Raw genomic sequence first — 223,340 nt, 5'->3', positions numbered from 1 at the left:
GGGAACCGAAACCGTAGGATCCGTTTCGATGTCCGCCATGCTTACACCCAGGAAACACGCCGTCAATATCCCGGTAGCCGAATTTTCGCCATCACGGATTTCCCGGCATTCCATTCCGGACATGCCCAATTCATGGGCCGGGCCAATTCCCGGTCCATGAATTAGGCGTACGAGCCTCAGCCGCCGGTCGCGATGGTCACTCCACCATCCGCCGGCCGAGCAGGCCGAGACCTTCGGGGGCGGCCCACGCTCCGATGTCCGCCCGGGTACCCGTGGAAGTGTCGACACCGTCTCGGCAATGTGAACTCCGGGCGGAAAACCCCTTGCCGAAGGCGCTGAACTTCGCCTGACCGCCATTCTTCGAGCTCCTGCGGTGTGCGTTGGGCCGCTTCATGCGCTGACCACTCCCTTGAGGGTTCATATATACGAACTACACTCATGCAAGTGAATCGATCACTCCCTTCCCGCATGAACGTGCACCCGGATGACAAAAGGCGGCCGTGGATGCGTGAAGCATTGACGGGGACTTGACGCCGGGGCTACTTTGCCCCAGCTCAACAGTCCCCGTATCTGGTCAACGTTCATATACGTAACCTGCGGGGCGCATACGATGCCGATTCCGACGTGAGGACAAGCGATGTCGCTTGATCGCCGAGACGTATTGCGATGCGGGGCAACCGCCGCCGTGGCAGCCGCTGTTCCGCTCCAGATGGCCGCGCCCGTGGCGGCAGCGCCAGGGGCCGGGGCAGGCGCAGCGGACCACGCGAAGATCGTGACCGCCTACCGGGAGCTCCAGATCGGCAGCAACCGGAGCTCCCCCAGGAGAAACCGGGCAGTGGCGGCCCTGGACCAGGTCGCGGTCGGCCACGACGCGGCCATGAACGTCACCGCCGACCAGCTCTGGCCGGACCTGCCGGTCGGCCCCGGCAGCACCTACTTCCCCTCGATGTACTACCGTCTGCGGACCATCGCCGTGGACTGGGCCACCCTCGGGTCCGCGCTCTCGGCCCGGCCGGAGATGCCCGAGCGCATCGTCACCGCGCTCAACACCCTCTACCGCACCCAGTACAACGAGAACACCGCCGAGATCGGCAACTGGTACTCCTACGAGATAGGCGTGCCGTACTGGCTGCTCCAGACCGTCGCCGCGCTCGGCGACCGGCTGCCCGCGGCCGACCGGGAACGCGTCCTGCGCCCCGTCCTGCGCTTCGTCGCCGATCCCAACCGCCGCACCAACAACCCCGCCACCGTGGAAACGGGGGCCAACCGCGCGGACAAGGCACTCATCACCGTAGTGTCCGGCGCGCTCGCCGGCGACGCCGCCCGGGTCGCCACCGGGATCGCGGCCGTCACCGACACCGTCGGCGGCGGCGCGGCGGACCTGACCAAGCGCACCACCCGGGGCGACGGCTACCACACCGACGGCTCGTTCATCCAGCACGACGTGGTGCCCTACCCCGGCCACTACGGGCTGGTCCTGCTCAGCGCGATCGCCGCACTGACGTATGTCACCCATGACACCGCGACCCGGCTCGCGCCCGCCGTACGGGAGAAGTTCGAGCAGGTCGTCACCGATGTGCACGCGCCGTTCCTGGTCGCCGGGTCGATGATGGAGACCGTGCGCGGCCGTATGCTCTCCCGCCAGGGCGAGACGGGGCACGACGCGGGCCACCAGTTCACCGCCGCGGTGGTGCTGCTGGCGAGGACCGCGACGGGCGGGACCCGGACGCGGCTGTCCCAGCTCGCGGCCCGCTGGATCGCCGAGGGCACCTGGGCGCCGTACCTCGACGTCTCGAACGTGGGCCGGTTCGCGGGCGGTCTCCAGCCCGTCGGGGTGTCCGAGGTCGAGCTCGCCGAGCAACTGCCGTATGCACAGGTCGACTTGGACGACGTGAATCTGCACCGGACGTTCCCGCAGATGGACCGGATGGTGCACGTCACGGACCGCTGGTCGGCGTCGCTCGGCACCGGCTCGGCGCGCATCTGCCGCTACGAGTCCATCAACGGCATGAACCTGCACGGCTGGTACACCGGCGACGGCGTGCTCTACACCTTCCTGCCCGAGCAGCAGGGCCACTACAGCGACGCCTACTGGCCCACGGTCGACGCCACGCTACTGCCCGGTGCCACCGTGAAGGACGCGGCCCCGCCGCCGCTGCTGACCGATCCACCGCGTACCACCCGCTCGTTCGCGGGCGGCGCGCGCTTCGACGACCGACACGGCGTCCAAGCCCTGGACTTCGTGTCGCAGGACGGCACCCTATCCGCCAAGAAGTCGTGGTTCTTCGCCCCCGACGCGGTCATCTGCCTGGGCGCGGCCATCACCGACTCCTCCGGCGCCCCCGTGCGTACGGCGATCGAGAACCGCAACCTCGGCGAGAACGGCACCGCCGCCCTGCTCATCGACGGCCGCCGCGGCACCTCACCGCTCGGCCGCGCCACGGTCGCGCCGCACGCGCGCTGGCTGCACCTGGAGGGGACGGCCGGCTATGTGCTCCTCGACGGCTCCGACAAGAAGCCGCTCACACTGCTGCGCGAGGACCGCAGCGGTACCTGGCTGGGCATCGACACCGGCGCCAACACCCACGGCACCTCCGATCCGTACACCCGCCGCTACCAGAAGATCGTGCTCGACCACGGGGTCCGCCCCACCGGGGCGAGCTACGCCTACGCCGTGCTGCCGGGCGCCTCGGCCGCCCGGACGCGCCGGGCCACCGGGCGCTGGGAGGTGCTGGCCAACTCGGCCCAGGCGCAGGCGGTCCGCCTCGACGGACACCTGACCGCCGCTTCGTTCTTCACCGCGGGCGCCGTCGAACGGGTGCAGGTGTCCGGGCCCGCAACCGCGGTGTGGGGCCGCACCCGCAAGGGCTGGACCTGCGCCCTCGCGGACCCGACCCAGACGGGTGACACCGTGCGCGTCACGGTCGATTCCGCCGGCCACCGTGTCGTCCGCGCGGATCCCACCGTCACCGTGGTGGCCACCCACCCGAAGCTCGTGGTGGACATCAAGGTCGCCGGGTCGTTCGGCGCGACCCACTCCTTCACCGTCGACTGACAACCCGTCAGGCATCCCCCCCGTCCCGGCGGGGCTGCGAGCCCCGCCGGACGATCCGCCTTCGCACCCACCCCCCAAGGAGCACCATGTCCCCGACATCCCATGCGCGCGCCACCTGGAGCCGTCGCCGCATCACCTTCGCCGTCGCGCTCGGCACGGCCGCCACCGCCGTCACCGCGTCCCTGGCGACGGCTTCCCCGGCCGCCGCCCCGCACTCCTCGGCCGCCGCCTGGACCGGACAGTTCAGCGACTACGGCTCGACCGCCTGGAAGAAGTCCTGGGGGGGTGGCGTCGAAGGGCGCCTGGGGCCAGGCGAACCTCAAGAAGGTGAGCGACTCCACCGCCCCGGGCGACGGCTCCGCACTGCGCGTGACGTACGGCAAGGGCTCGTCCTCCAACTCGTGCGGCGACTGCCCCACCAAGGGCGGCGGGCAGTTCTACACGTCCCTCACCCAGCTCGGCAGGCCCGAGCTGGCCAAGTCGGCGACCCTCGACCTCAAGTACAGCCTGAAGTTCCCCACCGGTTTCGACTTCGGCAAGGGCGGCAAACTGCCCGGGCTGTACGGAGGCGTCATCGGCCAGGAGTCCGGCGGCACCCACGGCAACGGCTGGTACACGCGGTACATGTTCCGCGCCAAGTCCCACCCCAACGACGGCGAGCTCTACCTCTACACACCGGGCAACTCCGGCCCGTCCGGCTACGGGGTCGACCTGGGGGTGGGCAACTGGCAGTGGACCGCGAACGGCAAGTGGCACACCGTCGAGCAGTTGGTGAACCGGAGCACCGGCGACCTCACCGTGTGGTTCGACGGCAAGCAGGTGCTCGCCGCCAAGAAGGCCGCCCGCGGCATATCCAAGATCAACTTCGGCGGTGTCTTCTTCTCCACCTTCTTCGGCGGCCACGAGAGCTCGTGGGGACCGAAGAAGACCGAGAGCGCGGACTTCGCGGACTTCTCCCTGTCCACGGCGGTCCAGCACTGACCGTCCACGGCGGTCCAGCACCGACCCGATCGCGTCCCGGTACCGGGCCCGCCGCGGCCCGGCACCGACGACCACACCCAGACCGCAGCGCGCCCAGGACCCCCCGTGCCCCTCCCTGGACGCGCTGCTTCCCCTGCGCCTCACGCCTCCGGCGCACCCCGCTGCCGTCCGGCCCCCAGCCGCAGGCGGCCCGACCGCAAGTCGGCGGCCTGGCGCAGCGCCCGCAGGGCGAGTTCCAGCTCGAAACGGCCCTGCGGGTCCGCCAGCTGGGGGCCGAAGAGCCGGTCGATCTGCCGCAGCCGGTACCGGACCGTCTGTGGATGGACACCCAGCGTCCGGGCCGCCTGCGTCCCGCTGCCGGTCTCCAGCCAGGCCAGCAGCGTCTCGGCGGTGCGCCGGCTCTGACGCTGGGTCAACTGGGCGAGCGGGGCGAGGACCCGGTCCCGGAACAGCCGGGCGAGCGCCTCGTCCTGCAGCAGGAGCACCGGTGCCAGATAGTCCTCGACGCGGATGATCCGCGTCTGCCTCGCCCGGTGCTCGGGGATCGCGGCGAGCAACGTCCGCGCCCAGCGCAGCGAAGCGGCGGCGTCGGCGCGCGGCACCACCGGCGCGACGACGGCCGTGCAGCCGGGCAGCGCGCCGCGCACCAACGCGAGCGTGTCGTTGCCGGGGGCCGGGATCAGCAGGAACGGCGCCTGCCCCTGCCAGTCGACGAGTACGTCGTCGCGATGGAGCACGGGCCGGGGGCGGCCGGGTTCGGCGGCGACCGCGACGATCCGCACGGTGTCGGGCAGGGGCCAGTCCGCCGACCGGGCGAGGTCGGCCAGATGGTTCTCGGGTACGGCCGGGACCCGGGTGAGCGCCCGGACCAGCCGCTGCCGCGCCGTGGCCCCGTCCGCGTGCACGCCTGGCACACCGCCACCCGTGCGGTACGGCAGGACCTCGGCCGGGTCAATCAGCAGGTGGGGCAGCGCATCGGGGCGCAGGCCCAAGCCGGTGCCGACCGGCTCATCCGGCGCAACGCCGGTGCCACGGCCATCGGCGCGATCGCCGTCCTCCTCTCCGTCACCGTCTCGGCCGTCATCGGCCGGCACCTCGCCACCCGGCTCGTCCGGCTGCGCGACTCCGCACGCGACCTCGCGCACGACCGCCTGCCCGACGTGCTGCAGCGGCTGCGCGGCGGCGAGGAGGTGGACGTCGCCGAGGCGGCGCCCCTGCTCAGAGCCGGGCGCGACGAGATCAGCGAAGTCGGGCGAGCCTTACATCCGGCGGCGCCGAGGTGTCTCCCGGCGGCGGATGTGGCACCGGGGGGCCGTGGCCGAATCTGAGTACACGCCGCCATCCCGGCCGACCAGGCCGGAACCCCCGCAGGGCGGACCCCTCATCCCGCACCACAGGAGCCCTTCGATGCCTGCTGCCACAGGTCCTTTCGAGCACGACGACATCCCTGTCCCCTTCGAGCACGGACCTCCCGCGCCGGTTCCCGCTCAGCGATACCCCCAGGAGGGCGACGCGTACGAGGCCACCCCCACCTCCCCGTACGTCATGGCCCGGTCCTTCACCTCGATCGCGGGCGACACCCTTCAGGAACCGGACTACGTGTGGACGGTGACCCTGGCCACCGAGACGAGCGACGGCCGCACCGGCGTCCACACCTTCGTGATCCGCACCCGCCGGGCCAAGGACGCCATCGCCATCGCCACCCAGGAAGCACTGACCCCGCAGGCCCGCGCCCACCGCAGGGGCGCGACCCTCCGTCCCGGGTCCGTCGTCGTCACGCTCTGGGAGAACGAGGGCCTCGGCGACGTATAAGGCACGTCCAGGAAATTCGCCACGGTGACAGTGCTCGCCGCGACCGTGGCGACTGCTCCGTGTTCCGGTCCCGCTTCGCCGCAACTCACCGTCACAAGGCGGGACTTCGGCCGTTGAGCTGCCGCCGTGAGGCAAAGACCCGGCAAAGCGCCGGGATTCCGCCGCCGGGGCGCCCTCTCCACCAGTGCGTCGATGGCCCCCACCACCGGTTCCTCTGGAGGAAGGCACCCCCATGTCGCTCGCCGTTCTCACTCCCCGGCCCCCGTCCGACTCGGTTCTCGTCCGCGACCTGCGCCGGGGAGACACCAACGCACTGCGCTCCCTCTACCGCCGCCACTACGCGGCCGTGCACGCCTACGCCGTGAGCTGCACCCCGGCACCCTTGGACGCGGCCGAACTGACCGGCCTCGCCTTCACCCTGCTCGTACAACGCCTGCAGGCGGGCGAGCCGTTCACGCAGAGCCGTCATCCCGGCTGCCTGCGCGGGCAGTTGCAGGACAGCGTACGGACGGCCGCCGTCGCCCGGACGCAGCGCGACCCGGCATCCCTGTCACCCGCGTTCCGCGCGTGGGTACGGGAGGGAGCCGTCTGGCCGCTGAAGGAGGACGGCCAGCTGACGGCGGCCTTCGCGTTACTGCACACCCTGTCCCAGTGCCTGCTGTGGCACACCGTGGTGGAACGCGACGACGCCGCGACGATCGCCCGGATCACCGGCCTCGACCAGCGGCGCCTGGACGAGTACGCGGCACGCGTACGAGACACCCTGCGGCAGGTCCGCACGGACCTGTATCTGCAACGCCTGGAGCTGCCCGACTGCCAGGAGGCCATACGGGCACTCGCCGCCTCCCCGCGCACCTCACCGGCGGGCCCGGGAATTCCCGGCCCGGCCGAGAACGAGTCCCCCAGGGCGACGTACTCCGAGCCGCGCCGCAGGGGCGTATCGGCGACGGCATGCGGACCGGGCATCGTCATCACGCCGAATACGGCGATCTGGACTCCCACGACGACGCATTCCACGGTACGCCGCCCTCGGGACACACTCTTCCCCATGCCTTCTCCTCCACTGTTTTCGGACTTCCGTGCTCGGTTCGGATCAGCGTGGAGGACCGGCAAGGCTCATGCCATAACAGGCCTGAATGTTGTGGCAGATTGAGGAACCGGGGGACAGACTTCATTGCGGGGCTGCGGATTCACCTCGTCCGGCTCCCAGCGACACTTCAACCCGGCCGGCCTCCCGCGCAGCGTGATGTTCCGCAGGCAACGGCGATTCAGCGATTCAGGTGATCTTCCCGGTCGGGCATTGCGTCACGGGTGCGCGGGGCGTTCACCACTACGTCCGTCATCTGTCCATGGAGGTAACCGTGAAGGCCGTGAAGTACGCAACGGGGCTGGCGTTGGGGCTGGCCGTGACCGCGACGATGGTCACCGGGACCGTTTCCGCCGCACCGCACCCCGCGTCCGCCCGTGCGACCATTCCGCTCACCAACGCCGACAACGGCCGTACGGTGACCGTGCGGGCCGGGGACGAGGTCAGGGTCCAACTGACCGGCTCCCGCGAGCAGGGCGTCATGTGGGTGTGGAGCGAGCCGCAGGCCAGTGCGTCCGCCGCCTTGCGGCGGACCGGCGGCAGCACGTCACCCGGCGGGGACGCGACCGCGGTCTTCCAAGCCACGGGGAGCGGCACGAGCGACATCACCTCCCTCCGCAGGTGCGTCGCCCAACCAGGACATGTGTGCTCGCACGCCGTTCTGGTGTGGAAGGCCACCGTCAAGGTCCAGTGACGAGCGCCCCCGCCCTGATCCCGCTCACCGGCGCGCAGCCGCGTCCACCGACTCCTCCGCAACGACCCCCGGCGCGGGTATCGCGTGTTCGGCGGCCCGGCTGACGTCCTCCCACGCGGCCCAGGTGTCCATGCGCTTGCGGGATACGTCGAAGGCCAGGTCGTAGACCATGCTCCCCAGCAGCAGGCGCAACGGCGGCTCGTCGCTGTCGACGAGCTTGAGCAGTGCCTCGGCGGCGAGTTTCGGGTCACTGTCGATCGAACCCTCGGAGAACTGCTTCTCCAACTCCGCCCGCAGCGGGGCGTACTCCTCACGGGCGGTGGTGGTGTGCATCGCGCTGTAGAGGTCGGTCCAGTAGCCGCCGGGCTGGACGATGCTCACCTTCACCCCGAAACCGGCCGCCTCCATGGCCAGTGCTTCGCTCATGCCTTCCAGCGCGAACTTGCTGGCACCGTAGAGCCCGCTGCTGGGGAAACCGGCCAACGCGCCGATGCTGGAGATCTGGACGATGTGCCCGGATCCCTGTTCGCGCAGCGTGGGCATCACCGCCTGGCTCACCCACAGCGCGCCGAAGAAGTTGACGTCCATCTGGGCACGGGCCTCGGCCTCGGTGAACTCCTCGACCATGCCCATCGACAGCATCCCGGCGTTGTTGACGACGATGTCGAGCCGCCCGAAGTGCGCGACCGCCTCGGCGACGGCGGCGAACGCGGCGTCCCGATCGGTCACGTCCACGGTGAGGGGCAGGACCCGGCCGGGGTGGGCGGCCGCCAGCTCCTCCAGCGGACCGGCGCCGCGTGCCGCGGCCGCGACGCGGTCGCCCGCGGCCAGCGCCGCCTCGGCGAAGGCGCGACCGAGGCCGCGGCTGGCGCCCGTGATGAACCAGACGCGGTCTGTCTTACTGGCTGACGTGCGCATATGCGTTGCTCCCCACAAAAGGCGAGACGATGCGTCTCGCTTGATGCAGCAACTATGCTCCTACCCGGCACCTCAGTCAAGACGGACCGTCTCGTCTATCTCATGCGCCTCACACCGTCTTGATGCCGCCGCCCTCGACGACGTAGTCCGCGCCCGTGATGCCGGCCGCACGGTCGGAGGCGAGGAACGCGACGACGGCCGCGACCTCGTCGGGCTCGACCATGCGGCCGATGGTCATGCCCATCGCCGCGGGCACGGTGGACACGAACTCGTGGTGCCCGACGCCGTTCGCCTCGGCGAGGAGGGCGCCGAAGCTGTCGTCGGCCTCCCATATGGCCGTACGCGTCGGGCCGGGAGAGACGGTGTTCACGCGCACCCCCTGGGGCCCGAACTCCTCGGACAGCGCCTTGCCGAACGCGTTGAGGCCCGCCTTCGCGGCGCCGTACTCGATCGGGCCCGTGCCCGGCAGACGCGCGGTCATGGACGAGATGTTCACCACCGAACCACGGCGCTCCAGGATGCTCGGCAGCAGCCGCCGGGTGACCCGGACCGTACCGAAGAGGTTGACCTCGAAGCTGTGCGCCCACAGGGCGTCGTCGGTGGCGAGGAACCCGTCCAGGTTGAACGTGTCTCCGCCGCCGATGTTGTTGACCAGGATGTCCACGCCACCGAGTGCCGCGAGCGCCCGGGCCGCCAACTCCTCGGCGCCTTCCGGCGTACTCAGGTCGACCGCGACCGGGTGGGCACCGGCCTCCTTCAGTTCGGCGGTGATCGTGCGGGCCGCGCCGACCACGCTGACGCCCTCGGCGATGAGCTGCCGCGTGATCGCGAGGCCGACACCTCGGCTGGCCCCCGTGACGACCGCGGTCTTCCCGGCGAGGTTGAGCTCCATGTCCGACTCCTTGGAAGGTTCTTGGAAGGTTCTTGGAAGGTTTTTTGAACTAGAGGTACAGAATTAGCGCATAAAAAGCGGGCCACGGTCGGCGCCGCCGGACTACAGCGACCCCATCACCGCGTCCACGACCCGCCGCAACTGCGTGGCATCCTCGGCGGTCTTCGCCATGACGCGCATGCCGATCACCGTCGCGAGCAGCCAGGCGGCCAGCGTCGCCGCGTCACGGCCGCCGTCGATCTCACCGGCTCGCTGGCCTTCCTCGACGGTCGCGCGGAAGGCCCCCTCCGTACGCGCGAACATCTTGCGTACGGTGTCGGCCGTCTCGGCGTCCGAAGGGGCCGACTCGGCAGCGGCATTGACCGCCATGCAGCCGCGCCGGTCCGGGTCGCCCAGGTCGAGCTCGACCAGCGCCTCCAGCGCACCCCGCAGCCGGTCCTTCGCCGTGCCGGGGTGGTCGAGCAGCTCCGCCAGCCACGCGGCCTGCGATTCGCGGTAGCGGGCGAGCGCGCGTTCGAACAACGCGTGCTTGCTGCCGAAGGCGTTGTACAGGCTGCCCTTGCCGATGCCGAGCTCGTCCACGAGGTCCTGCGGCGTCGTCGCCGCGTACCCCTTGCGCCAGAACACGTCCATCGCGCGCTCCACCGCCACGTCCGGATCGAACTGCTTCGGCCTGCCCATGGACTTACCGTAGCACCATTTTTGACCTTGAGGTCAAGTAGAGGGAAGGTCGCACCAGGCCACGGCACCCCAGCCATTCCGGCGGGGGCGCGCGCGGCCCGGCGAGCGCGACCCGGAATCCGCCGCCTGGACTGCGGGAGATGCTGTCGGGGAAGCCCGGCAGGTCGTCGGCCAGGGTGTCGTGGCGGCCCGCGGCGGGGCCGGTCAGCCACAGCCGGGCCAGCAGGCCCGTGGGCTGGTGCTCCATGATGTCGGACAGCCCCTTCCGCCTTGTCGGTAGACAGGTCGAGCGCCGAGGTTCAGACCGAGCGGTCCGCCGTGACGAGCCATGACGTGCTGAGCAGCCGGACCGTGCCGTCGGGCGTCTCGTGGGCGCGCAGCCGGTCCTCCAGCGTCCGGCGAGCGCGGGCCCGGGTCGCCTCGTCCACCTGCTGCATCAGGTGGCTGCCGGGCCCCGTGCCCAGCAGGAATTCCGCCGCGTCCCCCGCTCCGCTCCCCCAAGTCCCGTACGCCTTGGCCTCGGTGACGGTGACGGCGGTGAACCCGGCCGCCGTGAGGACTTCGCGGATACGGGCCGGGTCGGCCAGCGAGAACATGCCGGGCAGGCCCGGCCGTGCCAGATCACCGAGCGGCAGCAGGCCGCTCAGCGCCGAGAGCGCCTCGACCCAGCCGTTGCGTTCGGCGGCCGCCGGGCACACGAACGCCAGGCGCCCGCCCGGCCGCAGGGCCCGCCCGATGTTGCCGAAGGCGGCGACGGGGTCGGCGAAGAACATCAAGCTGTAGCGGCTCAGCGCCGAGTCGTGGGCGGCCGGCTCGAAGGGGTGGACCTGGGCGTCGCCCTGCTCGAAAGCGATGTTGGACAACCCGTCGCGCTCCGCCCGGGCGCGGGCCTCGGCCAGCATCGGGCCGGACAGGTCGAGGCCGAGCGCGTACCCACGGGGCGCCCGGAGCGCGGCGAGCCGTGTGGTCTGGCCGGAACCGCAGCCGATGTCGAGGACCCGGCACTCCTCGGTGAGGGCGGCGGCGTCGAGCAGCGGCTCGTTGAAGCCTTCGTTCACGGCGTTCCAGCGGTCCTGGTTGCGGGCCCAGTGGGTGCCTTCGGGCCCGTTCCAGGCCTGCGCCTGCTCGGTGTTGACGATGTCGAGCACGAGTACCTCCTGCGGAGCGACAAGAATGGGCGTACGCCCAAACAGTATGGGCGCGTGCCCATACTGACAACCCCGGCTAGGATCCAGGGCACGGGGAACACACCCGCCGACCCACGTCAGCGATACGGGAGAAGGTCCATGTCACCGCGCGGAGTGGCGACGCCAGATGTACGGGAGCGGCTGTTCGCGGCCGCCGAGCGGGTCCTCGAACGGGGTGGACCCGGCGCTCTGACCAGCCGCGCCGTCACCACCGAGGCGGGGTGCGCCAAGGGGCTGCTGCACGCGCACTTCGCGGGCCTGGACGAGTTCGTCTCGGAGCTCTGCCTCGACCGGTTCGCCCGCACGGCAACGAAGGCCGAGGCGCTCGCGGGGCTCGTCGGGCACGGCTCGGTGGCGGGGAACGTGGAGGCCGTGGCCCTGGCACTGCTCGACTCGGGCGGCCCGGCCGTCGCGGGGCTGGCCATGACACGCCCCGCGGCCGCGCTGCGCATCCGGGAGGCGCTGGAGGCGGGGGCGCCCGGTTTCACCGCGATCCAGGAGGCCATCGCGGAGTATCTGCTGGCCGAACGCCTGCTGGCCCGGGTGCCGCAGACCTTCGACCCGGTGGCCACGGCCCTGGCCCTGGTCGGCACCGCCCACCACCTCCTGCTCACCGGTTGGCCGGGCGCACCCGACCCACGGGCGCAGATGACGCGCCTGGTGGGGGCGCTGGTGGGCTAGTAGGGCGCCCCTCCTCGCGGGCAGCGCGCGGGGGCGGGTCCGCGCCCGTTCCTCCTCCGTCGACGGAAAGCGGAACATCTACTACCGCTATGCGGCGCAAGGCGGCCCAACGGCCGCCCGGATTCCGGTACGGTGCCTCGTCCGGACCCGTCAGCGTCCGCCAGCGCCGTCAGGAGAGACCAGTGCACGCCCCCGTGGAGACGTCCCGAGTGCTGGTAGCCGTCCATGAGGCCGTCGCCGCGGCCGAGGAGGGACAAGTAGGCGCGTTGTGGCGGTTGGCGGAGCGGGGCAGACAGCTCGACGCCAACCTGGTGCGGCTGTCCGCGGGCGCGGCCGTGGCCGAGCACGTCGAGTCCGAGCTGGACGTCCTGTTGGTCGTGGTCGAAGGCGGCGGCCACCTCGACAACGGGGTGGAGCGGCAGGCAATGGAGCCGGGGTCCGTGGCATGGCTGCCGAGAACGGCGCGGCGGGCACTGCTCGCGGGGCCGAACGGCCTCGCGTACCTCTCCGTCCACCAGCGACGCCCCGGGCTGCGGATCGGCTTCCGTACCGCAGACACCGAGGCGGACGGGGACGAAGGCGGCGAGGCGCCCTGCTCGCTGGACCGCGTCTGCCCGGCATGCGGGCGCCTGGCAGGCGAGACCGACGCCCGCTACTGCGCCCGCTGCGGCGAGGAACTGCCGATCCGAGGGGCGCTCTGAGTCGTACGTGCGACCCGTGGTGTCTACGGTTTCTCGCCACCGGCGGGCGCGAGGTCCTGCGCCACCCGGCCGAGGCCGAGGCCCACCGCGCGGACTACGAGCCCGCTCCTCAGTGACCGCCGCTGGGACGGTCGCAGCCGGAGTGGTCGGGGTAGCCGCCGAAGGCGTCCGCCTTGGTGGAGTCCCGGTTCATCGTGCCCTCCACGCACAGCGGGAACGCGTCGATGAGGAAGCCGACCCCGGTGGAGCCGTTCTGGTACGACCGCACCTGCCCGGCCGAGTAGCCGAGGCCGGTGAGCGCGGTGCGGGTGTTCTCGGGGGCGAAGTCACCGCGCTTGCGCAGTGGTTCGAGCGCCTTCTCGACGCGTCCGACGGCCTGGAGCCCCTCGCAGCGCTGCTTGCCGTGCAGCGGGAAGGGAACCATGAACCCGTGGTTCTCGGCGTAGTGGTCGGTGGGCGGCACGGCCGGGCCGGTAGTGGCCGCCGTCGTCGGGGGCGCCGACGTGGGGCTCTCACCGGGGCACGTGAAATCCACCGGCGTACTCGGCGTCGCCACAGGAGTCCGTGAGGGCCCCGCCGCACCGGCGCTCTCCCCCGCCCGCTCCGTACCGCACCCCGCCGCCAGCACGGCCAGCACCGCCATCGGCAGCATCCCGGCCCGTATCCCCGCCGTCTTGATCATCGTCATGACGCGATTCTCCCCCGCGCGGTCGCAGCGGGGGTCACCACACCGCCCGAATGGGCTTGTTCGGCGTTCCGGCGCCGCACTACCTTGCTCGGGTGGATCTCTTCTCACACTCGTGGACGGCGTTGCGCACGGCGGTCGCCCAGCTCCCGGACAAGGACTTCGAGCAGCCGTCCGGCTGCACCGGCTGGCTCGTACGGGACCTCGTGTGCCACCTGGTCATCGACGCGCAGGACGTTCTGATCACCCTCGCCACCCCCACCGACACGGAACCGACCGTCGACGCGGTGACGTACTGGAACGTCGAGGACCAGCCGCCGACCGGCGAGGACCCGCTCGACGCGCTGACCGTACGGCTGGCCGCCGCGTACGAGGAACCGCGCCTGCTCACGTTCCACCTCGACGACGTCGGCTCCGCCGCCGGGCGCGCCGCCGCACTCGCGGACCCCACCGTCCGGGTGAGCACCCGCGACGAGGTGCTCACCGTGGACGACTACCTCTCCGCGTACGTCCTGGAATGGACGCTGCACCACCTCGACCTGATGGCGCACCTCCCGGACGTGCCCGGGCCGCCCGCGGAGGGCCTGGCCCGGTCCCGCGCGATGCTGGAGGAGATCGCGGGCGCCGTGTTCCCCGCGTCGTTCACCGACGAGGACGCGCTCCTGATCGGCACCGGCCGCCGGGCGCCGATGGAGGCGGAGGAGGTCGAACTCGGCGAGCTGGCGGCGAAGTTGCCGTTCGTCCTGGGCTGAGCAGGTGTCATCCGCCTCGCCCCGGGCCTGAGCCCATCACTGCTCGGCGATGAGGTACGGCAGTTTGCGCATGTCGTGGAAGACGACGGTGTCCGGGCCTTCGAGCCGCTCGGCCGGAGTCAGCCCTCCGGCATAGCCGAAGGCGCGCATCCCGGCGGCGCGGGCGGCCTCGACGCCGGGACGGCTGTCCTCGACCACCACGCACGCGGCCGGGTCGACACCCATCTGCCGGGCGGCGTGCAGGAACAGGTCCGGGGCCGGCTTGCCGCGGGCGACCTCGGTGGCACTGAAGATGCGGCCCTCGAAGCGTTCGTACAGGCCGGTGCGGCCGAGGGTGTGGCGCATCTTGTCGTGGGAGCCGCTGGAGGCGACGCACGTCGGCAGGGTGATCGCGTCGAGCGCCTCGGGCAGCCCGTCGACGGGCGACAGCCCCGCGTCCACCGCCTCACGGTGGAGCCGCTCGAACCGCTCCCACCAGACGACGGTCGTCTCCGCGCCCAGTCGGGCGGCGATCTGCTCTCCTATCGAGGCGCTGGAGCGCCCGATGAAACGGTCGATGACCTCATCCTCGGTGAGCGGCCACCCCAGCTCCGCGCCCAGGGCGACCTGCACGCGTACGGCGATGCGTTCGCTGTCGACCAGCACGCCGTCGCAGTCGAATATCACGAGTTCAATCGGCTTGATCATCGTCGCAGCATAGAGCCGATCACGCATCCGTACGCGTACGTTTCCGACCGCCCCGGCTCTCGGACAGCCGGCCCCCGTGCCCGCTATGTGCCGCCCAACCGGCGTAGTGTCGAAGGGAATCCGTAGATGCCTACACCGGCACGAACCCCGTTCTGATGCCGGCATGCGGCGGCCCCGTGGAGGGGAGGCGCCATGCCGCCCGCGGACACCCGCCCGGCCCTGTGCGGCCGGTCGTCAGCCTCACCGCGCGACGGACCCGGCTGCCGGACTGCCGCGGACAGCCGCGGCGGACACCAGGTGCGGCTTCCGCGAGGTCATCGCGGTGCGGGCAGGGAAGAGGCCGCTCGTGCACCCCCCTCTGTACACCGACGCGTTGCTGCGGATCTGGGGCACCGCCGATCCACCGGGCCTGCGGCTCGCCGGTGAGGTCGACCTGTCCAACCAGGCCGCGCTGGTGGGCCATCTGCTCGCCGTGGACCGGGCCCCCGCGGACGTCACGGTGGACCTCAATGAGGTCACGTTCTTGAACTTCGCCTCACTCCACGTACTGGTGGCCTTCGCCGAGCTGCTGGAACCCGGCCGCCGCCTGATCGTGCACACCCGGACCGGTGCCGTCGCCCAGATGCTGCGCGCCTGCGGCTGGGACCGGCCCGAGGTGCCGCTGACCCTCCTTGAGGAGATCCCCGATGACTGACCCGCGCGCGCCGTTCCGGCCGGAGCCGGCTCTCCACGCGCACCATCTCCTGCTCTACGGCGACGACGAGCAGCTCCTGGCCGCCGCACTCCCCTTCGCCCACGACGGCCTCGCCGCGGGGGAGCCCGTCTTCATCGCCACCACCCGGCACAACACCGCACTGCTGCGCCACCGGCTGGGACCACGTGCCGAGGACGTCGCCTTCGCCCCCGCCCACTGGTACCGCACCCCCGCCCAGGCCCTGCTCGCCTTCCACGACAGAGCCCGCGCCACGGCCGGCCCGTCCCGGGTCCTGAGCGAGACGCCCTGGATCGGGCTCACCCCCGACCAGGCCCGCGAGTGGAACCGCTACGAATCGCTGCTCACCCTCGCCCTGGCCTCGACCGGCGCCTGGCACCTGTGCCCGTACGACACCCGCACCCTGCCCGCCGCCGTCCTGCACACCGCCCAGCTCACCCACCCCACCCTGACCACCGGAGCCGCCCACCGGCCCAACCCCGCCCACGTCGCACCCGAGCGGTTCAGTGCGGCCTGCGACAGCGCGCCGCTGCCCGAACCGCCTGTCAGCTGCGTCGAGTTCCGCTTCGAGGGGCCCCAGCAGATCGCCGATCTAAGGGCGTTCACCGCGCGGCTCGCGCGCCGCGCGGCGCTGCCCGCCGACCGGATCGACAGCCTGCTGATCTGTGTCGACGAGGCCGCCGCGAACGCCGTACGGCACGGTGGCGGAACCGGCTGCTGCCGGATGTGGACCACGGTCGCCGAGCTGTTCTGCGAGATCAGCGATCCCAAGGGCACGCTGGACACCGCGCTGGCCGGATACCTCCCGCCCGACACCTCCCATCTGAACGGCCGAGGGCTGTGGATCATCCGGCAGCTCAGCGACGCCGCCGACATGCGCACCACCCACCACGGCACGACCATTCGTATCCGTATGAGCCGCCGACGGTGACAGGAGCCCGTGAGCGGGAAGGCCAGAGCGAACAGTAAAGGGGCCGGAGACCGCCGGATTGCGTCATCCGTACGTCAAGAAAGACCAGCCCGCACCCATCCAGCACTCCGGGGGCCAATGGGGAGCACGGAGCGTGTCCGGGCAATAGCGTGGTGGTGCGGGTGCCCCTGACCCCGGCCGTATCTCCGCGGACTGCACCATCCCACTCGTACGTTCCATGTGCTGAGGAGACGGCCCGGATGGCCACCATCGCTGACCTGTCCCGAGAGTGCCGCACGGTCCGGGTGACCGGCGAACTCGACCTGCTCACCGCCCCGGGCCTCGCGATCAAACTGGCGAGGGCCCGACGCGGTGCCCAACCCCCTTACGTGATAGTCGATTTGAGTGACCTCACCTTCATGGACTGCAGCGCGCTGGGCGCACTGTGCGAGGCGCGGACCGACTGTCTGGACCGTGGCGGCTGGCTGCGCCTGGTGTACACCCGGCGCGGTATCGGCCTGCTGCTCCGGGCCGTCGGCCTCACCGCCGCCTTCCCCCGGTACGCGACCGTGGAGGCGGCCCGACTGGGGTGGTATTCGGCCGTGCCCCGGTAGACACCGGCGGCGGGGCTCGGCGGAGACGGGTAGTGTTCACGGTGAGCCGGTGGGTGCATCGCCCAGGACCCCGGCAGGGCGGAACTCGGTGATCAGCGACGGCATGGCTGACGTGCTCCGGTCGCTGCGTCACGGTGACGGCAGCGCTGTGGCGGTCGCCTGCGCGCGGGCCCTGGAGGCCGAGGGCGTCGCAGTGTCCTTGCTGGTCGGGGAGGGTCAAGGGGTGGAGCCGCTGTGGCGTTCACCGGGGGTCGCCGCGCGATTCGAGGAGCTCCAGTTCACCCTTGGTGTGGGCCCGGGCCCGGACACCGCGCGGACCGGCACGGCCGTCATGGCACCGGATCTGGACACGGTCCGGCCCGACCGATGGCCCACCCTGCTCACCGAGGCCCGGAAACTGGGCGTCGCCGGCGTGTGCTGCTTCCCTCTGGGCCTCGGCGCGATCCGGCTGGGCGTCCTGACGGTGCTGACCTCCCGGCCCGGCGCCACCATGCCGGAACAGCAGCTCGCCGACGCGCTGACCCTGGCCGCCGCGCTGACCGGGCTGCTTCTGGAGGACAACGGGAGCCGCCCGGCGGCTTCCGCCACGGTCATGGTGCCGCCCATGGAGCTGCACCGGGCCGTGGTGCACCAGGCGACCGGCATGATCAGCGTCCAGCTGGACGTCTCGCTGTCGGAGGCCCTGCTGCGGCTGCGCGCGTTCGCGTACAGCCGGGAACTGCCGCTCGGCGACGTAGCCGGGGATGTAGTAGCCAGACGGCTGCGGTTCAACGACGATATAGACGGGCCCCACTCGCCCGGCGGTCGAAAGGGATGATCGGCATGGCCCGCGAACAACGCCTGGCGGAGATCTTCATGGAGGTCGCCGACTCGCTGACGGAGGATTTCGACGTACTGGACCTGCTCCAGCGGCTGTCCACCCGGTGCGTCGAACTGCTCGACGTCTCGGCGGCCGGGATCCTGCTCGCCGACGCGCTGGGTGAACTGCAGATCGTGGCCGCCTCGGACGAACACACCCGTCTCCTGGAGCTGTTCGCGCTCCAGCACGACCAGGGACCGTGCGTGGAGTGCTATCGAAGCGGCGCGGCCAGGACCAACATCAACCTCACCAGCCCCAAAGCGACGGCGAGCTGGCCCCGTTTCGCCACGCGGGCGCGCGAGACCGGTTACGTGGCCACGCACGCGATCCCGCTGCGGCTGCGGGACCGCAACATCGGCGCGCTCAACCTCTTCCAGAAGAGCCCCCACCGGCTCGGCGAGAGCGACATCGTACTCGCCAAGGCCCTCGCCGGCGTCGCCACGATCACGATCCTCCAGCAGCGCACCCTGGAGCAGTCCCACATCGAAAGGACCCAGCTCCAGACCGCGCTCAACAGCCGCATCCTGGTGGAACAGGTCAAGGGCATCCTCTCCGAGCGCTGGCGGACCTCGCCGGACGAGGCGTTCTTCGCGTTCCGCAGCTACGCACGCAGCAACCACCTGCGGCTGGCCGACTTCGCCACGTCGATCATCGCCGGTGACTTCGACACCGCCGCGATCCCCCTGCCCGGAAGCTGACCCGAGGCGGGCGCCACAGAGCAACCCCCGACACCACCACCACGTACGCACACAGCACGCCCATCCCCGCCCACCACGGAAGCGGAAAATATCCGGCGGACGGTGCGTAGTGGGCGATGACCTGGGGGTGTTCGGTGAGGGTCTGCTGGGTGGCGAAACCTGCCGCCGGGGTGGTGCGCAGGAGCCAGCGGGACAGGGCGTCGGGGAGGAGGGGGACGGCTGTCACCGCGTAGGGAACCACGAGCGTCGTGATCGCTACGAGGAGCGCGAGCCAGGTGCGGCGCAGCACGACGCCGAGGGCGAGGGCGAGCACCGCCGTGAGGGCCAGCACAGCGGCGAGGCCGACCGCGACCCGTATCTCGGTGAGTGCGGACGGCTCGATGACGGGGATCCCGTTCGACCTCAGGATCGCCAGTCCGGCCGGGAGCACGGTGCCCACGGAGAGGAGACCGGTCACGAATGCGGCGGCTCCGACCACTGTCGCCTTCGCCGCCAGCGTCCGGCGAGTGAGCGGCGCGCGGCGGTCCCCGGCGGCTGCGAACCGCACCGCTACGACGAGCAGGATCAGCAGGGCCGGTGTCAGGCCGGTCAGGGTGCGTTCGGCGGGGCGGGCGCCGTCCGTTCCCATCGGGCCGATGTCACCGGTGCCGGTGACCGTGACCGTGCCGTTCGCCTCGACCGCCCCGGACGCCTTGTGGTGCTTCTCCCAGTCCGTGTGGTTCAGCTCGCCCACCGGGTCGCTCCGCCAAGGCCCAGTGGTGGTTGCGCCCTCCACATCGACGTGGTCGAACGTGCCGCCCGCCTGCGTGAAGCGCGTCTCCTCCGTGGCTCCACCGAGGCCGACGCGCCGCAGCGTCAGGTCCCCGGGCGAGGTGGCGAACAGGCCGACCTGTACGGTCCGGGGCAGCCCGGACAGCCTCGCCACCCCGACCTTCGCCCACTGTCTGCCGTCGGCGGACTCGTCACCGGTGATGGTGTCGCCCGACCGCGTCAGCCGCAGCCACCGCGGCGACTGCGCCGAGACCCCGCCGACGCCGCCCGCGATGTCATGGGTGTAGTCGTACTGCATACGGACCCCGTGGCCGCCGGTGAGCATCAGCGCCGCGTACGAGGAGCCCTGGCGGACACCGTCCTTGACGATGATCCCGGCCTTTGCCCACGGCACCAGGCCGGGGACGATCGCATCGTGGTGCGGCGGCGGATAGGTGATCGTGCCGGTCATGGACGTCAGCCGGACGGTGATGCTGCCGTTCCGGCCCAAGTCCCGGTGCAGGAAGGCGAACTGGTCGCTGACGAGGGAGCCGTCCGGCCCCCTCGGGTCGGTCGGACACGGGCCGTCGCAGGACGCGTGGTTGCCGTTCGCGTAGAGCAGGCCGAGGACGAGGACGATCAGAGCCGCGGCCGCCATCGCGATCAGCCGGCCCGGTCGTCGAAACCTGGTCCACTCCTGCCGGAGCAGTTCGTTGATGGTGAGCATGGACCGGTTCTACGGACCGGGCCATAACGCGGTCCGAACCGGCGCTGTCATATCGCTGTTAGGTGCGGCGGGGCATCCTGGGTCCGGTCGTCGGACCTGGACGGGGAGAGGAACCATGGGCAAGCTGCGGAGCGGGACCGTCGGGCTGCGATTCACCCTGTTGTACGCGGCGGTGTTCCTGGCGTCCGGAATCGGGCTGCTCGCCCTCGCATACGTGGCATCCGGCGGTGAGGTCACCGGTGTCGCTCCGGTACAGCGCCCGGCCGGTGCCGAGCAGCACGTCCGCGAGCTGGAGAGACAACTCGCGGACGTGCACGCGCAGCAGTCCCGCCAGCTGCTGGTCGGTTCGCTGATCGCGCTGGTGGTGATGGCGGGCGTCTCGCTGCTGCTCGGCCGGGCCCTCGCGGGCCGCGTTCTGCGCCCGCTGCGGCTGATCACCGCGGCGACACGGCGGATCTCCGCGGAGAATCTGCACCAACGGCTCGCCGTGGCCGGGCCCGCCGACGAGGTCAAGGAGCTCGCCGACACGGTCGACGGTCTGCTGGCCCGTCTGGAGGGCTCGTTCGCCGCGCAGCGCCGGTTCGTCGGCAACGCCTCGCACGAGCTGCGTACGCCGCTGGCGACGATACGGGCGTCGCTGGACGTGGCCGTCGCCAAACCGCGGCCCGCGGCGCAGACCGTCGCGCTCGCCGACCGGCTGCGCACCGAACTCGACCGGGTGGACCACCTGTTGGACGGCTTCCTCGTCCTCGCCCGGGCCCAGCACGGCGCCTTCGTCGACCGGGAGCATGTCTCGCTCGACGAGCTGGCAGCAGACGCGCTGACCGCCCGGGCCATCGACATCGCCACCAAGAACCTGACCGTCGACGACGAGGTGGGGGCGACCGTCCGGACGCGCGGCAGCCGGGCGCTGCTCTCCCGGATGGTGGAGAACGTCGTCGACAACGCGATCGTGCACAACCAGGAGGGCGGCTGGATCCGGATCTCCACCGATCACGACGGCGCCGAGGCGCGCCTCGTGGTCGAGACGGGTGGGCGCGTCCTCGACCAGGGCCAAGTGGACCGGCTGGCCCAGCCGTTCGAGCGGCTCGGCGCGGACCGTACCGGATCGGAGAAGGGTTCCGGCCTGGGCCTCTCGATCGTCGCGGCCATCGTGGAGGCGCACGGAGGCTGCCTCGCACTCCGAGCCCGGCCGGAGGGCGGCCTCCAGGTGGAAGCGGCGCTGCCGTCGGAATGCGCGGAGGTGACGCCGTGAGGGTGCTCGTCGTGGAGGACGCGCGGTCGCTCGCCGACATCGTCGCCGAGGGGCTGCGGGACCAGGGCATGGCCGTCGACCTCGCGTACGACGGACTGGCCGCGGCCGCCAAGCTCGACCTGAACGCGTACGACGTGGTGGTCCTCGACCGCGACCTGCCCGGCATCCACGGCGACACGCTCTGCCAGATGATCACCGCGCGGGACGATCGCGCGATGGTACTGATGCTGACGGCGGCCGGGGCGCCCGGCGACCGGGTCAGCGGTCTCACCCTCGGCGCCGACGACTACCTGGCCAAACCGTTCCACTTCCCCGAACTGACCCTGCGCATCCGGTCCCTGGCCCGCCGCAGACCCACCGCGCGGGCTCGCACGCTGCACGCCGCCGGTGTCGAACTCGATCCGGTGCGCCGGACGGCCCTGCGCGAGGGCCGTCCGCTGGAGCTGTCCGTCAAGGAGTTCGCGGTCCTGGAGGCGCTGCTGCGCGCGAGTCCGGGCTTCCTGAGCACCGAGGATCTGCTGGAGCAGGTGTGGGACGAGAACGCCGACCCGTTCACCAATACGGCGACCGTCACCATCGGCCGGTTGCGCCGCAAGCTGGGCGGCCCGCCGGTCATCACGACGACGCCGGGGGTGGGTTACCGCATCGCCGATGCCCCGGCCGGCTGATCCGGCTCGGCACCGGCGGGAACCTCGTAGATCTTCCCGTTGACGCCCGACCGGTAGAGCCTGCCCGCCGAGAATCCGCGGTCGCCGTGGCCGTAGGTGATCTGGGTGGAGAGGTACATGCCCGACTCCACGGTGCAGAGGCTGTCGCCCTCGACCCGCCAGATCTGCCCTGCCGTGTGGGTGGCGATGAGCGGACGGCCCTGACTGTCGAGGGTGAGCCCGTCGGGGAGGGCGAGGGCGTCGGACGGGGCCGCGGAGATCCAGCGTCGGGGGTGCGCCGGGTCGTCGACCGGGATCCGGTACAGGCCCGGGGCGACGGTGGTCTGGATGACGTGGACCTGCGTTCCGTCGGGGGAGACGGCGATCCCGTTGGGCTGCTGCACCTGGGCCCAGGAGGGGTCGACGCGGCCGTCCGGCGTGACGCGGCCGATGCTGCGGCCTCCCACGGTCGTGGTGTACACGGTGCCGTCGGGCGCCAGGGCGACGCCGTCGATGCCGCCGAGCCCCGACGCGTACGTGCTGACCTGCCCGGATTCCGGATCCACCAGCAGGAGCTTCGACAGCGGAAGGGCGTCTCCGGTGAGCGAGTGCAAGGCGTCGTTGCCGGTGCCGACGAGGAGGCGGCCGTCCTCGCGGACCACGATCCCGCCGTTGGCGCCGATGTTCCCCGTGAGGGGTACGGGGGTGCTGCCCGGCGCGTCGATGCGGTAGACGCGGCCCGTGAAGTAGGCGGTGGCGAACATCCGGCCCCGCTTGTCGACGGCGATCGACTCGACCCAGTCGGGTATGTGCGCGACCTCGACCGGCGGCGCCGATCGTTTGGCGTCGCAGGCGGGTGCCGCGGAGGCGGAGGCGGGTGCCAACACCCCTGCGGCCGCCGCCAGTACGACCGCAGGCGCGATGGCGCGGCGCGGCCCGCGTAAGGCGGCGCGCAGCAGCCTGCTCAGCTTCGTGTTCCTCTTCATCGATACCCCTCCATGGTCAAGTTGCCCTGCCCGGCGAAGTATCGACCGAAGGATCTTCCTGCGCTACCCCTCAGTAGGTGGCTCGGCGGCATTCAGAGAGCGCCTGCTTCCGGATCGGCTCGCGTCATCACGGAGCTGGCGGGCGAACCGTCGGACGGCGTCGGTGAACGCGTGCGGGTCGTCGAAGTTGGCGAGGTGCCGTGCCCTCGGGATCAGTTCGATGCGCGCGTCCGGGTGGGCGCGGGCGAACTCCCGCTCGCCGGAGCGGAAGACCGTGTCCTTCTCCCCGTTCAGAATGAGTACGGGAGCCGCCACATGGCGCATCGCCCCCGCGTCGAAGCGGCCGAGCACCTCGTTCCAGGCAGCGGGCAGGGTGTGGAAGGCGTAGCCGGAGCGAATCGTCGCCTCCACCACCTCGGGTGGGTACAGGCGGCGCAGCAGGCGGTCGTTCCACCGAGCCAGCCGGTCCGCCGGTATGCGCGGCACGAGCCCGGCGGTCCACCGGTAGGGCCGGGCCCACTGGCCGCGCGTCGAGACGCTGGCTCCGGCCAGGACCAGCCCGCGCAGCCGCTCGGGACACCGTCGCGCGAACTCCAACGAGGCGTATCCGCCGAGGGAGTGCCCGACGACCACGGCGGGTCCGCGGTCGAGCGAGTCCACGGCGGCGGCGATGACCTCCGTCGCCGCGGTCAGGCTCCAGGGCTGGTCGGAGCGGGCCCCGTGGCCGGGCAGGTCGACCGCGGCGACCGGGAACTCGTCTTCAAGGGCGGCGAGTTGCGGACTCCACTGCCCCGCGCTGAAGCGCGTCCCGTGCACGAAGACGATGGGCGGTTCCTCTGCTGACGTCATGACTCCCCCGGATCACATGTTCTCCGCGAAAGGATCTCAGACGTCCGTCCGCGACGGCGGTCCGGACCATACGAGGCGCGCGCCCCGTCAGTGCGGTCGGTCCGGTCAGTGCGGTCGGTCCGGAAGCTCCACCGACACGTACGGGGCCAGCGCCCGCAGGAAGTCCGCCGCGTCGAACATCGCCCCGGCCGAGGCCACGCCCGTCGTACGGGTGCGCCCGGCCAGGACGCGCTCGACGGCCTCCACCGCCAGGGGTGCGGTGACCGCGTAGATGTCCTGGCCACGGGCCGTGGCGCGGCGCTCGGCGCCGCCCGCGCGGACCACCACGTCGACGACGAAGGTCTGGTCCGACCGCCCCAGGGCGTCGACCGCCTCCGGCTCCGGCGTGGCCTCCTCGGCCAGGTCCCTCGCCGCTTCCACGGCCATGTAGGTGCGCACTTCCCGCACGTCCACATGGCTGGGAACGGTGACGACATCGGCCATGGTGAACTCGGCGATCACCGCTCGCCGCCCCAGCGGCTCCGGAAAGTCCCAGTCCTGCTCCCACGCCGGATCGTCGTGGTACCGCAGCGCGCCGTCCGCGAACCGCACCCGACGGCCCGCACGACGCTCGTGGGACACCTGGCCCGCAGCCCGGGTACCCGCCGTGGGGTGCCAGCTGCTCAGCCCGTACGCGACGTGCACCTCGTCCGCGGCGGTCCACTCCCCCATCGCCGCGGTCACCAACAGGTCGCCCAGACCCCCGTAGAAGGCCATTGCCGGAACCACGGCGACCTCGGCTTTGCGGGCCGCCTCCGCGTGGTCGGCGAACATCGACACGTTCGCTTCGAGCTCCGCCGCGACGTCGACGTACGGGATCCCCGCGCGCAGGGCCACCTCGGCGACGGGGCCGCCGGTCAGTGCGAACGGTCCGGCGCAGTTGATGACCGCCACCGCGCCCGCGAGGGCCCGGTCCAGCGAGGCCGCGTCGTCCACGGTGGCCGGCCTCACCTCGACACCTGTCCACTCGGTGGCCAGCGCCTCCAACTGGGCGGCGTTGCGGCCGGAGGCGACCGTCGCAATGCCGCGCCTTCGCAGTTCGGCGACGACGAAACGACCCGTGTGACCGTTAGCCCCGTAGACGACGACCGCACCTGCTGTGCTCATGGTTCCCCCGCATCTCGATGTGCTGATGCGGCAAGTCTCGCTGCGAAGGGAACCCGACCGTGATGGTCCGAAACGACATCATGCGAACACTTTCGGACGCCAGGGGGCCTTCCTTTCTGCCTGGAGGGTGATGAGGGGGTTGTGCACAACTCTTGAACTAGTGGGAGCGCTCCCATAATGGAGTTGGACGGGCCTGCGGTCAAGATGCTTGAGGAGTCGAAGTCATTCGACGTTCTCGGAGGCCAACTCCTTCGCCGCCTAGGGCAGTTGTCGGCCTGTGGACCTCCGCGCGTGCCGAGCGCAAGGAGTCCGACTCCTTGCCATGCACACCCCGAGCCCCTACCGTGATGCCCCACCAGTGGGAGCGCTTCCATCCGTCGGACGCCGGGCATCTGCCGTCGTCCCGGCCGTGAAGGATCCGCTCATGCGACACCCCCCGCACTTGGCCGTCGCCGACCAGGCGTGGAGCTGCTGGCGGGACGGCGGAAGCTGCCCCGGCATCGGCTACGAGGTCGCCGGGATGCAGGACCTCCTGGACGCGGTACGGGGAGCGGGCGCCCGCAACCCCGTACTGGCCGGCGGCATCGCCTACGCCAACGACCTCGGCCAGTGGCTCGCCCGCGCTCCCGCCGATCCGACGGGCAACCTGGCCGCCGCCTACCACGGCTACAACTTCAACAGCTGTGCGAGCGAGTCGTGGTGGGACGCCACCCTCGTACCCGTCGCCGCCCGGGTCGCCCTCGTCGCGGGCGAGCTGGGCAAGAACACCTGCGCGCACTCCTTCGTCGACCGCGCCATGAAGTGGTTCGACGACCGGGGGATCTCCTACCTGGGCTGGACCTGGAACACCTGGGACTGCTCGTCCGGCCCCTCGCTGATCACGAACTACGACGGCACCCCCACCGCGTACGGCACCGGCCTGCGCGACCACCTGCGCTCCATCAACTGACCCCCACTCCATCGACCGACCGCGCTCCACCGACCGAAAGGACATGGCCCACACCATGAGCCGCATACCCGTCCGACCCTCCAGAAAGCGAACGGCGCTGCTCGCCGCCGGTGTTCTCGCCGGTGCCGCGACCGGCACCGCCGGTGTCGTCGGTGCCGCGGGCACCGCGTCGGCGGCGTCCGCCTGCACCGTCGTCTATCAGGTCCAGAACCAGTGGCCCACCGGCTTCACCGCCTCCGTCAAGGTCACCAACAACGGCCCCGCCGTGAGCAGTTGGGACGTGAAGTGGACCTTCGCCGGGAACCAGCAGGTCACCCAGGGCTGGAACGCGAAGGTGGCGCAGTCCGGCACGGCGGTCACCGCCGCCAACGAGAGCTACAACGGCACGCTGGCGACCGGCGGCTCGGCCGACTTCGGCTTCAACGCCTCCTACAGCGGCAGCAACGCCCTCCCCACCTCGTTCACCCTCAACGGCGTGGCCTGCAACGGCGGCGGCACCCCCACCGACCCGCCGACCACCCCGCCCACCACTCCCCCGGCGGGCAACCGCGTGGACAACCCGTACGCCGGGGCCAAGGTGTACGTGAACCCGGAGTGGTCCGCGAAGGCCGCCGCCGAGCCCGGCGGCACCCGTGTCTCCGACCAGCCCACCGGCGTCTGGCTCGACCGGATCGCCGTCGTCGCCGGGACGGGCGGGAGCATGGGGCTGCGCGCCCACCTGGACGAGGCCCTCAAGCAGAAGGGCAGCGGCGAGATGGTGGTCCAGCTGGTCGTCTACGACCTGCCGGGCCGCGACTGCTCCGCGCTCGCGTCCAACGGCGAACTCGGCCCCACCGAGATCGACAAGTACAAGACGCAGTTCATCGACCCGATCGCCGCGATCCTCTCCGACGCCAAGTACGCCGCTCTGCGGATCGTCACCACCGTCGAGATCGACTCGCTGCCCAACCTCGTCACCAACACCGGCGGCCGTGCCACGGCCACCCCGCAGTGCGACACCATGCTGGCCAACGGCAACTACGTCGAGGGAGTCGGATACGCGCTGCACAAGCTGGGCGCCGTCCCCAACGTGTACAACTACATCGACGCCGGGCACCACGGCTGGATCGGCTGGGACGACAACTTCGGCCCTGCCGCCGACATGTTCAAGAAGGCCGCCACCGCCGAGGGCGCCACACCCGCCGACGTACACGGCTTCATCACCAACACGGCGAACTACAGCGCCCTCAAGGAGAACAACTTCACCATCGACGACTCCGTCAACGGCGTCTCGGTCCGCCAGTCCAAATGGGTGGACTGGAACCGGTACGTCGACGAGCTCTCCTACGCCCAGGCGTTCCGCACCAAGCTGGTCTCGGTCGGCTTCGACCCCGGGATCGGCATGCTGATCGACACCTCGCGCAACGGCTGGGGCGGCACCGCCAGGCCCACCGGCCCCGGCGCCAAGACGAGTGTCGACACTTATGTGGACGGCGGCCGTTACGACCGCCGCATCCACATCGGCAACTGGTGCAACCAGTCGGGCGCCGGGCTCGGCGAGCGTCCGAAAGCCGCCCCGGCCGCCGGGATCGACGCGTACGTGTGGATGAAGCCGCCGGGCGAGTCCGACGGCTCCAGCGCCGCGATCCCCAACGACGAGGGCAAGGGCTTCGACCGGATGTGCGACCCGACGTACACGGGCAACCCGCGCAACGGCAACCACCTCTCGGGCGCACTGCCGAACGCCCCGCTCTCCGGCCACTGGTTCCCCGCCCAGTTCCAGGAGCTCATGAAGAACGCGTACCCGGCGCTGTAGGCCCCCGGGCGGGAGGGTGGTGGGCGGCGAGGAGACCGACTCCTCGCCGCCCACCAGCGATCAGTCGGCCGGCGTCGGCGCGGGACCGGGCCGCCGGCGCGCACTCCGGCTCAGCCGCCCCACGGTGATCGTCATCCCCGTACCCGCTCACGGCGAACCTCGGGCACATGGCCGGAAAGCGGCGAGCGACTTACGCTCGCCGCCACAGGCGCACCACACTGGAGCCACACGACCGAGGAACAGCACGGACGAGGAGTTGGTGAGATGTCCACGCAGCCCACCGAGGGCGCCGCGAAGGCCACCCGAGCCGCGATCGACGCCTATCTGGCCCGGCTCTCGGAGCGGGATCTGGACGGCGCTGTGCAGGTGTTCGCCGAGTCGGCGGAATTCGACGCTCCGGGGTCCTCGGCGGTGCCGTGGTCGGGGCTGCGGACCGGCCGGGAGGGGGTCATGAAGTTCTTCACCACGCTCCACGAGTACCTGAAGCCCGAGGAGTTCACGGTGACGCACATCGTGGTCGACGGTGAACAGGGGGTGATCATCGGCCATCTCCGGGACACCGTCAAAGCCACCGGCAAGCCCCTCGTGACCCCCTTCGCCGCCCACGTCACGGTCGTGGACGGGCAGATCGCCCGCTACCACCTCTTCGAGGACACGCACGCCCTCCACCGGGCCGTGACCGACAGCTGAGGCGTCCGGCCCGCCGTCCCCACCACTCAGAGAGGCACCAGAGATGACTCCCCCCGGCATGCCCTCCCACCCGGTCGTCCGCGCCTTCGTCGACGCGGTCAACGCCCAGGACCAGCAGGCCCTGTGGACCGTCCTCGCCAAGGACGCCACGGTGGTCGACGTCGGCACCGAACGCGATCTCGACGCCTGGGTGGAGCGCGAGCTCTTCTCCTCCCACGCCCGGATGGAGGTGGTACGGGAGTCGCACGACGGTCTGTCGGTTACGGCGCGTTTCCACAACGACATCTGGGGGGACATCGACACCGCGTGGGAGTTCTCCGTCTCCGGCCCGGTCATCCGGGGCTTCGTCACCGGCCCCGGCTGAGCGTCCCGACGTCGAAAAGAGACTGAGGTACGAAGAACGGGCAGCGGGAACAGGGAAAGCAGAGGCAATGGTGTGAGCCGCACCTCGGGGCCCGGGGCGGAACCGGCACCGAAGGAGTCGGTACGGATCCGCCTCCTGGGCCCGGTGAGTGTGGAGGTCCTGGGCCGGCACATCGGCCTCGGGCCGCAGCAGCGCGCACTCCTGGCGGCCCTCGCGCTCGCCCGCGGCCGTCCGGTCAGCACCTCCCGGCTCTCCGAACTCCTGTGGGAGGGCGACGCCCCGGACGGCGCGGTCAGCGCCCTGCGCACCCACGTCATGCATCTGCGGCGCATCCTGGAACCGGGCCGGCGCGCCACCTCCGGCTTCGAGATCCTGCTCAGCGCGGGCGCCCGCAGCAACACCAGCTACACCCTCCAGGTGGCCGACGAGCAGGTCGACGCCCTTCACTTCGTGCACCTGACCGACCAGGCCCGCAAGGCCGCGGCCGACGACGCCGGGGCCGCGATCACCCTGCTCGACCAGGCCCTCGCCCTGTGGACCGGGCCCGCGCTCGAAGGCGTCAGCGACCGCAGCTTCGCGCTGGCCGAGGCCGACCGCCTCGAAGAGCTGCGCCTTGTGGCCCGGGAGGACCGGCTGGACGCGCTCGTCGAGCTGGGCCGCTTCGAGGAGTCGGTGCCCGAACTGACCACGCTGGTGGCCGAGTTCCCGCTGCGCGAGCGGCTGCGCTGCCAGCTCATGCTGGCGCTGTACCGCTCGGGGCGCCAGGCCGACGCGCTCGCCTCCTACCGCGACTACTACCAGCTCCTCGACGACGAGGTGGGCATCGAGCCGGGCCGCCCGCTCAAGGAGCTCCACCAGCGCGTCCTCGTGGGCGACCCCGGCCTCGCCGCCGAGCCCGCCCCCGAGCCCCCGCCGCCGCCCGCCGCGCTCCCGGTCCCCCGCCAACTTCCCCCGGACGTGGGCAGCTTCACCGGCCGCACCGGCTATCTGCGCGAGCTCGACGCCCTGCTGTCCCAGTACGCCACGGGCCCGGGACAGACGCTGGTGATCTCCTCGCTGTCCGGTATGGCGGGCGTCGGCAAGACCGCCCTCGCCGTGCACTGGATGCACCGGGCCGCCGACCGCTTCCCCGACGGACAGCTGTACGCGAACCTGCGCGGCCACGCCGACGAGCCCCCGACCACCGCCGACGACGCCCTGGGCCAGCTCCTGCGGGCCCTCGGGGTCGGCGCCGGGCACCTGCCGGAGAACACCGACGAGAAGGCCGCCCTGTACCGCTCGCTCCTCGCGGGCAAGCGGATGCTGATCCTCCTTGACGACGCGGCCGGTCTCGAACAGGTGCGCCCGCTGCTGCCCGGCTCACCGACCTGCTTCGTCGTCGTCACCAGCCGCAACGACCTGCGCGGCCTGACCGCCTTCCACGACGCCCACCGGGTGGGCGTGGCCGTCTTCAACGACGAGGAGGCGCTCGCGCTGCTCGCCCGCGTCATCGGCGCGGACCGGGTGCGCGGCGAGCCCGAGGCCGCCGCAGAGGCCGTCCGGCTGTGCGGCGGCCTGCCCTTGGCCGTACGGATCGTCGCGGCCCACCTCATCGGCGACCAGCACCTGCCCCTCGCGGAGGTCGTGGAGACACTGCGCGGCGACGACCGCCTGGACGACCTCGCGCTCGACCAGGAGCAGCACACCGGCGTGCGCAGCGCCCTCGCCCTGTCCTACCGCTCCCTGCCCGCGCCCGAACAGCAGCTCCTGCGGCTGCTCGCCCTCACCCCCGGCGCCGAGGTCTCCACCCCGGCCGTCGCCGCGCTGGCCGGGGCGCCGCTGAACGCCACGGCCCGGCTCCTGGACCAGCTGGTCTCGCGGAGCCTGCTGGAGACGCACCGGCCCGGCCGCTTCCATCTGCACGCCCTGGTCCGCCTGTTCGCCCGCGAGCGGGCCCGGGCGCAGGACACCGCCGCCGTACGCGAGGAGGCCCTCGACCGGCTGCTCACCTGGTACCTGGGAACCGCCGAGCAGGCCGGGCATCTGCTCTACGGCACCTTCTACTCCTGGTACGCCGCCGCCCCGCCCGAGCCGGACGGCTCCCCCACCGCGCCCCTGACCTTCCGCAGCCCGCACGCCGCGTCCTCCTGGCTGGAGGACGAGCGGGCCGCCCTGCTGGCCTGCGCCCAGCACGCCCTGGGCCACGGGCCGCGCCCCTTCGCCTGGAAGTCCGCCCTGGCCACGCACGGCCATCTGATGGAGCACGGCCAGCGCACGGACTGGCTGCGCGCCGCGGAGACCGGCCTGCGCGCCGCCGAGGCCGAGCACGACGACCACGCGCGCGCGGTGATGCACTGGAGCCTGTGCTACGTCCTGTGGGAGCTGGCCCGGCACGACGAGGCGCTGCGGCACAGCGCCCGCGCCGACTCCCTGTTCGCGCGGGCCGGACTGCCCGTGGAGCGGGCCGGTGCCGTGCTCGGGCTCGCCGCCTCGCACCGCGAACTGGGCGCCCTCGACCAGGCCTCGCGCCACGCCGAGCACACCCTGGCCCTCTACCGCGAGGGCGGGGAGCCCGCCGGGGAGGCGTGGGCGCTGTTCCTGCTCGGCTCCGTCCGCCTGGACCGCGGTCAACTGGACGCGGCGCTGCCGTACTTCACCGAGGCCCGGGAGCGCGCCGAGGCGTCGGGCGACGAGCACACCGTGATGCTGGCCCTGTGGGGGCTCGGCGCCGTCCACCACGCGCTGGGCGCCCTGGAGGAGGCGCAGCGCCTGCTCACCCGGGCCCTGGCCGCACACGGCAGACTGCTGTCCACGTACGCGGCGGAGGGCGCGCTCAACGCGCTGGCGGCGGTGTGCCGCGACAGCGGCGATCCCCGGCTCGCGCTCAAGTACGCGATGGACGCGCTCAGCATCACCCACCGCACGCACCGCCGTCTGGTCGAGCCGGACGCGCTCAACACCATCGGCACCGTACTGCTGCACCTGGACGACGCGCCCGGCGCCCTGGACCACCACCGCCGTGCCCTGGAGGCGGCGCGGGCGACGGGCTGTCTGCGGGCGGACGCGGCGGCCTGCGTGGGCCTGGCCGCAGCCCACCGGCACCTGGGCGAGAACCGCGAGGCCCTCGCGTACACCCGGCGGGCGCTGAGCACGGCCGGGCAGGCCGGACTCCGGCTCGTCGAGGCCGAGGCCCGGACCGAACTCGCCCGGGTGCACCTGGCGCTCGGCCACCGCACCAAGGCGGCGCAGGCCGTCGAGCGGTCCCTGCGCCTGCACCGGGCCGCCGGACACGAACCCGGCCTCGCGCGGGCCCTGGAGGTCGCCGCCGCACTGCGGGGCGAGGGCGGCGACCTCAGCTGAGCGCGCGTACCACCGCGGTGATCACCGCGGCCACCAGGACGACGAGCGGCACGGGCGCCTTGAGCCGCCAGGCCACCAGGGCCCCCGCGAACCCGGCGAGGCGGGCGTCGAAGGTCATGCCGTGCGCGCCCGCCGAGCCCACGAGCTGGGTGACGACCAGGACGGCGAGCAGCGCGGGCGTCAGGTACTCCACGAACCGGGGGAACCAGCCGGGCAGTTCCCGGTCCCCCATCACCAGCGAACCGGCGCCCTTGATGAGGAACGTCGTCACCACCAGGGCGCCGACGACGATCCACGGGTCGTTGCTCAACGGGCCCCCTTCGCTTGCACCGCACGGGTCATCGGGACTTCGCCGTCCAGGCGACGGCGATCAGACAGGCCACGGCGATGGCCGCGTCGGGGAGCCCGGCCGCGGTGAGGGCCGCGGCGCACACGGCCGCGGTGGCGGCGGCCGTCCGCTTGCGGGCGGTGCCCAGGTGGGGCGCCAGCAGGAGGAAGAAGAGGACCGGCGAGACGGCGTCCAGGCCGTAGTTGAGGACGTCGACCGCCTTGAACGGGCCGATGGCCCCCAGCAGCGTGCCCAGGACCCAGCCGAGCCAGAGCACCACGCCCGAGGAGAGCAGGCGGATCCGGTCGAAGCGTCCGTCCGCGTCGCTCGCGATGGCCCAGGACTCCTCGATGACCAGCTGGGACTCGACCGCGCGGCGGGCCCGGCCGCCGCGCAGCGCGGGCAGGATGGCGAAGCCCATCACCAGATAGCGCAGGTTCAGCAGGGTGCCCGCCACGGCAGCGGCCGCCCAGCCGCCGCCGTTGACGATCACGGAGACGGCGGCGAACTGCGAGGAGCCGACGAAGACCAGGCCGGACATCGAGGTCGCGCCGATGGCGCCGAAGCCCGCGCCCTTGGCGAGGACGCCGAAGGAGATGCCGAACGCGAAGATCGCCACGGTGAACGGCACGGCCGCTCTGGCGCCCGCGGCCCAGGCCTCGCGCCGCCCGGTGCGCGTGGCGGGACGGGTGGGCTCGGATTCGGTGCCGGTCATCCGCTCTCGCTCGCCACGGTCGGGGTTGCCCCGCTCGTCGAGGTCGGGCGGGGCTCCCGCACGGTCCGCGCGTACGCCCGCACCAGCGCGGTCGTCACCTCGCCGATCGGGTACTCCAGTGCGTCGACGGCGGTGACCGGCTGGACCTCGTACGCCGTGCCGGTCAGGAACACCTCGTCGGCGCGGGCCAGTTCGGCCGGTTCCAGATGCCGCTCGACGGTCTTCAGGCCGAGCTCGTGGGCGAGCGCGATGACGGTACGGCGGGTGATGCCGTCCAGGACGCACTCCGGCGGCGGGGTGTGCAGGGCGCCGTCGACCACCAGGAACAGATTGGCGCCGGTGGCCTCGGCGAGCCGGCCCCGGTGGTCGAGGAGCAGCGCGTCGTCGCTGCCCGCCTCCTCCGCCTCCTGTCCGGCGAGGGAGCCGAGGGCGTACAGGGCCGCGGTCTTGGCGCGGACCGGTGCGGTGTCGGGCGCGGGGCGCCGCCAGCGCGAGGTGCGCAGCCGGATCCCGCGCGGCCCGGAGGCGAAGACCTGCGGCCAGGGCCACGCCGCGATGGCCACGTGGACCGAGTTGCCCGGCGCGACCAGGCGCAGGGTGTCGCTGCCGCGCCAGGCGACCGGGCGGACATAGCCCTCGGCCAGGCCCGCGACGGCCACGACCTCGCGGGTGGCGGCGTCCAGCTCCTCGGCGTTCCAGGGCAGTGCGAAGCCCATCTCGCGGGCCGAGGCGACCAGGCGGAGGCTGTGCTCGTGGAGCTTGAAGACCCGGCCGCCGTAGACGCGTTCGCCCTCGAAGACGCTGCCGCCGTAGTGCAGCCCGTGGCTGAGGACGTGCAGACGGGCCTCGCGCCAGGGCACGAGCTGTCCGTCGAGCCAGATGGCGCCGTCCCGGTCGTCGAGCGGGGGCCCGGCGGGCGCGTGGTTCGCGTCGCTCACGTGGCGAAGCCCCGTTCCGCGTAGGGGAAGCCCTCCAGCTCGTTGACCGGGACGGAGTCGTCGCGCCGGGACGCGTAGTAGATGCGGACCTCGTCGATCAGGCCCGAGGCGTCGAAGCGGTAGACCTCCGCGCCGCGCAGCACCTTGCCCAGACGCGGCTTGAAGGCGGTCCACTCGCAGACGGCGGTACGGCTGTGCGCGTCCGCGCAGACGGCGTCCACGGCCCAGTGGGAGTCGTTGGCGCGTACATCGGCGCCCCAGCGCTCCACGACCGGGTCGATGCCCTCGATGGGGCCGGACATCCCCGCGGCCAGGTAGTGCACGACGTGCTCGGAGAGGCACTGGGCGAACAGGTCGCGGTCGACCTTGTTGCACGCCTCGAAATACAGGCGCACCGCGGCCTCCATGGCGGCCCGGTCCAGCGCCCGGCCGTCGTCGCGGCCCTCGTCCCCCGTGGCGTGGGTGTCCATGTCGCTCGTCTCCTCAGCTCTCGATGGCTTGCTCACACCTCGGCAGGCGCGAAGTGCAGGGGGGGCAGGGACGCCAGTCGGTCCCGTGCGCGCACGAGCGTCAGCTGATCGTCCGTGAACGCGTAGCGGTCGCCTTCGGCGCCCTGGCGCAGCTGTGTTCGTACCAGTTCCCTGGCCGCCGCGCGGTACTCCTCGGGCGTGGTGACCGCGGTTTCCATCGCCTCGATCGTGTCCACCAGTTCGCGCAGTCCGTCGAGGACGCGGTCGTACGACAGCGACAGGCGCCCGCCGTGGTCGGCGAGGGCACGGCGTTCGCGCAGCCACGAGTAGAGGAACACCCCGGTGCCCGCGTCGAAGTTGCGGACCGCGCGGGCGTCGAGCGGATAGCGGAACATCCGCTCCAGCAGGATCATGGCGATCTGTTCGTCGGCGTACGGAACGGCGCCGTCGTGGCAGGCGAGCACGGTCTTGGCGTCGACCTTCAGCTCTTCGAGGAGGCCGATGAACCAATTCATCTTGAGTTTGATGTGCCGGTCGAGCGGCCACTGCCCCTGGTGGTGGAAGTAGTCGTGCAGATAACCCCAGAGGGAACGCGCCTGGTAACAGACCTCCGGGTCCATTCCGGTCGAGGCGCGCGGAACGGAATCCGGGGTGAGGACGGCCCGCGCGGACGGCACCGCGTACGTCTCGTGAATCCTGCGGAATTTACTGAAGAAGAAGATCGCGTAAGCCTGTTCGGCCACCTTGTCGTGGGCCGCGACGTTCTCCGGGAAGAAGACGATGCAGTTGCCTTTGGTCAGCCCTTCGCTGCCCGCGAGCAGCACGGTGGCCTGGCAGTTGTTCTTGGGGTGCGGATAGCGCAGGGCCAGGTCGGGCAGCGCGTCGGGCTCCTTGCGGCGGACGAGGAAGAACTCCAGCCGCCTGCCGACCGGCGGAACGCTGTTGGTGGACTGCACGGGGGCGAGGAACGCCGCCCAGTCGCCGTCGGCCGGGGCGGTCAGGGCGTCGCGGCTGCGGGCGAAGTGCGGCGGCGTGTCGAGTCCGGCGGCCAGCCAGCCGTCGATGTCGGCGGCCAGCGCGTCGGCCTGGCCCGCCCTGCCGTGCCCGGCGAACCAGCCGACGGCCTCGTCCTTGATCGCCAGGAGGCCGCGTCGGTCCTCCTCGCCCGGCTCGGGGATTGTGCCGTCGTCGCGCTGGCGGGCGCGGAAGGCGTCGATCCGGGGCAGGAGCCCTTGGCCGAGCCGTTCCGCCTCGCCGAGCATGTCGTCCTGTAGGCGGTGCGTGTGGGGCGTTCCGGTCACGGAGCGTCCTCCCGCACGTGGTGCACGGTGTAGACCATCGGCACCTCGCCGAAGCTGCGCAGCACCCGCAGGCCGTGGGCCTTCGCCGCGACGACGGTGGTGACGCACCCCTCGGTCTTGCCGTCGGCGCAGTCGATGGCCGCCTGGGCGTTGCTGGTCACCAACTGCCGTTCGCTCGCCGGTGGTACGAGACCGGCGGGCGCCGGGTGGGTGGCCACGGTGCGCGGCTCGCCGTGCCCGCCCGGCGCGACGGCGAGCACCATCTCGTGGGTGGGCCACACGAAGGAGTCCACCATGCGGCAAACCCGCAGGTTGCCGAAGACCAGCGTGTGCAGCTCCGGATAGACGGCACAGGCGACGAGGGCGTGCTCACCGTTTCTGGGCACGGTCTCCATCGCGTATTCGAGGGTCGCGTGCAGGGTCACCCGCCCCTCGCCATCGAGCCCTTGCCGCCGGAACCATTCGTGGGCCGCAGCTTCCAGATTGGTGCCGGTCGGGCCCAGGGTGTGCAGATGCCGTATCTCGCCGATGGGCGAAGGCGATAAAGAATTGACGCATACGCGCTCGCGCGTCACCATTCCCACTCCCCCACTTTTCCCCCGCGGTTCTCCCGTTGCCCTCGGGCAACACGCGGGCCGCGCGTCGGTGCACGGTCCGCGTCGGTGATCCTAAGCGGCCCCGCCCGACGGCGGCCACCGTGCCGTTCGCGCACCGACTGATTTCCCACACTGTGGCCACTTCCCACCCGTTCAACGTTCCGGAAATCCGGCGACAAATGCCGTCGGGGCGGGTGACAATCGCGCCCCTTTTATCCATCGACCCGGTCGGTTGCCGTACGCATCGCGTCATTCCGGGTGCCGCACGACGGCACACACCGGCGGAACACACGTGTCCCGGACGCCGTCAGCCCCATCCGAGGCGGCCTGAAGCCGACATGGCTCCCCGGCCCCGCCCTCACCGTGACGCGTTGTCCGGGGCATCGCCCGAAGGGGGGACCTCGCGGGCGTCCGGCGCCGGGGTGACGGTCAGGACGATCTTCCCGGTGGTACGGCCCCTCTCGCCCCAACTCGTGGGCATCGGCGGCCCGTTCGAGAGGGAACACCACGGCAGCCGCGTCGCCAACGAGGTCGCCCGCTCCTGCGTGGTGCCGCCCTGGCGCGACGGCGGCCAGGCGGAGTACATCCAGCACCCCGTCCCCGCCACCGGCGCCTCCCTGCGCCAGCGCCTGCACCGCGCCATCGGCGTCAGCCCCCAGGCGTACCGCCGCACCTTCCGGCCGCAGCCGGCGGCCTGACGGAGGCGCCCGTCGGTCAGACCGCCGTCACCTTGGCGGCGAACGCGGCGAGGTTCGCCACGGTCCGCTGGATCTTCTCCTCCAAAGTGATCGTCTCGTGGAGCCGCGCGCCGGCGCCCACGTCCCGCTTGCCCCGTACGTACAGCGAACAGGCGAGGTCGCTGCAGACGTAGATGCCCACCGAGTTCCCTTGCTGCCCCGCCTTGCCCGCCTTCGGCGCGACCATCAGGGAGACGCCGCCGTCGTGGGTCGTCAGGCATATCGAGCACATGCTGCGGCGGGCCTGCCCGGAGGTGTGGCCGGGGCTCCGCAGGACGAGGGCCCTGACGGTGCCCTCCAGCTCGGCGACCAAATAGGCCCGGCCAGGGGCCTGGGGATCTCGCCAGCCGAAGTAGTCCAGGTCGTCCCAGGGATGGTCGGCCAGGTCACGCGGGACGGACAGGCGCTTGGCCTCGCCCTTGCTGCAGTTCACGAACGCGGCACGGATCTCTTTTTCAGTCAGCTGCTTCATATGGGTGAGGCTAGTTTGCCTAAAGGTGTTAGGCAAACGCATAATCGGTTCAGGCGAGCGAGAGGGAGACGATGGGACGCGTAGGGCTGAGCACGGAACGCCTGACCCGGGCCGGGGCGGAACTGGCCGACGAGGTCGGCTTCGAACAGGTGACCGTCTCGGCGCTGGCCCGGCGGTTCGACGTCAAGGTCGCGAGCCTGTACTCGCACGTCAAGAACTCCCAGGACCTCAAGACGCGGATCGCGCTCCTCGCCCTGGAGGAGCTCGCCGACCGGGGCGCCGCCGCGCTGGCCGGGCGCGCGGGCAAGGACGCCCTGGCCGCTCTGGCGAACGTCTACCGCGACTACGCGCGCGAACACCCCGGCCGCTACGCCGCGACCCGGCTGAGGCTCACCCCGGAAGCGGCGGCCGCAGGCGCGGGCCGCAGGCACGCCCAGATGACCCGGGCCATCCTGCGCGGCTACGACCTGAGCGAACCCGACCAGACGCACGCGGTCCGGATGCTCGGCAGCGTCTTCCACGGCTACATCACCCTGGAGCTCGGCGGCGGCTTCAGCCACAGCGCCCCCGACACCCAGCAGACCTGGACGCGGATCCTGGACGCCCTGGACGCCCTGCTGCGGAACTGGCCCGCGCAGTAACCCCGCCCCGGACGCCTCCATGGCGCACTCCCGAACCGATCAACCCAGCCACTCCGAAGACCAAGTAGGGTCCATGCACACCCAGTACGACTGGATCACCACCCCCGTCACCGCCGACCTCCTGCGGGGCGCCCTCGACCTGGAACGCACCGAGCACGGCGTGCTGCCGCACCGGCTCCCCGCCCGGGCCCGTGCCCAGAACACGGACGGGCAGCTCGCGATGGCCGAGTCCCAGCCCTCCGGCGTACGACTGGTCTTCCGCACCGGTGCCACCGCGATCGAGCTGGACACCCTGCCCACCAAGCGGGTCTACGTGGGCGCCCCGCCCCGCCCGGACGGCGTGTACGACCTGGTCGTCGACGGCACCCTGGCCGGGCAGGCCAGTGCGGCGGGCGGCAACACCCTGACCATCGACATGACCGCCGGCTCCGTCGAGCACCGGCCCGGACAGCCCGGCACCCTCCGCTTCACCGGCCTGCCCGACGCCCCCAAGGACGTCGAGATCTGGCTGCCGCACAACGAGACCACCGAGCTCGTCGCCCTGCGCACCGACGCCCCGATAGCCCCCGCGCCGGACCGGGGCCGCAAGGTGTGGCTGCACCACGGCAGTTCGATCAGCCACGGCTCCGACGCCGCCAGCCCCTCGACCACCTGGCCCGCGCTCGCCGCCTCCCTCGGCGGTGTCGAGCTGATCAACCTGGGCCTGGGCGGCAGCGCGCTGCTCGACCCGTTCACCGCCCGCGCCCTGCGGGACACCCCGGCCGACTTGATCAGCGTCAAGATCGGGATCAATGTGGTCAACACCGACCTGATGCGCCTGCGCGCCTTCGGTCCCGCCGTGCACGGCTTCCTGGACACCATCCGCGAAGGCCACCCCGACACACCCATTCTGGTCGTCTCGCCCCTCCTGTGCCCCATCCACGAGGACACGCCCGGCCCCAGCGCCCTGGACGTCACGACCCTCGGTGCCGGACGCCTGCGGTTCAAGGCCATGGGCGACCCGGCGGAACGCGCGAGCGGGAAGCTGACCCTGGGCGTCATCCGGGACGAGCTGGCCCGGATCGTGGAGCAGCGGGCGGCCGAGGACCCGCACCTGCACCACCTCGACGGCCGTGCCCTCTACGGCGAGGCCGACGCCGTCCGACTCCCGCTGCCCGACGAGCTCCACCCGGACGCGGCCACCCACCGCCACATCGGCGAGCGCTTCGCCGGGCTGGCCTTCACCGCCGCCGGGGTGTTCGGGAGCGGCGTGCGCGGCTGAGACAGGGGCGGTCGCGCGACGAAGCCCCTGACGGCTCCTCAGGGGCGCCTTCGGGCCGAGTCAGGGTCGTCCCCGATGATCGGGGGCCGGGCGGCCGCCAGGATCGGCGGCATGAAGACGAACAAGACGAAGCCAGTGGCCCGTAACCGTCGAACGGGCCGTGCCGCAGCCGGAGTCGGGACGGTCGCCGCCGCCGTCGCCCTCCTCGCCACGGCCGCGCAGGCCCCGGCCCTCGCTCAAGGCGCGGCCGACCCCGCCCCGGACGTGTTCTCGCACGTCGACTACGGCGACTGCCCCACCGACCTCCCCGCCGGCGTCGACCGGAGCAAGTGGCGCTGCGAGGTGACCGTCGGCTACTCGCACGTCAAGCTCGGCGGGATCTCCGTCCCGGACATGAAGCCGATCACCCTGACACATGCCGAAGGGCCCCTGCCGGACGGCACGTCCGGGCAGGTCTTCGGGACGCTGCGGGCCGACGCGACCCCGGTGCCCGGCGGCCTGCTGGGCCGGACCGCGGACCCGGCCGGCCGCAACCCGCTCCTCGGCCTGGCCATCCGGCCCGAGTACGGCGGTTACGCGGACTTCCTGGGCACCGGCACCGACAAGGGCGCCCTGGACCTGAAGTTCCGGCTCGTCTCGCCGCTGCTCGGCGAGCGGTGCACCATCGGCACGGACGCCCGCCCGGTCGCGCTCCACCTCCAGAAGGACGGCCCCAGCACCTGGCTGTCGAAGAACCCGCCGCTGGTCCGCTTCAACGCGTACGACCAGACCCTGACCGTTCCGGCCGCCGCCGACTGCGGCCCGCTCACCCAGTTGGTGAACCACCGCTTCGGCCTGCCCGCCGAGACCGGAGAAAGCCGGATCACGTACACGGCGTACTACACCTTCAAGACGTACGACCAGCTCCCGGCAGCCTGACCACGCGTCCCCGGCACGTCGTGACAAGTACTTCGTACGGTAGTGAGCGCGGGCGCCCGCCACCGTCAGCGGGCGCCCTTCCACGCACGGGTCACCTCAGATGCGGGTGTCCTCCACGGTGGGAATCCAGCGGTTGTCGGCCCGGTCCGCGTTGCCGTTGCCGGTGATCGAGCTGCGCGGCGCGGGCGCGGTGGGTGCCTTGCCGCAGAACGCGGGCTCCAGCGTGTTCGTCAAACCGCTGGTGACCGCGCCGTTGTTGGAGGCGTTCGCGAAGAGGACGACCGTGCGCTTTCCGTCCTTGGTGGAGAACGTCTGCGTCTGGTAGCCCTGGACGATTCCGCCGTGGCCGAGCACCTTGCCGCAGGAGAGCGCGATCTCCCTGATCCCCAGGCCGTAGCTGATCTTCGCCGTGCTGGTGGGGAGCACGCTCGTCATCTGCCGCAGCGACTCGTCGGAGACCAGCCCGCCGGAGCTCCCGGCGAGCAGTGCGGTCATGAAGCGGTCGAGGTCGCGGGCGGAGGAGACCACGCCGCCCGCGCTCCAGACCCAGGACGCGGTCTGCTCGGTCGAGTCGAGCAGCGGCTTGCTGCGGTCGTCGTTGGTCAGATAGCCGGTGACGTGCGGACCCGCGATGGTCTTCTCGGGCACGGTGAAGGTCGTCTGACGCAGCTTCAGCGGCTTGAAGATCTGCTCGCGCAGCAGCTCGGCGTAGGGGCGCCCGGTCAGGTGCTCGGCGGCCAGGCCCATCAGCACGAAGTCGGTGTTCGAATACGCGTACGCCGTACCCGGGGTGTACTGGAGACCGTGCTTCACCGACATCGCCACGAGGTCCTTGGGCTCGTAGACGTTGTTCCGGATGCGCTTCTCGAACGCCGCGGTGGTCTCCTCCCCACTCTGTTCCAGGAGGTCGTTGGTGTGGTCGTACACACCGGCGCGGTGCTCCATGACCTGGCGTGCGGTGATCGACCAGCTCTCGGGCAGCGTCCCGGCGGGCAGGTAGTCGCGCAGCGGCTTGTCCAGGTCGATGCGCCCCTGTTCGGCGAGGCGCATCACCAGGACCGAGGTGAACATCTTGGAGTTGCTGCCCACGCGGAAACGCAGGCCCGCGTTCATGGGCGTACCGCCGAGGTCGGCCTTGCCCAGGGTCAGCGTCCGGCCGCGCTCGGAGTCGCCGTGGTCGCGGATCACCGCGAAGGCGCCCGGCGCCCCCGCGTCCACCACGCGCTGCAGAGCGGCGCGCACCCCCGACACGTCCGGCTCGGCCGGGCCCTGCGCGGCGGACGCGCCCACGGCGCTCCCGGCCAGCAGCGCCGCGGTGGCCGCGAGCGTGGTCACCGAACGCGCGATCGTGATTCCAGCCATATGAGAAGTACCCCTGTTCCCCGGCGACTTGGTCAGTGCCCCGGCCTTCCTGACACTCGTACACCGAAGATCGTATAGGCCGGGAGGACATCAGGAGACCGCTTCACCGCGTCGCCCGGGGCTTGCCGATGCACCGGCCGTACGCGACGATCAAGCGCCAGGCATTCACCGGGGGAGGGACAGCCGTGTCCGACGTCAAAGCCGAGCTCGACCAGTTGATACGCACCTTCCTCGGGGCGTTCACCAACACCGGAGGCACCCGGCCCGACGTCGACGTCATCCGCGAGGTGTTCATCCCGCAGGGGATGATCATCAGCAACGTCGGGGGCAAGCTCGTGGTCTACGACCTCGACGCGTTCATCGAGCCCCGGGAGAAGATCCTCACCGACGGGACGCTGACGGAGTTCTCCGAATGGGAGGTGGCCGAGCGGACCGAGATCTTCGGTTCGATCGCGCACCGGTTCAGCGAGTACCGCAAATCCGGTTTCCTGGGCGGCGAGTGGTTCGAGGGCTCCGGCCACAAGACCACCCAGTTCGTCCGCACGCCTGACGGCTGGAAGATGAGCTCGGTGGCCTGGGACGACGTGTAGCCGAACCCCTGACCAGCCAGCCAGGTGCGCCGATGGTCCTTTGCGGTGGTCTTCACCTGCGACACCCGCCGGGTCGCCCGGCCGTGGCAGGGGGTGTGTGAGCCTGGGCCGGAGGGGGGATCAACCCACTTTCGAGGAGCTGGTTGTTCCGGTGTTCCGTCTCTCCCTGGCCCGTCCCGGCGCGAGATCCCTCAGACCCCTGCTGACCGCGGCCGTACTGTCCGTGGCCGCGCTCCCCGCGACGGCGACGGCCCTGCCCGGCGGGCAGGCGTCGCCCCAGGCCGCCGCCCTGGCCGCCGCGCCTCTACCCGGCGGGCTCGGCCCGTGCGTGCCGGGAAACTGTCCCCCCGACGGCTACCCGCCCATCCACAACGGCCCCATCCTGTACCGCGACAACGGCATCAACGTATACGTGGGCGGTGACTTCCGCGTACGGGAGAAGGCCGCCGAAGCCGAGGGCCGGGTCGTCGTGCTCGGCACCTTCGACCAGCACAAGGCCGCGGGTGTCAGCGGCATCTACAACGTCGGCGAGGCCGGGGTCGGCTCGCGGGTCGCGCCGCCGGTCGGCGCGGACTGGCTGACCACCGGCGGCAATGTCACTGTCGCGGCCGGGCAGCGGCTGCTCGCCGAGCACGGCGTCGTACGCCACGCGGGCTCCGCCACCGGGACCATCCAGTCCCAGAGCACCGTCCAGGACCCGGACGCGGCCAAGCCGTACACCGCGCTGCGCGGGCAGCTCACCGACGCCAGCAAGTGCTACGCGTACCCCGGCGGCGTCACCCGTACGCCCACCGGGACGGCCGTGCACGCGGGCGGGGAGACCCTGTTCACCGGTGACGGCACCTCCATGCTCCAGGTGTTCACCGTCGACTTCGACATGCAGAGCGCGAGCGGCGGCCAGGAGGGCATCCGGTTCGCACGTATTCCCGCCGGGGCGACCGTGCTGGTCAATGTGCTCGGCACCAACCGGACCATCACCACCTACAGCGGCACGATCGACGACTCCAGCCCGTTCAACCAGCTGCGCAGCCGACTGCTGTGGAACTTCCCCGACGCGACCTCGGTCGGCTTCAAGGGCACCGGCCAGTTCCAGGGCAGCGTACTGATCGGCAACCAGGCCTCCGAGGCGACGGTGAGTGTGCCCGGCATCAACGGGCGCTTCTTCACGACCGGTTCGCTCACCCACACCAGCCCGCCGTCGGGCGGCGGTGGCCAGGAGTTCCACAACTACCCCTTCGACGGGAACCTGCCCGACTGCGGCACCGCGCCGACGGAGGGCGAGGTGACGGTCTTCAAGACGGACCACGCCACCGACAAGCCGCTCGCCGGGGCGGTCTTCGAGCTGTGGCGGGAGACCAACGGGATGCCCGGGCTGCAGACCTCGGGCACCGCCCCGGACACCGTCCAGGGCGCCCCTTGTACGACCGGCGACGACGGGGCCTGCAAGCGGACCGTCCCGCTGGGCACGTACTACTGGGTGGAGAGCAAGGCCCCGGACGGCTACGACCTGCCCTCCCCCGCGTATTTCGGCCCGCTCGTCCTCACCGCCGACAACGCCTGCCAGGGCGTCACGGTGACCGCGACCAACCGTCGGCACGTCGAGCCGAAGGGATCCATCACCGTCCAGAAGACGGACGCCGAGACCCGCAAGCCGCTCGCGGGGGCGGTGTTCCGGCTGTGGCACGAGACCAACGGGACCCCCGGGCTGCAGACCTCGGGCTCCAGCCCCGACACCCCGGTCGGCCCCGGCTGCGCGACCGGGAACGCGGGCCGGTGCGACTTCGCGGACCTGCCCCTCGGCTCGTACTACATCCAGGAGACGGCCGTGCCCGAGGGGTACGTCCTGCCACGGAACCGCGTCAGCGGCCCCCACGAGGTGACCGCCGCCAACGCGTCCACGGGCATCACCGTCAAGCTCACCAACAAGCGCGGGGAGCCCGACAAGGGCGGCAAGGGCAAGGGAGGGAAGGGCGGGCCTCGCTGACGCCCGAAACCAACTGACGGGGTGACCGGCCGGACCGGTCCCCACCTGGGCGGCCGCGCTGTCGTATGCCCTACGACAGCGCGGCCGCTCTGGTCGTTTCCCGGTGTGGCACATGCGTACGATCTCGGTCGGTGGGGCCGGATCGCGCCCCACAGAAGGGGAATCCATGGCCATTACCGACATAAACGGGATCAACTTGTCCGGAGTGACCGGCAAGCTCATCCAGACCGTGCCGTTGACGAAGAACCCCGCTCCGCAGGCGATCGCTTCCGACCCGGTGAACGGGCACGTCTTCGTGCTCCAGATGGAGAGCGCCGCCAAGACGCCGCTCGGGAACATGTATCTCAACCGCATCGACCGGAACACCGGGCGGCTGACGGGCAGCATGTACCTCACGGGCTTCGGGCACGGGATCTCGATGGGGGCCGAGCCGGTCGGGGCCGACACCTACCTGTGGACCGAGGTCGGACCGGTCTACCCCAATGACGGTGTCAGCAACGCCTTCGGTACGGCCGTCACCCGGTTCCCCTTCGTCGACGGGGCCACCCTCGACCAGGCCGACGTGCCCGCCGCGAAGAAGTTCTGCCCGCCGGGCGGACGGAGCACCGGCCCGTCGGTGGACCTCGCCGACAACACCCTGACGATCGTCTACTTCAAGGGCACTGTGCGGTGCTTCACCCGCTACGACCTGGCCAAGGCGGCGCAGGGCGAGTGGGTGGAGGTGGGCAGCACCTTCGAGATGCCGGCGGGCGCGGAATCGGGACTCACCTTCCAGGGGTACACCGCCCTCAACGGCGTCCTGTACGTCTACCAGTGGAAGAAGGACCCGGTCACGACCTACCCGGGGACCGCCTACATCACGTCGTACTCCCTGGACTCGAAGACGAAGCTCGACTCGCAGGTGGTCACCGGCGCCGACGGTCTGGAGCGGCGCGAGCCGGAGGGGCTGGCCGTCGAGGTGGACCCGAAGACCGGTGAGACCCGGCTGCTGTTCGGCTTCAGCGACACCGTCCCCGGCACCACCGGGCGGCGCAACGTCACCGTCGGCTGGTACCCGACGCAGCCCGCGGTCGACGGGGTGAAGGTGCTGTCCGACTGGGAGAACCTCACCCTCGCCACCGGGGTCAAGGCGGGCGCCGAGGCTCCGCGCGGCCGACTGGTCGCCCTCGCGGACACCACGTATCTCCAACTGCGCGGCACTCTCACGTGCAGCCTCACCGGTGACGCCCTGATCGCGACGCTGCCGCAGCGGCTCTGGCCCACGCGGCCCGTGCGGCAGAACGCGCCGCGCAACATGTACTACGGGGTGGGGGTGTGCCGGGTCGAGGCGAACAAGCTCGGCGAGCTGTGGGCGTTCGGCGCCACCGCGGACAACGCCATCTCCTGGATCGACCTCGACTGCGTCTCGGCCGCCTGGCGATGACGGCACACCCCCACCACCTCTCGCGATCCGGAGGATCGACCATGCCCTCGCGCACCACCAGCCGCCGCTCCCTGCTCGCCACGGCCCTCGCGGTGCCCACCGCGGCCGTCGGTGTGCCGCTGCTCACCGCCTCGCCCGCCGCCGCGGCCCCGACCGGGGTCCAGGTCGTCGTGGACTGGACGGCCATCGCGCTGGCCACGGGCGTCTCCGCGGGCGCGGACACACCCGCGCAGGCACGGGTGGTGAGCATCGCGGGCACCGAGTTCCTCCAGCTGCGCTCCGTGCTCACCTGCAACTTCACCGGCGACTCGCAGCTGGGCACCCTCCCCGCGGCCATCCGCCCGCCGAAGACGACCCGCGGTGTCTGCCCGCGCAACAACCACCTCGGCGTCAACGCCACCCGCGTGGAGGCCGACACGGCGGGCCGCGTCATGGTCTACGGCCCGCAGACCACGGACCCGGTCACCTGGATCCAGCTCGACAACTTCTCGTCGGTGCTGCGCTGACGGAAACGGGGTGGGGCAGGTTCGGTCGCCCCACCCCGCCCGGAGGAACACCGTGCCAGGAGGCGGTCAAACGCCCCGGTCGGCGAGCATGCGCAGCCCGTCGACGGCGGCCGGGGAAAGCATCGGGTCCCGTAGCTCCGACAGCGCGATCCATTGCACCGCGTCGGTGGAGCCGTCGGGCTCGACGACCTCCACCACACCGTCCTTCTTGAGCTCAACGGCATAGAACAACCCGGTCAACTGCCAGTCCACCCCGCCCCGGCTGACCGCATACGTCCGTGCGTCGACCAACCGCGCACCGGCGAGCTCGCGTCCCGTTTCTTCGCGGAGTTCGCGCGCGAGGGCCTCCACCGGCTGCTCGCCCGGGTCGATCCCACCACCCGGCAGGTGCCACAGCCCCGGCGCGAAGACCGGTGACGACTCCGAAAGCCGGGCCAGCAGCAACCGCCCCTCCTCCACCACGAGCGCGTACGCGGAGACACGAATCCGCACCTCGGCCATCAACCTTCTCCCCCTCAGCCGGACCGACCAACAACTCGGGGAACTCTAACCATCGGCCCGCGTGACGCACGCGGCGGCTCTACAACCCGTACCGCCGGGCCGACTCCTCCTCCTGGGCCAGGCGGTGGAGCGCCCGCAGTGCCGGTTCGAAGAGGATCGTGGCCGCCACGGCGCTCTCGGCCTTCTCCGCGTCGGTGGGCTGGGTCTCCACGAAGTCCAGGTCGCGGACGGCCACTTGGTGCATCAGTTCGGCGTACGGTTCCATCAGATCGGCGTCCCAGGTGAAGCCGAGCCGTCTGAGCGTGGCCACCGCGACCACCAGCGCACGGTGGTCGGGGGACAGGCTGCCCAGCTCCCGGGCGGTCGTCCACCCCAGGTTCCCGAGCAGCCGGTCGACCTCCTGACGGGCGGCGATCACGAACTCGTCCGAGTCGTCCGGATCGGGCCCGTGCGGCAGGGCCCACATCGCGGCGCCCAGGCGGATCGTCCGGCCCAGCGAGTCGTCGTCGACGTGCCCGAGCACTTCCTTGGCCGTCGCCACCGGAAGCCGTCCGACCTCGATCAACGCACGTACGAGACGCAGTCGGCGCAGATGGCTCTCGTCGTAGTCGGCCGTGGTCGCGCCGACCTTCCGGCCCGGCGCCAGCATGCCCTGCCGCAAGTAGTACTTGATCATCGACGTGGAGACGCCGCTCCGCTCGCTCAATTCGGCCAGTCGCATCCCTTGCACCTCTCCTCGGACAACGCCATTATCCAATGGACAACACATGGATAACTCCGTTATCCAACGGGGGTTTTGGAGGCAACATGTTCGCCAAGCCGATCCTGGGCCGCACCACGGCGGCCGTCGAGGGGGACGCGGTGGTCCTGCTGATCGGAATGCGGATCAACCACTTCTGGGCGGTGCACCAGTGGTTTCCGGTGGCCCTGTCCATGTTCCGGCAGCTCAACGAACTGGCCAGGGACGGGAGCCGCGGTCTGCTCGGCCGCGTGCTGCTGACGGCGTCGCCGCGTACGTACTACGTGGTCCAGTACTGGGAGTCGAAGGAGAAGCTGTACGCGTACGCCCACGCGCCCGAGCTGCTGCACCACCGCGCGTGGGCGATCCTCAACGGCAAGGAGCGCAAGGGGAAGATGCGCGGGCACGTAGGGTTGTGGCACGAGGCGTACATCGTGCCCGAGGGGTCGTACGAGTGCATATACGCCGACATGCCGCCCTTCGGGCTGGCCGCGGCGACCGGGGTGCTGCCGCTGGAGAGCCGGGGGCGGCGTGCGGCGGACCGTCTGGCGCACCGGAGCGGCAAGGCCGCCAACACGGCTTCTGCGCCTCGGAGTTGATGGAGTCCGCAGCTCAGCCCTCTCCGAGCACCGCCCGGATCACGTGCCGGGCGTTGTTCGCCATCGCCGGGTTGGTCTTCCGGTAGTAGGGCAGGGCGATCAGCGCCTGCGAGAGCGTCCGTCCCCGGCCGCGGACCCAGGTGGCGTCGTCGACGCCGAGCGCGTCACGGAAGACCTTCCGCGCGTCGGCGGGCAGCAGGTTCCAGGCGGGGAAGAGGTCGCAGGCGGGGTCGCCCACCCCCATGCACCCGAAGTCGATCACCGAGGTCAGCCTGCCGCCGTCCACGAGCAGATTGCCCGGCATCAGATCGGCGTGCAGCCACACCGGCTGCCCGTCCCAGACCGGGGCACGCAGCGCGTCCTCCCATACGGCGACCGCGGCATCGCAGTCGACGCCCTCCTGCGGAACGCCGCGCAGTTCCTCGATCGCCGCACGGGTCGACGTGTCGAGCGAGGCGACCGGCCCGCCTCGGTAGGCGGGCGGCGCCTCCGGCAGGGTGAGGCTCCGCATCGCCGCCACGAACCCGGCCAGATCCCTGGCCAGCAGCACGGGTTCGCTCAGCGCCCCCGCCTCGGGGTTCTCCCCCGCCAGCCACCGGTACACCGACCAGGCCCACGGATACCCCTCGGCCGGCTCCCCGGCGCCGAGCACCTCGGGGACGGGCGTGGGCAGCAGCGGCGCCAGGCGGGGCAGCCACTCCTGCTCCATCGCCACGTCCACGGCTCCGCCCCGCACCAGCGGCAGTCGTACGACCATGCTGTCGCCCAGCCGGTACATGGCGTTGACCGTCCCACCGGACGGAAAACGCACCACCGGCAGCCCCGCCCACTGGGGGAACTGCCCGGCGACCAACCGCCGTACCAGTGCGTCGTCGATGGGGTGCAGGCCGGGATGCATCTGCCCTGTGCTCATGGGCCACCATCCGACCGCCGGACGGTGGTGGGCGTCAAACCATTTCCGCAGCGCTTCCCCTCACGCCGGGACGAGCGAGCGCATGCCCGTCGCCTTCGGGCGCGCCGCACCAACCCTCTGTTCGAGCTGCTCCCGCACCCGTGGCCACTCCTCGTCGAGGATCGAGTAGAAGGCCGTACTGCGGACCATGCCGTCCAGACCACGGGAGTGTGCCCGGTGTACGCCGTCGAGGGCCGCGCCGAGGCGTTCGATCGCGGCGCGCGAGCGCAGGTTGCGGGCGTCGGCGCGCAGGGAGACGCGCCGGACGCCCCAGGTCTCGAAGGCGTGCCGCAGCATCAACAGCTTGGCCTCGGTGTTGATGCCGGTGCCCTGGGCGCACGCGGAGAGCCAGGTGCCGCCGATCTCCGCCGCGTCGGGGATGGCGGTGCGCACGGGACCCAGCGGGCCGCGCGGGACCGGCGGCCAGAGCACCGGCCCCTGCCAGTAGTCCAACTCGCAGAAGCGCGTCGAGCCCACGACCCGACCGTCCGCGACCCGCACCGTGGCGAACGGCAGCGCGCGCCCCGCCGCCCGGGCCGCCAGCGCGTCGGCGACGTACCGCTCCGCCGCCTCCACCCCACAGGGCACGGGCGTGAAGGCATAGCTGCTGCGGTCCTCGGCGGCGGCTCGCACCAGGGCCACGACATGACGTTCGGCGAGCGGCTCGAGCCGGATGGTGCGGCCGCGGAGGGTGACGGTTTCGGGCACGGGCCTTGCGTCCTTGAGCGAAGGGGCGGGGTGGGTGACGAGCCCCGGTCGACGGCACGGCGGACGGGTCGTCGTCACCGTTGCGCGCGGGATGTGGATCAGTGTGTGCCCCGGGTGGCGCCGCGCGGGGGGCCGGCACGTTAAGGAATACCGACGTGAGGGTGAAAGGGGGGTGGTGGGCGGGACCACGAGCCGAATGTCGCAACTGCATGAGACTCCGCCTCGGCCCTCAACAGGACTGTCACAGACCCTGAGGTTGCTTGACCCGGCCCAGGGGCGCCGGTCAACAGTGTGTGTGAAGGGCAGAGGCACGTGAGGGGACTGTGCCGTGTGCCCACACGACGAATGAGGGGGACCCTGATGGACTCGCGCTGCGTCATTCTCGACATCGGCGGCGTCCTGGAGATCACCCCGGATACAGGGTGGGTGCCACGCTGGGAAGAGCGGCTGGGGCTGCCTCCCGGCACGGTGGAGGAGCGCCTGGAAGACGTCTGGCAGGCGGGAAGCATCGGGGCCATCGCCGAGCGCGAGGTGCACGAGCAGGTCGCACGCCGCCTGCGCCTGGACGCACCGTCCACTGCGGCCTTCATGGGCGACCTGTGGGCCGAGTACCTGGGCACGCCGAACGAGGAGCTGATCGCGTACGTGCGCACGCTGCGCCGACGCTGCCGCCTGGGCATCCTGAGCAACAGCTTCGTCGGCGCGCGCGAACGGGAAACCGAGCTGTACCGCTTCGACGAGCTGGTGGAGCAGATCGTCTACTCGCACGAGATCGGCGTCTCCAAGCCCGACCCGCAGTCCTTCGCGGTGACGTGCGCCCGCTTGGGGGTGCGACCGCAGGACTGCCTCTTCATCGACGACTTCGCACCCAACATCGAGGCCGCCCAGGAAGCCGGGATGCACGGACACCTCTTCGAAGACAACGCGCGCGCCACCGCCCGTATCGAGACCCACCTGGCCGGTCAGCCTTCGGCCGCCGACCGCGCGGGGCGGAGCGGGAGCGCCGGAACCTACGGGCGTGGCGCCCGTTAGGGTGATGTTGATCAACCCTTCAAGAAAGGCCCCGCACCCCAAAGTGACCGCCTCACGCCCTCACGCCCTCTTCTCCTTCGGCACGCTGATGGACGAGCGGGTCCAGACCGCCCTCTTCGGCCGGGCCGTGCCCACTTCCGCGGCATCGCTCTCCGGCTACACGACCAGGCCCATCGCCATCACCGACGAGTCCGTGATCGCCACCAGCGGTCTGGACGTACACCTGACGCTGGAGCGCAAGTACGGCTCCGCGGTCGAAGGCGCCGTGCTGCGTCTCACCGACCAGGACCTCGCCGCGGCCGACGCGTACGAAGTCGACGACTACGTCCGCCGGCGGGTGCGCCTCTCCTCCGGGGAGAGCGCCTGGGCCTACCTCGACGCGAAGCCGCTGCGCCCGGCGGCGCGGATCGTGATCGTGGGCGACAGCATCGCGTACGGGCGCTGCGATCCGCGGGGAGGATGGGCGGCCCGGCTGGCGGCCGGCCACATCGCCGGGAACGAGGCCGAGCACCGGGTCTTCAACCTGGCCATCCCGGGCAGCACCCTGGCCGAGGTCAGCGAGCAGACACCGGCGCTGCTGGCCCCTCGCCTGCCCGACACCCTTCTCGTCGCCGCCGGGATCAACGACTCGGCCCAGCCCCTCTCGCCCTCAGAGCCTCCTCGCGACGGACTCGCGCGCATCGCGGACGGTCTCAGCTCACTCGCCGCCACCGCCCTCGCGCACAACGCGCGCCTCGTCGTCGTGGGCCCGAGCTGGCTCGACGAAGAGCGCACCCGGGACTACGGAGGCCTGCTCTTCACCGAGGCCCGGGCGCTGGCCCTGCGCGAGTCCATACGGACCTGGTGCCAGGAGAACCACATCGACTTCCTCGACATGTGGGAGCCGTTGCACGGGAAGACCGACCTGCTCGTCGACGGTCTGCACCCGGCGGCCGACGGGCACGAGGCGCTCCACCAGCACCTCACCGCTCTCGGCCGCTGAGCCCGGCGGCTGGGCGCACATACGGAATCACGCCTTCCTGCGGTGTGATCAGGACAGCATTCGCCCGGCCGGGGCCCAGGCGACAACTCGCCGCCGGTTCCTCCTGTTGGGTCTCTCGTCAGAGACAGTCCGCTGCCCGGGGCTCTCCCCCGGGCAGCGGACGTCGCCGCCGAGAGAGGAACACCAGGCACCGATGAACATCAGTCGTACCGTCTCACGGGCCGCGACCGCCGCCGCACTGGCCGCCGCGCTGAGCGTGGGCGCGATCCAGAGCGCGACCGCAGCTCCCCCGGTCGAGCGCGCGGGCACGGCCCGCACCGTCAACGCCCCCGTATTCAAGGAGTCGCTGGACGACGGCGGTTGGACGGGGGACGGGCTGTCGCTCAATGCCGCCGACAACGCCAAGGTCGACGCCTTCATCGACCGGGCCAAGAAGGCCGAGCGTTCCATCAGCCCCCAGGTGAGGACGGCCGCCTTCATCAGCGGCGCCGAACTCATCGGGTTCGACCACCGCCTCAAGTCGGCGGACTCGCTCAAGCGCAAGGTCGCCACCTCGCTGCTGGACCACCCGGGGCAGGAGGTGAACGACGCGCTGGCCGGCATCAGCGACTCGGTGCGCTACACGCTCCAGTGGCCCGACGGCCGCTACACCGAGGGCGTCGCGCTCGCCGCCTCCGTGCTGTCCACCTGGGGCAACGGCAACACCAAGTGGTCCAACACCTGGGGCCGCGCCAAGGGCTACAAGGCCATCAACTCGGCTTGGCGGGCACCTCGTTCGGAGCACCTCTTCGAGGTGCAGTTCCACACCCCGGCGAGCAAGTACGCCCAGGAGGCCACGCACAAGTTGTACGAGGAGCAGCGCCTCCCGAGCACGACCCCCGAGCGGGCCAAGGAGCTCCAGGCGCAGCAGGACGCGATCTTCGCCGCGGTCCCGGTTCCGCCGGGAGCCGACCGCCTGACCGCTCCGGCGCCCCGCGTGCCCCGGCCGTCCTTGCGGCCTCAGCCCGTCGGCTGATCCGGCCGACCTCGATTGTCAGTGCCTGCGGCAATACTCGATGCCATGGAGCCGCCCGGGTTCCGTGCGGGAAAGGACAAACATGGCCGAGGTATTGCTGTTCCACCACGCGCAGGGCCTGACCTCCGGCGTCCGTGCCTTCGCGGAGACGCTGAGAGCGGCGGGCCACACCGTCCACGTCCCGGATCTGTACGAGGGACGGGTCTTCGACGACCTGGAGGACGGTGTGGCCCACGTGCAGGAGACGGGGTTCGGCACGATCATCGAGCGGGGGCGGGCGGCCGCCGACGAGCTGCCCGCCGAACTGGTCTACGCGGGCTTCTCCCTCGGCGTGCTGCCCGCGCAGTCCCTCGCCCAGACGAGGCCCGGCGCGAAGGGCGCGCTGCTGTTCCACTCCTGCGTCCCGGTCACGGAGTTCGGCGACGCGTGGCCGCAGGGGGTTCCGGTCCAGATCCACGGGATGGACGGGGACGCGTTCTTCGTGGAGGAGGGTGACATCGAGGCGGCCCGGGCCCTGGTGGAGTCGGCTCCGGACGCCGAACTGTTCGTCTACCCCGGCAAGCAGCACCTGTTCGCCGACGACAGCTTGCCCTCGTACACCGAGGAGGCGGCCGCGCTGCTCACCCAGCGCGTGCTCGCCTTCCTCGACGGCGTCGGCTAGGGCCTGCCCGAAGGGCCCTGCCGCCACGGCTCCCCCGTGTCCACCCGCCATCCCCTCGTGAAGGACGTCGGGCGGCCGTGGGTAGGGCGTTCCGGTAGGGGGGCCGGGGTGCGGCCGGGGGGTGTGCGGGGGGAGCCGGTGGTGGCCGCGTGGGTGGTCAGGGCCGTGATGTGGTCGGTGAAGTCGGGGTCGGGCAGGGGCAGGTCGAGGTCGTCGTCGACGTACGAGAGCGCGGCGGGTATGTAGTCGAGGACGGCGTGGACCAGGTCGGGCACCGGCAGCGGTCCGGTTCGCAGGGCGCGCAGGATGCGCAGCGTGGTGGTCAGGTCCACGTTCGCGACGGTCGCGCCGTGGGCGCTGAGGGTGTCGGTCTGGGTGTGCCACCAGTCGGCCTCGGGGTGTTCGCCCAGGGCGCGGTGGTGCAGGCCGAGGCAGAACGTGGCGGGCGCGTCGCCCGCGCCGGCCGCGTACTGCCACCAGAACCGGGCGGATTCGGGGCGGCCGGTCAGATGCAGCATGCAGCCCAGGATGCGGGCGCCGGCCGGCTCGGGCAGCGCGCGGGCGAAGAAGAGCTTGAGGTCGTCGAGCGCGTCGGGGTGGATGACGAACATCTCGCAGACGACGGTGAGGTCCTGGGCCGCGCACACCTCGTCCAGCGGCGGTCCCGGCTCGGCCAGGAGCGCCCGCCAGGCGGACAGCGGGAAGCGGCCCGTCCGGGCCGGAACGGTGGGCGCGGGAGCGGCGACGCGGGCGGCGAGGCGCTGTTCGGCGGCATCGACGTCGGCCTCGGTGCAGGGCTGGTGGGACAGGCGGGCACGGGCGAGCACACCGTCAATGGGCGATGTCATCAGCGTGCCCCTCCTCGGTCTGCTCGGCCGCGAGACCGAGGGTGTGGCGCAGGCGGCGCTTGGCGTGGCGGGCGGTGGAGCGGACGGCGGCCGCGGTGATGCCGAGGTGGTCGCCGACCTGTGCGGGGGTCAGGCCGTGGAGGTGGAGCAGGAGCATCACGTCCATCTGCCGGGGCGGCAGCTGGCGTACCGCGTGGAAGAGGGCGAGGCTCTCCTCCAGCTGGCCGATGGGATCGGCGGTCCGGGTCAGGGCGACGGTCTCGAAGGCGGCCGCCTCCAGCAGTGCCGGGCGCCGTTTGCGGGCGCGGGCCAGGTCGAGGGTGCGACTGCGCAGCACGCTCCAGGCGTACGCGGCGGGGTTCTCCTTCGACAGGACGGCGGTCCAGATCATCAGGAGCTGTTCGAAGGCGGCGTCGACGGCTTCCTCGGCGTCCGCGCGGTGGTTGAGGATGGTCTGCGCCCAGCGCAGATAGACGGGCCGGTGCATGTGGTGGAACGCGCTGAAGTCCACCGGAAGTTGCTGGTTCGTCATCGCGGGTCTGCCCGGCGCGCGGTGCGGGAGGTCCTGGCTCACCGGTCTCCCTCTCCGTCCGTACGCAGCAACTCGCTCACACCCGTCCGTACGCCCGCGGCTGCCGCGCGCCGCAGTAACAGGGCCGCGTCGCGGCCGAACACCCGCACCGCGAGAACTGCCAGGACCACATCGCCTACCTGATCGATCGTCACGAGACTTCCGGTTCCTTCCTGGTGCACGACTGGGCCCGCCCGTCCCGCCCCCCGACGGCCCCGGAAGGCGCTGCCGCGCGCCTTCGAACAGATGACGCCCGGCGGCACCGGAATGTGCAACCGCGGACCCGTGAAAGGTCAGCGGGCACTTGCGTTCCGACGGCGAACATGCGTTTGCAGCGGTGTGCTCGCCCCTTGCCCTCACTGGTGGTGTAGACCCATCCCGCCCGACACCGGGGGCCTCACCTGCCGTTCGACCGATTCACGCAGGGCCTCGGCGCAAGATTGCGCAAACCGGCAGCAACGTGACGCCTGCGCCTCATGTGACGTAAGACACAGGGCGCATGAGGCAACCGATTTCACCCGGCACCGTCGGGGAGCCGGGCCGGGGCGGCTATCGTGCACCTGCTCACAGCAGGAACGATCTTTGCCGACCACCTTTGTCAACGACGTTTGTCGACGACCTTTTGTCGAGGAGTGAGAGACATCAGACGCATATGTGCCGCGGCGTTGCTCGCCGGGTCCCTCCTGGCCGCGTTGCTCGTCCCGTCCCCGGCCGCCGTGGCGGACCCGGCGCCGATGCCCACGACGGGCGCGGTCTTCAACGACCCGCAGGGCACGGTGGCCGAGCAGAACGCGATCAAGGACCACATCGTCGGGGCGATCGACAACACCCAGAGCGGGCGCACGCTGCGCGCCGCCATGTACGCCCTGACCGACACCGGCTACAGCGACGCGCTGATCCGCGCCCATGACCGGGGCGTGCAGGTACGGGTCGTCCTGGACCACGCGTACTCCACCTCCACGGCCGCCACTCAGCTGGCGACCGCCCTCGGCGCGGACATGGCCCAGCCGTCCTGGATCCACGTGTGCCCGAAGGACCGGGCGTGCATCGCGGACACCACGCTCGACCCGAGCAAGAACCACATCAACCACAACAAGTTCTTCCTCTTCTCCCGGGTGGGAGACGCGGGAGTCGCCGAGGACGTGGTGATCCAGACGTCCGCCAACCAGACCCCGGCGAACACCTCCCGGTTCTGGAACAACGCCTACACCTCGGTGGGCAACACCGACCTCTACACCGCGTACACGGCGTATTTCAACGACCTCGCCGCCGAGAAGCGCGACGCCGACTACTACCGGCAGGGCACCACGTCCGGGGGCGAGAAGTACTACTTCTTCCCGCAGCGGACCGGCGACCTCATGGTCGACGTGCTGAACAACGTGTCGTGCACGGGCAACACGACGGTCGGGTCCGCCTCCCACAAGACGGTCGTGCGCGTCGCCGCGTACGCCTTCACCCGCGCCGAGGTGGCGAACAAGCTGAGGCAGCTGGCCGACCAGGACTGCTGGATCGAGGTCGTTTACAACACGACGAGCCAGCTCGCGGCCCTCGGCAACCACGCGCGGATCAAGCCGTACCGGCTCCACCTCGACAACGGCACGCCCGACAGCGAGGCGGACGACCTGTTCGTGCACTCGAAGTATCTGCTGGTCGAGGGCAACTACGCGGGGCACCCGGACACCGAGTGGACCTTCACCGGATCCCACAACCTCGACGTGTCCTCCCTGAGGGAGAACGACGAGGCGCTGCTGCGCGTCGAGGGCGCCGCGACCCACGACGCCTACCGGAGCAACTTCCTCGCGATGCGCTCCAAGGCCACCCTGACCGGCTGACAAACGAGCGGCCGGAACCGGATCGGCGCACCACGGCTCCCACCACGGGAACGCCCGTGCGAAACTGTCGCCGTTCCGATCACGGCAGCACCGAAACGTGCATGAAGGAGCGGCGTCGTTGAGCGTCACCATTGAAGGACAGATAGACCTCGCGGGACCGGTGGGCAAGCTGCTGCACCGGCGCCCGCTCAAGAACAGCACCGTGATGCAGTCGTTCAACACCGATCCGGTGTCGGGCGACCTCTTCGTGCTCCAGCTGATGCAGGGCGGCCTGACCCTCAGCGGGGAGTCCGCGGCGGTCGACTACGACACCCGCAACAAGAACGGCGACATGTGCGTGACCCGCCTCAACCGGGCGGGCGCGATCACCGGATACATGTATCTGCGGGGCTTCGGCCACGGCGTCAACCTCGGCGTCGAGAACCGGGGCGGCGTCATCCGCCTGTGGACCGAGACGGCGTCGCAGCCCAACAGCAAGAACGAGGGCTTCGGCACCTCCATCACCAACTTCGACTTCCGGTCGGGGACGGTCCTGGACTACGGCTCCTCGCTGCACGCCAAGCCGTACCGCCCCACGCCGGGCGCGCTCTTCGCCACCCCCACCATCGACCGCAGCGCCAACGAGCTCGTGGTGCGGTTCTACGACGGCGGGACGCACGTCGAGCGGTACGACCTGGCCAAGGCCTCGGCGGGTGTCTTCGAGCCGCTCCAGCGCATCACGCTGCCCACGGACCTGGGCGTGTTCCAGGGATACACCTCCCACAAGGGCGTGCTGTACCTGCTCAACGGCGAGTCCAGCACCGCCACCAGGAACCCTCCGCCGGGCAACACCTACATCACCGCGATGGAGTGGGCCACCGGGAACGTCCTGGACCACCACTTCATCACCGCCGCGCCGGGGCTTGAGTGGCGCGAGCCCGAGGGCATGCACGTGGACGTGCGGGACGGCGTGACCAACCTGCACTTCGGCTTCGCCTGCGAGGACCCCGGGCCGCGCACCTGCACCATCGTGACGCTCCCGGACACCCAGGAGGTCGACGGCGTCAAGGTGCTCACCGACTGGCAGCCGATCGCCCTCGCCTCGGGCGTCACCGCCGACCAGAACCCGCCCCAGGGCCGGCTCATCAGCATCGCCGGGACCACGACGCTCCAGCTCAGCGGCGGAGTCAAGGGCACCTTCGACGGCGACGCGGTCATCGGCACGCTGCCCGACACGCTGACCCCCAGCGTGGCGGCCCGCGCCAACGTGCCGCGCAACAACAACGGCGGCTACTGCGTCGCCCGGGTCGAGGCCGGCACCGACGGCGCGCTGCGGCTGTTCGGCGGACGCGACACCAACGCCATCACCTGGGCCCAGCTCGACAGCTTCAGCGCCGTCTGGCGCTGACCGCGCCCGCAGACCTCTCCGTCATCTCGCACACGGCCTCGTCAAGGAGACCAACCACCATGTCCTACAACCGCCGCAGCATCCTCGGTGCCGCCTTCGCCGTGCCCGCCGCCGTGGCCGTCGCCAACCTCGCCGCCGCCTCCCCCGCGGCCGCCGCCGGCGTGGAGGCCGGCGACTGGGCCGACCTGGTCCTGGAGCCCGGCATCACCGCGCAGACCGGCTCGACCCCGCAGGTCCGCCTCGTCACCATCGCGGGCACCACGTTCCTGCAGGCCCGCGGCATCATCACCGGCAGCTTCGCCGCCGACACCAAGGTCGCCACGCTGCCCGCCGCCATGGCCCGGCCCACCTCGTACATCCGCGCCACCGCGCCCCGCAACAACAGCCAGGGCATCAACGCCTGCCGCTTCGAGGTGAACACCGCCGGTTCCGTGACCGTCTACGGTGCCAACTCGGGCAACCCGATCACCTGGGTCCAGTTCGACTCGGTCCAGACGATCTGGCGCTGACACGGTTGCGTGCGTCGGGACGCTCCTTGAGGGTCCCGACGCACTCCCCGCTCAGGCCCCGGCCCCGGTCTCGGCGGGAATACCGCGGCGCCGGGGCCGTCCCCGGTTCCGGCCTCGGCGCGTACGGAACCGGCCGACCCGCAGCCACTCATCGGCTTCCGGGTCCCTTGCGGCCAGCTCCGCGAGCGCCGGGTGCGGGCCCATCCGGGCCAGCCGCTCGGCGAAGGGATCCGGCAGGTCGGCGGGGGTGCGATCGCTGCCGAGCCCGACGATCTGCGCGACCAGCGCCAGGCCGGTGACGACGGCCGCGGCCCACTGGAGCGGCCCGTGGGGCACCATGTCGAACAGCCCGGCGGCGGCGAACCCGAGCTGCGCCAGGAGCAGCACCCACCCGGTGCAGCCCAGGCAGCCGATGTCGGGCGAGGAAGGCGGCCGCTGCGGCCGCAGGCGGGTGTCGAGTTCGGCGTGGAAGTACGTCCGGGCGTCGTCGAACGCGGTGTCGCGGAGCACCACGCTGCCGAGGGTGGCGGGTGCGGTGCGGCGGCGCAGCGCTGCGAGCAGGGCGTCCGGCAGCGGGTTCCCCGCGCTGCGCGCGGGATCCGCACCGGCCTCGGTGAGGCTCATGGTGCCGCGGTGGTTGACGGTGACCAGCCCGTCGAGCAGCAGCCGCGCGGCCGCCGCCTGGATGTCGTCCTCGGGCCACCACTCGTCGCGGACGGCGTAGTACGGGTCGATGTCGATCGCCGCGCAGTGCGCGACCGCCGCCCGGTACCACCGCCGCTGGCGCAGGCGGCGCATACCGAGCACCCCGTACAGCACGGCGGTGACGGGGAGTACGACGCAGGCGAGGATGACGTGGTCCACGCGCCGAGCGTAGGGACGCGGCGCGGGAGGGGGACATCCATTATTCGACTGCTCCCGGGAGGGCCAAATGCCCGGCGGGGCGGGGTACTCGTCGTGCTCAGGGCGCGGGTACGGGCTGCGGCGGGGGCGGGCCCACATAGCGGGCCGCCGGGCGGATGATCTTCGAGTCCTCCGCCTGCTCCAGGATGTTGGCGCTCCAGCCGACCACCCGGGCCGCGCAGAACGTCGGCGTGAACATCTCGCGCGGCACCCCGCACAGCTCCATGACCACGCCCGCGTAGAACTCCACGTTGGCGTGCAGCTCCCGGCCGGGCTTCAGCTCGGCGAGGATCGCCTCGACGTGCTTCTCCACCTCGACGGCGAACGCGACCAGCGGGCCGCCGATGCCCTCGGCGATGCCGCGCAGCATCCGCGAGCGCGGGTCCTCGGTGCGGTAGACGGGGTGGCCGAAGCCCATGATCCGGTCGCCCGCGAGGACCCGCTCGCGCACCCACGCGTCGATGCGGTCCGGGGAGCCGATGGCGTCGAGGGTGTCCAGGGCACGGCTGGGGGCGCCGCCGTGCAGCGGGCCGGAGAGCGCGCCGACGGCCGCGACCAGTGACGCCGCCATGTCGGCGCCGGTGGAGGCGACGACGCGGGCGGTGAAGGTGGAGGCGTTGAAGCCGTGGTCGACGGTGGAGATGAGATACCGCTCGATCGCCCGGACGCGGTCGGGCTCGGGCTCCGAACCGGTCATCATGTAGAGGTAGTTGGCCGCGTACGACAGGTCGTCGCGCGGCTCGACGGGATCGAGGCCCTGGCCAAGGCGGTACAGCGCGGTCAGCAGGGTCGGGACGGCGGCGCAGGCGGCGAGCGCGTCCTCGCGGCGCCGGTCGGCGTCGAGGTCGTAGACCGGCCGGAACCCCTGGGCGGCGCCGAGCAGGGAGAGTGCGGTGCGCAGTCCGGCGAGCGGTCCGGAGGCGGCTCCCGCCGCGGCGATGCCGGGCAGCGCGTCGGTGACCTCCCGGGGCAGATGACGCAGGGCGGCGGTGCGGGCGGTGAAGTCCGCGCGGGCGGCGGCGTCGGGCAGTTCACCGTGGAACATCAGGTGCCATACGTCCTCGAAGCCGCGGGTCTGCGCGAGCTCGACGGCCGAGTACTGGCGGTAGTGGTAGAAGCCCTCGCGGCCGCGGACGTCCCCGAGTGCGGTGTCCGTGACGACGACGCCCGCGAGTCCGCGGGGTACTGCCGTGGTGGTGGTCGGCATGTCTCTTCCTCCCTCAATGTTGATTCGACTGTCTATGATTGACGAGATGGCTGTCAATATTGATTGAATCAACATTGATCGATCTTGGATACGGTGACCTCATGACGGATCAGTCGCGACTCACCACCCGCGAAGCGGCCGAACGGCTCGGTGTGAAGCCGGAGACGGTGTACGCGTATGTCAGCCGCGGCCAGCTGAGCAGCGAGCGGGCGCCCGGCGGGCGCGGCTCGACCTTCGACGCCAAGGAGGTCGACGCGCTGGCCCGGCGCAGCGCCCGCCGCGAACCCGCCGCGCGCGCCGGCGAGCTGAACTTCCGTACCGGACTGACGCTCATCGACAAGGACCGCTACTACTTCCGCGGGGTCGACGCGGTCGAGCTGGCCGGGGCGTACGGCTTTGAGGAGGTCGCGGAGTGGGTGTGGACCGGCACGCTGCCGCGCGGCGCCCGGTTCACCGCGCCCCAGCAGTTCCTCGACGCGGCGCGGCTCGCGGTCGGCGCGCTGCCCGCGCACAGCGGCACCATGGACCGGCTGCGGGTCGCCGCGGTCGCCGTCTCGGCCGCCGATCCGCTCCGCTTCGACCTCGAACCGGCGGCGGTGCTCGGCTGCGCCCGGATGCTGATCCCGACCCTGGTCGGGGCGCTGCCCCCGGCGGGCAAGCGGCACCGCGGCGCCGAGCGGCTCGCCTGGCAGCTGTGGCACCGGCTCACGCCCAGGCTCCCCGACGAGGCGTCGATCAACGTACTGGACACGGCCCTCGCCCTGTTGATCGACCATGACCTGGCCGCGTCCACCCTCGCCGCCCGGGTCGCGGCCTCGGCGCGCGCCCATCCGTACGCGGTCGTCTCGGCCGGGCTCGGCGCGCTGGACGGGCCGCTGCACGGAGCCGCCAGCGGGCTCGCGCACCAGATGCTCGCCGAGGTCCTGGAGCGCGGCGGCGCGGCCCCCGTGGTCGCCGCCCATCTGCGCTCGGGCCGCCGGGTACCGGGCCTCGGCCACCGCCTCTACCCGGGCGAGGACCCGCGCGCCCAGGCCCTGTTCAAGCTGCTCGCGGACCTTCCGCAGGCCGAGGAGGCGCTCGCCGCGGCCCACGACGTGGTCGCCACGACGGCCCGGCACACCGAGCTGCACGCCAACGTCGATCTGGCGCTCGCCGTGTTCAGCGTGGCCTGCGGTATGCCCGCCGAGGCGGGCGAGACGGTGTTCGCGGTGGCGCGCACGGCGGGCTGGATCGCGCACGCCCTGGAGGAGTACGGGGAGCACCCGCTCCGGATGCGCCCGAGCGCCCACTACACGGGCCCTCGCCCGCCACAGCCGCTGCCGTGACGGGCGAGGACGAGTGCGAAGGGTGTCAGCCGTCGATGCGGTGCTGGGTCCAGAACGACGTGAGGTCCGTGGTCGTGGCGGCCTGGGCGGCGGCCTTGAACTCGGCCGTCGTCGAGACGCCGTACCAGTGCGAAGTGGCGTAGTCCTTCAGGAGCTTGGCCATGGCGGTGTCACCGAGGACGCGCCGCAGGTCGTGCAGGGCGCACTTGCCGTAGCCGTAGACGACGGTGGAGTAGCGCGAGGAGTGGGCGTCCCAGTAGGCCATCGAGTTGGTGATCTTCTCGGCCGACGACGCCCAGGAGACGCTGTTCCAGCAGCCGCTGCCGGTCTTGTTCAGCGCCAGGTCGGTGGCGTAGTCGGTGAACGACTCGTCCAGCCAGGGGCTGGTGTACTCGTCGTCGCCGACGATGCCGTAGAACCACTGGTGGCCGATCTCGTGGGTGAGCGCGGTGGTGCTGACCAGGTCGAGGACGAAGCCGGGGTACTCCATGCCGCCGAACCAGTAGTTGTTGTCGATCACCGCGTCCAGCTCGCCGTACGGGTAGGCGCCGAAGCGCGCCGCGTGGGCGTCCACGGCGGACTTGGCGGTGCTCAGCATCGACTGGGCGTCGGAGGAGCTGATGCCCGAGACGGAGTAGATGTTGATCGCCGTCCCGGCCGGCGAGGTGCCGGAGATCTTGGTGAAGGGGCCCGCCGCCCAGGCGAAGTCACGGACCTTGGAAGCGGTCGCGGTGGTGACGGTGCGGCCGCTGGAGCCGGGGGTGTCGACCGAGGTGCCGGTGGCGGGCACCAGCAGGGAGTTCGGGTGGTCGAGGGTCACCTTGAAGTCGGCGGCCAGGGAGTAGAACGACTCGCCGTTGTTGGTGTACGGGTCCAGGTGCCAGCCGGAGCCGTCCTTGACCGCGAGGACGGGCAGGGCGTTGCCGATGTTGTTGAAGGCCCCGTCGTGGCCGAACCGGTCGGCGCCGCTGGGGACGGTGATGCCCAGGTCGAAGCCGATCGTGGCGCTCTGGCCCTGTGCGAGCGGGGTCGGCAGGGCGATCTGGAGGGCGGTGCAGCCGACCGACAGGGAGCCCGCGGTGCCGCCGGTGACGTTGGTGACCGTGATCGGCATCGCGGAGCAGGTGCCGTGGTAGTTGTCCCACAGCCTCAGGTACACCTCGCTGAGCGCGGTGGCGGAGGCGTTGGTGAAGGTCGCGCTCTCGTGGCCGGTCCAGACGGTGCCGCTCGTGTTGCTGCTGAGGTTGACGGTGTACGAGGGCGAGGCCGGCGTACGGGTGGAGTCACCCGGCGGGGTCGTGTCGCCGGACGTGTTGAGGGCGACGTCGTCGATGACGAAGCTGGTCTGGAGGCTGGAGTCCTCGGTTCCGGTGAAGGCCAGGTTCACGGTCTGGCCCGCGAAGGCCGACACGTCGAGCGACTTCTGTAGGTACCCGGTGTTCTTGTTCAGGTTCGAGTACGTCGCCAGGGTCGTGCTGCCGATCTTCGCCGTCAGCTTGTCGTACGCGATGGACGACGTGGTCTCGGCGGTGTCGATGTGCAGCCAGAAGGTGAGCGTGGCGGTGCTGCACCCGGAGGGGATCGTGACGCTCTGGGAGAGGGTGTCGGTGTGGGTGCTGCCGACGCCGTTCAGCCAGGCGAAGGTGGTGCCGCCGTGGGCGCTCTGACCGGTGCGACTGGTGATCACGCTGGTCTGCGACTGGCTCCAGGGCGAAGTCCCGCTCTCGAAGCCGCCGTTGGCGACCACCTGGGCCGGGGTGCAGGCCGCGGCCTTGGCCTGCGGTGCGGCTGCCGCCGCGGTGCCCGGGAGCGAGAAACCGGCCAGCGCGACGACGAGTGCGCTCGCCGCGAGGGCCTTGTGGGGGGTCGGTCTCACACGTAACTCCTTTGACGCGGCCGGGATCCCGGCCTGCTCGGTGGCCGCCCGGCGGCTTGGGTGCGCCGGAGGGCGGCCGCGGACTGCGCGCATCGCTCGCGCGATCGCCGCGGTGAGATTTCTGTCGCGCCTCCCCGGGGCGGTCCGGGGCGGCGGCTGCCGGAAAGCCTGGCAGATTTGACCAGGCCATGCCATCAGGGACAGGTAAAACTGTCGTCTCACCAACCCGAACTCGTACACGCCCGAACGGAGTCCGGGTCCCGGGACCGCACCGTTCGGCCGGCTCCGCACCCGCCGCCGGGGTGGGGCGCGGCCCAGTCCTGGCCGCGTACCAGTGGTCGGTGCCCCAGGCGTCGTTGTAGCAGTTGCGGTCCGGCGTCCACATGTTGACCTGGGCGCGCCAGTCGTCCGGGGTGGCGTCGTGCACCCAGCCCCAGGCGGAGACGTTCTTCTGGGTGATCGGGCCGCACACGTAGGGCTCGACCTTGCCGCTGGTGGGGCGAAACCATGGCCACGCAGACCGTGCCCTGACTGTGGGCCCTCTGGAACGAATCGGCCCACTGCCAGTGGGCCTGGAGCTTGTTGCAGGGTGACGTCGGTTGAGCCGCCCAGGTGGTGGCGGCTCGATGGCGCCAGCAAGTAGACAGCCGTCGGCTCCGGGGAGCCAAGCCTTTCGGTGCAGAGCGAATAAGCCCCAAATGGCGCCAATAGGAACCTAGGCCACCGGGCGGATCCGGCCGCCCGTCTTCTCCTGGAGCGCGGCCTGGAGGCGGTCGCGGGCCTCTGTCTGGGCGGCGATGCGTTCGTTGAGGACCGCCAGCCGTTCCAAGGCGATCCTCAGACCCCGGTCCGAGGGCGGTGCCGCGGCCACGTCGCCGTCCAGGCAGGGCAGGAAGACCTGTACGTCGTCCAGGGTGAGGCCCGCGGCCAGCAGGTGGCGGATGTTGCGGACCCGTACCACCGTACGGTCGTCGAAGACGCGGTAGCCGTTGGCGGCTCGCTCCGAGGCGATCAGCCCGGCCTGTTCGTAGTGCCGCAACGCGCGCGCCGTGGTCCCGGTCGCCTTCGCCAACTCACCTATCCGCACCCGTTCCACCTCCCGGACCACTCTTATCACGCGACCACCGCACCTCCGTCGACCGGGAGGATCACGCCGGTGATGAACGACGCGGCCGGTGCGGCGAGGTGGGTGATGGCCCAGGCGACGTCCTCCGGTCGGCCGATCCGGCCCAGCGGGGTGTGCGCCAACTGCCACTCGCGCAGCGCCGCCAGCCGTTCCGGCGTGAGTCCCTGGTGCTCGCCGATCGGCGTGTCGATCGCTCCGGGCGCGACGGCCGCCACCCGGATGCCCCGGGGCGCCAACTCGACGGCCCAGCTGCGGGTCAGCGCTTCCAGCGCGGTCTTGGTCGCCGCGTAGAGCGAGTTCCCCGGCCAGCCCCGCTGCCCGACCGAGGTGCTGACGTTGACGATCACCCCGCCGGACGCCTCCAGGGATGGCAGCGCTGCACTGGCCAGCAGTGCGGGCGCGATCAGGTTGGTGGCGATCTGCGGTGCGATCAGCTCCGGAGCGAGGGTGTCGAGCGCACCGCTGCGTACGATCCCGGCGTTGTTGACCAGCACGTCCAGGCGCCCGTGCAGCTCCAGCGCGGTCTCGACGATCCGCGCGGGCTCGCCCTCGGCGGTGATGTCGGCGACCAGCGGCGTGATCCGCCCCCGGTCGGCGGCGGTCTCGTGAAGCGGTTCGGCCCGCCGCCCGACGGCCAGCACATGGGCGCCCTCGTCGGCGAAGGCGCGTGCGGTGGCCCGGCCTATGCCGGTACCGGCCCCGGTGACGACGACGATCCTGGTGTTGGTGTTGGTGTTCATGCCGTCATCGTTCAACCCTGCCGCCAGTGGCAAGGTCAAGGAGAGCACGACACCACGTGCCCTGATGCCCTACGCGAGAGGCCTCTTCGCGGATACGACAGCGGACGTATTCCGGCTCCACAGATGGCCACAGGCCCTGCGCCCGCAACGTACTGGAGCGACAATCTCGTTGGATCACAGGGCATTTCCGGACAGTCGGGTCGCCCGGGCTCCACAGACACGGGGGGACGAATCCATGACCGATCCCGTAACCGTCGGCGCGGTCACCGCGATCCTGGTCCGCTGGGCCCAGCACGCGGCCGGTGTCGCCGTCGACGGCCTCGTCACCGACCGGGCCAGGTCGGTGTGGGACGCCGTCGCCAACCGCTTCCGCCGCGACCCCCAGGCGGACGGTGCTCTGCGGCGCCTCGGGGACCAGCCGGGCAACGCCAACCGCCGCGCCGCCGTCGCGGACCACCTTGAGGAACTCCTGGCCGGGGACCCGGAGTTCGCCCGTACGCTGGCGGCCCTGGTGGCAGCCGAGGGCGACGGTCGAGCGCGAGGTACCCGGGTGGAGAACGCCGGGGCCGCGGTCATCGGCGGCGGCAGCGTGGACATCCGTGGCGGCGGTATCGCGGCGGGCAGGGACGTGACCGTGAGCGGCTTCTTCCAGCAGCGGACCACCGCTGCGGAGGAGTCGACCGAGGCGGACTCCGGTCCAACGGCGGGGTGAAGCGATGCGCTACGCGAGAGCCAGGTCCCTGGCAGTCGGAGTCCTCGTACTGGTCGCAGCCGGTTGTGGATCCCACGGCGGAGACCAGCAAACCGTGCGGCCACCGGCATCGGCGGTCAGCGACGGCGGCGGGCAGGACTCCCCGCTGCCCGGCGACGGCACCCCCGGCGCGAGCAGCGGCGCGCACACCTCGCAAGGCACGCACGGCGGTTCGCCGACGGCCGGCCCCGGTGAGAACGGCTCGCACACGTCCGGTTCAGGAGGCGACGGCGGCGGCTCATCCGGTTCCGGGAGTACGGGGTCCACGGACCCGGGAAACACCGGCCCCTCCGACCCGGGCAAGGGCAGCTCCCCCGGCTCCCCCGGCACCGGCGGCAAGGGCGGCACCGGCGGCGGCAAGTCCGGGCCCTGCGGTCTGTCGTCACCGCCCACCGGAACGACCGGCGGGCGACGCACCCAGACCGTGGTGTTCCCCAGCCCCGGCACCGCCCACACGTTTCCGCACACCAGCGCCGCCCTGCACGCCTGCGCGACCTCCGGCCTGCCCGTACGCTACGCGCTCGGCGGGGACGCCGGAGGCTGCAAGTTGGAGACGGCGAACGGCAGGACGACCGTCGCCATCAGGGGAAACACGGGAAGTTGCACCGTCCTCGCCTACCAGGACGGTGACGCGACCTGGGCTCCGGCCGGGCCGGTGCGCGGTGACTTCGCCGTGGGCTACCAAGTCGTGTCCATCTCCTGGGCCGACCCCAAACAGCCCATGCACTACCCCTCCGGCCCGGTCGGCGTCAGGGTCCGGGTGACGAGTCCGGATCCCTTCACGGGCGGGATGCTGACCATGACGGCCACGGGTGACTGTCAGCTCGAGAACAATTCGTACATCGGTGTAAACGACCCCGTGGTGACCGTGAAGGTGCAGCCGACGAAGCCGAGCGGCGCGTCCGGCGTGTGCACGCTGAACGGCGCCATGGGCTCCGACCACACCGCGAAATCCGTGTTCCTGCCCGAGCGCTCCTACACGGTGACCGTGTCGCGCAGCGCCGTACCGTCGCCGTGACGACCGACGCGGAGGCCGCGGACGAGCCGGACCCACCGGCGAGCGTCCGGAACACCGGCCCCGTCGTCATCGGGCCCGGCAGCGTCACGATCCGGGCCGACGGGCTCGCCGCGGGCCGGGACCTCCACGTCGGCACCTTCCAGCAGTTCCTGATCCAGCAGACCCTGGCCCCCCGGACCCCCACCCCGACCCGCTGCCCGTACCCGGGACTCCAGCCCTTCGGCGCGGAGTGGGAAGCGTTCTTCCACGGCCGCGCCGAGGAGACCGACGAGGTGCTGCGCCGCCTGGTGCGGCAGCCGGTCAGCAGTCTGGTGGGGCCCTCGGGCAGCGGAAAGTCCTCCCTGCTGTACGCCGGGGTGCGCTTCCGGCTGCGCGATCGCGGCCTGCCCGGTCTGCCGCGCTGGGCCGTGGGACATCTCGTTCCCGGCGAGCAGCCGGTGGAGCAGCTCGCCGAGGAGTTGCGCGATGCCTGGGGTGCGGCGGAGGGCGGCGAACTGCTGCCGGGTGCGGCGGAGTTGCGTCGTGATCCGGCGCTGTTCGGACGGTGGTCGGCGCGGCTCGCGCGGGCGACCGGGGGCCGGGTGGCGTGGCTGGTCGACCAGTTCGAGGAGCTGTTGCAGCCCACCGTCCCGGAGGCGGACCGCCGTTGTGTGGAGGAGGCGCTGCTCTCCGTCGCCGGCGAGGCGCACGGGGTGGCTCATGTGCTGGTGGCGCTGCGCGCCGACCTGTACCACCGCCTTGAGTCGAGCGCCCCGCTCGCACGGTTGGTGACGGAGCATCAGTACTGGCTGCTCCCGCTCTCGGACGCCGGCTTGCGCGGCGCGGTGCGCGGCCCCGCCGAGACCGTCGGCTGCCATGTCGAGGAGACGCTGGTCCGGCAGATCATCGAGGACGCCGGTGCCGGGGCCGGCAGCCTGCCCCTGATCGCGTACACCTTGAAGCGGCTGTGGGAGCTGCGTACCCCGGCGAACGAGCTGACGCTGTCCGCGTACCAGCGGCTCGGCGGTATCGGCGCGGTCCTGGAGGAAGGGGTGCAGGGCATCTGGCTCGCCCTGGACCCGGATCTGCACGACACCGTACGCCGCGTCTTCACCCGTCTCGCCTATCTGGGCGCCGGTGAACGGCCGACGCGGCACCGGGCACCCGCCGCGGAACTGGTCACCGAGGCCGACAGCGAGACGGCGGTGCTGGCGGCCGTCCGCCCGTTCGTCGAGGCGAGGCTCCTGCTCGTCGACCGCGAGCGGCGGACGGCCGAGCCGACGCTGGAAGTCGCGCACGAGGTGCTTCTGGAGAAGTGGCCGCTGCTGCGGCAGTGGCTCTCCGAGGACGTCAAGGCGAAGCGCCTGCAGGACGAGATCTCCGCGCAGACCCGCCGCTGGCTGGAGGAACGCCGGGACCCCGGGTTCCTCCTGCCGTCCGGGCAACTGCGCGGCCTCGACGAACTCGACGGCGCCCGGTGGTCGCTGAACCCGGCCGAGCGGGACTTCGTCCGGGCCTCGCGGGACGCGGAGGACGACCGACGCCGTACGGAGGAGCGCACCAGAGAAGCCGAGAGACGCACGAAGCTCGTGCTGCGGCGCCAGTTGTTCACCGTGCTCGGGCTGGTGCTTGCGCTGGTCGTCGGGGCGGTCCTGTTCCGGCAGGTGCGCGTCACCGAGGAGGCGAAGACCACCGTCGAGGGTCTGCGGCTCGCTGCCCAGGCGCGGACGGCGGCAGGTGAGCGGCGCGATGCCGCGGCCCTCATCGCGCTCGCGGGTGTACGGGTGCGGGACACTCAGGCCACGCGCGAGACGCTGGTGAACGTACTTGCCTCCCCCGAGGGCCAGTTGGCCTCGCTCGTCCCCGATCTGGGCGGTGTGGCGGCGAACGCGCTGGCCCCGGCCCTCACGGCGCAGGGGTCGGCCGTGCTGGGCTGCTCGGACGGGACCGTACGCCTGGTGGATCCGCTCACCGGACGGGAGGTGCGCCGCGCGGGCGCGCGCCATGACGACACGGTGACGGCGGTGGCCCTGACGAGGTCCGGCCACTTGGTGTCCGGCGACGAGGCCGGAACGGTTCTGATGCAGGACGTCGGTGGCGAACAGGCGACTGTACGTGTCCAGTCGCCGTCCCGCGTACGGGTCAGCGCGGTCGCGGTGGACGAGTCGGCCGGGGTGCTGCTGTCCGGAACCGACGACGGCGGGCTCGCCCGCTGGCGGTTGGCGCCGGGGCAGCCACCCGTACCGTTGCCGCTGGTCGAGCTGGGTGGGGCGGTGTCGGCGATCGTCGTGGACGAGGGGAGACACCTGGCCGTGGTGGCGGCGGGCGGGCATGTGGTGGCGGTGCGGGTGTCGGCGGTCGGCGACGCGACGGCGGCGAACGCGGAACTCCGCTCCGCGCCCTACGGAATCCGGTTGGCGCTGGGCCCGGACGGGCGCCCTGTGGCCGTCGACGGCACCCGGATCGACACGTGGGTGAGCACGGCGGCCCTGGCGAGCCCTCCCTCCACGGCCGCGGCTCCCACGGCCACGGCCCTGGTGGCCGATCCGCTCACGGGTGTGGTGTACATGGGTGACGAGGTGGGCCGGGTGCACGGCTGGGTGCTCCGTGGCGCGCCGGTGCGGCAGGGCGCGGCGCGCACGGGACCACCCGCCTCGCCGGTCCAGGACCTGGCCACGGACGGCCGGACGCTGGTGTCCCTCAACCGTGAACACCGCCTGGTCGCCTGGGATGTGACGGGCCGCCGCTCCCCCGCGTCCCACCCTCTGGCGACGGCCGACGGCGAGGTCACCGCGCTCGCGTACGGCCCCGGCGGCACGATCGCGGTAGGCACGGGCAGCGGCAGCATCAGCCTGCCCACCACCCCTTCCCACCCCTCGTGGAGCACCGGCGGCCCGGCGGTGGTGGGCCTGGCGTGGCGCTCGCCCACGGCGCTGCTGGCACTCACCGACGACGGGGCACTGCGCGAGCTCGACGCCCGGACGAACACACAGCATGTGGTGGTACGCCACCCGGGCGCCGTGGACGTACGGTCGGCCCCGGACGGCACGGCGGTGGCCGCCTGGCGGAACGGCCCGGTGCTGCTCCTGCCGCAGGACGGTCCGCCCAGAGGGGTGGGCCGGGCGGGCCAGGTGAGGTCGGTGGCGCTGGGACCGCACGGTGAACTGGCGGTAGGGACGGGCAACGGCGAACAAACCCGCATCCTGCTGTGGAGGGACACCAACTACACGACCGCCCCGGTCGAGTTGAAGGGCCATCGCTTATACGTCCCGACGCTGGCGTTCTCGCCGGACGGCCACATGCTGGCGAGCGGGAGCGACGACCGCCGCGTCATCCTGTGGGAGACGGACTCCGGCCGCCCCCTGCGCACACTGACCGGCCACACCGACACGGTACGGTCCCTGGCCTGGGGCGACGACCTGCTGGCATCCGGCTCGGAGGACAGCACCGTACGCCTCTGGAACCCGGCGACGGGCACCTCCATCGGCAGCCCCCTGCGCTACGCCGACGGCGACGTCGTCGCCCTCACCATGTCCCCCGGCGGACGCACGTTGCTGGAGGGCAGCGCGGCAACGGTGGTGCGGTGGCCGTTCGCGCTGCGGGAGTGGGAGGCACTGGCGTGTGCGGTCTCGGGCGGCGGGATCACACGGGAGACGTGGCGCGAGTATGCGCCGGGGTATGTGCCGGTCGCACTCTGCGGGTAATGAGGTCGGTTGCGGTTGGCCGGCGCGCGCCCGGTTCGTCACGAGGGCGCGGCCGCGTCTCCTCCCGACATCGCGTCCTCGTAGACGCGCAACGTGTCGACGAACATCTGGCGCTGTTCAGGCGTCAGCGGTTCCAGTGCGCGGCGCCAGGCGGTCGCGCCCGGGGCCAGCCAGGCGCTCCCGGTCACGCCGAGACCCCGGCGCTGCTGATCGGTGCGATCACCGACGCCGTCTGCGCCGCCTTGGGCGAAGACGTCCGCAAGCACGTGACCGTGCTCATCGCGGGCATCCCCGCCGGGCGTTCCGGAGTCGGCGGCGAGCCCGTCTGACGGTCTGATACCTGACGGACGATCAGCGGCACGCCGCCAGCGCGACCAACCCCCCGCACGTCGCCGCGTACGCGGCGAGTCCGGTCCACGCTCCCCGGTGGCTGAGCCGCTCCGCCCGGGCCGTGCTGCCGCCCCGGGCGGTCCAGCGCCAGGCGAGCACGGTGCCGGCCACGGCGCACAGGAGGAAGGCGAGGGTGACCAGGTGGAGCCAGTCCATCAGGGTCAGCCCGATGGTGCTGGTGACCACCGAGTCGACCTGCTGCCCGTTCGGCACCACCACGAACAGTCCCCCGCCCAGCACCCCGAGCCGGCTGTGCATGCCCTCCAGCGCGAAGCGGAAGCGCGTGGGAAACGCTCGCGCGCGGCAGTGGGTCGGAGCTCCGGTCCGGGCAGATCGTCCACAGCCACAGCCGTGCGGAGAACCGGCTCCTGACCGGGTCGATGTCGAACAAGTCGCTGAAGTAGGCACCCAGTTCACAGCGGGCCACTCCCGCGCGCGTCGGTGCCGCGGCGTACGCGGCCGGGGCCCAGAACGCCCACGCGCCGAAGGCGGCGGCCAGTACGGCCCCCAGCAGGGACAGGACAGCGTGACACTTTCGCGCGCACGGTTCCCTGACCGGAGGCTCCGTCACCAGAGGGTGCGCGACCCGAGGTTCCGCGACCATAGACGACCATCGTCACCCGCCCCGGCCGGGCCTGGACAGTCCCGGGCATCGGATGCGCCGGTGTGGGGGACACCTCCGCTTCTGCGTCCGAATGCGGGCTCGGGGGTCAGAGGAGGTCGGTGATGAGCCGGTAACCGGTGGGGTCGCCGGGCATCTGCCAGTGGAAGCCCTGGAGGACGAAGCAGGCGACGAGGTTGCTGGCCGCGAAGGCGAGCAGGACGGCGAGGGTCACGGCCGACGCCCTGCGCAGGGCGGGCGAGGTGACAGCGGCGTCCAGGGGCTCGGCCTCGGGGGCCAGGAACAGGGCGGCTCCGGCGGCGACCGCGGCGGCGAGGAAGGCGATCAGGGCCCAGGTGTACAGGTGCAGGCCGAACAGAGCACCCGCGTACCCGGGATCCGGGGGCACGATGTGCATCAGGACCTGGGTGGCCGAGACGGTGCTCCCGATCAGCGCGGCCACCACGGCCCACCCCCAGCCGGAGGCGAACTCGCGGGTGGTCACCGCGCCCTTCCGCGAACGGGCGATGACCCAGGCCGGGCCGACCGCGCTGAGCAGGAAGAACATCCGCTGGAGCAGACACATCGGGCAGGGGTACTCCCCCAGCCCGAACTGGAAGAAGTAGGCACCGGCGAGGGTGCCGCACATGCCCAGGACGTAGGCGTGGGCGAACCACAGCCCGAGGCGGTGGGAGAGGCGGGCAGAAGGGGCGGGGGCGGTGAGTGTGGCGGTCATGTGAGGTCTCCTCCTCCGAGGGGCGTACGGCTCAGAGGGCGATGTGGAAGGTGTGGTCCAGGACGTGGGGCAGGAACGCCAGCACCGTGGCGGCCAGGGTTCCCGTCCACAGGAGCGTCCGGAACCGGCGGGGCCACTCGCGGAGCACCGCCAAGACGCACAAGAAGATGAGGAGGAAGAGGAGGGTGTACATGGTGTCCCTGCTTCAGCGGAAGGCTTACGACCTCACCCTCCGCCCGCGCCCCGCACCCCGGTAGGGGCACCGCGTCGATGGACCCATAGAGCCGCTCTATGAGTACGCACCGCCCGCGGCGACCCGTTCGCGACGGCCACCGCGCTACGGCGTGCCGGGCCGCTCGCCGTCGTACGCCTTCGAGACCGCGTCCGGGCTCCATGCGTAGGCGAACGGCACGAGGTCCTTGATCCCCACGCTCGCCACGACGCCCCCGGCCGTGGGCAGGATCACGCGGATGTCCGGGTGGTAGTCGAAGAGCACCTGCCGGTCCCTGCCGCACGGGCCGACGACGCCGCGCCCCATGTTGCCGACGGCGACGATCGTGGAGAGCTCCCGGGCACCGGAGGCGCGTGCGCTGCCGAGGGCGACGAGTTCCGCGCAGGGACCGCCGGTGAAGTGGTAGAGGTTGATGCCGCCGTACATCGTGCCGTCGGCCGCGCGGACGGCGGCGCCCATGGTGTGGACGCCGTCCTCCCCGTCGGTGTTCGCGTCGACGATGCCGCGCGCGAACTCGATGAGTTCACGGTCGGCCGCGGTCAGTTCGTGGGTCGGGATCTGCATACCCGCAGGCTACGGAGGTACGGCTCGGGCCGCGAACGGATTGGCGTCAGGCCTCGCTGCCCGGGCGGGTCCACATCGGCAGGGACATCGGCTTGCCCGACTCCACATAGGTCTTGAGGTTGGACAGCACCGCCGACCAGCCGCCCGCGGCCTCGCGGCGCTCCTTGTCGTCGCGCAGGTTCTCGTGGGTGACGGTGAGCTGGACCGTGCCGCCGAGCGGCTTGAGCTCGAAGGTGACGGTGGCGGGGCCGTCGGGGCGGTCCTCGTCGGGGCCGGCCCAGGTGAACACCAGGCGCCCCGGCGGGTCGGCCTCGACAACGGTGCCCACGACGTCGGCGACGCCGGAGCCGTCGGTGCGGCGGTGCTCCCAGGCGGAGCCCGGCCGCCAGTCCGAGACGTTGCTGTGCCCCCAGTACGCGGCGGTCGTGTCGGGGTCGGTCAGGGCCTCCCAGACCTTCTCCGGGGTGGCCTCGATGTAGGTGGTGTAGACGAATTCCGGCTTGGCGGACATGGCGGACTCGGCTTTCCGTTTCAGTGCGCCCAGCGCCTGGAGGCGCGGGCGCTCGAACTTCTGGATCCACCGCTCCTGGATCTCGTGGAGCGGCACCGGGTTGAGGTAGTGGAGCTTCTCGCGGCCCCTGCGGACCGTGCTGACGAGATGCGCGGCCTCCAGCAGGCCCAGGTGCTGGGTGGCCGCCTGGCGGGACATCTCCAGACCGTCGCAGAGCTCACCGAGGGTCTGGCCGTTGTTCTCGAACAGCCGGTCGAGCAGACGCCGGCGGGTCGGGTCGGCGAGGGCCTTGAAGACCTTGTCCATCTCATCGCTCACCCTTCCATCATGCAAGCATTTACTTGCATGTCAAGTTCCGGAAGCCCGTCCGGAGCCCCATCAGCAGCGATTCCCGCAGCGCCGCATAGTTCTGGCCAAAACACGCGAAATTACTTGATCGCGCCATCGTGATGAAGTCCTAATGGCCGCGGGGGGTCCTGTCGTGGTGACGAAGAATGCAGCCGGAGAACTCAAGAGCAGGTCAGCGGTCCCGCTGCCGCTCTGCCGGGCGATCCGCCGGCCACGGCCCGCCCCCGGGCGCCATGCGTCCTTCCGCCGCGCGACGGACCGGCGGAGACTGGACACCCCCCATCACCCCCAACCGCTCTGTCGCGTCGGCGCGACCCGTCGGCGGAGCGTCCCCCTGCGCACAGTACGGAGTGAGATGTCCGAAGACACGGCCACCCTGAGCGGTGCCGTCACCTATCTGGAACTCCTGGCCGTGCGGGCCTCCCGCGGAGCCTTCAGTCAACCGGCGCTGCAGGCACGGCGGGGAGGCGCTCCGCCCCACGTCGTGGACGACCTGGAGCGGGCCGAGCAGCTGGCCCTCGGGGTCGAGCAGCAGATGGCCGACCTGGAACGGCGCAAGAACGAGCTCGCGCTGCTGATGGACACGACCCGGGCCCTGGCCGAGCAGGAGGACCTCGACTCGCTGCTCACGACCCTGGTCCGCCGCACCCGGCTCCTCCTGCACGTGGACATGGCCTGGGTGCTGCTCCTCGACGGCGAGGACGGGTCGTGCATCCGCGCCGCCGACGGCGCGATCTCGGTGCTCGGCGGGGTCGCCCGCGTCCCCGTCCGGCAGGGCCTCAACGCCATCGACGCGGTGGGGCAGTCGCCCGTGTGGACCTCCGACTGCCACCGGGACGACATGATCCCGCGCTCCGACCACATCGAGGCCGTCGTCGTCGAGGAGGGGCTGACGGCGCTGGTCGCGGTGCCGCTGCGCAGCGCGGGCAAGGTGGTCGGCGTGCTCTTCGGCGGCGACCGGGTCGCCCGCTCGTACACCGCGGACGAGGTGGCGACGATGTCCACCGTCGCCAACTACGCCACCGCCGCCGTGAAATCGGTCCAGGCCCTGGAGCTCGCCCGCGGCCGGGTCGCCGAGCTCGGCGCCGAGGTCGACCGGCTGCGCGCCCGGGAGCGGGCCCAGCGGCGGACGGCGCGGAGCGGCGGGCGGCTCGTCGAACTCGCCCTCGGCGGAGCCGACGTGAAGGCGTTCGCCGTCGCCGCGGGCCAGGAGCTCGACGGGTCGGTCTGGCTGCGCGACGAGAACGACGACACCATGGCCCGCACCGGCGCCGCGTGGGACGACGAGGAGGAGCTGGCCGCCGCCACCTTCACCGCGCGGGCCGAGCAGCGCGTCGTCCGCCTGGACGACGGCACCGTGGTGGTGCCCGTCCGGGCCGGCGAGGAGGACCGGGGCGCGCTGGTCCTGCGCTGCCCGGCGGACCGCAGGCCCGACATGGATCTGGTCCGGTACGCGGTCCAGGCGGCGGCGATCCTGGTCACGCTCAACCGCGGCACCGAGTCCGCCGACCGCAAGTTCCGCGACGAGGCGCTGGACCGGCTGCTCAACGGTGTCCCCTTCAGCCGCCGCTGCCAGCGCCGCCTCAAGGGGCTCGGGCTCGATCTGAGCCGTCGGCACGCCGTGATCGTCACGCAGCTCCCGGTCGGCGGCGGACATGCCCTGTCGACCTGGACGTCGACCTTCGTCTGGCTCCGCGGGGGCGCCAGGACGGTCCACAACGGCCATCTCGTGATCCTGCTGCCGCACTCCGACGCGCGTGAGGCGGCCCGCGACGTGAAGCAGCGGCTGGCCAAGACGCTCGGCCGGCCGGTCGCGGTGGGCGCGGCCTCGGCCTGCGGCGGCCCGGAGGAGCTCCTCGCCGCGTACCAGGAGGCCGCCGCCTGTCTGGACGTCCTGACGATCCTCGGCAAGGAGGACGCGGACACTCCGGCGATGGCCGACGAACTCGGCTTCGTCGGCATGCTGCTGGGCGGCAGCCGGGACATCGGCGCGTTCATCGAGCAGACGCTCGGCCCGATCCTCACCTACGACGAGCGGCGCTCCACCAATCTCGCCGCCACCCTGGAGGCGTACTTCGCGGCGGGCGCCAGTCCCACGTACGCGGCCGAGGCGCTGCGGGTGCACACCAACACGGTGGCCCGGCGCCTGGAGCGCGTCTCGCAGCTGCTCGGCCCCGAGTGGCAGCAGCCGGGCCCGGCCCTGGAGATCCAGTTGGCCCTGCACCTGTCCAAGGTCAGCGCGTCGCTGCGGGGCCACGCGGTGGCCGGACAGGTCGTGCGCTGACCCCGCTCCAGCAGGCTCGCACGCCCGCCCCGGTACGCGTACCGGGGCGGGTTCCGGTTCAGGCGGGGGCGTGCGCCGCGAGGAAGTCGTCGACCACGCGCTCGACGTACTCGGCGGTGACCGAGCGCCCGGCGAGCAGACGGCGGTACATCAGCGGGCCCGCCAGCTGGTCGACGGCCAGGTCCGCGTCGAGGTCCGCGGCCAGCTCGCCGCCGGCCTTCGCGGCGTCGAGCACGGTACGGAAGACCCGGGAGCCCTCGCGGTAGAGCGCCTCCTTGAGCTGGGCGAAGACCGGGTCGACCCCGGCCCGTTCGATGACCGCGCGCAGCCCCCGGTCGCTCACCGGGTCGTGCAGCAGGCGCCGCAGCCCGTCGAGTTCACGGATGAGGTCGTCGCGCAGGACGCCCGTCGGCGGGGTGTGCGCGGTGGAGATCCGCTCGGCGATGACGTCCCGGACCAGGCCCGAGGCGTCGGGCCAGTGGCGGTAGAGGGTGGTGCGGCCCACGCCGCTTCGGGCGGCGACGGCGACATGCGTGACGGCCGACCAGCCCTGCTCGATGAGCAGGTCGCGGGCGGCGGCCAGGGCGGCGGCCCGGCTGCGCTCGGCGCGCGGATCGGGCCCGCGGCCCGGCGCGTCGGAGGTGCGGCTCGGCTCGGTGGGCGCGGACATCCGGCTCCGTCCTGTCGTCGTGGTGGCACGAGTGTAAGCGGCGCGGCCCTGGTCGCCCCCCTTCTCCCGATGGCGTATGCGCAGGTCACGGTGGTGCCGTTACGGCCGCCCCGCCGTGCGACCCACCGCCGGAGCGTCTTCCCCGGCAAAGCTTTATGGAACAGCTTGCCCCACACTCTGCTGTGGGGCAAGCTGTTCCATAGGTTCGGAACAACATGCACCGTTAAATGCCGGCCCGGCGTCTTCCCCCACCGCCGCAATGACCGCAGCGACACCCGACCCGCTTTGTGAGAGGACCCCTGCCATGACCGCCACCGAGGGCCGCGTCCAGCCCGATCTGACGCTGATGTACGCGACCCACGACGCCTTCCGGCGCGACCTGGGCCTGCTGGCCGCGGCCGCCCGGGACCACGGCACCGCGCCCGGCTCGGCCTTCCGGACCGGGTGGGAGACCTTCCAGACCTTCCTGACGATCCACCACACCGCCGAGGACAAGGTGCTGTGGCCGCTGATGCGCGCCAAGCTCGCCGACGACCCGGCGCAGTTGAAGATGCTCGACGACATGGACGCCGAGCACGAGGCCCTCGACCCGTTGCTGGACGCCGTCGAGGACGTGCTGGCCCAGCGGCAGCAGGAGCGGCTGCCCGCCCTGATCTCCACGGTGGCCGACAAGCTGGCCCAGCACCTCGACCACGAGGAGCGGGCGGCCCTGCCCCTCGTCCTGTCGGTGCTCAGCGCCCAGGAGTACGACACGTTCGGCGCCGAGCAGCGGCGGATGCTGGGGGTCAAGGGCGGCGCCCTGTACTTCCCCTGGGTGCTCGACGGCGCCTCCGAGGAGACGCAGCGCACCGCACTCGGAGTGGTGCCGCCGCCGGTGCGCTTCCTCTACCGGGCCGTGTGGCGCCCGCGCTACCAGAAGCGCACCCGGGCCTTCGCCCAGGCCGCCGCCTGACACCCCTCCGGCGAGCACGACGGTGCCCGGCGTCCATCCGATGGACGCCGGGCACCGTCCGTAACGGACTTGCCGGTCAGGCGAATTCAGCAGAAGCCGGGACCTGGGCTCAGGCGAAGTCGGCCGTGTGCGCCTCGGCCCAGTCCCGGAAGCTGCGCGCCCGGCGGCCGAGCACGCCCCGCACGTCCGGGAACAGCCGCCCGCGGAAGTCGTCGCCCGATTCGAGCGCCTTCCGCAGCGCCGCCACCACGCCGTCGGCGGTCGCCTCCCCGTACAGCCCCGCCATGACCGCGCGGTGCTCCTCGATCGAGATCTGCTCGAAGCGCAGCCTCCGGCCGAGCACCGACCCGAGCACCGCCACCTGCTCACGGGCCGTCAGCGCCTCGGGGCCGGTCAGCGCGTAGGTGCGGCCCTCGTGGCCCGGCTCGGTCAGCGCGCGTACCGCCACATCGGCGATGTCCTCCGGGTCCACCAGCGCCTCGGGCAGATCGGCGACGGGGCTGCGCACCACACCGTCCCCGCGCGCCGCGTCCGCCCAGCCGAGGGCGACCGTCATGAAGCCGTTGGGCCGCAGGATCGTCCAGGCCAGGCCCGACTCGGTGAGCGCCTTCTCGGCCTGGCGGTGCCACAGGCCCAGCGGCGTGTCGTTCTCCTCCTCGACCTCCGCGACGCCGAGCGTGGACAGCTGCACGATGTGCTCGACGCCCGTCTTCCGCGCGACAGCCACCAGATTCGCGTCGTGGGTGCGCTTGTTGTGGCCGAGCGACATGAGGAAGACCTTGCGTACGCCGTCGAGCGCGTCCGGCAGCGTGTCGGGCAGGCCCAGGTCGGCGCCCACCACCTCGATCCCGGCGGGCAGTCGGGCGCGGGCGGGGTCGCGGGTCAGGGCCCGTACGGAATGGCCCGCCGCGTGCAGGCGCGCCAGCACCTTGCCGCCGACGTTGCCGGTCGCCCCGGTCACCAGAATGGTCATGGGTCTCTCCGATTCAGCTGGTTGGGAAGGTGCGGTGGTCAGGTGGCGGGGCGGTCCAGGACCGTGCGCAGGGCGTCCTCCAGGTCCGCCGTCCCGGAGTCGTCCGCCGCGCGCCAGGCGATGAAGCGGTCGGGGCGCACCAGGGCCGCGCCCGTGGGCGTCACGCCGTAGCTCTTCTCCCAGCCGCTCGCCCGGTGCACGGCGATCTCGATGCCGAGCCGCCCGGCGGCGCTCTTCGCCGCCTGCTCCCACCCGGTGGCGTCGGCCCCGGCGAGCAGGACGAAGGAGCGGCCGAACAGGGCGGTGGTGGAGCCGCCGCCGTCGAGCTGTACGTAAGGCGCCCGCGAGCCGGGGCGGCCGGTGGGGGCCGTCGGGTCCTCCAGGAGCTCGCCCTCGTCGCCCGGCTCCAGGACCACGGCGCCCTGGGCGCAGCGGTAGCCGAAGACCTGGACGACCGGGTGGATGGGCGCGGCCGCCGTGCCGTCGTCGAGGTCGGGGCCAAGCCGCTCCACCGTGTTGGCGAACTGCTGCTCCGCGATCATGTCGGAGACCGGCCTGCGCTCCGCGTCGTGGCTGGCGAGCAGTCCGGGACCGGCCTGCCCCCGAACGGTCATGGCCAGCTTCCAGGCGAGGTAGAAGCCGTCCATGACGGCCGTGTTGCCGCCGAGCCCGCCGGGCGCCGGCACCACCTTCGCCGCGTCGCCCACGAGGTGCACCCGCCCGACGGAGAAGCGGTCCGCGACCTCGCACACGATCTCGGTGCGTCCCGAGCCGGCCACCGTCAGCTCCAGGTCGGGCATGCCCAGACCGGTGCGTACGAGGGCGGCGCACTGCTCCTCGGTGCAGTCGCTGAAGTCGGGCTGGTCCTTGGTCATGCCGTGGATGTAGCCGTAGCGGCCCGGGATGTCCGTGGTGTAGAAGACGCCCGGCACCGGCTGCAGGAGGTGGAACAGGGCGAACCTGCGGCCCTCGGTCACGCCCCCCGCCAGCCCCTCCAGGGGGCCGCTCATGTCCGCGTCGAAGAACACCCGGAAGACCTCGCCGAGCCGTCCGCGCCCGTGGATGCCGACGCCCAGGGCCCGGCGCGCCGGGCTCTTGCGGCCGTCCGCCGCCACCATGTGGTCGGCGCGCACGGTGCGTTCGGCGCCGGTGGCCACGTCGCGCAGGAGGGCGGTGACCCCGTCGGCGTCCTGGGTGAAGGAGACCAGCTCGGTGCCGAAGGCGAGCTCGGCGCCGAGCTCGCGGGCGCGCTCGGCGAGGATGACCTCGGTGTGCTCCTGGCTGGCCATCGCCCAGTCCTCGGGCGAGACGTGGCCCATGCTCATCTCGCCCTGCGTCATGATGCCGCGCAGCACCGGGCCGGAGAGGGTGTCGGCGAGCGCCATGTAGAAGTCGCCGGTGCCGCCCGGCGAGGCGGCGGTGATCCGGTCGGCCACACCGCCGATGCGCAGCGCCTCCATCGTGTGCGGGTACTGCCCGCGCGCCTTCATCACGACGGAGGTGCCGGGGTGTTTCTCGACCAGCAGCGGCCGGACGCCGTGCAGGCCGAGGAAGAGCGCGGTGGACAGGCCTGACAGACCGCCGCCGGCGATGAGAACGGGCACGGATGCCTCGGACACGGACACTCCCGGGTTCGGTGGACAAGACGGTGCCTTCAGCATCGGCAGCCGGGACGGTGACCGGATCGGGGCGCGATGCCGACGGGCTGGGGGCCCGGTCGTGGCGTACGGCCCCCGCCGTCCTCCAACGAGTCACCAACCAGGCATCAGCGGCGGGGCGGAGGGTGGAGAGCGCCCCCGGGGCCACCACCCCACGGGCCGGAGCCGTCCGGCCCGCGCCGGTGGCCGGGTGTCACCGTTCGCCCTAACGAGGAGTCTTCGTGGTCGTCTTCGTCAACAAGTTGACGCTCATCGGCAAGCCCGAGGAGCTGGAGCGGATCTACGCGCACGTCGCCGAGTTCATGGAGGTGCAGCCCGGTCTGATCCGCTACCAGCTGATCCGCTCCCAGAAGGAGCCGGGCATCTACTTCAACGTGGCCGAGTGGGACAGCAAGGAGTCCTTCGACACGGCGCTGGCCGAGCCCGAGTTCCGGGCCCGCCTCAAGGCGCTGGGCACCGTCATCAAGGGCGAGCCGCACCTGAGCGACGTCGTGGTCGAGGGCGTCGCCCGCGAGGCCGGAGCAGCCCGGTGACCCCCGACGTCGCCGCGGTCATGGCGTCCGCCGGCACCCATGTGCCCGCCGTCTCGGCGGACACGTACGCCCAGATCCTCCAGTTCTACGCCCGCCACATGCAGCTGCTCGACGCGGGCGACGCGGAGGAGTGGGCGGAGGGCTTCACCGAGGACGGGGTGTTCGCGCAGAACGTCAAGCCCGAGCCGTGGAAGGGCCGTTCGCACATCGCCACGTCGATGCGGCGCGGCGTCGACCGGCTCGCGGGACGGGGCGTCCAGCGCCGGCACTGGTTCTCCATGGTGGTCGCGGCCCCCGAGAGCGCCGGGGCGGGGGACGAGGAGGCGGTCCGCACCCAGTACTACGCGGTGGTCTTCGAGACCCCGCACGGCGGCAAGGCCTCGGTGTATCTGAGCACCACCGGCGAGGACGTGCTGGTCCGGCGGTCCGGCCGGTGGCTGATCAAGCACCGCGACATCAACCACGACGGGTCCTGAACCGATGGCGCCCCCGCCCCCGGAAACCGCGGACGGCCGCCTCTACGACGAGATCCAGCGGTTCTACGCCCGCCAGGTGCGCCTCCTCGGCGACGGCGACGTGGACCGCTGGGCGCTCACCTTCACCGAGGACGCGGTCTTCGAGCAGGAGGCCCCGGCGGACAAGGTCTTCGCCGGGAACGCGCCGCCCGTACGCACCGGGCGCGCCGCCATCGCGGCGGCGGCCCGCGGGGCGGTCGGCGAGCGCCGGGCGGACGGCCGGGTACGGCGGTATCTCATCGGGATGCTGACCGTGCGCCCCGCCGCGGACGGCGCCGTGCACACCCGCTACGACGCGGTGCTCGTACAGACCCCGCGCGGCGGGCCCTGCGAGCTCCACCTGAGCACCACCGGGCGGGACGAGCTGGTCCGTCGAGGCGACGGCTGGCTCGTCCGGCACCGGGTCAACTCCCATGACAGCGTGGCCGGTTCGCACACCGGCACCGAGCAGGAGGAACACCATGGCCGATCTGACACGTGAGCGGGTGGAGGCTGCCTACGCGGCCCTCATGACCGGCGACCGGAACAAGATCACCGAATACTGGTCCGAGGACCTGCGCTTCCAGATGCCCGGCAACCACCAGTTCGCCGGCTGGTTCAACGGCCTGGACGACTACCTCCAGAAGATGGGGAAGCTGGGCGAGGCGTGCGGCGGCCGCATCGAGGCCGAGACGCGGCACATCCTGATCAACGAGGCGGAGGGCGTCTCCGTCGACGTCTACCGCCTCGACGGCTACCGCGCGCACGCCGAGGAGGGCACCGTCTCGCCGTACGAGCGGCTCCAGGTCGAGGGCGTGCACATGCTGCGCTGGGAGAACGGCAAGATCGTCGAGGGCCGCAGCGCCCTGTTCGCCGACGGTGTCACGCGCGGCAACCTGTGGTGGTCGCCGGTCGGCACCGACGGAGAGCGCACGGAGCTGTGACCGGCCCGGCCACGGGCGCGGACACGGGCCTGGCCGGGCGGTGCGTCGTCGTCACCGGGGCCGGCACCGGCATCGGGCGGGCGGTGGCGCACGCCTTCGCCGACGAGGGCGCCCGGGTCCTGGTGGTGGGGCGCGGGGCCGCCCGGCTGGCCGAGACGGCGGCCGGGCGCCCCGGGATCCACCCGTTCGCCGCCGACGTCTCGACGCCGGACGGGCCGCGACTCGTCGTCGAGGCGGCCGTCCGCGAACTCGGCGGCCTCGACGTCCTGGTGAACAACGCCGTCACCATGCGGTCCGCCCCGCTCGGCACCATCGAGGCGGACGACACCCACCGCCAGGTCGCCACCAACCTGCTCGCGCCGCTCTTCCTCACCCAGGAGGCGCTCCCCCACCTGGAAGCGGCCAAGGGCACCGTCCTCAACGTCACCACCGCCGGCAACCAGCGCGGCTGGCCCGGCCATTCCGTCTACGGCGCCACCAAGGCGGCGCTCGACTTCCTCACCCGCACCTGGGCGCTCGAACTCGCGCCGCGCGGCATCCGGGTCGCCGCCGTGGCTCCCGGCCCCGTGGAGACGCCCATCGGCGAGCACGCCGGGCTTGACGCCGCGGGCATCGAGCGGATGCGCGAGCGCCAGCGCGCCCGGGTGCCGCTCGGCCGGGTCGGGCAGCCCGAGGAGATCGCCTGGTGGCTGGTCCACCTGGCCCGCCCCGAGGCGTCCTTCGCCACCGGCCTGGTGCTGCCGGTGGACGGCGGCGCCGGAGTCGTGTTCTGACCGCACCGCTCACCACGACACGTACACATCGAGACGTACGCAACGACACGGAGTAACCATGGAATTCGGTATCAATTTCTTCCCCACCGTCGGTCCGGAGGAGAAGCCCGCCGACGTGTACTTCGACGAGGCCCTGCGGCTGGTGGAGCTCGCCGAGGAGCTCGGCTACGACCACGTCAAGACCGTGGAGCACTACTTCTTCAAGTACGGCGGCTACAGCCCGGACCCGGTGACGTTCCTGGCCGCCGCGGCCGCCAGGACCAGCCGGATCAAGCTGGTCACCGGCGCCGTGATCCCGGCCTTCACGCACCCGCTGAAGCTGGCGGGCAAGCTCGCCATGCTGGACAACATCTCCAAGGGCCGCCTCCAGGTGGGCTTCGGCCGGGCCTTCCTGCCCGACGAGTTCGACGCCTTCGAGCTGGCCATGGACGAGAGCCGGCCCCGCTTCCTGGACGGCCTGCGCGCCTGCCAGAAGCTGTGGTCCGAGGAGAACGTGGTCTGGGACAGCGAGTTCTACAAGTTCGGCCCGGTCACCCTGCTCCCCCGGCCCTACCAGCGCCCGCACCCGAGGATCCTGGTGGCCGCGGCCATCACGCCCTCGTCCTGCGAGCAGGCCGGCCACGACGGCCACGGGCTGCTGCTGGTGCCGTCCATCTCCAAGCGCGAGAAGGTGCAGGAGATGCTCACCCTGTACCGCAAGGCGTACGCCGACGCGGGCCACGCGCCGGGCGGCGACGAGGTGCACCTGAGCTACGGCTGCTACCTCAGCGAGGACTCCGCCGAGGCGATGGCCAAGGGCCGTGAGTACTCGCAGCGCACCAACGCCGTGATGGTCGACGCCGTCGCCGCCTGGGGCACCCGCCGCAGCGAGGGGTACGCCGGGTACGAGGCCATCGTCGACAAGATCAAGAAGTCCGACTTCGACAAGTCGGTGGCCGAGAACAAGACGCTGGTGGGCACCCCGGACGAGGTCACCGAGCGGCTGCGCACCATCCGCGAGTGGTACGGCGACGTCACCATCAGCCTCCAGATGATCTCCGGCAACCCGCCCTACGAGGAGACGGCCCGCACCGCCCGGCTCTTCGCCGAGCAGGTCATCCCGAACTTCCGGTAGGCACACGGCACTTCGCGCCCCACGCGCAGGCACGAGGAAGGGGCTCCCCCGAAACCATCGGGGGAGCCCCTCTCGTATGCCGGCCGGTGGAAGCGGTGCGTCAGGCGCCCGCGACCGAGGCCACCAGGAGCGAGGCCACGCGCGCGGCGACCGCCGAGATGGTCAGCGCGGGCGGCACCGCGCCGGACGAGCCGTGCAGCAGCGAGCTGTCGACGACGTACAGGTTGCGCGCGCCGTGCACACTGCCGTCGGCGGCGGTGGCCAGGCCCAGCGGCACACCGCCCACCACGTTCCCACCCGTGGTGCCGATGCGGTTGAAGGCCGTTTTACTGCCCGGGGTGGCCGCGTTGAGCCGGTCCAGGGTGTGCTGGACCGCGTGGGTCGCCCGCACCGCGCGCGGGTCCTCCACGGGCCAGTTCAGGACGACGTCGTCCTTGCCGGTGTCGTACCGGAAGGAGCCCAGCGGTTCGGTCGGCGAGGCGCCGATGGTGGTGATCCACCCCTCGTCGGACGGGGCGTCCACCCAGGGGAAGTTGAGGAGGGTCACCGGGGCGTGCGGGTTGTCCTGCCAGTCCTTGACGATGACCGAGCACGGGCCGCCCTGCGCCGGGTTGTTGGGGGCCATCCCCGTCCGGGCGGTGATCACCTCGCTGTTGCCGACCCGGGTGCCCACCGACGCGTCCAGGCCGGGCAGGTGTCCGGCGGCCTTGGCGCGCAGCAGCAGCCGGGTGGTGCCCAGGGTGCCCGCCGCCAGGACCAGGTGCGCGGTGTGCACCTCGTGCCGGGCCACCGGCGTGCCGCTCTCGTCCAGTTCGTCGTACGAGACGAGGTGGCCGTCGCCCCGCGGACGGATCCCGGTGACCACGCTGAGCGGGCGCACCTCGACGCGGCCCGTCGCCTCGGCGCGGGCGAGTACGGTGACGTCCATGCTGCGCTGGGCGCCGCTGTTGACGCCGAAGACGTTGAGCCCGGCGATGTGCGAGGCGGTGCGGCGGCCGGCCATCTCCTCGCGGATCGCGTCCCAGTCGACGGCCAGGTCGACCAGGTCGTAGGGGATGCCCGCCCGCTCCAGCTGGTCCATGAAGTCGCGCGAGGAGCGGTAGAAGTCCGAGTCGAGGACGTCCTTCGGTATCGGGGAGCAGCCGATCAGCTCCCGGGCCTGCGGGTACCAGACGTCGTGCATCTCCCGCTGGTCGAGGAAGTCCCCGAAGGCCCGGCGGAACAGCTCGGGCGAGGGCTCGACCATCGTGCCGTTGCTGAGCAGCGAGGCGCCGCCGACGCCGGCCGCGGCGATCATCGTCAGGCCCTCGCCCTCCAGGGATTCGAGGACGCCGGGGTAGATGTCGAGCGTCCGGTCGGTGAGCGGGGACTTGGGGCTCAGCCAGGACGCGCGGCCGTCCGGCCGGTGCTGGGTGGCGAAGGTGTCGCCGTCGGCGCCGACCTGCCAGCGGCGGCCGCGCTCAAGGACGATCGTGGCGACCCCGGCCTCGGCGAGCCGCAGGGCCGCGATCGATCCGGCGTAACCGCTGCCGACGACCAGGGCGTCGGTGCGGTGCTGATGGGTTTCCATGGGACGGCCTCTCTGAACGGGTCGTAACTTACGTAAGGGTGGCGCGAGTTGAGTGTTCGGCGCGGGCTCAGGCCAGCGGTTCCAGTGTGCGGGCGAGCAGGTTGGCGGCGTTGCGCGCCAGCGGGACGTCGGCTTCGGCGGCGACCAGGCCGTGCTCCACCAGGAGCCGTCCCACCCGGGAGGCGATCAGGGCGAACCGGAAGCCCGCGAACACCTCGTACCAGTCCATGTGCGCCGCGACGGGCCGCCCCGCCAGCTCCTCGTAGCGCCGGATCGTCTCGGCGCGCCCGGGGAGGCCGGGCAGCCGGGGTGCGCCGACGCCCTCGCTGAGGTGCCGGTCGAGGTAGAGGTACCAGCCGAGGTCGGCCTCGCCGGGGCCCAGGAAGGTCATCTCCCAGTCCAGTACGGCCACCGGGGCCACACCGGAGAACATCAGGTTGCCCAGGCGCGCGTCGCCCCACAGCAGGCTCGGCCGCTCCGGCTCGGGCGGCAGCCCGGCCCGCAGCAGTGCCAGCGCCTCGCGGACCGGGACGCTGTCCGCGCCGCCGAAATGGTCCATGTGGGCTTCGTAGTAGTCGAGTTGGGCGCCGAGCCCGTACGGTCCGTGTGCCGAGAGGCGCAGACCGTCGAGGCCGAGCGCGGTGACGTCGAGGCGGTGGATGCGGTGCAGCGCCTCCACACCGCCCCACCACACCGCCGCGCGGCCGCCTTCGTCGAGCGCGGCCACCGGTCCGCCGTCACGGTGGTACGAGGGCAGGTCCGGCGGGACCCAGCCCTCGACGCGGTCCATGGCGTAGAAGGGCGCGCCGAGCGGTCCGGGGTCGGGCTCGAAGCCGACGACGCCGGGCACCGGCACGTCGGTGTCCCGCAGGGCGTCGAGGACGCGGTACTCCTCGTCGAGCCGGGAGCCCGGCATCACCCGGTAGCGGGTGGGGGCGACCCGGACGACCAGCCGGCGGTGCCGCTCGGCGCCTTCCCGGCCCCACTTGGTGTCCACGAGCAGCGTCTCGTTGGAGAAGCCGAGGCCCTCGGGCACCTCGACGCGGACACGCAGGTCCGCCGCCTGTGGCAGCCGTTCGGCGAGCCAGGTCGTCAGATGTTTCCGGGTGAGTTCGGGATCACGTTGCTGGGGCACGGGCATGGCCGGCTCCTCCATCCATATACGGGTGTCCCCCATGGTCGAGGTGGCCGATGGGGGACGGATGGAGGATGACCGGCGACGCCGGGGGCGGCCCGACGCGCTCATCGGCGGCTCTGCATCCGCCTCCGACCGGTTCCCCAACCACCTCCCCCAGCATGGCTGTTGACCGGAGAACACGATTTGGGAGGTCGACATGTCCTGGGCACCGCCTGTGGGTGCGTTCGTGGAGCCGCAGCTGTTCCGGCACATACTCGGCCACGTCCCGAGCCCCGTCACCGTGGTCACCGCGGCGACGGCGGCCGGACCCGCCGGGCTCGTGGTGGGGTCGTTCGTTTCGGTGTCGCTGGAGCCGCCCCTGGTGGGCATCTTCATCGACGAGAAGTCGGTGAGCTGGCCGCCGATGAGCGAGGCGGGGTCCTTCACCGTCAACATCCTCGCCCACGACCAGCAGGAGCTGTGCGCGCGCTTCGCCAAGAGCGGCGGACCGGGTGACACCGCGAGCAAGTTCGCCGGTCTGACGTGGTGGGAGTCGCCGCACGGCAACCCGGTGCTGCCGGGCACCACCGCCTGGCTGGACTGCCTGGTGCGCCAGGTGCAGCGGCTCGGCGACCACTTCTTCGCCGTCGCCGAGGTGGTGGGTCTGGGGGTGGACGCCGCGCGCCCGCCGCTGGTCTTCCACCGGGGCGCCCTGCACACCGTCGCCCCTTCCTCCGAGGCGCCTGTCGGGCGCGACTAAGCGCTCCGCTGGAAGTACGGGTATTCGACTGCGGGCCGTCTGTGGCTGGTCGCACAGTTCCCCGCGCCCCTTTGGGGCACGCGGCACTGCACCGGACTTCCACAAGACCGCTTAGCGCTTGCGCCGGACCATGACGTCGCCCCGCCGGTCGAACCGGCGGGGCGACGTCGTGCGTTTTGCTCTCAGGCCAGGCAGGCCAGGGCCCGGCCGCCGTTGAGGCGGGCCATCTCGGCCATCACCGGGGCCGAGCGGATCTGCGTGTCCAGGGGGTTGCCGAGCGCCTCGGAGTAGGCGCGGTGCAGATTGGCCACCAGCCGCTCCGGGTCGCGCAGCTCCGCGTACGCGCCGAGCGGGGTGTCGCGGGCCGCCTCGAACGGGGTGAGTCCCGCGTCGATCCCCTCCGTGGCGGCCTGCTGCAGCCAGCGCAGATACGCCTCGGCCTCGTCGAGGGCTTCGGGCCCGGCCACCGGGCCGTGCCCGCCCACGACGGTACGGGGCCGGAGCGCCCGCAGTCTCGCGATCGCCTCCAGGGAGCCGACGATCGACCCCGCGAGGAGGAACGGCGTGCAGCCGGGCATCAGGACGTCGCCCGCGAACAGCACCCGGTGCTCGGGCACCCACACCACCACGTCGTTGCTGGAGTGCGCCGGGCCCACGTACATCAGCTCGACCGCCAGCTCGTCGACGTACACCGTCAGCCGGTCCTCGAAGGTCACCATCGGCAGGGAGCGGCCGAGGTCACCGAGGTCGCCCCAGGCGGTGTCGGGCCACACGTGCTTGAGGCCCTCGCCCTTCTCGGCCATCTCGGCGCGGGTGTGCGTGTGCGCGATGACGGTGGCGTGCGGGGCGGCGACGGCGTTGCCGAAGGTGTGGTCGCCGTGGTGGTGGGTGTTCAGGACGGTGCGCGGCTCGGCGCCGCCGCGTTCGAGCGCGGCGGCGCGCAGGGCGCGGGCCCTGGCCTCGGTGGCCGCGGTGTCGACGAGCGCCACCGAGTGGGGGCCGGCGAGGATCCCGGCGTTGTTCAGGCACCAGCCCCCGTCGGGCTGGACGTAGGCGAAGATCCGGTCGGCCACCTCCTCCACGCGGGGCGGCGGTACCTGGGCGCGGTGGCTGTCGGAGGGCGTTGCGGATGGCAGGCTCATGCGTTCCACGGTGGCCGCACCTCCTGGAGGACAGGAGGTGGGCCGGTGACCGGCGGCTGGAGGGACCCCGGTCGCGGCGCGGCAGGGGTGGGGCCCGGCGGTCCGCACCGACCGCCGGGCCCCGGGGAGGAAGGTCTCAGAGGGTGAGGACGACCTTGCCGTTGGCCTGCCGCTGCCGCAGCGCGTCGAGCGCGGGCTCGGGATCGCTCCAGGAGCCGACGGCCGCGACCTCGGGCGTGAGCCGCCCCTCGGCCACCAGGCGCACCAGCGAGGCGAGGTCGCGGGCGACGCTGCGCCGGGTCACCTCGTCGAAGAGGTGGAGATAGCCGATCCGCAGTCCGGGGCGCGCATGGCCCCAGTCCAGCGGCAGCCGCAGCTCCTCGCGGACGGTGTTGCCGTAGCAGACGACCGTACCGCCCGGCCGTACCCGCCCGAAGGCACCGGTGAGCACCCGCCCGCCGACGCTGTCGACGAGGACGTCCACCGGGCCTCCGGTGGCGTCGCCCTCCTCGTACGTCTCGACGGTGTGGGCGCCGAGGGACCGCAGGCCCTCCGCGCGGCCCGGGGAGCCCACCTGGGCGATCACCTCGGCACCCGCCGCGGCGGCGAGCTGCACCAGCATCCGGCCCACTCCGCCGCCCGCGCCGGTGATCAGCACGGACCTGCCGAGCAGCGGTCCCGCGTACTCCAGTGCGTACAGCGCGGTCAGTCCGGCCACCGGCAGGGCCGCGGCGGCGGGCCAGTCCATGCCGCTGGGCACGGGGGTGAGCCGGCTGGGCGACAGGGCTATCCGCTCGGCCCAGCCGTCGCGTTCGGCGAGGGCGGTGACGCGGGTGCCGGCCGCGGGCCCGGTCCCGTCGGCGGCGGCGCGCAGGACCGTGCCCGCCACGTCCCAGCCGAGCCGGGACCCCGGGGGGAGCTGCCCCATCAGTGCGAGCTCACCGCGGTTGACGGCGATCGCGTGCACCTCCACGAGCGCCTGGTCCGGGCGCGGCTCGGGTTCGGCGACCGAGTCGAGGCGCAGTCCGGAGTCACCGGACACCAGTGCCTTCACGAGGCCTCCGCCCAAGTCGCTTTGGTCCATGGGGACATGGCTGTCGATCTCCTTGTCTGAGGGTTGCGGGAGGTTACGGGGGTTGCTGGTCGGCAATACCTACGAGGCCGGGCCGGGGTGGTCGTCCGTCACCACCTCAGCCCGCCGTTGACCTCCAGGACATGGCCGTTGACGTAGTCGGAGCCGTCGTCGGCCAGGAAGAGCGCCGCGTCGGCGATCTCCTCGGCCCGCCCGGCGCGCCCGGCCGCGATCTTGCCGCGGTAGTAGTCCCAGACGGCCTCGTTGCGGGCCAGCTGGCGTCCCATCCCCTCGTCGATGAAGCCCGGGCTCAGGCAGTTCACCGTGATGGGCTGTCCCGCCAGCTCGACGGCGACGACCCGGGTGAGCATCTCGATCCCGGCCTTCGACGCCGCGTACGCCGACGAGCCGGGGGCCACCCGGGTCGCCAGCGCCGACGACAGGGTGATGACGCGGCCCCCGCCGTCGCGCAAGAGGTACGGCACCGCCGAACGCACGGACAGAAACGTACCGTTGAGGTTGGTGGAGATGACGTCCGCCCAGTGCGCGGCGTCCAGCCCCTGGGCCGGACCGGCCCGGCTGACGCCCGCGCCGGCCACCAGGACGTCCAGGCGGCCGTACGCCTCGTACGTGCCGCGCATCAGCGCTTCCACCGAGTCCGGGTCGCGGACGTCGACGGGGTGGTAGGCGAGGTCGCCCTCGCCCACCGGCGGCAGTTCGCGCCCCTCGTCGGGCTCGCGGGCGGCGCAGACGACGCGGCACCCTTCCTTGGCGTATGCCTGGGCGATCGCGTACCCCAGGCCTTTGGTGCCACCGGTGACGATGGCGACCTTCCCTGCGAGTCGCACGTGTGCCTCCTCGGGGATCGTGTCGACGGAGGCCGACGTTACGGAATCCCGAGGGAGGCTGGCTGAACTCCCGATGGGGGGCCGCGATGGAGCGAGTTGACGGATCCTGAGCTCTCCTGGGAGAGCCGCCCGGACCCCGGGGATAGTCTCGCTGAACCACGGAGCCGTCGGTCGCCGTCGGTTTCGTCCATGCGGGGAAACAAGCGAGAGGTCGTCATGGAATTCTCGGTGCTCGGTTCGCTGCGGGTGCGTGAAAACGGTCACGATTACGCCCCCACGGCACCCAAACAGCGTCAGCTCCTCGCGCTGCTCGTCTTCAACGCCAATCAAGTCGTCACCGTCGGCACCTGTATCGAGGAACTGTGGGGAGAAAGCCCCCCGGATACCGGGCTTTCCACGCTCCAGTCGTACGTTCTGCAGCTCAGGCGCATCCTGAAGCGGGTGCCGCGCATCGGCAGTCTCAAGGCGGCGCGCGAATTGCTGCAGACCAGGGACGGGGGATATCTGCTCGCCGTCCGCCCCGAGGAACTCGACGTCGACCTCTTCCACGATCTCGTACGACAGGGCAGGGCGGAACTCGGCAAGAACGACGCCGCCGCTTCCGAACTGCTCTCGACGGCACTCGGGTTGTGGCAGGGATCAGCGCTCTCCGACGTCCAGGCGGGACCCGTTCTGCGTATTCATCTGGCGGGTCTTGAGGAAACACGGATCAGCGTCCAGGAACAGCGCATCGACGCCGATCTCCGGCTCGGCAGGCACCATGACCTTCTCGGTGAACTGAGCGCGCTGTGCGCGCTGTATCCGACGCACGAGAACCTGCACGCCCAGTTCATGCTGGCGCTGAGCCGTTCGGGCCGGCGCACCCAGGCGCTGGAGGTCGTCCAGCGGCTGCGGAGGATGCTGGGCGACGAGCTCGGGCTCGAACCGTCCCCCCGGATGAACCGTCTGCACCAGGCGGTGCTGGCCTGCGACCCGGTGATCGACGCGCCCACCAGGACCGCCCCGCTGCTCTCGCTCGACCTGCTGGCCCACAGCGGAGCGCGCTCGGCCTGAGCCACAGCCTTCCGCCGGAACGCCCGGCCGCGAAGACCTCCACGGTCTTCGCGGCCGGGCGTTTTCCATGTATGCAGCAGGGTGTTTCTCACCGAGGGTGCGGGCGTACGCTGAGCCCGGCCGCCGTACCGCCGGTAGCGGGGTGCACCACCCACCGCGGCGCTCTTCAGGGTGCGTCCTGTGTGGCCGGACCACATGTCCGCCGCCCTTGGCCACGACCACGGCGGCGCTCTGACCAGGGATTTCGGGAGAACAAACCGGTCTGCCGTCCTGCCCTTTGCCGAACCGTGCCTTTCCCGTGGTGTCCGACCACCACCTCGGATCGACACGTGTGACGCGTGTCTCCGGCAAGAAGTGGGGGCCGGAAGATTGGAAGCGGGAGGAGGGAGGTTACCCCTCTCCTCGGGGCGGCCAGAGGGTGCCCCCTCTACCTTGGCACGCGACCGCGCGACCAGCATCGTTGGATCCGGAATCAAGTGGTTCGCCGGACTGCGCGAGCCCCTCCTCCCACTCATTCCAAGGTCCACGGGGGACTCATGAACGCCGTTGCCCAGATACTGGAGAACCATCCGTCCGACGACGACTCCCACCAATCCGGCACACCCGCGACCTGGGACGAGCGCGTGCTCACCGAGGTGAGCACCGTACTGTTCGCCTCCCTGCGCCGCAGCGACCAACGGCTGAGGGGCGTCGCGTACCTACGCGGTCTCCTCGGAGCGAAGGGACGCCGTTCGATACGCAACATGGCGGCGCTGCTGGGTGGTTCGGCCACCGAGCAGAGCCTGCACCACTTCGTGAGCGACTCGACCTGGGACTGGGTCCCGGTGCGCCGCTCCCTCGCCCGTCACATCACCCGGCTGGACCCGCCGATGGCGTATGTGGTGCGCCCCATGGTCATTCCGAAGACCGGTGAGAACTCGGTCGGCGTGGACCGGCAGTTCGTCTCCGAGCTGGGCCAGCTCGTCAACGCCCAGCAGGCGGTGGGCGTCTGGTCCGCCACCGAGAGGATGAGCGTGCCCCTCAACTGGCGTCTGCACCTGTCGTCCTCCTGGCTCAACGACCACATCCGGCGCCGCCAGGCGTCCATCCCCGACGACCTCGGCGACCGCACCCTGGGCGACTGGGCGGTCGAGGCGGCCGTGGAGACGGCGAGCGGCTGGGGCCTGCCGCGGCGGCCGGTCGTACTGGACGCCCGGCACATGGACCTGGCCTCCACCATCGCGTCGTTCCGGGCCGCCGGGGTCCCCTTCCTCGCCCGGGTCAACGGCTCGGTCCAGCTCACCGTGACCGACCCCGCGCTGCAGGGGCGGACGCCGGAGGTCCAGCAGGCCATCCAGATCATGACCGCCGCGCGTGACCGGATGCGCCCGGCCCCGCTGCCGGGACGCGCTCCCGAGAGCGGGCGGCCGATCCACCTCACCACCCGCATCCGCGTCCGCCCCTCGCCCGCCGTGCGCCAGTTGGCGGGGCCGGGCGAACTGGCCCTGCTGGGCGTGGCGGAGAGCCGCCGCCAGGGGCCGGTGGAGCTGTGGCTCACCGATATGACGGAGACCCGGCTGCCCACCCTGATCCGGCTGAGCCGACTCGTCCGACGCGCCGACCACGACTTCCGCGAGACCACCGACCGCCTCGGCATCCGCGACTTCACCGGCCGCTCCTACGCGGGCTGGCACCGCCACGTGACGCTGGCCTCGGCGGCCCACGCCGTGTCCGTACTGGACGCGGACGAACCGGGGGCGAAGGGAACGGGGACGGGGCAACAGGGGACGGGGCGACGGCGCCGGGAGTGACCACCCGTGGCACCGGAGCTGACTACCCGTCAGCGCACGTCACCGCTCCCGGCGGCCGACTCCCGGTAGGCCGCCACCGCGGCCTCGGCGTCCACGGCCACCAGATCCGCGTTCATCGCCGCCGCGGCCCGCACCCCTGCGGCCGCGGCGGCCGGGACGCCCGCCATGAGGTCGGTGACGTTGCCCGCCACCCACACCCCGGCACACCGGTGAGCCCGCAACTCTTCTTGCCGTTTCCGCAAACCTCCGGTCCGGCGGTCGGGTATCCGCCATCGGGCCGGGATCCGGCCATGCTCAGCGTGCCGCGCACCACGGGGCAACCCGCGCCCATCAGTTGCCGTCCTCCGGGGAACGAAGGGCCCTCGGCGTCGCCCGGAGCCCTCCGCCGAGAACGACGACGAGGACGACCACTTTGATACGTATGAAACGCATCGTGACCGCCACGCTGGCGGTGCTCACGCTGGCGGCGGTGTCACCGGAACTCGCACAGGCGCAGCCGTCCGCCCGGCCATCGGCAAACCCTCTGTCCAAGACCGCCGACGACGACCGTCTGCCGCCGGGCTGGCGGATCAGCGGCACCGGCGCCGCCCGGCAGCTGACGTGGACCTCCCCCGACCCGGTGCCCATGGGCGACGCCCGGGTCGAGTTCCGCGCCGGTGACCGGCTCCTCGGGCGGCCGGTGGCCGCGCGGGACCGGCGCTCCTTCCAACTGCCGCTCGACGGCGCGCGCATCGGGTCGGCCGCCGAGCTGAAGGTGCTGGCCGGCGGCCGCCGCCTCGACGCGGCCGGGACGGGGGGCGGACACACCACGCCTCCGCCCACCGGCCTCGCCCCCGCCGCCCCGCAGCCCGAGGCCCCGCTCTCCGCGAACGAGGTGGATCCCGGAGTGCCGGGCCCGTACCGCACGGCCCGGGGCGCGTACACCCTCGACTCGGTGCGGCTGCCCGGCCTCAAGGCCCCGGTGGAGATGCGCGGCACCGTGGTGGGCCCGACGAACGCCCCGGGCAGGCGCCCGCTGGCGCTGTTCCTGCACGGCCGCCACTACACCTGCTTCACCACCACCGGCGAGGACGCCGGCGAGTGGCCGTGCAAGCCCGGTGCGCTGCCGGTGCCGAGCCAGGACGGGTATCTGCGCGCCCAGCAGCTCCTGGCCTCGCAGGGCTATGTGACCGTGTCCATCGCCGCCAACGGCATCAACGGGCAGGACGGCGTGCTCGACGACGGCGGCGCCCAGGCCCGTTCGTCCCTGGTCCGGCTGCACCTGGCCCGCTGGGCGCAGTGGGCCGCGAAGCGGTCCGGCGCACCGGCCGCCGTACGCGCCGTCGCACCGGCCGACCCGTCCCGTGTGCTGCTTGTCGGCCACTCCCGGGGCGGCGAGGGCGTCAACCGGGCGGCGCTCGACAGCCTCTACGCGCCGCCCGCCGACCAGGACGGCTACCACGGCCCGGTCCGCTGGAACATCCGCGGCACCGTCCTGATCGGCCCGACGGTCTTCGGCCAGAACCCCGCCCCCGACGTGCCCTCGCTGACCATCCTGCCGGGCTGCGACGGCGATGTGTCCGATCTGCAAGGTGAGATATACGTCGACGGCACGCGCGGAGTCAGCCGCGGCACCGCGCTGCACAGCGCGGTGTACATGGTCGGCGCCAACCACAACTTCTTCAACAGCGAATGGACTCCCGGCCAGTCGAAGGCGCCCGCCGACGACGACTTCGCCTCCGACGACACCCCCGACCGGGTCTGCGCACCGGGCACCAGGACCCGGCTGACCGCGGCCCGGCAGCAGACCGCGGGCGCCACCTACATCGCGGCGGCGGCCCGGCTGTTCGTCGCGGGCGACGACCGGGTGCGCCCGCTCCTCGACGGCTCCGGCCGCCGCGCGCCCTCGGCGGACCCAGCCCGGGTGCTGTCCCACGCCGTCGGCGCCCACCGCACCCCGGCGTTCCTGCCGGGCCCCGGTCTCGCCGTGTCCGGCGGCCGGGTGTGCGCCCAGGTCGACCCCGATCCGGCCCGCGCCTGCCTGCCGCCCGACACCGAAGGGGCGTCGCCGCACTTCGCCGCGTGGGAAACGCCGAAGGAGCCCGGCCGCGACGCGGTGGCGATGCGCTGGTCGCGGGCGGGTTCGCCGGTCGCCCTGCGGCCCGCGCGTCCGGTCTCCCTGGCGGGCAGCGACGCGCTGGCGCTACGAGTGATCGTCCCGCCCAACACCACCGGCACCCAGCTGGACGTCACCCTCGTCGACGCCTCGGGCCACCGGGCCACCCTGGGCCGGGCACGCGTCGACGGGCTGCCGGGCACCGGGCGCACCGCCTCGTACTGGGCGCGTGAAATCCGTATGCCGCTGTCCGCCGCTTCCCGTGGCGGCCTCGACCTGAAGCAGGTCGCGGCCCTGGAGCTGACCCCGCGCACCAAGAGCGGGCAGGCGTGGCTGATGGACGCCTCGGGCTGGAAGCCCGGCACACCGGCCGTGCACGCACCCGCGCTGCCCCGGGTCGACATCGGCCGCCTGACGGTCAAGGAGGGCGACTCCGGTACGCGCACCTACCGCGTCCCGGTACGGGTCTCCGGCCACGGCAGCGGCCAGGTCCGGCTGTTCGTGCCCCAGCCGGGCACGGACAAGGTCGCCGTCCGTACGGTCACGGTGCGCCCGGGCGGCCATGACATCGACGTGCCGGTGGTGGTGCGCGGCAACACCCGCTACGGCTACGACCTCGCGCAGGACGCGTTCGTCAAGGCGGTGCGCGGCACGGTGGTCGGCTCGCACCGCGGTGGTGTCACCGCGCGGGACGACGACCCGATGCCCACGGTCACGGCGACACCCGTCGCGGACCATGTGGTCGAGGGCCAGCCGCTGACCTGGCGGTTCTCCCTGTCGGCAGCCGCCGACGCGGACGTCATGGCCGAGTTCGCCCTGCTGCCGGTCGACAAGGGCACGGAGTTGTCCACCCTGGACGTCACCCCGCAGTGGCTCAAGGACACCTTCGACGCGACCCCCGCCCCGGCCCGGCCGCTCTCCAAGGTGGTGGACGGCCCCTCCCTCGCGGTCACCGTACCCGCGGGCCAGTTGAGCACCGAGGTGTCCGTGCCCACGGTGAAGGACGGACTGAGCGAGCCGGTGGAGTCGCTGCGCGCGCGTCTGATCACGTACGACGGGTCCTGGGAGCCGCACCCCGGCCCGGAGTTCACCGGGACGGTACGGGACGCCTCGTAAGGCCGACGGGACCCCGGCGCTCGAAAGAGGGCCGGGGTTCCTCGCCTCAGCGGCCCCGCTCCCCCAGCCACCCCACCGCACGGTCGAACGCCGCATCGCGGTCGTGGGCGAACTCCGCGTCCGTGAAGACGGGTTCGGGCAGCAGGGGCGGCACACCGACCCCGTCGTACGTCGTCCTGCCGTCGCGGGTCAGGAACTCCTCGTTGGGCAGGCCGAACCACCACTTCGCGTGGCCCTCGCCGGGCAGTGCGCGCTCCATCACGTCGGAGAAGACGCCCTGCGTGGGCTCCCCGATCCGCGTCGTCGGCGCGGGCCGCTCCATCATGGCCTGGGTGAACGTCTCCCCCGCGCTGAACGTCGAGCCCCCGGTGAGCAGCGCGACCGGCCCGGCGTAGCGCGTGGCGGCGGCCGGGCGGACGTGCTGGGGCTGCGGGGCGGTGTGGCGGGTGCGCTTGGCGTAGGCGAAGTACGGGCGGTCGGTGAGACGGGCGGCGAGGTCGAGGCCGAGGCTGTCGGAGCCGCCGCCGTTGACGCGTACGTCGAGGATCAGCCCGCGCAGCCGGTGCACCCGGTCGGGGGTGAGGATCGCGTCGAGGGCGCGGTCGAGCTCGGCGCGGTTCGCCGCGTAGGTGTTCGCCTCGCTGTAGCCGCTGAACGCGGACAGCCGCAGATAGCCGTAGCTTCCGCCGCCCGGCGCGGGCACGTCGGCGTACCCGATCCGGCCGTTGGCGTACGGGTGCAGCGGCCGCCCCTTCAGATCGCGGCGCTCCACGAACGCCGTGACCTTGGCGTCGAGGCCGGGGCCGGGGACGACGGTCCCGGGGCGGGTCATGCCGAAGAAGCCGGTCCTGTCGGCGGAGACGACGACATGTGCGTCGTGCAGCGGCGCGACCATCTCGGCGAGGATGTCGTAGAGCTCGGCGTCCGTGCGGGCCGCCTCGGCGCGCGGCCGGTAGCGGTCGCGCACCTCCGTCCAGTCGATCCCCTTGGCGGCGAAGAAGGGGTAGTTCTCCTGGAAGGTCCGCCAGAAGACGTCGAACGCGCCGGGCTGCGGTGCGCGGCAGGTGGCGGGCAGCGCGGTGATCCGCCGCAGGGAGCGGTCCCCCGGCGACCCGTCGATGTGCAGCTTCGCCCGCGCGCCGGTGCGGAGGGTGTACACGTCGCCGTCCGCCATGGCGTAGCGCGCCGGTGTGCCGTTGTCCCGGGTGCCCGTGACGCCCTTCAGACAGCTGACGGCCGTCACCTGGTAGGTGTCCAGGGCCCCGCCGCGTACGTCGAGCACGGTCCCGTAGTCGTCGACCTGCCAGATGCCGTCGGGGCCGGGCCGTTCCGCGGCGCCCGCCATGTCGGTGGTGGTGAGCGTGCCGAGCGCGCACAGTCCGGCGACGAGCGCCGCGGTCTTCCTGAACTGCGTGATCATGCACTCATGGTGTCTTTCCCGACCTGGTCGGGAACATCCGGCGAGCTGGTCCAGTCGCGGTGGGGATATCCCCCCTCAGCGGCGCAGCAGCGCGCACGCGAAGTCCTCCTGCACCTCGCGCACTTGCGCGAGGAGCGCGGGCTTGATGCTCTTGCTGGTCTGGGTGGTGATCGAGAAGGTCAGGGACTTCCTGCCGTCCGGTGTCGCGGCGGCCAGCTGGGTGTATCCGGCGGTGTTGCCGGTGTGGCCGTACAGCACACCGCAGCGGGTGGCGTAACGGAAGATCGCCAGTCCGGCCGAGTTGACGCCCGGGCCCGCCGGTTCGGACGCGCCGCCGGGGACGAACTTCAGCTGCTCCTTACGGGTGTGCGGGGAGAGGAGGCTGCCTCCGGCGTAGCCGCGGATGAACCGGCCAAGGTCCTTCGGAGTCGCCACGACGGCTCCGGACGCCCAGAGGCCCGAGGAGCCGAAGAGCTCGGTGACGTCCTCCGGCGGGGCGGGCGGGGCGACCGCGTAGCCGTGCAGATACGGCTCGGGCAGCCGGAAACCCTGGGGCAGGCTGGTCTGCCGCAGACCGAGGGGGTGGTATACGAGGTGCTTGAGCAGACCCTCGTAACGGTGGCCGGTCGCGGCCTCGGCCATGAGCGCGACGGCGATGTTGTCGGAGTTGGAGTACTGGTAGCGCGAGCCCGGCGGGAAGGCGAGCGGTTCCCCGGCGGCGAAATCAAGGAGCTTGCGGGAGTCGAAGACGTGGTGGGGGTCCTCGCCCAGGATCCTGCGGAAGTCGGCGGAGGCGGTGTAGTCGGGGAGCCCGCTGGTGTGGTTGAGCAGCTGACGCAGTGTCACCTCGTGCCAGGCGACGGGCAGCCCCGGCAGCCGTCTGCCGATGGTGGTGTCCAGCGACAGCCGCCCCCGGTCGACCAGCCGCAGGGCCACGGCCCCGCTGTACGCCTTGGACACGCTGGCGAGCCGCATGTGGTCGGTGGGGCGCGGTGGCCGCCCGGTCTCGATGTCGGCGACCCCGGCCCGGTAGACCTCGACCCGGTCGCCCCGCTTGAGTACGGCGATGACGCCGGGCGGCCCGCCGACCGCGCCCACGAGTCGCTCAAGTCCTCGTTGCAGCGCCGGGTCCCGCGGCGGCGGAGGTGTCTGTGCGGCCTGCGCGGGCCGGACGAGTGCGCCGGCCGAGGCGGCGGCGAGCAGAGCGGCGACGGCCAGCGGCAGTCGGGCACGGCGCCCGGGCAGGTGTGCGACCACGTGGGTACCTCCTGAAGGCATGGCAGCGGCCGGGTCCGGCTCGCCCGTTCCCCCTGACCCAGCATCAGACGCCGTACCGCTTCACGCCTTCACACTGCTCCATCCGGCCCAGGGCCACGCCCGGGCGGGCCCTGCCTGCGGCCGGGACCCGCCCCCAGGCCTACGGCAGGGTCTCGGCGGTGTTCAAGGCGACTTGGTCCCATCGGTCGGCGGCGGAGAGGCGGTGTGCGCCCGCCCGTGGTGCTTGTGACTGCGCCTGCGGAAGGCCGGCGGGGTGTCGCCGAACTGGTACGACGCGATCCGCGCGTCGTGCTGTGCGTTGAGCAGATGGATCAGGCGCATTCCGATCCCGATCATGAGGAGGATGGCGACGACGAGGAGGACGGTCACCATGTTCCTCACCTCCATACGTTTGCGGAGGGGCCGCCGATGGGGTGCCAGAAGGGCGACATGTCTCGATCGTCGGAAACGGCACCCGCGTGGGAGCGGGTGCACGAAAGGCTCCCGGTATGTCCACTCTACTCCGGTCCGGAGCCCGGGAAGTCGCCTGTGACCAGGCAGTTTCGGGCCGGTGGGCTCGGGGAAGCGCACGGAACGCTGCGTACGGCGCACGGGGCCGACGGCCCCGCCCGCGCCCCGCGGCTCAGGGTCCGGTCGGCTCGCGTGCCGCCGTGTCCAGTGCCTCGCGCGCCGCGTCGAGGGCCGCGGCCCGGTCGGCGGGCACCAGGCCGACGCGGGTGCGGCGGTCGAGGAGGTCGGACTCGTCGAGCGCGCCCTCGTGCCTGACCGCCCACCACAGTTCGGCCCGGGTGGTCTCCACCCCGTCGGCCACCGGTTCGCGCAGCCGGGGGTGGGCCTCGCCGAGCGCGTGCAGGGCGGTGGCCTCGGTGCCGTACCGGGCGAGCAGCCTGCGCGGTACGGGCAGGGCGGCGAGCTCCGCGGGAGCGGCGGCGCCGACCAGGGGCAGCCGCGCGGTGCGACAGGGCGCCGCCGTCATGCCCCGGGCGGCCAGCGCGGCGTCGAGGGCGTCCTGCGCCATCCGCCGGTAGGTGGTCAGCTTGCCCCCGACGATGGTCACGACGCCCTCGCTCGACGTCAGCACCGCGTGCCGCCGCGAGATGTCGGAGGTGCGGCTGCCCGTGCCGTCGTCCGGGGCGTCGTCGAGGAGCGGCCGCAGCCCGGCGAAGGCGCCCACCACGTCGTCGCGGTGGACGGGTGTGTCCAGGGCCGTGTTGAGGATGTCGAGCAGGAAGCCGATGTCGGACTCGGGAGGCGTCGGCTCGTCCTGGACCGGCCCGTCGACGGGCTCGTCGGTGAGTCCCACGTACACCCGGCCGTCCCCTTGCGGCAGGACCAGGACGAAGCGGTTGGTCTCGCCCGGTACGGGGATGTGCAGTCCGGCGGTGAGGCCGGGCAGGGTGCTGCCGCGCAGCACCAGGTGGGTGCCGCGCGAGGGGCGCAGCTTGACGCCGTCGACCAGCTGGTCCGCCCAGACGCCGGTGGCGTTGACGACCGCGCGGGCCCGGATGGTCAGCTCCTGCCCGGTCAGCTCGTCGCGTACGAGGGCGCCGGAGCCGGTGACGGACAGGGCGCGGGTCCGGGTCAGGACGCGCGCGCCGTGTCCGGCGGCCGTGCGGGCGATGGCGGTCACCAGGCGGGCGTCGTCGGTCAGCTGGCCGTCCCAGGAGAGCAGCCCGCCGTACAGGCCGTGCGGGCGCAGCCCGGGCGCGGACCGCAGGGTCTCGACGGCCGAGAGGCGGCGCGGGCCGGGCAGGGTGCGCCGTGCGGTGCCCGCCGAGACGCGCAGCAGGTCGCCCGCGCGCAGCCCGGCCTGCGCGAGCGCCGCGTTGCGCCGGGAGGTCAGCGAGGTGAGGGGCAGCACGAACGGCTGCGCGCGCACCAGGTGGGGGGCGGTGCGCTCCATCAGCACCCCGCGCTCCACCGCGCTCTCGTGCGCGACGCCGAGCTGCCCGGAGGCCAGGTAGCGCAGTCCGCCGTGGATGAGCTTGGAGCTCCAGCGGGAGGTGCCGAAGGCGAGGTCGTACGCGTCGATCGCGGCGACCGACAGGCCGCGCGAGGCGGCGTCGAGGGCGGCTCCGGCGCCGGTCGCGCCCAGGCCGATGACCAGGACGTCGACGGTGGTCCCGGCGGCCAGCTGGTCCAGTTCGCGGGCGCGGCGGGCGGCGGTGAGAGAGAAGTCCGAGCGGGGTTCGGTACGGCTCATGGGGCGAGGGTCCTCTCGAGGATGTGCCGGAGCTCGTCGTAGAACGCTTCGTCGGCGAGTTCGGGGTCCGCCGCGTCGGTCATGGTCTGCAGCGAGAGCGCGAAGGACTGGATCACCAGGAAGAGCGACCTGGTCTGGCGCAGCGGGTGGTCGGCGCGCACGGAACCGTCCGCGTGCCCCTGCTCCAGCGCCTCCTGGACGAAGGCGAGCAGCGCGTCCTGGCTGGCGCCCCGCCGGTCGAAGAGGTACGGCAGCAGCAGTTCCGGGTCGACGTCGAGGATCTTGCACAGCAGCGGATGGGACCGGAAGGCGCGCAGCCCCGCCACGAGCCCGTCGACCAACTGCTCGCGCACGGGGCGGGTGGTGTCGGTGGTGGGCGTGTCCCCGAGGGTGACGGACACCCACTCCCGTGTCATGACGTCGCCCACCAGGGTGCGCACGTCGGGCCAGCGCCGGTAGATGGTCATGCGGGAGACCCCGGCCCGGCGGGCGACGTCGGTGAGGGTCGTCCGGCGGACGCCGACCGCGAGAACGCAGTCCCGGGCGGCGTCGAGCACCGCCTCGTCGTCCCGACGGTTGTGACGAATGGGCTTCATCTGTCACAGTGTAACGACGGAACGGGCGACGGCAAGCCGCCCCCCACGCCGTGGGACCGGAACAACTGCGCGACGAAGCGGGTGATCAGGTGGGTTCGGTGGACATGCTGTGGAGCGGCTGGGGCGATCCGGCCAAGGCGGCGCCCCTGCCCGAAGAAGTGGTGGGTCTGCTGCGGGACCTGCTGGGGGTGCGCCCGGCGGACGCCCCGGCGACGGCCCTCGCGGCCGTCGCGCCCCGCCCCTCGCGGCTGACCGGGGAGGCCCGGACCGCCCTGGAGGCGGCGGTCGGCGAGGAGTACGTACGCGGCGACGACGAGACCCGGGTCCGCCACACCCGCGGCAAGTCCACCCCCGACCTGCTGCGCATCCGCGCCGGTGAGGTCGGCGACGCACCGGACGCCGTGGTGCTGCCCGCCGACCACGACGAGGTCCTGGCCGTCCTCGCCGCCTGTACCGAGCACCGCGTCGCCGTCGTCCCCTTCGGCGGCGGCACCTCCGTCGTCGGCGGACTGGCGCCGCGAGGGTCCCAGGCCCATGTCGCCTTCGTCGCGCTCGACCTGCGCCGGATGAACCGCCTGGTCGCCCTGGACGAGGTCTCCCGCACCGCCACCCTGCAACCCGGTCTGCGCGGCCCCGAGGTGGAGGCGCTGCTCGCCGAACGGGGTTACACGCTCGGCCACTTCCCCCAGTCCTTCGAGTGGGCGACGATCGGCGGGTTCGCGGCCGCCCGCTCCAGCGGCCAGGCCTCCGCGGGCTTCGGGCGCTTCGACGACATGGTGACGGCCCTTCAGGTCGCCACCCCGCGCGGCACCCTGGACCTCGGCCGGGCCCCGCGCTCGGCCGCCGGACCGGACCTGCGCCAGCTCGTCCTCGGCTCCGAGGGGGCCTTCGGCGTGATCACCTCGGTGACCGTACGGATCCACCCCACGGCCGACACCAAGGTCTACGAGGGCTGGCGCTTCCCGTCCTTCGCACAGGGGCAGGCCGCCCTGCGCACGCTCGCCCAGGACGGGCCGATGCCCACCGTGCTGCGGCTGTCCGACGAGACCGAGACCATGATCGGCCTGGCCAAGCCGGACGCCATCGGCAGCGGTCTCTCCTCCGACGCGGGCTGCCTGGCGATCGTCGGGTACGAGGGCACCGCCGACGAGGTCGCCCACCGCAAGGCGCGCGTGCACACGGCGCTGAGCGCGGCGCGGGGCGAGCCGCTCGGCGAGGACCCGGGCACCGGCTGGGCCCACGGCCGCTACAACGCGCCCTATCTGCGCGACGCGCTCCTGGACGCCGGCGCCTTCGCGGAGACCCTGGAGACGGCCGCGTTCTGGTCCGACATCCCGGCTCTGTACGAGGCCGTGCGCACCGCCCTCACCCGGTCCCTCACCGACGCGGGCACCCCGCCGCTGGTGATGTGCCACGTCTCGCACGTCTACCCGGCGGGCGCCTCGCTCTACTTCACGGTGGTCAGCGCCCAGGGCAAGGACCCGGTGGCGCACTGGGCTCCGGCCAAGCGGGCGGCCAACGACGCCATCCTCGCCGCGGGCGGCACCATCAGCCACCACCACGGCGTCGGCACCGACCACCGCGACTGGTACGCCCGGGAGATCGGCCCGCTCGGCGTCGAGGTCCTGCACGCGGTCAAGGACCGGCTCGACCCGGCGGGCATCCTGAACCCCGGCATCCTGCTGCCGCCGCTGCCCGCCGTCTGACCGCGCGCAGCACCCGCGTCCCCCGCCCGCAAGCAACACCGTCGTCGCCCATCGGAGCGTAGCCATGCGACAGTTCACGGCCGTCGTCAACCCCACCGCGGGCGGGTCACAGGGCGCCGCCGCCCTGATCCCGCTGGCCCGGCTGCTGCGCGAAGGGGGCGCGGAGCTGGAGGTCGAGTACAGCCGCGGCCTCGATCACGCCCGGACGCTGGCCCGCCGGGCCGCCGAGCAGGGCCGCGTGGTGCTCGGCGTCGGCGGCGACGGCATGGCGGGCTGCGTGGCGGGCGCGCTGGCCGGCACCGACGCCCTCGTGGGCATCGTGCCGGCCGGGCGCGGCAACGACTTCGCCCGCGCGCTCGGACTGCCCTCCGAACCCGCCGCGCTGGCCGAGCTGCTGCTGCGCGGCGCCCCCAGGAAGGTCGACGCCATCGAGGTCGAATCGGCCGTGCACGACAAGGTCGCCGTCCTCGGCAGCGTCTACGCCGGGGTCGACGCGGTGGCCAACCGGCACGCCAACGCCTCGCGGCTGCTGCGCGGCGCCGCCTCGTACTACATGGGCGGACTGCGCGCGGTGCTCGGCTGGCGCACCGCCCACTACCGCGTCACGATCGACGGTACGGTCCACGAGCGCAGCGGCTACACCGTCATCGCCGCCAACTCCGGCTTCTACGGCTTCGGACGGCAGATCGCGCCGGGCGCGGCGGTGGACGACGGACTGCTCGACGTGGTCATCCTCAACGACTCCCCCCGCCGTCTCTTCTTCAAGGTCATGAAGGAGCTGGAGGACGGCAGCCACGTCCACCGGCCGCAGGTGGAGATCCTGCGCGGCCGCGAAGTGCGCATCGAGGCGGACCGCCCGCTCCCGTACGGGGCGGACGGAGAGGTCGAGGCCGTCCTGCCGGTCACCGCGCGGGTCCTGCCGGGGGCGCTGACCCTGCTGGCGTGACGGGCGCCCCCCGCGCCGGGGCGTACCGTCCGCGTTACGGGGAATCCGCTCGGCATGACCACTCAAGCCGAGCGGGCCAGGGCGCGAACGGCCAGGCGGGTCATGGCCGTTCGGATTCTGATCGTGGTGGTGGCGATCGCGGCGCTGGTGGCGTTCTCCGCCGTCCTCGCCGAGGCGACCCTCACCCCGTCGCCCGCGTCGCGCGACATCGCGGGGTCGAACCTGCGGCCGGGGCACTCGCTGCGCCAGTACGCCGACGACTACACGTTCCTCGCCGCCTGCCGGCAGATCGGCGGCAATCTGCTCCTCGGCGCACCCTTCGGGCTGATCCTGCCGGTGCTGGTGCGCCGACGGCTGCGGGCGGTGCGGGTGCTGCTGTACACGGTCGTCGTGATGGTCTTCATCGAGCTGGCGCAGGGGGCGCTCGTCGAGGGGCGCGCGTTCGACGTGGACGACGTGCTGCTCAACACGTCCGGGGCGCTGCTCGGCTATCTGCTGGTCGGCCGCCGTCTGGGGCGCGGATTCCACCACCTCGGGGAGCGTCGGCGCAAGGCCGGGAAGACGAGCCGGACGTGGCGCTCCGGCGAGCGACGGGCCGCCGCCCCGCGCCGCTGAGGTCCGGAACTCCTGCGGTGGTGCGCGGCCCGCACGCCCGCGCGCGGCCGGGACGGATACGGCCCGGCCGTCACCCGTTCCGCCGTTCCGTATGCCCGATGCGCGGCTCTGTCACTACGATCCGTTATGGGCTGGTTCGCCCTCGGGAGGACACCGGCCCGGCCGCGGACTCCCCGCCCTCACGGCCAGATCCGCGAAAGGCAGGCACGGAACCATGCTCAGCACCGACTTCGTCACCGGCGCACCCAACTGGCTCGACCTCGGCAGCCCCGACACGGCGGCCTCCGCGAACTTCTACGGCGGCGTCTTCGGGTGGGACTTCCAGTCCGCGGGCCCCGACGCCGGCGGGTACGGCTTCTTCCAGAAGGACGGCAAGACGGTCGCCGCCCTGGGTCCGCTCACCGAGGAGGGCGCGAGCCCGGCCTGGACGGTGTACTTCCAGACGCCGGACGCGGACGCCACCGCCAAGGCGGTCGAGCAGGCGGGCGGGACCGTGCGGGTGGAGCCCTTCGACGTCATGGAGGCGGGCCGGATGGCGTGTCTGACCGACCCGGGCGGCGCCGAGTTCTCCGTCTGGCAGCCCGCCGCCACGAAGGGCCTCGAAGCGACGTCCGAGGACAATACGCTGCTCTGGGCCGAGCTGCACGTCGGTGACGTACCGGCCGCGCTGTCCTTCTACCGCTCCCTGTTCGGCTGGCGCTCCCAGGAGATGGAGTCGCCCGGTATGACGTACACCGTGCTGTCCACCGCCGAGGGCGACCAGCAGAACACCTCGTTCGGCGGCCTCGCCCCGCTCCAGGAGAGCATGGAACCGCGGTGGATCCCGTACTTCTCGGTGGCCGACGCGGACGCCACGGTCGGCCGGGCGCAGGAGAACGGCGGCTCGGTCATCATGCCCGCGGCGGACGTGCCGGACGTCGGCCGGATCGCCTGGCTCGCCGACCCCCACGGCGCCCCCTTCGCCATCCTCAAGCCCGATCCCCGGATGGCCTGACGGTCGCTCACATGGGGTACGAGAGCAGCCTCACCGGGCCGTCGGGCCAGGGCTCGTCGTCGTGCAGCGGGATCCACATGGTCCGCAGCGGCATGACGACGGGCCCGTCGGGCTGGTCCACTTCGACGTCCCGGTCCAGAGTGCGCCAGCCGAGCCGCCGATAGAGCTCCACGAGCGGTGGCCGGCAGAACAGGAGCGCGCGCCGCGGCCCCCTGGTGCGCGCGTGGTCCAGAGCCGCGCCCACGACCAGCCGCGCCAGGCCGTGCCCGCGCAGCGCGGACGCGACGGCCACCCCGCCGACGCCCATCACCTCTGTCTCGACACCGCCGATCGACATCCGCAGGGGCAGCAGCCCCGCGTGCGCCACCAGCCGGTCCTCGTGGCGGACACCGAAGTGGTCCTCCTTGGGCAGCCAGGTCAGACCTGCGTCCGCGACACCGAAGGGGTCGGCGCCCTCGCCCAGGATCTCGCTCTGGTCGGCCTTCGTGTATCCGGCCAACCGCACCGCGACGAACGGCGCCGAGGGAAGTGGATCAGTCATCCCGACATGATCCACTACGGGCCGACTCCTGGCCAGGCCCGCTCAGGACGGGACCGGCCACGACCGGCCCGGCCTGCTCGGGGCGGCGCGCGCGGACCGGGGTGAACAGCGCCAGCGCCGCGGTGAGCAGACAGCACGCCCCGGCGACCAGGCACACCGACCCCGTGCCGTACCGCTGCGCGGCCCAGGTGAGGACGGCCGCGCCGATCGGGGCCGCCGAGTAGTGGATGGTCCAGAAGGCCGAGGTGACCCGGCCGAGCAGATGGTCCGGGGTCACCTCCTGCCGCAGCGACATCGAGCAGGTCCCCGACACGCTGACGCACCCGAGGAACGCGGCGCTCAGGGCCGCGATGCCCGCCACGCTCCCGGCCGAGCCGATCGCCGCCAGGGCGAGCCCGCAGACCGCCACGCCGCCGATCCAGGTCGCGCCGAAGCCGAGCCGGTGGCGGATCCGGGCGACGCACAGCGCGCCGACGACCGTGCCCAGAGCGCCCACGGCGAAGACGGTGCCGACCGCGCCGTCGCCCTGGCCGAGGTCGTGCTTGAGGTGATAGATGATCAGGTCGTTGAGGCCGAGCGTCAGAAAGCTGAAGACCGACAGCAGAACGGTCAGGCTCCGCAGCACCGGATGCCGCCGCAGGAACGACACCCCGGCGGCGAACTCCTTGCCCATCGACTCCCGCCACTGCCCCTGCCCCGTCGCGTCACCGGACGGCTCGGCACGGCCCTTGAACCGTACGAAGCTCAGACAGGCGGCCGACACCCCGAAGCTCACCGCGTCCACGGCAACGGCCGCCGCCGGGCCCACCCAGGCCGCCACCAGGCCCGCGAGCAGCGGCCCGACGACCCCGGCCGCAGCGGCCGTCGCGTTCAGCCTGCCGTTGGCCTCGGTGATGCGGTCGCCCGGCACCAGCGCCCGTACGACGGTGACGTACGTGACGGAGAAGAGCATCCCGACGGCCTCGGCCAGCGGAAGCACCACGTACAGCAGCCAGACCTGCGGGCCGAACGCCCACACCAGCGGTATCAGCGCGTACAGCACCAGGCGGGCGAGGTCGCACGCGATCAGCAGCTTCCTGCGGTCCAGCCGGTCGACCACGACCCCGGCGAACACCCCCGCGACGACCGCGGCCGCGCCCGCGGCGCCGGTCAGCAGGCCCATCTGGGCGACCGAGCCCGTCGCGTGCAGCACAAGCAGCGGCAGGGCGATCAGGGCGAACGAGTCACCGACGACGGAGAGGGTCTGCGCGGCCCAGAAGACGCCGAAGTCGTGGTCGCGCCACAGCGTGCGCGAACGCCCCGGCAGGGGCTCGTCACCGGTGAGTTGAGGCATCCGGGGAGGGTAGTACGCGGTGGACCCGAAGTCCCACCCTTTTCTCCGGCCACACCGGCGGGCGGCCGGGTGGAAACACCGTCATGATGCGGGGGTGAGTGCCGGCGTGAACGCGAAGGTGCGGACGCGGTCAGGGCGCTCCTGAACCGGCGGGCCCCGCACTCATGAGGCGGACCCGCCGTTGACCCACAGCTGGGCGTGCTGGGTGGAGTCGCACGGGGTCACCATCGCGCCGTTGCTGCCCACTTCGAGGCATTCGCCGCTCGACGTGTTCTTGATGGTGCTGCCGGAGGAGGTGCGGGTGCCGATCCGCCAGTGCTGGCCGCCGGCGGTCTGACCGCAGGGGAAGGTGGTGGCGTAGCCGGTGAAACCGCCACCCCCTCCGAAGTCGCTGCCGCCCACGAGGCAGTAGCCGCTGCCCCGGTTGATCAGCTGGAAGGTGCCGTCGGAGGCGTACTTGAAGGTCCACGCGTACGACGACGTGGACTCGCAGGGTCCGTACGAGGCGCCGGTGCCGCCGGCGCTCAGGCACTGGCTGTTGGAGACGTTCTTGACGCGGTAGGTGCCCGGCGAGCCGATGGCCGAGCCGCCGGTCTGGGCGGGCGGATCCGCCGGGGGACGGTTGGTGCGGGTGCCGCCTCCGGCTGGTGTGCCGCCGCCCGAGCCCGCGCCACCCGCACCGGAGCCGGAGCCGCCCGCCGCGCCGCCCTGTCGCGGGCCGGATCCCGGGGGTGCGGCGGTCGCACCCGAGGATCCTGAGGGTCCCGAGGAGGCCCCGCCCGACGGGCCCGACGAGGCGCTGGGCGCGGGCGACGACGGCGTGCCCGAGCGGTTCGGCTGCGCCGAAGGCGCTCCCCCGGACTGTCCGGCGGAGTGCGAGGCGGGGGACGACGCCCCGGTGGAGGGCCGGGCCCCGTCATGCGTCGACGAGCCGTACGGCATGAGGATGACGCCGATGACCGTGCCGCTCACGACGACCACGGCCGGGACCACGGCGAGCAGCACACGGGTGCGGCGTTCGCGCGGCTTCTTGGGGGCGGGCGCGTCCCGCACCACGCCCACCTCCGGCCCGGCGGCGGGACGGAGGTTGACCGTCGACCGGGTGAACTCGGCCGGGTCGGGCACCTCCGCGGCGAACGCGGCCCGCTCGGACAGCCGCTCGGCGATGGCCGACGGCCATCGCGCGGAGCCGGACGGCGCCTTCTCCCGGGCGAGGTCGGCCAGGTCGGACGCGGCGGGCCGGGCTGCGGGGTTCTTGGCCAGACAGGTTTCGAGCAGGTCCGCCAGGCCGGCGTCGACACGGCGCACCGCTTCGAGGTCGGGCTCCTCGTGCACGATGCGGTACAGCTGGGCGTGCCCGGCGCCCTCGCCGAACGGCGGCCGTCCCGTCGCCGCGTACACGAGCAGACAGCCGAGGGAGAACACGTCGGCGGCGCCCGTCAACCGGACGCTGCCCGCGGCCTGTTCGGGCGCCATGTAGGCGAGCGTCCCGATGACCATGCCGGTCTGGGTCAGCCTGCTCTGGTCCGCGGCCCGCGCGATCCCGAAGTCGATCAGGGTGAGGCCGTCCAGGGTCAGCATCACGTTGGAGGGCTTGAGGTCCCGGTGGACGATCTCCCGCGAGTGCACGGCGCCCAGGGCGGACGCGGCGTCCCCCAGCAGCCGCCAGAGCGCCTCGCGCGGCAGCGAGCCGCCGTGCAGCTCGACCGCCGCGTCCAGGGTCAGTCCGGGTACGTACTCGGTGGCGAACCACGGCGGCCGGGCGGTGCGGTCGGTGGCGAGGAGCGCCGCGCTGACACCGGTGGGCAGCCTGCCCAGGTTGTCGAGTTCGTGCCCGAAGTGCCGCAGGAAGTCCTGGTCTTCGGCCAGGATCGGGAGGACCTGCTTGACGGCGGTGTAACGGCCCGAGGCCACCCCGAGGTACACCCGCCCCATTCCGCCGGAACCGAGCCTTCCGATGAGCGGGAACGAGCCGATCTGCCGTGGGTCGTCCGGCGCGAGCGGCTCCGCCCCGCTGTCACTCAGATCGACACCATGCTCCCCGCCCACAGGCGTGCCCCCTCAACTCGTCCACCCCTGGTGTCCCACCCGTCACTCCAGGGAGATCGACACCTTCCCATGGATGACATGTTCCTGCACGGAAAGGTTCCCCAGTGGGCGAACGGGCGTACGGGAAGATCCTTCAAGTGGGGTTTGTCGGGGGCGATTTCAGGACGACGTCCGAAACCTCGGCTACCACTGCTCCTTCCTCGGCTCGGCCGTCGACCGCACCGCGCAGTCGGGGCCCGGCGCCATGATCGACTCATGGCCGTCCGGGAAGCGGACCCGGTAGGGCGGTGTGCCGTTCTCCCCCAGCACCTGGATGATCTCGCCCGTCTTGTCGTGCTGGCCCACGACCCTGCCGTGCTGCACCAGCTGGTCACCCTCGGTCGCTCGCATCGAGGCCTCCCTCGGAAGCGGACTGGTCGGTAACAGCATTTTATGACCGTCTGGCCCGACAAGCCCGTTCTGACTTCCTTGACCATGTCGGATAGAACCAGGCAGGACGACCAGGACGGCACGGCACCCGAGGAGGGCACACATGACCACGCTGGTGATCGGGGCTCGCGGAAGCGTCGGACGGCAGGTACTCGACCAGCTCCTCGCCCTGGGCGAGCCGGTCCGGGCGTCGGCACGCGACCCTGAGACCGCGGACCTGCCCGCCGGCGTCCCGGTGGTCGCGGCCGACCTCACCAGGCCGGAGACGCTCCCGGCCGCGCTGGACGGCGTACGCAAGGTGTTCGTGTACGCCACCGCGGCGGGCATGGCCGACTTCGCCGTCGCCGCCCGCGCGGCGGGCGTCGAGCACGTGGTGGTCCTCTCCTCCGGGAGCGTGCTCCTGCCGTACGCGCACGGCAACGCGATCGCCGAGGAGCACCGGACGATGGAGCGGGTGCTCGCCGCCTCCGGCCTGCGCTGGACCCCGATCCGTCCGCTCGTCCTCGCGAACAACGCGCTGACCTGGTCGTACTCGATCCGCACGGAGGGCGTGGCCCGGATGCTGCACCCGGAGGCGGCCACGGCGCCGATCCACGAGCGCGATGTCGCCGCAGCGGCGGTCGCCGCGCTGACCGGCCGCGCGGAGGGCGGGGTCAGCGACCTGCTGACGGGCGGCGAGCTGATGTCGCAGCGCCGCCAGGTCGAGCTGATCGGCGAGGCCGCCGGACGGACCGTCCGGATCGAGGAACTCACCGAGGCGCGGGCTCGGCGGGAGTTCGAGCGGTTCGGGTCGCCCGCGGTGGCCGCCTCGATCGTGCAGTTCATCGTCGCCGCCGCCCAGGGCGGATCTCCGGCGACCGGGACCGCGCGGCGGATCCTCGGGCGCCGGCCTCTGCCGTTCGCACAGTGGGCGGCCGACCACGCGGCCACATTCGCCTGACCAAGGGGCGCAGGGTGACTTTTGGTAGATCTTGATCCTATTTATGCTAGATACGAGCCATGTCGCACACCGGGACGCTCATCCTGATCATGGCCATCGCGGTCCTCGCACCCCTGATCGCGTATGCCGTCGGCCGCTGGGCTCCCGTCCCCGTCGCCGTCTTCGAGATCCTGCTCGGTGTCCTCATCGGCCCGGACGTCCTGGACTGGGCCGAGAAGGACCAGCTCATCGACGTGCTGTCGCAGCTCGGTCTTTCCATGCTGATCTTCCTGGCGGGGTACGAGATCGACTTCGACGCCGTGCGCGGGGACACCCTGCGCCGGTCGGTGTGGGCCTGGCTGATCACGCTCGGTCTGGCCCTCGGCATCGCCTTCGCGCTGACCGGCGGCGCCGCCGACAAGAGCTTCGTCATCGGCACCGCGCTCACCAGCACCGCCCTCGGGGCCGTACTGCCCATCCTGCGCGACTCCGGCAGCCTGCGCGGGCGCTTCGGCACCGTGGTGATGGCCTTCGGCGCGGTCGGCGAGTTCGGCCCGATCATCGCGATGGCCGTGCTGCTCAGCGGGCGCGGTCCCGGGCGGGCCGGTGTCGTGCTGATCGCGTTCGCCGCCGTCACCGCCGCGGCCGTCGTCTGGGCGCTGCGGCCGCGGCCGCCCTGGTTCTCCCGGATCATCGCCAGGACCCTGCACAGCAGCGGCCAGTTCGCCGTCCGCTTCGTCATGCTGCTGCTCGCCTGCATACTCGGGCTCTCGGCCGCCTTCGGTCTGGACTCCCTGCTCGGCGCGTTCGCCGCCGGGCTGCTCACCCGGCTCGTCCTCGTCGGCGCCGCACCCGACCACAGCGGCGACATCCTGGGCAAGGTCGAGGCGATGGGCTTCGGCTTCCTCGTACCGATCTTCTTCATCGTCACCGGCATCGAATTCGACCTGTCCGCGCTCCTCCACGGCGGCCGACCACTCGCCCTGGTCCCCGCCTTCCTCCTCCTCTTCCTGCTCGTACGCGGCGCCCCCGCCCTCCTCCTCGCGCCGAACGACCTCGCACGCCGCGACCGCACCGCCCTCGCCCTGTACTGCGCGACCTGTCTGCCCCTCGTCGTCGCCATCACCACCATCGGCATCGACGACGGCACGCTCGGCACCGGCGAAGGCGCGGCGCTCGTCGGCGCGGCCATCCTGTCCGTACTGATCCTGCCGCTCGTCGCCCTGCGCATCCGGGCGTCGGGAGCCGGGGCGCGGCACCGGGCCGAGGTGTCGGAGTCCTGGTGACTTTTTGGCCCGGGGTTTGTCTGCGGGCCGGTGGGGGTTGCTCGCGCAGTTCCCCGCGCCCCTTAAGGCGCCTCCGGCGCCCAAGGAGCAAAGGGGGGGGCAGGGGCCGCAGGCCCCGCCCCCTCAGGGGCGCGGACTGCGCGACCAGCCCAGCACGGTCCGCAGACAAACAGGGGGTCCGAGGGCGTTGGCGTCACGCGAACTTGGAACTCGGCACCGGACCGGTCGACTTCAGCCGGATGCGCTCGCCCTGGAGCCACGCGCCCCGTACGACCGTGACGAACTCGGTGAAGTGCTCGTCCGGGTCCGCGGGCGTCTCCCCGTCGCCCTCGTCCGGGGACGGGTCGGCGCCGGTGATCTCGGCGGCGATCAGCGCGTCCGGGCGGTCGTCGGCCCCGGCCCGCTCCACCTCGCCGTCCTCGCCCGCGCGCAACTGCCCGTCCCAGGGCGCGACCACAGCCTGGTGCAGCAGCGCGACGCTGTCGGCGGTGATGACGGGCGTGTCGGTCCAGCTGCTCGCGTGCTCGTGGAGGACCTGCCCGGGGACCCGCTCCTGGAGCTGCCCGAGGATCTCGGGGCCCTCGGCGACCTCCGCCAGCTCGTTCAGGTCGTACGCGATCACCACGGTGTCCTCCCGCCCCGGCGCGAACGGCTCGGCCGGGAGCCCGAGAACCTCGGCGGCGGCAAGCCCGAGGATCCGGCTGCCCCGGTCGGGCAGCAGCGACACCGAGCGGGGCCGCACCCCGGCGGCGTCGAGGAGCGCCTTCAGCCGCAGCAGCCCGCGCAGGCACTGGCCGTACGAGTCCTGCAGCCAGGCGTACCGGCCGTTCATCCCGGCGCCGAAGCCGTACGGGGAGAGCGTGCCCAGCACCGTACCGCCCATGACGAACTGCCAGCCGCGCAGATCGGTGCGGTCGAGGGCGCTCGCGGGACCGGCGCTCGCGGCGCGCTCCAGCATGCGGCGCTGGCGCTGGTGGGCGGGCAGCCACATCGGGTCCTCGGGGTCGGGCAGCAGCGCGAAGTGGCGGTTCGCCAGGGCCAGGTCGCCCGCCATGACGGCGTTGAAGACCAGCAGGTACCGGTCGGGCCACTCCTCGAACCCGCTCTCGTGCCGCGCCAGCAGCTCCACCGCCTCGCCGTGCCGGTTCTCGCTCTCGTACGCGGCCACCAGCTCGCGCACCACCTGGAGCGCGCCCGGGTTGCGGGTCAGCACCTCGCGCAGGGCGGGTACGGCGAGGAAGGAGAGGCCGCGCTCGATGCACGCGTACCCGAAGTCGTACAGGGCCCGGTCGTCGTCGGGGCGGGCCGCCAGCGCCGCGGCGGCCCGGTCGAGGTCGTCGAAGCCGGCCGCCTTGGCGGCGCGTCCGACCACGAGCGCCACCTCGCCCGGCGGCAGGTCCTCCCCGGCGGTCCTGAGCAGCCGCACGGCGCCGGGCAGGTCGCCCTCGTCCAGGCACTCCCACGCCTTGAGGAGTTCGGCGGACTTCGGACGGCGGTTCTTGCGCGAAAACATGTCCGCGATCCTCTCCGACGGCGTGCGCCGCCCTCAACAGCATTTCGGCCCCCTTCGGAACGGAGCCGTGTGCGAGGTGAGTTCGCGGGTACACGCCCTTCGCGTCGGAACGCGTCGGAAGCCGTACGGGTCGATCCAGGGAGAGATCATGACGACGGTCGAGGTCGGCACCATGGTGGGTCAGCGGAGCCTGGTGGCGCCCGAGCTGCCTTTGGTCGAGTGCCCCGACAAGCTCGCACCACGGGACGCCCGGGAGTTGTCACGCCTCTTCTTCGAACAGCTCGCGGTATTGGAGGAGGGGACTCCCGCCCATCAGTACGCCCGCAACACCCTGATCGAGATGAACATGTCGCTCGTGCGCTTCGCCGCGCGGCGCTTTCGCCAGTACGCGGACGAGATCGAGGACGTCGTCCAGGTGGGCATGATCGGCCTGATCAAGGCGATCGACCGGTTCGAGCTGTCGCGCGAGACGCAGTTCGCCACGTTCGCCGTGCCGTATGTCGTCGGCGAGATGAAGCGCTTCTTCCGCGACACCACCTGGGCCGTGCACGTCCCGCGCCGCCTGCAGGAGCGCCGGACGGAGCTGGGCAAGGCCCGGGCCGAGCTGGAGAGCCGCCTTGACCGCTCCCCCACCGTCAAGGAGCTGGCCGCGCTGATGGACATCGGCGAGGAGGAGGTCCTGGAGGCCCAGCTGGCCGCCAACGGCTACCACTCCTCGTCCCTCGACGCCGCCCTGTCCGGCAACGAGGAGGAGGGGGAGGCGGCGCTCGCCGACGTCATCGGCCGCGAGGACCCGGCCATGGAGCTGGTCGAGGACTTCCAGGCCCTCGCGCCCGCGATGGACACCCTGACCGAGCGCGAGCGTTTCGTCGTGCACCTGCGGTTCGTGGAGGAGCGCACCCAGTCGGAGATCGGTGAGACGCTCGGCGTCTCCCAGATGCAGGTCTCCCGCATCCTGCGCCGGATCCTCACCAAGCTCCGGACCGGCATGGGCGTCGCCGTCGAGTGACGTGTGGCCGGTTTCGCCGACGCCGTGGCCCGGTGCCGGGCGGCTGTTTGACCCGGGGCGGTGCGGCCCGCTTTGATCGCTGCTCCAGGTGAGGTCGTTCCGGGTCTCCGGGCGGGACAGCGAGGAGTGCGCCGGGCATGGCGGGCAGCAGAGCGCTCGGGCGCGGATTCGGATGGCTGTGGGCCGCCTACGGAGCGAGCACGCTCGGCACCTGGCTGGCGTTCGACGCGTTCCCGCTGGTCGCGATCCTCGCCCTGCACGCCGGGCCCGCCCAGGTGTCGGCGCTTGCGGCCGCGGGGCTCGCGGTGGGGGCGGCGGTCGCGATGCCGCTCGGCCCGTGGGTGGAGTTCCGCCGCAAGCGGCCGGTGATGGTCGCCATGGACCTCGTGCGGTTCGCGGCACTGCTGAGCGTCCCCGTCGCGTACGCCCTCGGCCTGCTGGGCTTCGGACAGCTCCTGGCGGTGTCCGTCGTCGTGGCCGCGTGCGACATCACCTTCAAGGCGGCGGCCGGGGCGTGCCTCAAGTCGCTCGTACGGCCCGAGGACCTGCTCGTCGCGAACGGGCGCTTCGAGTCCACCACCTGGACGGCCTCCGTGCTCGGCCCGCCGCTGGGCGGCGTCGCGATCGGGGTGCTGGGTCCGGTGACGACCGTGCTGGCCAACGCCGTCAGCTTCCTGCTGTCCGCGGCGGGGATCCGCGCGATCGGCGGGCAGGAGCCGCAGCCCGTACGGACGGGTGCGCCGCGGATGCGGGCCGGGGACCTGCTGGAGGGGTGGCGGTACATCCTGACCCACCGGGCACTGCGCCCGCTGTTCTTCAACACGGTCCTGAACAACGGTCTGATCATGGCCACCGCGCCTGTGCTCGCCGCGCTCATGCTCGGTGACCTCGGGTTCGCGCCCTGGCAGTACGGCCTCGCGTTCGGCGTCGCCTGCCTCGGCGGTCTCCTCGGCTCGCGGCTGGCGAACCCGCTCGTCACCCGGTTCGGGCAGCACAGGGTGATGCTCGCCTCCGGGACGCTGCGCGCGTGCTGGTCGGTCGGCCTCGGGTTCGTCCGGCCCGGGGTCGCCGGGCTGGTGCTCGTCATCGCCGTCGAGTTCGCGCTGATCGCCTGCTCGGGCGTGTTCAACCCGGTGTACGCCACCTACCGGCTCGCGCGGACGGAGGACGACCGGGTCGCCCGTACGCTCTCCGCGTGGTCGGTCACCAGCAGCGCCACGATCGCGGCCATGACGGCCCTGTGGGGTCTGCTGGCCGCTGCCGCCGGGCCGCGCACGGCCATAGCGATCGCCGGTCTCCTGCTCCTGGCGACCCCGCTGCTGCTCCCGTGGCGCGACGACGCTCGTACGGCGCCGTACGAGCGGGATCTGGCGACGAGGTCCGCGTGAGCCCCTCGCGGAGATCCCTGTGAGCGCCTCGCGCCGCCACGGCTACAGCGGCACCAAGACCTGGATGCGCTTGCCCCCCGCGGGCAGCAGGCTGACGGTGACGCTGGTCGCCAGGCGGCAGATCATCGGCCAGCCGTAGCCGCCGGGGGCGAAGTCGCCGCTCGGCTCCTTCGTCGACGGCAGCCCGGTGCTCGCGTCCTCGACCACCAGCCGCAGCCCCACGCGGTCCGCCGTCGCCTCGAAGGCGGTGACGCCGCCCGCGTGCCGCAGTGCGTTCGTCACCAGCTCCGACGTCACGAGCAGCGCGTCCGCGACCACCGGATTCCGCGTCGACAGCGGCGATCCGCCCAGCGCGGCGCCCAGCAGCGCCTTGACGCGCCCGCGCGCCTGCGCGGCGTCGACCGGCACGAGTCCGGTCCTCCATGTAGGAGCCGTCTCCTCACTCACCTCACTGCCCCCGTCCTGCATGCGGAACCGCCCGCACTCACCCCCTGCGCACTTGCCCAGGGCTCCCATGGGTCAATCCCCTCTCGCTTTCGCGAAGGAACCGCCTCGCCCACCGCCGGGCCGGACCGCACAGGGTACGGGGACGGGGGGCGGCCCCGTCGCGACGGGGGACGCGACGGGGTCTGGGGTTTCGGGTGCCCCGGGGCGACGGGGTCATGCTCGTGATGCCGGTCACACCCCACGTGGCAGCACGGGCACCGGCAGTCGTGCGCCCGGTCGGTTCTCGGTCGGGACCACCGCCCAGCAGCCGTTGGTGCACCACACGTCCTTGCCGCCGTTGTCAGCTGGAGGTTGACCACGGCGTCCTCGGTGTTCTTTCCGTTGACGCCGCCCACGCCAGTCCGATATCCCGTCCGAATTCCGGCAACCGCACCCTCGGGGGCTATTGTTGACGATGCATCAGACAGTGGTTTCATCCTGGGTGAACTTTCGCGGTAGCCGACTTGGACCCACCTACCACGCCGGCCGTAGGACGTGTTCAACAGCCAGTGCCCGTGAGCATGATCGAGAGATTCACCGTTTCTCTCATCAACTCTTTAGTGTGCAGGCGATTCAGACGGGCTGCGTTTGTTTGGGTCAGGTGTGTATCTTTTTAGAACTCGCCTGTGCTGTGCCCGCAGCAAGGGCCGGCATCCGGCGGCAACATCCAGCACGAGGAAAGCGAACTCCCATGGCGGACGAGCCGGACACCAGCACACTCAAGAACCAGTACGCGGCGCGTGTCACCGCCGACCTGGAAGCCAACCAGCAGGACCAGACACGTATCCGCGCCGAACTCGACACGCTGAAGGGCCAACTCGAAGCCCTGGAGCGGGACCACGGTCTGCTGCAAACCATGCAGCACACCCTCGGCGGCGCCCCGGCGAAGGCCGTTCCCGCGAAGGCCACTCCCGCGAAGGCCGCCGCACCGGCCAAGGTGCCCACCCCGCGGACGAAGAAGGCCGAGGTCAAGACCGCGGCGGCCAAGCCCGCGCGGACCCCGCGCAAGAACACCGCTCCGGCGAAGACCGCTTCCCGGGCCAAGGCGGAGACCTCCGGCCCCACCCTGCGGGAAGTGGTGTTCGGCCTCTTCGCCGGACACCAGGAGCCGCGTACGGTCGCCGACATCCTCACCGAACTGACGGCCGCCCACCCCGACCGCACCACCAGCCCCCAGGTCGTCCGCAACACCCTCGAAGCGCTCGTCGCCAAGGGCGAGCTGGAGCGCGAGCGCAAGCAGGGCTCCGTCTTCTACACCGCCCCGGACAAGGCGCCCGCCGCGGCGGCCGGGACGCCCACCGCCGACGCCGTTCCCACGAAGGCCTGACACCTCTCATCCGCCGGGGTTGAATCGGGTCGATGGCTTTCTCGCCGTACGGCATCAACCGCACGGAGCGCGGCGGACAGCACCTGTCCGCCGAGCCCCGTGCCCCTGGTCAGGCGCAACGGCCGGCGGGCCGGGTGCGCGTCACCACATCGCCGATGCCGGTGGTCACGTCGAGCCACACCACCTGGCGGCCGCGCGCCACGGTTGCACGACATCCGCTCCCCGCGCACACCCTCACCGGTGAGTGAGGCCGCCGGGAACTGCCAGAGCTTGGCGAGCGACTTGTTGCGGTATTCGATGTCGGGTATCCGGGCATGGAAGCGATGATGCGGGGACCATCAACGGGGCAGGCGCGGGCAGGGACGGCTTCCGGCCCTGCCCCCTACGCACGCACGCGCCGCACGGTGGTGAGGAACACCGGCACCACGGCGAGCAGTTCGCCCAGTGCTCCCACCCACAGCGCCGTGCGCGCGCCGAAGTGCTCGCCCAGGGCGCCGCCCAGGAGTGCGCCGATCGGCATCGAGCCCCACACCACGAAACGGAACGTCGCCGTCATCCGGCCCAGGAGCGGTGGCGGGCAGAGCTGCTGGCGCAGGGCCACCGAGGTGATCTTGAAGGTCATGAAGGCCGTCCAGCCGAGGCCCTGGAGCGCGACGGCGAGCGCGAAGCGCCAGTCGGACTGGTAGAAGGGCAGCGCGAGCAGCCAGAGCACCCCACTGGTCAGTACGGACAGACACATCGCCGGTCCCTGGCCGAGCCGGGCGGCGATCCTCGTGGTGAGCAGACTGCCGAGGAAGCCGCCGACCGCCTCCGCGGTGAAGACCAGGCCGCACAGGAACGGGGAGAGGCCGAGGTCGCCGGCGAGCAGGACGAGGAGCATGGCCGCACCGACCGTGCCGCACAGGTTGGAGATCGCCGAGGTGAGTGTCAGTGCCCGCAGGGTCCGGTGGGCGAAGAGGAAGCGCAGCCCTTCGGTGATCTCGGCCCGCAGCCCCGGCGCCGTCGTCGACGCGGGCGAGGCCGTGTCGGGGCGGCGGACGCGGGTGAGGAGGAGCGCGGAGGCGAGGTAGCTGACGGTGTCCACCGCGACGGCGAGGGGCGCGGTGAGCGCGCCGATGAGCGCGCCACCCGCGCCGGGGCCCGCGGCCTGGGTGAGGGTGCGACTGGCCTCCAGCTTGACGTTGGCCTCCATCAGCCGGGTGCCGTCGACGAGTTGGGGGAGGTGGCTCTGGGCGGCCACGTCGAAGAACACCGTGCACACGGACATGCCGAAGGCCACCGCGTACAGCTGGGGCAGACTCAGCACGTCCAGCGCGCTCGCCACGGGGACCGAGGCGAGGAGTGCGGCGCGGCCCAGGTCACCGGCGACCATGACCCTGCGGCGGCGCGCCCGGTCCACCCACGCCCCGGCGGGCAGGCCGAGCAGCAGGAAGCCGAGGTACTCGAACGTCACGAGCAGACCGGCCTGGAAGGGGGTCGCGTCGAGGGCGCCGATGGCGATGAGGGGAAGGGCGAGGACCGTGACGGCCGTACCGGCCTGGCTGACCGTGTCGGCGGCCCAGAGCCTGCGGAAGTCGCGGTCGCGGAGCAGGGCGCCGGGCCGAGCCGGAGTGGTGTCCGTGGAGCAGGAGAGCGTCATGATCGCGCACTCCACCACCGGCGGGACGGCCGGGCCATTGTTTTAGTCTGACCGAAAACGTCATGGGGCGATCGGGGGCGCGGGACATGGGAGCGGTGCGGTTCGGGGTGGACGATCTGGTCAACCTGCGGTTCGCGATATCGCCGTTGTGGGAGACGGTGGCGAGTCTGCGGGCCTCGGAGGACCCCGGACGGCACGCCGTTCATCTGCCGTGGATCAAGAAGGCGTCGGCTCTGCGCCAGGACCGCGAGCTGGCCCGCTGCCTTGAACCGCTGCGTACCGAACTCGTCGCCTTCGAGCCCCCTCCCCCACGGTGTCCGCTCGCCGAGATCGAGGAGGAACTCGCGCTCGCCGGGATGCCTTCCGAGGTGGGCGACGCGGTGCTCGCCTGGTGGCGGGCCGCCGTACAGCCGTACTGGCCGCGCATCCGTGCCGTCCTGGAGGCCGACGTCGTCCACCGCACCCGCCAACTGGCCGAGGACGGCATCCAGGAGGTGTTCGCCCACCTCCACCCCACCCTGCGGTGGACACGGGACCGGCTGGTGTCGGTGGATCTGCCGCCGGGCGAGGCGGGGCTCGACGGGGGCGGGATCACCCTGGTCCCCACCGCGTTCGCCACCCGTTGCCGCCTCCTGCCCGGCCGGGGCCCGACACCGCCCTGCGTCCTCTACCCCGCGCGCGCCGTGGGCACCCTGTGGGAGCGGCGCGGGAGCGCCGACGAGGGCCTGGCCCGTCTGCTCGGCCGCAGCCGCGCGCAGGTGCTCGCCGATACGAGCTCACCGGCCACCACCACACAGCTGGCCGCGCGTACGGGCCTCAGCCTCGGTGCGGTGTCCCAGCACCTCGCCGTGCTGCGCGACGCCGGTCTGGTCACCAGCCACCGCTACCGGCGCGAAGTCCACTACACGGCCAGCGGCATGGGTCTCGCCCTGCTCGGGCGGCGGACGGTGTGACACCGCACGGCCGAGAAAAAGATTTCCTCCACGTTTTCGTTATCCGCCGGTCCCCCACCGATCTCCCACGGTGGAGAAGCAGTCGGTTGGAACCCGGAGACCACCGGGGCCCGGGGAGAGTGGACGAGGCGTGAACATGAAGTACGGGACGGCGACGGTCGAGGCGGCGCGAGCCGGTGACCAGCAGGCCCAGGACGAGCTCGTCGCGGCCTGCCTGCCGCTGGTCTACAACATCGTCGGCCGGGCGCTGAACGGTCACGCCGACGTCGACGACGTGGTCCAGGAGAGCGTGCTGCGGATGCTCGACGGCCTGGCGGGGCTGCGGGATCCCGGCAGCTTCCGGTCGTGGGTGGTGGCCATCACCATGAACCAGCTGCGCCAGTACTGGCAGCGCGCCCGCACCCGGCCGGACGGCACCGGCATCCAGGAGACGTCCGACCTGCCCGACCCCGGCGCCGACTTCGTCGACCTGACGATCCTGCGACTCGGGCTCTCGGGGCAGCGCAGGGAGGCCGCAGAGGCCACCCGCTGGCTGGAGTCCGAGGACCGGGGGCTGCTCTCGCTGTGGTGGCTGGAGACGGCGGGGTACCTGACCCGTGCCGAGGTGGCCGCGTCGCTCGAACTGTCCCCGCAGCACACGGCCGTACGCGTGCAGCGCATGAAGGAGCGGCTCGACGCGTCGCGCCAGGTGGTACGGACCCTGGCAGGTGCCCCGCGCTGCCACGAACTCACCGGCCTGCTCTCGCTCTGGGACGGTGTGCCCTCCGCGCTGTGGCGCAAGCGCATCACCCGGCACACCCGCGTGTGCCCGGTCTGCTCCGGCCTCGCCAGTGGACTCGTACCGCCCGAGGGCCTGCTGGCGGGGCTCGCGCTGGTGCCGGTGGCTTCGGCGGCCGGTCTGTTCGCGGCCCTGGCCGCACACCGGGGCACCGCGCCCATGGCGTACGGGATGGCCGAGGTGCCCCCGGCGCCCGGCCGCCACCGCCAGGCACCCCGTGGCAAAGGCGCGCGCGCCGAGGCGGCGACCCGGGGCGAGCTCCGCCGCGACCGCGCCAGGCGTCGGCGCCGGGCCGCCGCGGTGCTGGCGGGCGCCACCGCGATAGGCGGCCTCGCCGTGGTCATCCACGTCTCGTCGGATCCGTCCGCGCCCCGCACCGCGGTCGCCGACGCCCCGGCCGACGCCGCCGTCACGGCGGCGGGCCCCGACGGCGCCACCGCCACCGGACCGACACCCACGCGAGCGTCCAACTCGCCCTCCCCGAAGCCGAGTTCATCGCCGTCACCGAGCCGCTCGGCCGCTTCGCCGAAGCCGTCCGCGCACAGCCCCGCGCCGCACAGCACGGCCGCGCGGACTCCCGCGCCGCACACCCCCAGGGTGCCGAACTCCCTCGCCAAGCAGGGGTCGGCCGCCCAGCAGGTGATCGCGCTGGTCAACACCGAGCGGGCCAAGAACGGCTGCGGCCCCGTGAGCGACAACTCCCGGCTCGCCACGGCCGCGCAGCGCCACTCCGACAACATGGCGGCACAGGGTTTCTTCGACCACACCGACCCCAGCGGGGCGGGTCCGGGCGAGCGCATCCACGCCGCCGACTACCAGTGGTCCACCTACGGCGAGAACATCGCCCGGGGCCAGCAGAGCCCGGCCGACGTCATGAACTCCTGGATGAACAGCCCCGGGCACCGCGCGAACATCCTCAACTGCGCCTTCAAGGAGCTGGGGGTGGGGATCCACAACGGCCCCGGAGGCCCTTGGTGGACCCAGGACTTCGGCACGCGGATGTAGGTGTGAGCCCGGTCAGGTGGCCGTGAGGGCGTGGGCCCGGGCGATGAGCAGGGCCACGTCGTCATGGGTGTCCGGGCGGCGCAGGGCGGCGAGCAGGAAGTCGCAGGTGTCCTCCAGCGGGCGGCTGGGGCCGGTCAGCAGATCGGTGAGGGTCGCAAGGCGGGTGTCGATGTCCTGGTCGCGGGTCTCGATCAGACCGTCGGTGTACAGGACGAGGTCGTCGCCCGGGTCGAGGGTGACGGCCGTGGTCGAGAACGGGACGCCGCCCACGCCCAGCGGCGCTCCGGTGGGCAGGTCGAGGAGCCGGGGCGGGCGGCCGGGCCGCAGGTGCACCGGGGGCGGGTGCCCGGCGACGGCGATGTGGCACAGGTGCGTGTGGGGGTCGTAGAGCGCGTACACACACGTCGCCGTCGCATCGCCCAGGTCGGCGGTGGCGGCGTCCAGATGGGTCAGTACGGTGGCGGGGTCCAGGTCGAGCCGGGCAAGGGCTCGGGCCGTGGCGCGCAGTTGGCCCATAGTGGCGGCGGCGTTGATGCCGCTGCCCATCACATCGCCGACGACCAGGGCCGTACGGTCGCCGCTGAGGGCGATGACGTCGAACCAGTCGCCGCCGGTCTCGTCGTCGGCGGCGGCCGGCTGGTAGCGGTAGGCGATGTCCAACCCGCGCGGGGCGGCGGGGCGTTGGGGCAGCAGGTGGCGCTGGAGCATCAGAGCCGTCTCGCGCTGGCGCTGGTACCAGCGCGCGTTGTCGATGGACACGGCCGCGCGGGCGGCGAGTTCGGTGGCGAGCAGTACGTCGTCCTTGCTGAAGGGGGCGGGGTTGCGGGCGCGTTTGAGGTCGAGCGCGCCGAGGACCTGGCCGCGGGCGATGAGGGGGACGGCGAGGTAGGAGTGGACTCCTGCGGCGGCGAGGAGGTGCACGGCGGCCTCGTCGCGGGCGATGCGCGGCAGGTCCTGGGGGCGCACCCGGGGGACGAGAACGGGGCGGCCGGTGCGGGCGCACTGGGTCACCAGCCTCGTGGGGCCGTAGAGGGCGACGTCGCCGACCGGGTCGGCGGCTTCGGTTGCGGGTGTGGGGTAGGCCGCGTTGAGCGCCAGCGCGCGGAACCGCACGGCGCCGCCGTCCGCCTCCCCCGGCCGGGGACCGGCCAGGACGGTGTCGAGCACGTCGACGGCCGCGATGTCGGCCACCTCGGGGACGGTGACGTCGGCCAGCTCGCGGGCCGTCACCTCCAGGTCGAGGGTGGTGCCGATGCGGACGGACGCGTCCGCGATCAGTGAGAGCCGGCGCCTGGCCTGGGCGGCGGAGACGGCCGCCTCGTGCTGCTCGGTCACGTCGACGACGGACACCGCGACGCCGAGGACGTGACCGGCCTGGTCGTCGAGCCGGTACACCGACACCAGCCAGGCGTGGTCCCGCTCGGGGTCGGCGGCGGTGCGGCCGGTGGTGAACTCGTCGAGCACCGGGCGCCCGCTCGCCATCACCTCGCGCATCCTCGCCTCGACGGTGGTCCCGTCCAGGAACGGCAGTACGTCGACGATCCGGCGCCCCAGGTGCTCGTCGGCCGGAACGCCGTTGATGCGCTCAAGGGCGGGGTTCACCAGGACGTACCGCAGCTCGGTGTTGAGGACGGCCAGGCCGATGGGCGACTGGTCCACGAGCCGCAGCGACAGGGCCAGATCGCGCTCCACCCGCCGCAGCGTGGCCTGCTCGGAGGCCAGGCCCAGCGCGAACATACGGCCGTTGTCGGCTTCGAGGCGCACGTTGCGGAACTCCACGAGGAGGGTGCTGCCGTCCTTGTGCCGGACGGGGAACACCCCCGCCCAGGTGCCCTCGCCGGACATCACCTGGGCGAACAGCCGCAGCACCACGTCGCGGTGCTCCTCGTCCACCAGCAGCTTCGCGGCGTACTGCCCGAGCGCCTCCTGGGCGGTGTACCCGTACACCCGCTTGGCCTGCGGACTCCACAGCCGGATGCGGCCCTCGGCGTCGAGGACGACCGCGGCCACCCCGAGCACGTCCAGCAGGCCACCGGCCACCAGCGACGGATCTCTCGCCCCCGAACGGGCCGGGAAGGACTGCGCACCAGCCATCACCGGCCTCCTCACCCGTACGCCCCGGTGCGGGACACGCCCGCTGGCCAGGCCCAGGCCGATCGGCACGACTTTCCGCCTTCCATGCTGCGCCCGGACACCCGGGCGTGCGACCGGGCGCGGGCCGCGGTCGGCCGAACGGCGTGCGGAGCGGCTCGGCGGCGGCCGTCACTTCCGGTGGCGTCGGCCCCGCAGGCCGAACAGTGCCCCTCTCCCGTACTCCGGATTTCTCACACTGCCTGCCGGGTCACCCCGTATCAGCAGCTCAAACCGGGGCGCGGCCGATACGGGGCACGGGCCGGGGCACTCTCGCCCGGCTCGGCCGTACCGATCGCGGAAGCGTGCCCGGCCGGGCAGGATGGGTGGGCCGGGCCCACGCCCCGCCCGAGCACTGGAGCGCCGATCATTGGGCACTCTTCCTACAGGCGCCCGGTGCGGAGCACCACCGAGCAGTGGCGAAGGAGACGGGTGGACCCATGGCACCGGACACGAGCGACGACTCGTACGACTTGGGCACCGCCGGGGGCAGACGGTTCGCCGTCGCGGCACGGCGGGTCGGCGGGGCCGCGGTGCTCTCGCTCACCGGTGAGCTGGACCACGACACGGTGGAGCCGTTGCGTACCGCCCTGGCGGAGCAGATCGCCGCCGCGCCGGAACGGATCGTGGTCGACTGCGCCAGTCTGCGGTTCTGCGACTCGACGGGGCTGAACGCACTGCTGCGGGCACGGACGGCGGCCACGGAGGCCGCGGGCGCCGGCATCGAGCTCGCCGCGCTCCAGCCGCCCGTGGCCCGGATGTTCGAGATCACCGGTGCGTACGCGGTGTTCCGCATCCACGCCGACCTGGACCAGGCGCTCGCGGGCCGCCCGCCGGAGTAGCGGAGCAGGCGATGGGCGACACGAGCCGGGCCGGGCGGAGCCAGATGCGGCGCCTGGAGCTCTTCGGTACGAAGGGCGTGGTGACCCGCTGCCGCGACTTCACCGCGCACGCGCTGGCCGACTGGGGGTGGACCACGACCGCGCGGGAGGACGACCGCGCGCGTGTGGCCGATGTGCTGCTGCTCGTCTCCGAGGTCGTCACCAACGCCTGTCTGCACGCGGGCGGCCCCCGGGAGCTGGTGCTGCGCCACGAGGACGGCCACCTCCGGGTGGAGGTCGCCGACGCCAGTCCCGTCGCCCCCGCACGCCGCTCCCGGGCCCCCTCGCTGCCGGGCGGCCACGGCCTGATGGTGCTCGACCGGCTCGCCGGGGACTGGGGCTCGATTCCGCTGGGAACGGGCAAGGTGGTGTGGCTGGAGGTCGCGCTGCCGTCGCGGGCGGAGCGCAGTCACTCAGCGGGGTACCGCCACCCACCTGAGAGCCTTCGAGATGCCCGTGGGCCGTTCGACCGTCCGGCCCGCTGACGGGCCTGCCCCGCGCGGCCCCTTTCGCTCTGAGGCGAGTGCTCAGTCCGCCGCGCCCTCCGTGTGCCGGTGCCGCACCCACAGCGGTAGTACGAACCAGCACGCCAGGTACCAGGCCACCACGGCACCGACCAGCCACGGCCAGTACCCGCCGCGCGCGGCCACCCGCAATACCAGGACGAGCGAGGAGGTCATCGTGGCAAGGAGGAGTACGAGCCCGACGACGGTGAGCCGAGAGGCCCAGGCGACGGCGGTCGGTTTGATGTGGCGGCCGGCGAGGAGCCGGTGGAAGGAGACCGGAGCCACCAGGGCGCCCGTGGTCGCCGATCCGAGCACGACCGTACAGACGTAGATCGCCTTGTCGGTGTCGCCGAGTCGCTGGAAGAGCGGGGTGAAGGCGACGGTCAGGAGGAAGCCGAAGAGGATCTGCACGCCCGTCTGGGCCACCCGGACCTCCTGGATGAGGTCGCCCCACTTGCGGTCCGCGCGCCCCTCGGCGGTTTCGTCACGCCCGGTGCGCAGCTTCCTGTCGTCGCCGTCCATCGCAGCCTCCTGCCACTTCCCTCGCTCCGGGCACGGCCACCCGCCCCCGCGTTGCGCGAGCGGTCACGCATCGGTACCCGCTCGCCCGGATCGCAATCCGGCGGGGCCGGGGTGCGCCCGATGTCGTGTTCCTGGCGTCGCCGGTCGCCTTCGCGCGCCCCTCCCGGCGCTCGACCGGCGCACCCGGGGCGCTCGGGGCGCTCGGAGTCGGCCCCACGGCGGCTCTCCTCTCGGGGAGTCGGGGCCGGGCGCCCGGCGCGCCCCGGGCGTCGAGGGCCGGGCGACGGGCCCCGGTCAGGTCCGGGCGGTCAGCGAGCCGAGCACTTCGCGGGCGAGGTCGCCGGCGAGCGACACCTTGTACGCGTTGTCCCGCAGCGGGACGGCGGCGGCGAGCTCGGCCTCCACGGCCCGGGCGACCGCCTCGGGGGTGGGCGCGCTGCCCAGCAGCGCGGCCTCCGTACGCCGGGCGCGCCACGGGCGGTGGGCCAGACCGCCGAAGGCGACCCCGATGTGCCGGACCACCCCGCCCTCCACCTGGACGGCGGCGGCGACGGAGGCGAGCGCGAAGGCGTACGACGCCCGGGCCCGCGCCTTGCGGTAGCGCGAGACGGCGCCAGCGGGCAGGGGCGGCAGCAGCACCCCGGTGATCAACTCGCCGGGGCGGATCACGGTGTCCTGGTCGGGGCTGTCCTGCGGCAGCCGGTGGAATTCGGTCAGCTCGACCGTCCGGCCCCCGCCCGGCCCCGCCATCTCGACCACGGCGTCCAGGGCCGCGAGCGCCACGGCGAGGTCGGAAGGGTGGGTGGCGACGCAGTGTTCGGAGTGGCCGAGCACCGCGTGGTCGTGGTTGACGCCGTCCAGGGCGCCGCAACCGCTGCCCGGCACCCGCTTGTTGCACGGCTTCGCCAGGTCCTGGAAGTAGGCGCAGCGGGTGCGCTGGAGGAGGTTTCCCGCCGTGGTGGCCACGTTGCGCAACTGGCCCGAGGCGCCGCTGAGCAGCGCCTGCGACAGCACCGGATACCGCTCGCGGACCAAGGGGTGCGCGGCGAGGTCGCTGTTGCGCACGGTCGCGCCGAGCCGCAGCGCACCGTCGGGCAGCTCCTCCACCCGGTCCAGGGGCAGCCGCGTGATGTCGATGAGCACCTCGGGCCGTTCCACCCCGAGCTTCATCAGGTCGACGAGGTTGGTGCCGCCGCCCAAGTACCGCGCCTCCGGGCGGCCCGCGTGCGCGACGGCCGCCTCCTCGACGCTCCCGGCCCTCACGTACAGCACCGGCTTCACGCGGTCACCTCCCGCGCGGCCGCGTCCCGTACGACCACTTCCTGGACGGCCTCCACGATGTGCGGATAGGCCCCGCAGCGGCACAGGTTGCCGCTCAGCCGTTCACGGATCTCCTCGGCGGTCAGGCGCACGGGGGCGTCGGTCGGCCGTTCGGTGTCGGTGACGACCGACGGCCGGCCGGATCTGGCCTCCTCCAGCATGCCCACGGCCGAGCAGAGCTGCCCGGGTGTGCAGTAGTCGCACTGGAGCGCGTCCCGGTCCAGGAACGCCTGTTGCAGGGGATGCAGCTCGCCGTCCGCGCCCGCCGCCTCGGCGAGCCCCTCCACGGTGACGACCTCGCACCCCTCCTGCGCGACCGCGAGCAGCAGACAGCTGTTGACCCGTCTGCCGTCGACGAGCACGGTGCACGCCCCGCACTGTCCCTGGTCGCAGCCCTTCTTCGAGCCGGTGAGGGCGAGGTGCTCGCGCAGCAGCTCGAGGAGCGTGGTGCGGTGGTCGAGCTCGACGACGTGGACGGTGTCGTTCACCCGCAGGGTCACGCGCGAGTGCGTGGGCGGGAGCACGCCGCCGCGGTCGGCCGGTTCGGAGTCGGGCTCGGGGCTGTGCTCGCGCGGGCGTTCGCTGGCTTCCATCCTCACGGCTCCTCGGTCTGACGGGTCGGCGGCTTCTCCACCCTCGTACAGCCGACGTCCTCCGGCATCTCGGCGGCCTCTCCCGCTGCTCCGCGCGCCGGTCGTGCGCCGTTGCGCCGGGCTCGTACCGGCCGACTGGCGCAAACGCACACCGGTTCGAGCGGTCCGGAGGCGGGTAACCACCTGTCATGCTCACCTTTGGGGTCGAAGAAGAGTATTTGCTGGTGGACCCCGTGACCGGCCGGCCCCTGCCCCGTTCGGAAGAGGTACGGGCGCTGACCGGACCGGACACGGTCGAGGAGCCGGAGGTGCAGGCCGAGCTGCTCCAGGCTCAGGTGGAGGTGGCGACCCCGGTCTGCCTGGCGCTGGCGGAGCTGGGCGGCCATCTGGTGCGCCTGCGGCACACGGTGGGGACCGCGGCGGAGCGCGTGGGCTGCAGAGTCGCCGCCGTGGGGGCCGCCCCCGTCAACGGCGCGGGCCCCGTCCCGGTCACTCCGCGGCCCCGCTATCTGGCGATGCAGACGAACGCGGGGCAGTTGGTCGACGAGCAGCTGATCAACGGCATGCACGTGCACGTCGGAGTGCCCGACCGGGAAGTCGGCGTCGCCGTCCTCAACCGGATCCGCGTCTGGCTGCCCACCCTGCTCGCCATGTCGGCCAACTCGCCGCTGTGGCACGGCCGCGACACGGGGTTCGCCAGCTGGCGCACCCTCGTCTTCAGCCGCTGGCCCGTCAGCGGACCCCCGCCGCGCTTCGCCGACCTCGACGACTACGAGAGCCGTACGGAAGCGCTCATCACCTCCGGGGCGGTCAGCGACAGCGGACAGCTCTACTGGCACGCGCGCCTCTCCGAGCGCTACCCCACCATCGAAGTGCGCTGTCTCGACGTGCAGGTGCGGGTCGACGAGGCGGTGATGCTCGCCGGGATCATCCGCGCCCTGGTCGCCACCGCGATCCGCGAGCACAAGGACGGCGACCCCGTGCCGGAGTGCCCGCTCGAACTGCTCCAGGCCGCGACCTGGCGCGCCGCCCGGGAAGGCCTCAACGGCGTCCTCCTCGACCCCGCCGGACAGCGGCGCAGCTGCGGCGACGTGCTGTGCCAGCTGGCCCGGCACATCGGCCCCGCCCTGGAGGCGTCGGGCGACGGCCTTGAGGTGAACTCCATGATGCAGCGGCTCCTGCGCCGGGGAACGGGCGCCGACCGGCAGCACCGGGCGTTCACGGAAGGCGGCATTCCGGCGGTGATCGGCCTGGTCACGAGCGAGAGCGTCAGGACGTAAGCGCTCCGCTGGAAATGGGGTTCGTCAGCTGCGGGCTGTCTGTGGCTGGTCGCGCAGTTCCCCGCGCCCCTGAAGGGGCGCGGTACCGCACCGGACTTCCACAAGTCCGCTCAGCGCCCCTGCGTACGGTGTCCACGAGGACCGGGTTCACGCGCCGACGTACTGCGCCAGGTGCTCGCCCGTAAGGGTGGAGCGGGTGGCGACCAGGTCGGCGGGGGTGCCCTCGAAGACGATCCGGCCGCCGTCGTGGCCGGCGCCGGGGCCGAGGTCGACGATCCAGTCGGCGTGCGCCATGACCGCGGGGTGGTGTTCGACGACGATGACCGACTTGCCGGAGTCGACGAGCCGGTCAAGGAGGCCGAGCAACTGCTCGACGTCGGCGAGGTGGAGGCCGGTGGTCGGCTCGTCGAGAACGTAGACGCCGCCCTTCTCGGCCATGTGGGTGGCCAGTTTGAGCCGCTGCCGCTCGCCGCCGGACAGGGTGGTGAGCGGCTGGCCGAGGGTGAGGTAGCCGAGCCCGACGTCGGAGAGCCGGGTGAGGACCTTGTGCGCGGCCGGCGTGCGCGCCTCGCCGTCGGCGAAGAACTCCTCCGCCTCGCTCACCGACATCGCCAGCACCTCGCTGATGTCGCGGCCGCCGAGGTGGTGGTCGAGGACCGACGCCTCGAACCGCTTCCCCTCGCACTCCTCACAGGTGGTGGCGACTCCGGCCATCATCGCCAGATCGGTGTAGATGACCCCGGCGCCGTTGCAACTGGGGCAGGCGCCCTCGGAGTTGGCGCTGAACAGCGCCGGCTTGACGCCGTTGGCCTTGGCGAACGCCTTGCGGATCGGGTCGAGCAGCCCGGTGTACGTGGCGGGGTTGCTGCGCCGCGATCCCTTGATGGCTCCCTGGTCGACCGGGACCACGTCCGCGCCGGGCGGGATCGAGCCGTGGACGAGGGAGCTCTTGCCGGAGCCCGCCACGCCCGTGACGACGCAGAGCACCCCCAGCGGCAGGTCGACGTCGACTTCGCGCAGGTTGTGCGCGGTCGCGCCGCGGATCTCCAGTACGCCGCCGGGCGTGCGCACCTTCTCCTTGAGGGCGGCCTTGTCGTCGAGGTGGCGGCCGGTGACGGTGTCGCCCGCGCGCAGCCCCTCGACGGTGCCCTCGAAGCAGACGGTGCCGCCCGCCGTACCCGCGCCGGGGCCGAGGTCGACGACGTGGTCGGCGATCGCGATCGTCTGCGGCTTGTGCTCCACCACGAGCACCGTGTTGCCCTTGTCGCGCAGCCGCAGCAGCAGGTCGTTCATCCGCTGGATGTCATGGGGGTGCAGACCCGTGGTGGGCTCGTCGAATACGTACGTGACGTCGGTGAGCGAGGAGCCGAGGTGGCGGATCATCTTGACGCGCTGGGCCTCGCCGCCCGACAGCGTGCCCGACGGCCGGTCGAGGGAGAGGTAGCCGAGACCGATCTCCACGAACGAGTCGAGGGTGCGTCGCAGGGTCGCCAGGAGCGGTGCCACCGAGGGCTCGTCGAGGTCCCGGACCCATGCGGCCAGGTCGCTGGTCTGCATCGCGCAGGCGTCGGCGATGCTGATCCCCTCGATCTTCGACGACCGGGCCGCCTCGCTGAGCCGGGTGCCGCCGCACTCGGGGCAGGCGGTGAAGGTGACCGCCCGGTCCACGAACTCCCGGATGTGCGGCTGCATCGCGTCCCGGTCCTTGGAGAGCATCGACTTCTGGATCCGCGGGACCAGACCCTCGTAGGTCATGTTGATGCCCGCGATCTTCATCCTGGTCGGCTCGCGGTAGAGGAAGTCGTGCAGTTCCTTCTTCGTGTACGTGCGGATCGGCTTCTGCGGGTCGGCGAAGCCCGACTCGGCGTAGAGCCGGGAGTTCCAGCCGCCGCCCGTATAACCCGGGACGGTGATCGCGCCCTCGGCGAGCGACTTGGATTCGTCGTAGAGCTGGGTGAGGTCGATGTCGGAGACCGAGCCGCGGCCCTCGCAGCGCGTACACATGCCGCCGGTGCGGTTGAAGGTCGCCTGCACGGCCTTGGTCCGGCCGGCACCGCGATCGACCGTGATCGCGCCGCTCGCCCGGACCGAGGGGACGTTGAAGGCGAACGCGTTGGGCGAGCCGATGTGCGGCTGCCCGAGCCGGCTGAAGAGGATGCGCAGCATCGCGTTGGCGTCGGTGGCGGTGCCCACGGTGGAGCGGGGGTCGCCGCCCATCCGCTGCTGGTCGACGACGATCGCGGTGGTCAGCCCTTCGAGGACGTCGACCTCGGGCCGCGCCAGCGTGGGCATGAAGCCCTGGACGAAGGCGCTGTACGTCTCGTTGATCAGCCGCTGCGACTCCGCGGCGATCGTGTCGAACACCAGCGAGCTCTTGCCGGAGCCGGAGACGCCGGTGAACACCGTGAGCCTGCGCTTGGGGATCTCGACGCTGACGTCCTTGAGGTTGTTCACGCGCGCCCCGTGCACCCGGAGCAGATCGTGGCTCTCGCCGCCCTGCGGCGCCTGCGACCGCGCGCCCGTCCTCCTGGCCGTGCCCATCGTGTCTCCCTCTGCCGTGCGGAGCCTGCCATGCGGACCGCTTTTCGCGCTCTACGCCGGGATCGCGCCCGGCTCGATCTAACCAGCTCCGGGCAGCGGCGTCGCCCCCAATGACGGGGACGCTCGCGGACGGCGCCCCGGCATTCACACGACCTGGCGCGGGGACCCGCGGCCATTCCTTTGCCGACCCGCCGCCGGGACGACGAGCGCGCGGAAATACCCTGGTCCCCATGGAGCTCTCAGGACACATCGCCACCGACCGCCCGCTGCTCGTGCTGGCCGTCAAGGAAGAGGCGCAGTTCCTCGACACGGATCTGCCCGTCCTGCTCACCGGCATGGGCAAGGTGAACGCGGCGGGCGCGCTGGCCGCCGTCCTGGGGCGCGGGCCGCACCCCTCCCGGATCGTGAATCTGGGGACCGCCGGGGCGCTGCGCCCGGGGTGGACGGGCACCCATGTCATCGGCTCGGTGCTCCAGCACGACCTGGACAGTGACGTACTGGCCGCGCTGACCGGCGAGGTGTACGGCCCGCCGCTCGACGTGTCCGACCAGGGCGGTCCGACGCTGGCGACCGGCGACTCGTTCATCGCGGACGAGGAAGCGCGCGCCCGGCTGGCGCTGCGCGCCCACCTCGTCGACATGGAGGGCTACGCGCTCGCGTCCGTCGCGCAGCGGGCCGGGGTCCCCCTCCGCATCGTCAAGCACGTCAGCGACGAGGCGGGCGAGGGCGCGGCCAGGACGTGGCGCGAGTCGGTGGCCGACTGCGCCCGCGTCCTCGCCGCCTGGGCCGAGGCGAACATCCCGGAGTACACCGCCTGATCCCCGGCGGGTCACGCCTCCCCGACACCCACCCCGCCCGTCATCGGCGGGTTGAGCCGGGCGAACCCCTCCTGGCGCTCGTACGGGTAGTACGGATAGGGCGCGGTCCGGCCGCTCGCGGCGTCGAGGCGCGCGACCTGCTCGGCCGTCAGGGCCCAGCCGAGCGCGCCGAGGTTCTGCCGGAGCTGCTCCTCGTTGCGGGCGCCGATGATGACCGAGGAGACGGTGGGGCGGCGCAGCAGCCAGTTGAGGGCGATCTGCGGGATCGTCCTGCCGGTGTCCTCCGCCAGCTCGTCGAGCGTGTCGACCACCCGGTAGAGCAGCTCGTCCTCGACGGGTGGGCCGTAGTCGGCGGTGGCGTGCAGCCGGCTCTGCTCCGGCAGCGGCTGCCCGCGGCGGATCTTGCCGGTGAGCCGGCCCCAGCCGAGCGGGCTCCACACCACCGCGCCGACGCCCTGGTCGGCCGCGAGCGGCATCAGCTCCCACTCGTAGTCGCGGCCCACGAGGGAGTAGTACACCTGGTGCGCCGCATAGCGCTGGTAGCCGTACCGGTCCGCCGTGGCCTGCGACTTCATCAGCTGCCAGCCGGAGAAGTTGGAGACGCCGGTGTAGCGGATCTTTCCGGCCCGTACGAGGTCGTCGAGCGTGGACATGACCTCCTCGATCGGGGTGCCCGCGTCGAAGGCGTGCAGCTGGAAGAGGTCGATGTAGTCGGTGCCGAGGCGGCGCAGCGCGTCCTCGACGCTGCGGATGAGGCGCGAGCGGGAGGTGCCCGCGTCGCCGGGTCCGTCACCCATCGGCAGTCCGGCCTTGGTGGAGATGATCACCTCGTCGCGCCGCCCCTTGATCGCCGCGCCGAGCACCTCCTCCGAGGCGCCGGCGGAGTACACGTCGGCGGTGTCGAACATGGTGACCCCGGCCTCCAGACAGATGTCCACCAGCCGGCGCGCCTGCTCCGCGTCGGTGTCGCCCCAGGCGCCGAAGAGCTCCCCGCGCCCGCCGAACGTCCCGGCCCCGAAGCTCAGCGCCGGAACCATCAGCCCCGACGCGCCCAGCCGCCTGTATTCCATGACAGATTCCTCTCCGTGCACAGCCCGTGCGGCCGCCGGATGGCGACCACTAACGGTTCTGCGGTTCCGTTAGGATGTGTCCACAACGTAGCAGAGCATCACTCGCTAATGGAACAGGAGACCCGTTATGACTTCCGGAGACGCGGATCCAGGGACCGTCCGGCCCGGCGGCCGGACCGCTCGCGTACGGGCCGCGGTGCTCGGCGCCGCCGGTGACGCACTCGCGGAGGGCGGCCTCTCCCAACTGGACCTCGCCGATGTGGCCCGCCGCGCCGAGGTAGGCAAGACCACGGTCTACCGGCGCTGGGGCACTCCGGCCGGTCTCGTCGCCGACCTGCTCGCGGACATGGCCGAGCAGTCGCTGCCGCGCACCGAGACCGGGACGCTCCTGGGCGATCTGCGCGCCAACGCCCGGCTCGTCCAGCGCACCCTGGCCGACGCCCGCCAGGGCCCCCTCTTCAAGGCGGTGATCGCCGCCGCGACCTGCGACGGCCAGACGGCCGCCGCCCTGCACCGCTTCTACGAGACGCGCGTCGACGAATGGGCACCGTGCGTCCAACAGGCCGTCGAACGAGGGGAATTGACGGAGGGGACCGACACCCGCGAAGTGATCCGCGCGGTCTCGGCCCCCCTCTACTACCGCCTCCTGACCACCGCCACCCCGCTCGACGAGGCGGCGGCGGACCGCGCCGCCGAGGCCGCGGCCGCCGCCGCACGCGCGGGGGTCTTCACGGCCGCACAGAGCTGAGGTGCGCGGCCGGTCGCGGACCCGTCAGCTGATCGTCCACTGCTGGAGCGCGCTGTGGGAGTCGGCCTGCTGCGTCACCAGGCCGCCGTCGGAGCCCGACGACGTCGTCAGCAGCAGTCCGCTGTGCGCGTTGGCGATCGTGTAGGCGCCCGAGGCGAGTCGGGTGACCTTCCAGTGCTGGTTCGCGCCGCCGGTGCACGTCCACTGGATCACCGCCGTGCCCGGTGCGGTGAGCCCGCCGTCGTCGTCGGCGCACAGGTTCGAGTAGGCGTTGACGAGCGTGTACGAGCCGTCGGGCTGCTGGGTGAAGCTCCAGGTCTGGTTGGACCCGCCGTTGAGCGACCAGGTGACCAGCTGGACCCCGGTCGCCTTGGACCAGTTGGGGTCGTCGAGTCCCTTGCCGGACACGGAGACGGTGTGCGGGCCGTTCAGGTTCGCCGGGGCCGAGCCGGTCGCGGTCAGGGTCAGCGTCTGCTCGGCGGCCGTGCGCGAGCCGCCGACGCCGCTGCCCGTCGTGTTGGTCCAGGTGCGGGTCGGCGTGGTCTCGGCGAGGCGGGCGGTCTCCGACGACATGCCGAGCACCAGTCCGCTGTAGCGGTTGACCAGCCGGTACGCGCCGCTGCGCGCACCTCTGGAGGACACCTCCGGGACGATGAACCACTGCTGCCCGACCGTGGGACCGCCGGTTCCGGGCGCGGTGGCGGACGGTTCGGCCGCCCAGGCACGCCCGGCCTTCATGGCCGAGTCGACGCCCAGCAGGTTCCCGGTGGCCGCGTTGGTGATCCGGTACGAGCCGTCGCCGTTGCCCGTGAAGGCCCACGCTTCGAGGTTCGACCCGGTGGCGGCGGCCAGAGACGTGACCGTCGAGCCGCCGGTGGTCTGGGCGAGCACACGGCCGGATCCGCTGCCGATGCGATAGGTCTTCGTAGGGTCGACGGGCGGGGCGGCGGGCGCGGACGAGCCCACGGTGACCTCGGCGTACTCGCCGTCGGAGCGGGCGCAGGCGATGGAGCAGTACGACCGGAAGGTCTTGCCGACGATCGTCGAGTTCGTCCGGTTCGCGGCGTCCACCATCCAGCGGTACCAGGAGCCGGAGGTGTAGCCGCCCGAGTCCCCGATCAGCCGCCACTTCTGCGTCGACAGGTCGTCGGTCACGTAGAAGCGCTGGGGCGCCGTCCCCGAGACGACCTCGGGCTCGCCGATGTAGAGGCCGAGGTGGGCGTCGTAGGCGATGTTCATGATGAACAGGTCCGACTTGGCGGGGAGTTCGCCCGCCGCGACCTGCTGGTCGACGGTTCCGCCGTTGGCGGGGTCGTAGTCGCCGGCCACGGGTGTGTAGCCGGTCGGATTGGACGGGGTCGCCGGCACCATGTTGCTCTCCAGGCCGCCCACACCGGGCTGCGACCAGGCGCCGTCGTACCACTTCGACCAGGAGCCGCTCGCCATCTTCGACGAGATCGGAGCCCGTGCGACGTGCGCCAGCCCGCCCGTGCTGCCGCCGGTGCCGCCCTTGGGGACGACCCGCGAACCGTAGTAGACGTAGAAGTAGCCCGACGCCGGGTCGACGAACAGCCGCTGGTCGCCGTCGCCGTAGTTGTACGTCTGCTGGGGGAAGGCCGTCGAGTCGTTGCGGGCGGTGCTGTACGGCGAGGTGATGGCGTGGCCCAGGATCGTCCACACCTTGCCCTGGTTCTTGGAGACCGCGTAGTCGATGGCGTCGTAGTGCAGGCCGTCGCCGAAGGGCTGCGGGGTGAACTCGTTGTGCACCAGGCCGTACCAGTCCCCCGTGTCCGGGTCGACCCACACCCCGACCAGGTCGCAGAAGTTCTTCTGGGAGTAGCCCGAGCCCGGCCCGGCGGACGTCGCCGTCACGCCGGTGGGGCTGTTGTTGCAGCGCCAGGTGGTGTCGTTGTTCCTGTCACTGGAGTTGGCCGGGTTCACGGCGTTGCTGATCGCACTCGACCGGGTGGCGTCGTCGAAGTCCGTACCGGTGTAGAAGTCCCAGTACCGGGGCTCGCTCGCGCCGTACAGCGCGGCGGACTGCTGGAAGTAGAACGTGCCGTCCTTGTCGACGTAGGAGGCGGCCGGGGTGTCGGTCGGGTACTTGTAGGAGTTCACCGACCCGATCGAGATCGTGTACGTGGCGTCGGACGCGGCCGCCGACGCCGGTTCCGGAGCCAGTACGACGCCGGCTAGCAGGGGGATGGCCGCGGCCGCTGCCGCGAGGGCTCTTCGCAGGCGTGACACAGGTCGTCGTCCTTTCTCTCCGAGGAGGAGCGGTGGCCCGATCCCACTGCCGGTGACGGCCGGGAGTACATGTGTTTTCGTCGTCGCTTCTTGGGTTTTCGTGCGCGGACACCGCCGCGGAAGCCCTCGCCCTGCTCAATCACGCGCGATACCGCGGAGTTTCGAGCATCTCTTGACATGCACGCGGCACTGCGCTGCACTGGCGCCACTCACCTCGCACGCCCCCTGCCCCCTTCCATGACCAGGGATACGCCATGCGACTGCTCAGATTCCTGATCGCCGCGGTCTGCGCGCTGGCCGCACTCGCCCTGCCCGGCGTCGCCGCCGCGCCCGCCCGGGCGGCCGCCGGGCCCCCGCAGACCGTTCCGGCGCTGCGGCAGTGGACGGCCGGCTCCGGCACGTACACCTTCACCGCCACCAGCCGGATCGCCGTCGACCCCGCCTACACGGCCCAACTTTCGGACGAGGCCGCCACGTTGGCCGACGACCTGGCCGCGCAGACCGGGCGGACCGTGGCCGTCGTCACCGGGACGCCCGCCACCGGCGACATCGGGCTCACCCTCGGCGACGGCACACTGCCCACCGAGGGCTACCGGATGACCGTCGGCCAGACCGTCGCCATCCAGGCGGCCACCGACACCGGCGCCTTCTACGGCACCCGCACACTCCTCCAGCTGCTGCACCAGTCCGCCTCGGTGCCCGCCGGGACGGCCGTGGACTGGCCCACCAAGCCCGAGCGCGGCCTCATGATCGACCAGGGCCGGAAGTTCTTCACCGTCGCCTGGGTCCGGCAGCACATCAAGGAGCTGGCCTACCTCAAGCTCAACTACTTCCACTTCCACCTGTCGGACACGTTCGGCTTCCGGCTCGAAAGCTCCACCCACCCGGAGATCGTCTCCGCCGACCACTACACCAAGCAGGACATCGCCGACCTGGTGGCGCTCGGGCAGAAGTACCACGTCACCATCGTCCCGGAGATCGACACCCCCGGGCACATGAACGCGGTCCTGGCCGCCCACCCCGAGCTCAAGCTCAAGAACAGCTCCGGCACGGCCAGCGCCGAGTTCATCGACCTCTCGCTGCCCGGCACGTACACCCTGATCAAGGACCTGATCAACGAATACCTGCCGCTCTTCCCCGCCCGCTACTGGCACATCGGCGCGGACGAGTACGTCACCGACTACAGCAGCTACCCCCAGCTGCTCAGCTACGCCCGCGCCCACTACGGCGCGAACGCCACCGCCAAGGACACCTACTACGGATACGTCAACTGGGCCGACGCGCTGGTCCGGGCGGGCGGAAAGACCACCCGTATGTGGAACGACGGCATCAAGTCCGGTGACGGCACCGTCACCCCGAACGCGGACATCGTCGTCGAGTACTGGTACAACTACGGCCTCACCCCGCAGCAGCTGACGGCGGCCGGGCACACCGTGGCCAACGAGTCCTGGACACCCACCTATTACGTCCTCGGGGGCGCCAAACCCGACACCAAGTGGATGTACGAGACGTGGACCCCGGACCTGTTCCAGGGCAACAACACCCTCACCGATCCCACCAAGAACCCGGGCTCGCTGATCCACGTGTGGTGCGACAACCCCAACGCCGAGACCGAGGACCAGATCGCGGGCGGCATCATGTACCCGCTGCGCGGCCTGGCCCAGCAGACCTGGGGGTCCCCGAAGCCGACGGGCGGTTACGCCTCGTTCACCCCGATCGTCGCGGCCGTCGGCCACAACCCCGCCTGGCCCGGCCTGGCCCAGCCCGGCAACCTCGCCCGCAACCGCCCCACCACCGCCTCCAGCACCGAGACCGTCAACTTCCCGCCCGCCTCGGCCACCGACGGCGACGGCGCCACCCGCTGGTCCAGCGCGTACAGCGACCCGCAGTGGCTCCAGGTCGACCTCGGCTCCACGCAGAACGTCAACCGCGTGGTGCTGCGCTGGGAGGCCGCGTACGGCAAGGCCTTCCAGATCCAGCTCTCCGACGACGCCACGACCTGGCGCACGCTCTACTCCACCACCAGCGGCACCGGCGGTGTGCAGGACCTCACCGGGCTCTCCGGCTCCGGGCGCTACCTCCGCCTGTACGCCACCCAGCGGGGCACCTCGTACGGGTACTCGCTGTACGAGTTCGAGGCGTACGGCGGCCAGTTGAGCGGCACCCGGACCCTCACGGCGGGCGGCAAGGCGCTCGACGACCCGGCGAGCTCCGGCACGTCCGGCACCCAGCTGATCACCTGGACCCCGCACGGCGGGCCCAACCAGCAGTGGCAGCTGACCCTCAACGGCGACGGCAGCTACACCATGGTGAACGGCGCCTCCAAGCTCTGCGCGGACGTGGCCGGGAGCGCCACCACCGCGGGCGCCGCCGTCGTCCAGGCGACCTGCACCGGCCGCGACAGCCAGCGCTGGCAGTTCACCGGCCTGGGCGCGGGCCGCTACACGGTCGCCAACAAGAACAGCGCGCTCCTGCTGACCACCGCGTCCGGCACCGACGGCGCCCCGGTCACCCAGCAGACGGCCAACGGCTCGACGTACCAGCAGTGGCAGGTCGCCTGAGCCGTTCCGGTGGCTCCGGGGGGAGTGTGGCGCCCCCCGGAGCCGGTCACTGCGGCAGCTGGTTTCCCGGCACCGGTCCCGGCCGCAGTCCGCGGCGGCCCGCGGCCCAGTTCTGCAGCTCGGTGGTCGCCACGTCCTCGATCTCCTCCTGGAGCCGCCGGCGGACGGCCTCGTCCCGCTCCCCCTCCGGGATCAGCCGGTAGCGCCGGATGGCCAGCCGCAGCCTCGACCAGGCCTCCGCGGAGAGCACATGGCGCTCGGCGTGGTTGAACACCTGCCGGAACCCCCCGATGAAGACGGTGAGTCCGGCCAGGGTGGCGGTGGCCGCGGGGGGTGCCTGGATGCCCGCCGCGACGACGGTGGCGGCGCCGGTGAGCAGCGCGCCGAGCTCGGTGGTCCAGTGCCACCACCGGGCCCGGTCGCGTGTCCGCGCGTACCAGTCGAGGTCGGTGAGGGCCTGCTCCAGGAGGGGGTCGTCGACCGGGGCGGGCTGCGGTGGCGTTGGTCTGCGTATCGGCACGCCACCATGCTGCCCCGGCTAGGCCGGTCCGCGGGCGCGATCTCCCTGATGGCCTTCCCGGTAGCGGCCGGGGGTGGTGCCGAACTCCCTGCTGAAGGCGTGGGAGAAGGCGTACGGGGTGCCGTAGCCGATCCGGGCGGCGATGGCGGCCAGCGGGTCGGTGGTGTCGCGGAGCAGGGTCGCGGCGCGGGTCAGCCGCCACCAGGTGAGGTACGCCATCGGCGGGCGGCCCACCAGCGCGGTGAACCGTCGGGCCAGGGTGGGGCGGGAGACACCGGCCTCGGTGGCCAGCCGGTCGTTGGTCCACGGAGCTGCCGGGTCCGCGTGCAGCGCGCGCAGGGCGGAAGCCACCACCGGGTCGCCCAGCGCGGCCGGCCACGCTCCGGCCGTGCTCTCGCTCATCCAGGCCCGGATCATATAGACGAGCAGGAGGTCGAGCAGGCTGGGGACCGCGATGCCCGCGCCGGGGCGCGGGCCGCCGAGCTCGACGCCCAGCAGGTCGATGGCGGCGCGGAGTTCGGGGTGGCGGCCCACGCGGTGCGGCAGATGGACGACCTGCGGCAGCTCCGCCATGAGCGGGTGGACGCGGCTGTGGTCGAGCCGGTACTTCCCGCAGAGCACGTGGAGTCGCGCCGCATCGGCGGTGGCAGGCGGGGGATCCGAGGACGGATACCCGTCACCGGACCAGTCGTCGAACGGCAGCGCCCGCGCCACGGCCTCCGCGTCGGCGGCGGAGTCCGCGAGCACGTGCCCCGCGCCGTGCGGCAGCAGCACCGCGTCACCCACGCCGAGCGCGACCGGCGCACCGCCGTCGGGAAGCAGCCAGCAGGAGCCCTCAAGGACAATGTGGAAACCGGCTCCGTCGTACGGGGCGAGGCGGGTGCACCAGCTCCCGCTCGCCCGCACCCGGTTGGAGGAGGGCCGTCCGATCCGTACGGCCGAGATCGCATCGCTCACCACGTCCACCCCGGCAGCGTATCTCGTGGGCCGACGATGAGACGTACGCGTATCTGTTTGAGGCGAACAAGCATTGAGGAGCTCACTCACTCCACCGTACGGTCGAAGACATGAACATGGAGAGCGAACAGAGCATCACCCTGGGGGACGTCGAGGTCACCCGGGTCGTGGAGTGGCAGGGGCCGTTCGCGCCCGCCCGCGGCCTCGTCCCGGAGGCCGGCGGCGAGGTGTGGAAGGACAACGAGGACTGGCTGGCGCCCGACCACTGGGAGCCGGGGAGCGACACGGCGGTGCTCGCGCTCCAGACGTGGGTGCTGCGCAGCGGCGGACGAACCGTCCTGGTCGACACCGGGGTGGGCAACGGGCGCGAGCGGCCCGACTCGCCGCACTTCCACCACTGGCAGGGCGACTTCCTCGGCGCCCTGGCACGGGCCGGGGTGCGCCCCGAGGACGTGGACGTCGTCGTCAACACGCACATCCACAGCGACCACGTCGGCTGGAACACCAGGGACACGGACGGGGAGTGGGTGCCCACGTTCCCCAACGCCCGCTATCTCCTCCCGGCCGCCGACGACTTCCACTTCGGACCGGACAACGCGTACGCGAACGGCGTCCGCCGGGACGACCGGCTGCTCTACGAGGACAGCGTGGCGCCGGTGCACCGGGCCGGGCAGTCCGTGCTGTGGGACGGCTCGTACCGCATCGACGAACACCTCACCCTGGAGTCCGCGCCCGGCCACACCCCCGGCTCGTCCGTCCTGCGGCTCGCCTCCGGGACCGACCGGGCGGTCTTCGTGGGGGACCTGCTGCACAGCCCGGTGCAGATCCTCGACCCGTCCTGCAACAGCGGCTTCTGCCTCGACGCGGAGCAGGCGGTCGCGAGCCGTCGCCGTATCCTCGAACGGGCCGCCACCGAGCGGGAGTTGGTCGTCCCGGCGCACTTCGCCGGGGCCGGTCTGGTCGAGGTCCGGCGCGAGGGCTCCGGGTTCGCCCTCGTGCCGTCGGCCATCGGCTGAGGGTCAGGGCACCAGCGGGCGGACCTCCTCGGCGGTGAACCGGACGAACGCCTCGGTGTCCGGCTCGTCGGCGGTGGGTTCGAGGATGACGCTGTCCGCCCCGGCCTCGGCGAGCCGCCGCACCGCTTCCGCGACGGCGGCGGCGTCCCCGGCCACACCGAACCCGTCCCCGCCCTTCTTCGCCGCGAGCTCCGCACGCACCCGCGCGGCGGCGTCCGGGCCGGTGGCAGCGAGCAGATAGACGACCAGCGGGTGGTGGTCGGTGCGGGCGGCCGCGGCCCGGCCCTCGTCGACGAGCGTACGGGCCCGGCGCACCCCGTCCGGGCCGGTGCCCGCCACCAGGACGCTTCCGTCGGACGCCTCGCCGGACAGGCGCAGGGTGCGCGGACCGGTCGCGCCGGACAGCACCGGGGCGGGCCCGTGCGGCGGATAGTCGAGGGCGACCCCATCGAGCCGCACATGGCGTCCGGCGACGGTGACGCTCTCCCCGCCCAACAGTGCGCGCAGCGCCCCGAGGTGTTCCCGCAGCAGCGTCAGCGGCGACTCGGCCCGCGCCCCGATCTGCTCCATCCAGTCCTGCACCCCGTGCCCCACGGCCAGGGTGACGCGGCCGGGGAAGAGCCGGTGCAGCGTCGCGCTCTCCATCGCGGTCAGCGCCACATTGCGCAGCGGCACCGGCAGCAGCCCGACGCCCACGTGCAGCCGCTCGGTCCACGCGAGGGCCGCCGCCGCACTGGCGATGCCGCTCTCCAGGAAGCAGTCCTCCCAGAGCCAGAGCTGTTCCAGACCGGCGGATTCGGCGGCGAGGGCGACGGAGCGGAGGCGTTCGGGAGCGTTCTGCGGGCGGAAGACGGCGCCAAGTGTGGTCATGGCGGGGTTACTTCCCCTGGTCGCGGCGGGCCGAAACGGGCGGAGGGAACTGGTGTGCCCACGGATGGCCGTGTGCGTGCGGATGAGTACCTGTGAGTACCGGACTGAGTACGACCGCTCAGGTCCGCGCCCGGCCCCGCACCGGAAGCTGGGGCCATGACAACACCGCCCTCCGTCAGTCCCTCGCCCCTTCCCCCCGCGCCTTCCCACCGGCCCGGACGCCCGCGTGCTCGGCGCGCCTGGATCGTCGGCGCCGTCTCGGCGCTGGTCCTGGTGCTCGCCGCCGGGGCGGCGGTGTGGTGGCTGACCCGGGACGAGGACAGCTCCCCGCTGGCCGGGCGGCCGCGCGTGACGGACGACTCGGCCGGGCTCTCGTACGCCGTACCCGAGGGCTGGAAGCGCAACGACGGCAAGGACCTGATCCAGGCCTTCACCTCCTCGATCACCACGAAGGGGTCCGGCGGCCAGGGCGGCGCCGCCGTGCTCGCCGGGCGCGGCAGGGGCATCGACGAGTCGGCCCTGAGGCAGCGGACGGAGACGGCGGCCCGGTCCAACGCGGAGTTCTTCTACCCGGACGGCAAGTCGACGGTGGAGGAGTCCAGGGCCACGACGGTGAGCGGGCGTCCCGCGTACACGGTGGCGCTGAACGTGCACGACGACACCGGCAGGGCGGGCCGGATGCGCCTGACCATCGTCACGCAGGGCGGCGACCGCTCGGCCTTCCTGCTCGGCGTCACCGAGTCGCCCGAGCCGGGCGACAGCGCGGTGGTCGATGCGGTGCTGGCGAGTGCCGCCGCGGAGTGAGGGCCGCCCCGGCCCCGCCCGCCTCCCCTCGGCCGGAGCGGCTGTGACACGCTGCCACTGACGAGGAACCGGCCTGCCAGGAGGCGCGACACCATGAACACTGCCGAACCGCTCGACCACCGGACGGCCGTCGCCGCGGAGAGCGCCCGGTTCGCGGGCCTGGTCAAGGGCGCCGACCTGACGCTCGCCGTGCCCACCTGCCCGGGCTGGACCCTCGTCGACCTGATCAAGCACACGGGCGGCGCGCAGCGCATGTTCACGGCGCTGGTGCGCGCCCGCGTACAGGAGCGGCCCAAGAGCCGCGACGTGGACCTGCGGCTGCCGGAGCGGGAGGACGGCTACGCCGACTGGCTGGCGGCGGGCGCGGCCGAGGCGGCTCAGGCCTTCGCGAGCACCGACCTCGACGCGCCGATGTGGGTCTGGGGCGCGGACGGCCATGCCCGCTTCTGGGTGCGCCGGATGCTGTTCGAGACCCTGGTGCACCGCGTCGACGCGGAGCGGACGCTTGGCCTGAGCTCCGGGATCGACCGCGCGCTCGCCCGGGACGGGGTCGACGAGTTCCTGGTCAACCTCCCCTTCGCCACGTTCTTCGCGCCCAAGGTCGCCCAGCTGCGCGGCGCCGGATCCGTCCAGCACATCCGGTTCGCGTGCGCGGACAGTGACGGCGAATGGCTCGTACAGCTGCGCCCCGACGGCTTCGGCGTCGTCCCGGACGGCGCCGGCACGGCCGCCGACGCGACCGTCCGGGGAACCGCCGCCGACCTCCTGCTGCTCGTCTACGGCCGCCTCGACCGCTCGGCCGGGTCGGTGGAGACGAGCGGGGACGCGGAGCTGCTCGATCGCTGGTTCGCCAACTCCGAGTTCTGAGCGGGCTCAGGCGTCCCCCGCCAGCAGACGCTGCCCCACCGCCCGGAACGACCACTTGCCCGCCCGCCGCGTGAACACCCAGACGAGGTCGAACCGTTCGGGCCACGCCTCCGGGGCCCCGGAGGCCGTCGCGCCCAGCGCCCGTACGATGTCCGGGATCCTGGAGTGCTCCCAGCAGATCAGGACCGGGGCCGGGGCCGCCAGCGCGGCGGTGGCCAGGGCGCTTTCCCGGCCCTCCGCGATCGAGACGTCCACGCGCTCGTGCAGCGCCTCGGCCAGGGGCGCGACGGTCTGGCGCATCCGGTGCGCACCGGCGTGCGGTCCCGTGTCCGCCGCCGCGAAGAGGGTGGCGGGCCGAGGCAGCGGCGGGGCCGCCCGTCCGGGGGCCGCGACGAACAGCCGGGGCAGGGCGTTCGCCCGCTGCCAGCCGCGTTCGGTCAGCGACTTCTTGTCCCGCTGACCGCTCTCGTCCCGGCCCCGCTCGCCGCCGCCGGGCTTCTCGCCGTGCCGGATGATCATGATGATGGTGTCGGCCCCGGAGGCTGACGCAGACTCGGCGCCGTCCTCCGCGCCGCACCCGCTCAGCGCGAGCGGAACACCCAGCGCCACACCCATCAGCACGGTACGCCGGGCCGCCCCGCTCCCCCGTTCCACCGCACCCTCCGACCCGCGAACCGACTCCCGCACCCCGGCAGACGGAAGATCCGGGGCCGGGGTTCCCGGCGGACCGCCCCGTGTTTGGCCCCGCCCGCCAAGGGCACGCGGGAACCCTGTCCGCCTGCCCCCAGCCATCGGGAGCCGAACGTGACCACCCCTGCTCCGGACCATCCCCGCATCGTCGTCGTGGGGGCCGGGTTCGCCGGGTACCAAGCCGCCCGCACCCTCTCCCGCCGTATGCGCGGCCGCGCCCGGATCACGCTGCTCAACCCCACGGACTACTTCCTCTACCTCCCACTGCTGCCCCAGGTCGCCGCCGGGATCCTGGAGCCGCGCCGGGTCACCGTCTCGCTGACCGGGACGCTGCCCGGGGTGCGGCTCGTCCTCGGTGAGGCCGGGCGGGTCGATCTGGACGCCTCGACGGTGTACTGCACGGGGCCGGAGGGGGTGCCGGGCGAGCTGGCGTACGACCGGCTGGTGCTCGCCGTCGGCAGCGTCAACAAGCTGCTTCCGGTGCCCGGGGTCACCGAGCACGCGCACGGCTTCCGGGGGATGCCGGAGGCGCTGTATCTGCGCGACCACGTCACCCGGCAGATGGAGCTGGCCGCACAGGGCACCGACACCCCTCGGGAGCGGACCGCGCGGCGCACCTTCGTGGTGGTCGGCGGCGGCTATACCGGCACCGAAGTGGCCGCGCACGGAAAGCTGTTCACCGACGCCCTCGACCGGCGCGAACCGGCGCGCTGGATCCTGCTCGACATCGCCGACCGGCTGCTGCCCGAGCTCGACCCCAGGCTGTCCGTCACGGCCGACCGGGTGCTGGCCCTCGTCGACCTGCTCGACCGGCTCCTCGCGGGCGGCCTCACCCTGCGCATCGCAGACGTGGACCTGGTCCGGATCGACCTGAACGCGCTGGTCAGCTCGGTGAGCGCGGAGGTCCCCTCGCCGTTCGAGAGCGGCGGGCCCGCGCTGCCGCCAGGCCCGTACGGCCGCTTTGGGAGGGCGCATGAGCGGGTGGCGGCGCGTGGAGCTCGACGCCGACACCGTGGAGCGCGATCTCGCCCGGCTGGTCCTGACCGTGGTGGAACTGCTCCGTCAGCTGATGGAACGCCAGGCCCTGCGCCGGGTCGAGACCGGCGAGCTCACGGGCGAGCAGGAGGAGCGCATCGGGCTCACGTCGATGCTCCTGGAGGACCGGATGGACGAGCTGAGGTCGAAGTTCGGGCTCCGCCCGGAAGACCTCAACATCGACCTCGGACCGCTGGGCCCGAAAGTGTTTCCGGACGTCACGGACGCGGCGACGGCCGGTCCCCATAGACCCGGGGACGGTAAACCATGAACGGATCTCCCCCGCCCGGAATTGTCCGCGCCCGACCCTGTCCGGAATTCGCCGTGCATGACGCGGCCCGGCAGGGGAACTCGGTTTTGTGGAGGTGCATAGCATGGTTCCCCTGCTTGTCGTTCTGCTGCTCGCGCTGCTTCTCTTCGGCGCCGGTTTCGCGCTCCAGGTTCTGTGGTGGGTCGCCCTTGTCGTCCTGGTCCTGTGGCTCGTGGGTTTCGTCGCACGTCCGGCCGCAGGTGGTGGGCGGCGAAGCCGCTGGTACCGGTGGTGAAATGCGGTACCGAAAGATCAGGGCGTGATTACCGTGAACGCAAAGAACGAGAAGGCCGAGAACGCCGTCGGGAAGTAAGCGGCTCCCGGCGCGCGGGGCCCGGCGGAGCCACTTCGCCGGGCCCCTTCCAGCAGGTCGTCACGGAGCGCAGTAATACGGCTCGCGCAGGTCCCCGGACCCCGTCAGGATGGGTGGGCCGGGGCCCGCCCATGTGCAGGAGGACATGATGCTGCTGCCCGACAAACACACACTCGTACGGCTGCTCTCGCACTACCGGGCGCACGAGCGCGCGGTCCTGGCACAGCCCCATGAGCCCGCCCTGCGCAGGCGCTTCGAGGACACCGCCTACACGCTCTGCGTGCTGATGGGAGAGCGCACCGCGCGCGAAGCGGTGCACGCCGCCGAGCGGTACCTCGGCCGCCCCCGACCGGCGGCCCGCGCGCCCCTCGCCCCGGCCGCTCCCCCGCCGTCGCCGTCGCCGACCAGCTAGCGAACGTGCGGGGCGACCATGAAATCCAAGGGCGTTTTCCCGGCAATGTGGTACGTTTCAAGGGTTCGTGTCGTTTCGGATTGAGGATGAAAGGGAGGTGGGGCTGATGACCGCGCTCAAGGCCACTGCGAAGAGCAGCGCCCGGACCGCCCTCACGTCCCGGGCGACGGTCTGACCCAGTCACCCCCGCCTCGCCGAGAGCGTGAGCTCGCGAGGTGTTCTCCCACACGAACCCACCATGAAACGGATCCTCATCCCGTCATGCGTACACGCGACCACTGGACCACGCGCGCCGAGACCGGCGCCGACATCCCCGCCATCCGTACCGTCAACCTCGCGGCCTTCGAGACGCCGCTGGAGGCCGTCCTCGTCGACGCCCTGCGCGCCGACTCCGCCTGGATCGACGGCCTCTCCCTCGTCAGCACCGACGAGGACGGCCGCCCGGTCGGCCACGCCCTGCTGACCCGCTGCCACATCGGCGACACCCCGGCCCTGTGTCTGGCCCCCGTCGCCGTACTGCCCGAGTACCAGAGGAGCGGGGCCGGTTCGGCCGCGGTCCGCGCCGCACTGGAGGCGGCCGCGGGCCTGGGCGAGCGCTACGTGACCGTCCTCGGACACCCCGCGTACTACCCGCGGTTCGGCTTCACCCGCGCCTCCGCGCACGGCATCGGACTGACCATCGACGTCCCGGACGAGGCCGTGATGGCCCTGGCCCTGGACCCGGCCCACCCGCTGCCGAGCGGCACCGTCCGTTACGCGGCACCCTTCGGTATCTAGCCGCGCCTTCCGCGTGAATCCCCGCGCCTGCCGTACGAGGGCGTTCCCCTCGTACGGCAGGCGCGTCAGGACGCGTCCGTCCTGGAGAAGACGTGCTCGTCCAGAACGATGCCGATGGCGACGGCGGCCGGGATGGCGACCAGGGCGCCGATGACACCGAGCAGCGCCCCGCCGATGAGCACGCCCACGACCGTGACGAGCGGGTGGACGTCGACGGCGAACCTCATGACCCGGGGCACGATGAGATAGTCCTCGGCCAGCCGGAACCCGACGTAGAAGCCCGCCGTGGCGAGGGCGACCGGCAGGGACACCGACAGGGCCACCAGGCTGACGACGATGCCGCCGATGGTGGTGCCGACGATGGGGACGAGGTCCATCAGCGCGATGAAGACGCCGAGCGCCGCGGGGTAGGGCACGCCGGTGACCGCGCACCAGACGAAGGTGGCCGCACCGGCGATCACCGAGGTGGCCACGTTGCCGAGCATGTAGCGCCCCACCCGGTTGAGGATCTCGTCGGTGACCTCCTGGGCGTGCGGGCGTTTGCGGGCGGCCACGAAGCGCAGACAGAACCGTTTGAGCCCGGGCAGGAAGGCCATCACGTACACCGTCACGACGATGACGATGGCGGCCGAGGTGACCGCGCCGATCACGAACTTCCCGGCACCCAGCAGCCCGCCGGCGAGCCCGGCCGCCCCGCCGGAGGAGAACTGCCGCTTGACCTTGTCCACGAGGTGGTAGCGGTCCTCGAACCGGCCCAGCGTGGAGTTGTGGTCGTGCAGGTCCCGCAGCCAGCCGGGCACCGCCTTCACCAGCGCGTTGATCTCGTCGGCGGCGGGCGGGACGACCAGCGCCAGGAACCCGGCGAACAGCGCGAGCAGCAGGACCAGGACGACCGCGACGGCCCAGCCCCGGCTCATCCGGCAGCGGGTGAGCCACACGACGACGGGTTCGAGGGCGAGCGCGAGGAACACGGCGAGCAGCAGCAGTGTGAGCAGGCTGCCGACCTCCAGGACGGTCCGCACCGTCAGCCACGCCAGTGTCGCTCCCAGGCCCAGCGAGAAGCCGACGACGAACCAGGACCGGCCGCCCACGCCCTTTTTGCTCACCCCCCGGACACGCTCGCCCGTCGGCCCCGCCCCTGCGGAGGCCGACCGCTCCGGCTCGTGGCCGTCGTCGCCGTCAGGCCCCACGGACGTCATCGCGCACCCACGGGCTCGATCGGCGCCTTCTCGCGGGGTCCGCAGGACCGTGTCGCATGGCGTGCGCTCCCTTCCCATCGCACCGCGCGCGGATGCCCCGACCGTCTGCCGTCTCTTGACCGAGCATCTCCGACCGCCGGACATCCGGCCACATGGACCGCACGGCACACGGGCCACGGCATTCACCGACAGGACCCGGTGCCGGGCCTGGCGGAGGCGACCGGCCGGGCGTTCGGCACGGGCTGAGCGCGGCTCGGGGGCAACTCGATGTTTTCGACGCGCGTCCGGGGCTACGCGGTCCAGCAGACCCGTCCGCCCGTGAGGAGTCGTCGTGGTCATCGTGGCCGTTCTGATCCCGCCCCTGATGCTGGGCGCGCTGCTCGCCCTCGCGCGCTACGAGGAACGCATGTTCGGCGATCCCGAGGCGGTACGGAAGCGCGGACGCCATCGGCACGCGAAAAATGGCCCACTCACACCCGCCCGGAATGGACCAGAAGGAGGGGCCACCGGGGCCATAGTGTCCCGTACATGACGACCAGATCGGTGTCCCCCGCAGGACCCCGGCGCCTTCTCGCGCTGGCCCAACTGACCAATTCCGTCGGCGACGGCGCCTACCTCGTCACCTCCGCCCTGTACTTCACCCGCGTCGTCGGCCTCGCCCCGGCGCGCATCGGCCTCGGGCTGACGCTCGCCTGGGCGGTCGGCTCGGTGGCGGGCGTACCGCTCGGACGGCTCGCGGACCGGCGCGGGCCCCGGGGGACGGCGGTGCTCCTCGCCCTGGCGACCGGCGCGGCGGTGGCGTCGTTCCTGGTCGTCCGCTCCTTCGTGCCGTTCCTCCTGGCCGCCATCCTTTACGCGACGGCCCAGTCGGGGCTGTCGGCGGCCCGTCAGTCACTCCTCGCCGGGCTTGTGGCCGAAGCGGAACGCACGGCGACACTGGCGCGTCTTCAGGCCACGCTCAACGCGGGGCTCGCCGTGGGCGCGGCGCTCGGGGGCGTGGCCCTGCACTCCGGCACGACCGGCGCGTACCTCACGGTCTTCGCCCTGGACGCGGCGAGCTTCCTGGTGTGCGCACTGCTCCTCGCACGGCTCCCCCGGGTCGCGCCCGCGCCGTCGCCCACGGGCGGGCGCGGTGGGCCGACGGTCCTCAAGGACCGCCCGTACGTCGTCGTCGCGCTCCTCAACACCGTGCTGCTCCTGCGGATGCCGCTGCTCAGCCTGGGGATTCCGCTGTGGATCACTCAGCGCACGGCCGCACCGGCCTGGCTGGTCTCGGCGCTGTTCGTGCTCAACACCGGTGCGGTGATGCTCTTCCAGGTGCGAACGGCCCGGAGCGTCCACGGACTCGCGACCGCCGTGCGGGCGGTGCGCCGTTCCGGCGCGGTGATGCTGTCGGCCTGCGCGGTCTTCGCCCTGTCAGCCGCGGGCGACCGACCGTGGGTGGCCGCCGCGGCGCTCGTCGCGGGATCGGTGCTCCTGGTCGTCGCCGAGATGCTGCACTCGGCGGGCTCCTGGCAGATCGGCTTCGACCTGGCACCGGCCGACCGGATCGGCGAGTACCAGGGCCTGTTCGGCACGGGCGTCACCGTCGCCCGCACGCTGGGCCCGCTGCTGCTGACCGCACTCCTGGTGGACTGGGGCAGCCCGGGATGGCTGCTGCTCGGCGGGATGATCCTGGTGGCCTCGTACGCGATGGGGCCCGCGACGCTCAGGGGCGCGGGCCGAGCGGCGGCCCCCGCCGCCCCGGCCCCCGCCCGGATCCCGTCCGGTCAGTCCGGCTGAAGCGAGCGCCAGACCCGGTCGGGCAGGATCCGGTACGCCTGCGCGAGGTCGATGTCGTACGTGCTGGACAGCCAGCGGCGTGCGGTTTCGGCCGGGGGCCCGAGGATGAGGACGTCGATCAGGGGCGAGGGGAGCGGCGCAATCTCGCCGGCCTCGACGCGGGGGCCCAGCCAGGCGGCGATGGCGGCCAGCTTGATCGCCTTGACCCGGCGGATCTCGTCGGCGTGGGCGGCGAGGTAGCCGGAGTAGGCGGAGGCGTGCAGGAAGAGCGCGACGTCCGGGTGCTCTTCGGTGAAGCGCAGATAGCACTGGACGAGCGCGCGGATGCCGGTGCGGGCGGTGCGGGCCCGGGTGAGCACGGCGGTCATCTCGTCGAAGAGCTGCTCCATGCACCGGGTGTAGAGAGCGGCGGCGAGACCGTCGAAGCTGCCGAAGTGGTGGTAGAGGCTGCCGAGGCTGACCCCGCTGGCGCGGGTGACGGCGCTGACCGTGAATCCCTGCTGGCCCGACTCGGCGAACACCCGCAACGCGGACGTCAGCAGGCGGTCGACGGTCGCCTCACCGCGCTGCTGCCTAGGCGACATGACCCCGCCCCGCTCGGTGCGTGGCGTGCCCGCCCCGTGGGGCTAGGGCCTGTCCGGTGGGGATGCTGTCTGCCATGACGGCAACCCTAGCGCAGCAATCTGTAGAAAACTGTTCTAGAAATCGACTCCTCAACTGGCGTCTCACCGACCACACTTGCCCATATGACTCGACGCCTGACCGGCGAACAGCCGGAGATCGACGCAGCCACCGAGGACGGCACCCGGGACGACTTCTGGTGGCCCGTCGCCACGCTGCCGACGGCAGCCGACGGTTCGGAGGCACAGCACCCGGCCGACTCCCGTGCAGCCGGGAAACTGGGGTGTACGGCGCGAGTGTGATCGTTTACTGTCACGCGGTGACTCTTTCCCATGATGTGGCCGGAACCGGCCCCGCGGTGCTCCTGCTCCACTCCACCGTCTGCGACCGACGGATGTGGGACCCCCAGGTGCCGGCCCTCGTCGGCGCCGGCTACCAGGTGGTGCGCTGCGACTTCCGCGGCTTCGGCGAGACGCCCATGCCCGACCGGCCGTACAACAACGCGGAGGACGTCGTCGCCCTGCTGGACGTGCTCGGCATCGAGCGCACGGCGGTGGTCGCGGCGTCCGGCGGCGGCCGGGTCGCGCTGGAGATCGCGGCCCGCTGGCCGGGGCGGGTCACCGCGCTGGCACTGCTCTGCACCGCGCTCGCCGGGCACGAGCCCACCGCCGAACTGGAGGCGTTCGGCGACCGCGAGGACGCGCTGATCGAGTCCGGTGACATCGCCGGGGCGACCGACCTCAACGTGGACGCCTGGGTGGGCCCCGAGGCCGACGGGGCTGCCCGGGAGCTGGTGCGCCTGATGCAGCGCAACGCCTTCGACGTCCAGCTGGCCGCCGAGGAGGAGTTCGGCCAGATCAAGGTCGAGCCCGACCTCTCCGCGATCAAGGCCCCCGCCCTGCTCGTCTCCGGCGACCACGACTTCGCGGACTTCCGGCAGATCGCCGTCCACCTCACCGGTCTGCTCGCCGACGCCCGCCACCTCGAACTCCCGTGGGCGGGCCATCTCCCCAACCTGGAGCGCCCGGACGAGGTGAACCGCGTACTCGTCGACTTCCTGCGCGAGACGCACGCGGCGGGCTGAGCTCGGGCGGGTCCCCGGCACCGTCAGCCGCCCGCCGCGTAGCAGCGGACGGCCACGGTCTGCCGGGGTCCCCACTCCTGCTCGACCTCGGCCAGCAGCTCCCAGCCGAGCCGTTCGTACAGCGCCGTCGCCGCGGTGTCGGAGGCCACCACGTCGAGCACCGGATGCAGACCGCGGGCCCGGGCCTCACTCACCGCCCGGGCCAGCAGCAGCCGGCCGATCCCGTGCCCGCGCGCCTCGGGGGCGACGAACAGACGGCTGACCACGGCGGTCGCATCGGGGCCCACCCCCGCGCGGGCGCTCCACAGACCGGGTGCCACGTCCCCCGTACCGCTGAGCGACAGACCGATGTGCCCGGCGACTCGGCCGTCCAGCTCCGCCACCCAGGCCGACAGGAGCGACGGCTGTGCGAGCCAGTCGGCGGGGCGGTCGGGCCAGTTCACCGGGTAGCCGTCGCGCTCGTGGACGGCGGCGAGCGCGCGGACGCAGGCGTCCAGGTCGCGATCCGTTCGGGCGCGGACGTACGGGACCGGGCGTGGCGGTTCGGTTTTCTCGCTCTTCACCGCGTCATGGAAACACGGCCCGGGGCCGGGCCCGGACGGTTTTCCGCGGCGGAGCCCGTTCCTCAGAGCTGCCACGCCTGCGGCATGCGCGCCAGATTCGCGCCGATCATACGGGCCGCGCGGCGCAGGGGTTCGCCCGCGTCGGCGAGCCGGCGGCGGTCGAGGACGGACACCGCGAGCGCGGCGACGACCTTTCCCGACGGGGCGCGGACGGGCGCCGCCAGACAGGCCACCAGCACGTCGGCCTCGTAGTGGTCGAGGGCCGTGCCCTGCTCGCGCGCCACCTCGATCCGGCGCTGCCACTGCGGGGCGCACTGGCCCTCGGGCGGGGCCGTGGCCGGTCCGGCCGCCGCCAATACCACTTCGGCGGCGCTTCCGGGCGGCAGGACCGCACCGGCCCGCAGCGGGAAGACGTCGTCCACTTCGCCGGGCAGCGCGGCCACCACCAGTGGGCTGCCGGTGCCGGGCACCGACACGCTGACGCTGGCGCGAGTGGCCGCGGCAAGATGCCGCAGCGGCCCGGTGGCGGCCGTGTGCAGCGGCCGCTCGGGGCTCCAGGCCCGTCCGAGGCGGACGATCGCCGGTCCCATGCGGTACCGGCCCGACCGGCGCTCCACCGCGTCCAGCGCCACGAGCTGGTCCAGCATGCGGTGCACGGTGGTCTTGGGCAGCCCCGCGGTGGCGGCCAGCTCGCTCAGTCCCCCTTCTTCCACCCGCGCCAGCGCCTCCAGCAGCGAGAACGCGCCCTCCAGCACCCCGCGCCCCGCCGCGCCACCGTCTCCCCCGTGCCGAGCCGGTCTTCGTCCGTGGTCCACTGCCGCCCCCCGTCGCCGTGATGCCCGACCATGGTCGAACGAGGTGCCCGGGGCCCGGTATCCCCAACGTTGGGTATGGCGCAGCGCGTTGTCCAGGTGGTGGGATGGTCGGCGACCCACGTCTGCGGGCTCAGACCAGGGCGTCGTGGACGAAGCACCAGCGCCAGTCCTCGCCGGGTTCGAAGGAGCGCACGATGGGGTGCTCCTCGCTCGCGGCGTGCGCGCGGGCGTGCCGCAGCGGGGAGGAGTCGCAGCAGCCGACGTGGCCGCAGCTGAGGCAGAGCCGCAGATGGACCCAGGGGGAGCCCAGGCGCATGCACTCCTCGCAGCCCTGCGGGGTCCGGGGCGCCACGTCGCGGATCATGGCCAGATGCGGGTCGGGCTGAGCGGTCATCGCGTCCTCCGGGGTCTGGCATCCAGGGTAGGAACACCCGGCGGTCGCCGCACTCCGCCTCCGCCTCGCGGCCGGGGCGCCGCGGAGGGACCCTGGGAGTACGAAGGGCTAGCCCTGGAGGTGATCCGTCATGACCACACTCGTCGGGTGGCATGTGGAGCTGGAGTTCTCCGAGGTCGGGGACCGCACCAGCGCGGTGGGCCTGGTCAGACTCGGTGACGGCACCGAGGTGAAGGGGCACGGCTACGCCATGCGCCATCCCTCGGACCCCGAGCAGCTGCGGGTCGGCGAGGAGATCGCGGGCTCGCGGGTCCTGATGGACATCGCGTCCCAGCTGTTGCAGAAGGCACACATCGAGATAGACGAGGTATCGGGACGCCAGTCCCGGCCGCTGAACCGCTGACGGTGCCCCCGTCTATCCGCGACGGGCCACGGTGACGATCTCGCGGCTGGAGTCGGTCACAGGGCCGCCGTGCCAGTCCCCGTAGCGGGCCTCGATCGCGAACCCCGCGTCGCCGAGGAAGGCGTCGAGCGTCACGGCGTCCAGGAAGCGCAGGCCCGTACGGTCGACGCGCAGCACCGTGCCGTCGTCGTCGGCCGTCGTCCCGGTGAAGGTGACGACGTCCCCGACGACGGCTTCGACCTCGTACCAGACGCGCAGCACCCGCCCGGTCGCGTCGACGACCTCGGACGCGTTCGCCGGGTTCCACTCCTCCCACGCGCGCGCCCGGGGGTGGCGGGTCTCGAAGGCGAAGCGTCCGCCGGGGCGCAGCGCCGTGTGGATCGCGGCGAGCGAGGCCCGCAGGTCGTCGTCGGTGACGAGGCACTGGAAGGCGTGGCTGACCATGGTCACGAGGTCGAACTCGCCCTGCCACCGGGCGTCCGCCGCCGTGCCCTCGACCCACTCGACGTCGGTACGGAGCCGGGCCCGCCCGAGTGCGGCGCGGTCCGGGTCGAGTCCTACCAGGCGCCCGGTGTGGCCGTGTTCGCGTGCCCGGTGCAGCATGGCGCCCGTTCCGCAGCCGACGTCCAGGACCGTGTCCGCGGCCATGACGAGCCCGTCGTAGTACGCGTCGGCGGGCCATCGTCCGGGGTCCCAGGGGTTGAGCAGGTCGTAGAGCGCGGCTGCGTCGTCGTCCGAGAACATCGCGCCAGTATCGGCTCATCACAAACACTGGCCAACCGGTTTCGAGAAACCCCGGCCGACCCCCTCGACACTCCCCTCGGGACGGCCCAGGAGGGGGTCTTGGGCGGCGTCACACCCCCGCTCGCGAGTGGGACCCTTTCCATGATCACCCCAGGCCCTCACGCAACCGCCCACGACCTCTCCGCACCCCGCCTGATCTGGTCTTTCGTGCTCGCCATACCTACGATCACGGGACAGGGAAAGGGGGACCGGATGGACCGGAACATCCGCACCATCGACGACGTACTCAAGCTCATGGACGGCCTGTTCGCGCCCGAGGCCGACCGGTGGACGGCCGGTGCGGCGACCTGGTGGGACGAGTTCTACGCGGACCACACCAAGCCGGTGCCGTTCTTCGTGGCGAAGCCGGACGAGAACCTCGTCGCGTACCTCGACCGCGGGCTGATCGCGCCGGGCCGGGCGCTCGATCTGGGCTGCGGGCCGGGCCGCAACGCGCTCCACCTCGCCTCGCTGGGCTTCGAGGTGGACGCCGTCGACCTCTCCCCCGGGGCCATCGACTGGGCCGAGGAGCGCGCCAGGGAGGCGGGGGCCGACATCCGGTTCCACCGCGGTGACGCGTTCACGCTCGCCGATACGGTACTGGCCGGTCCGTACGACCTGGTCTACGACTCCGGCTGCTTCCACCATCTGCCGCCGCACCGCCGCATCAGCTACCTCGACCTGCTCGACCGGGCGCTGGCGCCCGGTGGACATCTCGCCCTCACCTGTTTCGCGTCCGGCGAGATGGGCTCCGAACTCCCCGACGGCGACTTCTACCGCCACAACGGCCTGCACGGCGGCCTCGCCTACACCCCGGAGTCCCTGCGCTGGATCTTCTCCGACCTCGCGGAGGTCGAGCTGCGCCGCATGCGCAACGAGCCGCCGGACTCGCCGCGCTTCGGCGAGCCGTTCCTGTGGACCGCCCTGTTCCGCCGCGAGGCCAAGGCGTAACGGACCGACGGAAACCGGCCGTTCGCCCGACGGCCGCGACGCACCGCGCCCCCTCCCGGTGGAGGGGGCGCGGTGTGCATGTGCGTGACGGGCGCGGTCACCTCTTCGCGTAGTCCGCGAATCCCATCCAGTCGACGACGACGCACGGGTCGTCGCCGAGGACCCAGGCGTCGTGGCCGGGCGCGACGTTCATGTAGTCGCCGGGGCCGAAGTCCTCTTCCTGGCCGTCGTTCATGACGACTTTGATGCGGCCGGAGACGACATAGCCCGCGTGGGCGACCAGACAGCTGTCGGTCTGGGCGATCGGCTTGACGTGCTCGGACCACTTCCAGCCCGGCTCGAACGTCGCCCGGCCCACCTGGCCCCCGCCCACGTTGACCAGCTCAAGGCGCCCCTTGCCGTCCTCGAACGGACGGACCTCCTCCGGCGCTTCGAAACTCTTCCGTACGAGACCGGCCATGTGCGCTTCTCCTTGGGCGGCGGGTGGCGGTGAACGATCGACGGTCCGAACGTACCCACGGCGGCGGGGGGCTGCGATCGGCGTGGGCCGTACGAGTGACGGCGCCCCGGGCGTCCGCCTCCTCACCCCGCGAAATTCCCACGGCAAGTGGTCCAGTGCGCCGCAGCCCCGGTGACCAACGCCGCAGCCGCCCGTCGCCCGAAATTGGTCTAGTCCTATTTTGGTCCAGTCCATTGACATGTCTCTGATCACGGAGATATCCCATATCCAACACCGCTGTGCCCCACGGGAATTGGCGGACGCCCCCTCACACCTTGGACGGACATGAGACGCATGCGTACCCTCCGCGCGGTCCTGACCGCGACCGTCACCGCCGTGGCCACGGCGGGCCTCGCCGTGCTCGGCGGCGGCTCCGCCCAGGCCGCGACCCCTCTGCCGGCCCATGTCTTCGCCCCCTACTTCGAGGCCTGGACCGGCGAGAGCCCCGCCGCGCTGGCCGCCCGGTCCGGCGCGAAGCACCTGACGATGGCGTTCATCCAGACCGCGTCCAAGGGCTCCTGTACGCCGTACTGGAACGGCGACAGCGGTATGCCGATCGCCTCGTCCACCTTCGGCAGCGACATCAGAACCATCCAGGCCAACGGCGGGGACGTGATCCCCTCCTTCGGCGGCTACACCGCGGACACCACCGGCACCGAGATCGCCGACAGCTGCACCGACGTCGGGCAGATCGCCGCCGCGTACGAGAAGGTCATCACGACCTACGACATCTCCCGGCTCGACATGGACATCGAGGTCGACTCGCTGGACAACAGCGCCGGAATCGACCGGCGCAACAAGGCGATCAAGCAGGTCCAGGACTGGGCGGCGGCCAACGGCCGCAAGGTCGAGATCTCGTACACCCTCCCCACCACCACCTCGGGTCTCGCCGCCAGCGGCCTCGCCGTGCTCCGCAACGCGGTGAGCAACGGGGCGCGCGTCGACGTCGCCAACATCATGACGTTCGACTACTACGACAACGCCAGTCACAACATGGCCAACGACACCCAGACGGCGGCCCAGGGGCTGTACAACCAGCTCGCCCAGCTGTATCCGGGCAAGACGTCGGCCCAGCTGTGGGGCATGATCGGGGTCACCGAGATGGTCGGCGTCGACGACTTCGGGCCCGCCGAGACGTTCACCCTGGCCAACGCCACCCAGGTGTACAACTGGGCGGTCTCCAAGGGCATCAACACCCTCTCGTTCTGGGCGCTCCAGCGCGACAACGGCAGCTGCCCCGGCGGTGCGGCCGCGGACAACTGCTCCGGCATCCAGCAGAACACCTGGGACTTCAGCCACATCTTCGAGCCCTTCACCTCGGGTACCACCGCTCCCGCCAATGACTTCTCCGTGACGGCCTCGCCCGCCAGCGGCTCGGTGGCGGCGGGGAGTTCGGCCACCACCACGGTCAAGACGGCGGTCACGGCGGGCCAGGCGCAGTCCGTGAACCTCGCCGTCAGCGGCGCCCCGGCCGGTGTCACCGCCTCGCTCAGCCCCACCTCGGTGACGGCGGGCGGCTCGTCCACCCTGACGGTGTCGACGACCTCGGCGGCCGTCTCGGGCACGTACACCCTCACCGTGACCGGCTCCAACGCCTCCGCGAACCACTCGGCCACGTACACCCTGACCATCACCGGCGGCAGCGGCCACCAGTGCACGGCCACCCCGTGGAACGCCACGTCCGTCTACACCGGCGGGATGCAGGTGTCGCACAAGGGCCACAACTGGAAGGCCAAGTGGTGGACGCAGGGCGAGGAGCCCGGCACCACCGGTGAGTGGGGTGTCTGGCAGGACCTGGGGGCCTGCTGAGCCCAGCGCGCACGACGGGGTGGTGTCCGGTACGGAGTCGCGTGCCGGACACCACCCTGTTCCGGCACACACCCTTCCCAAACCGCAGTGTCCTCCCACACCCTTTGAGCCTGATGTCCGCGCGACGGCGCGGGCGACTCGGCGGCGGGGGTGGGCGATGCCGGACGCTCCGGCGACAGACGGCTGGGCCGTGGACGTCGTGCTCTGCATCGATGTGACGGGCAGCATGGCCCCGGTCCTCAACCAGGTGAAGGAAGGGGCGCTGTCCTTCCACGGGCGGCTGAAGGCCGTGATGGCCCGGCGCGGGATGGACATCGGCCGCCTGCGGTTACGGGTGATCGCCTTCCGCGACTTCGGGGCGGACCGCGACCGCGCCATCGAGCGCACGTCGTTCCTGGACCTGCCCGAACAGGACGCGGAGTTCGCGGAGTTCATCGCGGGGCTGAGGGCGACCGGCGGGGGCGACGTCCCCGAGTCGGGCCTGGAGGCACTCGCCCTGGCGGTCCGCTCACCGTGGTCGGCGGAGGCCGACGAGCGGCGGCACATCGTCGTCCTGTTCACCGACGCGCCGGCCCACCCCCTGGGCAAACACACCCCTCGCCGGCGCGCCGCCAAGTCCCCCTCGGACCGGCCGCCGTGGTGGTCGTCCCGCCGCAGGGCCGCGGCGTCCACCTCCTCCCCCTCGGACGACGACGTCTACCCGCGCAGCCTCGACGAACTCCACGACCAGTGGGGCCGCGAGGGCCAGGACGGCGCGGTGATGGACCAGTCCGCCAAACGACTGCTGATCTTCGCGCCGGAGCAGAACCCGTGGCGGGACATCGCGGAGACCTGGGACAAAACCCTGTTCGTCCCCTCGGTCGCGGGCACGGGGCTCAAGGAGATCGCCCTGGACGAGGTCATCAGCACGATCGCCCGCAACCTGTGACGGTGCGCTCCTTCACATCTCCCCGGCTCTCCTCGCTGGCCAAAAACCGTCTCCCTTCGGCCGCCGCACAGGCAAGCTTCTCCAGTGATCGTCCGCCGTGGACGGTACGTACGTGTGCCGCGTGTGCCGAATGGAGCCCGAGCATGTCGAACATTCCCACCGACCTGCGCTACACCCTGTTCCACCAGTGGGTCCGAGACGAGGGGGACGGCGTGCTCGCGGTGGGCATCACCGACTACGCGCGACAGGCCCTGGGCGACATCGAGTTCCTGGAACTCCCCGACGCCGGAAAGACGGTGTCCCGCAAGGAGGCCGTCGGCACGGTGGAATCGGTGAAGGCGGCGAACGACATCTACGCCCCGCTCGCCGGCGAGATCGTCGCCACCAACGCGGACGCCGTCGCCACCCCGCAATCGGTCAACACCGACCCGTACGGCATCTGGCTCTTCAAGCTGGCTCCGGCGCAGGGTGAGCCGACGGACGACCTGCTCACGGCGGAGCAGTATCAGGCGGCTATCGGGGTCTGAGCGGGGTCGCGGGACTACGGGGGAGGCAAAGGTGGACTGGGGCACGCTCGTCGCGACCTTCAGCGGTGGGTCCATCGCCATTTCCGGGACCGTGCTGGCCGACTACCTGCGTCATCGCCGTGAGGGCGAGCGCGGGGTCGGGGCGCGGCGGCGGGCGGTGTATCTGGAGTTCATCACCGCCGCCGAGGTGTGCTTCACGCGGTTGCGTCACCTCGCGCAAACGCCCGGCGAGGAGCCCGACTTGGAGGCGGCCACCCGGTTGGCGCTCCGTGAAGGCGGCATCCAGGAGGTGCGCGAGCGGCTGTTCATCGAGGCCAGCACGGGCGTCGCCGGCGCCGGGCAGGGGATGTTCGAGCAACTGCGCGCACTGCGCAGGGCGGTGGCCACCGGCGCCGGGGCGGAGTCGCCCGCCTTCCACGAGGCGTACCACCCCTACATCGCGGCCGTGTGGGCCTACCGGGTCGCCGTGCGCGAGGAGTTGGAAGGCCAGTCCCTCACGCCCGCGGCCTTCGGGTGGGCCGGCTGGGACGGGAAGGACCGCTGCCCCGTGTGCCGGGAGGCGCGGGCGGCGGTCGCGTGAGCGGCGGATCGTCGGCCCCGGCGCGTGCCGGGGCCGGCGCCCTACGCCCGGGTTGTTCACATGGGCGGGCCTTCCCCGCGCTCCTCGCGGCGGTCCGCTCCCAGCTGCTCCTTGAGCTTGTCCTGGGCGGTGTCCACCTGGCTGCTGTACTTGCCCTGGGTCTTCTCGTCGACGAAGTCACCGGCGCGGTCGACACCCTTGCCCGCCGTATCCTCGTGCCCCTTGAGCATTTGCTTGAGCTTGTCCATCACGGACATGTCTTGTCCTCCTAGAACAGCCCCCGCACCCCAGCATCACCCCTTCCCCCGCCACTCCGCATCCTGGACGGGGTGGCCCGTTACGCGCTCGACCCGGACAACGCGCCGCGCCTGTGGGACGTGTGGGAGCTGTTGCTCGCCGAGGCCGCCTGACCGGGCATCCCGCTCCAGTACGCCGTGGGGCACCCGCGATAGGGTCGGCCCCATGCCCGTCGTCATCGCACGTGTCCACCCCGCGCCCGGCCGTCTGCAAGAGGTGCTTGAGGTCTACGCGGAGGCCGTCCCGCTCGTCCACCAGGAGCCGGGGTGCGAGCTGTTCGCCCTGCACACCGACCAGACGTCGATCTTCGTCGTCGAGCGCTGGACCACCGACGAGGACCTCGCGGTCCACTCCGCCGGACCCACCTTCGCGCGGACCCGCGCAAGGGTGGAGGGGCTCCTGGGCGCTCCCGCCGACGTCTGGGTCCTCGACGCCCTTCCCTTCGGTGACCCCCTCAAGGGGATCATTCAATAAGGCCGCCCACCCCCGATAAGGCCGCCTACTTCCGCGCCGCCGCCACGAACGCCCGGATCAGGCCCTCCGACTTCACCCCGCGTTCGCTCTCCACACCGCTGGAGACGTCCACGCCCCACGCGCCGGTGGCCTCGACGGCCCGGTGGACGTTGTCCGGGTGCAGGCCTCCCGCGAGCAGCCAGCGGCCCTCGGGGGCGGTGAAGCCGGGCGAGGCCCAGTTCCACGGCTTGCCCGAGCCCGGGTCGGGGGCGTCGAGCAGCAGCATGTCCTCGTCCAGCTCTCCGCGGCGGACCGGGACCTCGGTCGCGGCGGTGGCCCGGATCAGGGTGCGGCCCGGTGCGCGCAGGGCCGCGTAGTACTCCGGACCCTCGTCGCCGTGGAACTGGACGGCACGGATGCCGCTCTCCTCCGTCAGCCGCCGGACCTCGTCCATCGGCTGGCCCCGGAAGACACCGACCGTGAGGACGCGTTCCGGCACCCGCAGGGCCAGCCGACGGGCGGTTTCGGTGTCCACCGTGCGCGGGCTGGCCGCGAAGACGAAGCCCACCGCGTCGGCCCCGGCCTCCACGGCCGCGTCCACATCGCGCTCGGTCCGCAGACCGCAGATCTTGACGAAGAGATCGCTCATGCCCCCAGTCAACCAAACCCGTAGTCATCGGACCACTTATCCTCCATTACACAAGGTGTGAACCAAGTTGCGGCCCAGGCGAGAGCGTTGGACGCATTGACATCCGATGTATTCGTCTCTACGTTCCCGGGCGAACCCTCACACCAGGGAGTCGCCCCATGCACACCTCGCTCAGTCGCACCGGGCGCACAGTCGCCGGGCTCGCCGTGTTCCTCGCCTCCGCCCTGGGAGCCTCGGTGGCTCCCGCCGCCGCCACGAGCGCGGCGGACCCACCGACCGTCGCCCCGGCCACCCCGGCCGCGGGCCCCGGCACGGACTACGCCACCGACGACCCGTTCACCTCCACCCGCACCAACTGGTTCCGCCAGGACCGCTTCGGGATGTTCATCCACTTCGGGTCCTATTCAAACTGGGAAGGCGAGTACCGTCGCCCCGACGGCACCGTCTGCCGCAACGCCGAGTGGATCAAGCGGGAGTGCGGCATCCCCATGGACGCGTACGAGAAGCAGGCCGCGACCTTCGACCCCGCCGACTTCGACGCCAAGGCCGTCGTCAAGGCGGCCAAGGACGCCGGGATGCGCTACATCGTCATCACCTCCAAGCACCACGAGGGCTATGCGATGTGGCCCACCAAGGTCAACTCGTGGAACCTGCGCGACCATTCGGCCTTCGACAAGAACCGCGACATCCTCGCGGAGCTGAAGCAGGCCACCACCGAGGCGGGCATCAAGCTCGGCTTCTACTACTCGATCTGGGACTGGCACGACCCGGACTTCGCGAACCCGGCGACCTTCCCCAAGTACGAGCAGCGCATGTACGCGCAGCTCAAGGAGCTCGTCGACGGCTACCACCCCGACCTGCTGTGGTTCGACGGCGAGTGGTCGACCGAGAACCCCCACAACCCGTGGACCGAGCGGGACGGCGAACGTCTGCAGTCCTATCTGCACGGCCTCGGCCCGGACCTCGTCGTCAACAACCGGGTCGGCAAGCGCCGCGTCGTCGACGGCGACTACGGCACCCCCGAGCAGGAGATCCCCGCCGCACCGGTCGACGGCCAGCTGTGGGAGTCGTGCATGACGCTCAACGACCACTGGGGGTACGCCCGTTACGACCAGAACTGGAAGCCCGGTACGACACTGGTGCGCAACCTCCTCGCCACCACCTCGCGCAGCGGCAACTACCTCCTGAACGTCGGCCCCGACGCACACGGCCGCATCCCGCGGCCCTCCGTCGACCGCCTGCGGCAGATGGGCGACTGGCTGCGCACCTCGGGCCAGGGCGAGGCCGTGTACGGCGCCCGCTACGGCGGCCTGGTCGAAGAGCCCGCCTGGGGGTCGGTCAGCCGCAAGGGCGACAAGCTGTACGCGGCGGTCACCCAGTGGCCGTCCAGCGGCGCGGCCCTGCATCTGAAGGCGCGTACGGCCTTCGACGTGAAGGCGGCGCGGGTGCTGGGCAGCGGGCAGCAGGTGCGGGTCACCAAGGCCGGCGACGGGTTCGACATCAGGCCGTCGGGCGCCGCGACCAACGCCGTCGCCACGGTCGTCGAGCTGACCGTGAACCCCGGACCCACCTCCCCCGCCGGAACCGGCCACGGGCTCAAGGAGGAGGTCTTCGACAACGGTTACCTCGGCGGCGCCCCGAAGGCCACCCGCACCGATCCCACCGTGAACCACGCCTGGAGGTTCGGCGGTTCGCCCGACCAGGCGGTCCCGGCGGACTGGTTCAGCATCCGGTGGACCGGCACGATCGAGCCGCGCCGCTCCGAGACGTACACGTTCACGACCGTCTCGGACGACATGGCGCGCGTCTGGATCGACGGCAGGCTGGTGATCGACTCCTGGTCGCCGCACGGGCCGCGCGTCGACAAGGGCGAGGCCGTGCTCACCGCTGGCAGGCGTCACACGATCAGGATCGAGTACGCGGAGCAGACCGGGGAGGCGCACATGAAGCTGCTGTGGTCCAGCCCGGGCCAGGACCAGCAGGTGGTCCCGGCGCCCCAGCTGTACGCGAGCTGAGCCGACCGCCACGCGGAGGGCGTGGGGATTCGTCTGCGGGCCGTAGCGGTCTGGTCGCGCACGGCCCGCAGACGAAGGCCGGGCCATTCCCGCGGGCTCGCGGGGTGGGGGCAGGGACGACTGGTCAAAGGCGTGCGCGAAGTGCCGTACAGTTGGGTTCACCGACGCGGGGTGGAGCAGCTCGGTAGCTCGCTGGGCTCATAACCCAGAGGTCGCAGGTTCAAATCCTGTCCCCGCTACTGTGCGAAGAGGCCCGCATCCTTTGGATGCGGGCCTCTTCCTTTGTGCACGCGGTCAGAGCGTACGGTTCAGCAGGGCGAGCAGAGCCTCCCAGTGGCGGGCGTCGCCGGCGGCGTCGTACGCGGCGGTGTCGGCCTGGGTGAAGCCGTGCTGGGCGCCCTGGTAGACCTCGGCCTCGTGGCGCACCCCGGCCGCCGAGAGCGCCTTGTTCAGGCGGTCGATCTGCTCGGCGGGCATGCCCGGGTCCTGGTCGGCGTGGCCGAAGTACAGCTCCGCGGTGATGTGTTCGGCGAGCAGGTGGGGGCTGTCCGGGGCGTCGGTCGCCATCCGGCCGCCGTGGAAGCCGGCCGCCGCCGCGACCCGCTCGGGGAACGATCCGGCGGTGCGCAGGGCGAGACCCGCGCCCATGCAGTAGCCCGTGACGCCCACCGGCCCGTCCGTGACCAGCGGGGATTCGGCCAGCCAGCGCAGATACGCGTCGGCGTCCCGCACGACCAGCTCGGAGGTGAGGGCGAATATGTGCGGGCCGAGGATCTCGAAGAGGTCCGGCCGCTGCTGCGGGTCGATGAAGTCGGGCAGTTCGACGATCGGCGCCCGCCCCACGCGGTAGAGCACGTTGGGGACCAGGACGGTGTAACCGGCCGCGGCGATCCGGTCGGCCATCCCCTTGAGGTGGGGGCGGAGCCCGAAGGCGTCCATGTAGAACAGGACCGCGGGGTGCGGGGCGTTGTCGTCGGGGTGGACGAGATAGGCGTCGGCGGTGCCGTCCTGCGTGGGGATGTCCACGGAGGTTGCGAGCACTGTGGTCATGAACGTCTCTCTTCTCGTTCGTTCTTACACCTGTGGCAGACCAACAGCCTGTCACAATCACCCGAACGCGAAGATCCTTTTGCTGCCGTTCCGCACCGGTTGGACCGGTCCGAGGCGCGGCGCGTTCCGGCCAAATCCGGCCTGGCAGGCCGGATTTGGCCGACGGCCCGCCCTCAACGCCGTCAGGTCAGCACGACGACCTTGTGCATGCCCTCGGCGACGTGCGGACGCCCGGTCTTGTCGTCCGGTACGAAGCAGAGCAGCGCGTAAGTACCCCGGGGCAGGTGGTGGGTCTCCAGCAGCGCGGTGCGGCCCGGGGAGATGGCGCCGAGGCCGAGGGAGGGGCCGGTGAACGGCGGCGGCCCGGAGGCCGTGCCGCCGAAGAACGCCTGGATCTGGGCGTCGGTGGTGCCGCGCTTGACGGGCTGGAGCCCCATTTCGTGGAGCTCGTCCGAGGCGTTGCGGACCAGGACGTTGTCCGTGGCCCTGCGCAGGCCGTCGACGTCGAAGCGGGGACCGGCCGCCGTGTCGCGGGTGATCACGATGCTGTCGGGGAAAGCCGCGAGGTTTTTGGACGAGCCGCCGCGCCGGCTCCGGCGCAGGTCCAGCGTGCGGGTGACCGGGTGGGCCGGGTCGGCCAGGAAGGCGGTGAAATCAAGGAGGACGACGCGGCCCGGGCCGATCGGGGTGGTGAAGGTCTCCGACACGGACGGGGTGACCTGGGCGCCGCCGAGCGCGTCCGCCTCGTCACGTACCGCGGAGATGCCCCGGGCGGCAGTGGCGGGGGAGTTCCTGTCGACGGCCTTGCGCAGATCGGCGAGCACCTTGCGCACGGTGACACCGCGGTGGGGGCGGAAGGCCTGGAGGAAATGGCCGTTCTTGTCGTCGGTCCGCACGTGGAAGGCGACGAGACCGGCCTGTGCGGTGTGCGGCGCGTGAATGCCCGAGGCTCCGATCGACACCTCGACGGGGCGGCGGCCGCGGTCGCCGTACTCCCCTCGGGCGGTGGCGTCGGCGGTGGCGCCACCGAGGGCGGCGGCGAAGGCCAGGGCGGCGGCCGCCGCCCTGGCCCCGTTGCGCAGCAGTGCGGTACGCATGGATCTCCTGTCGTCGCGTGACCCCCTGTCACAGGGCAGCACCTTCGGCGCTGAGTGATCGTCAGCCACGCAGACGGCAGGTCCGATCGGGGTATCCCCGAGCCGGGCGGGCCGCGACCTCAGTGCTGCGGGCCCACCGCCCGGTCCACCAGGGCCGCCGCCCCGCCCGTGTACCGGGCCGGATCGCACAGCTCGGCCAGTTCCCCGGCGGTGAAGTGGCCGCTCAGCTCCTCGGACTCGGCGAGCACGTCCCCGAGCGGGCGGCCGGACCGCTGTGCGGTGTGCGAGGCCCGGGTGAGCGCCTGCTTGGCCTCGGCCTTGCCCAGCTTGGGTGCCAGTACGGCGGCGATGCGCTCGGAGACGATCTGGCCGCCGGTCAGCGCCAGGTTCTCGGCCATCCGCTCCGGCCGCACCTCCAGCCCCTCGGCCAGTTCCACCAGGGTGTGGGTGGCGCCGCCGGTCAGCCGCAGGCACTCGCGCAGCAGCTGCCACTCCGCGTGCCACGCCCCGGCGGAGCGCTCGTCCTCGGAGAGCATGCACTGGGTGACGCCCGCGGCCAGGACGGGCACCTGGAGCGCCGCGCTGCGCAGCAGCGTCGCGAGCACCGGGTTGCGCTTGTGCGGCATGGCCGAGGAGCTGCCGCGCCCGGTGACCGCGGGCTCGGCGACCTCCGCGACCTCGGTGCGGGTCAGCGACTGCACGTCCACCGCGATCTTGCCGAGGGCGGCGGCCGTGAAGGCGAGGGCGGCCGCGAGGTCCGCGATGGGCGTACGCAGGGTGTGCCAGGGCAGTTCGGCCGTGGCGAGGCCCGTCTCCTGCGCGAAGGCGTCGGTGAGGCGTGCCGCGTACTCGCCCGGGTCCAGCGTGCCCTCGCCGTCGAGCCGCGCGTACTCCAGATACCCGGCGAGCGTTCCGGCCGCCCCGCCGAGGGAGACGGGCAGCCCGCCGTCCAGGACGCGCTCCAGGCGCAGATCGGCGTCGAGCAGCAGCTTGCGCCAGCCCGCCGCCTTCAGCCCGAACGTGGTGGGCACCGCGTGCAGGGCCAGGGTGCGGCCCGCCATGGTGGTGTCGCGGTGCTCCCGGGCGAGCCCGGCCAGGGCGTCGGCGGACCTGGCGAGGTCGGCGCGCATCAGCCGCAGCGCCCGCTGGGCGACGAGCATCGCGCCGGTGTCGAAGATGTCCTGGCTGGTGGAGCCGCGGTGCACATAGTGGGCGGCCGCCGGGTCCACGGCGGCGACGCGCTTGCTGAACGCCTGCACCAGACCCACCACCGGGTTGGCGGTCTCCCGCGCGGCCAGCGCCAGCTCCCTCAGGTCGAGGTGCTCGGCGCGGGCCTCGGCGCCGATGACCTCGGCGACCTTCTGCGGCAGGGTGCCGAGCCGGGCCTGCGCCCGGGCGAGGGCGGCCTCGGCGTCGAGCATCCCCTGCAGCCACGCCAGATCGCCGACGGCCTCCTCGGCGGGAGTGCCGACGCGGACCGGCGAGAGCAGGCCGGAGTCGAGCAGGCTGTCGGGGTAGGCGGTCATACGAGTGCTCCTTGCAGTCGGTCGGGGGCGGCGACCGAGGCGGTGGGACGGGGCGCGAGGGCAAGCACCGCGCGGGCGATGGCGTCGGAGTCGGCCAGGGTCACCGAGTCCACCCCGGGCCGGATCCCGGCCGCGGTCACCCAGTGCACGGCCTCCGTGGGCACACCGTAGGCGAACCGGCGCGGGTGCGCCCGGCCCCGGGCGTCGCGGACGCGGTAGGGGCGCTCGGCGACGGCGAGGCCGCCGGTCTCGTACCCGGCCCCGCCGCCCGCGCTGGGCACCCGGTGGTTGACGGCCTGCCCGGTGGCGACCAGGTGCTGGAGCAGCGGGTCGGCGGCGCGCCGCAGATCCGCCTCGGGCAGCCGCGCCTCGATCAGTACGTGGGCCCGCAGGGGCGGTCCGGGTACGGCCCGGGACTGGGCGACGAAGGCGGGGTTGACCGTGTCGATGCGTATCTCGGTCTCCGGGCCGGTGAGTTCGAGGATGCCCGCCTCGATCAGCGCGATCATCTCCTCGATGCGCGAGGTGGGCGGGCCGATGGAGAGGAAGGCGTTCAACGGCGTGTACCAGCCGTCGAGTTCGTCGCGGTGCGAGTCGCCGTGCAGCCCGCTGTGGTCGACCGCGAGCCGGATCTCGTTGCGCAGGTCGCGCAGGACGTCCAGGGCGGACTTGAGCGGGCCGCTGAGGTTGCCGTACTTGGCCTCGCGGACGTCGTCGCGCAGGTACTGGAGCAGCCAGTCGCGGAACGCGGTCCGGTCGCCGAACTCCTGGCCGCCGTACGGGCGCGACAGGCGCTCCCAGCTCCAGCGCTCCGCCTCGGGGATGCCGGCCGCGTCCAGTAACGCGCTCTGGTCCTCGGCGCTCTCGCAGGCCAGGAAGCGGTCCTCCAGGTCGGTGCGCTCGGCGTCGCGGCCGTGGGCGGTGAGCCAGGTGCCGTAGTAGACGCTCTCCACCTCGCGGGTGATCAGCGGCCACAACTCGTCGCGCAGACCGATCCGTTCGCCGTCGTCGGCCCGCTTGCGCAGGGTCTCGACGTGCTCGGGGGTGAGAAGACGGGGGTAGTAGCGCTCCGAGGCGCCCTTCTCGTTCTCGCCGCGCGCGTGGTACGGGACGCCCCGGCGGGACGTGGCGTACATCACCGGCTCCTGGCCCGAGGGCCGGTACACCAGACGGCCGTCGACGCGCTCGAAGGAACCGCCGCGGCCCTGGGTGAGCAGGGTCATGTGGTCGAAGAAGTTGAGGCCGAGGCCGCGCAGCAGGACCGGCTCGCCCGCCTTGACCACGCTCAGGTCGAGGTCCGCGGGGTTGGCGGGCTGGAGGTAGCGCAGGCCGTGCACCCGGGCGAGGCTGGCGGTCCGCTCCTCGTGGGCGGTCGGCCGCACTGGGACGTGGCCCTGCGCGAGGATCACGGCGTCCAGACCGCTGAGCCAGGTGCCGTCGGACAGGCCCACGGCCTGCTCGCAGTCGGCCTCACCGTGGCTGTCCGTCACCGCGACGGCGCGCGAGCGGTGGACCTCGATCGTGAGGTGCTCGGGGGCGCGCCGGACGACCTGCTGGAACATCGCGGAGAGGTAGCTGCCGTAGAAGGCGCGGGTGGGGTAGGTGTTCGGCCCCAGGTCGCGGGCCTCGGCGAGCGTCTGCTCGTCGTGACCGCCTCGCCCGCCGGACGCGGCGAGCTCCGCGGCCCACTCCTGCAGGGTGGGGCCGGGCTCGATGGGCCCCTCGATGCACGAGCTGGCGTCGGTGTGGACGGTGATCTGGGACGCCACGGTGTTCATCAGCAGCAGACGGGACTGGTCGGTGCGCCACACGGCACCCGCGCCGGGCTCGCACGGCTCGACGACGTGCACGGTCACCGAGGAGTGCGTCGGCTGCGCACGCTCGTTGGCACACAGCCGCTCCAGTACCGAGAGACCGCGCGGTCCGGCGCCGACTATGCACAGCGTCCTGGGCACGCCACTCCTCATACCAACACTCTCCTGTCGTCTTGACCGAGCGGTCCCGCGGGGGTACGGAACGACTTCCGGGGGAAAGGGGCGGTTGGCTGCTGGTTGTCGTTCCTCACATCGGCAAGATAGCCATGGTGAGGTTGTTCGATCCAAGGACACCGGTCAACTGCGGCATCCTGCACAGGTGTTGGTCGTGCGGCGCTCAACTCGCCGGAGAGCGAGGACCCGCAGGTCACAGCGGTCACGCCAGGCGCACCCGGATGGCGTCGGCGTGTCGCGCGGGCGGCCGCGAGCCCGCACGATGGACAAGCGGATGCAACCGGTCCGCGAAGGAACCGTCCGCGTGGAGGTGCGAGAGCGATGTGGCGACCGGATGGCTGGGACGTACGGGTGCGCATCGGCGTGCTCACCCCGCACGCCGATGTGGGCCCCGAGTCGGAGTTCCGCGCGATGGCGCCGCCCGACGTGGGCGTGCACGCCGCCCGGGTGCCGTTCGGGGCCATGCGCCGGGGCGGCGCCATGGACTCCACGATCCCGCTGGCCCCCGTGCGGGCCTTCGCCGAGCCGCCGTACGTCGACGAGGCCGCCGCGCAGCTCGCCACCGCGCCCGTGGCGGCCATCGCCTACGCGTTCACCAGCTCCGCGTACGTCATCGGCGCGGACGCCGAGGCGGCGATGCTCGCCCGGCTTGCGGGCCGCGCCCACGGCCTGCCGGTGGTCGCCACCTGCGCCTCGACGGTGGAGGCTCTGAACGCCGTGGGCGCCACCCGGATCTGCCTGGTCGATCCGCCGTGGTTCGACACCGCGCTCAACGACCTCGGCCGGGCCTACTACGAGGCCGCCGGATTCGACGTACGTTTCTCCGCGCCCTGCGACCTCCCCAGCGGGCAGGCCCTTATCCGGCCGGACGAGCTGCACGACTGGGTGGCCGGGCGCGTCCCCGAGGAGGCGGAGGCCGTCGTCGTGGGAGGCAACGGCTTCCGGGCGGTGGGGATGGTGGAGACCCTCGAAAACACCCTCGGGCGGCCCGTACTGACTGCCAATCAGGTCCTGCTGTGGGCGGTACTGCGGGCGGCCGGGAGCGACACCGCCGCGATCACGGGGTACGGGAGGCTGTTCACGCCGACCGCCCCGCCCCCGGGCGGAACCGGGGGCGGGGCGTCGTGACACCAGGGCTCACCGCCCCTCAGCGCTGCGCCATCACTCGGCCACCCGCAGCACGATCTTGCCCCGGGTGCGCCCCGAGGCCTGCCGGCAGTGCGCCTCGGCGACCTGCTCCAGCGGGAGCACCGCCGCCACCTCGACCTTGATCGCGCCGGCGTCGATCAGACCGGCCAGGGTGGTCAGGGCCGTACCGTCCGGCTCCACCAGGAACGGCCTGGCCCGCACACCGGCCGCGGCGGCCTTCCCGGCGAGCTCGTCCGACACGCCGGAGGGGACGGCGACGAGCAGGCCGCCCGGGCGCAGCACGGCGAGGGAGCGCGTGCTGGTGCCGTCGATCTCGTCACCGACGAGATCGACGACCACGTCGACGTCGGACAGCTCCTCCTCGAAGCGGGTGGCGGTGTAGTCGACGACCTCGTCGGCGCCGAGCTCCCGCAGCCAGGCGTGCTTGCCCGCGCCGGCGGTGGCGATGACATGGGCCCCGAGGTGCTTGGCGATCCGCACGGCGAAGTGACCCACGCCACCCGCCGCCGCGTGGACGAGCACGCGCTGCCCCGGGCGCACATCCGCGGTGTCCACCAGGATCTGCCAGGCGGTGAGCGCGGCGAGCGGGACGGCGGCGGCCTCGTCGTGGTTCAGGGACGCGGGCTTGCGGGCGAACTGCCGGGCGGGAGCCGTGACGTACTCGGCGTAGCCGCCGGCGGCGCGGGGGAACCACGGCATGCCGTATACCTCGTCCCCCACGTCCAGGGTGTGCACGCCGAAGCCGATCTCCTCGACCACTCCGGAGACGTCCCACCCGAGGACGAACGGCGGCTCGCCGAGGACGCCCGCCATCCCGTGGCCCTCCCGCGTCTTCACGTCGACCGGGTTGACCCCGGCGGAGACGACCCGTACCAGGACCTCCGTCGGCAGCGGTACGGGGCGCGGCGCCTCGGTGACCCGGAGGACCTCGGGGCCGCCGAAGGCGGACTGGGTGACGGCACGCATCGTGGGGGCGGTGTGGGGCATGGGTGACTCCTCGAATGCGGGGCTGCTGCGCCCTCGCGGTGAACGACGCGGCAAAGCTATGGGAGGGGTAGTAGTAACCTGCAAGGGCACCTACTATCTTTTGGATAGTGTCGAGTCGATCGCGCCCACGCACCGAAGAATCGCCGAGGAACCGCCCATGAGCAGGAACTGCACCACCGGCAGTCACGACAAGCACGACGTCTACGCGGCCCTGTGCCCCTGCCGGAACGTGCTGGAACTCCTGGCCAACAAGTGGAGCGCGCTGGCGATAGGCGCCATGGAGGACGGCCCCGTACGGTTCGGGGCGCTGCAGCGCGTGCTCCAGGGTGTCAGCCCCAAGGTGCTCACCCAGACCCTGCGCCGCCTGGAGGAAGCGGGCCTGGTCTCCCGTACGGTCTACCCCGCCGTACCCCCGCACGTCGAGTACGCCCTCACCGAGCTGGGCCGCAGCGCCGCCGAGCCACTGGCCCACATGCGCGAGTGGGCGGAACGGAACGTGGACCTGCTCTACGTTGGGCAGTGAACCCATTTCCGAGGTGACTCGTGTAGGGATCACTCGCCGGATGCAACCCTGACATACATCGGGCAGGCCGGGCACGCGAGGGCCCGGCCCCTCCTCCGTACGCCCGGCTACCGGGCCGTGTACTGCTCGCGGGCGTCCGTCACCTCGGTCAAGTGCGCCCGGGACCACTCGCACGTGGCATTGAGGGGATCGATCAACGAGCGGCCGAGCGCGGTGAGTTCGTACTCGACACGGGGCGGGTTCTCGTCGTACGCGGTACGGGTGAGGAAGCCGTCCCGCTCCATCGCGCGCAGGGTTTCGGTCAGCACCTTCGGGGTGATCCAGTGCAGCGGCACCCGCAGTTCGGAGAACCTGCGCGGGCCGTCCTCCAGACAGCGCAGGACCACACCGGTCCACTTGTCGCCGACGCGGAAGGGCACCAGACCACCGGCGCAGTCGGGCCGGTCGAAGAGGTCGGCGGGCAGGGGTACGGACGTTGTGCGGTCGCTCATGGTGCCGACGCTAGCCCAGTACCTTTGCGGTAACCAGGGGTGCCCGTCCTAGCGTTCCCCTCATGACGACGACGAACGCGAATTCCGCGCACTCCGTGAACCCCTCCCACGCCACCGACTCCCCCAAGCGCATCGCCGTGTTCGGCGCGGGCGGGCGGGTGGGCCGGGCCGTGGTGGCCGAGGCGGTGGCACGCGGCCACTTGGTGACGGCCGTCGTGCGCGACCCCGCGAAGTACCCCGGCCTCGGCTCCGACACCGTGACCGTCGTACAGGGCGACGCCACCGACGCCTCCTCGGTGGCCGCCGCGGCAACCGGCCACGACGCGGCCGTGAACGCCTCGGTGCGGCTCGACGTGCCCTCCGAGGAGTACTTCGTCTCCGCCGCCGAGGCCATGACCGGCGGCCTCGAAACGGCCGGGGTGGGCCGTCTCGTGGTGCTGGGCATCGCCACGACGCTGGAGACGGCGCCGGGTGTACGGATCATGGACGCGCCGGAGTTCCCGGAGCAGTACCGGGTGTTCTCGCAGGGGCACGTGGCCGAGTTCGCGACGCTGGGCGCGGCGGGGCCCGAGCTCGACTGGCTGATGGTGGTGCCGCCCCTCGACCTGGACGCGGAGGGCCCGCGCACCGGCCGGTACCGCACGGCGGTCGGCGCGGTCCTCGACGGCCCCGGGCACCTCTCGCACCCCGACCTGGCACTCGCCGTGCTGGACGAGATCGACGAGCCGGGCCACAGCCGGGTGCAGCTGGCGGTGGCGGACTGAGGGAACTCCCTTGCCGTGATCGTCACGGGGCGGTGAGGATGGCGCCATGCCTACGTTCACCGCCCCCGACGGGACCGAACTCGCCTACCACGTCCGCGGCGCGGGCGAGCCGCTGCTCTGCGTGCCGGGCGGGCCCATGCGCGCCTCCGCCTACCTCGGGGATCTCGGCGGGCTCGCGGCGCACCGCCGACTGGTCCTGCTCGATCTGCGCGGGACCGGTGACTCGGAGGTCCCGGCCGACCCGGCGACGTACCGCTGCGACCGGCAGGTGGCGGACGTCGAAGCCCTCCGCGACCACCTGGGGCTCGACCGCGTCGACCTGCTCGCGCACTCGGCGGGCGGCGATCTCGCCCTGCTGTACGCGGCCCGCCATCCGCGGCGCGTCCGTACGCTCACCCTGATCACCGCCCGCGCGCGGGCCCTCGGCGTCGACTTCACCGAGGAGCACCGCCGGGAGGCGGCCGCCCTGCGCACGGCCGAGCCGTGGTTCGGGGCCGCGTACGCCGCGTACGAGCGGATCCGGGCCGGATCCGACGCCGACGCCGACTGGGACGCCGTCTCCCCCTTCTTCTACGGCCGTTGGGATACGGCGGCCCGGGCGCACGCCGCGGCCGACGTGGAGCAGAGCAACGCCGAAGCCGCGGAGGTGTACGCGTCGTCCGGCGCCTTCTCCCCCGCCGCCGCCCGGGCCGTCGTGGAGACGCTGGACGCGCCGGTCCTGCTGCTCGCGGGGGAACTGGACAGCGGCCCGCTGCCGCGTGTCGCGGCCGACATCGCCGGGCTGTTCCCGAAGGCCCGACTCACCGTCCAGCCGGGCTCGGGCCACTTCCCCTGGCTCGACGACCCGCGGGGTTTCACGCGGACGGTGACGGCGTTCCTGGAGGTAGGGGCGGTCTAGCGACTCCCTTCCTCCGCGGGCGATGAGTTTCCGCCCGGGCAGCGGTCTTCCCTCCGTCGCCGCACCCGCGGACGACTCGGACGGAAGGGCCACCGCACATGACCACCAGCCACACCCTCGACGTCCCCGGCGCGCGTCTGCACTACGAGGTGCGCGGCTCGGGACCGCTCCTGCTCGTCATAGGGGCGCCGATGGACGCCGGTGCGTTCGCGCCGCTGGCCGACGCGCTCGCGAGCGACCACACCGTCGTCACCCATGATCCGCGCGGCATCTCGGGCAGCACTCTCGACGACCCCGAGCAGGACTCCACCCCCGAGCTGCGGGCCGACGACGTCGCCGCGCTGCTCGACGCCCTCGGGGCCGAGACCGCCGACGTGTTCGGCAGCAGCGGCGGCGCGGTGACCGGGCTCGCCCTGGTCGCACGGCACCCCGGGCGGGTGGGGACGCTCATCGCGCACGAGCCTCCGGTGATGGAGCTGCTCCCGGACGCGGCCGAACAGCGCGCCGCGACCGAGGACATCATCCGGACGTTCCACCGCGAGGGGCAGCCCGCGGCGTGGCGGAAGTTCATGGCCAACGCCGGCTTCGACCAGCCCTCCGCCCCGCGCTCCGGCGACGGCGACGGCCAGCCCGAAGCCGCCCCCGCCCCGCCCGCGTTCGAGCCCTCGCCCCGGGACATCGCCAACGGCGTCCGCTTCTTCGCCCACGAGCTGCGCGGCACCGCCGCCCACGTACCCGACATCGCCGCGCTGAAGGCCGCCCCGACCCGTACCGTCGTCGGCATCGGAGCCGCCTCGGGCGCCCTGGTCACCTACCGCACGTCCATGGCCCTGGCCGAGCGGCTCGCGGTGCGGCCGGTCGAGTTCCCGGGCGACCACGGCGGCTTCATCGGGCAGCCCGTGGAGTTCGCGGAGGTGGTACGGAGGGTACTCAAGGGCTGATCACCGCAGGCGGCGCCTCACTGGCAGTCCGTCGACTCCTCCGCCCAGTCCGTCCAGTCCTCCGCCCACTCCACCGCGTAGTACTTCAGCCACTGGTCCTGCGCGACGAGGCTCATGCCCGCCGCGGTCATCACCCGCTGGGAGGCGATGTTGTCGTGGGAGGTGTCGCCCTTGACACGGGTGATGCCCTCGGCGCGGGCGAACAGCAGCAGGGCGCGCAGGGCTTCGGTGGCGTAGCCGTTGCCCTGGACCGCCGGGACCAGGCCGTAGCCGATCGTGACGGTTCCGTCGAGGTCGGGAGCGCCGTGGAAGCCGAGGCCGCCGATGGCGCGGCCGTCCTCGCGGCGGCGGATCTCGTACGCCCCGAACGGCTGCGGGTCTCCGGCGCTCTCGCACGTCTCCAGGTAGCGCCGGGCCCCGGCCGTGTCGGCTTCGGTGGGGTATCCGGGCGCCCAGTGCGCGCTCCCGCCCGGCTCGTCCGCGATCAGCGCCACGGCTTCTTCGACGCTCATCGGGTGGAGTACGAGCCGTGCTGTTACGAGGCATTCCATACCCGGTGGGATATCACCGGGTATGGCGCGCCGCAATCGAATTGTCCGGGAGTACGGTCCGAACCCCTTGCGCACTACGGGAGTTCGCCGTCCCGCGTGGCGCGGATCCCGGGCAGCACCTTCTCGCCGAGGATCTGCCGGAGCTGCGCCTCGATCAGGTCCGCACCCGTCTTGTCGGTCACCGTGTTCTGGAGCTCGTCGCCGCCGGCGCGCAGACGCGTCTCGATGACGCGCGGCCCCCGCTCGGTGAGGACGACCTCGGTGTGGGTGGGCCCGAACTCGACGCCCAGCGCGTCCAGGGCGGCGATGACGTGCCGGGAGACGGCCTCCGGCGGCGCGGGCGCCGCATGGCCCGGCCCGACCGGGCCGACGGGGTCGGAGTTCGTGCGGGTGACGGTGACGACGACGTGCTCGCCCCGCTCCGAGAAGGCCTGCACGCCGTACCGGGCGCCCACGGGGAGGCCTTCCACGACGGCGGAGGCCACGGCCTCGACACCGGCGTCCGCGAGCCGCTGCCTCATCTCGTCGTCGTTCATGACGAGTTCGACGATCTCGGGGGTGTGTGAGTCGAGCCCGAGGACCTGGGCGACGAGGGCCGCCTGCGGTCGGCAGTCGTCGGAGAGGCAACCGATCCGGGTCACCGGCTCGACCGCGTCGACGGCGCGGGCCAGCGCGATCCACTCCTCGTCGGAGGCGTCGGGGCGCAGGACGACGATCCGGCCGGGCTCCTCGGTGTCGTCCGTCCTCGCGAGGTGTTCGGGCCAGCACATGAGGGACGTGGTGACCTTCCGTCCGGCCGTCTCGCCCAACGCGCGCATGCGGGCCGGTATGTCGTACCCGACGCCGAACACCAACACGTGCTCCGTCACGGCAACCCCTCTCCTCGCTGATCCTTTCCGTAGCAATATCAACTGTCAAGGTATGTACACCACTTCACGCGAGCGGCCCGCACATGCACGGTCGCCGCCGCCGAACTGGTCACCCCACGGTCGTGTCGGCCGGGCCTGGGGGGTCCGGGCCGTGGTGCGGTGTAAGCAGGAGCCATGGATCTTCGGGCACTGAACGCGCGGCGCCACCCGTACCACCGACTGCGCCACGCACTGCTCGCGGCGCCGTTCGCGCTGATCGCGTTCGTCACGGTGGGCGACATCCTGGCTCCGCCCGACGTCCACCTCGGGCCGTTCCTGGTGGCCGCGCCCGCCCTCACCGCCTCCTTCGCCGGGCCCCGGACCACGGGGGTCGTCGGTGGGGCCGCCGTCCTCGCACAGGCCTCGGTGGCGATGGTGCGCACCAGCGCCACCGACCTCAACCACTCGGTCCAGATCGTCTCGCTGATCCTGATCTCGGTGTTCGTGACGCTCTTCGCCCATCTGCGCGAGGTGCGCGAGAAGGAGCTCGTCCAACTGCGTTCGGTGGCCGAGACCGCGCAGCAGGTGGTGCTGCGGCCGCTGCGGGAGCGGATCGGCCCGCTGCGCATGGCGTCGGTGTACCTGGCGGCGGAGGCGGAGGCGCAGATCGGCGGTGACCTCTACGCCGCCGCCCGCACCCCCCACGGGACCCGGCTGCTCATCGGCGACGTACGCGGCAAGGGCCTTGAGGCCGTGGGGGACGCGGCCGTCGTCCTGGGCGCCTTCCGGGCCTCGGCCCACCAGGAGGCCGAACTGTCCGGCCTCGTGGCCTATCTGGAAGGCGCCGTCGCCCCGGACCTGCACGACGTCTGCGTCGAGGACGCCGGCGGCGTCGACGACCGGGGCGAGGCGTTCATCACCGCGGCGGTGCTCGACGTGCCCGACGACCGCCAGACGCTCGGCCTGGTCAACTGCGGACACCCGCCGCCCCTGCTCCTGCGCGGCGGCCGGGTCATCCGCCTCGACGTGGCCCATCCGGCACCGCCGCTCGGCCTCTCGGAGCTCGTGGAGCCCGGCCTCGCGGCACAGACCTTCGCCGCGGAGACCTTCGCGTTCGAGGAGGGCGACATCATGCTGCTCTACACGGACGGCGTCATCGAGGCGCGCGACGAGACGGGGACGTTCTATCCCCTGGCGGAACGCCTGGCCGCCTGGTCGGGCACGGGCCCGCGCGCCCTGCTCCGGCACCTCTGCGACGACCTGCTCGCCCATGCGGCGGGGCACTGCCTGGGGGACGACGCCGCGATGGTGGCGATCGAACGGCTGGGGTGAGGCGGGGCTCACGAAGCCGGCACGGCCGCACCCGCCCCACGACCCGCCCCCGACCCGGCCGCCGCACCCGCAAGGCGCTCCTCGGCGAACCGGCGGTTGGCCAGGGTCTGCTTCCGATAGGGCTCGGGCAGGTCCGGCAGGGCGAGGAGCCGGTCGCAGGCCCGCAGCGAAGCCGCGAAGTCACCGGTCCAGTAGGCCGTGATGGAGAACTCGAACAGCAGCCCCCACCGGTACACCCAGGGCTGGGTGAACAGGAGGTCCTCCGGCGCGGCGCGGTCCAGACCCGCGCTGACGATCGCGTGCGCCGACTGGTGCCGGCCCATCGTGCGCAGCCTCGCCGACAGCTCGTAGCAGGCCTCCAGCCGCTCCGGGCGGACCTCCCAGGCCCGTACGAGGGCGTCCATCGCGGACGGCCAGTCACCGCTCTCCGCGCGCAGCACACCCACCTGGAGCAGCGAGTAGTAGACCTCCTCCACCCAGCCGCCCATCTCGGCGCGGCGCTGGTAGAGGGCGATCGCCTCGTCGGTCCGGCCCATGTCGCGCATGGTCTGGGCCAGATAGAAGACGGTTCGGTGGTTCTCCGGGTCGCGGTCCAGCTCGGCGCCGAGCAGCCGTGCGTCGCGTTCGAACTTGTCGTGGCGCGAACCGCCGTCGGCGAAATCGCGGATCGTCAGCGCGTCGAGGTTCTCCTGCCCGGTCGCCCGGTCGCAGGTGAGGTATTCGTGGGTGACACCCTCGTAGTACCAGTCGAAGTCCGCGCGGACCAGGCGCTTGATGCGGTACGAGGTGTCGCCCTCGTGGCGCAGCATGTACGCGTCCGCGGTGAGGTCCGGGAGCGGGCCGTCCCGGCGGATCACCAGGTCCGCGTCGAGGAGCAGCAGGTAGTCGGCCTTGTTCCGCGCGTGCGCGATGTTGAGGGTGCGGTTGTGGCCGAAGTTCACCCAGGGCTCTTCCCGGAGCTCGCCCGGGACGCCGTCGAGGGCGGCCCGGATCAGCTGCTGCGTGCCGTCGGTGGACCCCGTGTCGGAGATGACCCAGGTGTCGATCAGGCCGCGTACCGATGCGAGACAGCGCTCGATGACCCGCGCTTCGTTCTTGACGATCATGCAGAGACACATGGACGGCTTCACGGCATCACCCACCCGGTTCGGTGCGTCGTTCGAACAGCGGCCCACTGTGGCACCCACGCGTCGACGGCCCGCGTCACCCACGCCGGAGCAGGCGGAAGGGTCGCCCGTTCTGGCGTACGCGGATGCCCGCGCGGGAGCGCCGCACTGGCCCATCCGAGTGGATCGACTACTCCGAACCACTGACCTGCCCGCGTGTTCTCCGGACCCGGGGCGAACGAATCCCTTCCGAACGGGGATGTCTTCGCATGCGTTCGCGGAACGCACCAGACCTTTCGAAGAGGGAGCAAGTAAGTGCAATCTGACAACAGGTCGGGGGCACGGCTCGGTCCGCTGCCCCGGCGTGGCAAGTGGCTCGCCGGAAGCGCCGTCGCATCGCTCACCCTTGTACTGGCCGGCGTGGCCGGACCGGCGGCGGCCGCCGTGCCCCAGGGCATGGGCACCCGGGTCGCATCCGGCGAAGAAGGCGGAGGCGACGACCACTGCCAGCCCTCGCCCTGGCCCGACGCGAAGGCCGCGCGCCCCGCCATGGGCGGCGACGACGACCACTGCCAGCAGGGCCCACCCGGACCGCAGGGCCCGAAGGGCCCGCCCGGACCGACGGGCCCCACGGGCGCGACCGGAGCGACCGGAGCCACCGGAGCGACCGGAGCCACCGGATCGACGGGCCCCGCGGGGCCGCCCGGACCCGGGGGGCCACCCGGACCCTCGGGTCCCGCAGGGGCGACTGGAGCCACGGGCGCAACGGGTGCGACCGGAGCCACCGGTGCCACCGGCCCGGCCGGTCCGTGCTTCGACATCGACAGCTACTCCCCCTCGGCCACCGAGGACTTCAGCGCGGTACTCATCAACGGAAAGGCCTACGCCGGCCGGCAAGCCGCCCTCGGAGGTCCGATCGTCTGGACGGATCTGACCAACGCCGACAACCCCAACTACCCGGCCAAGGTATGCGGGATCTCCATCTCGTCACAGGACAAACAAAGCTGGATCAAGGTGGTCACCACAGACGGCAAGGTCTTCCAGACCCATGGCGACACCAATGGCATGACCTTCATCTGGGACGAAGGCTGGACCCCACTCGCCACACCGGTAGCGGGCTCGCTCCGCGCCGCACCACCCAAGGCAGGGAGGACCGAGACCTCCTGAGTTCGTGAGGGAGACCCCCGCGCGTGCCGCTGTCCGACGGCATGCGCGGGGGCTCGTGACACCAAGGCTGACCTCGCTCGCGGGGACAGACGAAGCGCGGCGTGCCGAACCGCCTGGTCGCGGGCAGCTCGGACCTCGCGCCTAGCGTCAACGCTTGACCGCGGTGGTTACCACCAGCGGGGGTCGCAGCCGCTCGGCGGCCCAGTCGCGGCTGCGCACATGCTCCGGGTCGGCCACCCCCAGCGCCTCGTCGGGTGTCGGATGGTGCTGTGCCACAGCGGCGAAGCCGACGCGTTCCAGCAACGCCGGGAACGTCTCCACCGGCCACGCGTGGTTCCGCACGGACTGCCACGTCCCGTCCGTACGCCGCAGTCGTACGGGCATGGGCTCGCCGGGGCCGTACGTGACACCCGGCTCGCCCACCCGCAGCGACGCGTACTCGATGCCGGCGCAGGCGGGGTCCGTGGTCAGCAGCGCGAACGGCGCCCCGGGCCGCAGCAGGCGGTGGATCTCGGTGAGCACCTCCAGCACCGTCCGCTCGTCGGGCAGCGACGCCAGCACGTGGTTGCACATCGCCGCGTCCGCGCACGCGTCCGAAAGCCCGCCCACCCTCCCGTCCGCGACCAGGTGGTACTCGGCTCCGGGCGCGCCCTCCTTCCGGGCCAGCGCGAGCATGTCCGGCGACGCGTCCACACCGATGATCCGCATCCCCAGCGCCCGGGCCGCGTGACCGGCGACGCGGCCCGGCCCACAGCCGAAGTCGAGGAGCACCTCGCCCGCCCCGGCCAGGGCCTTGAACACGAACGGGTAGCCGAGCAGCCAGTCGGTCCCCGCCTCCACCGCCGCGAACGCCTCCGCCCCCTCGTGCCCGGACCAGGCGCGCCCCGCTTCGGGGGACGACGGCTCGGCCGGTTCACCCGCTCGATCCTGCGGCATCGCTGGGTCCCGTCTCTCGTATACGCACACGGCACAGGGCTCCCATCATCGACGCCGCCCCCGCACCGCGCACACCGCCGCTCCGGTGACGGCGGGCACCGGAGCGGGGTGCTCCGGTGCCGCCGCGCACCACGGTCAGCCCACCGCCGCCGCCCTGCGTTCCAGCCTCGCCACGTGGCTGCGCAGGCCCAGCGAGAACACCCACGCCGCCAGGAACAGGGCGGTGGCGATGGCCAGGGTGCACCAGCGCAGATCCTTCGAGACCACGAACCCCGGGCCGAAGCCGGGGTGTACGGAGTTCAGCAGGACGTGGAAGAACAGCGTCAGGGCGAGCAGGTACAGGCCGTACCACGCCGGTTTGCTCCAGCTCTTCAGGGCGTGGCTGTCCATGCCGGAGAGCGGCAGCATCCCGAACACCACGACCTCTATACCGCCGACGACCGTCAACCCGACGGTGTACGCGACCACATGGTGGAAACTGTTCGGCCCTGCCGTACGACCCGCCTCGATCAGCGGTGTGCCGAGGACCCACACCAGCAGTGAGGCACTCAGGACACTGATGCCGCCGACCATCACCGCCTGCCCCCTCGGCATGGCGTGCCGCGGGTCGCGCGAGCCGGGAGGCACGGTGCCGAGCACCACATAGACCGCCACCAGGCCGTAGACGTACGGGACCGGGAACGCCAGGCCGCGCGAGAGCGCCGCCATCAGGGCCGCGAGGAGCAGGCCCGCGGGAACCACCCGCAGCTCGGCCGGTATGCCGCCCCGCCCGGGGCGCAGCAGGGAGTCCTTCGTCTTCTCGTACGTCACCAGGATCAGCAGCGTGCCGACCGCCGCTCCCAGCGCCTTCGCCACGGTGGGCCCGCTCCAGTGGGCCGTGGCGTCGGCCCAGACGACGAGTGCTCCGCCGAGCAGGGCGAAGGAGCCCATCCGCACCCAGCCCGGCAGCCGGGCCGCGCTCGCCCGCGCCGCCCGTTCCTCGTGGCGCCGGCGCCACCAGCGGCTCAGCGCGTTGTCCGCCAGCTGCGAGGGGAACGCCTTCTCCAGCAGGAGCACGAGCAGCAGGAACCAGGCGGCCATACCCACCGATCCCGCGATGTCCTTGAGCGCCCAGGACACTTCCGCCGGGGTGCGCATATTGCCCACCAGCCCGGCCGGGCGGCTGTGGCCCCCACCCGGCTTCGACTCCCCCGTGCGCCCGCTCGGCCCGGGGCTCGGCTCGGGGTCGGGCACACCCCTCACGTTGTCCGAGGCGGTCGGACCGGGCTCCGGTGTGCCGGAGGTGGACGGGGTCGGAGGGGGCGGTGTGATCCCTGGCAGCTCGGGCTTGGGCAGGACGCCGGTACTGCCCTCGGCGTGGTGCTCGACCGTCGAGCCCTTGGGCAGGAAGAACGCCGTGAACGGCTCGGCCGGGAGGTCGATGGTCCCCGCCCGTTCCACCGCGCGTCCGGGACAGTCGAGGTCCACGGGCTGGTGGCCCTTCATGTCCGGGGGAATGTAACCGTGGAGATCGATGAACCTCCAGTGGCCGGGCTCCGCGTCGCCCTTGTACGAGTCGGCGTCCAGCCACGGGTCGAGCAGGCCCTTGCCGCCGACGAGGATCCTGCCCCAGGTGCAGATGGCGGGGTAGTCGGTCATGTGGATGGTGATCTCGTACGTCCCCACCGGCGGCGGGGTGATGGGCGGTTGGGTCACCGTGAAGGTCTGCGAGGCCGCGACACCGGGGGCGGCCACCGCCGGAGCCACCACGGCCCTGGCGCCCACGGGCGCCGCTTCGCAGGTCGCCGTCACCTTGTACGTACCGGCACCGGCACCGGCCGGTACGGAGAAGGAGGCGGCCAGTTTGCCGTCCGCCGCGGGCGTCGCACCGGTCCCCGGCATGTCGGCCCCGTCCCACAGGAGGCGGGCGGGCCCTCGGCACAGGAACCCCTCGCCCGAGACGTTCACCTTGGTCTCGGGCCTCCCGGAACCGGGCGAGAGGGTGAGGACCGGAGTCGGGTGCGGTGGTGACACCGCCTTGGCCGCCACCACTTCATAGGAGGCCACCTGGGTCACGGAAGGGCGCGCGTCGCAGGTCGCGACCACCTCGTACACGCCCAGGGGCGCTTTCTCGGCCACCTTGACCGACTGCGAGAAACGGCCGGACGCGTCGGTCCGTACGGCGATCGGTGCCGGTAGGTCGCCGGTCAGCGTCAGCGGGCCCGCCTTCGTGCCTTCACCCGTCCCGCAGTCGAAGTGGCTGCCGGACACGACCAGGAGCTTGCCCTGCTCCACCTTCTCGGGAACCGACAGCACAGGAGTCACAGGAGGGTGCGTCGGAGGGGTGGAAGGGGTGGAAGGGCCAGGCTTGGGCGGCTCCACCGTGGACTTGGAGGGCTTGGGCACCGGTGGGCTGGGCGACTTCGCCTCCGGTGGTGGCGGTGGCGGCTTCGAAGGGGACGGTTTCGCCTCGGACTTGGAGGGTGCCGGGCCCGAGGCGGAGGGCGACGGGCCGGGCGGTGACGGCGGCCCGGCCTCAGTCGTCCCCTGCGCACGGCCCGCCACGCCTGCCGCGAAGCTCGGCGCCACCGTGCCCGCGAGCAGCACCACCGTCAGCAGCGCCGTGAGCACCACCACCGATAACCCGCACGTCTTCCCCTTGCGTCCCACAGCGTCCCCCTCGTAACCGCACGGCCTCCCCGGACCGTCCCCGTTCGGGTGCACTTGTTTGACGTCCCAGCCCCGCGCCTTCGTTTCCCTCGCGGGTACGGCGTACGGGAGCGCACGGCGGAAAAGGACGCGCGCCGCGCGCCCCTCGGGCCGACACCCACTGCCAAACCCCCACCGCGACACGACGGTTTGTGGCCCTTGGTGTCTCCAACGTGTGAATCTTGTGCGCACTCACCTGTGCTGTTGCCGCAGAGATGGGTAGCATCCGGCGGCAACATCCAGCACGAGGAAAGCGAACTCTCATGGCGGACGAGCCGGACTTCACCACACTCAAGGACCAGTACGCGGCGCGTGTCACCGCCGATCTGGAAGCCAACCAGCAGGACCAGTCACGTATCCGCACCGAACTCGACACACTGAAGGGCCAACTCGAAGCCCTGGAGCGGGACCACGGTCTGCTGCAAACCATGCAGCACACCCTCGGCGGCACCGCCGCCGCGGCGGCGCAGACACCTGCGGCAACGCGCAAGCGCACCACCAAGGCACAGCCGCAGGCAAAGGCGTCGGCCCCCGCCGTAGCACCCGCCCCCGCGACCACACCCACCGTCGCGGCCGTGCCCAAGCCCCGTAAGCCTCAGGCCGACAAGCCGGAGGCCGAGGCGGCCAAGACGACGAAGACGGCCAAGAGCCCCAAGAAGGCTGCCGCGCAGGCCAAGAAGCCGGCTCGCAAGAGCACGGAGAGCAGTGGCCCCACCCTGCGTGAGCTGGTGCTCGGCCTCTTCGCGGACCACCAGGAGCCGCGTACGGTCGCCGACATCCTCACCGAACTGACAACCACTCACCCCGACCGCAAGACCAGCCCCCAGGTGGTCCGCAACACGCTCGAAGCGCTCGTCGCCAAGGGCGAGTTGGATCGCGAGCGCAAGCAGGGCTCCGTCTTCTACACGGCACACCGTGACCCTGCGCCCGCCGAGAAGGCCGAGACACCCGCAGCAGAAGCCGTGGACGCCCCCGCCACGGCTCCCGAGCCCGTTCCCGCGACCGCCTGACGGGACCGCGCCCCCACCGCGCCGTGGCCACCCCGGTGCCGAGGCACCTTCAGCGGGGTGGCCACGTCCATGGGAAGAACCCGGCCGCCGTCTGTCGGCAGAACGGCCGCCGGGTTGTTCTCAGTTCTCAGCGAACCTCTGTTCTCAGCGAACCCCTCTCACTGGCGGCCGTAGCCGGGTGCGGGAGCCATCGAGATCACGCCGTTCCCCGGCTGTCCCGAACCGTCCGCACCACCGGACGCATCCGCGCCACCCGATCCCTGTCCACCCGCACCGATCGTCGCGCCCACGGCCGCCAGGGCGGTCGTGACGGGCTGGAAGAACGTCTCGCCGCCGGCGGTGCAGTTCCCGCTGCCACCGGAGGTGAGCCCGACCGCGCTGCCGTCGGCGGTGAACAGGGAGCCGCCGCTGTCGCCCGGCTCGGCGCAGACGTCGGTCCGGATCAGCCCGGTGACCGTGCCCTCGGGGTAGTTCACCGTGGCGTCGAGACCGGTGACCTTGCCGTCGTGCAAACCGGTCGTGCTGCCCATGCGCAGGACGCGCTCGCCCACGGACGCGTCGGCCGCCCCGGTGATCTCGACCAGCTTCCCGGCCCCCGTGTCGACCGCGCTGGGGGCTTCCGTGGCAGCGTCGTCGTACGTCAGCAGGGAGAAGTCGCCGTTGCCGGGGAAGGTCGCCTTCTGGACGGTGGCGGCGGGCGCCCCGTTCGCGCTCAGCGACCACCGCTTGGCCGCGACACCGCAGTGGCCCGCGGTGATGAACCCCGGTTGGCCGTCCTGGGTGGTGACGTTGAAGCCGAGGGAGCAGCGTGCGCCGCCGCCGAAGATGGCGTCGCCGCCCTCGCTGAACGGCTTGAACTGCCCGGCGGACTTCTGGATCCGGGCGGTGTCCGCGCCGAGGGACCGGACGGCCTTCTCCAGTCTGGTCCACTGCGCGCCCTGCACCGTCCGGTCCGCCGAGACCACGATGCGGTTGGTCCGGGGGTCGACGGCCCAGGCGGTGCCGGGGATGGTCGCCGTACGGGCGAGGGTGTGCGCCGCCGAGCGCAGTTCGGCCGCGCTGTTGCGGACCGCGCGCGGCACCGCCCCGGCCTTCTTCACCTGCTCGTCGGCATTGCTGTTGTTACCGGCGATGTTCACGACGACCTGCTGCTTGGCGGCGTCGTAGTACGACCCCGCGAAGGCGTCGCCGAGCTGCTGGGCCAGGCCCCGCGCCACGGCCGCCGCCGAGGCGGCGTTCGCCTTCCCGGCCGCTGCCCCGGACGGGGGCTCGGGCTGCGCCTGTGACGCGTTCGCACGTGGGAGCAGTACGGCCGCCGCGATGAGGCCGGCGGCCCCCGCTCCCGCCATTACGGCCCGCCGCTTGGGTATGCGCCTGTGAGTCAACTCGCCGCCTCCTGGGATGTGTTCCGTAGCCGATCGGGATCGGCGGAAGGTGTGCAGTCCTAGGTACGGACGAGACGGGTGTGGTGTTCACCATGATTGCGAAAGAATACTTCTGAAGGTTGGTCAGCAAACGCGAGCGCCGCGCGTCCGCACCCCCGACGGCCCGTCAACTACCCGCGAACCGTCGGCTCACGGCCGTCAGTACGCGGCGCGCGTCCGCGCCCAGATGCGGCCCCGCGAGCCAGGCGGCCGGGCGGGAGCCGAGTGAGGTGTTGGACACGAGGACCAGTGCGCCGTCGCCCCGGCGCACCAGCCAGCCGCCGCCGGACGAGCCCTCGGTCATGGTGCAGCCCATGCGGTACATGTCCGGCTGGTCGACGGCGACGGAGAACGAGCCGGGCCGGTCGGCGCAGTGGAAGAGGGACGAGCCGTCGAACGGGCGGCCCGCCGGATACCCCACGATGTCGACCAGGCTCCGGGAGCCGGAGAGTTCGGCGTCGAAACCGACGTCCGCCGCCGCCCCGACGGTCTCCTCCAGCGACCGCGTCGCACCGGCCGCCTGCCGTACGTGGAGCACCGCGAAGTCGAAGGCCGCGCCCGCCCCGGCGTTGGAGGTGCCGCGGTCGATCCACTGCTGGGAGGTCTGCGCCCAGTCGGCCCACCAGATCCCCAGGGGCGCCGCGCTGTCGCGCCCACCCGCCGCGCTCTTGTCGAACCCGGGTACGAAGACGATGTTCCTCAGCCATCCGCCGTCCTTGCCCGAGTGGACGCAGTGCCCGGCGGTCCACACCAGGTCGGACCGGCCAGGGTGGGCGGGATCGCGCACCACCGTGCCGGAGCAGGCGGCGGGCCCCTTGGGGGTGTCGAAGAAGAGCCGACCGGCCGTGGGCGCGTTCTCGCCGTACGGGCGGGCGACCGGCCGCGCGCCCACGGCGTCCGGCTCGGGGTCGGAGACTCCCCGGGGCATCTCACTGCCGTCGAAGGACCGCTCGCCCTCGGCGGCCCCGGCCATCCGCTCCGGCCCCCACAGCCCGTCGACCACGGGGTTGACGAAGTCCGCGGCGCCCCGCAGCCAGCGGTTCCAGTCCTGCCACCCGCCCGGGGTCCGCCCCGGGTCGGCACGCCGGGCGGCCCCGGCCGGATCGGCCGAGCCGATCGAGCCGGAACCGCCGTGCGGCCCCGTGGAGTTCTTGGTGACGGTGTACGCAAGTCCGCCCGCCACCACGGCGACGAGCAACCATGCGGCCGTCCCCCGGAGGCGACGGCGAAGACGGCGAAAAGGCACGGGCTCCTCCTCGGACGCGGCACGCTACTGACCGGTTGATACGGCGCCGCGCCCCCGGACGTTCAGTCACCCGGCCGCGACCGCGCGATCGGACCCGCCCCCGTCAGGCGACTTCCACACCCGTCCGCCGCCGCGCCCTGCGCAGTTCGGTCTCGCTGAGCCCGCCCCACACTCCGCGCTTCTCGTTGTTCGACAGCGCCCACTCCAGGCACGCGGTGGTCACCGGGCATCTGCGGCAGACCGCTTTGGCCTCCGCCAGCTGCTGGTCCGCGAAACGCCTGCTGTACGTCGGGAAGAACAGCTCAGGGTCCTCGGTGCGGCACGCCGCACGCTTTCGCCAGTTCACAAGAAGACTCCCTCCTCGGCAACGAGTGACGCGATCGACTCCCGTAGGTGTCTTGCGCGTTGTTACGTCAGCCGCTGACGGACTGTTCAACGCGGACCGTGTCTCAGGGCCGGGCGAAGACCCCGATGCCGTTGGCCACCGCGCGTTCGAAGGTGCCCGGCGGCCGGTTGCGCACGACGACGCCGGGGTCGCCCGGGCCGCGCGTGGCCAGCGTGGAGGAGCCGCCGCCGTCCAGGTTGACCCCGTCGTCGGCGCCCATGTCCCGCATCAGCCGGGCGAGTTCGGCGAGGGTGAGGCCCGCGTCGTTCTCGGCCGAGCCGTTCAGGGCGATGAGGTAGAGGCGGTGTCCGTGGCCGCCGATCCCCGCGGCGGTGCGGGTGGCGGCCGTGCGGTCGTCGAGTCCGGTCAGCGGTGTGCGGGCCCGCAGCACCGGCATACCGCCCACCGCGAACGCCAGCGGCCCCCGGCGGGCGCGCAGCCGGTAGGCAAGCCCGGCCCGGTCCCCGGGCTTGAGCGCACGCAGAGCGCGGGCCCCTTTCTCGCGCCCCACCAGGACGAAGGTGTCGACGGGGACTTGCCCCTTGCCCAGCTCGGTCGACGTGCTGACGACGCGGCCCCGCCGTACCGTCACCTCGTACGTGTCCTTGGTGCACGGCGCACCGCGCGCCGTATCGGTGCCGCACGCGGCGCGCGCCCGGGAAGCGGACCCCCACTTGGCGGTGAAGGCACCCACCCCGTCCACCGGCACGGCGTACTGGTTGAGCCCGTCGAGGCGCAGCCCGCCCCGGCCGGTGTCGACGGTTCCCTCCAGGGTGAGGCTGTCGAGGCGCCCGGTGCGCGCCGAGTCGACGCCGATGACGTCGCGGGCGCTGGTGCCCGGTGGCAGGGCGGGGCCGAACCGCTGGCCGTCGGGCACGGCGGCCTTCAGCGCGCGGCCGGACGAGACGGCCGGGCCCGAGGAGGCGCCGGTGGCCTCCACCCCGGGGTGCTGGGTCTCGCTTATGTTGAAGAAGTCCCCGTTGACGGCGGCGACCGCGTGCAGGGCGTCGGCCATCGCGGTCACCTTCGCCCGGGCGGCCACCGCGCCGGGAGTGAGGAGGTCCACCTTGACGTGCGGGTTGCTCAGGTCCGCCACCACGAGGTGACCACGTGCCAGCCCGTGGGACGCGGTGACGGTGAAGCTCCGGTAGGAGACGCCGGGGGCGACGGACACCGTGCGCCCGTACTCCACGGCCGGCGCGCTCTGCGCGGCACCGGGGGCGAGCGCGCCCTCCCCGACGACCATCCCCACCGCGGCGATCCCCGTCATCGCCATTCGCGCCCAGCCCAGGGACCACCCCATCGCGCCTCATCTCCCGAGACCCACACCGCATCGGCAGCCGCAGACTAGCGAGCCGCACGGCGGCCCACGGGAAGGCTCGACACGATGGCCGGGAACATCCCCCGGGCAACCCTCGTACGGTGGTACGAGCGGTCGGCCGCGACCGACCCACGACGCGGAAAGCCCCTCGGCCCGCCGCCACTTGAGGGCTGCGGACCGAAGGGCGTACGCCCTGGGGCGGCCGGTACTAAGCGCTCCGCTGGAAGTGGGGTTCGTCGGCTGCGGGCTGTCTGTGGCTGGTCGCGCAGTTCCCCGCGCCCCTGAAGGGGCGCGGTACCGCATCGGACTTCCACAAGTCCGCTTAGTACTAGCAGCCCGAGGCAGCCTGCGCCGACAGACCGGTCGTGATCATGCCAACGGTGATGGCGGCGAAGGCGCCAAGGCATGCCAAAGTACGCTTCATAAAGGTCTTGCTCCCCCGGAAATGGTGCTGAACTGGCCGCGTCTCAGATGGCGGCGAAGCGAAAATTCAGCAGACATGGAGAAGTACTTGATCACTTCACCAACCGGGGGCGGCGCGGGTGGAGTTCACCCCGGCGCGCTTCCCGCGCCGGACACGGGCTTCACCCCCGACATCACGCACGCCGAGTGCCGCAAGTGCGGCACCCGCGTGGCCGGGCTCGACGGCCGGTACGCCTGCGGTGTCTGCGGCTGGACCAACGACTGGTCCGAGGGACACCGCCCGCTGCCCCGGGCCGAGGACGACCCCGACTACCCGGGGCCGGGCGCCCCGGCCGGGAACCCGCTGGCCCGCTGACCCGGCCGGGGGTGTTCGCGCGCACCGTGCGCTTGAATGATCCCCACGACCCGGGAAGGAACAGAGCTGCGGTGCGTGTACTACAGGGCATCACGGGTGCCGTCGTCGTCCTCGGGATCTTCTCCTCGGTGCTGCGCACCCTGGTGATCCCCCGGCCGACGCGCTCCGGCTTCACCCAGGTCGTCCACTCCCTGGTCCGGCGGCCGTTCCAGCTGGTGGCCGACCGGTTGCCGGGGGCGGAGGCGAAGGACCGGGTGCTGGCCCCGGTGGCGCCGCTGGCCGTCGTGGTGACGCTGATGGGCTGGCTGGCGTGCTTCATGGTCGGCTACGCGCTCCTGGAGGCGGCCGTCAGCCGGCTGCCGCTCCAGGACGCGATGGTCGAGTCCGGCTCCTCGCTCTTCACCCTCGGCTTCGCCGGCGGCACCCGGGTCACGCTCAACGCCATCGACTTCTGCGCCGCCGCCACCGGCCCCATCGTGATCGGCCTCCAGGTCGGCTATCTGCCCACCCTCTACGGTGCCTACCAGCGGCGCGAGACGGAGGTGACCCTCCTCCAGTCGCGCGCGGGCAGCCCGCCCTGGGGGCCGGAGATCCTTGCCCGCTACGCCCAGGTGGACCTGCTGCACAGCCTCACCGAGTTGTTCCGCAACTGGGAGCGGTGGAGCGCCGAGGTGAGCGAGAGCCACACCACCTACCCGGTCCTGATCCACTTCCGCTCCCCCAAGGCCAACCGCAACTGGCTGATCGCCCTGCTGGCCGTGCTGGACGCGGCGGCGCTGCGGCTCGCCTTCAACCCCTCCCAGCCCAAGGCCGAGATCCGGCTCGCCCTGCGGGCCGGGTTCGTCTGTCTGCGCGACATCGCGGATCTGCGGGGCATCCCGTACGACCGCGACCCCCACCCCGACGACCCGCTCCGGCTCACCTACGAGGACTTCCTGCACGGCGTGGCGCGGATGGCCGACCAGGGCTATCCGATGGAGCGCACGCCCGAGGAGGCCTGGCCGCACTTCCGCGGCTGGCGGATCAACTACGAGCAACTGGCCTACTGGCTGGCCAGGGACATCGACGCCGTGCCCGCCCCGTGGTCGGGCCCGCGCCGCACCACGGTCGCCGTCCGCACCCCCGTCACCCCGGTCGACCGCCGCCCGGTGGGGTGACGGCCGGCCGCGCCCGGCTCACGCCGACTGCTGGTGCCAGGCGTCCTGGAAGTTGCGGCGGGCGCGGTGCAGCCGGGAGCGGACTGTGCCGACGGGGAGGGCCAGGGTCGCGGCCATCTCCTCCTCGTTCATGCCGTAGACGGCGCGCAGCACGAGGACTTGGCGGTGCTGGTCGGGCAGCCGGTCCATGGCGTCGGAGATGTGGACGGTGTCCAGGGGGTTGCCGTCCAGGGCGCGGTCGGTCAGGTCGTCCGTGGGCCCCTGGCTCAGCCGTTTCGAGGTGCGGACCGCCTCCCGTACGGTGACCGCGCGGACCCAGCCGTAGAAGGCCTCGGGTTCGCGCAGGCCGCGGATGCCGCGGAATATGGCGAGCATGGCCTCCTGGGCGGCGTCGGAGCTGTGGCCCTGGGCGATCGGCAGACAGAGCCGGCCGACGAAGGGCGCGATGTGCAGGAGGATGTCGTTCATGGCCCGGTCGTCCCCGGCCTGTGCGCGCGGCAGCAGGGCCGTGGTGACGGGGGCCTGCGCATCGTTCGTCGTGGTCACCGCGGGAGTACTCCTGGACTCGGTCTGCTCGAACGGGTGCGTGGCGGGTGTGCGCCGCGCCGACGCGTCCCTCACGCGCCCACCGCCACCGCGCCCTCGGCGTCGTCGCGGTGGGCGGCGAACGCGAGCAGGGTGGTGTGCAGGGCGGCGCGCAGCTCGTCCATCTGCTCGTGGGTGAAACACCCTGCGCTGTACGGCAGTTCGATGCCGAGCCGGTCCTCGAAGGAGACCACGCACACCATCACGGGGCCGCGCCCGGCCTCGGGGAAGTAGTGCTCGCGGGCCGGGGCGAGGCGTACGTCGGTGACCTCCAGACCGTCCGGGGTCACCGGACCGGCGACACGGCCCATGTTGGTCACGATCACGCTGGTGGCGAGGAGCGCGGGGTGCTGCGGGACCTTCGGCAGCAGGTGCAGCTCCTGGAGGAAGTCGCCCCGCTCGATGGCCGCGTGCAGGTTCTCCGTGACCAGGCGGGCCAAGGCCAGCGGGTCGGCGTCGTGCGCCACTTCGAGCACGTCCAGGCAGGAGGTGACCGCGGGCACCATCACTTCGCGGTCCAGCGGCGGTGTGAGCCGGGAGCGCAGATCGACCGGAGAGAGGCAGCCGAGCGTGCGTACCCCGGGCTCGCCGCCGAGGCGCCGGCGGACGGCGGTGAGGGCCGCCGCGGCGATCAGGCCGTGCACCGACACGCCCTCGGCCTTGGCGAAGTGCAGCAGCCGCGCGGTCTCGTCCGACTCCAACAGCACGCGCCGTACGGCGAGTTCGGGCTCGCCGGGTGTGCGTTCGGTGCCCACGGCCTCGTACGGCAGACAGACGACGGGGGTCTGGCGGGTCCGCTCGACGCGGCGCGCGAGGTACTCCTCGGCCTCCCGCGCGGAGACGGGCGGCAGCAGCTCGGAGACGGGGCTCGGCCACGTCTCGCCGTACTCCCCCGCCCCGTCGGGGAGTTCACCGGCCAGCGCGGTGTAGGTGTCCCACAGGGCGTTCTGGAGGGCGATGGCGCTGTGGCCGTCGGTGATGGTGTGGTCGACGCTGAGCATCACGGTGTGCTCGTCGGTGCCCCGCAGCAGCACGGCCCGCACCAGCGGGCCGCCGACGGGCAGCGGGGTGTTGAACTCCTCGGTGAAGGAGTCGGGCCCGCCGTCGCGCACCAGCAGCCTCGGCAGTTCGTCCGCCGCCATCGGCTGGAGCACATGGACCCCGTCCTCGACGGCGATCCGGCAGCGCAGCGAGGGGTGCTCGGCGACCTTGGCGGCGAACGCCGCGGCGAACAGCTCCTCGTCGAGGTCGCCGCGCACGGTGCAGGAGAGCACGGCACGGCTCCGCTGCGCCACGTAGATCGTTTCGACCGGGCATAACTTGCGCTGCATCCCCATGACCTTTCGACTTTCCTTCACGCATTGGTTCCCGGCCGTATCAGCCGATGCGCGGATCCCGAATCGCGCTTCAGTGAAGCGGCAATTCCATTCTGCCGCAAGGGCTTCAAGGAGGCTTGCGGAGTGACCTATCCCTCAGACCCTCGGGTACCCGGCCCGCTTCCGCAGTCGGGGGAATACCCAGGGTGCCCCGAAAGCTAACCGGAACGAAGTCGGCTCTCCCGCCGCGCAAGCCGATTTGGCTCAACATCGGCCCTCGGCCGCCCCCGCGAGGCGCCCGTATACAGCGGTTTCACCAAGGCGGCACTTGCCAGCAGCACGATCTTTTAACAGGTCATGGCCGATTCGTTGACGCAAACTGAACTTCGAAAGCTGGCCAGATCCATACCGCCGTGCACATGACATCAGGCAGGGTGAACCTCGTAATCCAAGGGGTTTTGACGGTCCGTCGGGTGACACGCCCGGCGGATGATCCCCTTGACCCACCGACTTCCCCTCATGCAGGGTGGCTGTTCCGAGGAAGGTTGCGCCCCGCACGGCACTGCCGGCTCTCACCGGGATTCCGCCCCCGCAGCGGCATTTCGGCGATGCATTCCTTGCTTCCGTTCCCGTGCTCATTTCCGCTCACTCGGTGGGCGGATCGCACGCGCCTGCCCAACGGCTTCCCAGCGAGGGCCCGCGGGCTCTTTCCGCGTGCCGAGAATTTCACAGACGCCTAATGAGGGTTGGTGCCATGTCTGTCCAGGAGGACACCAGTAGCCCGCTGACCGGAGCCCAGCAGGGACTCTGGTTCGCCCAGCGGCTCGACCCCGCGAACGCCGCCTACAACACCGCCGAGTACGTGGAGATCCACGGGCCCGTGGACACCGCGCTGTTCGAGACCGCGCTGCGCCGCACCGTCGGCGAGGCGCGGACCTTCGCCCTGCGCTTCACCGACACCGCCGACGGCCCCCGCTCCACGCCGACCGGCGGTGACGACTGGCCGCTGCGGCTGGTGGACGTCAGCGGCGAGGCCGACCCGCGCGCGGCGGCCGAGGCATGGATACGCGCCGACATGGCGACGGCCGCCGACCTCTCCGAAGGGCCGCTGTTCACCCACGCCCTCTTCACCGTGGCCCCCGACCGCTTCTTCTGGTTCCTGCGGGCCCACCACATCCTCCTCGACGGCTACAGCTACAAGCTGGTCGCCCGGCGCCTGTCCGAGGTCTACGCGGCCCTCGCGGACGGCCGCGAGGTGGCCGGGAGCCCGTTCGCCCCGGTGAGCCGGCTGCTCGACGAGGAGACGGCCTACCGGGCCTCGGACCGCTTCGTACGCGACCGCGCCTACTGGACCGGCCGGTTCGCCGACTCCCTGGGCGCCACCGGACTCACCGAGGCCGTCGCACCGCCCGCCGCCTCCTTCCTGCGCCGCACCTCCCTGCTCTCCGCCGCCGACACCGAGCGGCTGTCCACCGCGGCCACCCGCCTGGGCGGGGCGCGCAACGACCTCGTCGTCGCCGCCGTCGCCGCCTATCTGCACCGGGTCACCGCGCAGCACGACATCGTGCTCGGCCTGCCCACCATGAGCCGGCTCGGCTCCACCGCCCTGCGCACCCCCGGCACGGCGTCCAACATCCTGCCGCTGCGCCTCGCCGTCACCCCCGCCACCACGGCCGGTGAGCTGGTCGCGGCCGTCGCCGCGGAGTTACGCGACGTCCGCAGGCACCAGCAGTACCGGGCCGAGGACCTGCGCCGCGACCTCAAACTCATCGGCGGGGCACGGCGGTTGTACGGGCCGGTCGTCAACCTCGTCCCGTTCGACGAGGAGCCGCCCTTCGGCGGCCACCGCACCACCTCGCACCACCTGTCCGGCGGCGCCGTCGAAGACCTCCAGATCAGCGTCCGGCCCGGCGCGGGCGGCGAAGGGCTGTGGATCGCCTTCGACGCCAACCCGGCCCTGTACACCGAGGCCGAACTCGAAGACCACCAGCAGCGGTTGCTGCTCCTGCTCGACCAGCTCGCCGAGGCCGACGCCACCCTGCCGCTCGCCCGCACGAGCCTGCTGCTCCCCGGTGAGGCACCGGAGTACGCGCCCGCCGAGGCCGCGCGCACCGCGCCCGACGCCGTCCTGCCCACCCGCTTCGAGGCCCAGGCCGCCCGTACTCCGCACGCCGTCGCCGTGACGTACGAGGGCGTCTCGCTGACCTACGCCGAGCTCAACGCCCGCGCCAACCGGATCGCCCGCCTGCTCGTCGAGCGCGGCGCCGGGCCGGGCCAGGTGGTGGCCCTGGCGCTGCCCCGCTCGCCGGAGCTCGTCGTCGCTCTGCTCGCCGTGGTCAAGTCCGGCGCCGCGTACCTGCCGCTGGACCCCGGCTACCCGGCCGAGCGCATCCGCGCGGTGGCCGAGGACGCCGCGCCCGCGCTGCTCGTCACCGACGCGCGCACCGCGCCGACGCTGCCTCGGACCGGCGCCGCCGCCGTGGTCATCGGGGACGCGGCCGTCGAGCGCGACCTCGCGGCGCGCCCGGACACCGACCTCACCGACGCCGACCGCCCGACACCGCTCACCCCGCGCGACCCCGCGTACATCATCCACACCTCGGGCTCCACCGGCCGCCCCAAGGGCGTGGTGATCCCGCACTCCAACGTCGTGCGGCTCTTCGAGACCTCCGCCGCCCACTTCGCCTTCGGCCCGGACGACGTGTGGACGCTCTTCCACTCGTACGCCTTCGACTTCTCCGTCTGGGAGATCTGGGGGCCGCTGCTGCACGGCGGCCGGCTCGTCGTCGTCCCGTACGACACCAGCCGCTCCCCGCGCGACTTCCTGCGGCTGCTGCGGAGCGAGGGCGTCACCGTCCTCAACCAGACGCCGTCCGCCTTCCAGCAGCTCGTCCAGGCCGACCAGGAGGCCGGCGACGAGGGCGGCCCGCTCGCCCTGCGGTACGTGGTGTTCGGCGGCGAGGCCCTTGAGCCCGCGCATCTGCGCCCCTGGCTGGAGCGGCACGGCGACCAGTCGCCCGCCCTCGTCAACATGTACGGCATCACCGAGACCACCGTGCACGTCACCCACCAGCGCGTCACCCGCGAGCTGATCGAGGACCCGCGCGCCCGCAGCGTCATCGGCACCGCGCTCCCGGACCTTCGGGTGTACGTCCTCGACCACTGCCTCCAGTCGGTTCCGCCCGGCCGGGTGGGCGAGATGTACGTGGCGGGCCCCGGTCTCGCCCTCGGCTACCTCGACCGCCCCGAGCTGACCGCCGAGCGGTTCGTCGCCGACCCCTTCGGCGCGCCGGGCGAGCGGATGTACCGCACCGGCGACCTGGCCCGGCGCGCGGCCGACGGCACGCTGGAGTACGCGGGCCGCTCCGACCAGCAGGTGAAGATCCGCGGCTTCCGCATCGAGCCCGGCGAGATCGAGGCCGCGCTCGTCGGCCACCCGGGCGTGGCCCGGGCCGCCGTGGTGACCCGGGAGACCGAGGGAGCGGCCGACCGGATCCTCGTGGCGTACGCGGTCCCCGCCCCCGGATCGCGTCCGGAGCCGGCCGAACTGCGCGCCCATCTGGCCGAGTCGCTGCCCGAGCACATGGTGCCCAGCGCGTGCGTGGTCCTGGACGCGCTGCCGCTGACGGCCAACGGCAAGCTGGACGCCAAGGCCCTGCCCGCCCCCGACTTCGCCGCCGCGGCCACCGGCCGCACCCCGGCCACCGGGTCCCAGGCGCTGGTGTGCCGCCTCTACGAGGAGCTGCTGCGGCTGCCGGAGGGGACGGTCGGCGCCGACGACAACTTCTTCGACCTGGGCGGGCACTCGCTGCTCGCCACCCGGCTGATGACCCGGCTGCGCGCGGCCACCGGCGCCGAGGTCTCCATGGCCGCCTTCTTCGCCCTGCCCACCCCGGCGGCGCTCGCCACCCACATCACGTCCGACGGCTCCGGCACCGCCCGGCCGCCGCTGGTCCGCGCCGAGCGGCCGGACCCGGTGCCGCTCTCCGCCACCCAGCAGAGCATGTGGTTCCTCAACCAGCTGGACGGGGCGGCCGCCACGTACAACATTCCGCTGGTGGTCCCGCTGGAGCGGGACATCGACGTGGACGCCCTGCGGGCGGCCCTGGCCGATGTCGCCGACCGGCACGAGAGCCTGCGCACCCTGCTCCCGGAGACCGGCGGCACCCCCCGCCAGGAGATAGCCGCGCCGGGCGCCCTGCGGCCCGTGCTGCACGTCGTCGACTGCCCCGCGCAGGAGGTCGAGGCGTATGTCGCCCTCGCCCGCGGGCACCGGTTCGACCTCACCCGGGACCAGCCGCTGTGGGCCGGTCTGTACGGGACGGGGGCGGCGCGGACGCTGGTGGTCGTCCTGCACCACAGCGCGGCCGACGGCTGGTCGCTGCGCCCGCTGGCCGAGGACCTGTCCGCCGCGTACGCGGCCCGCGCCGAGGGCCGCGACCCGAGCTGGGACGAACTTCCGGTCCAGTACGCCGACTACACGCTGTGGCAGCGCGAACTGCTGTCGGACTCCAGTGATGTGACGAGTCGTCAGCTCGACTTCTGGAAGGACGCGCTCGGCGGCCTTCCCGTGGAGATCCCGCTGCCCGCCGACCGGCCCCGCCCCCAGGCCCCGGGCCGCCGCGGCGGCCATCTGACCCTCGACGTCGCCCCCGAGCTGCACCGCGCGCTGCTGCGCCTCGCCGACGAGAGCGGCGCGAGCCTGTTCATGGTGCTGCAGAGCGCCCTGGCCGCCCTGCTCACCCGCTGGGGCGCGGGCACGGACATCCCCGTCGGCACCCCCGTGGCCGGGCGCGCGGACGAGGCGCTCGACGACCTGATCGGCCTGATGGCCAACTCGCTGGTCCTGCGCACCGACACCTCGGGCGACCCCGAGTTTCGCGAACTGCTCGGCCGCGTACGGGACTTCGACCTGGCCGCCTACGACCACCAGGACCTGCCCTTCGACCGGCTCGTGGAGGAGCTCAACCCGGCCCGCACCCCGGCCCGCCACCCGCTCTTCCAGGTCATGCTCGCCCTGCAGAACAACACCGAGGCCGTGCTGCGGCTCGGCGGCACCGAGGCGCCGCTGCGGCCCAGCGCCACCGGCACCGCCAAGTTCGACCTCTTCGTCGACGTGGTGGAGCACCGCGGACAGGACGGCGCCGGGGACGGCCTCGCCTGCCACATCGAGTACGCCGCCGACCTGTTCGACCACGCGACCGTGGAGCGCGCGGCGCGGGCCCTGCACGCCCTGCTCGCCGCCGTGGCCGACGACCCCGGCCTGCGCCTCGGCGCCCTGCCCGCCCCCGAGCCCGCCGTCCGGGCCGAGGCGGCGGACGCCGAGTCCGACCCGACGGACCTGGAGCGCGAACTCCTGGCCCGGGGCGATCTGCGCGACGCCGTGGCCGTGGCGGGCGCGGACGGGCGGCCGACCGTGTTCGCCGTGCCCACCCGGGCCGCCGCGGCCGAGCAGGCGGCCCGCGCCCTGCGCCGCACCGACCCCGAACGCGCTCCCCGGATCGCCGCCGTGAGCGACCTGCCCAGGAACCCCGACGGCACCCTGGACACCGAGGCGCTCGGCCGACTGCCCGTCATCGACACCGAGGCCGCCGAGCAGTGGGAGCGCGGCCTGACCGGGCTGCCGGGCGTCCGCTCGGCGACCGTGGCCCTGGAGGAAGTCACCGAGCGGCTCGGCCGGTTGTACATCGGCTCGTCCTCCGCGCGCACGGACACCCCCGCGCACACCTCCGGCGCCGACGCCGGCACGGCCGTGCCCGCGCTGAGCGAAGGGCCCGAGCTGCCCGAGCCGACCGTGGGCAGTTGGGCCGAGGCGCTGCGGCGGGCGGCCGAGGGCGGCCCGCACGCCGAGGTCGTCCACGTCCGCGCCGACGGCACCGAGACCCGGCGCAGCTACGCCTCGCTGATCGAGGAGGCCTCCCGCGTCCTGGGCGGTCTGCGCGAGCTCGGGCTGCGCCCCGGTGACCAGGTGATCCTCCAGTGCGAGGACACCGAGGACTTCCTCGCCACGCTGTGGGGCTGTGTCCTGGGCGGCTTCGTCACGGTGCCGCTGACCGTCCCCGTCTCGTACGCGACGGCGTCGGCGCCCCTGACCAAGCTGGAGGGCGTGTGGGAGATGCTGCACCGCCCCTGGATCATCACCTCCGCGTCCGGCGAGGCGGGTCTGCGCGACCTCGCCGCGCGGCGCGCGTGGGACGGCCTGCGGCTCACCACCACGGACGCCCTGCGCGAGGGACCGGCCGACGGCGACTGGCACCCGGCCCGACCCGACGACGTGGTGCTGATGCTGCTGACCTCGGGGAGCACCGGGCTGCCCAAGGCGGTCCGGCTCAGCCACCGCAACGTCCTGACCCGCGCGGCGGCCACCGCCTCCCTCAACTCCCTGACCGAGCACGACGTCTCGGTCAACTGGATCCCGCTCGACCACGTCACCGGTGTGGTCATGTTCCATCTGCGCGACGTCTATCTGGGCTGCCGCCAGGTGCACGCGCCGACCTCCTGGATCCTGGAGGACCCGCTGCGCTGGATGGACCTGGCGCACCGGCACCGGGCCAGTGTCACCTGGGCGCCCAACTTCGCGTTCGGCCTGGTCAGCGAGCAGGCGCACCGGATGGCCGGGCGGCCCTGGGACCTGTCGCCCGTACGTCTGGTGATGAACGCGGGCGAGGTGGTCGTCGCCGCGACCGCGCGGCGCTTCCTGGAGGTGCTCAAGCCGTTCGGGCTGCCGCAGGACGTCATGCACCCGTGCTGGGGCATGTCCGAGACCTCCTCGGTGGTCACCGACACCGTGCTCGCGGCCGAGCCGCTGCCCGGCGAGGAGACGTTCGTCAGCTGCGGGCTGCCCTACCCGGGCTTCGCCATGCGGATCGTGGACGACCAGGACCGTATCGTCGCGGAGGGCACCGCGGGCCGGCTCCAGGTGCGCGGCACCACCGTGACCGCCGCCTACCACGACAACCCGAAGGCGAACGCCGAGTCGTTCACCCCCGAGGGCTGGTTCGAGACCGGCGACCTGGCCTTCCTGCGCTCCGGCGAGCTCTACATCACCGGCCGCGCCAAGGACGTCATCATCGTCAACGGCGTCAACCACTACAGCCACGAGATCGAGTCCTGCGTCGAGGAACTGCCCTTCGTGGTACGGAGTTTCACGGCGGCCTGCGCGGTGCGCACCGACCCGACGGCGGGCACCGACGAGCTCGCGCTCTTCTTCCACGTGGAGGAGGGCACCGACGTCACCGAGGCGCTGCGCGCCGTCCGCGGCAAGGTCACCCGGGAGATCGGCATCAGCCCGGCGCACCTGATGCCGGTCGAGGCGGCCGTGATCCCCAAGACGGAGATCGGGAAGATCCAGCGCACCCAGCTGCGCAAGCGGTTCGAGGCGGGCGAGTTCGACCAGGTCGCCCAGGCGTCGGAGATCCTGCTGGGCAGCACCGCGACCGTGCCGGACTGGTTCCTGCGCCCGGTGTGGCAGCGTGCCGAGCGCCTCCACGCCCCGGCCGCGCCCGGCGGGCACACCCTGGTCCTTGCCGGGCGCCACGCACCGGCCGCCGAGGTGGCCGACGCCGTCGCGGAGCGGCTGCGCGTACGCGGTGCCCGGTGCACGGTGGTCACCGCCGGACCGGAGTTCGCCCGGCTCGACGCCGCCGCCTACCGGGTGCGCGTCGACGCGGCCGAGGACTACGGGCGCCTGCTCGACGGGCTCGCGGCGGACGACCGGCCCGTGGACACCGTCCTGCACCTGGGCGCGCTCGGCACCGCGAGCGGCGAACCGGAGAGCGTGGGCGAGCTGCTCGACGCCCAGCGCGACGGCGCCGACTCACTGCTCTGCCTCGCCCAGGCACTGACGGCCCGTCACACCCCGGGCCGCCGCGTCGCCGTCCACTTCGTCGGCGTGGAGGGCCAGGCGGTGCGCCCGGACGAGCGCCCCTCGTACGTACACGGCGCCGTCGGCGGGCTCCTCAAGAGCCTGCGCGAGGAGCTGCCGTGGCTGAGCACCGTCCAGGTGGACCTGGCGGCCGGGGGCAGCCCGCAGGAGACCGCCGAGCTGCTGCTCGCGGAGGCCGCCGCGCCGGTGGCCGACGCCGAGGTGGCCTTCCGCGACGGGCAGCGCTGGATCCGCCGCCTCGCTCCGCTGCCCGATCCCCTGCCGCGCACCGCGGTGCCCGTCGCCGAGGGGTTCCGCCTCGTCAGCGGCGGTCTGGGCGGAGTGGCCGGGCGGCTCGCGGAGCACCTGCTCAGGACGCCGGGCACCCGGCTGCTGCTGGTCGGGCGCACCCAACTCCCCGACGAGGACAGCTGGGACAAGCACCTCGCCGAGGGCGGGGCGCTCGCCCGCCGGATCGAGACGTACCGGAGCCTGCGCGAGCTGGGCGACGTGCGGTACGCGAGCGCGGACATCACCGACCTGGACGCGCTGCGCGCCGTCGTCGACGAGGCGTCCGCCGCCTGGTCGGCCCCGCTGGCCGGGGTGGTGCACCTCGCGGGCCGCTTCGAGCAGCGGGCGGTGGCCGATCTGGGCCTGGAGGAGTGGCGTGCGGCGCTGGCCGCGAAGGTCACCGGCGGCTGGGCGCTGCACCGGCTCGCCCAGGAGCAGTCGGCCGGGTCGTTCGTCTCGTTCTCCTCGGTCAACGGCTACTTCGGCGGCTCCATGAGCAGCTCCTACGCCGCCGCCAACGCGTTCCTCGACGCCCTCGCCGCCCATCAGCGGGGCGCCGGTGTGGACGCGCAGAGCCTGGCGTGGAGCATGTGGGACGAGCTCGGCATGAGCGAGGGGTACGGGCTCAAGTCGCTGACGGAGGCGCGCGGTTACCGCGTCCTGGACGCCTCCGCCGCACTGCGCTCGTTCGACCTGGCCCGCACGCTGGACGAGCCGCACCTGCTGATCGGCACGGACCGGGCCATGCCCTGGGTGCGCGGCCACGTCCAGGCGCCGCCGCGCCCGGTGCACCGCCTGGCGGGCCGGGTGGTCCTGGAGGACGGCGCCGACCTCGGCGCCCTGTACGCGGCGGCCGGGAAGTCCGCCGACGCGGCCGGGGCCACCGGCGACTGGGTGCTGCGCGCGGCCGGTTCGTCGACGGCCGAGGCGGCCGGAGCCTCGGACGACTCCGCCGAGGGGCTGCGCCGCCTGGAGAAGATCCTCAGCGCCATCTGGTGCCGCGTCCTGGAGCGCGACCGGGTCGGCGTCGAGGAGAACTTCTTCGACCTCGGCGGCCACTCGCTGCTCCTGGTCCGCGCCCAGGGCGCGGTCAACGAGGAGCTCGGCTGCGAGCTGAGCGTGGTGGACCTGTTCAGCCACCCCAGCGTCCGGGCGCTGGCCCGCCACCTCACCGACATCGGCGCCGGTGGCGCCGCGCCCGCCACGGCGCCGGACAGCGCCCCGGCCACCGGACTCGACCGCGTACGGCAGCGGGCCGAGCGCCAGCGGGCCGCGCGGGCCTCCCGCCGCCCCGCCCCGAACACCCCGCACACCGAGCACGAAGGACCCCGCAACGATGGATCCCGCAACGATGGATGAGACGGACCGGGCGGAGTACGGGCCCGACACGGCGATCGCGGTCGTCGGCATGGCGGCGCGCTTCCCCGGCGCCGACACGGTCGAGGAGTTCTGGGAGAACCTCGCGGCCGGGCGGGAGTCGATCCGGCCCATCAGCGACGAGGAGTTCCTGGCGGCGGGCGGCGACCCCGCGAGCCTCGACGACCCGGACCTGGTGCGGATGGCCTCGGTGGTCGAGGGCATCGACCGGTTCGACTCCGCGTTCTTCGGCTACAGCCCGGCCGAGGCCGAGGTCGTCGACCCGCAGCAGCGCCTCCTCCTGGAGTGCGCCTACCACGCCCTGGAGGAGGCTGGATACGCCGACGGCCACGGAGACCTCCAGGTCGGTGTGTACGCGGGGGCGGGCGACAGCCGCTACTACCCGGGCCACGTCCACCCCCGCTTCGCCGGACAGAGCGCCTCGGTCGCCCTGGTCCACGCGGCCACCAGCAACTCGCTGGGCACCCTGGCCACCCGGATCTCGTACGAACTGGGCCTGACCGGGCCCAGCCTGTCGCTCCAGACGGCGTGTTCCACCGCGCTCGTCGGGATCCACACCGCCTGCCAGGACCTGATCGACTACCGGTGCGACGTCGCGCTCGCCGGGGCCGCCTCCCTCAACCCGTCGGCGCTGCTCGGCTACCGGCACGTGCCCGACGGGCCGTTCTCGCCGGACGGGCGCTGCCGGGCGTTCGCCGCCGACGCGGCGGGCACCTCCTCGGGCGACGGCGTCGGCATGGTCGTCCTCAAGCGCCTGGAGGACGCCCTCGCCGACGGCGACCGCGTCCGCGCGGTGATCCGGGGCTCGGCCATCAACAACGACGGCCGTCGCAAGGTCGGTTTCACCGCGCCCAGCACCGAGGGGCAGACGGAGGCGATCCTGGCCGCCCAGGTGGCCGCGGGCGTCGACGCGGACTCCATCGGCTATGTGGAGGCCCACGGCACCGCCACCCGTATCGGGGACCCCATCGAAGTGGCCGCCCTGACCCGGGCGTTCCGCGAGAGCAGCGGGCGCAGGCAGTTCTGCGCCCTGGGGTCGGTCAAGAGCAACATCGGCCACCTGGGCGCCGCCGCCGGGATCGCCGGCTTCATCAAGATCGTGCTGGCCCTGGAGCATCGGCAGATTCCGCCGACCCTCCACTTCGAGCAGCCCAACCCGCTGATCGACTTCGCGGCGAGCCCGTTCCGGGTCCCCACCACGCTGGAGGACTGGGAGTCCGGCGCCGGGCCGCGCCGGGCCGCCGTCAGCGCGTTCGGGGTCGGCGGCACCAACGCCCATGTGATCGTGGAGGAGGCCCCGCCCGCACCGACCGCACCGGCTCCGCGCCAGGAGGAGAACCCGCGCTGGCACGTGCTGCCGCTCTCCGCCCGCACCCCCGGCGCCCTGCGCGGACAGGCCGAGAAGCTCGGGCGCCACCTCACCGAGCACCCCGGGCTCGACCTGGCGGACGTCGCCCACACCCTGCGCACCGACCGCCCCGCCATGCCCCACCGGGCGGCGGTGGCGGCGCGGAGCGCCGAGCAGGCCGCGCGGATCCTCCTTCACCCGTTCCAGGCGCCCGCCGAGGTGCGCGGCGAGGACGCCCCGCCGGTCGCGTTCCTGCTGCCCGGCGGCGGCACCCAGTACATCGGCATGGGCGCCGGGCTCTACCGCGACCTGCCGGTCTACCGGGACGCCGTCGACCGGTGCGCCGCGATCCTGCGGCCCGTGACCGGCCGCGATCTGCGCACCGCGCTGTACGAGCACACCGAACCCGGCGGCGTCGACGCCTTCCTGGCCCTGGTCGTCACCGAATACGCCCTGGCCACCGCGCTGATGGAGCACGGGGTGCGGCCCGCCGCGTTCATCGGGCACTCGCTGGGCGAGTACACCGCGGCCACGCTGGCCGGGGTGATGTCGCCGGAGGAGATGCTGCCGCTGGTCGCGGAGCGGATCCGGCTGATCGCCTCGGCCGGTGGCGCCACCGTGGGCGTGGCCCTCGGCGAGGAGGCCCTGCACGGCTACCTCACCGACGACTTGTCGCTGGCGGCCGTCAACGGACCGGCCGCCTGTACGGTCGCGGGGCGCGAGGACGCGGTGGCGGCCCTGGAGGCGCGGCTGCTCGCTGACGAGGTGGCCTTCCGCCGGCTGCGGATGCCGGCGGCCGCGCACTCCCACGTCCTGGACCCGATCCTGCCCGCCTTCGCGGACGCCCTGCGGACCGTGACGCTGCGGGCGCCCAGGATCCCGTACATCACCAATGTCACCGGCACCTGGGTCACCGACGAGCAGGCGACGAGCGTCGAGCACTGGCTCGACCACACCCGCCGCACGGTCCGGTTCGCGGACGGCATCGCCTCGCTGTGGCAGCGCGGCAACCCGCTGTTCGTCGAGATCGGCCCGGGCGACAGCCTCGCCAAGCTGGCCGGGGCGCGGCTGGGGGACGCACCGGTGACCACGGTCCCGACCATGCGCCACGCCAAGGCCGCGAGCCCCGACGGGCAGGTCTTCGCGGAGGCGCTCGGCCGGCTGTGGAGCGCGGGCGTGCCCGCCGACATCACCGGCCCGGACGAGGCGCGCGAGCCGCGCCGGGTGCCGCTGCCGGGGTACGCCTTCGAGCGGCGCCGCCACTGGATCGAGGCGCCCGGCGCCAAGCCGCCCGCCGGCGCGGACGAGGACGCGGCGCCGGGGAGCGGCTCCGGCCGGGCGCCCCGGCCCTACCTCACCACCGAGTACGCCGCACCCCGGACCCCGCAGGAGCGCGCCGTCGCCGGGCACTGGGAGGAGGCCCTGGGCATCGAGGGCATCGGCGTCCACGACAACTACTTCGACCTGGGCGGCGACTCGATGCGCGCCGTGATGCTCGCGGGCCGGATGCGCACCGAGAGGGTCCTTGACGTCCCGGCCGCGGCCTTCCTGTCGGCGCCCACGGTCGCGGGGCTCGTCGCGCTCGCCGGGCGCGGCGGCGCGGCCGGGCGGGACGCGTTCGCCCCGCTGCTGCCGCTGCGCGCCGACGGCGACCAGCGGCCGCTGTTCTGTGTGCACCCCGGCGCGGGCATCGCCTGGCGCTACACCGGGCTGCTGCCCCACCTCGGGGCCCGCCAGCCGGTCTACGGCCTCCAGGCCCACGGCCTGGACGGCACGCGGGAACCGGCCGCCGACGCCAAGGACATGGTCGACTCCTACCTCGCCCATCTGCGCGAGGTGCAGCCGGAGGGCCCGTACCGGCTGATGGGCTGGTCCTACGGCGGGTTCGTCGCCCATGCGATGGCCACCGCGCTGCAACGGCAGGGCGAGGAGGTCGAGTTGCTGGCCATGCTGGACGCCCCGCTGACCCAGGACGAGGCCGCCGACCCGGCCGCGACCGAGCGCCAGGTGGCGTCGCTGCTCGTGCGCGTCGCGGGCCTGGAGATGCCCGACGGCGGGGCGGGCGACGTCGACGAGGTGATCCGGCTGATCGGCGCGGACGGCGCGGAGCGCGGCCCCTCGCCGGTGACCCGCGAGGAGGCCCTCGCGATCGCCCGGGTGATGCGCAACAACCTCGCCATCGCCGGCGAGTTCGGCGCCGAGGTGTTCCGCGGCGACGTGCTCTTCTTCAGCGCCACCGAGGACGCCGGCGCCGCCGACCCGGCCGACCTGTCGCTGGCGACCGGAAAGGCCGACAGCTGGCGCCCGTACGTCGGCGGCGTCCTCACCGACCACGCCGTGCCCTGCGGCCACTACGAGATGACCGAGCCGGAGCCGATGGCCCGCATCGGGGCGGTGCTTGCCGCCGCCCTGCGGCCCGCCGCCGGATGACCACCCGAACGCCGTGCCGCGCACCCGACCGTGCGGCACGCCGCGGCCCCGGCCGCGCAGCAACGAAGGGAACAACCGTGCCAAGTCCGTTCGAGCCCCGCGGCGAGGACGAGCCGTCGCACCTGGTGCTCGTCAACGCGGCGGGAGAGCACTCCCTGTGGCCCGCGTTCGCCGCCGTACCGGCCGGGTGGGACGTCACCGGACCCGCCGCCGCCCACGATGCCTGCCTCGCCCGCCTGGCGGAGGCAGCCCGCCCCGCGACCCCCTCAGGAGCGACCCCGTGACCCAGGACCTGTACGAACTCGGTGACGCGCCGCCGCTGGGCGAGGCGCCCAAGCGCATGTACGCCTCGCTCATCCGGCCCGAGCGCTACGGGCCGCCCATCGGCGCCTTCCGTACCGAGGTCGTCGACGTGCCCCCGGTCGGGCCCGGCCAGGTGCTCATCAAGGTGATGGCGGCGGGCGTCAACTACAACAACGTGTGGGCCTCGCTCGGCGACCCGGTCGACGTCATAGCCGCCCGGCAGAAGCGCGGCGCCGTGGAGGACTTCCACATCGGCGGCTCCGACGCGTCCGGCATCGTATGGGCCGTCGGGGAGGGCGTGCGCCTCAAGCCCGGCGACGAGATCGTGCTGCTCGCCAGCGTGTGGGACGAGAGCGCCGAGGACATCCGGCTCGGCGCCGACCCCTGCACCTCGTCCTCGCAGAGCGTGTGGGGGTACGAGGAGAACTACGGGTCGTTCGCGCAGTTCGCCGTCGTCGACGAGTACCAGTGCCACCCCAAGCCGAAGCGGCTCTCCTGGGCGGAGGCCGCCTGCTACATGGCGACCGCCGCCACCGCCTACCGGCAGCTCTTCGGCTGGGAGCCGCACACCGTGCGCCCCGGCGACGCGGTGCTGATCTGGGGCGGCGCGGGCGGCCTGGGCTGTATGGCGATCCAGTTGGTGCGGCAGCGCGGCGGCATCCCCATCGCGGTGGTCTCCAGCGACGAACGCGGCGAGTACTGCGTGGAGTTGGGCGCCAAGGGCTACATCAACCGCCGCGACTTCGACCACTGGGGCCGGCTGCCCGACACCTCCGACGACGAGGCGATGGCCCGGTGGCTCAAGGGCGCCCGTGCCTTCGGCCGCCGCTTCTGGGAGGTCCTCGGCGAGCGCCGGGCCCCCAGGATCGTCCTGGAGCACTCCGGCGCCGACACCATCCCGACCTCCATGTACCTGTGCGACAACGCGGGCATGGTCGTCATCTGCGGCGGCACCACCGGCTACAACGGCGATGTGGACCTGCGGTTCCTGTGGATGCGCCAGAAGCGGCTGCAGGGCTCCCACGTGTCCAACGCCCGCGAGGCCCGCGAGGTGACCACCATGATCGACCAGGGCCTGCTCGACCCGTGCCTGTCGCTCACCCTCGGCTTCGAGGAGATCGGCAAGGCCCACCAGCTGATCCACGACAACCAGCACCCGGCGGGCAACATGGCGGTCCTGGTCAACGCGAAGGCGTAGTACGGCAGTCGGGCCGTGGCACCCGTTCACACCACGGGTGCGACGGCCCAGCTGAACACGCCCGGCCCGGCCGGTCGCACCCGTACGTCGATGACATGGCCTGGCAGCCCTCTCGGCCAGGCGCGGAAGCCTCCCGGAACCGGGCGGGTCCCGATGCCAAGGAGGGTCGCGGGCGCCTCGCTGTCGAGCAGGGCGCCGAACGCCTTGAACGCGGCCTCTTTGGCCGAGAAGGCACGCAGCAGCAGCCGCGCGGCGACGGCCCGGTCCGGCGCGTCGTCGACCGGGCCCCGCTCGTCGGGGCCGAGCACGATGTGGGCGCTCTCCGGGGGCAGGCCCCGCAGTTCGAGGTCGCAGCCAAGCGCGGGGACGCGCGCGGCCAGGGCGACGGCCAGACCGCCGGAGTGGCTGATCGAGCCTTCGAATCCGGCTGGGAAAAGGGGCCGTCGGCCGGACCGGGGGATCTCGCCCGCCGAGTGACCCGCCTCGGCCAGCGCCCGCCGGGCCGCACAGCGTCCGGCGAGGAAGTCACGGCGGCGCGGGGGCGGCATGGCGGCGGCCGACGCCCACTCCCCCGGCCCGGCCGGGCGCGCCTCCGGATCGTCGACGCGGACCAGTCCGAGCGAGAGCCCCTGGGCACGCAAGGCGGGGCGCAGCAGGAGCACCGCGTGTTCGGCGCCCGCCCGGCCGGAGGCAGGGTCCGGCCGGGCGGTACTGGCGCACGGCACCTGGTCCATCTCGCCGCGCCCCGCCGCGTCACGCACGCAGCAGCTTTTTGATGATCTTCCCGGCCGGGTTGCGGGGGACCTGGTCGATGAACTCGATGCGCCGGGGGCGCTTGTACGAGGCCAGGCGCTGCGCGAGATGTGCCTGCAACTCGACCGTTCCGGTGCCCTCGTCGACGACGACGTACGCCAGCGGGACCTCGCCGAAGTCCTCGTCCGGCACCCCGACGACCGCCGCGTCGCGCACCGCCGGGTGGGCCTGGAGGGCGCGCTCGATCTCCGAGGGGTAGACGTTCTGGCCGGCCCGGATGATCAGGTCCTTGCTGCGGTCGATCAGCCGGATGAGGCCGTCCCGGTCGATGAACCCGAGGTCGCCGGTGCGGATCCAGCCGTCGACGGTGATCTCGGCCGTGGCGGCTTCGTCGCCCCAGTAGCCGCGCATCAGGCCGGGACCGCGTACGCAGATCTCCCCGATGGCGCCGGGCTCGACCTCCTGGCCCTGTGCGTCCAGGGCGCGCGCGGACATCCCGGGGACGACCCGGCCGGCCGGGATCACCTCGGGCACCGCGCCGGGCGCCGGGTGCTCGTCGGGGCCGAGCGTGACGAACGGGCCGCCGACCTCGGTCATCCCGTACACCTGCCGGAATCCGCAGCCGAGCCGTTCGACGGCCTCGGCGTAGATGTCGGGGGGCATGGGCGCGGCCCCGTACAGGATCTCGCGCAGCGTCGAGAGGTCCGCGGTGTCGGCGGACTTGGCGCGCAGCAGGAAGCGCAGCATCTGCGGGACGAGCCAGACGTGGGTGGCGCGGTGGGTCTCGATGGCGGCCAGCGCGGTCTGCGGTTTGAAGCCGGGCATCAGGACCACGGTCGCGCCCGCGGCCATGTAGGTCAGCGAGACGACCATGCTGCCGTGGTAGAGCGGGCAGCAGTTGACCAGCACCATGTCGTCGGCGGGCCGGGACACGGCGAGCCAGCCGAGCGCGATGGCCCGGAACGAGGCGTGGTCGACGGTGACGCCCTTGGCCTGGCCGGTCGTCGCCGAGGTGTGCAGGATCGCCGCGGGGGCGTCGTCCGGGATGTCGTCGAGCGCGGGTCCACCTTCGGCGCCGAGCGCGGCGAACGCCTCGTCGTCCAGGGGGATGCGCGTGCTCACCGGCAGATCGGGGTGGCGGGCCAGCAGCGCGGCCTCGCCGATCACGGCGACGGCGCCGGTGCGTTCGACGATCCCGGTCACCTCGGCCGGGGTCAGACTGTGGTTGAGCGGGACGAAGAGCGCCCCGATCCGGGCCAGCGCGAAGTACGACTCCAGGACCTCGATGCGGTCCAGGGAGAGCACGGCGACGCGGTCACCGCGCCGGATGCCGAGCCCGGCGAGCCCGTGGGCGAGGCTGACGCCCCGGTCGTGGAACTGGGCCCAGGTGACGGAGCGGTGCTCGTCCACCAGGGCCGTCCGGTCCGGGAAGCACTGGCGGTTGCGCTCCGCCAACTGGGTCAGCCACATCAGGCGGCGCCCTGCTGCGGGGTGGCGGCGTCGCGGCCCGCGATGAACCGCTCGTAGTCCGCGATGGTGGTCAGGCCCTCCATGTCCTCGGCCGTCACCTCGACGCCGGTGCGCTGCTCGATGAGCAGGATGAGGCGGACCAGGTCCCCGGAGTCGATCCCGCTGGCGCTGAGGTCCTCGTCGTCCCCGATGGCCTCGGCGAACTCCGGCGTCCCGGTCAGCTCGACCAGCATCGTCCTGATGGTGCTCATGGCGTACCCCTCTCGTTGCACTGACTACCGAAGAGAGAGGCGCACTTCACCGCGCACACTCCCCGGCCTCCGCGTGACCTTCGTCACGGGCCGACGATGTACCCGCAGGGATTGAACGCCCCAGGTCAGGCCTCTTCATCTGTGAAGGCACCGCCACCGCGGCGGTCCTGGACGAAGGGGTGGTCGACGGCGTGGAGCAGCTCAACGCGCACTTCGAGGCGCTGCTCGCGGCCGGGGAGCAGATCGAGCCCCGGGACTGGATGCCCGACGGCTACCGGCGGATGCTGATCCGGCAGATCTCCCAGCACGCGCACTCCGAGATCATCGGCATGCAGCCCGAGGGCTCCTGGCTCACCCGGGCGCCCTCGCTCCACCGCAAGGCCAGTCTGCTGGCCAAGGTGCAGGACGAGGCGGGCCACGGGCTCTACCTCTACTCGGCGGCGGAGACCCTCGGGGTGTCGCGCGCCGATCTCCTCGACGCGCTGCACAGCGGCCATCAGCGCTATGCGGCCACCTTCAACCACCCGGCCCTGACCTGGGCCGACACCGGGGCCATCGCCTGGCTCACGGACGGCGCGGCCGTCGTCAACCAGGCGCCGCTGTGCCACACCTCGTACGGCCCGTACGCCCGGGCGATGCGCCGGGTGTGCCAGGAGGAGGCGTTCCACGTCCGCCAGGGCTACGACGTGCTGTGGTCGCTGTGCCAGGGGACGCCCGAGCAGAAGGAGATGGCGCAGGACGCCGTCGACCGCTGGTGGCTGCCCGCGGTGGCGCTGATGTTCGGCCCGCCGGACACCGTGGCGGGCGGCGCGGACGACCGCACCGCGGCGATGGGCGCCGCCGTCTCGCAGCGCTCGATGGCCTGGGGCATCAAGCGGCACACCAACGACGAGCTGCGCCAGCGGTTCGTCGACAACTGCGTGCCGCAGGCGGAGCGGATGGGGGTGACCCTGCCCGACCCGGCGATCCGCTGGAACGAGGAGCGGGGGCACTACGACTTCAGCCCGATCGACTGGCAGCTGTTCCGCGGCGCCCTCGGCGACGGCTCGCAGTGCGCGCGCCAGCGGCTCGCCCACCGGGTGGCGGCGCACGAGGACGGCGCCTGGGTGCGCGAGGCGGTCGACGCCTACGCGGCCCAACTGACCGACGGTGAGCTGGAGTCAGCGGAACTGGACGACGAGGGAAGGCGCGTGTCATGAGTGAGCGGTCCGCACGGGTGCTGACGCCCTGGGAGGTGTTCATCCGGCCCCGCCGGGGCCTGGCCCACCAGCACGTGGGCTCGGTCCACGGGGCCGACGCCGACATGGCGCTGGCCAACGCCCGGGATCTGTACACCCGTCGGGGCGAGACGGTCTCGGTGTGGGTGGTGCGCTCCGACTCGGTGCACGCCGCCTCGCCGAGCGAGAAGGACCCGTTCTTCAGCAACGCCGCCCACAAGCCGTACCGGTACCCCGAGCACTACATCCCGTTGAACGAGGAAAGCGGCCATGACGGCTGAGCGCACTGGTGAAGACACGGATCTCGCCGCGTACGCGCTGCGGCTCGGCGACGACGCGCTGGTGCTGTGCCAGCGGCTGTGCGCCCTGGTGACCCGGGCGCCCACCATCGAGGAGGACCTGGCGCTCGCCAACATCGCGCTCGACCTGCTCGGCCACGCCCGCACCCTGCTCGCGTACAGCGGCGAGCTCGACGGCACCGGACGCGGCGAGGACGAGCTGGCCTACCACCGCACCGAGCGCCAGTTCCGCAGCGCGCTCCTGATGGAGCTGGAGCCCGGCGACTTCGCGGTGACAGTCGCCCGCCAGCTGGTGTACGCGCACTACAGCAGGCTGCTGTGGACCGCCCTGGAGAAGTCCTCCGACGACACCCTCGCCGCCTTCGGCGCGCGGGCGGCCAGGGAGGTCGAGTACCACCGGATGCACGCCGACCAGTGGACCGTGCGCCTGGGCCGGGGCACCGCCGAGAGCCGCCGCCGGATGCAGGCCGGGCTCGACCTGGTCTGGCCGTACGCGGCCGAACTCTTCGAGCCGGACGCCCTGGTGGACCGGCTGGACGCGGAGGGGACCGCGGTCGCCCCGGCGCGGCTGCGCGAGGAGTGGGAGCGGGAGGTCGCCGCCGTCCTCGACGACGCGCGCCTGACCGTGCCCAAACCTACGTGGCAGGCGACCGGCGGCCGGGACGGGCTGCACACCGAGGCGTTCGCGCCGCTGCTCGCCGAGTTCCGGTCCGTACGCCTCCAGTACCCGGGAGGCACCTGGTGAGCGCCGTCCGACTGGACGCCGACGAGGTGCGGGCCCGGGTGAACACCGTGCCCGACCCCGAACTCCCGATGATCTCGCTCGCCGACCTGGGGGTCATCCGCGCCGTGGAAGCGGCGGACGACGGCGCCCTGGAGGTCGTCATCACCCCGACGTACCTGGGCTGTCCGGCGATGCCCGCGATCGAGGCCGGGATCCGGGCCGTGCTCACCGAGAGCGGCCACCCCGACGCACGGGTGCGGCAGGTGCTCTCGCCCGCCTGGACCACCGACTGGATCACCGACGAGGGCCGCCGCAAGCTCTCCGAGCACGGCATCGTGCCGCCGGGCCCCGCCGGGGCGCCCCTGTCGGTCCGGGTCGGCCTGGGCGTGCCCTGCCCGCACTGCGGCTCGGTGGCGACCCGGCCGCAGAGCCCGTTCGGGGCGACCCGCTGCCAAGCCGTCCTGGTGTGCACCTCGTGCCAGGAGACCTTCGCGCATCTGAAGGCGATGTGACGCACCCTCATGACGACAGCGACGACTAGCGGCACCGCCGCCTCCCCCGCGGCGTCGGCCCGCCGGGCGACCGGCTGGTACCGGCTGCCGGTGACCGCCGTGGAGCAGGTCGGCGACGAGTCGGTGGCGATCAGCCTCGCCGTGCCCGCCCCGCTCGCGGACACCTTCGCGCACCGGGCCGGCCAGCACGTGGTCGTACGGCACCGGCCCGAGGGACGCGAGCTGCGCCGCAGCTACTCGGTCTGCCTGCCGCCCCGGGATCCGGCGGGACTGCGTCTGGTGGTCAAGCGCCTGGGCGCGGACGGCTTCGCCGAGTACGCCACCAAGGAGCTCGCCCCCGGCGACACCCTCGAACTCGGCCCGCCCACCGGCGACTTCCGCCTGGCGGACGTGCCCGGCGCGCACCACGTCCTGGTGGCGGGCGGCAGCGGCATCACTCCCCTGCTGAGCATGGCGGCGGCCGCGCTGCGGGAGGACCCCCGGTGCCGGGTCTCGCTCGTCTACGCCAACCGCAGCGCGCAGTCGGTGCTCCTCGCGGACGAGCTGACCGACCTCAAGGACGCCCACGTCGGCCGGTTCTTCGCCCTGCACGTGCTCTCCCGCGAGCAGCGCGAGAGCGAGCTGCTCTCCGGCCGGATCGACGCGACCCGGCTGCCCAAGCTGCTGGCGCTGCTCGGCGCCGAGCCCGACGAGCGCACCCACTTCTATCTGTGCGGGCCGTGGGGGCTGGTGGAGACCGTCCGGGAGGCGCTCACTCGGTGGGGCGCGGACGAAGCGCGGGTGCGCTTCGAGCTCTTCTCCACCGGCGGCGGCCTCCCGCCCGCGCCGCCCCCGGAGCCGCTGGGCCGCACCGGTCTCATCTCCGCCCGCCTGGACGGCCGCACCACCGAGACGGCGATGAGGCCCCAGGACCGCGTGGTGCTGGACGCGGTGCTGCGCGCCCGGCCCGAGACCCCGTACTCCTGCCGCGACGGCCTGTGCGGCAGCTGTCGCGCCAAGGTGGTCCGGGGCAGCGCGGTGATGGACCGTCAGTACGCCCTGGGCCCGGCGGAGCTGGCCGCGGGCTACACCCTGCCGTGCCGGGCCCGCCCGGAGTCCGACGAGATCGCGCTCGACTTCGACGCCTGAGCACCCTCCCCGACGCACCAACACCCGGGCGCAGCACATGAGTTGCCGCCCCCGGACCGCAGCGACGACCGCGCGGTCCCCCGAGATCACAGGAGTGTGGAGAATGACCAGTACGGGCAGGCTGAGCGACCGGACGGCCCTGGTGACCGGCGGCAGCCGGGGAATCGGCCGGGCGATCTCGCTGCGACTAGCCGCCGAGGGCGCCCTGGTGGCCGTCCACTACGGGCACCGCGCCGAGCCCGCCGAGGAGGCCGTCGCCGAGATCGAGGCGGCGGGCGGGCGGGCGTTCGCGCTCCGCGCCGAGCTCGGGGTGCCCGGCGACGCCGAGGCGCTGTGGACCGCCTTCGACAAGGGCCTTTCCGAGTACGGCGCCCGGCCCGGCCTGGACATCCTCGTCAACAACGCCGGGATCACCCTGCCGAAGCGGATCGGCGACGTCAGCGAGGAGGAGTACGACCGGCTCTTCGCGATCAACGTCAAGGCTCCCTTCTTCGTCATCCAGCGGGGCCTCGGCCGGCTGCGCGACGGCGGCCGCATCATCAACATCTCCTCCGGCGTCACCCGGATCGCCATGCCGAACATCTCCGCGTACTCGATGACCAAGGGCGCCCTGGACACCCTCACCCTCGCCCTCGCCCCGGAACTGGGCGCGCGCGGGATCACCGTGAACGCGGTGGCGCCCGGCTTCACGTACACGGAGATCAACCCGACCCTGAAGGTGCCGGAGGTGCTGAACGCGTACGCGGCCACCTCCGTCTTCAACCGGATCGGCCGCCCGTCGGACATCGCCGACGTGGTCGCGTTCGTGGCGAGTGACGACGCGCGCTGGGTCACCGGCCAGTGGCTGGACGCGACCGGGGGCGCGCACATCGGAATGCCGGTCTGACCACCCGGCCCGCCCCACGACCTACGGAGACCCATGACCGAGCAGACCAGCGCCCTCGCCACGTCCTTGGCCGCCGACGAGGCGCCCCAGGTGCAGTTCGAGGGGACGACGCCGTACGAGGACTACGTCCACGCCTCGCTGCTTTCCACCCTCCAGCGGCCACTCTCCAACGACCCCGGTGAGATGGCGTTCATCGTCACCACCCAGGTGATGGAGCTGTGGTTCACCCTCATCGTGTACGAGTGGCGCACGGCCCGGGACGCGTTGCTCAAGGACGACCTGGAGCAGGCCATGGACGCGCTGCGCCGCAGCCGCCGCTCGCACCAGGCGCTCAACGACTCCTGGACGCCGCTGGCCGCGCTGACCCCGGCCCAGTTCAACGGGTTCCGCGCGGCGTTCGGCGAGGCCTCCGGGTTCCAGTCGGCGCAGTACCGGCACATGGAGTTCCTGCTCGCCGACAAGTCCCGCTCCATGGTGCAGGCGCACCGGGGGCACCCGGCCGTCTACGCCGAGCTGGAGGAGGCGCTGGCCGAGCCGTCGCTCTACGACGAGGTGCTGCGCTTCCTGTACCGCCGCGGCCTGCCCGTGCCGGAGCACGTCGTGGAGCGGGACGTGACGGAGGCGTACCAGCCGGACTCCTGGGTCGAGGAGGTCTGGCGGCAGATCTACGCCGGGCCGCAGGACGACCCGCTGGTGCGCCTGGGCGAGGAGCTCACCGAGGTCGCCGAGCTGGTGCTGCGCTGGCGCAGCGACCATCTGCTCGCGACCCGCCGGGCGATGGGCGCCAAGGCGGGCAGCGGCGGCTCCCCGGGCGTGGCGTGGCTGGAGAAGCGCGCCCACCGGTCCGTGTTCCCCGAGCTCTGGACGGCGCGCAGCTATGTCTAGGACCCCTTCCGCGTTCGCGGTCGAGGAGGAGCGCCGGGTGCTGAGCATCCGCCCGGTCCTTGCCCCCGTACACCGCAAGTACGGTTCGCACCCGCACCAGGTGTACGACCTGTGGCCGGCCGAGGACCCCGAGGCGCCGCTGGTGATGCTGCTGCACGGTGGCTACTGGCGCTATGACCGGATGCATCTGACCCCGTTCGCGGCCCATCTGGCACAGCACGGGTTCACCACGATCCTGCCGGGCTTCCGCAGGTCGGGCGGGGCGGGCGGCTACCCGGCCACCTTCGACGACATCGCACTCGCCGTCGACACGATCCCCCAGGGGCGGCCCTTCGTGCTCGCGGGCCACTGCTCCGGCGGCCACCTCGCCCTGTGGGCCGGGGCGCGCGGGCTGCTGCCGGAGAGCTCGCCCTGGCACACCACCCGGCTGCCCACGGCGGTCCTGGGACTGGCCCCGCTCACCGACCTGGCGGCCACCATCCGCGACGACCTCAGCGACGGCGCCGGCCTGCAACTGCTTGGCGGCGCCGACCAGGTCGAGGCGAGGCTCCCGCTGGTCGACCCGCTGACGCTGCTGCGCGGCAAGGGCACGACGGGGGTGCGCACGGTGGTGCTGCACGGGGAGGTGGACGAGGAGGTGCCGCTGGGGCAGTTCACGGACTACGCCGCGGTGCATGCGGATGCCGAGCATGTCGTGCTGCCGGGCACCGGGCATTACACGCTGATCGAGCCGGGGTCCGAGGCGTCGGGTGCGGTGATCGAGACGCTCGGGCGGCTTGCTTCGCGGGGCTGAGTGGGGCTGTTGGTCGTCTGCGGGCCGTCTTGGGCTGGTCGCGCAGTTCCCCGCGCCCCTGTAGGGCGCCCGGGGCCGCAGCGGACTTCCAGGAGTCCGCTCCGCGGCTTCAAGGCCGGGGACACGGGGGTGTACAAGCGTTTACCCTGAAGGGGTAAACGCTTGTACACCCCTTTCCTGACCAGCCTCTGGAGCAGCATGACCGCGGCGACAGCCACCCCCGCCCACGATCCCCGCACCCGCTTCGTCGTTCCCGTGCTCGCCTTCTGCGGCGTGGTCGTCGCCGTGATGCAGACGCTGGTCGTACCGCTGCTGCCGCACATCCCGGCCCTCACCGGCAGCACACCGGGCGCCGCGGGCTGGCTCGTCACCATCACGCTGCTGACCGGCGCGGTCTTCACCCCGGTCCTCGGCCGGGTGGGCGACATGTACGGCAAGCGGCGCGTCCTGCTCGCCTCGCTCGGCGTGCTGACCGCAGGGTCCGTGCTGTGCGCCGCCACCTCGGACATCGGCGTGCTGATCGCGGGCCGGGCGCTCCAGGGCGCCGCCCTCGCCGTCATCCCGCTCGGCATCAGCATCATCCGCGACGAGCTGCCGCCCGCCCGGGTATTGCCCTCCATAGCCCTGATGAGCTCCACGCTCGGCATCGGCGCGGCCGTGGGGCTCCCGGTGGCGGCCCTGGTCGTGGAGAACTTCGACTGGCACACCATGTTCTGGGCGTCGGCGGCCCTCGGCGTCCTCGATCTGCTCCTGGTGCTCTGGATCGTGCCGGAGTCCCCGGTGCGCACGCCCGGCCGCTTCGACGTGCTCGGCACCCTCGGCCTCACCGCCGCCCTGGTCGGCCTGCTGCTCGCGATCACCCAGGGCGCCGACTGGGGCTGGCCCTCGGCGCGCACCCTCGGCCTGCTCGCCGGGTCGCTGGCGGTGGCCCTCGTCTGGGGCCGCTACGAACTGCGTACCGAATCCCCGATGGTCGACCTGCGGGTCTCGGCCCGGCCCGCGGTCCTGTTGACCAACATCGCCGCCCTCTTCATCGGGTTCGCCTTCTACGGGAACTCGTTGGTGACCGCCCAGATGGTGCAGGAGCCGAAGTCCACCGGATACGGACTGGGCGCCTCCATCGTGGTCAGCGGTCTGTGCCTGCTGCCCGGCGGCCTCTCGATGGTCGCGCTGTCGCCGGTGTCGGCGAAGATATCCGCGAAGTACGGCCCCCGGACGGCCCTCGGCCTGGCCGCCTGCGTCATGGTGGTCGGCTACGTCGTACGGTTCTTCACCAGCCACAGCCTCTGGCTGATCGTGGCCGGCGCCACCGTGGTCTCGGCCGGCACCGCCATCGCGTACTCGGCGCTCCCGGCCCTCGTGATGCAGGGCGTCCCGGTGAGCGAGACCGGCGCCGCGAACGGCCTCAACACCCTGATGCGCTCGGTGGGCCAGGCCTGCTGCAGCGCGGTGGTCACCGCGGTCCTGGCCAACGTCACGTTCGAGGCGGGGGGCCGCACCGCGCCCACCCTGCACGCGTATCTGCTGATCTTCCTCATCGCGGCGGGCGCCGCGCTCGCGGCCCTGGTGGCGACGGCGTTCCTGCCGTCCCGGCGGCCGGGGCGCGCCGAGGCGGCCGAGGCCGGTACGGTCGGAGGGTCGACATCGGTGCCCGCGGCCCAGGAGGGCAGATGACCAGCGCCCCTGTGGAGGGTACGGCCCCCGAGCAGGGCACCGGCCGCGACGCCATCCTGCGCGCCGCGCGCCGCGCCTTCGCCCTGCGCGCCTATGCCGAGGTGACCCTGCGGGGCATCGCCGCCGACGCGGGGGTCAGCCCGTCCCTCATCGTGAAGCGGTTCGGCAGCAAGGAGCAGCTGTTCCACACGGTCGCCGACTTCCAGCCGGTGGCCGACGAGCTGTTCGCGGCGCCGCCCGCCGAGCTCGGGCGGCACCTGGTGCTCACGATGCTGCGGCTGCGCGACGAGTTCCGCGGCGATCCGCTGCTGCGCGTCGTCTTCTCGCTCGGCCGGGACGACGAGCGCACGCTGCTGCGCGACCGCTTCCGCGAGCAGGTCACCGCGCGGCTCGCGGCGGGCCTCGCGGGGCGGGACCGGGAATTGCGGGCGGAGCTGATCGCCGGGCAGCTGCTCGGCCTCGGCGCGACGTTGAGCCTGCACCGCCCGGGCGCGGGCAACCTTGCCTCGACCGAGCGGGTCGCGGATCTCTACGCACCTGGCCTGCAGCGGCTGATAGACGGCGACTGAGCACTCGCTGCTTCTGTGATTGCTCGACTGCGGGCCGTCTAAAAGATCACGGGTCGCCCGGGAACGTCACGCGCACCGTGAGTCCTCCCCCCTCCCCGTTCGCGTACGCCCTCGTCGTCCCCCCGTGCGCCCGGGCGATCGCGGCGACGATCGACATGCCGAGGCCCGCGCCCTCGCCCGGGGCGTGGCGGTGGCGTTGGGTGAGGCGGCGGAACGGTTCGAAGAGGACGTGGACCGTGTCCGGTGGGATCTCGGGGCCGGTGTTGGACACCGTGATGCCGTCGGGGCCGGTGCGGACCTCGACGCGGCCGTGCGGCACGTTGTGGCGGATGCCGTTGGCGACCAGGTTGTGCAGCAGCCGGTCCAGGAGCACCGCGTCTCCGGGCACGGTCAGGGGGCCGGCGTGGACCGTGACCGTCACGCTCCGCTCCTTCGCCTCTCCCCCGAGCGCGGCCACCGCCTCCCGGGCGACCTCGTGCACCGCCACCGGCTCCCGGCGCTCAAGGCCCTGCTCGGAGGCCGCGAGCAGCAGCAGCCCTTCGATGATCCGCTCGCTGTCGTCGGCGACCGCGATGAGCTTGGCGCGGATCCGCGCCACCTTGTGCGCGTCCGGCTCCCCCGCGAGCCCGATCTCCGCCGCCGCCCGCTGCACGGCCACCGGGGTGCGCAGCTCGTGGGCGGCGTTGGCGGCGAACCGCCTGGCCGCGCTCGCGCACACGGCTCAAGGCCGCCCGGCTCGGTCCCCGGGACGTGCTGCACGTCGGCTCGGCCGGGCTGCGCAGCCGTCCCGTTCGGGTGGTGCTCTCAGCCCTCGGGATCGCCATCGGCATCGCCACGATGATCGCCGTGGTGGGCATCTCGGCCTCCAGCCAGGCGCAGTTGATGCGCCAGTTGGACGCGCTCGGCACCAACATGCTGGTGGCCAAGCCCGGCGAGAGCATGTTCAGCGGACAGGAGGTGAAGCTGCCCGAGGACGCGCCGGGCATGGTGGGCCGCATCGACGGCGTCCAGGAGGTCGGCGCCACCGGCGACCTCAAGCAGTCCGTGCGGCGCACCGAGAAGATCCCCAAGGACGAGACCGGCGGGATCGCCGTCAAGGCGGGCACCGAACGGCTCCTTGAGGTCCTGCGCGGCAAGGTCGCCTCCGGGACCTGGCTGAACGCCGCCAACGGCCGCTACCCGTCCGTGGTGCTCGGCCATGTCGCCGCCGAACGGCTCGGCGTGACCGGGCCGGGGCAGCAGGTGTGGATCGGCGACCGGTACTTCACGGTCGTCGGCCTCCTCGGCCCGATGCCGCTCGCGCCCGAGATCGAGCGGTCGGCGCTGGTCGGCTGGGCGGCGGCGCAGCAGCTGCTCGGCTTCGACGGACACCCCACGGCCGTGTACGAGCGGTCCACGGACACCTCCGTGCGCCAGGTGCAGAAACTGCTCGCGCCGACGGTCGACCCGCGCAACCCGCAGAACGTCGACGTCAGCGACCCTTCGGCGGCGCTCCAGGCGAAGGCGGCGACCGAGGGCGCGCTGTCGACGCTGCTGCTCGGCCTGGGCGGGATCGCGCTCCTGGTGGGCGGGGTCGGGGTCGCCAACACCATGATCATCTCGGTGCTCGAACGCCGTCACGAGATCGGTCTGCGCCGCTCGCTCGGCGCCACCCGGGGCCAGATCCGCATCCAGTTCGTCGCGGAGTCGCTGATGCTCTCGGGCCTGGGCGGGCTGGCGGGCATCGGTCTCGGCGCGGCGGCGACCGGCGTGTACGCCTCCTCGGGCGGGCTGCCGTGGGTGGTCCCGCTGTGGGCGGTCGGCGGCGGCTTCGGCGCGACCTTGGCGATCGGCACGGTCGCGGGCCTGTATCCGGCGGTACGGGCGGCACGGCTCTCCCCCACGCTGGCGCTGCACGCGGC

General features: G+C 72.5%; 214 protein-coding genes, 1 tRNA gene and 3 pseudogenes (2 of these 218 running past the window's edge). 117 read left to right on the top strand and 101 right to left on the bottom strand.

Annotation, left to right across the window (positions count from 1 at the left end):
* Nucleotides 1-123 carry the 5' portion of a hypothetical protein gene (locus tag QIY60_RS29175; protein ID WP_283145159.1) on the bottom strand. 120 nt of this gene lie to the left of the window's left edge, so only the first 123 of its 243 coding nucleotides appear in the window; it begins with the start codon at nucleotides 121-123; its stop codon lies off the left edge, out of view.
* Nucleotides 124-772: 649 nt separating this feature from the next.
* On the opposite strand from QIY60_RS29175, the gene QIY60_RS29170 reads away from it, so the two are divergent.
* Together QIY60_RS29170 and QIY60_RS29165 are read left to right on the top strand one after the other, a co-directional pair.
* A complete protein-coding gene (locus QIY60_RS29170; RefSeq protein WP_283145158.1) occupies nucleotides 773-3,055 on the top strand; it encodes a polysaccharide lyase 8 family protein in 2,283 nt (760 codons plus the stop codon).
* Between the two features lie 285 nt (nucleotides 3,056-3,340).
* Nucleotides 3,341-4,036: a polysaccharide lyase gene (locus QIY60_RS29165; protein WP_283145157.1), complete on the top strand. Its 696-nt coding sequence runs from the start codon at nucleotides 3,341-3,343 to the stop codon at nucleotides 4,034-4,036.
* 140 nt (nucleotides 4,037-4,176) lie between these two features.
* On the opposite strand, the gene QIY60_RS29160 is transcribed toward QIY60_RS29165, so the two are convergent.
* Entirely contained in the window at nucleotides 4,177-4,941 is a 765-nt protein-coding gene (locus tag QIY60_RS29160; protein ID WP_283145156.1) for a PucR family transcriptional regulator, read from the bottom strand.
* Between QIY60_RS29160 and QIY60_RS29155 the strand changes: the two genes are divergently transcribed.
* The 4 genes from QIY60_RS29155 (at nucleotide 4,936) to QIY60_RS29140 (ending at nucleotide 7,629) form a co-directional block, all read left to right on the top strand.
* Nucleotides 4,936-5,364, top strand: coding sequence for a hypothetical protein (locus tag QIY60_RS29155; protein WP_283145155.1), 429 nt, complete (start codon nucleotides 4,936-4,938; stop codon nucleotides 5,362-5,364). The genes QIY60_RS29160 and QIY60_RS29155 overlap by 6 nt on opposite strands.
* A gap of 79 nt (nucleotides 5,365-5,443) precedes the next feature.
* A complete protein-coding gene (locus tag QIY60_RS29150) occupies nucleotides 5,444-5,848 on the top strand; it encodes a hypothetical protein (RefSeq protein WP_283145154.1) in 405 nt (134 codons plus the stop codon).
* Nucleotides 5,849-6,080: 232 nt separating this feature from the next.
* Nucleotides 6,081-7,001, top strand: coding sequence for a hypothetical protein (locus tag QIY60_RS29145; RefSeq protein WP_283145153.1), 921 nt, complete (start codon nucleotides 6,081-6,083; stop codon nucleotides 6,999-7,001).
* A 217-nt stretch (nucleotides 7,002-7,218) separates the two neighbouring features.
* Nucleotides 7,219-7,629: a hypothetical protein gene (locus QIY60_RS29140; RefSeq protein ID WP_283145152.1), complete on the top strand. Its 411-nt coding sequence runs from the start codon at nucleotides 7,219-7,221 to the stop codon at nucleotides 7,627-7,629.
* A 24-nt stretch (nucleotides 7,630-7,653) separates the two neighbouring features.
* Here QIY60_RS29140 and QIY60_RS29135 read toward each other — a convergent pair whose 3' ends face one another.
* The 5 genes from QIY60_RS29135 to QIY60_RS29115 all read right to left on the bottom strand — a co-directional run bounded on the left by QIY60_RS29135 (nucleotide 7,654) and on the right by QIY60_RS29115 (nucleotide 11,268).
* Nucleotides 7,654-8,547: an SDR family NAD(P)-dependent oxidoreductase gene (locus QIY60_RS29135; protein WP_283145151.1), complete on the bottom strand. Its 894-nt coding sequence runs from the start codon at nucleotides 8,545-8,547 to the stop codon at nucleotides 7,654-7,656.
* A 109-nt stretch (nucleotides 8,548-8,656) separates the two neighbouring features.
* Nucleotides 8,657-9,439, bottom strand: a complete 783-nt coding sequence (locus QIY60_RS29130; protein WP_283145150.1) for an oxidoreductase — start codon at nucleotides 9,437-9,439, stop codon at nucleotides 8,657-8,659.
* Nucleotides 9,440-9,541: 102 nt separating this feature from the next.
* Nucleotides 9,542-10,120 carry a TetR/AcrR family transcriptional regulator gene (locus tag QIY60_RS29125; RefSeq protein ID WP_283145149.1) on the bottom strand — a complete coding sequence of 193 codons (579 nt, stop codon included), beginning with the start codon at nucleotides 10,118-10,120 and terminating at the stop codon, nucleotides 9,542-9,544.
* Between the two features lie 4 nt (nucleotides 10,121-10,124).
* Entirely contained in the window at nucleotides 10,125-10,367 is a 243-nt protein-coding gene (locus QIY60_RS29120) for a hypothetical protein (RefSeq protein ID WP_283145148.1), read from the bottom strand.
* A gap of 52 nt (nucleotides 10,368-10,419) precedes the next feature.
* Complete coding sequence (locus QIY60_RS29115; RefSeq protein ID WP_283145147.1) at nucleotides 10,420-11,268, bottom strand: class I SAM-dependent methyltransferase; 849 nt, start codon at nucleotides 11,266-11,268, stop codon at nucleotides 10,420-10,422.
* Nucleotides 11,269-11,406: 138 nt separating this feature from the next.
* Between QIY60_RS29115 and QIY60_RS29110 the strand changes: the two genes are divergently transcribed.
* Together QIY60_RS29110 and QIY60_RS29105 are read left to right on the top strand one after the other, a co-directional pair.
* Nucleotides 11,407-11,988, top strand: a complete 582-nt coding sequence (locus QIY60_RS29110; protein WP_283145146.1) for a TetR/AcrR family transcriptional regulator — start codon at nucleotides 11,407-11,409, stop codon at nucleotides 11,986-11,988.
* A gap of 182 nt (nucleotides 11,989-12,170) precedes the next feature.
* Entirely contained in the window at nucleotides 12,171-12,689 is a 519-nt protein-coding gene (locus QIY60_RS29105; protein WP_283145145.1) for a hypothetical protein, read from the top strand.
* Between the two features lie 109 nt (nucleotides 12,690-12,798).
* Here QIY60_RS29105 and QIY60_RS29100 read toward each other — a convergent pair whose 3' ends face one another.
* Nucleotides 12,799-13,377: a hypothetical protein gene (locus QIY60_RS29100; protein WP_283145144.1), complete on the bottom strand. Its 579-nt coding sequence runs from the start codon at nucleotides 13,375-13,377 to the stop codon at nucleotides 12,799-12,801.
* Between the two features lie 92 nt (nucleotides 13,378-13,469).
* Between QIY60_RS29100 and QIY60_RS29095 the strand changes: the two genes are divergently transcribed.
* Nucleotides 13,470-14,126 (top strand): maleylpyruvate isomerase N-terminal domain-containing protein, encoded by a 657-nt coding sequence (locus tag QIY60_RS29095; protein ID WP_283145143.1) that lies wholly within the window; start codon nucleotides 13,470-13,472, stop codon nucleotides 14,124-14,126.
* Between the two features lie 36 nt (nucleotides 14,127-14,162).
* Here the strand turns inward: QIY60_RS29095 and QIY60_RS29090 are convergent, their stop codons facing one another.
* A complete protein-coding gene (locus tag QIY60_RS29090; RefSeq protein WP_283145142.1) occupies nucleotides 14,163-14,813 on the bottom strand; it encodes an HAD family hydrolase in 651 nt (216 codons plus the stop codon).
* A 346-nt stretch (nucleotides 14,814-15,159) separates the two neighbouring features.
* Between QIY60_RS29090 and QIY60_RS29085 the strand changes: the two genes are divergently transcribed.
* From QIY60_RS29085 to QIY60_RS29065, 5 genes are all read left to right on the top strand, one after another.
* Nucleotides 15,160-15,507: an STAS domain-containing protein gene (locus QIY60_RS29085; protein WP_283145141.1), complete on the top strand. Its 348-nt coding sequence runs from the start codon at nucleotides 15,160-15,162 to the stop codon at nucleotides 15,505-15,507.
* The gene (locus tag QIY60_RS29080; RefSeq protein ID WP_283145140.1) at nucleotides 15,500-16,456 is read left to right on the top strand and encodes a sensor histidine kinase; all 957 of its coding nucleotides are present in this window, start codon (nucleotides 15,500-15,502) and stop codon (nucleotides 16,454-16,456) included. The genes QIY60_RS29085 and QIY60_RS29080 overlap by 8 nt, the downstream gene beginning before the upstream one ends.
* A 239-nt stretch (nucleotides 16,457-16,695) precedes the next feature.
* Entirely contained in the window at nucleotides 16,696-17,049 is a 354-nt protein-coding gene (locus tag QIY60_RS29075; RefSeq protein WP_283145139.1) for an STAS domain-containing protein, read from the top strand.
* A 103-nt stretch (nucleotides 17,050-17,152) separates the two neighbouring features.
* Nucleotides 17,153-17,866, top strand: coding sequence for an ANTAR domain-containing protein (locus tag QIY60_RS29070; protein WP_283145138.1), 714 nt, complete (start codon nucleotides 17,153-17,155; stop codon nucleotides 17,864-17,866).
* 5 nt (nucleotides 17,867-17,871) lie between these two features.
* A complete protein-coding gene (locus QIY60_RS29065) occupies nucleotides 17,872-18,606 on the top strand; it encodes a GAF and ANTAR domain-containing protein (RefSeq protein WP_349253963.1) in 735 nt (244 codons plus the stop codon).
* Here QIY60_RS29065 and QIY60_RS29060 read toward each other — a convergent pair.
* Nucleotides 18,557-20,083, bottom strand: a complete 1,527-nt coding sequence (locus QIY60_RS29060) for a hypothetical protein (protein ID WP_283145136.1) — start codon at nucleotides 20,081-20,083, stop codon at nucleotides 18,557-18,559. The two genes, QIY60_RS29065 and QIY60_RS29060, sit on opposite strands and share 50 nt — an antisense overlap.
* 115 nt (nucleotides 20,084-20,198) lie before the next feature.
* On the opposite strand from QIY60_RS29060, the gene QIY60_RS29055 reads away from it, so the two are divergent.
* Together QIY60_RS29055 and QIY60_RS29050 are read left to right on the top strand one after the other, a co-directional pair.
* Complete coding sequence (locus QIY60_RS29055) at nucleotides 20,199-21,338, top strand: HAMP domain-containing sensor histidine kinase (RefSeq protein ID WP_283145135.1); 1,140 nt, start codon at nucleotides 20,199-20,201, stop codon at nucleotides 21,336-21,338.
* Entirely contained in the window at nucleotides 21,335-22,006 is a 672-nt protein-coding gene (locus QIY60_RS29050; RefSeq protein WP_283145134.1) for a response regulator transcription factor, read from the top strand. Before QIY60_RS29055 ends, QIY60_RS29050 begins: the two co-directional genes overlap by 4 nt.
* Here QIY60_RS29050 and QIY60_RS29045 read toward each other — a convergent pair.
* From QIY60_RS29045 to QIY60_RS29035, 3 genes are all read right to left on the bottom strand, one after another.
* Complete coding sequence (locus QIY60_RS29045; RefSeq protein WP_283145133.1) at nucleotides 21,976-22,971, bottom strand: SMP-30/gluconolactonase/LRE family protein; 996 nt, start codon at nucleotides 22,969-22,971, stop codon at nucleotides 21,976-21,978. The genes QIY60_RS29050 and QIY60_RS29045 overlap by 31 nt on opposite strands.
* A 63-nt stretch (nucleotides 22,972-23,034) precedes the next feature.
* Nucleotides 23,035-23,820, bottom strand: coding sequence for an alpha/beta hydrolase (locus QIY60_RS29040; protein WP_283145132.1), 786 nt, complete (start codon nucleotides 23,818-23,820; stop codon nucleotides 23,035-23,037).
* A 105-nt stretch (nucleotides 23,821-23,925) separates the two neighbouring features.
* Nucleotides 23,926-24,966 (bottom strand): saccharopine dehydrogenase NADP-binding domain-containing protein, encoded by a 1,041-nt coding sequence (locus tag QIY60_RS29035; protein ID WP_283145131.1) that lies wholly within the window; start codon nucleotides 24,964-24,966, stop codon nucleotides 23,926-23,928.
* Between the two features lie 457 nt (nucleotides 24,967-25,423).
* On the opposite strand from QIY60_RS29035, the pseudogene QIY60_RS29030 reads away from it, so the two are divergent.
* The 5 genes and pseudogenes from QIY60_RS29030 to QIY60_RS29010 form a co-directional block, all read left to right on the top strand.
* Nucleotides 25,424-25,915: pseudogene (locus QIY60_RS29030) on the top strand (cellulase family glycosylhydrolase); the annotation flags it as partial.
* 55 nt (nucleotides 25,916-25,970) lie between these two features.
* Nucleotides 25,971-27,710, top strand: a complete 1,740-nt coding sequence (locus tag QIY60_RS29025; RefSeq protein WP_283145130.1) for a glycoside hydrolase family 6 protein — start codon at nucleotides 25,971-25,973, stop codon at nucleotides 27,708-27,710.
* A gap of 264 nt (nucleotides 27,711-27,974) precedes the next feature.
* Nucleotides 27,975-28,400, top strand: coding sequence for a nuclear transport factor 2 family protein (locus QIY60_RS29020; RefSeq protein ID WP_283145129.1), 426 nt, complete (start codon nucleotides 27,975-27,977; stop codon nucleotides 28,398-28,400).
* Nucleotides 28,401-28,443: 43 nt separating this feature from the next.
* Nucleotides 28,444-28,764 carry a nuclear transport factor 2 family protein gene (locus tag QIY60_RS29015; protein WP_190089347.1) on the top strand — a complete coding sequence of 107 codons (321 nt, stop codon included), beginning with the start codon at nucleotides 28,444-28,446 and terminating at the stop codon, nucleotides 28,762-28,764.
* 72 nt (nucleotides 28,765-28,836) lie between these two features.
* Entirely contained in the window at nucleotides 28,837-32,103 is a 3,267-nt protein-coding gene (locus QIY60_RS29010) for a BTAD domain-containing putative transcriptional regulator (protein WP_283145128.1), read from the top strand.
* Here the strand turns inward: QIY60_RS29010 and QIY60_RS29005 are convergent.
* Genes QIY60_RS29005 through QIY60_RS28980 form a run of 6 tightly spaced genes read right to left on the bottom strand, consistent with a single transcriptional unit; the run spans nucleotide 32,096 to nucleotide 36,433 of the window.
* Nucleotides 32,096-32,413, bottom strand: coding sequence for an AzlD domain-containing protein (locus tag QIY60_RS29005; protein WP_283145127.1), 318 nt, complete (start codon nucleotides 32,411-32,413; stop codon nucleotides 32,096-32,098). The two genes, QIY60_RS29010 and QIY60_RS29005, sit on opposite strands and share 8 nt — an antisense overlap.
* Before the next feature lie 28 nt (nucleotides 32,414-32,441).
* Nucleotides 32,442-33,146: an AzlC family ABC transporter permease gene (locus tag QIY60_RS29000; RefSeq protein WP_283145126.1), complete on the bottom strand. Its 705-nt coding sequence runs from the start codon at nucleotides 33,144-33,146 to the stop codon at nucleotides 32,442-32,444.
* Complete coding sequence (locus tag QIY60_RS28995) at nucleotides 33,143-34,084, bottom strand: branched-chain amino acid transaminase (protein WP_283145125.1); 942 nt, start codon at nucleotides 34,082-34,084, stop codon at nucleotides 33,143-33,145. The genes QIY60_RS29000 and QIY60_RS28995 overlap by 4 nt, the downstream gene beginning before the upstream one ends.
* A complete protein-coding gene (locus QIY60_RS28990) occupies nucleotides 34,081-34,554 on the bottom strand; it encodes a nuclear transport factor 2 family protein (protein ID WP_283145124.1) in 474 nt (157 codons plus the stop codon). The genes QIY60_RS28995 and QIY60_RS28990 overlap by 4 nt, the downstream gene beginning before the upstream one ends.
* A 32-nt stretch (nucleotides 34,555-34,586) precedes the next feature.
* A complete protein-coding gene (locus QIY60_RS28985) occupies nucleotides 34,587-35,855 on the bottom strand; it encodes a DUF6421 family protein (RefSeq protein ID WP_283145123.1) in 1,269 nt (422 codons plus the stop codon).
* Nucleotides 35,852-36,433 carry a bacilysin biosynthesis protein BacA gene (locus QIY60_RS28980; protein WP_283145122.1) on the bottom strand — a complete coding sequence of 194 codons (582 nt, stop codon included), beginning with the start codon at nucleotides 36,431-36,433 and terminating at the stop codon, nucleotides 35,852-35,854. The genes QIY60_RS28985 and QIY60_RS28980 overlap by 4 nt, the downstream gene beginning before the upstream one ends.
* 524 nt (nucleotides 36,434-36,957) lie before the next feature.
* On the opposite strand from QIY60_RS28980, the pseudogene QIY60_RS28975 reads away from it, so the two are divergent.
* Nucleotides 36,958-37,149, top strand: a pseudogene (locus tag QIY60_RS28975) (AraC family transcriptional regulator); the annotation flags it as partial.
* A gap of 16 nt (nucleotides 37,150-37,165) precedes the next feature.
* Here QIY60_RS28975 and QIY60_RS28970 read toward each other — a convergent pair.
* Nucleotides 37,166-37,660, bottom strand: coding sequence for an FBP domain-containing protein (locus tag QIY60_RS28970; protein ID WP_283145121.1), 495 nt, complete (start codon nucleotides 37,658-37,660; stop codon nucleotides 37,166-37,168).
* Between the two features lie 71 nt (nucleotides 37,661-37,731).
* Between QIY60_RS28970 and QIY60_RS28965 the strand changes: the two genes are divergently transcribed.
* From QIY60_RS28965 to QIY60_RS28955, 3 genes are all read left to right on the top strand, one after another.
* Nucleotides 37,732-38,301, top strand: coding sequence for a TetR/AcrR family transcriptional regulator (locus QIY60_RS28965; RefSeq protein ID WP_283145120.1), 570 nt, complete (start codon nucleotides 37,732-37,734; stop codon nucleotides 38,299-38,301).
* A gap of 73 nt (nucleotides 38,302-38,374) precedes the next feature.
* A complete protein-coding gene (locus tag QIY60_RS28960; protein WP_283145119.1) occupies nucleotides 38,375-39,562 on the top strand; it encodes a GDSL-type esterase/lipase family protein in 1,188 nt (395 codons plus the stop codon).
* 111 nt (nucleotides 39,563-39,673) lie between these two features.
* On the top strand, nucleotides 39,674-40,480 hold the full coding sequence (locus QIY60_RS28955; RefSeq protein ID WP_283145118.1) for a hypothetical protein: 807 nt from the start codon (nucleotides 39,674-39,676) through the stop codon (nucleotides 40,478-40,480).
* Between the two features lie 96 nt (nucleotides 40,481-40,576).
* Here QIY60_RS28955 and QIY60_RS28950 read toward each other — a convergent pair whose 3' ends face one another.
* Nucleotides 40,577-41,842: a serine hydrolase domain-containing protein gene (locus QIY60_RS28950; protein WP_283145117.1), complete on the bottom strand. Its 1,266-nt coding sequence runs from the start codon at nucleotides 41,840-41,842 to the stop codon at nucleotides 40,577-40,579.
* A 185-nt stretch (nucleotides 41,843-42,027) separates the two neighbouring features.
* Here QIY60_RS28950 and QIY60_RS28945 point away from each other — a divergent pair, with 185 nt between their 5' ends.
* The 4 genes from QIY60_RS28945 to QIY60_RS28930 all read left to right on the top strand — a co-directional run bounded on the left by QIY60_RS28945 (nucleotide 42,028) and on the right by QIY60_RS28930 (nucleotide 46,345).
* Nucleotides 42,028-42,432 carry a DUF4440 domain-containing protein gene (locus QIY60_RS28945; protein WP_283145116.1) on the top strand — a complete coding sequence of 135 codons (405 nt, stop codon included), beginning with the start codon at nucleotides 42,028-42,030 and terminating at the stop codon, nucleotides 42,430-42,432.
* A 151-nt stretch (nucleotides 42,433-42,583) separates the two neighbouring features.
* Complete coding sequence (locus QIY60_RS28940; protein WP_283145115.1) at nucleotides 42,584-44,416, top strand: choice-of-anchor A family protein; 1,833 nt, start codon at nucleotides 42,584-42,586, stop codon at nucleotides 44,414-44,416.
* A gap of 166 nt (nucleotides 44,417-44,582) precedes the next feature.
* Nucleotides 44,583-45,839 (top strand): hypothetical protein, encoded by a 1,257-nt coding sequence (locus QIY60_RS28935; RefSeq protein WP_283145114.1) that lies wholly within the window; start codon nucleotides 44,583-44,585, stop codon nucleotides 45,837-45,839.
* A gap of 41 nt (nucleotides 45,840-45,880) precedes the next feature.
* Entirely contained in the window at nucleotides 45,881-46,345 is a 465-nt protein-coding gene (locus QIY60_RS28930; RefSeq protein ID WP_283145113.1) for a hypothetical protein, read from the top strand.
* Nucleotides 46,346-46,411: 66 nt separating this feature from the next.
* Here the strand turns inward: QIY60_RS28930 and QIY60_RS28925 are convergent, their stop codons facing one another.
* Nucleotides 46,412-46,846: an NUDIX domain-containing protein gene (locus tag QIY60_RS28925; RefSeq protein ID WP_283145112.1), complete on the bottom strand. Its 435-nt coding sequence runs from the start codon at nucleotides 46,844-46,846 to the stop codon at nucleotides 46,412-46,414.
* Between the two features lie 79 nt (nucleotides 46,847-46,925).
* Nucleotides 46,926-47,567 carry a MerR family transcriptional regulator gene (locus tag QIY60_RS28920; RefSeq protein WP_283145111.1) on the bottom strand — a complete coding sequence of 214 codons (642 nt, stop codon included), beginning with the start codon at nucleotides 47,565-47,567 and terminating at the stop codon, nucleotides 46,926-46,928.
* An 86-nt stretch (nucleotides 47,568-47,653) separates the two neighbouring features.
* Between QIY60_RS28920 and QIY60_RS28915 the strand changes: the two genes are divergently transcribed.
* Nucleotides 47,654-48,184, top strand: coding sequence for a DUF4188 domain-containing protein (locus QIY60_RS28915; protein WP_283145110.1), 531 nt, complete (start codon nucleotides 47,654-47,656; stop codon nucleotides 48,182-48,184).
* A 13-nt stretch (nucleotides 48,185-48,197) separates the two neighbouring features.
* Here QIY60_RS28915 and QIY60_RS28910 read toward each other — a convergent pair whose 3' ends face one another.
* Together QIY60_RS28910 and QIY60_RS28905 are read right to left on the bottom strand one after the other, a co-directional pair.
* A complete protein-coding gene (locus tag QIY60_RS28910) occupies nucleotides 48,198-49,097 on the bottom strand; it encodes an aminoglycoside phosphotransferase family protein (RefSeq protein WP_283145109.1) in 900 nt (299 codons plus the stop codon).
* A gap of 60 nt (nucleotides 49,098-49,157) precedes the next feature.
* Nucleotides 49,158-49,844, bottom strand: coding sequence for a GNAT family protein (locus tag QIY60_RS28905; protein WP_283145108.1), 687 nt, complete (start codon nucleotides 49,842-49,844; stop codon nucleotides 49,158-49,160).
* 360 nt (nucleotides 49,845-50,204) lie between these two features.
* Here QIY60_RS28905 and QIY60_RS28900 point away from each other — a divergent pair, with 360 nt between their 5' ends.
* The 4 genes from QIY60_RS28900 (at nucleotide 50,205) to QIY60_RS28885 (ending at nucleotide 53,534) form a co-directional block, all read left to right on the top strand.
* Entirely contained in the window at nucleotides 50,205-50,876 is a 672-nt protein-coding gene (locus QIY60_RS28900; protein WP_283145107.1) for an HAD family phosphatase, read from the top strand.
* Nucleotides 50,877-50,919: 43 nt separating this feature from the next.
* A complete protein-coding gene (locus QIY60_RS28895) occupies nucleotides 50,920-51,858 on the top strand; it encodes a GDSL-type esterase/lipase family protein (protein WP_283145106.1) in 939 nt (312 codons plus the stop codon).
* 193 nt (nucleotides 51,859-52,051) lie between these two features.
* Complete coding sequence (locus QIY60_RS28890; RefSeq protein ID WP_283145105.1) at nucleotides 52,052-52,873, top strand: ATP nucleotide 3'-pyrophosphokinase; 822 nt, start codon at nucleotides 52,052-52,054, stop codon at nucleotides 52,871-52,873.
* An 82-nt stretch (nucleotides 52,874-52,955) separates the two neighbouring features.
* Nucleotides 52,956-53,534, top strand: a complete 579-nt coding sequence (locus QIY60_RS28885; RefSeq protein WP_283145104.1) for a dienelactone hydrolase family protein — start codon at nucleotides 52,956-52,958, stop codon at nucleotides 53,532-53,534.
* Here the strand turns inward: QIY60_RS28885 and QIY60_RS28880 are convergent.
* From QIY60_RS28880 to QIY60_RS28870, 3 genes are read right to left on the bottom strand one after another with little or no spacing between them, the layout of a single operon-like run.
* On the bottom strand, nucleotides 53,531-54,382 hold the full coding sequence (locus QIY60_RS28880) for a hypothetical protein (protein ID WP_283145103.1): 852 nt from the start codon (nucleotides 54,380-54,382) through the stop codon (nucleotides 53,531-53,533). The two genes, QIY60_RS28885 and QIY60_RS28880, sit on opposite strands and share 4 nt — an antisense overlap.
* On the bottom strand, nucleotides 54,366-54,956 hold the full coding sequence (locus QIY60_RS28875) for a sigma-70 family RNA polymerase sigma factor (RefSeq protein WP_349253962.1): 591 nt from the start codon (nucleotides 54,954-54,956) through the stop codon (nucleotides 54,366-54,368). The genes QIY60_RS28880 and QIY60_RS28875 overlap by 17 nt, the downstream gene beginning before the upstream one ends.
* Entirely contained in the window at nucleotides 54,953-55,108 is a 156-nt protein-coding gene (locus QIY60_RS28870) for a hypothetical protein (RefSeq protein WP_283145102.1), read from the bottom strand. The genes QIY60_RS28875 and QIY60_RS28870 overlap by 4 nt, the downstream gene beginning before the upstream one ends.
* A 510-nt stretch (nucleotides 55,109-55,618) precedes the next feature.
* On the opposite strand from QIY60_RS28870, the gene QIY60_RS28865 reads away from it, so the two are divergent.
* From QIY60_RS28865 to QIY60_RS28855, 3 genes are all read left to right on the top strand, one after another.
* Nucleotides 55,619-56,785, top strand: a complete 1,167-nt coding sequence (locus QIY60_RS28865) for a phospholipase D-like domain-containing protein (RefSeq protein ID WP_283145101.1) — start codon at nucleotides 55,619-55,621, stop codon at nucleotides 56,783-56,785.
* A 118-nt stretch (nucleotides 56,786-56,903) separates the two neighbouring features.
* Nucleotides 56,904-58,172: a hypothetical protein gene (locus QIY60_RS28860; protein ID WP_283145100.1), complete on the top strand. Its 1,269-nt coding sequence runs from the start codon at nucleotides 56,904-56,906 to the stop codon at nucleotides 58,170-58,172.
* 59 nt (nucleotides 58,173-58,231) lie between these two features.
* Nucleotides 58,232-58,681 carry a hypothetical protein gene (locus QIY60_RS28855; RefSeq protein ID WP_283145099.1) on the top strand — a complete coding sequence of 150 codons (450 nt, stop codon included), beginning with the start codon at nucleotides 58,232-58,234 and terminating at the stop codon, nucleotides 58,679-58,681.
* Nucleotides 58,682-58,732: 51 nt separating this feature from the next.
* Here the strand turns inward: QIY60_RS28855 and QIY60_RS28850 are convergent, their stop codons facing one another.
* Complete coding sequence (locus QIY60_RS28850; protein WP_283145098.1) at nucleotides 58,733-59,545, bottom strand: hypothetical protein; 813 nt, start codon at nucleotides 59,543-59,545, stop codon at nucleotides 58,733-58,735.
* A 97-nt stretch (nucleotides 59,546-59,642) separates the two neighbouring features.
* Entirely contained in the window at nucleotides 59,643-60,791 is a 1,149-nt protein-coding gene (locus QIY60_RS28845; RefSeq protein ID WP_283145097.1) for a citrate synthase, read from the bottom strand.
* Nucleotides 60,792-60,892: 101 nt separating this feature from the next.
* Here QIY60_RS28845 and QIY60_RS28840 point away from each other — a divergent pair, with 101 nt between their 5' ends.
* Nucleotides 60,893-62,116, top strand: a complete 1,224-nt coding sequence (locus QIY60_RS28840) for a citrate synthase (protein ID WP_283145096.1) — start codon at nucleotides 60,893-60,895, stop codon at nucleotides 62,114-62,116.
* A 25-nt stretch (nucleotides 62,117-62,141) separates the two neighbouring features.
* Here the strand turns inward: QIY60_RS28840 and QIY60_RS28835 are convergent, their stop codons facing one another.
* From QIY60_RS28835 to QIY60_RS28825, 3 genes are all read right to left on the bottom strand, one after another.
* Nucleotides 62,142-63,992 (bottom strand): M1 family aminopeptidase, encoded by a 1,851-nt coding sequence (locus QIY60_RS28835; RefSeq protein ID WP_283145095.1) that lies wholly within the window; start codon nucleotides 63,990-63,992, stop codon nucleotides 62,142-62,144.
* A gap of 715 nt (nucleotides 63,993-64,707) precedes the next feature.
* Entirely contained in the window at nucleotides 64,708-65,079 is a 372-nt protein-coding gene (locus tag QIY60_RS28830) for a MerR family transcriptional regulator (protein ID WP_283146111.1), read from the bottom strand.
* Nucleotides 65,080-65,105: 26 nt separating this feature from the next.
* Nucleotides 65,106-65,858 carry an SDR family oxidoreductase gene (locus tag QIY60_RS28825; protein ID WP_283145094.1) on the bottom strand — a complete coding sequence of 251 codons (753 nt, stop codon included), beginning with the start codon at nucleotides 65,856-65,858 and terminating at the stop codon, nucleotides 65,106-65,108.
* 235 nt (nucleotides 65,859-66,093) lie between these two features.
* Between QIY60_RS28825 and QIY60_RS28820 the strand changes: the two genes are divergently transcribed.
* From QIY60_RS28820 to QIY60_RS28810, 3 genes are all read left to right on the top strand, one after another.
* Nucleotides 66,094-66,570, top strand: a complete 477-nt coding sequence (locus tag QIY60_RS28820) for a hypothetical protein (RefSeq protein ID WP_283145093.1) — start codon at nucleotides 66,094-66,096, stop codon at nucleotides 66,568-66,570.
* Between the two features lie 94 nt (nucleotides 66,571-66,664).
* Nucleotides 66,665-67,627 (top strand): hypothetical protein, encoded by a 963-nt coding sequence (locus QIY60_RS28815; protein ID WP_283145092.1) that lies wholly within the window; start codon nucleotides 66,665-66,667, stop codon nucleotides 67,625-67,627.
* Nucleotides 67,624-71,310 carry a WD40 repeat domain-containing protein gene (locus tag QIY60_RS28810; protein WP_283145091.1) on the top strand — a complete coding sequence of 1,229 codons (3,687 nt, stop codon included), beginning with the start codon at nucleotides 67,624-67,626 and terminating at the stop codon, nucleotides 71,308-71,310. The genes QIY60_RS28815 and QIY60_RS28810 overlap by 4 nt, the downstream gene beginning before the upstream one ends.
* 38 nt (nucleotides 71,311-71,348) lie before the next feature.
* Here the strand turns inward: QIY60_RS28810 and QIY60_RS28805 are convergent, their stop codons facing one another.
* The 6 genes from QIY60_RS28805 to QIY60_RS28780 form a co-directional block, all read right to left on the bottom strand.
* On the bottom strand, nucleotides 71,349-71,576 hold the full coding sequence (locus QIY60_RS28805) for a hypothetical protein (RefSeq protein ID WP_283145090.1): 228 nt from the start codon (nucleotides 71,574-71,576) through the stop codon (nucleotides 71,349-71,351).
* Nucleotides 71,577-71,661: 85 nt separating this feature from the next.
* Nucleotides 71,662-71,958 carry a hypothetical protein gene (locus QIY60_RS28800; protein ID WP_283145089.1) on the bottom strand — a complete coding sequence of 99 codons (297 nt, stop codon included), beginning with the start codon at nucleotides 71,956-71,958 and terminating at the stop codon, nucleotides 71,662-71,664.
* A 452-nt stretch (nucleotides 71,959-72,410) separates the two neighbouring features.
* Nucleotides 72,411-73,037, bottom strand: a complete 627-nt coding sequence (locus QIY60_RS28795; protein WP_283145088.1) for a disulfide bond formation protein B — start codon at nucleotides 73,035-73,037, stop codon at nucleotides 72,411-72,413.
* Between the two features lie 31 nt (nucleotides 73,038-73,068).
* Nucleotides 73,069-73,230 (bottom strand): hypothetical protein, encoded by a 162-nt coding sequence (locus tag QIY60_RS28790; RefSeq protein WP_283145087.1) that lies wholly within the window; start codon nucleotides 73,228-73,230, stop codon nucleotides 73,069-73,071.
* Between the two features lie 144 nt (nucleotides 73,231-73,374).
* Entirely contained in the window at nucleotides 73,375-73,833 is a 459-nt protein-coding gene (locus tag QIY60_RS28785) for a cytidine deaminase (protein ID WP_283145086.1), read from the bottom strand.
* 46 nt (nucleotides 73,834-73,879) lie between these two features.
* Entirely contained in the window at nucleotides 73,880-74,650 is a 771-nt protein-coding gene (locus tag QIY60_RS28780; protein ID WP_283146110.1) for a metalloregulator ArsR/SmtB family transcription factor, read from the bottom strand.
* A gap of 397 nt (nucleotides 74,651-75,047) precedes the next feature.
* Here QIY60_RS28780 and QIY60_RS28775 point away from each other — a divergent pair, with 397 nt between their 5' ends.
* Nucleotides 75,048-76,976, top strand: coding sequence for a helix-turn-helix domain-containing protein (locus QIY60_RS28775; RefSeq protein WP_283145085.1), 1,929 nt, complete (start codon nucleotides 75,048-75,050; stop codon nucleotides 76,974-76,976).
* A 58-nt stretch (nucleotides 76,977-77,034) separates the two neighbouring features.
* On the opposite strand, the gene QIY60_RS28770 is transcribed toward QIY60_RS28775, so the two are convergent.
* Nucleotides 77,035-77,646 carry a TetR/AcrR family transcriptional regulator gene (locus QIY60_RS28770; RefSeq protein ID WP_283145084.1) on the bottom strand — a complete coding sequence of 204 codons (612 nt, stop codon included), beginning with the start codon at nucleotides 77,644-77,646 and terminating at the stop codon, nucleotides 77,035-77,037.
* Between the two features lie 304 nt (nucleotides 77,647-77,950).
* Here QIY60_RS28770 and QIY60_RS28765 point away from each other — a divergent pair, with 304 nt between their 5' ends.
* A complete protein-coding gene (locus tag QIY60_RS28765) occupies nucleotides 77,951-78,598 on the top strand; it encodes a hemerythrin domain-containing protein (protein WP_283145083.1) in 648 nt (215 codons plus the stop codon).
* Between the two features lie 109 nt (nucleotides 78,599-78,707).
* Here QIY60_RS28765 and QIY60_RS28760 read toward each other — a convergent pair whose 3' ends face one another.
* Together QIY60_RS28760 and QIY60_RS28755 are read right to left on the bottom strand one after the other, a co-directional pair.
* Entirely contained in the window at nucleotides 78,708-79,571 is an 864-nt protein-coding gene (locus tag QIY60_RS28760; protein WP_283145082.1) for an NAD(P)H-binding protein, read from the bottom strand.
* Between the two features lie 38 nt (nucleotides 79,572-79,609).
* The gene (locus QIY60_RS28755; protein WP_283145081.1) at nucleotides 79,610-81,190 is read right to left on the bottom strand and encodes an FAD-dependent monooxygenase; all 1,581 of its coding nucleotides are present in this window, start codon (nucleotides 81,188-81,190) and stop codon (nucleotides 79,610-79,612) included.
* Between the two features lie 260 nt (nucleotides 81,191-81,450).
* Between QIY60_RS28755 and QIY60_RS28750 the strand changes: the two genes are divergently transcribed.
* Genes QIY60_RS28750 through QIY60_RS28725 form a run of 6 tightly spaced genes read left to right on the top strand, consistent with a single transcriptional unit; the run spans nucleotide 81,451 to nucleotide 85,087 of the window.
* A complete protein-coding gene (locus QIY60_RS28750) occupies nucleotides 81,451-81,762 on the top strand; it encodes an antibiotic biosynthesis monooxygenase family protein (RefSeq protein ID WP_283145080.1) in 312 nt (103 codons plus the stop codon).
* Nucleotides 81,759-82,238 (top strand): nuclear transport factor 2 family protein, encoded by a 480-nt coding sequence (locus QIY60_RS28745; RefSeq protein WP_283145079.1) that lies wholly within the window; start codon nucleotides 81,759-81,761, stop codon nucleotides 82,236-82,238. The genes QIY60_RS28750 and QIY60_RS28745 overlap by 4 nt, the downstream gene beginning before the upstream one ends.
* 4 nt (nucleotides 82,239-82,242) lie before the next feature.
* Nucleotides 82,243-82,758, top strand: coding sequence for a nuclear transport factor 2 family protein (locus tag QIY60_RS28740; RefSeq protein WP_283145078.1), 516 nt, complete (start codon nucleotides 82,243-82,245; stop codon nucleotides 82,756-82,758).
* Nucleotides 82,739-83,200 (top strand): nuclear transport factor 2 family protein, encoded by a 462-nt coding sequence (locus tag QIY60_RS28735; protein ID WP_266989812.1) that lies wholly within the window; start codon nucleotides 82,739-82,741, stop codon nucleotides 83,198-83,200. Before QIY60_RS28740 ends, QIY60_RS28735 begins: the two co-directional genes overlap by 20 nt.
* Nucleotides 83,197-83,973, top strand: a complete 777-nt coding sequence (locus tag QIY60_RS28730; protein WP_229848233.1) for an SDR family oxidoreductase — start codon at nucleotides 83,197-83,199, stop codon at nucleotides 83,971-83,973. Before QIY60_RS28735 ends, QIY60_RS28730 begins: the two co-directional genes overlap by 4 nt.
* Before the next feature lie 58 nt (nucleotides 83,974-84,031).
* Nucleotides 84,032-85,087 carry an LLM class flavin-dependent oxidoreductase gene (locus QIY60_RS28725; protein WP_283145077.1) on the top strand — a complete coding sequence of 352 codons (1,056 nt, stop codon included), beginning with the start codon at nucleotides 84,032-84,034 and terminating at the stop codon, nucleotides 85,085-85,087.
* A 100-nt stretch (nucleotides 85,088-85,187) separates the two neighbouring features.
* On the opposite strand, the gene QIY60_RS28720 is transcribed toward QIY60_RS28725, so the two are convergent.
* Nucleotides 85,188-86,657 (bottom strand): FAD-binding protein, encoded by a 1,470-nt coding sequence (locus QIY60_RS28720; protein ID WP_283145076.1) that lies wholly within the window; start codon nucleotides 86,655-86,657, stop codon nucleotides 85,188-85,190.
* A 67-nt stretch (nucleotides 86,658-86,724) separates the two neighbouring features.
* Nucleotides 86,725-87,798: a phosphotransferase family protein gene (locus QIY60_RS28715; RefSeq protein ID WP_283145075.1), complete on the bottom strand. Its 1,074-nt coding sequence runs from the start codon at nucleotides 87,796-87,798 to the stop codon at nucleotides 86,725-86,727.
* Nucleotides 87,799-87,991: 193 nt separating this feature from the next.
* On the opposite strand from QIY60_RS28715, the gene QIY60_RS28710 reads away from it, so the two are divergent.
* Entirely contained in the window at nucleotides 87,992-88,534 is a 543-nt protein-coding gene (locus tag QIY60_RS28710; protein WP_283145074.1) for a flavin reductase family protein, read from the top strand.
* 182 nt (nucleotides 88,535-88,716) lie between these two features.
* Here QIY60_RS28710 and QIY60_RS28705 read toward each other — a convergent pair whose 3' ends face one another.
* The 3 genes from QIY60_RS28705 to QIY60_RS28695 all read right to left on the bottom strand — a co-directional run bounded on the left by QIY60_RS28705 (nucleotide 88,717) and on the right by QIY60_RS28695 (nucleotide 91,596).
* Complete coding sequence (locus tag QIY60_RS28705) at nucleotides 88,717-89,676, bottom strand: MBL fold metallo-hydrolase (protein ID WP_283145073.1); 960 nt, start codon at nucleotides 89,674-89,676, stop codon at nucleotides 88,717-88,719.
* 136 nt (nucleotides 89,677-89,812) lie between these two features.
* A complete protein-coding gene (locus tag QIY60_RS28700) occupies nucleotides 89,813-90,730 on the bottom strand; it encodes a zinc-binding dehydrogenase (protein ID WP_283145072.1) in 918 nt (305 codons plus the stop codon).
* 128 nt (nucleotides 90,731-90,858) lie between these two features.
* Nucleotides 90,859-91,596 carry an SDR family NAD(P)-dependent oxidoreductase gene (locus tag QIY60_RS28695; protein WP_283145071.1) on the bottom strand — a complete coding sequence of 246 codons (738 nt, stop codon included), beginning with the start codon at nucleotides 91,594-91,596 and terminating at the stop codon, nucleotides 90,859-90,861.
* 216 nt (nucleotides 91,597-91,812) lie between these two features.
* Here QIY60_RS28695 and QIY60_RS28690 point away from each other — a divergent pair, with 216 nt between their 5' ends.
* Complete coding sequence (locus tag QIY60_RS28690) at nucleotides 91,813-92,649, top strand: AfsR/SARP family transcriptional regulator (RefSeq protein ID WP_283145070.1); 837 nt, start codon at nucleotides 91,813-91,815, stop codon at nucleotides 92,647-92,649.
* Nucleotides 92,650-93,185: 536 nt separating this feature from the next.
* Nucleotides 93,186-94,439, top strand: a complete 1,254-nt coding sequence (locus QIY60_RS28685) for a transposase (protein ID WP_283145069.1) — start codon at nucleotides 93,186-93,188, stop codon at nucleotides 94,437-94,439.
* 29 nt (nucleotides 94,440-94,468) lie between these two features.
* Here the strand turns inward: QIY60_RS28685 and QIY60_RS28680 are convergent, their stop codons facing one another.
* Nucleotides 94,469-94,660 (bottom strand): hypothetical protein, encoded by a 192-nt coding sequence (locus QIY60_RS28680; RefSeq protein WP_283145068.1) that lies wholly within the window; start codon nucleotides 94,658-94,660, stop codon nucleotides 94,469-94,471.
* 200 nt (nucleotides 94,661-94,860) lie between these two features.
* On the opposite strand from QIY60_RS28680, the gene QIY60_RS28675 reads away from it, so the two are divergent.
* Complete coding sequence (locus QIY60_RS28675) at nucleotides 94,861-97,650, top strand: hypothetical protein (protein ID WP_283145067.1); 2,790 nt, start codon at nucleotides 94,861-94,863, stop codon at nucleotides 97,648-97,650.
* A gap of 46 nt (nucleotides 97,651-97,696) precedes the next feature.
* Here the strand turns inward: QIY60_RS28675 and QIY60_RS28670 are convergent, their stop codons facing one another.
* From QIY60_RS28670 to QIY60_RS28650, 5 genes are all read right to left on the bottom strand, one after another.
* Entirely contained in the window at nucleotides 97,697-99,070 is a 1,374-nt protein-coding gene (locus QIY60_RS28670; protein WP_283145066.1) for a S41 family peptidase, read from the bottom strand.
* Between the two features lie 75 nt (nucleotides 99,071-99,145).
* Nucleotides 99,146-100,348, bottom strand: a complete 1,203-nt coding sequence (locus QIY60_RS28665) for a serine hydrolase domain-containing protein (protein ID WP_283145065.1) — start codon at nucleotides 100,346-100,348, stop codon at nucleotides 99,146-99,148.
* A 162-nt stretch (nucleotides 100,349-100,510) separates the two neighbouring features.
* Complete coding sequence (locus QIY60_RS28660) at nucleotides 100,511-100,720, bottom strand: hypothetical protein (RefSeq protein WP_283145064.1); 210 nt, start codon at nucleotides 100,718-100,720, stop codon at nucleotides 100,511-100,513.
* Between the two features lie 250 nt (nucleotides 100,721-100,970).
* Nucleotides 100,971-102,551, bottom strand: a complete 1,581-nt coding sequence (locus tag QIY60_RS28655; RefSeq protein WP_283145063.1) for a glycerol-3-phosphate dehydrogenase/oxidase — start codon at nucleotides 102,549-102,551, stop codon at nucleotides 100,971-100,973.
* Nucleotides 102,548-103,147 carry a TetR/AcrR family transcriptional regulator gene (locus QIY60_RS28650; protein WP_283145062.1) on the bottom strand — a complete coding sequence of 200 codons (600 nt, stop codon included), beginning with the start codon at nucleotides 103,145-103,147 and terminating at the stop codon, nucleotides 102,548-102,550. Before QIY60_RS28650 ends, QIY60_RS28655 begins: the two co-directional genes overlap by 4 nt.
* A 98-nt stretch (nucleotides 103,148-103,245) precedes the next feature.
* On the opposite strand from QIY60_RS28650, the gene QIY60_RS28645 reads away from it, so the two are divergent.
* From QIY60_RS28645 to QIY60_RS28630, 4 genes are all read left to right on the top strand, one after another.
* Nucleotides 103,246-104,853 (top strand): FAD-binding oxidoreductase, encoded by a 1,608-nt coding sequence (locus QIY60_RS28645; RefSeq protein WP_283145061.1) that lies wholly within the window; start codon nucleotides 103,246-103,248, stop codon nucleotides 104,851-104,853.
* 64 nt (nucleotides 104,854-104,917) lie between these two features.
* Nucleotides 104,918-105,799 carry a YegS/Rv2252/BmrU family lipid kinase gene (locus QIY60_RS28640; RefSeq protein WP_283145060.1) on the top strand — a complete coding sequence of 294 codons (882 nt, stop codon included), beginning with the start codon at nucleotides 104,918-104,920 and terminating at the stop codon, nucleotides 105,797-105,799.
* Between the two features lie 102 nt (nucleotides 105,800-105,901).
* Nucleotides 105,902-106,414: a VanZ family protein gene (locus tag QIY60_RS28635; protein ID WP_349253961.1), complete on the top strand. Its 513-nt coding sequence runs from the start codon at nucleotides 105,902-105,904 to the stop codon at nucleotides 106,412-106,414.
* Between the two features lie 214 nt (nucleotides 106,415-106,628).
* The gene (locus tag QIY60_RS28630) at nucleotides 106,629-107,408 is read left to right on the top strand and encodes a VOC family protein (RefSeq protein WP_283145059.1); all 780 of its coding nucleotides are present in this window, start codon (nucleotides 106,629-106,631) and stop codon (nucleotides 107,406-107,408) included.
* Between the two features lie 7 nt (nucleotides 107,409-107,415).
* Here QIY60_RS28630 and QIY60_RS28625 read toward each other — a convergent pair whose 3' ends face one another.
* From QIY60_RS28625 to QIY60_RS28610, 4 genes are all read right to left on the bottom strand, one after another.
* Nucleotides 107,416-107,949, bottom strand: a complete 534-nt coding sequence (locus tag QIY60_RS28625; protein WP_283145058.1) for a GNAT family N-acetyltransferase — start codon at nucleotides 107,947-107,949, stop codon at nucleotides 107,416-107,418.
* On the bottom strand, nucleotides 107,942-109,282 hold the full coding sequence (locus tag QIY60_RS28620) for an MFS transporter (protein ID WP_283145057.1): 1,341 nt from the start codon (nucleotides 109,280-109,282) through the stop codon (nucleotides 107,942-107,944). Before QIY60_RS28620 ends, QIY60_RS28625 begins: the two co-directional genes overlap by 8 nt.
* A 162-nt stretch (nucleotides 109,283-109,444) precedes the next feature.
* Nucleotides 109,445-111,331: a serine/threonine-protein kinase gene (locus QIY60_RS28615; RefSeq protein WP_283145056.1), complete on the bottom strand. Its 1,887-nt coding sequence runs from the start codon at nucleotides 111,329-111,331 to the stop codon at nucleotides 109,445-109,447.
* Nucleotides 111,332-111,514: 183 nt separating this feature from the next.
* On the bottom strand, nucleotides 111,515-111,721 hold the full coding sequence (locus QIY60_RS28610; protein WP_283145055.1) for a DUF1918 domain-containing protein: 207 nt from the start codon (nucleotides 111,719-111,721) through the stop codon (nucleotides 111,515-111,517).
* A 142-nt stretch (nucleotides 111,722-111,863) separates the two neighbouring features.
* On the opposite strand from QIY60_RS28610, the gene QIY60_RS28605 reads away from it, so the two are divergent.
* Nucleotides 111,864-112,700 carry an NAD(P)H-binding protein gene (locus QIY60_RS28605; protein WP_283145054.1) on the top strand — a complete coding sequence of 279 codons (837 nt, stop codon included), beginning with the start codon at nucleotides 111,864-111,866 and terminating at the stop codon, nucleotides 112,698-112,700.
* 59 nt (nucleotides 112,701-112,759) lie between these two features.
* On the top strand, nucleotides 112,760-113,965 hold the full coding sequence (locus QIY60_RS28600; protein WP_283145053.1) for a cation:proton antiporter: 1,206 nt from the start codon (nucleotides 112,760-112,762) through the stop codon (nucleotides 113,963-113,965).
* Between the two features lie 193 nt (nucleotides 113,966-114,158).
* Here the strand turns inward: QIY60_RS28600 and QIY60_RS28595 are convergent, their stop codons facing one another.
* Nucleotides 114,159-115,478, bottom strand: coding sequence for a hypothetical protein (locus QIY60_RS28595; RefSeq protein ID WP_283145052.1), 1,320 nt, complete (start codon nucleotides 115,476-115,478; stop codon nucleotides 114,159-114,161).
* A gap of 172 nt (nucleotides 115,479-115,650) precedes the next feature.
* On the opposite strand from QIY60_RS28595, the gene QIY60_RS28590 reads away from it, so the two are divergent.
* Both QIY60_RS28590 and QIY60_RS28585 read left to right on the top strand, forming a co-directional pair.
* On the top strand, nucleotides 115,651-116,487 hold the full coding sequence (locus QIY60_RS28590; protein ID WP_283146109.1) for a SigB/SigF/SigG family RNA polymerase sigma factor: 837 nt from the start codon (nucleotides 115,651-115,653) through the stop codon (nucleotides 116,485-116,487).
* Between the two features lie 137 nt (nucleotides 116,488-116,624).
* Entirely contained in the window at nucleotides 116,625-117,875 is a 1,251-nt protein-coding gene (locus tag QIY60_RS28585; protein WP_283145051.1) for an MFS transporter, read from the top strand.
* Between the two features lie 42 nt (nucleotides 117,876-117,917).
* Here the strand turns inward: QIY60_RS28585 and QIY60_RS28580 are convergent, their stop codons facing one another.
* Nucleotides 117,918-118,283 (bottom strand): ATP-binding protein, encoded by a 366-nt coding sequence (locus QIY60_RS28580; protein ID WP_283145050.1) that lies wholly within the window; start codon nucleotides 118,281-118,283, stop codon nucleotides 117,918-117,920.
* 769 nt (nucleotides 118,284-119,052) lie between these two features.
* Between QIY60_RS28580 and QIY60_RS28575 the strand changes: the two genes are divergently transcribed.
* Entirely contained in the window at nucleotides 119,053-119,688 is a 636-nt protein-coding gene (locus QIY60_RS28575; RefSeq protein WP_283145049.1) for a hypothetical protein, read from the top strand.
* 32 nt (nucleotides 119,689-119,720) lie between these two features.
* The gene (locus tag QIY60_RS28570; RefSeq protein WP_283145048.1) at nucleotides 119,721-119,936 is read left to right on the top strand and encodes a hypothetical protein; all 216 of its coding nucleotides are present in this window, start codon (nucleotides 119,721-119,723) and stop codon (nucleotides 119,934-119,936) included.
* Nucleotides 119,937-120,070: 134 nt separating this feature from the next.
* Here the strand turns inward: QIY60_RS28570 and QIY60_RS28565 are convergent, their stop codons facing one another.
* Nucleotides 120,071-121,327 carry an MFS transporter gene (locus QIY60_RS28565; RefSeq protein ID WP_283145047.1) on the bottom strand — a complete coding sequence of 419 codons (1,257 nt, stop codon included), beginning with the start codon at nucleotides 121,325-121,327 and terminating at the stop codon, nucleotides 120,071-120,073.
* Between the two features lie 62 nt (nucleotides 121,328-121,389).
* Between QIY60_RS28565 and QIY60_RS28560 the strand changes: the two genes are divergently transcribed.
* Nucleotides 121,390-122,280: an ArsR family transcriptional regulator gene (locus QIY60_RS28560; protein WP_283145046.1), complete on the top strand. Its 891-nt coding sequence runs from the start codon at nucleotides 121,390-121,392 to the stop codon at nucleotides 122,278-122,280.
* A gap of 136 nt (nucleotides 122,281-122,416) precedes the next feature.
* Nucleotides 122,417-124,063 (top strand): sigma-70 family RNA polymerase sigma factor, encoded by a 1,647-nt coding sequence (locus QIY60_RS28555; protein ID WP_283145045.1) that lies wholly within the window; start codon nucleotides 122,417-122,419, stop codon nucleotides 124,061-124,063.
* Between the two features lie 12 nt (nucleotides 124,064-124,075).
* Here QIY60_RS28555 and QIY60_RS28550 read toward each other — a convergent pair whose 3' ends face one another.
* Nucleotides 124,076-126,157 (bottom strand): SpoIIE family protein phosphatase, encoded by a 2,082-nt coding sequence (locus QIY60_RS28550; RefSeq protein WP_283145044.1) that lies wholly within the window; start codon nucleotides 126,155-126,157, stop codon nucleotides 124,076-124,078.
* A 476-nt stretch (nucleotides 126,158-126,633) separates the two neighbouring features.
* Here QIY60_RS28550 and QIY60_RS28545 point away from each other — a divergent pair, with 476 nt between their 5' ends.
* Both QIY60_RS28545 and QIY60_RS28540 read left to right on the top strand, forming a co-directional pair.
* Nucleotides 126,634-127,035 carry an STAS domain-containing protein gene (locus QIY60_RS28545; protein WP_283145043.1) on the top strand — a complete coding sequence of 134 codons (402 nt, stop codon included), beginning with the start codon at nucleotides 126,634-126,636 and terminating at the stop codon, nucleotides 127,033-127,035.
* Nucleotides 127,036-127,046: 11 nt separating this feature from the next.
* Complete coding sequence (locus QIY60_RS28540; protein ID WP_283145042.1) at nucleotides 127,047-127,559, top strand: ATP-binding protein; 513 nt, start codon at nucleotides 127,047-127,049, stop codon at nucleotides 127,557-127,559.
* Between the two features lie 42 nt (nucleotides 127,560-127,601).
* On the opposite strand, the gene QIY60_RS28535 is transcribed toward QIY60_RS28540, so the two are convergent.
* From QIY60_RS28535 to QIY60_RS28525, 3 genes are all read right to left on the bottom strand, one after another.
* Nucleotides 127,602-128,102 carry a DUF6328 family protein gene (locus tag QIY60_RS28535; protein WP_283145041.1) on the bottom strand — a complete coding sequence of 167 codons (501 nt, stop codon included), beginning with the start codon at nucleotides 128,100-128,102 and terminating at the stop codon, nucleotides 127,602-127,604.
* A 294-nt stretch (nucleotides 128,103-128,396) separates the two neighbouring features.
* Nucleotides 128,397-129,383, bottom strand: a complete 987-nt coding sequence (locus QIY60_RS28530; protein ID WP_283145040.1) for a xanthine dehydrogenase family protein subunit M — start codon at nucleotides 129,381-129,383, stop codon at nucleotides 128,397-128,399.
* Nucleotides 129,380-130,015, bottom strand: a complete 636-nt coding sequence (locus tag QIY60_RS28525; protein ID WP_283145039.1) for a 2Fe-2S iron-sulfur cluster-binding protein — start codon at nucleotides 130,013-130,015, stop codon at nucleotides 129,380-129,382. Before QIY60_RS28525 ends, QIY60_RS28530 begins: the two co-directional genes overlap by 4 nt.
* A 188-nt stretch (nucleotides 130,016-130,203) precedes the next feature.
* Here QIY60_RS28525 and QIY60_RS28520 point away from each other — a divergent pair, with 188 nt between their 5' ends.
* Complete coding sequence (locus tag QIY60_RS28520; protein ID WP_283145038.1) at nucleotides 130,204-131,295, top strand: glutamate--cysteine ligase; 1,092 nt, start codon at nucleotides 130,204-130,206, stop codon at nucleotides 131,293-131,295.
* A 147-nt stretch (nucleotides 131,296-131,442) separates the two neighbouring features.
* Here QIY60_RS28520 and QIY60_RS28515 read toward each other — a convergent pair whose 3' ends face one another.
* Nucleotides 131,443-133,836, bottom strand: coding sequence for an excinuclease ABC subunit UvrA (locus tag QIY60_RS28515; protein WP_283145037.1), 2,394 nt, complete (start codon nucleotides 133,834-133,836; stop codon nucleotides 131,443-131,445).
* Nucleotides 133,837-134,066: 230 nt separating this feature from the next.
* Between QIY60_RS28515 and QIY60_RS28510 the strand changes: the two genes are divergently transcribed.
* Nucleotides 134,067-134,654, top strand: coding sequence for a nucleosidase (locus QIY60_RS28510; RefSeq protein ID WP_283145036.1), 588 nt, complete (start codon nucleotides 134,067-134,069; stop codon nucleotides 134,652-134,654).
* A gap of 11 nt (nucleotides 134,655-134,665) precedes the next feature.
* Here the strand turns inward: QIY60_RS28510 and QIY60_RS28505 are convergent, their stop codons facing one another.
* Nucleotides 134,666-135,724: an aldo/keto reductase gene (locus QIY60_RS28505; RefSeq protein ID WP_283145035.1), complete on the bottom strand. Its 1,059-nt coding sequence runs from the start codon at nucleotides 135,722-135,724 to the stop codon at nucleotides 134,666-134,668.
* A 127-nt stretch (nucleotides 135,725-135,851) separates the two neighbouring features.
* On the opposite strand from QIY60_RS28505, the gene QIY60_RS28500 reads away from it, so the two are divergent.
* Nucleotides 135,852-136,472 carry a TetR/AcrR family transcriptional regulator gene (locus QIY60_RS28500; protein WP_283145034.1) on the top strand — a complete coding sequence of 207 codons (621 nt, stop codon included), beginning with the start codon at nucleotides 135,852-135,854 and terminating at the stop codon, nucleotides 136,470-136,472.
* A 24-nt stretch (nucleotides 136,473-136,496) separates the two neighbouring features.
* Here QIY60_RS28500 and QIY60_RS28495 read toward each other — a convergent pair whose 3' ends face one another.
* Complete coding sequence (locus tag QIY60_RS28495) at nucleotides 136,497-138,719, bottom strand: RICIN domain-containing protein (protein WP_349253960.1); 2,223 nt, start codon at nucleotides 138,717-138,719, stop codon at nucleotides 136,497-136,499.
* A gap of 254 nt (nucleotides 138,720-138,973) precedes the next feature.
* On the opposite strand from QIY60_RS28495, the gene QIY60_RS28490 reads away from it, so the two are divergent.
* Complete coding sequence (locus QIY60_RS28490) at nucleotides 138,974-141,280, top strand: family 20 glycosylhydrolase (RefSeq protein WP_283145033.1); 2,307 nt, start codon at nucleotides 138,974-138,976, stop codon at nucleotides 141,278-141,280.
* 46 nt (nucleotides 141,281-141,326) lie between these two features.
* Here the strand turns inward: QIY60_RS28490 and QIY60_RS28485 are convergent, their stop codons facing one another.
* Together QIY60_RS28485 and QIY60_RS28480 are read right to left on the bottom strand one after the other, a co-directional pair.
* A complete protein-coding gene (locus tag QIY60_RS28485) occupies nucleotides 141,327-141,800 on the bottom strand; it encodes an SLATT domain-containing protein (RefSeq protein WP_283145032.1) in 474 nt (157 codons plus the stop codon).
* Between the two features lie 18 nt (nucleotides 141,801-141,818).
* Nucleotides 141,819-142,766, bottom strand: coding sequence for an AraC family transcriptional regulator (locus QIY60_RS28480; protein WP_283145031.1), 948 nt, complete (start codon nucleotides 142,764-142,766; stop codon nucleotides 141,819-141,821).
* 101 nt (nucleotides 142,767-142,867) lie between these two features.
* Here QIY60_RS28480 and QIY60_RS28475 point away from each other — a divergent pair, with 101 nt between their 5' ends.
* On the top strand, nucleotides 142,868-143,773 hold the full coding sequence (locus QIY60_RS28475; protein ID WP_283145030.1) for an MBL fold metallo-hydrolase: 906 nt from the start codon (nucleotides 142,868-142,870) through the stop codon (nucleotides 143,771-143,773).
* A 3-nt stretch (nucleotides 143,774-143,776) separates the two neighbouring features.
* Here QIY60_RS28475 and QIY60_RS28470 read toward each other — a convergent pair whose 3' ends face one another.
* The gene (locus QIY60_RS28470) at nucleotides 143,777-144,643 is read right to left on the bottom strand and encodes an LLM class flavin-dependent oxidoreductase (protein ID WP_283145029.1); all 867 of its coding nucleotides are present in this window, start codon (nucleotides 144,641-144,643) and stop codon (nucleotides 143,777-143,779) included.
* A gap of 156 nt (nucleotides 144,644-144,799) precedes the next feature.
* Here QIY60_RS28470 and QIY60_RS28465 point away from each other — a divergent pair, with 156 nt between their 5' ends.
* Nucleotides 144,800-145,447, top strand: a complete 648-nt coding sequence (locus QIY60_RS28465) for a hypothetical protein (protein WP_283145028.1) — start codon at nucleotides 144,800-144,802, stop codon at nucleotides 145,445-145,447.
* Between the two features lie 93 nt (nucleotides 145,448-145,540).
* Entirely contained in the window at nucleotides 145,541-146,314 is a 774-nt protein-coding gene (locus QIY60_RS28460; protein WP_283145027.1) for a maleylpyruvate isomerase family mycothiol-dependent enzyme, read from the top strand.
* Nucleotides 146,315-146,320: 6 nt separating this feature from the next.
* Here the strand turns inward: QIY60_RS28460 and QIY60_RS28455 are convergent, their stop codons facing one another.
* On the bottom strand, nucleotides 146,321-146,968 hold the full coding sequence (locus QIY60_RS28455; protein WP_283145026.1) for a hypothetical protein: 648 nt from the start codon (nucleotides 146,966-146,968) through the stop codon (nucleotides 146,321-146,323).
* Between the two features lie 150 nt (nucleotides 146,969-147,118).
* On the opposite strand from QIY60_RS28455, the pseudogene QIY60_RS28450 reads away from it, so the two are divergent.
* From QIY60_RS28450 to QIY60_RS28430, 5 genes and pseudogenes are all read left to right on the top strand, one after another.
* A pseudogene (locus QIY60_RS28450) lies at nucleotides 147,119-147,793 on the top strand (FAD-dependent oxidoreductase); the annotation flags it as partial.
* Between the two features lie 184 nt (nucleotides 147,794-147,977).
* Complete coding sequence (locus QIY60_RS28445; protein ID WP_283146107.1) at nucleotides 147,978-148,310, top strand: gas vesicle protein K; 333 nt, start codon at nucleotides 147,978-147,980, stop codon at nucleotides 148,308-148,310.
* Between the two features lie 103 nt (nucleotides 148,311-148,413).
* On the top strand, nucleotides 148,414-148,584 hold the full coding sequence (locus QIY60_RS28440; protein ID WP_190089222.1) for a hydrophobic protein: 171 nt from the start codon (nucleotides 148,414-148,416) through the stop codon (nucleotides 148,582-148,584).
* A 226-nt stretch (nucleotides 148,585-148,810) separates the two neighbouring features.
* Nucleotides 148,811-149,074 (top strand): DUF5133 domain-containing protein, encoded by a 264-nt coding sequence (locus tag QIY60_RS28435; protein ID WP_283146106.1) that lies wholly within the window; start codon nucleotides 148,811-148,813, stop codon nucleotides 149,072-149,074.
* Between the two features lie 261 nt (nucleotides 149,075-149,335).
* Nucleotides 149,336-149,851 carry an N-acetyltransferase gene (locus QIY60_RS28430; protein WP_283145025.1) on the top strand — a complete coding sequence of 172 codons (516 nt, stop codon included), beginning with the start codon at nucleotides 149,336-149,338 and terminating at the stop codon, nucleotides 149,849-149,851.
* Between the two features lie 65 nt (nucleotides 149,852-149,916).
* Here QIY60_RS28430 and QIY60_RS28425 read toward each other — a convergent pair whose 3' ends face one another.
* The gene (locus QIY60_RS28425; protein WP_283145024.1) at nucleotides 149,917-151,041 is read right to left on the bottom strand and encodes an AI-2E family transporter; all 1,125 of its coding nucleotides are present in this window, start codon (nucleotides 151,039-151,041) and stop codon (nucleotides 149,917-149,919) included.
* 537 nt (nucleotides 151,042-151,578) lie between these two features.
* On the opposite strand from QIY60_RS28425, the gene QIY60_RS28420 reads away from it, so the two are divergent.
* Nucleotides 151,579-152,832, top strand: coding sequence for an MFS transporter (locus QIY60_RS28420; protein ID WP_283145023.1), 1,254 nt, complete (start codon nucleotides 151,579-151,581; stop codon nucleotides 152,830-152,832).
* Here the strand turns inward: QIY60_RS28420 and QIY60_RS28415 are convergent.
* Complete coding sequence (locus QIY60_RS28415) at nucleotides 152,820-153,416, bottom strand: TetR/AcrR family transcriptional regulator (RefSeq protein WP_283145022.1); 597 nt, start codon at nucleotides 153,414-153,416, stop codon at nucleotides 152,820-152,822. The two genes, QIY60_RS28420 and QIY60_RS28415, sit on opposite strands and share 13 nt — an antisense overlap.
* A gap of 162 nt (nucleotides 153,417-153,578) precedes the next feature.
* Between QIY60_RS28415 and QIY60_RS28410 the strand changes: the two genes are divergently transcribed.
* Complete coding sequence (locus tag QIY60_RS28410; RefSeq protein WP_283145021.1) at nucleotides 153,579-153,755, top strand: hypothetical protein; 177 nt, start codon at nucleotides 153,579-153,581, stop codon at nucleotides 153,753-153,755.
* A gap of 17 nt (nucleotides 153,756-153,772) precedes the next feature.
* Nucleotides 153,773-154,537 carry an alpha/beta hydrolase gene (locus tag QIY60_RS28405; protein ID WP_283145020.1) on the top strand — a complete coding sequence of 255 codons (765 nt, stop codon included), beginning with the start codon at nucleotides 153,773-153,775 and terminating at the stop codon, nucleotides 154,535-154,537.
* A gap of 23 nt (nucleotides 154,538-154,560) precedes the next feature.
* Here the strand turns inward: QIY60_RS28405 and QIY60_RS28400 are convergent, their stop codons facing one another.
* From QIY60_RS28400 to QIY60_RS28390, 3 genes are all read right to left on the bottom strand, one after another.
* Entirely contained in the window at nucleotides 154,561-155,100 is a 540-nt protein-coding gene (locus QIY60_RS28400; protein ID WP_283145019.1) for a GNAT family N-acetyltransferase, read from the bottom strand.
* Nucleotides 155,101-155,162: 62 nt separating this feature from the next.
* Complete coding sequence (locus tag QIY60_RS28395) at nucleotides 155,163-155,915, bottom strand: helix-turn-helix domain-containing protein (RefSeq protein WP_283145018.1); 753 nt, start codon at nucleotides 155,913-155,915, stop codon at nucleotides 155,163-155,165.
* Between the two features lie 130 nt (nucleotides 155,916-156,045).
* Nucleotides 156,046-156,309: a UBP-type zinc finger domain-containing protein gene (locus tag QIY60_RS28390; protein WP_283145017.1), complete on the bottom strand. Its 264-nt coding sequence runs from the start codon at nucleotides 156,307-156,309 to the stop codon at nucleotides 156,046-156,048.
* 130 nt (nucleotides 156,310-156,439) lie between these two features.
* On the opposite strand from QIY60_RS28390, the gene QIY60_RS28385 reads away from it, so the two are divergent.
* Nucleotides 156,440-156,712, top strand: coding sequence for a DUF1876 domain-containing protein (locus tag QIY60_RS28385; RefSeq protein ID WP_283145016.1), 273 nt, complete (start codon nucleotides 156,440-156,442; stop codon nucleotides 156,710-156,712).
* A 12-nt stretch (nucleotides 156,713-156,724) separates the two neighbouring features.
* Here QIY60_RS28385 and QIY60_RS28380 read toward each other — a convergent pair whose 3' ends face one another.
* Nucleotides 156,725-157,456: a class I SAM-dependent methyltransferase gene (locus QIY60_RS28380; RefSeq protein WP_283145015.1), complete on the bottom strand. Its 732-nt coding sequence runs from the start codon at nucleotides 157,454-157,456 to the stop codon at nucleotides 156,725-156,727.
* 252 nt (nucleotides 157,457-157,708) lie between these two features.
* Between QIY60_RS28380 and QIY60_RS28375 the strand changes: the two genes are divergently transcribed.
* A complete protein-coding gene (locus tag QIY60_RS28375) occupies nucleotides 157,709-158,446 on the top strand; it encodes a class I SAM-dependent methyltransferase (RefSeq protein WP_283145014.1) in 738 nt (245 codons plus the stop codon).
* A gap of 97 nt (nucleotides 158,447-158,543) precedes the next feature.
* Here the strand turns inward: QIY60_RS28375 and QIY60_RS28370 are convergent, their stop codons facing one another.
* A complete protein-coding gene (locus tag QIY60_RS28370) occupies nucleotides 158,544-158,906 on the bottom strand; it encodes a cupin domain-containing protein (protein ID WP_283145013.1) in 363 nt (120 codons plus the stop codon).
* A gap of 324 nt (nucleotides 158,907-159,230) precedes the next feature.
* Here QIY60_RS28370 and QIY60_RS28365 point away from each other — a divergent pair, with 324 nt between their 5' ends.
* The 4 genes from QIY60_RS28365 (at nucleotide 159,231) to QIY60_RS28350 (ending at nucleotide 162,789) form a co-directional block, all read left to right on the top strand.
* Nucleotides 159,231-160,754, top strand: a complete 1,524-nt coding sequence (locus QIY60_RS28365) for a chitinase (RefSeq protein ID WP_283145012.1) — start codon at nucleotides 159,231-159,233, stop codon at nucleotides 160,752-160,754.
* A 157-nt stretch (nucleotides 160,755-160,911) separates the two neighbouring features.
* Nucleotides 160,912-161,682, top strand: a complete 771-nt coding sequence (locus tag QIY60_RS28360; protein WP_283145011.1) for a vWA domain-containing protein — start codon at nucleotides 160,912-160,914, stop codon at nucleotides 161,680-161,682.
* Nucleotides 161,683-161,825: 143 nt separating this feature from the next.
* Nucleotides 161,826-162,209, top strand: coding sequence for a glycine cleavage system protein GcvH (gcvH, locus tag QIY60_RS28355; protein ID WP_283145010.1), 384 nt, complete (start codon nucleotides 161,826-161,828; stop codon nucleotides 162,207-162,209).
* A gap of 31 nt (nucleotides 162,210-162,240) precedes the next feature.
* Nucleotides 162,241-162,789, top strand: a complete 549-nt coding sequence (locus QIY60_RS28350) for a CchlQ (RefSeq protein ID WP_283145009.1) — start codon at nucleotides 162,241-162,243, stop codon at nucleotides 162,787-162,789.
* Between the two features lie 56 nt (nucleotides 162,790-162,845).
* On the opposite strand, the gene QIY60_RS28345 is transcribed toward QIY60_RS28350, so the two are convergent.
* Nucleotides 162,846-163,046: an antitoxin gene (locus QIY60_RS28345; RefSeq protein ID WP_283145008.1), complete on the bottom strand. Its 201-nt coding sequence runs from the start codon at nucleotides 163,044-163,046 to the stop codon at nucleotides 162,846-162,848.
* A gap of 205 nt (nucleotides 163,047-163,251) precedes the next feature.
* On the opposite strand from QIY60_RS28345, the gene QIY60_RS28340 reads away from it, so the two are divergent.
* Nucleotides 163,252-163,560, top strand: a complete 309-nt coding sequence (locus QIY60_RS28340) for a putative quinol monooxygenase (RefSeq protein WP_283145007.1) — start codon at nucleotides 163,252-163,254, stop codon at nucleotides 163,558-163,560.
* A gap of 25 nt (nucleotides 163,561-163,585) precedes the next feature.
* On the opposite strand, the gene QIY60_RS28335 is transcribed toward QIY60_RS28340, so the two are convergent.
* Nucleotides 163,586-164,188, bottom strand: a complete 603-nt coding sequence (locus QIY60_RS28335) for a phosphoribosylanthranilate isomerase (protein WP_283145006.1) — start codon at nucleotides 164,186-164,188, stop codon at nucleotides 163,586-163,588.
* 158 nt (nucleotides 164,189-164,346) lie between these two features.
* Between QIY60_RS28335 and QIY60_RS28330 the strand changes: the two genes are divergently transcribed.
* Together QIY60_RS28330 and QIY60_RS28325 are read left to right on the top strand one after the other, a co-directional pair.
* Nucleotides 164,347-166,203, top strand: coding sequence for an alpha-L-fucosidase (locus QIY60_RS28330; RefSeq protein WP_283145005.1), 1,857 nt, complete (start codon nucleotides 164,347-164,349; stop codon nucleotides 166,201-166,203).
* A gap of 165 nt (nucleotides 166,204-166,368) precedes the next feature.
* A tRNA-Met gene (locus tag QIY60_RS28325) sits at nucleotides 166,369-166,442 on the top strand.
* Between the two features lie 55 nt (nucleotides 166,443-166,497).
* Here QIY60_RS28325 and QIY60_RS28320 read toward each other — a convergent pair.
* The 4 genes from QIY60_RS28320 to QIY60_RS28305 form a co-directional block, all read right to left on the bottom strand.
* On the bottom strand, nucleotides 166,498-167,253 hold the full coding sequence (locus QIY60_RS28320) for a dienelactone hydrolase family protein (RefSeq protein WP_283145004.1): 756 nt from the start codon (nucleotides 167,251-167,253) through the stop codon (nucleotides 166,498-166,500).
* A 182-nt stretch (nucleotides 167,254-167,435) separates the two neighbouring features.
* The gene (locus QIY60_RS28315; protein WP_283145003.1) at nucleotides 167,436-168,350 is read right to left on the bottom strand and encodes a hypothetical protein; all 915 of its coding nucleotides are present in this window, start codon (nucleotides 168,348-168,350) and stop codon (nucleotides 167,436-167,438) included.
* A 119-nt stretch (nucleotides 168,351-168,469) separates the two neighbouring features.
* A complete protein-coding gene (locus QIY60_RS28310; RefSeq protein ID WP_283145002.1) occupies nucleotides 168,470-169,876 on the bottom strand; it encodes an adenylosuccinate lyase family protein in 1,407 nt (468 codons plus the stop codon).
* Nucleotides 169,873-171,843 (bottom strand): FAD/NAD(P)-binding protein, encoded by a 1,971-nt coding sequence (locus QIY60_RS28305; RefSeq protein ID WP_283145001.1) that lies wholly within the window; start codon nucleotides 171,841-171,843, stop codon nucleotides 169,873-169,875. The genes QIY60_RS28310 and QIY60_RS28305 overlap by 4 nt, the downstream gene beginning before the upstream one ends.
* 342 nt (nucleotides 171,844-172,185) lie before the next feature.
* Here QIY60_RS28305 and QIY60_RS28300 point away from each other — a divergent pair, with 342 nt between their 5' ends.
* The gene (locus QIY60_RS28300; RefSeq protein ID WP_283145000.1) at nucleotides 172,186-172,992 is read left to right on the top strand and encodes a maleate cis-trans isomerase; all 807 of its coding nucleotides are present in this window, start codon (nucleotides 172,186-172,188) and stop codon (nucleotides 172,990-172,992) included.
* A gap of 33 nt (nucleotides 172,993-173,025) precedes the next feature.
* Here QIY60_RS28300 and QIY60_RS28295 read toward each other — a convergent pair whose 3' ends face one another.
* Nucleotides 173,026-174,000 (bottom strand): NADP-dependent oxidoreductase, encoded by a 975-nt coding sequence (locus tag QIY60_RS28295; protein ID WP_283144999.1) that lies wholly within the window; start codon nucleotides 173,998-174,000, stop codon nucleotides 173,026-173,028.
* A 157-nt stretch (nucleotides 174,001-174,157) separates the two neighbouring features.
* On the opposite strand from QIY60_RS28295, the gene QIY60_RS28290 reads away from it, so the two are divergent.
* Nucleotides 174,158-174,523: a helix-turn-helix domain-containing protein gene (locus QIY60_RS28290; protein WP_283144998.1), complete on the top strand. Its 366-nt coding sequence runs from the start codon at nucleotides 174,158-174,160 to the stop codon at nucleotides 174,521-174,523.
* Between the two features lie 107 nt (nucleotides 174,524-174,630).
* On the opposite strand, the gene QIY60_RS28285 is transcribed toward QIY60_RS28290, so the two are convergent.
* Nucleotides 174,631-175,014 (bottom strand): helix-turn-helix domain-containing protein, encoded by a 384-nt coding sequence (locus QIY60_RS28285; protein ID WP_283144997.1) that lies wholly within the window; start codon nucleotides 175,012-175,014, stop codon nucleotides 174,631-174,633.
* Nucleotides 175,015-175,076: 62 nt separating this feature from the next.
* Here QIY60_RS28285 and QIY60_RS28280 point away from each other — a divergent pair, with 62 nt between their 5' ends.
* The 3 genes from QIY60_RS28280 (at nucleotide 175,077) to QIY60_RS28270 (ending at nucleotide 177,617) form a co-directional block, all read left to right on the top strand.
* Nucleotides 175,077-175,778, top strand: a complete 702-nt coding sequence (locus QIY60_RS28280) for an NAD(P)H-binding protein (RefSeq protein WP_283144996.1) — start codon at nucleotides 175,077-175,079, stop codon at nucleotides 175,776-175,778.
* Between the two features lie 46 nt (nucleotides 175,779-175,824).
* Entirely contained in the window at nucleotides 175,825-176,676 is an 852-nt protein-coding gene (locus QIY60_RS28275) for an alpha/beta hydrolase (RefSeq protein ID WP_283144995.1), read from the top strand.
* A gap of 98 nt (nucleotides 176,677-176,774) precedes the next feature.
* A complete protein-coding gene (locus QIY60_RS28270) occupies nucleotides 176,775-177,617 on the top strand; it encodes an alpha/beta hydrolase (protein ID WP_283144994.1) in 843 nt (280 codons plus the stop codon).
* A gap of 17 nt (nucleotides 177,618-177,634) precedes the next feature.
* Here QIY60_RS28270 and QIY60_RS28265 read toward each other — a convergent pair whose 3' ends face one another.
* Together QIY60_RS28265 and QIY60_RS28260 are read right to left on the bottom strand one after the other, a co-directional pair.
* Complete coding sequence (locus tag QIY60_RS28265) at nucleotides 177,635-178,168, bottom strand: GNAT family N-acetyltransferase (protein ID WP_283144993.1); 534 nt, start codon at nucleotides 178,166-178,168, stop codon at nucleotides 177,635-177,637.
* Nucleotides 178,169-178,242: 74 nt separating this feature from the next.
* A complete protein-coding gene (locus tag QIY60_RS28260; protein ID WP_283144992.1) occupies nucleotides 178,243-179,037 on the bottom strand; it encodes a hypothetical protein in 795 nt (264 codons plus the stop codon).
* 174 nt (nucleotides 179,038-179,211) lie between these two features.
* Here QIY60_RS28260 and QIY60_RS28255 point away from each other — a divergent pair, with 174 nt between their 5' ends.
* A complete protein-coding gene (locus QIY60_RS28255) occupies nucleotides 179,212-180,348 on the top strand; it encodes a PP2C family protein-serine/threonine phosphatase (protein ID WP_283144991.1) in 1,137 nt (378 codons plus the stop codon).
* Nucleotides 180,349-180,356: 8 nt separating this feature from the next.
* Here the strand turns inward: QIY60_RS28255 and QIY60_RS28250 are convergent, their stop codons facing one another.
* A complete protein-coding gene (locus QIY60_RS28250) occupies nucleotides 180,357-181,454 on the bottom strand; it encodes a glycosyltransferase (RefSeq protein ID WP_283144990.1) in 1,098 nt (365 codons plus the stop codon).
* Between the two features lie 420 nt (nucleotides 181,455-181,874).
* Here QIY60_RS28250 and QIY60_RS28245 point away from each other — a divergent pair, with 420 nt between their 5' ends.
* On the top strand, nucleotides 181,875-182,621 hold the full coding sequence (locus QIY60_RS28245) for a hypothetical protein (protein WP_283144989.1): 747 nt from the start codon (nucleotides 181,875-181,877) through the stop codon (nucleotides 182,619-182,621).
* 147 nt (nucleotides 182,622-182,768) lie between these two features.
* Here the strand turns inward: QIY60_RS28245 and QIY60_RS28240 are convergent, their stop codons facing one another.
* Both QIY60_RS28240 and QIY60_RS28235 read right to left on the bottom strand, forming a co-directional pair.
* Complete coding sequence (locus QIY60_RS28240) at nucleotides 182,769-183,557, bottom strand: class I SAM-dependent methyltransferase (protein WP_283144988.1); 789 nt, start codon at nucleotides 183,555-183,557, stop codon at nucleotides 182,769-182,771.
* Between the two features lie 135 nt (nucleotides 183,558-183,692).
* Complete coding sequence (locus QIY60_RS28235) at nucleotides 183,693-185,861, bottom strand: FGLLP motif-containing membrane protein (protein WP_283144987.1); 2,169 nt, start codon at nucleotides 185,859-185,861, stop codon at nucleotides 183,693-183,695.
* Between the two features lie 43 nt (nucleotides 185,862-185,904).
* On the opposite strand from QIY60_RS28235, the gene QIY60_RS28230 reads away from it, so the two are divergent.
* Both QIY60_RS28230 and QIY60_RS28225 read left to right on the top strand, forming a co-directional pair.
* On the top strand, nucleotides 185,905-186,222 hold the full coding sequence (locus QIY60_RS28230) for a hypothetical protein (protein ID WP_283144986.1): 318 nt from the start codon (nucleotides 185,905-185,907) through the stop codon (nucleotides 186,220-186,222).
* A 286-nt stretch (nucleotides 186,223-186,508) separates the two neighbouring features.
* A complete protein-coding gene (locus tag QIY60_RS28225) occupies nucleotides 186,509-187,255 on the top strand; it encodes a hypothetical protein (RefSeq protein WP_283144985.1) in 747 nt (248 codons plus the stop codon).
* Between the two features lie 158 nt (nucleotides 187,256-187,413).
* On the opposite strand, the gene QIY60_RS28220 is transcribed toward QIY60_RS28225, so the two are convergent.
* The 4 genes from QIY60_RS28220 to QIY60_RS28205 form a co-directional block, all read right to left on the bottom strand.
* Nucleotides 187,414-188,640: a S1 family peptidase gene (locus tag QIY60_RS28220; protein ID WP_283144984.1), complete on the bottom strand. Its 1,227-nt coding sequence runs from the start codon at nucleotides 188,638-188,640 to the stop codon at nucleotides 187,414-187,416.
* Nucleotides 188,641-188,806: 166 nt separating this feature from the next.
* Nucleotides 188,807-189,877, bottom strand: coding sequence for a hypothetical protein (locus tag QIY60_RS28215; RefSeq protein ID WP_283144983.1), 1,071 nt, complete (start codon nucleotides 189,875-189,877; stop codon nucleotides 188,807-188,809).
* A gap of 151 nt (nucleotides 189,878-190,028) precedes the next feature.
* Complete coding sequence (locus QIY60_RS28210; RefSeq protein ID WP_283144982.1) at nucleotides 190,029-190,271, bottom strand: WhiB family transcriptional regulator; 243 nt, start codon at nucleotides 190,269-190,271, stop codon at nucleotides 190,029-190,031.
* Nucleotides 190,272-190,374: 103 nt separating this feature from the next.
* Complete coding sequence (locus QIY60_RS28205; RefSeq protein ID WP_283144981.1) at nucleotides 190,375-191,613, bottom strand: phosphodiester glycosidase family protein; 1,239 nt, start codon at nucleotides 191,611-191,613, stop codon at nucleotides 190,375-190,377.
* Nucleotides 191,614-192,142: 529 nt separating this feature from the next.
* On the opposite strand from QIY60_RS28205, the gene QIY60_RS28200 reads away from it, so the two are divergent.
* Nucleotides 192,143-192,409, top strand: a complete 267-nt coding sequence (locus tag QIY60_RS28200; protein WP_349253959.1) for a hypothetical protein — start codon at nucleotides 192,143-192,145, stop codon at nucleotides 192,407-192,409.
* Nucleotides 192,410-192,480: 71 nt separating this feature from the next.
* On the top strand, nucleotides 192,481-193,566 hold the full coding sequence (locus QIY60_RS28195) for a hypothetical protein (protein ID WP_283144980.1): 1,086 nt from the start codon (nucleotides 192,481-192,483) through the stop codon (nucleotides 193,564-193,566).
* Nucleotides 193,567-193,584: 18 nt separating this feature from the next.
* Here the strand turns inward: QIY60_RS28195 and QIY60_RS28190 are convergent, their stop codons facing one another.
* Both QIY60_RS28190 and QIY60_RS28185 read right to left on the bottom strand, forming a co-directional pair.
* Entirely contained in the window at nucleotides 193,585-194,112 is a 528-nt protein-coding gene (locus QIY60_RS28190; RefSeq protein ID WP_283144979.1) for an RNA polymerase sigma factor, read from the bottom strand.
* A 71-nt stretch (nucleotides 194,113-194,183) separates the two neighbouring features.
* Entirely contained in the window at nucleotides 194,184-195,482 is a 1,299-nt protein-coding gene (locus QIY60_RS28185) for a condensation domain-containing protein (RefSeq protein WP_283144978.1), read from the bottom strand.
* 739 nt (nucleotides 195,483-196,221) lie between these two features.
* On the opposite strand from QIY60_RS28185, the gene QIY60_RS28180 reads away from it, so the two are divergent.
* The 4 genes from QIY60_RS28180 to ccrA all read left to right on the top strand — a co-directional run bounded on the left by QIY60_RS28180 (nucleotide 196,222) and on the right by ccrA (nucleotide 210,278).
* Nucleotides 196,222-204,981: a non-ribosomal peptide synthetase gene (locus QIY60_RS28180; RefSeq protein ID WP_283144977.1), complete on the top strand. Its 8,760-nt coding sequence runs from the start codon at nucleotides 196,222-196,224 to the stop codon at nucleotides 204,979-204,981.
* A complete protein-coding gene (locus QIY60_RS28175) occupies nucleotides 204,974-208,777 on the top strand; it encodes a beta-ketoacyl synthase N-terminal-like domain-containing protein (protein ID WP_283144976.1) in 3,804 nt (1,267 codons plus the stop codon). Before QIY60_RS28180 ends, QIY60_RS28175 begins: the two co-directional genes overlap by 8 nt.
* A gap of 77 nt (nucleotides 208,778-208,854) precedes the next feature.
* On the top strand, nucleotides 208,855-209,061 hold the full coding sequence (locus QIY60_RS28170) for an MbtH family protein (protein ID WP_283144975.1): 207 nt from the start codon (nucleotides 208,855-208,857) through the stop codon (nucleotides 209,059-209,061).
* A 56-nt stretch (nucleotides 209,062-209,117) separates the two neighbouring features.
* Nucleotides 209,118-210,278: a crotonyl-CoA carboxylase/reductase gene (gene ccrA / locus QIY60_RS28165; RefSeq protein ID WP_283146104.1), complete on the top strand. Its 1,161-nt coding sequence runs from the start codon at nucleotides 209,118-209,120 to the stop codon at nucleotides 210,276-210,278.
* Between the two features lie 26 nt (nucleotides 210,279-210,304).
* Here ccrA and QIY60_RS28160 read toward each other — a convergent pair whose 3' ends face one another.
* Genes QIY60_RS28160 through QIY60_RS28150 form a run of 3 tightly spaced genes read right to left on the bottom strand, consistent with a single transcriptional unit; the run spans nucleotide 210,305 to nucleotide 212,752 of the window.
* Nucleotides 210,305-211,039 carry a 4'-phosphopantetheinyl transferase superfamily protein gene (locus tag QIY60_RS28160; protein ID WP_283144974.1) on the bottom strand — a complete coding sequence of 245 codons (735 nt, stop codon included), beginning with the start codon at nucleotides 211,037-211,039 and terminating at the stop codon, nucleotides 210,305-210,307.
* On the bottom strand, nucleotides 211,032-212,501 hold the full coding sequence (locus QIY60_RS28155) for an AMP-binding protein (protein WP_283144973.1): 1,470 nt from the start codon (nucleotides 212,499-212,501) through the stop codon (nucleotides 211,032-211,034). Before QIY60_RS28155 ends, QIY60_RS28160 begins: the two co-directional genes overlap by 8 nt.
* Nucleotides 212,501-212,752 carry an acyl carrier protein gene (locus QIY60_RS28150; protein WP_101386674.1) on the bottom strand — a complete coding sequence of 84 codons (252 nt, stop codon included), beginning with the start codon at nucleotides 212,750-212,752 and terminating at the stop codon, nucleotides 212,501-212,503. The genes QIY60_RS28155 and QIY60_RS28150 overlap by 1 nt, the downstream gene beginning before the upstream one ends.
* Nucleotides 212,753-212,943: 191 nt before the next feature.
* Between QIY60_RS28150 and paaA the strand changes: the two genes are divergently transcribed.
* The 10 genes from paaA to QIY60_RS28100 all read left to right on the top strand — a co-directional run bounded on the left by paaA (nucleotide 212,944) and on the right by QIY60_RS28100 (nucleotide 221,439).
* Nucleotides 212,944-213,951 carry a 1,2-phenylacetyl-CoA epoxidase subunit PaaA gene (gene paaA, locus QIY60_RS28145; RefSeq protein ID WP_283144972.1) on the top strand — a complete coding sequence of 336 codons (1,008 nt, stop codon included), beginning with the start codon at nucleotides 212,944-212,946 and terminating at the stop codon, nucleotides 213,949-213,951.
* Nucleotides 213,948-214,250 (top strand): 1,2-phenylacetyl-CoA epoxidase subunit PaaB, encoded by a 303-nt coding sequence (paaB, locus tag QIY60_RS28140; protein ID WP_101386676.1) that lies wholly within the window; start codon nucleotides 213,948-213,950, stop codon nucleotides 214,248-214,250. The genes paaA and paaB overlap by 4 nt, the downstream gene beginning before the upstream one ends.
* Nucleotides 214,240-215,013 (top strand): 1,2-phenylacetyl-CoA epoxidase subunit PaaC, encoded by a 774-nt coding sequence (gene paaC / locus QIY60_RS28135; RefSeq protein ID WP_283144971.1) that lies wholly within the window; start codon nucleotides 214,240-214,242, stop codon nucleotides 215,011-215,013. The genes paaB and paaC overlap by 11 nt, the downstream gene beginning before the upstream one ends.
* The gene (gene paaD, locus QIY60_RS28130) at nucleotides 215,007-215,504 is read left to right on the top strand and encodes a 1,2-phenylacetyl-CoA epoxidase subunit PaaD (protein ID WP_283146103.1); all 498 of its coding nucleotides are present in this window, start codon (nucleotides 215,007-215,009) and stop codon (nucleotides 215,502-215,504) included. The genes paaC and paaD overlap by 7 nt, the downstream gene beginning before the upstream one ends.
* Nucleotides 215,505-215,513: 9 nt before the next feature.
* Nucleotides 215,514-216,632: a 2Fe-2S iron-sulfur cluster-binding protein gene (locus tag QIY60_RS28125; RefSeq protein WP_283144970.1), complete on the top strand. Its 1,119-nt coding sequence runs from the start codon at nucleotides 215,514-215,516 to the stop codon at nucleotides 216,630-216,632.
* A 103-nt stretch (nucleotides 216,633-216,735) separates the two neighbouring features.
* A complete protein-coding gene (locus QIY60_RS28120; protein ID WP_283144969.1) occupies nucleotides 216,736-217,518 on the top strand; it encodes an SDR family oxidoreductase in 783 nt (260 codons plus the stop codon).
* Nucleotides 217,519-217,551: 33 nt separating this feature from the next.
* Nucleotides 217,552-218,403 (top strand): tryptophan 2,3-dioxygenase family protein, encoded by an 852-nt coding sequence (locus QIY60_RS28115; RefSeq protein WP_283144968.1) that lies wholly within the window; start codon nucleotides 217,552-217,554, stop codon nucleotides 218,401-218,403.
* Nucleotides 218,396-219,196: an alpha/beta hydrolase gene (locus QIY60_RS28110; protein WP_283144967.1), complete on the top strand. Its 801-nt coding sequence runs from the start codon at nucleotides 218,396-218,398 to the stop codon at nucleotides 219,194-219,196. The genes QIY60_RS28115 and QIY60_RS28110 overlap by 8 nt, the downstream gene beginning before the upstream one ends.
* 198 nt (nucleotides 219,197-219,394) lie before the next feature.
* Nucleotides 219,395-220,870: an MFS transporter gene (locus QIY60_RS28105; RefSeq protein ID WP_283144966.1), complete on the top strand. Its 1,476-nt coding sequence runs from the start codon at nucleotides 219,395-219,397 to the stop codon at nucleotides 220,868-220,870.
* Nucleotides 220,867-221,439, top strand: coding sequence for a TetR family transcriptional regulator (locus QIY60_RS28100; protein ID WP_283144965.1), 573 nt, complete (start codon nucleotides 220,867-220,869; stop codon nucleotides 221,437-221,439). Before QIY60_RS28105 ends, QIY60_RS28100 begins: the two co-directional genes overlap by 4 nt.
* A gap of 46 nt (nucleotides 221,440-221,485) precedes the next feature.
* Here QIY60_RS28100 and QIY60_RS28095 read toward each other — a convergent pair whose 3' ends face one another.
* Nucleotides 221,486-222,157: a HAMP domain-containing sensor histidine kinase gene (locus QIY60_RS28095; RefSeq protein WP_349253958.1), complete on the bottom strand. Its 672-nt coding sequence runs from the start codon at nucleotides 222,155-222,157 to the stop codon at nucleotides 221,486-221,488.
* 32 nt (nucleotides 222,158-222,189) lie between these two features.
* On the opposite strand from QIY60_RS28095, the gene QIY60_RS28090 reads away from it, so the two are divergent.
* On the top strand, nucleotides 222,190-223,340 hold the 5' portion of the coding sequence (locus QIY60_RS28090; RefSeq protein ID WP_283144964.1) for an ABC transporter permease. The gene runs 4 nt beyond the window's last position; only the first 1,151 of its 1,155 coding nucleotides appear in the window; the start codon lies at nucleotides 222,190-222,192; its stop codon lies beyond the right edge, outside the window.

Source organism: Streptomyces sp. BPTC-684, from assembly GCF_030028635.1.
GTDB classification, from domain to species: domain Bacteria; phylum Actinomycetota; class Actinomycetes; order Streptomycetales; family Streptomycetaceae; genus Streptomyces; species Streptomyces noboritoensis.
This window is presented reverse-complemented; position numbering and strand designations above follow the sequence as displayed.

Coding starts and splice junctions, on each gene's coding strand:
- QIY60_RS29150 (WP_283145154.1), top strand. CDS start 5,444: ATGCCTGCTGCCACAGGTCCTTTCGAGCACGACGACATCCCTGTCCCC.
- QIY60_RS29145 (WP_283145153.1), top strand. CDS start 6,081: ATGTCGCTCGCCGTTCTCACTCCCCGGCCCCCGTCCGACTCGGTTCTC.
- QIY60_RS29135 (WP_283145151.1), bottom strand. CDS start 8,547: ATGCGCACGTCAGCCAGTAAGACAGACCGCGTCTGGTTCATCACGGGC.
- QIY60_RS29130 (WP_283145150.1), bottom strand. CDS start 9,439: ATGGAGCTCAACCTCGCCGGGAAGACCGCGGTCGTCACGGGGGCCAGC.
- QIY60_RS29125 (WP_283145149.1), bottom strand. CDS start 10,120: ATGGGCAGGCCGAAGCAGTTCGATCCGGACGTGGCGGTGGAGCGCGCG.
- QIY60_RS29120 (WP_283145148.1), bottom strand. CDS start 10,367: ATGGAGCACCAGCCCACGGGCCTGCTGGCCCGGCTGTGGCTGACCGGC.
- QIY60_RS29110 (WP_283145146.1), top strand. CDS start 11,407: ATGTCACCGCGCGGAGTGGCGACGCCAGATGTACGGGAGCGGCTGTTC.
- QIY60_RS29100 (WP_283145144.1), bottom strand. CDS start 13,377: ATGACGATGATCAAGACGGCGGGGATACGGGCCGGGATGCTGCCGATG.
- QIY60_RS29090 (WP_283145142.1), bottom strand. CDS start 14,813: ATGATCAAGCCGATTGAACTCGTGATATTCGACTGCGACGGCGTGCTG.
- QIY60_RS29080 (WP_283145140.1), top strand. CDS start 15,500: ATGACTGACCCGCGCGCGCCGTTCCGGCCGGAGCCGGCTCTCCACGCG.
- QIY60_RS29075 (WP_283145139.1), top strand. CDS start 16,696: ATGGCCACCATCGCTGACCTGTCCCGAGAGTGCCGCACGGTCCGGGTG.
- QIY60_RS29070 (WP_283145138.1), top strand. CDS start 17,153: ATGGCTGACGTGCTCCGGTCGCTGCGTCACGGTGACGGCAGCGCTGTG.
- QIY60_RS29065 (WP_349253963.1), top strand. CDS start 17,872: ATGGCCCGCGAACAACGCCTGGCGGAGATCTTCATGGAGGTCGCCGAC.
- QIY60_RS29060 (WP_283145136.1), bottom strand. CDS start 20,083: ATGCTCACCATCAACGAACTGCTCCGGCAGGAGTGGACCAGGTTTCGA.
- QIY60_RS29055 (WP_283145135.1), top strand. CDS start 20,199: ATGGGCAAGCTGCGGAGCGGGACCGTCGGGCTGCGATTCACCCTGTTG.
- QIY60_RS29045 (WP_283145133.1), bottom strand. CDS start 22,971: ATGAAGAGGAACACGAAGCTGAGCAGGCTGCTGCGCGCCGCCTTACGC.
- QIY60_RS29040 (WP_283145132.1), bottom strand. CDS start 23,820: ATGACGTCAGCAGAGGAACCGCCCATCGTCTTCGTGCACGGGACGCGC.
- QIY60_RS29035 (WP_283145131.1), bottom strand. CDS start 24,966: ATGAGCACAGCAGGTGCGGTCGTCGTCTACGGGGCTAACGGTCACACG.
- QIY60_RS29025 (WP_283145130.1), top strand. CDS start 25,971: ATGAGCCGCATACCCGTCCGACCCTCCAGAAAGCGAACGGCGCTGCTC.
- QIY60_RS29020 (WP_283145129.1), top strand. CDS start 27,975: ATGTCCACGCAGCCCACCGAGGGCGCCGCGAAGGCCACCCGAGCCGCG.
- QIY60_RS29015 (WP_190089347.1), top strand. CDS start 28,444: ATGACTCCCCCCGGCATGCCCTCCCACCCGGTCGTCCGCGCCTTCGTC.
- QIY60_RS29000 (WP_283145126.1), bottom strand. CDS start 33,146: ATGACCGGCACCGAATCCGAGCCCACCCGTCCCGCCACGCGCACCGGG.
- QIY60_RS28990 (WP_283145124.1), bottom strand. CDS start 34,554: ATGGACACCCACGCCACGGGGGACGAGGGCCGCGACGACGGCCGGGCG.
- QIY60_RS28980 (WP_283145122.1), bottom strand. CDS start 36,433: ATGGTGACGCGCGAGCGCGTATGCGTCAATTCTTTATCGCCTTCGCCC.
- QIY60_RS28970 (WP_283145121.1), bottom strand. CDS start 37,660: ATGAAGCAGCTGACTGAAAAAGAGATCCGTGCCGCGTTCGTGAACTGC.
- QIY60_RS28965 (WP_283145120.1), top strand. CDS start 37,732: ATGGGACGCGTAGGGCTGAGCACGGAACGCCTGACCCGGGCCGGGGCG.
- QIY60_RS28960 (WP_283145119.1), top strand. CDS start 38,375: ATGCACACCCAGTACGACTGGATCACCACCCCCGTCACCGCCGACCTC.
- QIY60_RS28955 (WP_283145118.1), top strand. CDS start 39,674: ATGAAGACGAACAAGACGAAGCCAGTGGCCCGTAACCGTCGAACGGGC.
- QIY60_RS28950 (WP_283145117.1), bottom strand. CDS start 41,842: ATGGCTGGAATCACGATCGCGCGTTCGGTGACCACGCTCGCGGCCACC.
- QIY60_RS28935 (WP_283145114.1), top strand. CDS start 44,583: ATGGCCATTACCGACATAAACGGGATCAACTTGTCCGGAGTGACCGGC.
- QIY60_RS28930 (WP_283145113.1), top strand. CDS start 45,881: ATGCCCTCGCGCACCACCAGCCGCCGCTCCCTGCTCGCCACGGCCCTC.
- QIY60_RS28925 (WP_283145112.1), bottom strand. CDS start 46,846: ATGGCCGAGGTGCGGATTCGTGTCTCCGCGTACGCGCTCGTGGTGGAG.
- QIY60_RS28920 (WP_283145111.1), bottom strand. CDS start 47,567: ATGCGACTGGCCGAATTGAGCGAGCGGAGCGGCGTCTCCACGTCGATG.
- QIY60_RS28915 (WP_283145110.1), top strand. CDS start 47,654: ATGTTCGCCAAGCCGATCCTGGGCCGCACCACGGCGGCCGTCGAGGGG.
- QIY60_RS28910 (WP_283145109.1), bottom strand. CDS start 49,097: ATGAGCACAGGGCAGATGCATCCCGGCCTGCACCCCATCGACGACGCA.
- QIY60_RS28900 (WP_283145107.1), top strand. CDS start 50,205: ATGGACTCGCGCTGCGTCATTCTCGACATCGGCGGCGTCCTGGAGATC.
- QIY60_RS28890 (WP_283145105.1), top strand. CDS start 52,052: ATGAACATCAGTCGTACCGTCTCACGGGCCGCGACCGCCGCCGCACTG.
- QIY60_RS28885 (WP_283145104.1), top strand. CDS start 52,956: ATGGCCGAGGTATTGCTGTTCCACCACGCGCAGGGCCTGACCTCCGGC.
- QIY60_RS28880 (WP_283145103.1), bottom strand. CDS start 54,382: ATGACATCGCCCATTGACGGTGTGCTCGCCCGTGCCCGCCTGTCCCAC.
- QIY60_RS28855 (WP_283145099.1), top strand. CDS start 58,232: ATGTCCTACAACCGCCGCAGCATCCTCGGTGCCGCCTTCGCCGTGCCC.
- QIY60_RS28845 (WP_283145097.1), bottom strand. CDS start 60,791: ATGCCGACCACCACCACGGCAGTACCCCGCGGACTCGCGGGCGTCGTC.
- QIY60_RS28840 (WP_283145096.1), top strand. CDS start 60,893: ATGACGGATCAGTCGCGACTCACCACCCGCGAAGCGGCCGAACGGCTC.
- QIY60_RS28825 (WP_283145094.1), bottom strand. CDS start 65,858: ATGAACACCAACACCAACACCAGGATCGTCGTCGTCACCGGGGCCGGT.
- QIY60_RS28820 (WP_283145093.1), top strand. CDS start 66,094: ATGACCGATCCCGTAACCGTCGGCGCGGTCACCGCGATCCTGGTCCGC.
- QIY60_RS28800 (WP_283145089.1), bottom strand. CDS start 71,958: ATGCACAGCCGGCTCGGGGTGCTGGGCGGGGGACTGTTCGTGGTGGTG.
- QIY60_RS28795 (WP_283145088.1), bottom strand. CDS start 73,037: ATGACCGCCACACTCACCGCCCCCGCCCCTTCTGCCCGCCTCTCCCAC.
- QIY60_RS28790 (WP_283145087.1), bottom strand. CDS start 73,230: ATGTACACCCTCCTCTTCCTCCTCATCTTCTTGTGCGTCTTGGCGGTG.
- QIY60_RS28785 (WP_283145086.1), bottom strand. CDS start 73,833: ATGCAGATCCCGACCCACGAACTGACCGCGGCCGACCGTGAACTCATC.
- QIY60_RS28780 (WP_283146110.1), bottom strand. CDS start 74,650: ATGGACAAGGTCTTCAAGGCCCTCGCCGACCCGACCCGCCGGCGTCTG.
- QIY60_RS28775 (WP_283145085.1), top strand. CDS start 75,048: ATGTCCGAAGACACGGCCACCCTGAGCGGTGCCGTCACCTATCTGGAA.
- QIY60_RS28770 (WP_283145084.1), bottom strand. CDS start 77,646: ATGTCCGCGCCCACCGAGCCGAGCCGCACCTCCGACGCGCCGGGCCGC.
- QIY60_RS28765 (WP_283145083.1), top strand. CDS start 77,951: ATGACCGCCACCGAGGGCCGCGTCCAGCCCGATCTGACGCTGATGTAC.
- QIY60_RS28760 (WP_283145082.1), bottom strand. CDS start 79,571: ATGACCATTCTGGTGACCGGGGCGACCGGCAACGTCGGCGGCAAGGTG.
- QIY60_RS28740 (WP_283145078.1), top strand. CDS start 82,243: ATGGCGCCCCCGCCCCCGGAAACCGCGGACGGCCGCCTCTACGACGAG.
- QIY60_RS28735 (WP_266989812.1), top strand. CDS start 82,739: ATGGCCGATCTGACACGTGAGCGGGTGGAGGCTGCCTACGCGGCCCTC.
- QIY60_RS28725 (WP_283145077.1), top strand. CDS start 84,032: ATGGAATTCGGTATCAATTTCTTCCCCACCGTCGGTCCGGAGGAGAAG.
- QIY60_RS28720 (WP_283145076.1), bottom strand. CDS start 86,657: ATGGAAACCCATCAGCACCGCACCGACGCCCTGGTCGTCGGCAGCGGT.
- QIY60_RS28715 (WP_283145075.1), bottom strand. CDS start 87,798: ATGCCCGTGCCCCAGCAACGTGATCCCGAACTCACCCGGAAACATCTG.
- QIY60_RS28710 (WP_283145074.1), top strand. CDS start 87,992: ATGTCCTGGGCACCGCCTGTGGGTGCGTTCGTGGAGCCGCAGCTGTTC.
- QIY60_RS28705 (WP_283145073.1), bottom strand. CDS start 89,676: ATGAGCCTGCCATCCGCAACGCCCTCCGACAGCCACCGCGCCCAGGTA.
- QIY60_RS28690 (WP_283145070.1), top strand. CDS start 91,813: ATGGAATTCTCGGTGCTCGGTTCGCTGCGGGTGCGTGAAAACGGTCAC.
- QIY60_RS28685 (WP_283145069.1), top strand. CDS start 93,186: ATGAACGCCGTTGCCCAGATACTGGAGAACCATCCGTCCGACGACGAC.
- QIY60_RS28675 (WP_283145067.1), top strand. CDS start 94,861: ATGAAACGCATCGTGACCGCCACGCTGGCGGTGCTCACGCTGGCGGCG.
- QIY60_RS28670 (WP_283145066.1), bottom strand. CDS start 99,070: ATGATCACGCAGTTCAGGAAGACCGCGGCGCTCGTCGCCGGACTGTGC.
- QIY60_RS28665 (WP_283145065.1), bottom strand. CDS start 100,348: ATGCCTTCAGGAGGTACCCACGTGGTCGCACACCTGCCCGGGCGCCGT.
- QIY60_RS28660 (WP_283145064.1), bottom strand. CDS start 100,720: ATGGTGACCGTCCTCCTCGTCGTCGCCATCCTCCTCATGATCGGGATC.
- QIY60_RS28655 (WP_283145063.1), bottom strand. CDS start 102,551: ATGAGCCGTACCGAACCCCGCTCGGACTTCTCTCTCACCGCCGCCCGC.
- QIY60_RS28650 (WP_283145062.1), bottom strand. CDS start 103,147: ATGAAGCCCATTCGTCACAACCGTCGGGACGACGAGGCGGTGCTCGAC.
- QIY60_RS28640 (WP_283145060.1), top strand. CDS start 104,918: ATGCGACAGTTCACGGCCGTCGTCAACCCCACCGCGGGCGGGTCACAG.
- QIY60_RS28635 (WP_349253961.1), top strand. CDS start 105,902: ATGGCCGTTCGGATTCTGATCGTGGTGGTGGCGATCGCGGCGCTGGTG.
- QIY60_RS28630 (WP_283145059.1), top strand. CDS start 106,629: ATGCTCAGCACCGACTTCGTCACCGGCGCACCCAACTGGCTCGACCTC.
- QIY60_RS28625 (WP_283145058.1), bottom strand. CDS start 107,949: ATGACTGATCCACTTCCCTCGGCGCCGTTCGTCGCGGTGCGGTTGGCC.
- QIY60_RS28620 (WP_283145057.1), bottom strand. CDS start 109,282: ATGCCTCAACTCACCGGTGACGAGCCCCTGCCGGGGCGTTCGCGCACG.
- QIY60_RS28610 (WP_283145055.1), bottom strand. CDS start 111,721: ATGCGAGCGACCGAGGGTGACCAGCTGGTGCAGCACGGCAGGGTCGTG.
- QIY60_RS28605 (WP_283145054.1), top strand. CDS start 111,864: ATGACCACGCTGGTGATCGGGGCTCGCGGAAGCGTCGGACGGCAGGTA.
- QIY60_RS28600 (WP_283145053.1), top strand. CDS start 112,760: ATGTCGCACACCGGGACGCTCATCCTGATCATGGCCATCGCGGTCCTC.
- QIY60_RS28595 (WP_283145052.1), bottom strand. CDS start 115,478: ATGTTTTCGCGCAAGAACCGCCGTCCGAAGTCCGCCGAACTCCTCAAG.
- QIY60_RS28590 (WP_283146109.1), top strand. CDS start 115,651: ATGGTGGGTCAGCGGAGCCTGGTGGCGCCCGAGCTGCCTTTGGTCGAG.
- QIY60_RS28585 (WP_283145051.1), top strand. CDS start 116,625: ATGGCGGGCAGCAGAGCGCTCGGGCGCGGATTCGGATGGCTGTGGGCC.
- QIY60_RS28575 (WP_283145049.1), top strand. CDS start 119,053: ATGGCGGACGAGCCGGACACCAGCACACTCAAGAACCAGTACGCGGCG.
- QIY60_RS28570 (WP_283145048.1), top strand. CDS start 119,721: ATGGCTTTCTCGCCGTACGGCATCAACCGCACGGAGCGCGGCGGACAG.
- QIY60_RS28565 (WP_283145047.1), bottom strand. CDS start 121,327: ATGACGCTCTCCTGCTCCACGGACACCACTCCGGCTCGGCCCGGCGCC.
- QIY60_RS28560 (WP_283145046.1), top strand. CDS start 121,390: ATGGGGCGATCGGGGGCGCGGGACATGGGAGCGGTGCGGTTCGGGGTG.
- QIY60_RS28555 (WP_283145045.1), top strand. CDS start 122,417: ATGAAGTACGGGACGGCGACGGTCGAGGCGGCGCGAGCCGGTGACCAG.
- QIY60_RS28550 (WP_283145044.1), bottom strand. CDS start 126,157: ATGGCTGGTGCGCAGTCCTTCCCGGCCCGTTCGGGGGCGAGAGATCCG.
- QIY60_RS28545 (WP_283145043.1), top strand. CDS start 126,634: ATGGCACCGGACACGAGCGACGACTCGTACGACTTGGGCACCGCCGGG.
- QIY60_RS28540 (WP_283145042.1), top strand. CDS start 127,047: ATGGGCGACACGAGCCGGGCCGGGCGGAGCCAGATGCGGCGCCTGGAG.
- QIY60_RS28535 (WP_283145041.1), bottom strand. CDS start 128,102: ATGGACGGCGACGACAGGAAGCTGCGCACCGGGCGTGACGAAACCGCC.
- QIY60_RS28525 (WP_283145039.1), bottom strand. CDS start 130,015: ATGGAAGCCAGCGAACGCCCGCGCGAGCACAGCCCCGAGCCCGACTCC.
- QIY60_RS28520 (WP_283145038.1), top strand. CDS start 130,204: ATGCTCACCTTTGGGGTCGAAGAAGAGTATTTGCTGGTGGACCCCGTG.
- QIY60_RS28515 (WP_283145037.1), bottom strand. CDS start 133,836: ATGGGCACGGCCAGGAGGACGGGCGCGCGGTCGCAGGCGCCGCAGGGC.
- QIY60_RS28510 (WP_283145036.1), top strand. CDS start 134,067: ATGGAGCTCTCAGGACACATCGCCACCGACCGCCCGCTGCTCGTGCTG.
- QIY60_RS28505 (WP_283145035.1), bottom strand. CDS start 135,724: ATGGAATACAGGCGGCTGGGCGCGTCGGGGCTGATGGTTCCGGCGCTG.
- QIY60_RS28500 (WP_283145034.1), top strand. CDS start 135,852: ATGACTTCCGGAGACGCGGATCCAGGGACCGTCCGGCCCGGCGGCCGG.
- QIY60_RS28490 (WP_283145033.1), top strand. CDS start 138,974: ATGCGACTGCTCAGATTCCTGATCGCCGCGGTCTGCGCGCTGGCCGCA.
- QIY60_RS28475 (WP_283145030.1), top strand. CDS start 142,868: ATGAACATGGAGAGCGAACAGAGCATCACCCTGGGGGACGTCGAGGTC.
- QIY60_RS28470 (WP_283145029.1), bottom strand. CDS start 144,643: ATGACCACACTTGGCGCCGTCTTCCGCCCGCAGAACGCTCCCGAACGC.
- QIY60_RS28465 (WP_283145028.1), top strand. CDS start 144,800: ATGACAACACCGCCCTCCGTCAGTCCCTCGCCCCTTCCCCCCGCGCCT.
- QIY60_RS28460 (WP_283145027.1), top strand. CDS start 145,541: ATGAACACTGCCGAACCGCTCGACCACCGGACGGCCGTCGCCGCGGAG.
- QIY60_RS28445 (WP_283146107.1), top strand. CDS start 147,978: ATGAGCGGGTGGCGGCGCGTGGAGCTCGACGCCGACACCGTGGAGCGC.
- QIY60_RS28440 (WP_190089222.1), top strand. CDS start 148,414: ATGGTTCCCCTGCTTGTCGTTCTGCTGCTCGCGCTGCTTCTCTTCGGC.
- QIY60_RS28435 (WP_283146106.1), top strand. CDS start 148,811: ATGCTGCTGCCCGACAAACACACACTCGTACGGCTGCTCTCGCACTAC.
- QIY60_RS28430 (WP_283145025.1), top strand. CDS start 149,336: ATGCGTACACGCGACCACTGGACCACGCGCGCCGAGACCGGCGCCGAC.
- QIY60_RS28420 (WP_283145023.1), top strand. CDS start 151,579: ATGACGACCAGATCGGTGTCCCCCGCAGGACCCCGGCGCCTTCTCGCG.
- QIY60_RS28415 (WP_283145022.1), bottom strand. CDS start 153,416: ATGTCGCCTAGGCAGCAGCGCGGTGAGGCGACCGTCGACCGCCTGCTG.
- QIY60_RS28410 (WP_283145021.1), top strand. CDS start 153,579: ATGACTCGACGCCTGACCGGCGAACAGCCGGAGATCGACGCAGCCACC.
- QIY60_RS28390 (WP_283145017.1), bottom strand. CDS start 156,309: ATGACCGCTCAGCCCGACCCGCATCTGGCCATGATCCGCGACGTGGCG.
- QIY60_RS28385 (WP_283145016.1), top strand. CDS start 156,440: ATGACCACACTCGTCGGGTGGCATGTGGAGCTGGAGTTCTCCGAGGTC.
- QIY60_RS28380 (WP_283145015.1), bottom strand. CDS start 157,456: ATGTTCTCGGACGACGACGCAGCCGCGCTCTACGACCTGCTCAACCCC.
- QIY60_RS28375 (WP_283145014.1), top strand. CDS start 157,709: ATGGACCGGAACATCCGCACCATCGACGACGTACTCAAGCTCATGGAC.
- QIY60_RS28370 (WP_283145013.1), bottom strand. CDS start 158,906: ATGGCCGGTCTCGTACGGAAGAGTTTCGAAGCGCCGGAGGAGGTCCGT.
- QIY60_RS28365 (WP_283145012.1), top strand. CDS start 159,231: ATGAGACGCATGCGTACCCTCCGCGCGGTCCTGACCGCGACCGTCACC.
- QIY60_RS28360 (WP_283145011.1), top strand. CDS start 160,912: ATGCCGGACGCTCCGGCGACAGACGGCTGGGCCGTGGACGTCGTGCTC.
- gcvH (WP_283145010.1), top strand. CDS start 161,826: ATGTCGAACATTCCCACCGACCTGCGCTACACCCTGTTCCACCAGTGG.
- QIY60_RS28345 (WP_283145008.1), bottom strand. CDS start 163,046: ATGTCCGTGATGGACAAGCTCAAGCAAATGCTCAAGGGGCACGAGGAT.
- QIY60_RS28340 (WP_283145007.1), top strand. CDS start 163,252: ATGCCCGTCGTCATCGCACGTGTCCACCCCGCGCCCGGCCGTCTGCAA.
- QIY60_RS28335 (WP_283145006.1), bottom strand. CDS start 164,188: ATGAGCGATCTCTTCGTCAAGATCTGCGGTCTGCGGACCGAGCGCGAT.
- QIY60_RS28330 (WP_283145005.1), top strand. CDS start 164,347: ATGCACACCTCGCTCAGTCGCACCGGGCGCACAGTCGCCGGGCTCGCC.
- QIY60_RS28320 (WP_283145004.1), bottom strand. CDS start 167,253: ATGACCACAGTGCTCGCAACCTCCGTGGACATCCCCACGCAGGACGGC.
- QIY60_RS28315 (WP_283145003.1), bottom strand. CDS start 168,350: ATGCGTACCGCACTGCTGCGCAACGGGGCCAGGGCGGCGGCCGCCGCC.
- QIY60_RS28310 (WP_283145002.1), bottom strand. CDS start 169,876: ATGACCGCCTACCCCGACAGCCTGCTCGACTCCGGCCTGCTCTCGCCG.
- QIY60_RS28305 (WP_283145001.1), bottom strand. CDS start 171,843: ATGAGGAGTGGCGTGCCCAGGACGCTGTGCATAGTCGGCGCCGGACCG.
- QIY60_RS28300 (WP_283145000.1), top strand. CDS start 172,186: ATGTGGCGACCGGATGGCTGGGACGTACGGGTGCGCATCGGCGTGCTC.
- QIY60_RS28295 (WP_283144999.1), bottom strand. CDS start 174,000: ATGCCCCACACCGCCCCCACGATGCGTGCCGTCACCCAGTCCGCCTTC.
- QIY60_RS28290 (WP_283144998.1), top strand. CDS start 174,158: ATGAGCAGGAACTGCACCACCGGCAGTCACGACAAGCACGACGTCTAC.
- QIY60_RS28285 (WP_283144997.1), bottom strand. CDS start 175,014: ATGAGCGACCGCACAACGTCCGTACCCCTGCCCGCCGACCTCTTCGAC.
- QIY60_RS28280 (WP_283144996.1), top strand. CDS start 175,077: ATGACGACGACGAACGCGAATTCCGCGCACTCCGTGAACCCCTCCCAC.
- QIY60_RS28275 (WP_283144995.1), top strand. CDS start 175,825: ATGCCTACGTTCACCGCCCCCGACGGGACCGAACTCGCCTACCACGTC.
- QIY60_RS28270 (WP_283144994.1), top strand. CDS start 176,775: ATGACCACCAGCCACACCCTCGACGTCCCCGGCGCGCGTCTGCACTAC.
- QIY60_RS28265 (WP_283144993.1), bottom strand. CDS start 178,168: ATGGAATGCCTCGTAACAGCACGGCTCGTACTCCACCCGATGAGCGTC.
- QIY60_RS28255 (WP_283144991.1), top strand. CDS start 179,212: ATGGATCTTCGGGCACTGAACGCGCGGCGCCACCCGTACCACCGACTG.
- QIY60_RS28250 (WP_283144990.1), bottom strand. CDS start 181,454: ATGATCGTCAAGAACGAAGCGCGGGTCATCGAGCGCTGTCTCGCATCG.
- QIY60_RS28240 (WP_283144988.1), bottom strand. CDS start 183,557: ATGCCGCAGGATCGAGCGGGTGAACCGGCCGAGCCGTCGTCCCCCGAA.
- QIY60_RS28225 (WP_283144985.1), top strand. CDS start 186,509: ATGGCGGACGAGCCGGACTTCACCACACTCAAGGACCAGTACGCGGCG.
- QIY60_RS28205 (WP_283144981.1), bottom strand. CDS start 191,613: ATGGGGTGGTCCCTGGGCTGGGCGCGAATGGCGATGACGGGGATCGCC.
- QIY60_RS28185 (WP_283144978.1), bottom strand. CDS start 195,482: ATGCAGCGCAAGTTATGCCCGGTCGAAACGATCTACGTGGCGCAGCGG.
- QIY60_RS28180 (WP_283144977.1), top strand. CDS start 196,222: ATGTCTGTCCAGGAGGACACCAGTAGCCCGCTGACCGGAGCCCAGCAG.
- QIY60_RS28175 (WP_283144976.1), top strand. CDS start 204,974: ATGGATGAGACGGACCGGGCGGAGTACGGGCCCGACACGGCGATCGCG.
- ccrA (WP_283146104.1), top strand. CDS start 209,118: ATGTACGCCTCGCTCATCCGGCCCGAGCGCTACGGGCCGCCCATCGGC.
- QIY60_RS28155 (WP_283144973.1), bottom strand. CDS start 212,501: ATGTGGCTGACCCAGTTGGCGGAGCGCAACCGCCAGTGCTTCCCGGAC.
- QIY60_RS28150 (WP_101386674.1), bottom strand. CDS start 212,752: ATGAGCACCATCAGGACGATGCTGGTCGAGCTGACCGGGACGCCGGAG.
- paaB (WP_101386676.1), top strand. CDS start 213,948: ATGAGTGAGCGGTCCGCACGGGTGCTGACGCCCTGGGAGGTGTTCATC.
- paaC (WP_283144971.1), top strand. CDS start 214,240: ATGACGGCTGAGCGCACTGGTGAAGACACGGATCTCGCCGCGTACGCG.
- QIY60_RS28125 (WP_283144970.1), top strand. CDS start 215,514: ATGACGACAGCGACGACTAGCGGCACCGCCGCCTCCCCCGCGGCGTCG.
- QIY60_RS28120 (WP_283144969.1), top strand. CDS start 216,736: ATGACCAGTACGGGCAGGCTGAGCGACCGGACGGCCCTGGTGACCGGC.
- QIY60_RS28115 (WP_283144968.1), top strand. CDS start 217,552: ATGACCGAGCAGACCAGCGCCCTCGCCACGTCCTTGGCCGCCGACGAG.
- QIY60_RS28110 (WP_283144967.1), top strand. CDS start 218,396: ATGTCTAGGACCCCTTCCGCGTTCGCGGTCGAGGAGGAGCGCCGGGTG.
- QIY60_RS28105 (WP_283144966.1), top strand. CDS start 219,395: ATGACCGCGGCGACAGCCACCCCCGCCCACGATCCCCGCACCCGCTTC.
- QIY60_RS28100 (WP_283144965.1), top strand. CDS start 220,867: ATGACCAGCGCCCCTGTGGAGGGTACGGCCCCCGAGCAGGGCACCGGC.